This is a genomic window from Streptomyces sp. NPDC088732, assembly GCF_044751205.1.
Taxonomy (GTDB): domain Bacteria; phylum Actinomycetota; class Actinomycetes; order Streptomycetales; family Streptomycetaceae; genus Actinacidiphila.
The window spans coordinates 1-226,166 of the sequence record NZ_JBIVLI010000006.1 but is presented as its reverse complement, the minus strand read 5'-3'; the positions used below and the strand labels follow the sequence as shown (position 1 = coordinate 226,166).

The following is a 226,166-nucleotide window of genomic DNA, read 5'->3' as shown; positions in this document are numbered from 1 at the left end:
CGCCGGGCGAGGGCGACCGCGCGCTTCTGGACCAGGGGAACGGCCTCCAGCGGCATCTCGACCCCGAGGTCGCCGCGGGCAACCATGATGCCGTCGAAGGCGGCGACGATCTCCTCCAGGTTCTCCACCGCCTGCGGCTTCTCGATCTTGGCGATGACGGGGACCCGCCGGTCCTCCTCGCGCATGATCCGCAGGACTTCCTCGGCGTCCCGGCCGCTGCGCACGAAGGAGAGCGCGACGAGGTCGACCCCGGTGCGCAGCGCCCAGCGCAGGTCGGTCACGTCCTTCTCGGACAGGGCCGGCACGGACACGGCGACGCCGGGGAGGTTCAGGCCCTTGTGGTCGGAGATCAGGCCGCCCTCGATGCACATGGTGCGCACGCGGGGGCCGTCGACCTCGGTGACCTCGAGGGTGACGCGGCCGTCGTCGACGAGGATCCGCTCACCGCGCGTGACGTCGCCGGCGAGACCGGCGTACGTCGTGCCGCAGACCAGCTGGTCTCCCTGGACTTCCTCGGTGGTGATGGTGAACTCGTCACCACGTTCAAGGAGTACGGGTCCTTCGGCGAAACGTCCCAGTCGGATCTTCGGGCCTTGAAGGTCCGCGAGGATCCCGACACTGCGGCCGCTCTCGTCGGAGGCCTTGCGCACGCGCTGGTACCGCTCTTCGTGATCGGCGAGGCAGCCATGGCTCATGTTCAGGCGGGCGACGTCCATTCCGGCCTCGACCAGAGCCTTGATCTGGTCGTAGCCGTCGGTGGCGGGCCCGAGGGTGCAGACGATTTTTGCTCGGCGCATGGGGCGAGCCTATGACCTACTTCACAGTAGAGAGCCCGCGGAAGGCGACTGTCCCACGTCGCCATGATTAACGCTTGTCGACAATCGATGAACAGACGTCCGCGACATTCGGGATGATGCCGTGCGAACAGCGCACATGCCCCCAAGAGCCGCGCCGGCGGCCGTCCCGCGCCCTCAGCCGCCGGACGCCGCGGGCCCGCCCGACAGGTCCGGGGCCGTCATGGTGAAGTGCGCCGTGACCTGTGCGTACACGCTCTGTTGCTCCGGTTCCATGTCGAGGGGCCTGGCCATGTCCTCCGCGCTTCCGGGGGCGCCGGCGAAGGCGGCGGCCCGCATCGCCGGGCGGCCCGGGAAGGCCAGTGTCTGCTGCATGCCCTCGTCGGCCAGTTCGACCAGGGCGAGCAGCCGGGCGCCGAGCGCCTCGGCGTACTCGCGGGCGCGCTGCACGGCGTCGCGCACGGCCTGCTGCCGGGCCGCGCGGTAGGCCGGGGAGTCGGGGCGCAGCGACCACCAGGGGCCGTCGACGCGGGTGAGGTCGAGGTCGGCCAGGCGGGTGGCGAGTTCGCCCAGGGCGGTGAAGTCGGTGAGGGTGACGCCGATGCGAACGCTGCCGTGGTAGGCCCGGATCCGCTCCCCGCGCCGGCGTTCGCGCAGCTCCGGGGTGATCACGAAGGCGCCGGTCTCCAGCTTGTCGACCGCCTCGCCGTAGCCCTTGACGAGGTCGAGCACCGCCGTGTTGCGGGCGCCGAGGTCGTCCAGGGTGGCACGGCGGTCGGTGCCGCGGGCGCTGACGGTGACGGCGATCCGGGCGAGTTCGGGTTCGGCCTCGAGGGTCGCCTCGCCGCGGACGCCCACGTGCGGGACCTCGGGGGTCGGGTACGTCCTGGCCGCTTCGTTCGTCATGCGTCCCACTGTTCCAGGGCGGGACGTCGCTGACGAGTCATCTGATCGCAACGTGGCGGGGGTGTTGCGGGGTGTAGTGACTGGGCCAGAATCTACGCGCGTTACCGCAAAGAATCGCCCATCGTTCCGTCAACAAACGGGAGCCGACGTATGCCGCTCAACCGCAGGGACTTCCTGAACCGTTCCGCCGCCACCGGGGCGGGCATCGCGCTGACCGGTGCGGCAGGCGTGCTGGCCACGGCGGCTCCCGCCCAGGCCAGGAGCCACAAGCCGGAGGAGCCCGAGCGCTACTCGTTCAGTGTCCTCGGCACCACGGACCTGCACGGCAACGTCTTCAACTGGGACTACTTCACCGACGCCGAGTTCGACGACAAGCCGCACAACGACGTCGGCCTCGCCAAGATCTCCACGCTGGTCAAGCAGCAGCGGGCCGCCAAGGGCCGCCGCAACGTGCTGCTGATCGACGCGGGCGACACCATCCAGGGCACCCAGCTGTCGTACTACTACGCCCGGGTCGACCCGATCACCGCCAAGCACGGCCCCAAGCACCCCATGGCCCAGGCCATGAACGCCATGGACTACGACGCGGCGGCCCTCGGCAACCACGAGTTCAACTACGGCATCCCGCTGCTGCGCGAGTTCGAGGACCAGTGCAAGTTCCCGCTCCTGGGCGCGAACGCCCTGGACGCGAAGACCGGGCAGCCCGCCTTCGCGCCGTACTCCCTGCACCGCATGCGGGTGCAGGGCGCGCCGGACGTGACGGTGGCGGTCCTCGGGCTGACCAACCCGGGCATCGCGATCTGGGACAAGGGCAACGTCCAGGGCAGGATGACGTTCCCGGGCCTGGAGGAGCAGGCGGCGAAGTACGTGCCGCGGCTGCGCGCGATGGGCGCGGACGTGGTGGTCGTCTCGGCGCACAGCGGCACCTCGGGCACCTCCTCCTGGGGTGACCAGCTGCCGTACGTGGAGAACGCCGCGGCGCTGGTGGCCGAGCAGGTGCCGGGCATCGACGCGATCCTCGTGGGCCACGCGCACAACGAGATCCCCGAGTACGTGGTGGCGAACAAGCAGACCGGTCAGGGCGTGGTGCTGTCCGAGCCGTCGAAGTGGGGCCAGCGGCTGACCGTCTTCGACTTCGACATGGAGCTGGTGAACGGCGCCTGGGAGGTGGTCACGGTCGGCGCGTCCGTGCTCAACTCCAACACGGTCGAGGAGGACCCGGAGATCGTCGGGCTGCTGCGCGACGAGCACGCGAAGGTCGTCGAGTACGTGAACCAGGTGGTCGGCGACTCCGCCGCGGCGATGACGGCGGCCGAGTCCCCGTACAAGGACACCCCGATCATCGACTTCATCAACCATGTGCAGGCCGAGACGGTCAAGGCCGCACTCGCGGGCACCGAGTGGGCGGCGCTGCCGGTGCTGTCGCAGGCCGCGTGCTTCTCGCGCACGGCCGCCATCCCGGCGGGCCGGGTGACCCTGCGCGACGTGGCCGGCCTGTACGTGTACGAGAACACGCTGGAGGCCCGCGTCCTGACGGGCGCGCAGATCAAGGCGTACCTGGAGTTCTCCGCGAACTACTTCGTGCGGACCCCGGCCGGCGCCCCGGTCGACGTCGCAAAGCTGACCAATGCCGACAACACCCCGGACTACAACTACGACGTGGTCAGTGGTGTCAGCTACGACATCGACATCGCCAGGCCGGCCGGCTCGCGCGTCTCGAACGTGCGGTTCGGCGGTGCGCCGATCGACGAGTCCGCGCGCTTTGTGTTCGCCGTGAACAACTACCGCGCCAACGGCGGCGGCAACTTCCCCGGTGTCGCCTCCGCTCCCCAGGTGTGGGCGAACTCCGAGGAGATTCGCAACACGATCATCACCTACGTGCAGGCGACCGGCACCATCGACCCGGCGCGGTTCGCCGGCGTGGACTGGCGGCTGACCCGCGACGGCGTGCCGGTGTTCTGATCCGTCACTCCCGCGCGTCGCGCCGGGTCGCGCAGTCCCTGTCCCGTACGTGCTCCAGCAGCACCCGGCGCAGTTCGCGGGCGGCGCGCGGGGGTTCGGCGTCCTTGCGGTGGGCGAGGGCGACGGTGCGGTGCAGCCCCGGTGGTGTGAAGGGCGTCGTCCGCAGCCGCGGGCGGCGCCCGGCCACCATGCTGGGCACGACGGCGTGGCCGAGCCCCGCCTCGACGAAGCCGAGGACGGCGTCCATCTCGCCGCCCTCGATGGCGAAGCGGGGCTCGAAGCCGGCCGCCCGGCATGCCCCGACGGTCAGTTCCCGCAGGTCGTAGCCGCGGCGAAACATCACCAGCGGCTGGTCGCGCAGATCGGCCACGTCGACGCGGGGCCCCGGCCAGGGCGGCGGCGCGTCGGCCGCGGTGACCACGACCAGGTCCTCGTGGAGCAGCGGGGTGGCGTCCAGCGCGGGGTCGTGGCTCTGCAGGGGCAGCACGATCAGCGCCAGGTCCAGGCTGCCGGAGGCCAGCTCCCGCACCAGGTCGCGGGAGCCGCCCTCCTCCACGAGCAGCCGGATGCCCGGGTAGCGGGTGTGGAAGTCGCGCAGCAGGTCGGGGAGCAGGCCGGTGCACAGGCTCGGTGTGGCGCCGAGGCGCACCCGCCCGCGGCGCAGCTGCACCAGTTCCTGCACCTCCTGTGTGGCGGCCTCGGTGTCCGCGACGATGCGCCGGGCGATCGGCAGCAGCGCCTCCCCCGCGTCGGTGAGGGCGATGTTGCCCCGGGCGCGGCTGAACAGCTCCGCGCCGAGCTCCCGCTCCAGGGCCTTGATCTGCTGCGACAGCGAGGGCTGGGCCACGTGGACGCGCTCGGCGGCCCGGGTGAAGTGCCGCGTGTCGGTGACGGCGAGGAAGTACACGAGTTGTTGCAGCTGCACGCCGCCCACGGTAATCGACGATAGGGCCGACCTATCGAAACGAGCCCGAACACGTCTTGGACCTTTCAATACGAGGGGATCTAGCGTCAGCCGCATGGCTTTGGCGACGAGAGCGGTGCGTCCGTCCGCGGTGCGGGCGCTGTGGGGCTCGACCGTGGGCAAGAAGGCGGTCATGGCCGCGACCGGCGTGATCATGCTGCTGTTCCTGGTCGCGCACATGGTGGGCAATCTGAAGATCTTCTTCGGCCCGACGGACTTCAACGGGTACGCGGCATGGCTGCGGACCATCGGCGAGCCGGCCCTGCACAACGGCTGGTACCTGTACATCCAGCGGACGGCCCTGGTGGCCGCGGTCGTCCTGCACGGCGTGGCCGCCTACCAGCTCAGCAGGCGCGACATCAAGGCGCGCCCGGCGAAGTACGCGCACACCAGGGCGCGCGCGAGCTACGCGACGCGCACGATGCGCTGGGGCGGGGTGATCCTCGGCCTGTTCATCGTGTGGCACATCCTCGACCTGACGACGCTGACCGTGAACCCTCGCGGCCAGGCGGAGCACCCCTACGAGAACGTGGTGGCCGACTTCCGGCTGTGGTGGGTGGACGTCGTCTACATCACGGCGATGCTCGCCCTCGGCCTGCACGTCCGGCACGGCTTCTGGAGCGCGGCGCAGACCCTCGGGGCGGTCACCAAGCGCAGCGACCGGGCCCTGAAGGCCACCGCGAACGTGCTGGCCCTGGTGCTGACCGCGGGATTCGTCCTCGTACCCGTCTCCGTGATGACCGGATTGGTGGACTGACCATGCTGTACCGCGAGGGCGACCCGCTCGCCGACACCAAGGCGCCTGCCGCGCCCATCGAGGAGCGCTGGAGCCGCCGCAAGTTCGAGGCGAAGCTCGTCAACCCGGCCAACCGCCGCAAGCACAAGGTCATCGTCGTCGGCACGGGCCTGGCGGGCGGCTCCGCCGGGGCCACGCTGGCCGAACAGGGCTACCACGTCGTGCAGTTCTGCTACCAGGACTCACCGCGCCGGGCGCACTCCATCGCCGCCCAGGGCGGCATCAACGCGGCGAAGAACTACCGCAACGACGGCGACAGCGTGCACCGGCTGTTCTACGACACCGTCAAGGGCGGCGACTTCCGGGCCCGCGAGTCCAATGTGCACCGCCTCGCCGAGGTGTCGCTGCAGATCATCGACCAGTGCGTGGCCCAGGGCGTGCCCTTCGCCCGCGAGTACGGCGGTCTGCTGGACACCCGCTCCTTCGGCGGCGTGCAGGTCTCCCGGACCTTCTACGCCCGGGGCCAGACGGGCCAGCAGCTGCTGCTCGGCGCCTACCAGGCGCTGTCCCGGCAGATCGATGCGGGGAACGTGGAACTGCACGCCCGCACCGAGATGCTGGACCTGATCGTGGTGGACGGCCGGGCCCGCGGCATCGTCGCCCGCGACCTGGTCAGCGGTGAGATCTCGGTGCACCTCGGCGACGCGGTGGTGCTGGCGAGCGGCGGCTACGGCAACGTCTTCTACCTGTCGACCAACGCCAAGGGCTCCAACGCGACCGCGATCTGGCGGGCGCACCGCCGGGGCGCGTACTTCGCCAACCCCTGCTTCACGCAGATCCACCCGACCTGCATCCCGCGCTCCGGCGACCACCAGTCGAAGCTGACGCTGATGAGCGAGTCGCTGCGCAACGACGGCCGCATCTGGGTGCCCAAGGCCAAGGGCGACGACCGCCCGCCGCACGAGATCCCCGAGGACGAGCGGGACTACTACCTGGAGCGGATCTACCCCTCCTTCGGCAACCTGGTGCCCCGCGACATCGCCTCCCGCGCCGCCAAGAACGTCTGCGACGAGGGCCGCGGCGTCGGCCCCGGCGGCCAGGGCGTCTACCTGGACTTCGCCGACGCGATCGCCCGGCTGGGCCGCGCCGAGGTGGAGGCGAAGTACGGCAACCTCTTCGAGATGTACGAGCGGATCACCGCCGAGGACCCGTACACCCGGCCGATGCGGATCTACCCCGCCGTGCACTACACGATGGGCGGCCTGTGGGTCGACTACGACCTGCAGACCACGGTCCCGGGCCTGTTCGCGATCGGCGAGGCCAACTTCTCCGACCACGGCGCCAACCGGCTCGGCGCCAGCGCCCTGATGCAGGGCCTGGCCGACGGCTACTTCGTGCTGCCGTCCACGATCAACGACTACCTGGCGCGCGGCCCGCACGACGCGGTCGCCCCGGACCACCCGGCGGTCACCGAGGCCGTCGCGGACGTCGAGGACCGGCTGAACCTGCTGCTGTCCGTGGACGGCGACCGGACCCCGGACTCCTTCCACCGCGAGCTCGGCGAGCTGCTGTGGGACGAGTGCGGCATGGCCCGCACCGAGGCCGGGCTGCACAAGGCACTGGAGCGCATCCCCGCGCTGCGCGAGGAGTTCTGGCGCCGCATCAAGGTGCCCGGCAGCGGCGAGGAGTTCAACCAGTCGCTGGAGAAGGCCAACCGGGTCGCGGACTTCCTGGAGCTGGCCGAGCTGATGTGCCTGGACGCGCTGCACCGCGCCGAGTCCTGCGGCGGCCACTTCCGCGAGGAGAGCCAGACCCCCGACGGCGAGGCGCTGCGCGACGACGAGAACTTCTCGTACGCCGCCGCCTGGGAGCACCCCGGCGACGGCGGCACGCCGGTGCTCCACAAGGAGGCGCTCGCCTTCGAGTACGTACACCCCACCCAGCGGAGCTACGCGTGAACCTCACCCTGCGCATCTGGCGCCAGCGGTCCTCGCAGGAGGACGGCGCCATGGTCACCTACCGCGTCGAGGACATCAGTCCCGACATGTCGTTCCTGGAGATGCTCGACGTCCTCAACGAGGAGCTGATCCTCGCCGGCGACGAGCCCGTCGCCTTCGACCACGACTGCCGCGAGGGCATCTGCGGCGCCTGCGGCATGGTCATCAACGGGCAGGCGCACGGCCCGGAGCGGACCACGACCTGCCAGCTGCACATGCGGCACTTCCAGGACGGCGACACCGTCGACGTCGAACCGTGGCGGGCCGCCGCCTTCCCGGTGGTCAAGGACCTGGTCGTGGACCGCTCGGCCTTCGACCGGGTGATCCAGGCCGGCGGGTACATCTCGGTGCCGACCGGCAGCGCGCCCGAGGCGCACGCCACGGCCGTCCCCAAGGCGACGGCGGACGTGGCCTTCGAGCACGCGGAGTGCATCGGCTGCGGGGCGTGCGTGGCGGCCTGCCCCAACGGCTCGGCGATGCTGTTCACCTCCGCGAAGGTCAACCACCTCAATGTGCTGCCGCAGGGCGGACCGGAGCGGGAGACCCGGGTGCTGAACATGGTCGCCGCCATGGACGACCAGGGCTTCGGCGGCTGCACCAACACCGGTGAGTGCGCCACGGCCTGCCCCAAGGGCATCCCGCTGCCGTCGATCGCCGCTATGAACCGCGAATACCTGCGGGCCGTGCGGAAGGGATCTCGCTGACCGGCGCCGTGGTGGAGGTCAGGCCGTACGTCGTGAAGGCCGTGCGGGCGGGGAGCGGATAGGGCTCCTTGCCCGTCACGGAGTTGAGGATGACGGCCGAGCGCCACGCGGCCAGGCCCAGGTCGGGGGCGCCGACACCGTGCGCGTGGCGGTCGGCGTTCTGCACGTACACCGATCCGCCGACCACCGGGTCCAGCACGATCCGGTGCTGCTCGTCGATCCGCGGCCGGCCCGCCGCGTCGTGGCGGATGTACGGGTCCAGGGCCGCGAGCAGCCCGTCGGCGGGGCGTTCGCGGTAGCCGGTGGCGAGCACCACGGCGTTGGTGACCATCCGGGTGCGGGTGCCCTGCTCCTGGTGCTCCAGGTGGAGTTCGACGGCGCTCATGCCCATCCGCCCGGCGGTGCGCACGGTGACGCCGGGGGTGAGGACGGCGTCCGGCCAGCCGCCGCCGAGGGAGCGGCGGTACAGCTCGTCGTGGATGGCGGCGATGGTGCCGTGGTCGACGGCCCGGTGCAGCTGCCACTGCCGGGGCAGCAGGCCGTCGCGCACCGGCTCGGCCAGGCCGTGGAAGAAGCGCGCGTAGTCGGGGGTGAACTGCTCCAGGCCGAGCTTGCTGTACTCCATCGGCGCGAAGGCGGGGCTGCGCGCGATCCACGTCAGCCGCTCGCTCCCGGCGGGACGGGCGCGCAGCAGGTCGAGGAAGACCTCGGCCCCGGACTGGCCGGCGCCGACGACGGTGACATGGCCGGCGGCCAGCAGCCGGTCGCGCTGCGCGAGGTAGTCCGCGGAGTGCACGACCGGCACCACCGGCGCCTCGGCGAGCGGGCGCAGCGGTTCGGGGACGTACGGCTCGGAACCGATGCCGAGGACGAGGTTGCGGGCATGGCCGCGGCCCCGCGACTCCGCCTTTCCGTCGGCCCCCAGCCGGGTGTGGGCGACCTCGAACAGGCCGCGGCCCGGGTCCCAGCGGACGGAGTCGACCCGGTGGCCGAAGTGGGTGCCGGTCAGCGACTCGGCGACCCAGCGGCAGTAGGCGTCGTACTCGGCGCGGTGCACCTGGAAGCGCTCGGCGAAGTAGAACGGGAACAGCCTCTCCCGTGCCTTCAGCCAGTTCAGGTAGCTCCAGCGGCTGGTGGGGTCGGCCAGGCTCACCAGGTCGGCCAGGAAGGGCACTTGGAGGGTGGCGCCCTCGATCAGCAGCCCGGGGTGCCAGTGGAAGGCGGGCTCCTGCTCGTAGAAGGCGGCGCTGAGGTACGGGACGCCGTCGGCGAGGGCGGCCAGGGAGAGGTTGAACGGTCCGATGCCGATGCCGAGCAGGTCGTACGGCTGCTCGGCGTACGGGGCGGTCTCCGCGGCGCGGTCGGCGGTCGCGCACGGGGTGTACGGGGTGTACGCCGTGTGTCCCGGGTACCCGGTGTCTCCGCTGTGTTCGCTGTGTTCGCTGTGTTCGCTGTGTTGGGGGTACGCGGGGTACTCAGGGTCTTCAGCCACGGTCATCGGACGTGCTGCCTTCCTGGTGGGTCGCGCACACGAGCGCGAGGAGTGCCTGGAGGTCGCCGGCGGCCAGCGCCGGGTTGAGGAGGGTCGCCTTGAGCCACAGCCGTCCGCCGGCGCGGGCCCGGCCGAGGACCGCCCGTCCGTCGAGCATCAGCCGGCGCCGGATCGCGGCGACGGCCGTGTCGCCGGCCCCGGTGGGGCGCAGCAGCACGGTGCTGATCGCGGGGCGCGCGTAGAGGGTGAGGTCCGGGTGCCGTTCCACCAGGTCGGCCAGCTCGTGGGCGCGGTCGCACACGGTGTCCACGAGCCGGCCCAGGCCCTGCCTGCCGAGGGCGCGCAGCGTCACCGCGATCTTCAGCACGTCCGGGCGGCGCGTGGTGCGCAGCGAGCGGCCGAGCAGGTCGGGGAAGCCGGCCTCGGTGTCGTCCGCGGCGTTGAGGTAGTCCGCCTGGTGCCCGAGCGGACGCAGCGACTCCCCCTCGCGCACGGCGAGCACGCCCGCGGCGACCGGCTGCCAGCCGAGCTTGTGCAGGTCCAGGGTGACGGTGCCTGCCTCCGCCAGCCCGGCCAGCCGCGGCGCCTCCCGGTCGCTGAACAGCAGGGCGCCGCCGTAGGCCGCGTCCACGTGCAGGGCGGCGCCGTACTCCCGCGCGGCACGCGCCAGTTCGGGCAGCGGGTCGAGCGCGCCGGTGTCGGTGGTCCCGGCCGTGGCGACGAGCAGGGCGGGGCCCGGCACGGCGGCGAGCGCCGCGCGGGCCCGTGCGGGGTCGAGCACCCCGGCGGGGGTGTCGAGGACGACCGGCGCCGGCAGCCCGAGCAGCCACGCGGCGCGGGGCACGCTGTGGTGGACGTTGGCCCCGGTCACGATCCGCACACCGGGGGCGCGTTCGCGGGCGAGCAGCAGCGCGAGCTGGTTGGACTCGGTGCCGCCGGTCGTGATCAGGGCGTCGGGCGCGGCCGCCGCGGGGTGCACGAGCCGCGCCAGTGCCGCCGTCACCGCCGCCTCCAGGGCGGTCGCGGCCGGGGCCTGGTCCCAGGAGTCCATCGACGGGTTCAGCGCGCTCGCGGCCAGGTCGGCCGCCGCGGCCACCGCCAGCGGCGGGCAGTGCAGGTGCGCCGCGCAGAGCGGCTCCGCCGGGTCCGCCGCACCCTCGGCGGCCAGCCGCACCAGCGTCCCCAGGGCCTCCTCCGCCCCCGTCCCGTGCTCCGGCAGCACCTCCGCCAGGGCCTCCGCGACCCGCGCCGACACCGCGCCGGGTCCGCCCGCGGGCAGCGGGCCCGCGCGCCGCGCGGCACCCTCCGCGAGCGCGTCCAGCACCACCCCCAGCAACGGTCGCAGCCGGCGCGGCCCTCCCCTGCCGCCGGCGAGCTGAGGTGACACGGCCTGGCACCCTCCGAGAACGCGTCGATCACCGCCGCACGACCCGTCCGCGCGGTCCGGACTGCGTAACGACGCCGCCGGTCCGGGGATGCTGCCCCGGGTCCGAAGTCCCCCTCTTCGGACCGACGTCACCGCCGTGCGCGGGGGTGAGTGCCCGTCGGGCGCCCGCGCGCACCGCGGTGAGCGGTCACGCGCCCCGTACGCGCAGGGCGCGGGCCAGGTCGTCGAGCTGGTCGGCGAGCCTGCGCCGCAGGGCGGGCGTGGGAGCGGGATCGGCGGAACCGAGGCAGGCCTCGCCGAGTTCGAGGACGGAGACGTCGACGACGGCGCCGGGGAAGGCCCAGCGGCCGGCGGCGTCGGCCAGCGCGGGGCCCCGGCGGGCGGCGAGGGCGACGGCGGCCGGGTAGTAGCGCGGCACCCAGTCGCCGAGCAGGTCGAGCTGCTCGGGCTGCCAGAAGCCCTGGGCGGTCGCGTTGAACAGGTAGTTGGAGAGCGTGTCGTCCTCGAACATCGACGTCCACGCCTCCTGCTTGGCCTCCGGGTCGGGCAGCGCGGCCCGGCAGCGCGCGGCGCCCTCCCGGCCCGTGGCGCTGGGGTCGCGTTCGAGTTCGGCGGCGATGTCGGCGCGGTCGGCGGCGCCCAGGACGGCGAGCCGGGTGAGGACCTGCCAGCGCAGTTCGGGGTCGAGCGGCGGCCCGTCCGGCAGGGACCCCGCGGTGAGCCAGCCGCGCAGTTCGGCGGGGGCGGTGACGGCGGTGATCAGTTCGCGGGCGGCGGCGAGCCGCATGCCCGGGTCCTCGTGGCGGAGCAGCTCGCGGGTGAGCGACTCCAGGACGGCGAGCGCGTCGGGCCGCTGCCCGGCCGGCAGGTAGCGGTCGGCGATCTGGTGGCGGGCGAAGCCGAGCACGCCCTGCACCACCGCGACATCGGTCTCGTGCGGCAGGTGGGCGCGGGCCACGTCCAGGTAGGCGGCGGGCGGCAGTTCGCCGTCGCGCACCAGGTCGCGGGCGGCGTTCCACACCAGGGCCCGGGCGAGCGGGTCGGGCAGACCGCTCAGGCCGCTGACGAGGGTGTCCCAGGACCCGGCGTCGAAGCGGATCTTGGCGTACGTCAGGTCCTGGTCGTTGAGGAGCACCAGGTCCGGGCGCGGGCCGGGCCGCGTCGCGGCGGCCTCGGCGCCGGCGGGGACGTCCGTCTCGAAGCGCTCGCGCAGCACGAGCCGCGCCGGATCCGCACCGTCGCGGTCGTACGCGGCGACGGCGATGCGGTGCGGGCGCTCGCCCGCGCGGGCCACCTCCAGCCGCCAGCCGCCGTCCGCCTCGGCCGGGACCGGGGTGAGGGTGTCGACGCCGGTGGTGCGCAGCCAGCGGTCGGCCCAGGCGTGCACGTCCCGGTCGGTGGCGGAGGCGAGGGAGTCGATGAAGTCGGCGAGGGCGGCGTTGCCGAACCGGTGCCGGGAGAAGTGCTCGTTGATGCCGGCGAGGAAGTCCTTGCGGCCGAGCCAGGTCACCAGCTGCCGCAGGGCGGAGGCCCCCTTGGCGTACGAGATGCCGTCGAAGTTGAGCAGCGCCGACGCGGTGTCGGGGACGGCATCGGGATCGGGCGCGACGGGGTGGGTGGAGGGGCGCTGGTCGGCGTCGTAGCCCCAGCCCTTGCGGGCGACGGCGAAGTCGGTCCAGGTCCCGGTGAAGCGGGTGGCCTCGGAGAGCACCTGGTAGCCCATGTACTCGGCGAAGGACTCGTTCAGCCAGATGTCGTCCCACCAGCGCAGCGTGACGAGGTCGCCGAACCACATGTGCGCCATCTCGTGGGCGACGACCATGCCGCGGGTCTGCCGCTCGGCGTCGGTGACGGCGGACCGGAAGACCATCTCGTCGCGGAAGGTGACCAGGCCCGGGTTCTCCATCGCGCCCGCGTTGAACTCGGGGACGAAGGCCTGGTCGTAGGAGTCGAACGGGTAGGGCTCCGCGAAGAGTTCGTGGTAGCGGTCGAAGCAGCGCCGGGTGATGTCGAACAGCTCCTCGACGTCGGCGTCGAGGTGGGGTGCCAGCGAGCGCCGGCAGTGCAGGCCGAAGGGCAGGCCCGCGTGCTCGGTGCGCACCGTGTGCCAGGGACCGGCGGCGACCGCGAGCAGATAGGTGCTGATGCGCGGGGTCGGCGCGATCCGCCAGTGGCCCTCGGCCTCACCGGTGCGCTCGGCGACGCCGTTGCCGAGGACGGTCCAGGCGGGCGGTGCGGTGACGGTGACCTCGAAGACGGCCTTCAGGTCGGGCTGGTCGAAGGCGGCGGCGACGCGCTGGACGTCGTCGAGGAAGAGCTGGGTGTACAGGTACGTCTCGCCGTCGGCGGGGTCGGTGAAGCGGTGCATGCCCTCCCCGGTGCGCGAGTAGCGCATGTCGGCCTCGATCCGCAGCTCGTGCGGGCCCGCCGTGAGGCCGGTGAGGGGCAGCCGGTTGTCCTCCAGGGCGGCCGGGTCGAGCACCTGGCCGTCGAGGACCGCGCGGTGCAGGACGGCGGGCTTGAGCTCGGCGAAGGTGTCGCCGTCGGCGAGGGCGGTGAAGCGGATGACGGTGGTGGAGCCGAACACGTCGTCACCACGCGTCAGGTCCAGGTCGACGGCGTAGGTGTGGACGTCGAGGAGCCGGGCGCGGGTCTCGGCCTCGGCACGGGTGAGAGCAGGCATGCCGCCATGCTGCCTCATGGGCCGTACGACCCGCACGGAAGTTCGCTGCGGGCGGCAGCGGGGGCGTCAGGAGGGGCGGACGGCGGCGGCGTCGACGACCAGGTAGTCGCCGCGGCCCCGGGTGCAGGTGATCAGGCGCAGGGCGGGGGCGCCGGTACCGGTGGACCAGGCACCGGTGAGCCGGGAGCGCCCCGGGACGCGGCGGACCCGGGTGACCGCGAAGCGGGCGCGGCTGCCGTCGCGGCGGGTGACGACGACCGTGTCGGACGGGCGCAGGTCGCCGAGGTCGTGGAAGACGCCCCGGGCGCCTCCGGTGTCGTGGTGGCCGACGAGCACGGCGGTGCCGGGGTCGCCGGGCGCGGCGCTGCGGTCGTACCAGCCCGCCCAGTGGCGGCCCTCGTCGCCGGCGGGGGTCTGGAGGCTGCCGTCGTCGTTGAGCCCGAGGTCCAGAACGCGCGCGTGGACCCGGGCGCGGGCTATGTCGAGGCGCACGGGGGTGTGGCCGGACGGGTCGGCGGCCCGCGCGGAGGTGCTGCCGTGGACGACGGCGTCGCCCGCGCCGTGACCGCCCGCGCCGGTGTGCCCGACGGCCCGGACCGTCACGGCGGTGGCGACGGCGAGCAGCGCGAGGGCGAGCAGGTTGATCCGGCGGTGGGACGCCGGTACGGGGCCCATGGGCTCACCGCGGGTGGACCGCGTAGCGCACACCCCACACGCCCAGGGCCAGCAGTCCCGCGAACACCGCCGCGAGCGGGCCGCACGCGACCGCGGCACAGCACACGACGGCGGCGACCCCGGTGGCCAGGAGGGCGGCGAGGACGGCGGGCGGCAGGGACAGGGCAGGCATGGCGACGGGGTCCTTCGCGGCTGGCGGCTACGGCGACGGTCCCCAGGGTACGGAGCCGGGGGCGTGCCGCGCCTCCCCCGTCCGTCCCGGTCCGTGTCCACCGAAAGTATGGTCCGGGCAGCGGGCCTTGCGTCTCAAGTAGGACAGCGGGCAGGCTCGCCGGATGATCGCCACGATGCAGCTCACCGTGATCGACTGTCCCGACGCGAGGGCGTTGGGCGCCTTCTACCAGGGGATCCTCGGCGGGGTCCTGGACGCCTCCAACGCCTCCTGGGTGACCCTGACGGCTCCGGGCGGCACGCGCTTCGCGTTCCAGGAGGTGCCGTTCCACCGCCCGCCGCGGTGGCCGGACCCCGAGCACCCGCAGCAGCTCCACCTCGACTTCGAGGTGCCCACCCGCGCGGACGTGGAACGGGCGCGGAAGGAGGTGCTCGCGCTCGGCGCGGCCTTCCTGCACGACAGCGGGGGCGAACGCAGCGGTTTCCTCGTCTTCGCGGACCCCGCCGGGCACCCGTTCTGCCTCTGCTACGGGCAGCTCCCGCCGCCCCCGGCACCCGCCGCGGGCTGACCCGGAGCCGCCCCGGGACGCGGCGGCAGCCGGATGTCGGTGGTCACTTGTACGGTGTTTCCCACACCGGCGCCGGGGTGTCCGGCGCGTCGTCAGGGGGGCGAACGGATCCGGCCGAGGGGGGACGGCATGCTGCGGGGGCCGCACGAGTACGAGCCGATGGAGCACGATCCGCGGGACCCGGAGGCGGTGCGCCGGGTGACGTACGTGCTCTTCCTGCCGGACGGCCGCTGCGCGGTCCCCGCGGAGGGCCACGGCGGCGCCGGCCTGCGGCTGCCGTCGGGCCGCGTGCTGCCGGGCGAGGACTGGGGGCTGGACACCTCCGAGCGGGTGCCGCTGATGACCGCCGGCTTCCTGCGGCAGCGGGTGCACCCCTTCGCCTACGACGGCCTGGAGCTGCGGCTGTACGCGTGGCTGGACGGCGACCGCTACCGCGGGCGGCGGCCGCACACCCGGGTGGAGCTGTTCGCCGGCACCCCGCAGGAGGTCGCCGCGCGGCTGGCGGACCGCACCGAGCGGCGGGCCGTGCTGGACGCGGCACGCTCCTTCCGTGAGCAGGACGACGCCTCGTGGTTCGCGGACAACCTGCGGCTGATCCAGCCCGCCTATCTGCGGGCCGCGACCGCCGAGGGCGGCTCCGGCTTCGGCGGCGGCCCGCAGGAGTGGCGGGCGCGCCGCTCGATGGTGGTGGAGGCGCTGCACAGGGACGGCACCTTCCTCGACGTCGGCTGCGCCAACGGGTTGCTGATGGAGTCCGTGCGGGCGTGGGCCGCCGAGCGCGGCCGGGCGGTCGAACCGTACGGGGTGGACATCGCGCCGGGCCTGGTGGAGCTGGCGCGCCGCCGGCTGCCGCAGTGGGCTGACCGGATATCCGTCGGCAACGCGCTGGACTGGCGCCCGGACGGTGGCCGGCGCTTCACGTTTGTGCACGTCCTCGCCGACTGCGTGCCGCCGGCGCGGCTCGGCGGAGCGGCTGGCGGGGACGGGGTTGCCGGTGGCCGGTTCGGCGTCGGGTTCGGGTCCGGGTCCGGATCGTACGGCGACAACGGCGTGGGTGGACGCGTAGGCTCGTAGGGTCGCACCGCTTGGGGGAGGCGCCGTGGGCGAGCCGTCGTCCAGCCCGATCGAGCACGGCTTTCCGCATCTGGAGAAGGTGCGGTCGGCCCTGACCGCGCTCTACCGCAGGCTGTCGTACGACACGGTGAGCCGCTTCGCGGCGAGCGTCCGCCCGGAGGCGGTGGAGTTCCCGCAGGACGAGGACCTGCACCTGGGCGCGCAGCGGGTGGCCCGGGTCATCGTGCAGCACTTCCGGCTGCCCGAGGCCCGGATGGTGGTGAGCTTCCGCGACATGGCGCACGCGGGCAATGTGGAACTGGCCTCCGGCCCCGAGTACTTCGTGGAACTGCACGACCGCTTCCGGGAGGACCGGCGCGATGTGGGCGCGGCGCTGGCGCACGAGGTCATGCATGTGTATCTGCACCGGCTCGGCCTGGAGTTCCCCGGGACGCGGGACAACGAGATCCTCACGGACACCGCGACGGCCTACCTCGGCGCGGGCTGGCTGCTGCTGGACTCCTACCGGGAGGAGCCGGCGCTGTTCGGCGACCGGGTGACGATGGCGGCGACGAAGCTGGGCTACCTCACCCCGGAGGAGTTCGGGTACGTCCTGGCCAAGCGCGCGCTGGCGTTCGGCGACGACATCGAGCCGTGGCTGACCGGCCCCCGGGCCCGCGACGCCTACCGGGACGGTCTCGGGCTGGCCCGGGAGGACCTGCGGAACGCGCCGCTGCTGGGCTGCGGCTGGGCGAACCGCCGGCGCTACGCCCACGACCGCCGCCGCGGCACCGCGCACCCGGTGGCCGGCTACGCCTTCGAGGGGGAGGCGCCGATGCGGGTCTCCTTCCCCTGCCCGACCTGCCGCCAGCGCATCCGCGTCCCGGTGCGCGGCCGGGTCAAGGCACGGTGCGGGCTGTGCCGCACCGTGCTGGAGTGCGACACCTGAGCCGGTGGCCGGCGGCGCGTGGCCGGGCGGTCAGACGCGGGCCGGTGCCGTCTCGCGCAGGAAGTCCAGCAGCGCCGCGTTGACCTCCTGCGGGCGCTCCTGCTGCGTCCAGTGGCCGCAGCCGCGGAGCACGACGGGCTCGCGCAGCGTCGGGTAGATCTGCGGCAGCGCCGGAACGAGGTCGGAGACGCCGGGGAAGGCGTGCACGACGTCGCGGTCGCCGGTGATGTACAGCCCGGGGACCTGGAGGGTCGCGCCGTTCCAGGGCGCCGTCAGCCGCCAGTTGAGGTCGAGGTTGCGGTACCAGTTGAGCCCGCCGGTGAAGCCCTCGGCCCCGTACTCGGCGACGAAGGTGGCGACGTCCTCCTCGGTCAGCCAGGCCGGCAGCTTCTCCGGCTCGCCGACGAGGTCGAGGAACCCGTGGCCGGGCGGGACCAGCGGTTGCGCGGGAACGGGGTCGTTGGCCGGGTTGTCGCCGGAGGCGCCGTACAGGAAGCGGCGGAAGGTGGAGGTCGGGTCGGCGGCGAACTCGGCGTCGGCGACGCCGGGTTGGGCGAAGTAGTTCCAGTAGAAGCGTCCGTCGTACAGCTCCGACATGGCGCGCAGCGGGGGCATGTCCCCGCCGCGCGGGGTGGGCGGGACGCTCAGCCCGGCCACGGCGCGCACCACGTCGGGACGCAGCAGCGCGGTGTGCCAGGCGACGGGGGCGCCCCAGTCGTGGCCGACGACGACGGCGGTCTCCTCGCCGAGGGCGTGGATCAGCCCGATCACGTCGCCGACCAGGTCCAGCATGGTGTACGCGTCGACGGCTTCGGGGCGGTCGCTGCGCCCGAAGCCCCGCTGGTCGGGCGCGACCACCCGGTAGCCGGCCGCGGCGAGCGGGCCGAACTGGTGGCGCCAGGAGTACCAGCACTCGGGAAAGCCGTGCAGCAGTACGACGAGGGGGCCCTCACCCTCCTCCGCGATGTGGAGGCGGAGACCGTTCACTTCGGCATAGCGGTGTTCGACCATGGCGCTCAGGCTATGCGCCCGCCGTCCGGCCGCGCCGCCGAAATCAGGTCACCGGGGACACCGAACGCCGTTCCGCGGCTCAGGGGGTGACGACGGCGAAGTTCCGGTCGGGGCCGTCCAGCAGGCCGACGAGGGTGGTGACCACCTTGAGGTCGCCCTCGTGCTCGATCCCGTCGAAGCGCCCGCCGGCCAGCAGTCCCTGCAGTTCGGGCCGGGTGAGGGTGAGGGTGAGGTCGGCGTGCCGGCTGGGGCGGCCGTCCTGGGTGGACCAGTGGGTGAGCGCGCCGTTGGAGAGCGTGAGGTGCCAGGTGCGGTGCTCGTCGGTGAGCCGCCAGTCGATGGTGAGGTGGGTGTCCCAGGCCCGGGGGCCGTTGATCCGGATGGCGAGCGAGTCGATCAGCTGGTCGACCGTCAGGGCGGCGGTGAGCTCGGGACCGGCCGTCGTCGTGGGGGTGGGGCTGATGCCGTCGCGCAGTTCCTTGGCGCCCATCAGGTAGAAGTTCCGCCAGGGCCCGTTCTCGCAGCCGAAGCCCAACCGCGTGTACACAGCCGCCAGTTCGCGGCGGGCGCTCTCGTGCCCGGGGTCGGCGAAGACGGCGTGGTCGAGCAGGGTCGCGGCGAAGCGCAGGTCGCCGGCGTCGGCGTACTCCCGCGCCTTGGCCACGGTGGCGTCGGCGCCGCCGAGGCAGTCCACGTACCGGCGCGCCTCCTCCGCCGGCGGATGCTGCCACAGGTGGGCGGGGTTGCCGTCGAACCAGCCCATGTAGCGCTGGTAGACCGCCTTCACGTTGTGGCTGAGGGAGCCGTAGTAGCCGTGGTTGGCGTGGAAGCGCTCCAGGGCGGGCGGCAGCCGCAGTTCCTCGGCGATCTCGCTGCCGGTGAGGCCCTGGTTGAGCAGCCGCAGCGTCTGGTCGTGGAGGTAGGCGTACAGGTCGCGCTGGTGGGCCAGCAGCCGGTGGATGTTCTCCCGGCCCCAGGTGGGCCAGTGGTGGGAGGCGACGACGACGTCGACGGAGTTGCCGAACATCACCAGCGACTCGTTGAGGTACCGGGCCCACTCGCGGGCGTCGCGGACCTGGGCGCCGCGCAGGGTCAGGATGTTGTGCATGGTGTGGGTGGCGTTCTCCGCCATGCACAGCACGCGTTTGCCGGGGAGCACGAAGTTCATCTCGGCGGGCGCCTCGGTGCCCGGGGTGAGCTGGAAGACGATGCGGACGCCGTCGAGGGTCTCGTCCTGCCCGGTGCGGGTGACGGCGACGGTCGGCCGGATCAGGGCAATGGCGCCGGTGGAGACGGTCTGCCCGAGCCCGCAGCCGATCTGGCCGGCGGGGCCCTTGGGCAGTTCCGAGCCGTACATGTAGACGGCGCGGCGGTTCATGGCGGTGCCCGCGTAGACGTTCTCGCTGGCGGCGTGCTCCAGGAAGCCGGCCGGGGCGAGGACCGGGACCGGGTCGTGGCCGTACGGCAGGACGCCGCGCGCGCCGCCGAAGTGGTCGACGTGGCAGTGGGTGTAGATGAGCGCGGTGACCGGCCGGTCGCCCCGGTGCTCGCGGTAGAGCGCCAGGGCGGCGGCCGCGACCTCGGTGGAGTGCAGCGGGTCGATGACCACGACCCCGCGGTCGCCCTCGACGAGTGTCATGTTGGACAGGTCCAGGCCGCGGACCTGGTAGACGCCCTCGACGACCTCGAACAGCCCCTGCTTCGCCGCGAGCCTGCTCTGCCGCCACAGGCCCGGGTGGGCGGTGTCGGGGCAGGGTTCCTGCAGGAAGGAGTAGGCGTCGTTGTCCCAGACCACCCGGCCGTCGTCGGCGGTGACACGGCCGGGCGCCAGGGCGCCGAGGAAGCCGCGTTCGGCGTCGGCGAAGTCCGTCGTGTCCTCGTGGTCGGGGGGCGCGAGAGCGGTCATGGGAACACGATCCCAGCGATTCGCACCTTTTGTCTCGTTCATCTGCGCCACCAGCGGCGCAGCACCTCCTCGGCGGGTTTGCCGTGCGGCGTGTAGGCCAGCCGCGCCGGTGTCTCACCGCTGTCCGGCCAGTCGTCCCACATCCACCAGCACACCCCGGCCCACCAGCGCTCCCCCTCCATGGCGCCGAGCAGGGCCTGGTAGGCGGCGGCCTGCTCGTCGTCGGCGGGACGCGCGCTGACCGTCCAGGACCAGGGGGCGGTGGTGGTGCCGCGCTGGCTGACGTAGCCGGCCTCGGTGAACAGCACGCGGCGGTGGTGCCGGGCGGCGAAACCGGCGAGTTGCCGGGCGATCGGCCGCCAGGCGGCGCGCAGCCGGCCGACGTCGGTGGTGGGGCGGTCGGCCAGCGGCCAGTACGCGTCGACACCGATGAGGTCGAGGTCGTCCCAGAAGGGGATGTGCGCGTACTCGTCGTAGTTGGCGGCGTAGACCAGGGGTCCCCGGTAGTCCCGCCGGACGGCGCGGACGACCGCCCGCCAGCGGGCGCCGTCCCGCGAGGTGCCGGCCAGTTCGGTGCCCACGGACAGCTGCTCCGCCCCGAGGTCCTCGGCGAGGCGCGCGTAGTGGGTGATGAAGCGGGTGTACGCGCCGAACCATGCGGCGGGGTCGGCGGGCCGGATCTCCGCGCGGTCCTGGTCGCCGGGGAGGTCGACGTGCGGCTTGAGCAGGACCTTGAGGCCGGCGGCGTGCGCCTCGCGGATGATCCGGCGCAGCGAGTCGTCGCTCGCGGTCTCCCCGGTGGTGTGCATCGACGCGGCGCCGGGGGCCGACTGGTACCAGGTCGGGGTGAGCGACACCCAGCCCGCCCCGGTGGCCGCGATGTCGCGCAGGTAGCGGCCCGCGGCGGGGCTGTCGTAGTCCTCGGCGGCCCACGACGGCAGGGCGATGCCGCGCAGCCGGGGCGCCCCGGCCCCGGCCGGTGCGGACGGGTGCGCGGGGGCTACGGAACGGCCGTCGCCGTCGTCGGCCGCGGGGACGGCGGTGCAGCCGGCGGTGAGGGCGAGGACCGCCGCCGCCGCGAGAGCGGCGGCGGCGGTCCTCCGGATCAGGGTCACGTGAGCGCCGCGGGGCTGACGAAGGTGTAGCCGAGGGCGCGGATGCCGTCGACCGTCTCCTGGAGCGGCTGGACCGGGTTGTACGGGTGGTAGAAGAAGCTGGCGAAGCCGTCGCGCACGGCGAGGTTCGCCTTGGCCGAGGCGATCAGGTCGGCGGGCAGCCGGGCCGGGTGGTTGTTGTACGCCTCGGGCTCGTAGTTGCCGATGTTCTCGGGCAGCACGGTGGTGCCGTACACGTCCTTCACGACATAGGGGAAGAACTGCCCGATGAAGCGATTGGGATCACCGGCGGTACCGCTCAGCGTCCCGGAGAAGTACAGCGAGCGCTCCAGGCGGGCCGTGAAGTTCCGCGCGAAGACCTTGTAGTCGGTGGCGGAGGCCGCGTAGTGCGGGGTGGTCCACAGCTTCGGCGTCGGCAGCCCGGCGAGGGTGAACTGGGCGAGGCCGAGGGTCACCCGGGTCTGCGCCCACAGCGCGGAGTCCTCGGCGACCGGGCCGTCGTAGACCACGTTGTCGGCGCTGTCGACGTGGGCCCGGTAGAACTCGAAGTCGTCGCCGGAGACGCCGTTGTAGGGGTTGGCGACGGTGCCGTACTGGTGGGTGTAGCCGTGGTTCATCAGGACGGCGCCGCGCGCCAGCATGTACTTGAGCGCGGAGACCACTTGCGGGCGCTGGAGCAGGGTGACGGTCTCGGGCCGGCCGTTGTTGTAGGTGCCGTGCGGGTCGGTGTAGACGGGGATGACGTTGATGCCGTAGGGGATCCTCTGCGAGTAGAGGTAGTCGGCCGTCGCGCGCAGTTCGGCCGGGTCGGAGTCGGGGCTGATGTCCTCCAGCCGCAGCAGTGCCCGGTGCCGCTCGGGGGTGCTGGGCGCCAGGGCGTCGAAGAGCAGGTCCTCGAAGGCGATGACGCGGTCGGTCTCCGAGACGTAGGCGAACGGGATCTCACCGACGTAGGTGAGGTTGCCCGAGCGCACCGCCCACGGGAAGGACGTGCCGGTGCCCGTGTCGACTGCCTGGGCCAGCTCCGTCACCGCCGGGTAGCCGGGCCCCGACACGATGGCGGGGCGCAGCACGCCGCCGTCCTGGCCGGCCGGGATCTTCCGGGTGAGGGTCTGGTCCCGGTACGTCACCTGCGTGACGGAGCCGGAGTCGAAGTACGAGGTGCTGGGGTCCCAGCCGTACGTGCTCTGGAACTGGGCGGCGCCGGTGGCGTTCGCCAGTGACCAGATGTTGTCCCCGACCCAGGTCACCGGGCGGGTGGTGGTGACGACGTCCTGGTAGAACGCGGCCGGGACGGCGTCGGGGACGCTGCCGCCGTAGTACGTCGAGCCGAGGTAGACGGTCGCCGTGTACTGGTTCACCATGCCGGCGGTGTACTGCTGGACCGGCTTGGCGGTCACCGTGCCGAAGTGGCCGGCGAGGTTGGCGGTGGCCATGGCGTACAGCTCACCGAGCTGTCCGTAGGGCCCCGCGGTGTCGTAGAGCACGAGCGCGGAGGTACCGGACGGCGCGACGGCGGGTGCCGCGAGCGCCGCGGCCCGCGCGGCCGGCCGGCTCGCGGCGGCCTGCCGGAGCGGGCCCTCGGTACGGCGGTCGCGGTCCGCGGACTGCTGGGACTTCGCCCACGCGCCCAGGTCGATCGCGCCGACGCCCGAGCGGCCGGCGAGATTCTCCGCGTGGCGGTGAAGGTGCCCGCCGAGGTCGGCCTCCGGGCCGCGGGGTGCGGCGCCGGCCGGGCCGGTCAGGAATGCGGCGCCCACGAGCGACGCGACGAGCATGAACACGACGGAGACCCGGGACTTCCGCGGTCTCCTGATGCGGGATTGCATATTTCCCCCCATTGCACCGAATGAACAGGCCGCTGATTGTTCAGAGCGGCAATGCCCGCTGTCAACCGGATCATCGGATGTGCATCCCGTTCGATTATCCATTCCATTACCGTGGCCAATCCCACCCGGACGGGTGAATTACCTTCTCCCCCAACCCTCCTCACCTGCAAGAACGCAAGGCTTACCAGGAGCCCTCTCCCACGGCTGACGCCATCGCGGATGATCGTCTAAAAGTATCTGCTAACTTCCGTGAGGGAGTTTCGGCCCGACTGTGGAGCCGAAGCGAATTGGGGGGACTCACTCATGTACGGAAGGCCCGCACTGGGCACAATGCTGCCGCTTGCCGGTATGGCATCGGCGACGAGAACCGTCCCTGGCATTCCTTTCGCCAGGGCTTTACAAATAGCAGCAGGAATGGGCTTCCTGCTGTACTGCCTGATCGCATTCGGTCTGCTGACCGCCCGATGGTGGCTGCGCCGGCACACCGGCCGGACCCCGGCCCCGCGGCTCCCCGGGAGCGGCGGATGATCTCCCGGATCCCGTTGTGGGCCGCGACCTCGCTGATCGTGATGGCCGGCGCCTACAACACCGTGCTCTTCCTGCTCTCCAGACGGCGGATCCGCCGATCCCGCCGCCCCGGCACACCCCGCTTCTACGTCTTCCTGCTGGCCTGCCTCAACGAGGAGAAGGTCATCGGCGAGAGCCTGGCGCGCATCACCTCACTGCCCGCCGACAGCTTCGTCGCCCTGGTCATCGACGACGCCTCCGACGACCGCACGGCCGATGCCGTCCGCGCCGCCGACCCCGGCGGCGAGCGGGTCTGGCTCTACCGGCGCCGGCTGCCCGACGCCCGGCGCGGCAAGGGCGCGGCGCTCAACGCCGGCGTACGGCACCTGCGGTCCTCGGGACTGCTCGGCGGCCGCGACCCGCGGGACGTGATCATCTGCGTCGTCGACGCCGACGGCCGGCTGGACCCGCACACCCTGCAGTCCGTGGACCCGTACTTCGACGACCCGGGCACCGGCGCCGTCCAGATCGGCGTCCGGATGTACAACCGCCACCTGGGCCTGCTCGCCCGGCTCCAGGACATGGAGTTCGTCGTCTACGGCGACGTCTTCCAGAGCGCCCGGCGCTTCATCGGCAGCGTCGGCATGGGCGGCAACGGGCAGTTCATGCGGCTGTCCGCGCTGGAGTCGCTGGGCGGCGCGGGCCCGTGGAGCGACAGCCTCACCGAGGACCTCGACCTGGGCGTCCGGCTGATCGCCCGCGGCTGGCGCAACCAGTACTGCACCACCGCGGCGGTCTCCCAGCAGGCCGTGCTCGACGTGCGCCGGCTGGTGCGGCAGCGCTCCCGCTGGTTCCAGGGCCACCTCCAGTCGGCCAACCTCGTTCCGCTGATCCTGCGCGAGGTCGCCACCCGGCCGGCCCTGGACCTGCTCTACCACCTGTCCAGCCCGGTGCTGATCCTGCTGACCTCGCTGCTGCCGCTCTCCTTCCTCATCGCCCTCGCCGGCACCGCCGTCGCCTCCGTACGCGCGGGCCACTCGCTCGTCTCGCCGATGTGGCTGCTCGGCCCGTACGTGCTCTCCTTCACCGCGGCCTATGTGTACGGGTTCGTCTACGCCAAGCGCGAGCGCACCCTCGGGCTGCTGCGCTCGGTCCTGGTCGCGCACGTGTTCATCCTCTACGGCTACATCTGGTTCGCCGCCGGATGGTGGGGCCTGTGGCGGATGGTCACCGGAAAGCGCACCTGGCTGAAGACCGCCCGCACCTGACGCGCACCGCGCGTTCCCCACGCTCATCAGCACACCGACACAGACCGCCACACCGTCCCAGGGGGATCCATGTCCGCATACTCCGCCGATGCGCCCGAAGTGCCGGGCACCATCCGCGCGATGCTCGTCCTCGGCACCAGGCCGGAGGTGATCAAGCTGGCCCCGGTGGCCCGCGCGATGGCCGCCTCCGACCTCTTCGAACCCCTGGTGGTCACCACCGGGCAGCACCGCGAGATGCTCCACCAGATGCTGGACCTGCTCCGGGTCCCGGCCAGGACCGACCTGGACGTGATGCGCGAGCGCCAGCAGCTGTCCGAACTGACCGCCCGTCTGGTGGAGGGCCTGGGCGAGGTGATCCGGGGCGACCGCCCCGACCTGGTCGTCGTCCAGGGCGACACCACCACCGCGCTGGCCGGCGCGCTGGCCGCCTTCTACGAGCGGGTGCCCGTCGCCCACGTCGAGGCGGGCCTGCGCACCGGCGTCCTCGACAACCCCTTCCCCGAGGAGCTCAACCGGCGCCTCATCGGACGCATCGCACGTTGGCACTTCGCGCCCACGGCGCGTGCCGCCGGCCATCTGCGTGCCGAAGGGACCCCGGACACCCAGGTGTTCGTCACCGGCAACACCGTCATCGACAACCTGCTGTGGGTGATCGGCGAGGGCGTCGGCCGCAGCGCCTTCCCCGGCACCGGCCGCCGCCGGGTGCTGCTGACGCTGCACCGCAGGGAGAACCAGGGCGAGCGCATGCGCGCGATGGGCAGGGCGCTGCGCCGGCTCGGCGAGCGCGGTGACGTGGAGATCCTGCTGCCGCTCCACAAGAGCCCGGCCGTCCGAGACGCGCTGCTCCCCGAACTGACCGGCCATCACGCGGTCCATGTCGTCGAGCCGCTGGGCTACCCGGACTTCGCGGCCACCCTCGCCGACAGCGACCTGGTGCTCACCGACTCCGGCGGCATCCAGGAGGAGGCGCCGAGCCTCGGCAAGCCCGCCCTGGTGCTGCGTACGACCACCGAGCGGCCCGAGGCCGTCGAGGTGGGCGCGGCCCGGCTCATCGGCACCGACCCCGAGGCGATCCTCGGCGCGGCGACGCGGCTGCTGGACGACCCGGCCGAGTACCACCGCATGGCGACCGCGGGCAATCCCTTCGGCGACGGCCTCGCCGCCGACCGCATCCTCGCGCAACTTGCGGAGGACTTCGGCGAGTTCGGGACGGACGTGCGTGGTGACGCGCTGCACGGCGAACTCGCCGCGGCCGCTTCGCCGCAGGCCGCGGAGCCGTACTCCAGGGCATGACCACCGCGCCCCGGTTCCTGATGTCCCGGCCCCTCCCCCGCCCGCGGCGGAGGGGCCGCCGGCCTGCCGGGATCACGCTGGCGGTGCTGCTGCTGGTGGCGGGCGGCGTCGTGTACGCCTGCACCCGGCCCGGCGCGGCGGTCCCCGGCTGGGAGGACGGCTCGGTGCACGGGCGCTGGCTGTCGGTGTACGACGGGTACGGCGACAACCGCGGCGACGACACCTCGCTGACGCTCACCCCGGCCGCCTCGACCCGCCCCGACGAGACGCACGCCGGACTGGTCGTCACCACCGAGCGGTACGCCGACGTGGCGTACACCGCGCGCATGCGGGCCCTGCGCCGGCTGCGCTCCCCCGCGCCCAACCCGTGGGAGGTGCCCTGGCTGGTGTGGGGGTACGGCGACCCCGAGCACTTCTACTACGTCACCCTCAAGCCCAACGGCTGGGAGCTGGGCAAGCGCGACCCCGCCTACCCCGGCGGCCAGCGCTTCCTGGCGACCGGGCCGACACCGTTCCCGCCCGGCCCGTGGTACGAGGTCGGGGTGGAGCAGCGCGGCGCCGTGGTCACCGTCACCGCGGGCGGGCGCTTCCTGACCTCGTTCACCGACGCCGAACGGCCCTACACAAGCGGCAGCGTGGGCGCCTACACCGAGGACGCGCAGGCCGCGTTCGCCGGTTTGCAAGTGCGGCGCCTGCCCTCGGCCGGGTAGTGAGGGCAGACGCCGCCTTCCGTTCCGTACGCCGTTGTACGGGACAGCTCTCTTCTCCGCGGAACGCTCAGACCGTCAGCGGCCGGTCCGTCGGGCGGATCGGGGCGGGCAGGATGCTGGCGCCGGTGAGGAAGCGGTCCACCGCGCGGGCGGCGGAGCGGCCCTCGGCGATAGCCCACACGATCAGCGACTGGCCGCGCCCGGCGTCGCCGGCGACGAAGACGCCCTCGACGTTGGTGGCGAAGTCCTTGTCGCGGGCCACGTTGCCGCGGGCGTCCATCTCCAGGCCCAGCTGCTCGGCCAGGCCGTTCTTCTGGTCGGTGCCGGTGAAGCCCATGGCCAGCGTCACCAGGTCGGCCGGGATGACCTTCTCGGTGCCCGGCTGCGGGACGAACTTCCCGTCCTGGAAGACGACCTCGACCAGGTGCAGCGCCGTGACGTTGCCGTGCTCGTCGCCCTCGAACCGCACGGTGTTGACGGCGTAGACCCGCTCGCCGCCCTCCTCGTGGGCCGAGGTGACCTTGTACGTCATCGGCATGGTCGGCCACGGCTGGTGCGCCGGGCGGTCGTCGGACGGCCGCGGCATGATCTCCAGCTGGGTGACCGACAGGGCGCCCTGGCGGTGGGCGGTGCCGACGCAGTCCGCGCCGGTGTCGCCGCCGCCGATGACGACCACGTGCTTGCCCGCCGCGCTGATCGGCGGGGTGACGAAGTCGCCCTCCTGCACCTTGTTCGCCAGCGGCAGGTACTCCATGGCCTGGTAGATGCCCTTGAGCTCGCGCCCCTCGGCCGGCAGGTCCCGCCACTGGGTGGCGCCGGCGGCGATGACGACCGCGTCGTACCGCTTGCGCAGCTTGGCGCCGTCGATGTCGCGGCCGATCTCCACACCGGTGCGGAACTTGGTGCCCTCCGCGCGCATCTGCTCGATGCGCCGGTTGATGTGGCGCTTCTCCATCTTGAACTCGGGGATGCCGTAGCGCAGCAGACCGCCGATGCGGTCGGCGCGCTCGTACACCGCGACCGTGTGGCCGGCCCGGGTCAGCTGCTGGGCGGCGGCCAGGCCGGCGGGGCCCGAGCCGATGACGGCGACGGTCTTGCCGGAGAGCCGGTCCGGGGGCTGCGGCGTGACGTCGCCGCTGTCCCAGGCCTTGTCGATGATGGTGACCTCGACGTTCTTGATGGTCACCGCGGGCTGGTTGATGCCGAGCACGCAGGCGGACTCACAGGGCGCCGGGCACAGCCGGCCGGTGAACTCCGGGAAGTTGTTGGTCGCGTGCAGGCGCTCGCTGGCGGCCTTCCAGTCCTGGCGGTAGGCGTAGTCGTTCCACTCGGGGATCAGGTTCCCCAGCGGACACCCGTTGTGGCAGAACGGGATGCCGCAGTCCATGCAGCGTCCGGCCTGCTCGCTGATGATCGGCAGCAGCCCGCCGGGAACGTAGACCTCGTTCCAGTCCTGCTTGCGCTCCTCGACCGGCCGGGTCGGAGCGGTTTCGCGGGGCGTGGTGAGGAAGCCCTTCGGGTCAGCCATTTGCCGCCTCCATCATCTTCGCGGTGGTCTCGGACTCGGAGAGCCCGGCCTGCTCGGCGGCGTTCTTGGCGGCGAGCACTGCCTTGTAGTCCCTCGGCATGACCTTGCCGAAGCGGGTCAGGGTGTTCCCCCAGTCGGCGAGGAGCTTCTCGGCCACCGTCGAGCCGGTCTCCTCGTGGTGGCGGCGCACCACGTCGTGCAGCCACTTGATGTCGTCCGCGTCCAGGTCCTCGACGTTCACCATGCCGGTGTTGACGTTGTCCGGGTCGAGGTCGAGGACGTAGGCGATGCCACCGGACATGCCGGCCGCGAAGTTGCGTCCCGTCGGGCCGAGCACGAGCGCCCGGCCACCGGTCATGTACTCGCAGCCGTGGTCGCCCACGCCCTCGGACACCACGGTGGCGCCGGAGTTGCGGACGCAGAACCGCTCGCCGGTGGTGCCCCGCAGGAACAGCTCACCGCCGGTGGCGCCGTACGCGATGGTGTTGCCGGCGATGGTCGAGTACTCGGCCAGGTGGTCGGCACCGCGGTCCGGGCGGACGACGATGCGGCCGCCCGACAGGCCCTTGCCGACGTAGTCGTTGGCGTCGCCCTCCAGGCGCAGGGTGATGCCCTTGGGCAGGAAGGCGCCGAAGGACTGGCCGGCCGAGCCGGTCAGGGTGATGTCGATGGTGTCGTCGGGCAGGCCCGCGCCGCCGTACTTCTTGGTCACCTCGTGGCCGAGCATGGTGCCGACCGTGCGGTGCACATTGCGGATCCCGATCTGGGCGCGCACCGGGTCACCGGTGTGCAGCGCCTCGCCGGCCAGCTCGATGAGCTGCTGGTCCAGCGCCTTGTCCAGGCCGTGGTCCTGCTCGGTGGTGCGGTGCAGGGCGGCACCCTCGGGCAGCTCGGGCACGTGGAAGAGCGGGGCGAGGTCCATGCCCTGCGCCTTCCAGTGGTCGACGGCCGCGGTGGTGTCGATCAGCTCGGCGTGGCCGACGGCCTCCTCGATCGAGTGGAAGCCCAGCTCGGCCAGCAGCTCGCGGACCTCCTGCGCGATGAACTCGAAGAAGTTCACCACGTACTCGGCCTTGCCGGAGAAGCGGTCGCGCAGCACCGGGTTCTGGGTCGCGATGCCGACCGGGCAGGTGTCCAGGTGGCACACGCGCATCATCACGCAGCCGGAGACCACCAGCGGCGCGGTCGCGAAGCCGAACTCCTCGGCGCCCAGCAGGGCGGCGACGACCACGTCGCGGCCGGTCTTGAGCTGGCCGTCGGTCTGCACCACGATCCGGTCGCGCAGCCCGTTGAGCAGCAGCGTCTGCTGCGTCTCGGCCAGGCCCAGCTCCCAGGGACCGCCCGCGTGCTTCAGGGAGGTCAGCGGCGAGGCGCCGGTGCCGCCGTCGTGGCCGGAGATCAGCACCACGTCGGCATGGGCCTTGGAGACGCCCGCCGCGACCGTGCCGACGCCGACCTCGGACACCAGCTTCACGTGGATGCGGGCGGCCGGGTTGGCGTTCTTGAGGTCGTGGATCAGCTGCGCCAGGTCCTCGATGGAGTAGATGTCGTGGTGCGGCGGCGGCGAGATCAGGCCGACACCGGGGGTGCTGTGCCGGGTCCTGCCGATCCACGGGTAGACCTTGTGGCCGGGCAGCTGGCCGCCCTCGCCGGGCTTGGCGCCCTGGGCCATCTTGATCTGGATGTCGTCCGCGTTGACCAGGTACTCCGAGGTCACGCCGAAGCGGCCGGAGGCCACCTGCTTGATCGCGGAGCGGCGCTCCGGGTCGTACAGGCGGTCCGGGTCCTCGCCGCCCTCACCGGTGTTGGACTTGCCGCCCAGCCGGTTCATGGCGATGGCCAGCGTCTCGTGCGCCTCGCGCGAGATGGAGCCGTACGACATGGCGCCGGTGGAGAAGCGCTTGACGATCTCGGAAACCGGCTCGACGTCCTCGACGGGGATCGCGGGGCGCTCGCCGTCCTTGAGGCGGAACAGGCCGCGCAGCGTCATCAGCCGCTCGGACTGCTCGTTCACCCGCTGCGTGTACTGCTGGAAGATGTCGTAGCGGCGGGAGCGGGTGGCGTGCTGGAGCCGGAAGACCGTGTCGGGGTCGAACAGGTGCGGCTCACCCTCGCGGCGCCACTGGTACTCGCCGCCGATCTCCAGCCGGCGGTGCGCGGGGGCGATGCCGGAGGCGGGGTACGCCTTGGCGTGGCGGGCCGCGACCTCCTGGGCGACCACGTCGATGCCGGCGCCGCCGATCTTGCTGGTGGTGCCGTGGAAGTAGGTGTCGACGAACTCGCCGTCCAGGCCGATCGCCTCGAAGACCTGCGCGCCGCGGTAGGAGGCGACGGTGGAGATGCCCATCTTGGACATCACCTTCAGCACGCCCTTGCCCAGCGCCTTGATCAGGTTCTTGATGGCCGTCTCGGGCTCGATGCCGGAGATGAAGGTGCCCGCGCGCAGCAGGTCCTCGACCGACTCCATGGCCAGGTACGGGTTGACCGCCGCGGCGCCGTAGCCGATCAGCAGGGCGACGTGGTGGACCTCGCGGACGTCGCCGGCCTCGACCAGCAGGCCCACCTGGGTGCGCTGCTTGGTGCGGATGAGGTGGTGGTGGACGGCCGAGGTGAGCAGCAGCGACGGGATCGGCGCGTGCTCGGCGTCGGAGTGTCGGTCGGACAGCACGATGAAGCGGGCGCCGGCCTCTATGGCGGCGTCGGCCTCGGCGCAGATCTCGGTGAGCCGCGCGGCCAGCGCCTCGCCGCCGCCGGAGACCCGGTACAGGCCCGACAGGGTCGCGGCCTTCAGGCCCGGCAGGTCGCCGTCGGCGTTGATGTGGATGAGCTTGGCCAGCTCGTCGTTGTCGATCACCGGGAACGGCATGGTGATGTTGCGACAGGAGGCGGGCGAGGGCTCCAGCAGGTTGCCGGACGGGCCGACGGCGCTGATCAGCGACGTGACCAGCTCCTCCCGGATGGCGTCCAGCGGCGGGTTCGTGACCTGCGCGAACAGCTGGGTGAAGTAGTCGAAGAGCAGCCGGGGCCGCTCGGACAGCGCCGCGATCGGCGAGTCGGTGCCCATGGAGCCCAGCGGCTCGCCGCCGGTCTTGGCCATCGGCGCCAGGATGACGCGCAGCTCCTCCTCGGTGTAGCCGAAGGTCTGCTGGCGGCGGGTGACCGAGGCGTGCGTGTGCACGATGTGCTCGCGCTCGGGCAGGTCGTCGAGGTGGATCAGGCCGGCGTCCAGCCACTCCCCGTACGGGTGCTCGGCGGCGAGCTGCGACTTGATCTCGTCGTCCTCGATGATCCGGTGCCCGACGGTGTCGACCAGGAACATCTTCCCGGGCTGCAGCCGGCCCTTGCGGACGATCCGCTCCGGGGCGATGTCGTCCAGGACGCCGGACTCCGAGGCGAGCACGACCAGGCCGTCGTCGGTGACCCAGTAGCGGCCCGGGCGCAGGCCGTTGCGGTCCAGGACCGCGCCGACGACGGAGCCGTCGGTGAAGGTGACGCAGGCCGGACCGTCCCAGGGCTCCATGAGGGTGGAGTGGTAGCGGTAGAAGGCGCGGCGGGCCGGGTCCATCGAGCCGTGGTTCTCCCACGCCTCGGGGATCATCATCAGCACGCTGTGCGGCAGCGAGCGGCCGCCGAGGTGCAGCAGCTCCAGCACCTCGTCGAAGGTCGCCGTGTCGGAGGCGTCCGGGGTGCAGACCGGGAAGATCCGCTCCAGGTCCCCGCTGAACAGCTCCGAGGCCAGCTGCGACTCGCGGGCGCGCATCCAGTTGCGGTTGCCCTTGACGGTGTTGATCTCACCGTTGTGGGCGACGAAGCGGTACGGGTGCGCCAGCGGCCAGCTGGGGAAGGTGTTGGTGGAGAAGCGCGAGTGGACCAGGGCGATGGCGGTGGCGACGCGCGGGTCGGACAGGTCGGGGAAGAAGGGCTCCAGCTGGCCGGTGGTCAGCATGCCCTTGTAGACGACCGTCCGGGCGGACAGCGACGGGAAGTAGACGTCCGCCTCGCGCTCGGCGCGCTTGCGCAGCACGAACGACGGGCGGTCGAGGTCGATCCCGGCCCTCGCGGCGTCCTGTGCGTCGGCGACGAAGAGCTGCGAGAAGTACGGCATCGTCGAGCGGGCGGTGGCGCCCAGGCCCGCGGCGTCGGTCGGGACCTCGCGCCACCCGAGGACGGTGAGGCCCTCCTCGGCGGCGATGCGCTCGATGGACTCGACGGCCTTGCGGCGGTCCTCGTCCTCGACGGGCAGGAAGGCCATGCCGACGGCGTAGTGGCCGGCGCCCGGCAGCTCGAATCCGCGCTCGGCGGCGACCTCGCGCAGGAACACGTCCGGGATCTGCATCAGGATGCCCGCGCCGTCGCCCGAGTCCGGCTCGGAGCCGGTGGCCCCGCGGTGCTCCAGGTTGCGCAGCACGGTCAGGGCCTGCTCCACGAGCGCGTGGTCGGCCTCGCCGGTGAGGGTGGCCACGAAGCCGACGCCGCACGCGTCGTGCTCGTTGCGGGGGTCGTACAGCCCCTGGGCGGCGGGACGCCCGTCCATGTGGGCCCGGCCGGAACCGGAGGCGGCGGCCTGGAGGTGTGTAGGCCGGTGCAGAACAGGACGCATCTGGTCGGCTCTCCCGTCGTCGTCATCTGGCATATGCATGCGCGCTAGGGACGACGTTGGCCCTCTGCGATTTCGTGCAGGTTACATGATGGCCCGATGACCGAAAAGTGGATAGCGGATTCCATCATGTGGACTAAGCAGCGCTACGAGCAGGCAGTTCGGGGCCAGCATCGCTCACGTGAGACGCAGGCGACACTGCCCGCGGCGCCACAGACTGATGCCCTGTGTTGGTCGCGCTGAAACGAGCGGGTAACAAGTGGTTCGTGGCTCGGTCACGCCTCAGCCGACGGCGGTTCCGAAAAGCGCGCCCAGAACGAAGGTAACCCCGGCGGCCGCTCCGCCCAAGACAAGTTGCCGCAAACCGCTGAACCACCAGCTGCGCGCCGTCACACGGGCCACAGCCGCACCGCAGACGAACAGTCCGATCAGCGCCACGATCACCGCGGGCCACACCACGGTGGCACCCAGCAGGTAGGGCAGCACCGGGAGCAGCGCGCCGATGCCGAAGGACAGGAAGGACGAGCCCGCCGCCACCAGCGGCGACGGCAGGTCGCCCGGGTCGACGCCCAGCTCCTCGCGCGCGTGGATCTCCAGTGCCTGCTCCGGGTCGCGGGACATCTGCCGGGCCACCTCGTAGGCCAGCTCGGGCTCCACCCCGCGGGCGACGTACAGCTCGGCGAGCTCCCGCAGCTCGTCCTTGGGATGGCGGCGCAGCTCCCGCCGCTCTATGGCGAGCTCCGCCTCGACCAGCTCGCGCTGGGAGGCCACGGAGGTGTACTCGCCCGCCGCCATCGAGAACGCGCCCGCGGCCAGACCGGCCAGACCGGTGATCACGATGGTGGACGGCGCGACATTGCCGCCCGCGACGCCGGTCATGAGCGCGAGGTTGGAGACCAGGCCGTCCATCGCGCCGAACACCGCGGGCCGCAGCCAGCCACCGGTCACGTCACGGTGGGTGTGGTGCGCGACGTGGTAGGGAGCGTTCCGCTCCAGTTCGCTGCTCTCGACGGCTGCCGACATGGCCCGCGTTCTCCTTCCCGCGGGTGACGACCGCCCGCGTCCTCCCTGGGAACGCCTCGACCGTACGCCCGGATTCCCTGCGTTTCCAGCAAGGAAAGCCTCCCCTACCTGCGGAAACGACAGCGGCGCCGCCCGGGGTCGTGCCCCTGGCGGCGCCGCGGTACGGCGTCGGTGTCTGCCGGGATCAGCCGTTCTTGGCGGACTCGGCCCGGGCCGCGGCCCCGGCCTCCGCCGCCTCCTGCGGCTCGTCGTCCTCGTCGGGCTCGGCGGCCGCGTCGGGCTCGGCGGTCTCGTCCTCCGTCGCGGGCTTCGTCAGGTCGGTCCTGCCGGCCTCGGCGTCCTTGCCGTCCTTGCCGTCCTTGACGTCCTTTCCGGCCTCGGCGTCCTTGTCCGACGCACCCTCGGTGGCGGTGACGGGCGCCGGCTCGACGTTCTCCTCACGGCCCGGGCGGAGCCGCGCGGAGACGATCATGTAGGCGACGGCCCCGGCGAAGACGACGATCGACGTCCAGTCGTTCAGCCGCAGACCCAGGATGTGGTGGGCGTCGTCGACGCGCAGGTACTCGATCCAGAAGCGGCCCACGGTGTACGCCGCGACGTACAGCGCGAAGGCACGGCCGTGGCCGAGCTTGAAGCGGCGGTCGACCCAGATCACCAGCAGGGCCACACCCACGCACCACAGGGACTCGTACAGGAACGTCGGGTGGTACGTGGCGACGCCCAGGCTGTCCGCCGGGCGGTGGGCGCTGTCGATCTTCAGCCCCCACGGCAGGTCGGTCGGCCGTCCGTAGAGCTCCTGGTTGAACCAGTTGCCCCAGCGGCCGATGGCCTGGGCGAAGGCAATGCCGGGGGCGACGGCGTCGGCGTAGGCGGGCAGTGAGATGCCCCGGCGCCGGCAGCCGATCCACGCGCCCAGGGCGCCGAGGGCGATCGCGCCCCAGATACCGAGGCCGCCCTCCCAGATCTTGAACGCGTTCACCCAGTGCTTGCCCTCACCGAAGTAGAGCTCGTAACTGGTGATCACGTGGTAGAGACGGCCACCGACCAGACCGAACGGCACCGCCCATACGGCGATGTCCGCGATCGTGGTCTTCTGTCCGCCGCGGGCGGCCCACCGCCTGCCGCCGAGCCAGACGGCTACGAAGACACCGATGATGATGCAGAAGGCATAGCCGCGCAGCGGTACGGGTCCGAGGTGGATCACCCCGCGCGACGGGCTGGGAATGAAGGCGATGAATTCCATGGCACTGCCGACGCTACCGTGCCGGGCGGGTACGGCGGGCACCCGCCCGGCAACGGCTGAATAACGGGCTGCTGTACCGGCGTGCCTCAGCCGGTCGCCGAGGGGGTCGCCGGGGTGCTCGCGGGCGGACTCGCCGGGGCGGAGGAGGCCGGGGCGGAGGAGGCCGGGGCGGAGGAGGCCGGGGCGGACGCCGTGCCGGACGCGGCCGCCGAGCCGGACGCCGGAGCGCTGGGCGGGGTCGCGCTCGGGGTGACCGTGCCGGGCTTCTTGCCCTTGTTGGCCTCGGCGACCATCTGCTCCAGCTTCTGCGGGGTCAGCGGCGCCGCCTGGGCCCCGTAGATGTTCTTCCCGTTGAGCAGCACGGTCGGGGTGGAGTTGAAGCCGGACGACGAGAACGCGCTGTTGTTCTTGTTCACCCAGTCGTCGTACATGCCCTTGTTCACGCAGGTGGTGAACGCCGGGGTCACCAGCCCCGGCACCTGGCCGGCGAGCTGCAGCAGGTAGGGCTTGCTCGCGAACTTGTCGTCCTGCTCCGGCGGCTGGTTCCGGTAGAGCACGTCGTGGTACGCGCGGAACTTGTTCTGGTCCTGCGCACAGGCCGCCGCGTTGGCCGCGTTGAGCGAGCCGGTGCCGCCCAGGTTGCCGTCGATGATCCGGACCAGGTGGTAGTCCACCTTCAGCTGGCCCTTGTCCTCCAGGGCGTGGACGGTGTCCCGGTAGCCCTGCTCGAAGGCGCCGCAGGCCGGGCAGCGGAAGTCCTCGTACACGGTCAGCGTGGACGGTGCGTCGCTCGCGCCGGTGGGGATGACGAGCTTGTTCTCACCCGTCGCGCCCGCCGGGGAGACCGCGGCGGCCCCCTCGGAGCCGCCCCCGCTGTTGGCCACCAGGACCCCGATGACGGCACCGATCACCAGGACCCCGACCACGGACCCGGCGACGATCGCCGTCCTCTTGCGCTTCTGGCGGCGCTGGTCGTGCGCACGCTGCTCCTGCAGCCGCTCGCGGGCGCTGCGCTTTCCTTCACGGTTCTTCTCGCTCACACCCCGGGACAACGAACCGGGGGCGCACCCGCGCGCGCCCCCGGCCGTAATTCGCCCGTTCGGGCGACGGCACCGCTCAGCGGCGGACGCCCTTGGCCAGGTCCGCGGCGAGTTCGCGCACCGCCGTGAGGCCCTGCTCCAGGTCCGGCGCGTCCAGCAGCTTCTTGACGAAGGCCGATCCGACGATCACCCCGTCGGCGAAGCCGGCGACCTCGGCCGCCTGCTCCCCGTTGGAGACGCCGAGGCCCACGCAGACCGGCAGCGCGGTCTGCGCACGGGTGCGGCCCACCAGCTCGGCCGCCTCGGCGCCGACGCTCGCCCGGGTGCCGGTCACGCCCATCAGCGAGGCCGCGTAGACGAAGCCGGTGCCCGCTGCCGTGATCTTCGCCAGCCGCTCGTCCCGGCTGCTCGGCGCGACCACGAAGACGGTGGCCAGCCCGTGCTGCTCGGCCGCCTTGCGCCAGCCCTCGGACTCCTCCACCGGCAGGTCCGGCAGGATGCAGCCCGCGCCGCCCGCCTCGGCGAGTTCCGCGGCGAAGCGCTCGGCGCCGTAGCGGTCGACCGGGTTCCAGTACGTCATGACCAGGACCGGCTTGCCGGTCGCGGCGTGCGCCTCGCGCACCGTGCGCATGACGTCCTTGATCCGGACGCCGCCGCGCAGCGCGATGTCGTCGGCGGTCTGGATGACCGGGCCGTCGAGCACCGGGTCGCTGTGCGGCAGGCCCACCTCGACGATGTCCGCGCCGCCCTCCAGGGCCGCCTTGACGGCCGCGATGCCGCCGTCGACCGTGGGGAAGCCCGCCGGCAGGTAGGCGACCAGCGCCGCCCGCCCCTCGGCCTTCGCGGCGGCCAGGGTCCGGTCCAGCAGTTCGATCTGCCCGCTCACTTCTCGGCCCCCTCGGCCCCGTCGTACAGCCCGAACCAGCGGGCCGCGGTGTCCATGTCCTTGTCGCCGCGCCCGGAGAGGTTGACCAGGATCAGGCCGTCCTCGCCGAGTTCGCGGCCGAGCTGCAGCGCTCCCTCGAGGGCGTGGGCGCTCTCGATCGCCGGGATGATGCCCTCGGTCTGCGACAGCAGGCGCAGCGCCCGCATGGCCTCGTCGTCGGTGACCGGGCGATACTCCGCGCGGCCGGTCTCCCTGAGGTAGGCGTGCTCCGGGCCGATGCCGGGGTAGTCCAGTCCGGCCGAGATCGAGTACGGCTCGGTGATCTGGCCCTCGTCGTCCTGGAGGACGAAGGAGCGCGAACCGTGCAGGATGCCGGGCTCGCCCTTGGTGAGCGTCGCGGCGTGCTCGCCGGAGTCCACGCCGCGGCCGGCCGCCTCCAGGCCCACCAGGCGCACCGACGCGTCGGGGATGAAGGCGTGGAACAGGCCGATGGCGTTGGACCCGCCGCCGACGCACGCGGCGACCGCGTCGGGCAGCCGGCCGGCCCGTTCCAGGATCTGCCGGCGGGCCTCGACGCCGATGACGCGGTGGAAGTCGCGCACCATGGCCGGGAAGGGGTGCGGGCCGGCGGCGGTGCCGAACAGGTAGTGCGTGCGGTCCACGTTGGCGACCCAGTCGCGGAACGCCTCGTTGATCGCGTCCTTCAGCGTGCGGCTGCCGGACTTCACCGAGACGACCTCGGCGCCCAGCATGCGCATACGGGCGACGTTCAGCGCCTGGCGCTCGGTGTCGATCTCGCCCATGTAGATCGTGCACTCCATGCCGAACAGCGCGCACGCGGTCGCCGTGGCCACGCCGTGCTGGCCGGCGCCGGTCTCGGCGATCACCCGGGTCTTGCCCATGCGCTTGGTGAGCAGCGCCTGGCCCAGCACGTTGTTGATCTTGTGCGAGCCGGTGTGGTTGAGGTCCTCGCGCTTGAGGAAGATCCGCGCGCCGCCGGCGTGCTCGGCGAACCGCGCCGCCTCGGTGAGCGGGCTCGGGCGGCCGGCGTAGTGCACCAGCAGGTCGTTCAGCTCCGCGGCGAAGGCCGGGTCGGCCTTGGCCTTGTCGTACTCGACGGCGACCTCGTCCACGGCGGCGACGAGCGCCTCCGGGATGAACTTGCCGCCGTACCGGCCGAAGTAGCCCTCGGCGCTGGGCACCCGGCCCTCGGGGTCGGGAATGAAGAAGTCAACGGACATGACGTTCTCGGCTCCTTCGGGGGCGCGCTCGCGCCCCCAGAGTCTCTGGGCGTACCGATGGTCACGCTACGGCGCGTCGAGCGCCGTATGCGTCCGCGTCCGCGCGCGTCACAGGCCGGGACGGAACCCCGTCCGGGCGGCGCGCGCGGCGGCTAGCGCCATCGGCGACCGTTGATCTGCCCCGGCTCGCAGCCGATGTGGTACCGCACGCGGCGCCCGAGAATGCGCCGCGCGGGCGCGCGGCAGCCACGGGGACGGCAGCCCCGGGCCAGTCGCGCGTAGGTGTGCATGGGCGGGTTCAGCCCCGTCCGTGGCGCAGCGCGGGGTGGGCCCCGGCGGCGACGAGGTCGGCGACCGCGGTCCTGGGGTCGCGGCCGGTGACCAGGGACTCGCCGACCAGCACGGCGTCGGCGCCGTCGTTGGCGTAGGCGATGAGGTCGTGCGGGCCGCGCACGCCGGACTCGGCGACCTTGACGATGTGGTCGGGGATCTCCGGCGCGACCCGGGCGAAGGTGCCCCGGTCGACCTCGAGCGTCTTCAGGTTGCGCGCGTTGACGCCGATGACCCGGGCCCCGGCGTCGACGGCGCGGGCGACCTCGTCCTCGTCGTGCACCTCGACCAGCGGGGTGAGCCCGATGGACTCGGCCCGCTCGATCAGGGAGACCAGCGCGTCCTGCTCCAGCGCGGCCACGATCAGCAGCGCGAGGTCGGCACCGTAGGCGCGCGCCTCCCACAGCTGGTACGCGGTGACGATGAAGTCCTTGCGCAGCACGGGGATGTCGACCTTGGCCCGCACGGCCTCCAGGTCGGCGAGCGAGCCGCCGAAGCGGCGCTGCTCGGTCAGGACCGAGATGACCGCCGCGCCGCCCGCCTCGTAGTCCGCGGCGAGGCCCGCCGGGTCGGCGATGGCGGCGAGGGCGCCCTTGGAGGGACTGGACCGCTTGACCTCGCAGATGACGGTGACGCCCTCGCCGCGCAGGGCGGCCACGCCGTCCTTCGCGTCACGCGCCTTGGCGGCGCGCTGCTTGAGCTCGTCGAGCGAGACCCGGGCCTGCCGCTCGGCGAGGTCTTCGCGGACGCCGTCGATGATCTCGTCGAGCACACTCACGCGAGGGGACCCCTTCCGAAAGCGAAACGATCAAGCCAGTGAGATGTTCCACCAGCACTGCGATGGTAACCGCCGGGGGCCGCCGGACCCGCATCCGACGGAACGAACGACCACCAGGTGGACAGATCGGACAGGCCCAGACAGGCCCGGGAAGCCGCCGTCAGGGCGCCAGCGCGGCCCCGAACGGCAGGTTCCGGACAACGGTGAAGACCACCACGACCGCCCCCACCGCCCACCAGTGCACCGGCCGCAGGCCGACCGAGAACGGCCGCCCCCGCAGTGCCCGGGAGAACCAGACGACCCATCCGACGGCGAAGAGGAGGTACATGACGACGGCCAGCGCGTTGAGGCCGAACGCGGCCCCGAAGTCGCCGTGCGCCACCGCGTACGCGCTGCGCAGCCCGCCGCAGCCCGGGCAGTACAGGCCCGTGTAGTGCAGGAGCGGGCAGACCGGGTAGTGCCCGGGGTGGTTGGGGTCGACGGTCCCGACGTAGGCGAAGGCGGCGACGACGCCGCCCAGCAGGCCCAGCGGGGCGGCGAGGGCGCTCGCCTTCGGTGCGATGGCGGTCTCGGTCACCCGCCGATTGTCCCGCGCCGGGCCGCCGGGGAACACCCGGGGTCGCCGCGCAAACGGCGAAGCCGCCCGCGGCACGCGGCCGGGGCGGCTACGGTGCCCTGGTACGGCGGGTCAGCCGCGCGCGACCTTGCGCGCCACCGGCTTGCCCAGGCCGGCGGCACGCATGCCGAGGCCGATGAGACCGCCCACCGCGGCCAGGGCCAGGCCCGCGAACATGCCGATCGGCTCCGCCAGGACGACGAAAGCACCCGCGACGCAGAAGCCGATGAAGGCGATGATCACGCCGGTCCAGGCGGCAGGGGTGTGTCCGTGGCTGTTGCCCGCCATGAGTGCTCCCAAGTCGTTCTACTGAAGGTTCGTTTGGTCGTTCGCCGCGCGATGGCACGCGTCGCGGCCCATTGTCCCCTGTTCCGCTCACGCTCCGCGCGCGGGGGGTGGCCCGGCGCGTCAGAGGGCGTCGGTGGGGTCCTCGCCGCGGTCCAGCGCCTTCCAGATGTCCTCGGGGCGCTCCTCGCCGTCGGCCGCGCGGGCGGGCCGGGCATTCCGGGCCCCGGAGGGGCGGGCCGCCGCACCGCCGTCCCGCTCGTAGCGGCTGGACATCCCCGGCCAGGCCGCGGCGCGCAGGACGGCCGTCACCCCGGCGAGCAGCAGCAGCGCCCCGCCCACGGCCGACACGGCGGGCCACGTGGTGGTGGCGGTGTCCGTCGCGGTGGCCCGGGTCAGTCCGCTGGCGGCCGCCGCGGCGGCGTCCAGGGAGGAAGCGTCCCCGGTGGCGAGCAGCGCGGCGAGCAGGGCACCCGCCCCGCACAGCGCGAGCAGCGCGCTCACGACCCTGCGGGCCGCGCCGCGCACGGCGAAGACCGCGACGAGCGAGGCCAGTCCCACCAGCGCCAGCGCTCCCGGCACCGCCGTCACCTGGCTGCCGTCGGCATGCACCGCCACGCCGGCCCCGGCCGCACCGGCGAAACCGTGCTGCCACGTCTTGCCCGCGGCCAGCAGCACGAGCGCCGCGCCGAGCGCTCCGCCCGCCAGCGCGACGGCCATGCTGCGGCGGCCGCCCGCGCGGCGCGGCCCGTGGGGCACGGCCGTGCTTGCAGCATCGACATCGGCATCGGCACGGGGCTGCGGTACGGCGCTGGTCATCCGACCACTATCCCCCCTGGCCCCGCGGCCCCCGTACGCGGGGCTACGCCCCCGCGCCCATCCGGTTCGCCGTGGCCACGGCGCGCAGCACCGCCGCCGCCTTGTTGCGGCACTCGGTGTCCTCCGAGACCGGGTCGGAGTCGGCGACGATGCCTGCGCCGGCCTGGACGTACGCCGTGCCGTCGCGGAGCAGCGCGGTGCGGATGGCGATGGCCGTGTCCGAGTCGCCCGCGAAGTCCAGATAGCCCACGCACCCGCCGTACAGCCCCCGGCGCGTCGGCTCCAGCTCGTCGATGATCTGCATCGCCCGCGGCTTCGGCGCCCCCGACAGCGTCCCGGCCGGGAAGCACGCCGTCAGGACGTCGAACGCGGTGCGCCCCGCCCCCAGGGTGCCGGTGACGGTCGAGACGATGTGCATCACGTGGCTGTAGCGCTCGATCGACATGAAGTCGACGACCTCGACACTGCCCGGCTCGCACACCCGGCCCAGGTCGTTGCGGCCCAGGTCCACCAGCATCAGGTGCTCCGCCCGCTCCTTGGGGTCGGCCAGCAACTCGTCGGCCAGCGCCTGGTCCTCACGGGGCGTCGCACCGCGGGGCCGCGTGCCAGCGATCGGGTGCACCGTGGCGCGGCCGTCCTCCACCTTCACCAGCGCCTCGGGGCTCGACCCCACCACGTCGAAGCCCTCGAACCGCAACAGGTACATGTACGGGGAGGGGTTGGTGGCCCGCAGCACCCGGTACACGTCCAGCGCGCTCGCCGGGCACGGCGTCTCGAACCGCTGCGACGGCACCACCTGGAACGCGTCCCCGGCCCTGATGTACTCCTTCGTCCGCTCCACCGCCCCGTGGTACGCGGCGCCCCCGAAGCGTGCCGTGATCTCCTCCGGGAGCCGTGACGGCGGCAGTTCCACCGGCGCGGTGTCCACCGGCCGGGACAGGTCCGCGGTCATCGCGTCGAGCCGCGCCACGGCGTCCGCGTACGCCTCGTCCACCCCGGTGTCCAGGTCGTTGTGGTTGATCGCGTTGGCGATCAGCAGCACCGAGCCGTCCCAGTGGTCCAGCACCGCCAGGTCCGAGGTCAGCAGCATCGTGAGCTCGGGCAGCCCCAGGTCGTCCCGCGCGTGGTCGCCCACGCGCTCCAGCCGGCGCACCACGTCGTACCCCAGGTAGCCGACCATCCCGCCGGTGAACGGCGGCAGCCCCGCGTCCTCGTGCAGGTCCCGCGGCGTGTGCAGCGCCTCCGTCGTCGCCCGCAGCGCCTCCAGGGGATCGCCGCCCCGGGGCACCGCCACCGGCGGCGTCCCCAGCCAGTGCGCCTGCCCGTCCCGCTCGGTCAGCGTCGCCGCGCTGCGCACGCCCACGAACGAATACCGCGACCAGGAACGCCCGTTCTCCGCCGACTCCAGCAGGAACGTCCCCGTACGCTCCCCCGCCAGCTTCCGGTACAGCCCGACCGGGGTGTCCCCGTCGGCCAGCAGCTTCCTGCTGACCGGAATCACCCGCCGGTCCATCGCCAGCTTGCGGAACGTATCGAGGTCGGGGGTGACAGTGCCCGTGGTCATGCCCCGCAGCCTAGTGCCCCCGCCCGTCCGGTCCGCGCGGCGCGTTCCCGCGGCGTGGGGGCCGAAGGGGGAGCGGCCGCTGCCGGAAAGGAGAGCACGCGCAGGCCGTGCGGAACGAGCGGCTGAGCACGGTCGACCTCCCCCAGCTACCGCTGGGAGGTGCCCCCAGCAGCGGCTCAGCGACCCGGAGGCGAACCGAGCCCCTCAAGAAAGGGGCAGCACGTCCGCGTCGAAGCAGGTGCGGTCGCCGGTGTGGCAGGCCGCGCCGATCTGGTCGACCTTCACCAGGATCGTGTCGCCGTCGCAGTCCAGGGCCACCGACTTGACGTGCTGGACGTGCCCCGACGTGTCGCCCTTGACCCAGTACTCCTGGCGGCTGCGGCTCCAGTAGGTGCAGCGGCCGGTGGTCAGGGTGCGGTGCAGCGCCTCGTCGTCCATCCATCCGAGCATGAGGACCTCACCCGTGTCGTACTGCTGGGCGACGGCCGGGACGAGCCCGTCGGACGTGCGCTTGAGGCGGGCGGCGACGGCGGGGTCGAGCGGGGATTCCATGCCCTCCATTCTGCCGCGTCCGGGCAGGCCGTACTTCGACTCCCGCACACACGACGATCACCCGTATGGGGCATGCTTCGTCCATGAGTTTTCCTCCGCAGCCCCCTCCCGACGACCCGCGCTCCGGCCAGGGCGGCGGTTTCGGGCCGCCCCCCGGGGGTTTCGGTCCGCCGCAGTACCAGCCGCAGCAGCCTCAGCCCTACCAGCCCCAGCCGTACCAGCCGCAGCAGTACCAGCCCCAGCAGGCGCCGCAGGCGCCCTACCAGCAGCAGCCGCAGCCGGGTGGCTACGGCGGCTATCCGCCCCCGCAGCCTCCTCCGCGCAGCGGCGGCGGGGCGAAGGTCGCGGCGATGGTCATCGGGGCGGTCGTGCTGATCGCGGTGATCGTCGGCGGTCTCGCGGTGGCGCTGGGCGGTGGCGACGACGGCAATGACGCGGCGGCCTCCTCCAGCAGCCCGGCGGCGTCGGCCGCGACCTCGTCGCAGCCCACGAACCCCACGGACACCTCGCCGGCGCCCGCGGAGACGTTCCGCAAGTACGTGGTGCTCGATGTCGGCCAGTGCTTCAACGACCCCGGGCTGGACAGCGGCGTCACCGAGGTCACGCCGGTCTCCTGCAACGGCCCGCACGACGCCGAGGTCATCGCGCACGAGAAGATCACCGGCACCTTCGCCACCGAGGCCGCGCTGAAGAAGCAGGTCCTCAAGCTCTGCGAGGCGGACGCCGGCAAGCGCCTGGACCACATCACGGACAGCCGCACGTTCTACTACTACGCGCTCTACCCGAAGCTGGCCGGGTACCAGGTGCAGCACAAGGACACGGTCTCCTGCTCCTTGACGCTCAGCAACAAGCCCGATGGCGAGAAGCTGACCAAACCGCTCTCGTAGGTGCTGCCCGTGGGCGGGGAGCCGACGTAGGCTGACGGCATGTCGACTCATGCCCAGCGTGAACGTCTGCTCCTCGCCGACCTGCTGGAGAGCGCCGGCTCCGACGCGCCCACCCTCTGCAAGGGCTGGACCACCCGCGACCTGGCCGCGCACATCGTCGTCCGCGAACGGCGCAGCGACGCCTCGGCCAGCGTGGTCATCCCGCAGCTCGCGGCCCGGTCGGAGCGGATCCGCCAGGAGTTCGTGGCCAAGCCGTACGAGGAACTCGTCCAGCTCATCCGCACCGGGCCGCCGCGGCTGTCGCCGTTCGCCCTCAAGCAGATCGACGAGGCCGCCAACACCGTTGAGTTCTTCGTCCATTCCGAGGATGTGCGCCGGGCCCAGCAGGACTGGTCGCCCCGCCGGCTGGACCCGGTCTTCGCCGACCTGCTCTGGTCCCGCCTGGAGCGTTCCGCCCGGCTGCTGGGCCGCAAGGCGCCGGTCGGCGTGGTGCTGCGCCGGCCCGACGGGCAGACCGCGGTGGCCCACCGCGGCACGCCGGTCGTGACGGTCACCGGCGAACCGGCGGAGCTGCTGCTGTTCGCCTTCGGGCGGCAGGAGGCGGCCCAGGTGGAGACCGAGGGCGACAAGGATGCCGTGGGCCGGCTGTACGAGGCCCGGCTCGGCATCTCGGGCTAGGCCCTGTCGGCGAGTTCGGCCCGGCGCAGCGCGGGCGCGGCGAGTCCGAGGACGGCTCCCGCGGCCGCGACCGCCGCGCTCGCGACGAACACCGGGCGGGCGCCCCAGACGCCGATGGCGGCGCCCGTCAGCGGAAAGCCCAGGGGCGCGATGCCGAGGGAGAACAGCGCGGCGACGGAGCTGACGCGGCCGAGGTAGGGGCCCTCGGTGACGGTCTGCAGCAGGGCGCCGCAGAGCGCGCCGCTGAGTCCGGCCACGAGGCCGACGACGGCCGCGACGGCGACCGCCGCGGGCAGGGCCGGTGCGAAGGCGAGCAGCGCGACGGCGACCGCACCGACGCCGAGGCAGCAGGACTGGGCGAGTCCGGCGCGCGGCAGGCGCCCGCGTACGGTCAGCAGCAGGGAGGCGGCGCCCGCGCCGGCGCCGAACCCGCTGACGATCCAGCCGAGCCCCGCGGCGCCCCAGCCCCGTTCGGCGGCGAGCAGGGTGAGGCCGATGTTGAGCGGGCCGGCGAAGCCGAGTTCCCCCACCGCGATGACGGTCATGAGGGCGGCGAGCACGCGGCGGCGGCGTATGTAGCGCAGGCCCTCGGTGAGGTCCTTCCAGGGCGTGCCGGCCCGGCCCTCTCCCCCGCGGTCGTCGGGCGGCAGCGGCGCCAGGCGGACGGCGGCCAGCAGCGCGAGCGAGACGGCGAAAAGGGTGCCCGCGGCGGCGAAGGCCGCGGAGGGGCCGCCCGTCGCGACGGCGGTGCCGCCCAGCGAGGCGCCGGCGACGCCGCCGACGCGGACCGCGATGCCCTTCATCCCGTTGAGCCGCCCCAGTTGGCCGGGGCCGGTGATACGGGGCGGCAGGGCGCCGACGGCCGGCAGGAAGACGGCGTCCACGGCGCCGAAGAGCAGCGCGATCACGGCGAGGGCCCACAGCCCCGGCGTGGTGAGGGCGAGCAGCGCGGCCGCCGCGAACATGACCACGCAGCGCGTCAGATCGCTGCCGATGACGATGCGGCGCGGGCCGAAGCGGTCGGCGAGCACGCCCCCGCCGAGCATCAGCACGGCGCGCGGCACGGCGCCGGCCGCGAGCACCAGTCCAGCCCGTCCGGGGTCGCCGGCGCGTGTCGCGGCCCAGGACAGGGCGAGGAACCACATGGCGTCGCCGATGAGCGAGGCCGTGAACGCGGCCAGCCAGCGCAGGACGTTGGCGTCCCGGTGGGCGGGGAGGCCGGGCGGGGCGAGGGGCGGTGCGGAGATTCCGGGGGCCGCCATGCGGTCGCCTCCTTCGTCGGTGGTGCCGCGGTCAGGACCGGTAGGGGAATCCGTACAGGTGCACCGCGACGTGCTCGCGGCCCGCGGTGTCGCCCGTGTCCTCGGCGGCGCGCGCCCGGTCGGCCCAGCGCGTCATCAGTTCGTCGAGTTCCGCGCCGAGTTGGCGGGTCTCCTCCACCGTCAGGCGGGGCAGGTACTCGGAGCTGAAGCCGGCGTCCGACCACTCCTTGCCCCATGCGTGCTGCTGGTCGAGGTAGGAGGCGTAGCGCTCGTAGCGGGTGGCGAGCAGGTGGCGGGTGACCTCGCTCATCACGGCCGCGCCCTCGGGGCGGTCGACGAAGTCCGAGGAGCGGAAGGTGATTCCGCGTTCGGTGGTGACCTTCCACCAGCGTTCGCGGGCGTCGCTGCTGTGCCCGGGGGCCTCGGCGATGAAGCCGTGCGCGGCGAGCTTGCGCAGGTGGTAGCTGACCAGCGAGACCGCTTCGTCTACCTGGTCGGCCAGTTGGGAGGCGGTGGCGGTGCGGGCGGTGAACAGCGCGCGGTAGAGCCTGATCCGCAGCGGGTGTGTGAAGACCTTGAGCGCGTCGAGGTCGGTGATCCGGTGCGGGTGGTCCGCGGTGCCGCCGGGGGGTGTGGGCTCTGCCATGTTCCGGAGGCTAGATACAAAAGTAAAATTGCGCAAGATAATTTGCGCAACTGGTCGTGCGCATACGGCCCCGGGCAGGGGGCGGATCAGCGGACGGGCCGGCCGGCCTCGCGCAGCGTCTGCTTGACCTCGCGGATGCGCAGGTCGCCGAAGTGGAAGACGGAGGCGGCGAGGACCGCGTCCGCGCCCGCGGCAACGGCCGGGGCGAAGTGGGAGAGCGCGCCGGCGCCGCCGGAGGCGATGACGGGGACCGTGACGAGCCTGCGCACGGCGGCGATCATCTCCGTGTCGTAGCCGTCCTTGGTGCCGTCGGCGTCCATGGAGTTCAGCAGGATCTCCCCCGCGCCGAGTTCGGCCGCGCGGTGCGCCCACTCCACCGCGTCGATGCCGGTGCCCCGGCGGCCCCCGTGCGTGGTGACCTCGAAGCCGGACGGGGTGCCGGCGTCCGTGCGGCGGGCGTCCACCGACAGGACGAGGACCTGCCGGCCGAAGCGTTCGGCGATCTCGCGGATCAGCTCGGGCCGGGCGATGGCGGCGGTGTTGACGCCCACCTTGTCGGCGCCGGCGCGCAGCAGCTTGTCGACGTCCTCGGCGGACCGCACGCCGCCGCCGACGGTGAGCGGGATGAAGACCTGCTCGGCGGTGCGCCGCACCACGTCGTAGGTGGTCTCGCGGTTGCCGGAGGACGCGGTGATGTCGAGGAAGGTGAGCTCGTCGGCGCCCTCGGCGTCGTACAGCCTGGCCATCTCGACGGGGTCGCCCGCGTCCCGGAGGTCGCGGAAGTTGACGCCCTTGACGACCCGGCCGTTGTCCACGTCCAGGCAGGGGATGACTCGGACCGCCAGGGTCATTGCGCTCGGGCTCCTCGGAATGCTTCCAGTTCGACTTCGACCAGGACCCGCGGGTCCATGAACCCCGAGACCACGACGATCGTCGTGGCCGGGCGGGCGCGGTCGAAGAACTCCTTGTGCGCCCGGCCGACCTCCTCCACGTCATGGGTGTGGGTGAGGTACATGCGGGTGCGGACGACGGAGTCGGCGTCCAGTCCGAACGCCTCCAGCGCGGCGAGGGCCTTGGTGAACGCGACCTTCGCCTGCTCGTACGGATCGCCCTCGCCGAAGAGCACGGTGCCCTCGAACGGCATCGTGCCCGCGACGTGGACACGGTCCCCCGCCGCGACGGCGCGTGCGAAACCGAACTGCTCCTCCCAGGGGCTGTCGCTGTGCACCCGCCGTACGTCGTCGGGGGTTTCCGTCATCGGGACACCGCCTCCAGGGCCTCTTCCAGGGTGAACGCCTCCGCATAGAGCGCCTTCCCGACAATGGCGCCCTCGACCCCCTGCGGCACCAGGGAGGCGATGGCCCGAAGGTCGTCGAGGGAGGAGACGCCGCCGGAGGCGACGACCGGCCGGTCGGTGGCCGCGCACACGTTCTTCAGCAGCTCCAGGTTGGGGCCCTGCAAGGTGCCGTCCTTGTTGATGTCGGTGACGACGTACCGGGCGCAGCCCTCGGAGTCCAGGCGGGCCAGCGTCTCGTAGAGGTCGCCGCCGTCGCGGGTCCAGCCGCGGCCGCGCAGGGTGGTGCCGCGGACGTCCAGGCCGACCGCGATCTGGTCGCCGTGCTCCGCGATGACCTTGGCGACCCACTCGGGGGTCTCCAGCGCCGCGGTGCCGAGGTTGACCCGGGTGCAGCCGGTCGCGAGCGCCGCGGCCAGCGTCTCGTCGTCGCGGATGCCGCCGGACAGCTCGACCTTGATGTCCATGGAGCGCGCGACCTCGGCGATCCGGGCGCGGTTGTCACCCGTGCCGAAGGCGGCGTCCAGGTCGACCAGGTGCAGCCACTCGGCGCCGGCCCGCTGCCAGGCGAGGGCGGCGGCCATCGGGTCGCCGTAGGACGTCTCGGAGCCCGACTCCCCGTGCACGAGGCGGACGGCCTGACCGTCGCGGACGTCGACGGCGGGGAGGAGTTCGAGGCGGTGCGTCGTGCTCATGACGGCGTCGGGTCCTAGTCCTTGAAGGTGTCGAGCCAGTTGGACAGCAACTGGGCGCCGGCGTCGCCGGACTTCTCGGGGTGGAACTGGGTGGCCCACAGCGGGCCGTTCTCCACCGCGGCGACGAACGGCTCGCCGTGCGTCGCCCAGGTGACCCTGGGAGCCCGGATGGCCGGGTTTCCGGTCTCCAGCTCCCAGGAGCGCACCGCGTAGGAGTGCACGAAGTAGTACCGCGCGTCGGCGTCGAGCCCCGCGAACAACTGCGAGTCCCCGGGCGCCTTCACGGTGTTCCAGCCCATGTGCGGCACGATCGGCGCGCGCAGCGGCTCGACCGTGCCGGGCCACTCGTCGCAGCCCTCGGTGGTCACACCGTGCTCGACGCCCTGCGCGAAGAGGATCTGCATGCCGACGCAGATGCCCAGCACCGGACGGCCGCCGGCGAGGCGGCGGCCGATGGCCTGTTCGCCGCGCACCGCCTTCAGCCCCGCCATGCAGGCGGCGAACGCGCCGACGCCGGGCACGAGCAGCCCGTCGGAGTCCAGGGCCTTGCCGAAGTCGGCGGTGATCTCGACGTCCGCGCCCACCCTGGCCAGCGCCCGCTCGGCGGAACGCACATTGCCGAAGCCGTAGTCGAGGACCACGACCTTCCTGGCCGCCTTGCTCATCTGCGCGACCCCCTACAGCCGCAGCAGGCCGGACACCAGCGACATGGCCGAGCCGATGCCGAGCAGCACGATGACGCCCTTGGGCATCTTCTGCTTCCAGAACGAGTAGACGCCGCCGGCCAGGAAGAGGCCCAGCAGGATGAACAGGATGGCCGGCTTGGTCACAGCGCGCCCTTCGTCGACGGGAGGATGCCCGCGGCGCGGGGATCGCGCTCGGAGGCGTAGCGCAGGGCCCGGGCCAGCGCCTTGAACTGGCACTCCACGATGTGGTGGGCGTTGCGCCCGTACGGCACGTGGACGTGCAGGGCGATCTGCGCCTGGGCGACGAAGGACTCCAGGATGTGCCGGGTCATCGTCGTGTCGTAGGAGCCGATCATCGGTGCCATGTTCTCCGGCTCGGTGTGCACCAGGTAGGGGCGACCGGAGAGGTCCACGGTGACCTGGGCGAGGGACTCGTCCAGCGGCACCGTGCAGTTGCCGAAGCGGTAGATGCCCACCTTGTCGCCGAGCGCCTGCTTGAAGGCGGCGCCGAGCGCGAGGGCGGTGTCCTCGATGGTGTGGTGGGTGTCGATGTGCAGGTCGCCCTCGGTCTTGACCGTGAGGTCGAAGAGGCCGTGGCGGCCGAGCTGGTCGAGCATGTGGTCGTAGAAGCCGACTCCGGTGGAGATCTCGGTCCTGCCGGTGCCGTCGAGGTCGAGCTCGACGACGACGGAGGTCTCCTTGGTCGTGCGCTCCACGCGGCCGACGCGTGTCATGTGGTTACCGCTCCTTCTTCAGCTCGCGCACCGCTTCGAGGAACGCGTCGTTCTCGGCGGGGGTGCCCGCGGTGACCCGCAGCCAGCCCGGTACGCCGTTGTCGCGGACGAGGACACCGCGGTCGAGGATCGCCTGCCACGCCCGGTGGCTGTCCTCGAAGCGGCCGAACTGCACGAAGTTGGCGTCCGAGTCGACGACCTCGTACCCGATCCCCCGCAGTTCCCCGACCAGGCGGTCCCGCTCGGACTTCAGCTGCTCGACGTACCCGAGCAGGGTATCGGTGTGCTCCAGCGCGGCGAGCGCGGTGGCCTGGGTGACCGCCGACAGGTGGTACGGCAGGCGCACCAGCTGCACCGCGTCCACGACCGCCGGGTGCGCCGCGAGATAGCCCAGCCGCAGGCCGGCCGCGCCGAAGGCCTTGGACATGGTGCGGCTGACCACCAGGTGGGGGCGGCCCTCGATCAGCGGCAGCAGCGACGGGGAGTGGCTGAACTCGCCGTACGCCTCGTCGACCACGACCAGCGAGGGACGGGCGGCCTGCGCGGCCTCGTAGAGGGCCAGCACGGTGTCGGCCGCGACCGCGGAGCCGGTCGGGTTGTTGGGCGAGGTGATGAAGACCACGTGCGGCCGGTGCTCGGTGACGGCCCGCCCGGCGGCGGCCACGTCGATGGTGAAGTCGTCCTCGCGGGGCCCGGCCACCCAGCCGGTGCCGGTGCCGCGTGCGATCAGGCCGTGCATCGAGTACGAGGGCTCGAAGCCGATCGCGGTGCGGCCGGGGCCGCCGAAGGTCTGCAGCAGTTGCTGGATGACCTCGTTGGAGCCGTTGGCGGCCCACACGTTGGCCGGCCCCACCGCGTGGCCTGCGGTGCGGGTCAGGTACTTGGCGAGCTCGGTGCGGAGCTCCACCGCGTCCCGGTCCGGGTAGCGGTTGAGGTCGCGGGCGGCCTCGCGGACCCGCTCGGCGATCCGCTCGACCAGCGCCTCGGGCAGCGGGTACGGGTTCTCGTTGGTGTTCAGGCGTACGGGGACGTCGAGTTGGGGCGCTCCGTACGGGGACTTGCCGCGCAGCTCGTCCCGGATGGGCAGGTCGTCGATGCCGGTCACGAGCCCGGTACCGTCCAATCGAATCGTGCCCGCACCGCCGCGCCGTGCGCCGGCAGGTCCTCGGCGTCGGCGAGCGTCACCACGTGGCCGGCGACCTCCGCCAGCGCCTCGCGCGTGTAGTCGACGACGTGGACGCCGCGCAGGAACGACTGCACCGACAGGCCCGAGGAGTGGCAGGCGCAGCCGCCGGTGGGCAGGACGTGGTTGGACCCGGCCGCGTAGTCGCCGAGCGAGACGGGGGCGTACGCGCCGACGAAGATCGCGCCCGCGTTGCGCACCCGGGCGGCGACCGCCCTCGCGTTCTCGGTCTGGATCTCCAGGTGCTCGGCCGCGTAGGCGTCCACCACCTGCAGGCCCTGCTCGATCCCGTCGACCAGCACGATGCCGGACTGGCGGCCGGACAGGGCCGGGGCGATCCGGTCCTCGACGTGCTTGGTGGCGGCGACCTGGCGCTCCAGCTCCTTCTCCACCGCCTCGGCGAGGTCGGCGGAGTCGGTGACCAGGACGGCCGCGGCCAGCGGGTCGTGCTCGGCCTGGCTGATCAGGTCGGCGGCGACGTGCACCGGGTCGGCGGTGCCGTCGGCGAGGATCGCGATCTCGGTGGGACCGGCCTCCGCGTCGATGCCGATACGGCCCTTGAGCAGGCGCTTGGCGGCGGCGACCCAGATGTTGCCGGGGCCGGTGACCATGTTCACCGGACGGCACTCCTCGGTGCCGTACGCGAACATCGCGACGGCCTGGGCGCCGCCCGCCGCGTACACCTCGTCCACGCCGAGCAGCGCGCACGCGGCGAGGATCGTCGGGTGCGGCAGACCGCCGAAGTCCTTCTGCGGCGGCGAGGCGACGGCCATCGAGCCGACCCCGGCCTCCTGGGCGGGCACCACGTTCATCACCACGGACGACGGGTAGACCGAGCGGCCGCCCGGCACGTACAGCCCCACCCGCTCCACCGGCACCCAGCGCTCGGTGACCGTGCCGCCCGGCACGACCTGCGTGGTGTGGTCGGTGCGGCGCTGCTCCCCGTGGACGAGCCGGGCGCGGCGGACCGACTCCTCCAGCGCGGCCCGCACCCGCGGGTCCAGCTCCGCCAGGGCCCGGGTCAGCGCCCCGGCCGGAACCCGCACCCGTTCGATGGTGACCCCGTCGAACCTCTCCGCGTAGTCGATCAGTGCCGCGGTGCCGCGATGCCTCACGTCGTCGCAGATCGGCCGCACCTTCTCCAGGGCGGCCTCGACGTCGAGCTCGGCACGGGGTAGCAGATCGCGGTCGATGCCGTCCTCGGGGAAGGCGTCACCGCGCAGATCGATTCGGGAGATCACCCTCCCAAGTGTAGAGAACCGGCCACCGCGGCTTCGCCGAGTATCAGTCCCTGATACGCGTACGGCTCCCCAAGGGTGATCATCCCCGCTAGCGTTTCCGTCGTCGTCGCCAGCCAGGGAGGGAACCCGGTGACCGAGCCGCCGGACATCGCGCCGCCGCACGACTGGACCCCGGTGGAACAGGGCCTGTGGCGGGCCTTCCGCCTCGGCGAGCTGTACGACCTGCGCACCGGGATACCCGAGCGGGACGACCCGGCCGCCGACCGCTTCTGGGGCCCCGACCGCACCGTGCGCGCCGAGACCGTCGCCCGGCTGCTGCTGGACGGGCCGCCGGCCGCCTCCGGGCGTGTCTCCTGCGTGAAGCTGTCCGGCGCGCAGATCAGCGGGCAGCTCAACCTCTCCGGCGGCGCGGTGGTGCCGTACGTGGAACTGCACGACTGCCGCTTCGAGCAGCAGGTGCTGCTCGCGGAGTGCAGCTTCACCACCCTGCGCATGGTGCGCTGCGCCATACCGCGGCTGGAGGCCGCCCGGCTGCACACCTCCGGCGACCTGCACCTGCCGCAGTGCACCATCGAGGGCGGCGTACGGCTCACCGACGCCCACATCGGCACGGACCTGCTGCTCAACCAGATCACCCTGCGCAAGGACCGGCACGGCCGGGCACTCGCCGCCGACGGGCTGAGCGTCGCCCAGGACGTCGAGGCCGAACTCATCGAGGCGACCGGCGAGATCAGCCTGCGCAGCGCCCGCATCGGCGGCCGCCTCAGCCTGCGCGGCAGCCGGCTGCGCAATCCCGAGGGCCGCTACGCGCTCAACGCCGCCCGCGTGACGGTCGAGCACACCCTCTACCTCAGCGCCGGCGGCGTCCGGCCCTTCAGCAGCGACGGCGGGGTCCGCCTGGACGACGGGCGCTTCGGCAACGGCGTGATCATCCACCGCGCCCGGTTCCGGCTCGCGGAGGGCCAGCAGCTGTCGCTGCGCCGCGTCCAGACCCCGGAACTGCGGCTCACCCTCGACCAGCCGCCGACCGGCACGGTCTCGCTGGCCGGCGCCCGCGTCGGCAACCTCACCGACAACCGCACCTGCTGGCCCGGCACCGGCGGCATGGACCTGACCGGCTTCACCTACGGCTCCCTCAGCCCCGAGGGCTCCTTCCCGCTCCGCGCCCGCATCGGCTGGCTCGCGGCGGCGACCCCCGAGTACAGCCCCGAGCCGTACGAGCAGCTCTCCGCCGCCCTGCGCGCCAGCGGCGAGGACTCCGACGCCCGCGAGGTCCAGCTCGCCAAGCAGCGACGGCGCCGCGAGACCCTCCCCGTCGCCGGGAAGCTCTGGGGCTTCCTCCAGGACATCACCGTCGGCTACGGCTACCGGCCCGGCCGCGCGGCGATCTGGATGGCCCTGCTCTGGGCGATCGGGGCCGTCTACTTCCAGGTCCACGGCGCGCCCAGACCCGTCGACGGCGGCGCCTTCCCGAACTGGAACGCGCCCCTGTTCGCCCTCGACCTGCTGCTCCCGGTCATCAACCTCGGGCAGGACAACGCGTGGCGCCTCAGCGGGGGCGCCCAGTGGGCGGCGGCGTTCCTGACGATGCTGGGGTGGATCCTGGCGACGACGGTGGCCGCGGGCGCCTCCCGCCTCCTCCGCCGCGGCTGACGCTTCGCGTCCGGTCCGGGTTTTTCCCCCGCCCTCCCGCCCGAGTGCCCTGTGAAGTCAGGGCGCCCCGACGCAAGTGGTGTGGGGGCCGGGTTCGGGGCCTCCGGGGCTGCACGTCCTGGACTGGATATTTACGTGCATTTCCAGTGTCTTCGACTGTTCGCCCCGGGTACCGCACACAAATATGCCGAACGTCCAGGACATCCACCCCTACGACCCCGCCCCCTCCGTCTCGTCATGCGCCTGATCCCCGGTGGGGGGATGGAGGCGACCCTGGCCCGGGCCGCAGTCAGCGCGGCGGAATCGGCCGCAGGAGAACCCCCACCAGCCTTCGACCGGGGGTGCCCGCAGGTGCGCATTCGCGCCTGAATCCCCGGCGGGAGCAAGGAAGCGGGCAGGCCACCCGTCGGTGCGGCACGGCCGGCGGTCACGTCCGCTGCGGTCGAGATCAGCCGACAGCGCTGGGCGGCCCCGTGATGCGCTTGCGACGCTTCCCGGTGCATTGGCGATCCGGCGCGGTCCAAGCGCCGACAGGTGACGGCCGCGCTGCGCCGATGACGGCTTGAGCACGGTGCCGCTCAACACCACCCACCGGGGATCAGGCGCTTGCAACTACGGAGGGGGCGGGGTCGTAGGGGTGGCGTTCTGGACTGTGGAGCATATTTGGGTGCACAACCCGGGGCAGGCAGCGGAGAGCGCCTGAGGCACCTAAATGTGCTGTCCAGAATGGCAGCCCCGGAGGCCCCGAACCCGGCCCCCCAACCACTTGCGTCGGGGCGCGTGACTTCACAGGGCACACGGGAGGGCGGGCGGGGAAAAGGCCAGGACCGGAAAGCCGGCCCGAAGGGCCTAGGCTTGCTCGTCGTGAACGCTCGTCTCCCCCTCTTCCCCCTGAGCTCCGTCCTCTTCCCCGGCCTCGTGCTCCCCCTGAACATCTTCGAGGAGCGCTACCGCGCCCTCTTCCGCGCCCTGCTGGAGCTCCCCGAGGAGGAGCCTCGCCGGTTCGGGGTCGTGGCGATCCGGGACGGCCACGAGGTGGCCCCCGCGGGCGAGGAGGACGGCGCGGCGGCGGGCTTCGGCCCGGATCCGGCGGCGTCGCTGTTCACCGTCGGCTGCACCGCGGAGGCCGCCACGATCGGTGAGCGCGAGGGCGGCGGCTTCAAGGTCGTGGCGACCGGCACGACCCGCTTCCGGCTGGTGTCGGTGGACGCCTCGGGCCCGTACCTCGTCGGCGAGGTCGAGGAGGTGCCGGAGGAGAGCGGCAGCGGTTCCGGCGCGCTGGCGGCCGGTGTCGCACGGGCCTTCCGCACCTATCAGAAGCGGCTGGCGGGGGCGCGCGAGTCCAGCATCGCGGGCGTCCAGGAGCTTCCGGACGACCCGACCGTGCTGTCGTACCTGGTGGCCGCGGCGGCCGTCGTCGACACCCCGGCCAAGCAGCGGCTGCTGGAGGCCGCGGACACCGCGGCCCGGCTGGAGCAGGAGCTGCGGATTCTGCGCCGGGAGGCGGCGGTCATCGACAAGTTGGGCACCCTGCCCGCCGTGGACCTCACCCGCCAGGCCCCGAGCCTCAACTGACGGGACGTCAATTCATCATGGCCAAGAAGAAGCAGTCGCCGTCCGGCGGTACGCCCGCCACGGTCGCCTTGGAGAAGGCGGGCGCCGTCTTCACCGTGCACGCCTACGCGCACGATCCCGCCTCGGAACTGGGGTACGGCGAGGAGGCCGCGCAGGCGCTCGGCACGTCTCCGGACCGGGTGTTCAAGACCCTCGTCGCGGACGTGGACGGCGCGCTGACGGTCGCGGTCGTCCCGGTGGCCGGTTCGCTGGATCTCAAGGCGCTGGCCACCGCGGCGGGCGGCAAGCGGGCGGCGATGGCCGACCCGGCGGCCGCCGAGCGCACGACGGGCTATGTGCGGGGCGGTATCTCCCCGCTGGGGCAGCGCAAGCGGCTGCGCACCGTTGTGGACGCCTCGGCCCTGGAGCACGCCACCGTCTTCGTCTCGGCGGGCAAGCGCGGCCTGGAGGTCGAGCTGGCCCCGCAGGACCTGGTCAGGCTCACGGACGCGGTCACCGCGCCGATCGGCCGCGGCTGAGCGGCCCGCGTCAGTCCTTCGGGGGCAGGTGCTGCCCGGGGTGGTCCCAGTACGGCATGAGCGGCGGTTCGGGGTCGCGCGGGCCGAGGCCCACGGTCAGCAGCAGGTGGGTGAGGACGGCGCCCACGGGCCAGGCCAGCAGGGCGCCCTTGGCCTGGAGCTGGAGGGGTCCGTCGAAGACCTTCTTCGGGCCGACGGCCTTGGCGTGCGCTATCAGGTCCGAGGTGGGGCCGAGCCAGACCCCCAGCCGCCAGGCGATCACGGAGCCGAGCAGCGCGCCCACGGCGAGGCCGAACACCACGCCCACTCCCCCGCGCCGCACCCGCCAGAAGGCCAGGGCGGCGGTCAGGACGCCCATGCCGAGGCCGAGCAGCACGAAGGTGCCGTCCCCGCCGACGGCCTGCTCGCCCTCGGTGTCCTCCAGGTAGACCGCCTTGCCGTCGGAGATCAGCGGCACCCGGGGCGCCAGCCAGAGCCACAGCAGTCCGAGCAGCACCCCCGCCACCGCCACGAGCACGGCGGTCAGTGCGCCGTTCCTGAGCTCCTGCGCGGGGGCCATGCGCGAGTCGTCGTCCTTGGGCGACGGCAGCGGCATGGAGGGCCAGTGGTCGTGCGGCGTCAGAGGTGCGGTCACCCTGCCATCGTGCCAGGTACGCCCGCGCGACGCGTCATCAGCCCCTCGGCCCCTCAGCGGCAGGCGGCCCTGCGGTACGCCCAGGTGGCCACGGCCAGCGAGACCAGGCCGACGGCGGCGCACACCGACAGGTCGCCGAGCACGGCCGGCCAGTGCGGGTGGGCGTCGAAGCTGCGGATGAACGCCTCGACCCCGTACGTGGACGGCAGCAGGTCGCGCACGTACCCGATCGGCGCGGGCAGGTTGCCCGCCGGGAGGACGCCCAGCAGCAGCGCGGCGGACATGCCGAGCTGCCCGGCGAGCGTGGCCAGCTCCTGGCGCGGGGCCAGCAGCCCGAGGGCGGCCCCGAGTCCCGACAGCGCGGCGCCGGCCAGCGGAATGACGGCGGCCAGTACCCACAGATGGGTGAACGGGAGCTGGAAGAGGCCGCAGCCGATGGCGGCGGTCACCAGCGTCCCGGGCACCGTGAAGGACGCGTACGCGCCCGCCGCGCCGAGCACCACCGCCGCGGGCGGCACGGGCAGCGTCGCGTAGTGGTCGAGGCCCCCGGAGGCGCGCAGCTGCCCGAAGTACTGGGCGAGCAGATTGAGTGCGACGAAGGCGACGACGAGGACGCTGGAGCCGGCGACCACCGCGCGGGCGGCCGCGCCGCCGTGCACGACGCCGCGCATGAGCACCATGATCCCGACGGACTGGAACGTCGCGACGAACAGCAGCGGGATGCGCGCGACCCGGGCGCGCGACAGCTGGGCCCGGTAGACCGCGATCATCGCCGGCACCAGCCGGGCACGGGGGGCGAGCGGCGCGGGCGCGCCGGGCAGGGGGGCCGCGGGGGCCGCCGTACGCGCCGCCGCGGTGGTGTCCGCTCCCGCGGAGACGATGGTCACGCCGCGCCGCCCCGTTCCCCCGCGCGTCCGTCCGGGATCTCGTACACGGCCGTTCCCCTCATGGCTCCGTCGCCGCTGCTGCCGCCGTTCACGCCTTGACCAGTCCCTTCCGGCGTCCGCCGAGGGCCAGGTAGACATCCTCCAGGCTCGGTGTCGCCAGCGTGAAGTCGTCGAGCGCGGCGAAGGCCGGGCCGCCGGTCACCTCGGCGACCACGGCGCGGGCCCGCTCCTGGGGCAGCCGCAGCGTCCAGCGGCGCCCAGTGATCCGCGCGCTGTCGCGCAGCCCCGCGATGCCGGGCACGGACAGCGGGGGCTCGTCACGCCAGACCAGGTCGAGCCGCACCTCGTCGGCGACGAGCGCCTTGAGGCCGGCCGGGGTGTCGCAGGCGATGACCCGGCCCTCGTCGACGACTGCGACGCGGTCCAGGACGGTCTCCGCCTCCAGCACGTTGTGGGTGACGAGCAGGACGGTGACGCCGCGCTCGGCGCGCCGCCGGTCGATCGCCGCCCACACCGCGCGCCGAGCAACGGGGTCCATGGAGGTCGTCGGCTCGTCGAGGACCAGCAGCGGCCGCTCCCCCACCAGCGCGGTGGCCAGGCAGGCCAGCCGGCGCTGCCCGCCGGAGAGCTTGCGCAGCGGGCGGCCGGCGAGTTCGGTCAGCCCCAGCTCCTCCAGGACGGCGTCCCGTTCGGCGCGTGCGGAGTGCGCGTCCAGTCCGCGCAGCCGGCCGGTGGTCTCGGCGGCCAGGGCGACGGTGAGCTCGTCCAGCGCGCTGGACTCCTGCCCGAGGTAGCCGATGAGCCGGGAGGCCCGTTCGGGGTGGCGCACCAGGTCGTGGCCGAGGAGGTCGACGCTCCCGGCGTCCGGGCGCAGCAGGCCGGTCAACTGCCGCACCAGGGTGGTCTTCCCGGCGCCGTTGGGGCCGAGCAGGCCGAAGATCTCGCCGCCGCGGATGTCGAGGTCGATGCCGTCGTTGGCCCGCACGGCCGGTTTCGCGGCCGCGCGGCGCCCGCGCCCGGCCGGATACGTCTTGACGAGCCCGCGCACGGTCACGACCACCGCCGTGCGTGCGGCGGTGTCCTGTCCCGTGCCGGTACTCACGAGGGTCGAGACTACGCTCCATCCCGGGCGGTATGCGCCCCAGGGTCGGTCCCGGGCGCCCTCACTCCGCGGCGGGGGGCCGGGGGACGACCGCGCGGGCGTCGACCTCGCGCCAGAAGCCCGCCCGGATGGCGTAACGGTCGTGCTCGTCGATCTGGTCGTCCTTGTGGGCGAGCAGTCCGAAGCGGGCGGCGTAGCGCAGCAGCTCGCCGTCGATGCGGTGCGGGACGCGGGGGTACTCGGCGGAGAGCAGCTGGAGGTGCAGGCCCTCGGTGAGCCGGGCGATCCAGCGCCGGGCGAAGACCTGTCCGACCTCGTAGGGGTCGCCGCTGACGGCGGTGATGTCCTCCTCGCGGTCGGCCCAGCGCTGCTCGGCGCTGGTGAGCTGGGCGAGGGTGGGCAGCCCGGCGTCCGCCGCGTCGCTGCCGCCGACCATGCCGCGGTCCGAGGACCAGCGCAGGGTGGCGCCCGCCGCGGACGAGGGGTGCGGGGCGGAGTGGCCGCGGTGGACGAGCCCGGCGAGGTCCTTGGGGGTGGGCACGAGGCCCTTGCCGACGGTCGCGGGGGGATCGGCGAGCAGTCCCGAGCCGTTCTGCGCGGCGACGGCCACGGCGGGCTCGGCCGCGGGCGGCTCCTCGGGTGCCACGGGCTGCTGCTTGGCGGCCGGTGCGGGTTCGGGGAGCGGGGCGGAGAGGATGGCGGCGATCTCGGGGCGCGGGGTGGGCGGCGCGCAGACCCCGGCGGGCTCCCGGACCCGGATCGCGCGGGTGATCCACTCGCGGTCCAGCACACGGCGTTCGTCGGCCTCGGCGACCAGGTCCTCGGACTGGTTGAAGTCCCCGTCGGCGGCCTGGACGGCCCACAGGTGGACGGCGACGCCGTGCTCCTTGGCCGACATCATGCCGGGCAGCAGGTCGCCGTCGCCGGTGACGAGCACGACGTCGGAGCAGGCCCGGTTGCGGGCGAGCTCGGACAGTTCGGCGTGCATGGCGGCGTCCACGCCCTTCTGGGCCCAGCGTCCGTCGGTGCGGGTGAGCGCGCCGAGCCGCACGGTGACGCGCGGCATGACCCGCAACCGCCGGTGTTCGGGCTGCGGTACGCGGTCGGGGGCGCCGTCGAACCAGTAGATCCTCAGCAGCGGCTGCCCGGTCTCCTTCTCGGCGCGTTCGCGCAAGCCCGCGACGACTTCCGCGTGATCGACCAGGATCCGGGAGCGCGAGGGCTCTCCGGCGAGCAGGCTCGCGGCGGCGCCGAGCAGGTAACCGGCGTCCACCAGGACGACGCAGCGGTCCATCGGTCTCACCCTCTTTTCCGGAGTCCTGTCGTCCGTCCCCCCGACGTTTCCCCGAGTCTGCCCGAACACCGGCTCGTTGTGACCTGTTGGGCGATCACCGGCGCGCCACACAGGGCAACTGCCCGAAATGCGACCTTCGTACTCCCGTGCAAGCCTGAGTGCGGCCCATTCCGTGATTTCCCCCAAGGAGGAACATCGTGGGCAAGAACAAGAACCGGGGCGAGCGCACCGGGCAGCGGTCCGAGCGCGGCACCTCCGCGACCACCGAAGAGCACGCGAAGGGCTCCGGACGCGAGCACATGACGATGACGGCCCCCGGCGCCGAGCCGCATGTGTCGCAGAAGCGGCAGAAGAAGTTCGGCCACAACTAGCGCCGGGCGTCAGTGATCAAGGGTGGCATCCCGCTCGGGGGTGCCACCCTTGATCGTCTCCTCCCTGTGCACGGAGGGTGATCGGGCGAAAGCCGGCGATCAGCTCGCCTGCTGTGCCGCGCCGAGGCAGGCGGGGCCCAGGAGGGCCTTGAGGTCACCGTAGAGCGCCGGGTCGGCGGTGACCCGGTGCCGGTCCAGCCGCAGCACGGTGGTCGAACGGACACCCTCCAGGCGCACCCGCACCTCGGTGCTGCCCTTGTGGCTGGCCAGCACCTCGCCGAGCCGCGCGACCAGCGGCGGGGTCACCTTGACCGTCGGGATGGAGATCGTCACGGGCGCGTTGGCGCCGGCGTCGCTGAGGTCGGGGACCATCAGTTCCATCGCGACCAGCCGCGGGATGTCCTCGCGCTTGTCCAGGCGGCCCTTGACGAAGACCACGGCGTCGTCGATCAGCTGGGTCGAGACCAACTGGTAGGTGGCGGGGAAGAACATGCAGTCGATGGAGCCGCCGAGGTCCTCGACGGTGGCGATGGCCCAGGCGTTGCCCTGCTTGGTCATCTTCCGCTGGAGGCCGGAGATGATGCCGCCGATGGTGACGATCGAGCCGTCCGTGTAATCGCCGGCGAGCGCGGCGATGGACGCGTCCGCCTTGTCGTTGAGGACGTGCTCGATCCCGAAGAGCGGGTGGTCGGAGACGTAGAGACCGAGCATCTCCCGCTCCTGCGCGAGCAGATACGTCTTGTCCCACTCGATGTCGGAGAAGGTGACGTCGAGCCCGAAGCCCGGCTCGTCGGCCGCGGCGTCGTCGCCCATGCCGCCGAAGAGGTCGAACTGCCCCTCGGCCTCCTTGCGCTTGACCGCGACCACGTTGTCGATCATCGGTTCGTAGTGCTCGGTCAGGCCCTTGCGGGTGTGGCCCATCTCGTCGAAGGCGCCCGCCTTGATGAGCGATTCCACGGTGCGCTTGTTGCAGACGACGGCCTCGACCTTGTCGAGGAAGTCGGGGAAGGCGGTGTACTTCCCCTTCGCCTTGCGGCAGCGGATGATCGAGTCCACCACGTTCTGGCCGACGTTGCGGACGGCGGTCAGGCCGAACAGGATCACGTCGTCGCCCTGCGCGGTGAAGTTGGCGTCCGACTCGTTGACGTTCGGCGGGAGCACCTTGATGCCCATGCGGCGGCACTCGTTGAGGTAGATCGCCGACTTGTCCTTGTCGTCGCGCACCGAGGTGAGCAGCGCGGCCATGTACTCGGCCGGGTAGTTGGCCTTGAGGTACGCGGTCCAGTAGGAGACCAGGCCGTACGCGGAGGAGTGCGCCTTGTTGAACGCGTAGCCGGCGAAGGGGACCAGCACGTCCCACACCGCCTGGATGGCCTGGTCGGAGTAGCCGCGCTCGCGCGCGCCCTTCTGGAAGGGGATGAACTCCTTGTCCAGGACCTCCTGCTTCTTCTTGCCCATCGCGCGGCGCAGCAGGTCGGCCTGGCCCAGCGAGTACCCGGCGAGCACCTGGGCGGCCTTCTGCACCTGCTCCTGGTACACGATCAGGCCGTAGGTGATGTCGAGGACCTCCTTGAGAGGCTCCTCCAGCTCCGGGTGGATCGGAGTGATCTCCTGCTGCTTGTTCTTGCGCAGGGCGTAGTTGATGTGCGAGTTCATGCCCATCGGGCCCGGCCGGTAGAGGGCCGAGACGGCGGAGATGTCCTCGAAGTTGTCGGGCTTCATCATGCGCAGCAGGGAGCGCATGGGGCCGCCGTCGAACTGGAACACGCCCAGGGTGTCGCCGCGGCCGAGCAGTTCGAAGGTCTTGGGGTCGTCCAGCGGCAGCGCGAGCAGCTCGATGTCGACGCCCTTGTTGGTCTTCACGAGCTTGACGGCGTCGTCCATGATCGTGAGGTTGCGCAGGCCGAGGAAGTCCATCTTCAGCAGGCCGAGCGACTCGCAGCTCGGGTAGTCCCACTGCGTGATGGTGACGCCGTCGGAGTGCCGCACCCAGACCGGGACGTGGTCGGTGATCGTCTCGCTGGACATGATCACGCCGGCGGCGTGCACGCCCATCTGCCGGACCAGGCCCTCGACACCGCGGGCGAGGTCGATGACCTTCCTGGCGTCGGGCTCGTTCTCGTACATCCCGCGGATCTCGCCGGCCTCGCTGTAGCGCGGGTGCGTGGGATCGGTGATGCCGTTGAGCGGGATGCCCTTGCCGAGGACGTCGGCGGGCATCGCCTTGGTGAGCCGGTCGCCGACCGCGTACGGGTACCCCAGGACGCGGGCCGAGTCCTTGATGGCGTTCTTGGCCTTGATGGTGCCGTAGGTGCCGATCATGGCGACCTTGTCGGCGCCGTACTTCTCGGTGACGTAGCGGATCACCTCGGCGCGCCGGCGCTCGTCGAAGTCGATGTCGACATCGGGCATGGAGACGCGCTCGGGGTTGAGGAAGCGCTCGAAGATCAGGCCGTGCTCGATGGGGTCGAGGTCGGTGATGCCCATGGCGTACGCCACGATCGAGCCGGCCGCGGAACCGCGGCCGGGGCCGACGGCGATGCCGTTGTTCTTGGCCCACATGATGAAGTCGGCGACGACGAGGAAGTAGCCGGGGAACCCCATCTGGATGATGGTGTCCATCTCGTACTCGGCCTGCTTCATCCTGTCGTCCGGGATGCCGCCGGGGTACCGGCGGTGCATGCCGCGCAGCGTCTCCTCGCGGAACCAGGTGACCTCGGTGTACCCCTCGGGCACGTCGAAGCGGGGCATCAGGTTCTTCTCCTGGAACCAGCCCTCGGTGTCGACCTGCTCCGCGACCAGCAGCGTGGTGTTGCGGCAGCCCTCCTGCCAGGCGTCGGAGGAGTCGATGGCGAGCATCTCGTCCGTCGTCTTCAGGTAGTAGCCCGTGCCGTCGAAGCGGAAGCGGTCCGGGTCGGAGACGTTCTTGCCGGTCTGGATGCACAGCAGGGCGTCGTGGGCGTCGGCCTCGCTGGCGTACGTGTAGTGCGAGTCGTTGGTCACGACCGGCGGGATGCCGAGCTTCTTGCCGATCTCCAGCAGCCCGTCGCGGACCCGGCGCTCGATCTCGATGCCGTGGTCCATCAGCTCCAGGAAGTAGCGCTCCTTGCCGAAGATGTCCTGGTACTCGGCCGCCGCCTTCAGCGCCTCGTCGAAGTGGCCGAGCCGCAGCCGGGTCTGCACCTCGCCGGAGGGGCACCCCGTGGAGGCCATCAGGCCCTCGGACCACTGGGCGATGGTCTCCTTGTCCATCCGGGGGTACTTCGTCAGCCAGCCCTCGGCGTAGGCGTCGGAGGAGAGCCGGAAGAGGTTGTGCAGCCCCGTCCTGTTCGCCGCCCAGATCGTCTTGTGCAGGTACGAACCGGAGGCCGAGACGTCGTCCCGCTTCTGGTGCGGCTGGCCCCAGAGGATCTTCCGCTTGTTGCGCCGGGACTCCGGCGCCACGTACGCCTCGATGCCGATGATCGGCGTGATCCCGGCGCCCTTGGCCTGGTGGAAGAAGTCGTACGCCCCGTGCAGGTTGCCGTGGTCGGTCATGGCGATGTGCGTCATGCCCATCTCACCGCAGGCCTTGAACATGTCCTTCAGCCGCGCCGCTCCGTCCAGCAGCGAGTACTGGGTGTGAACATGCAGATGGGTGAAGGGCGTGGTCACGGGAAGCGACACCTCCGGCATCGGTGGTCATCTGGCGGCGAGGGGAATCCTACGCCGGGGGTCCGACAACCACGGCCGGGACGGTCCGTGCCGGGCGGGTGACCGCGTACGGCACGGACCGCGGGGCCGGGGAGGCGTAGACGATGTCGCCGGAACGGCGGACCCGGGGCCGCACCGCTGGCCGTACCCGGGCCGGTGCCGGGCCGGGCGGCCCGTCCGGATGCGGAATCCGGACGCGCCGGCCGGCGACCGGCACTCAGGGGGCGCTCAGGGGGCGCTCAGCGCACCGGCGAGTCGGCCCGCTCCACCTTCTGGGTACCGGACAGCGTGCGGTATGAACGCTCCCACGTGGAGGTCGCGTTGGCGCTGGTCCGGTCGGACAGGACGTAGTAGTCCATCTGGGCCCGCTCGCTGGTGATGTCCAGCACGCCGTAGCCGTGCGAGTCCATGTCCACCCACTTCACGTGCCGGTTGGCGACCTTGACGGCGGCCTCGGCGATCGGGGAGACGGTCCCCGGGGCGACCTTGAGGATGTCGTCCAGGTTGTCCGAGGTGACGGAGGTGACCACGAACTCGGTCGCCGCCGTCGCCGACAGCGGGTAGGTGGCGGCCTTGACCGGGACGTCGTTGGCCCACGCCATGTGGATGTCGCCGGTCAGGAAGACGGTGTTGCGGATGCCGTTGTCCCGCAGGTGCGCCAGGAGCTCGCGGCGGTCGTCGGTGTAGCCGTCCCACTGGTCGGGGTTGATCGCCAGGCCCTCGCCGGGCAGGCCGAGGAGCTTGGCCAGCGGCGCGAGCAGGTAGTCGGGCAGCGCGCCGAAGGCGACCGGCGAGATCATCACCGAGTTGCCGATGAGCCGCCAGGTGGTGTCCGAGGCCTTGAGGCCCGCCTTCAGCCAGTCCAGCTGCGCGCGCCCGGTGATCGAGCGGGCGGGGTCGTCGACCGAGCCGCTGCCGACACCGGCCTGCTGCGAGCGGAAGGAGCGCAGGTCCAGCAGCGACAGGTCGGCGAGCTTGCCGAAGCGCAGGCGGCGGTAGGTCGTGCCCGCGATCGAGGGCCGCACCGGCATCCACTCGAAGTAGGCCTGCTTGGCGGCCGCCACCCGGGCGGTCCAGGTGCCCTCGGCGCCCTCGGTGTGGTTCTCGGCGCCGCCGGACCAGGCGTCGTTGGCGAACTCGTGGTCGTCCCAGATCGCGACCACCGGCGCGGCGGCGTGCAGCGCCTGGAGGTCGGCGTCGGTCTTGTAGCGGCCGTGGCGGGTGCGGTAGTCGGCCAGCGTGACGATCTCGTGCGCCGGGGCGTGCGGGCGGACGACGGTGCCGCGGGCGGCGTAGCCGCCACTGGCGTACTCGTAGATGTAGTCGCCCAGGTGCAGCCAGGCGTCCAGGTCGCCGCGCGCGGCCAGGTGCCGGTAGGAGGCGAAGTACCCGGCCTCCCAGTTCGAGCAGGACACCACGCCGAAGCGCAGGCGGGCCGCGGTGGCGTTGTCGGCGGGGGCGGTACGGGTCCTGGCGACGGGCGAGTCCGCGCCGCCCGCGGAGAAGCGGTACCAGTAGTCGGTCGCGGGGAGCAGGCCGCGCACATCGGCCTTGACGGTGTGGTCGGAGGCGGCGTCCGTGGTGGCCGTGCCGGTCGCGACGACGGAGGTCAGCGCCCTGTCCGTGGCGACGGTCCAGGTCACCTCCGTCGCCGGGCCGAGCCCGGAGCCGGGGACCGCCTCGGGGGCCGGCGTCACACGGGTCCACAGCAGGACGCCGTCGGGCAGCGGGTCGCCGGAGGCCACACCGTGCAGGAAGGCGGGGGCGGAGGCCGCCTCCGCCTGGCCGGCGGTGGCGGCGAGGGGTATGAGCGCGGCGCCCGTCACCACGGCGCCGGCCTTGACCACCGAACGGCGGCTGGGTGTTCTCGGAGAGGTCTGTGAGGATGCAGAGGTCTCGGTCACGGCCGATCAGATTACGCGTCAGTAACCGCTCTCCGGCACCCCGCGCCGCAAGTGTTGGCGAACACTTCGCCCCCCGGCCCCCGGCAGGTCGCCGGGAGCCGGGGGCCCCGCAAGTGCGGTGCGGTGCCTACTGCTTGGCGCCGATCTGCGCGTCCACCGCAGCCGTGAACTGCTGCGGCGTCATGGTCTGCACGTTCTCGATCGTCTTGCCGTCCAGCTTCACGGTCGGGGTGCCGGTGATGCCGTCCGTGTCGAACTGCTTGGCCATCGTCAGCGCCCACTTGTCGTAGGTGCCGTTGCGGACGGCGTCCTCGAAGGTCTTGTTGCCCTTGAGGGCGTCGACCTTCTGCGCGATCTCGATCAGCTTGGCGTCGCTGCCGAAGTCGTCCTTGGTCTCCTCGGGGTGGACGTCCTTGGAGTACAGCAGCGCGTGGTACTGCACGAAGGCGTCCTTGCTGACGTTCAGCGCGGCGCCCAGCGCGCTCAGCGCGTTCTTCGAGCCCTGGCCCTGCTTGAGGGCGTCGTCGAGGAAGGCGCCCATCGTGTACGAGATCTTGTACTTGCCGTCCTTGGCGTCCTTCTGGACCTCCTCGCCGGAGGTCTGCTCGAACTGGGCGCAGACCGGGCAGCGCAGGTCCTCGTACACCTTCAGCGTGTGCTTGGCACTGGCGTCGCCGATCTCGATGGACGTGCCGTTCTTGCCGGTGGAGTTGGCGGGCTGGACCAGCTTCTGGTCCGCGGCCTTCTCCCAGTAGGACGGCGCGTTCATCTTGACCACGGCCACGGCTATGCCGGCGCCCAGCGCCAGAACGCCGACCACGGCGCCGCCGACGACGAACTGGCGGCGCACCTTGTCGCGCTTGGCCTGGCGCTCCCGCTCCGCGCGCAGCCGCTCGCGGGCGGCGGTCTTGGCGGTCTGGCTGTTCCTCTTGCTCATGGTGGTGGGTTCTCCGTGTCGTCGTGACGTGCGTGAGGGGATGTGCGGGGTGGAAAGGCCGTGCTCGGCTCGGTTCAGCGAGCGAAGGAGACGGCCGGGGGCCCTCGGCGTACGACGGTGTGGAGCAGCAGCGGCAGCGCGGGCGCGACAGAGACAGCCGCGGGCACGCGGCGGCGGGCGGCGGCCCGCGGCCGGGCGGTGCCGCGGAAGGCGGCCACGGCGACGATCAGCGGCAGGAAGACGGTGCGCAGCAGGCCGTGCAGCGCGGCCTCGCCGCTGCGCAGCCACCAGGCGGCGGCGAGGCCCACGGCGACGTGCACGGCCAGCAGCAGCCACGGCGAGGCCGAGTGGCCCGGTCCCCCGGCGGCACCGGCGAGCGGGCCGCCGACATCACCGCCGTGGCAGGCCAGCGCCTCGTTGATGGAGCGCCACGAGCCCGTGACGGGCCCGCCGGCGGGGCCGTAGCAGGTCTGCTGGCCGGCCGTGAACAGCGTGTCCACGGCCAGTTCGAGCGGGACGAGGAGGCCGGCGATCGGCCAGTAGCCGCGCTCCCGGCCGCCGAGCGCGTACGCGACGGCGAAGACGCCGACGGCGGCCCCCGCCGTGGTCACCAGCGGCAGGGGCTCCCTCGACAGCAGGATGTGGGCGGTCGCGGACAGCGTGACGCACAGCGCGGCGAAACACCCCGCGCGCAGCGCCCTCAACTGAGGCCCGGTCCCTTCCATGGCGCCGAGTGTGCCATGCCGGTGTGTAAGCACTGCCTAAACCCCCGGAAATCCGGGATCAGAGCCCAGGGAACCGGCCGTTGCGGAACAGGTCCACGAAGATCTGGTGGTCCTCGCGGGCCCGCGCCCCGTAGGAGTGCGCGAAGTCCACGAGCGCCTCCAGGAAGCCCTCCTCGTCCCGCGCGATGGCCTCGTCGATCGCGTCCTCCGTCGAGAACGGCACCAGGGAGTGGCCGCTCTCGTCGTCCGCCGCCGCGTGCATGGCGGCCGTCGCCCGGCCGAGGTCGGCCACGACCGCCTCGATCTGGGCCGGGTCGTCGAGGTCCGACCAGTCCAGGTCCACGGCGTACGGGGACACCTCGGCGACCAGCTGGCCGACGCCGTCCAGCTCGGTCCAGCCCAGGTAGGGGTCGGCGTGCGCCTGCAGCGCGCGCTGCGAGATCACGGTGCGGTGGCCCTCGTGGCGGAAGTACTCGCGCACCGCGGGATCGGTGATGTGCCGGGAGACCGCGGGGGTCTGCCCCTGCTTCATGTAGATCACGACGTCGTTCTCCAGGGCGTCGGTGTGGCCCTCGAGAAGGAGGTTGTACGAGGGCAGGCCCGCGCTGCCGATGCCGACGCCGCGGCGGCCGACCACGTCCTTGACGCGGTGGCTGTCCGGGTTGATCAGGCTGGTCTCCGGCAGGGTCGCCAGGTACCCCTCGAAGGCCCGCAGCACCTTGGCGCGGGTGGCTTCGTCCAGGGCGACGGCGCCGCCGTCGGGGCTGAAGCGGCGGTCCCACTCGCGGATCTCGGTCATCGAGTCCAGCAGGCCCACCCGCGTCTGGGCGCGCGCGTGGCGCAGCGCGTCCAGCAGGGTGCCCTCCGCGGTGTCCAGGGTGAGCGACGGCACGGCCTCGTCCTGGGCGAGCGCGCGGACGCGCTCGCGGTAGGCGGTCGCATAGGTGCGTACGAGGCCGGAGATCACGTCGTCGGCCAGGGCCTTGCTGTAGCCGATCAGCGCTATGGAGGCGGCGAAGCGCTGCAGGTCCCAGGTGAAGGGGCCCACATAGGCCTCGTCGAAGTCGTTGACGTTGAAGATCAGCCGGCCGTTGGCGTCCAGGTAGGTGCCGAAGTTCTCGGCGTGCAGGTCCCCGTGGATCCACACCCGGGAGGTGCGCTCGTCCACGAAGGGGCTGTCGTCCTTCGCCTCGGCGAGGTCCGCGTAGTAGAGGCAGGCCGTGCCGCGGTAGAACGCGAACGCCGAGGCCGCCATCTTGCGGAACTTGACGCGGAAGGCGGCCGGATCGGCCGCGAGCAGCTCGCCGAACGCGGTCCCGAAAACCTCGACGATCCGCTCCCCGCGCTGCTCGTCGCTCGTGAGACCTGTGGCCATCTGTCCTGCGCCTCCTGGCGGTACGTGTGCCGGATCGCCGTCGACCGGTCAACCCAGGAGCGTACGCCCGCGCCGGCCGGCGCGGCCCGCGGCGGTACGTGATATTCGCGTCACCGACGCCGCGCGTTCAACCGGGCACTTAACGCTCGCGCCGGGCGTTGGGGGGGCGATGAACACCACCAGGGGGCGGGACACCACACGCGGCCGCAGCGTCCGCCGCACCGTTTTCGGGCTGCTCGTGATCGGCGCCCTCGTACTGGCCGCCGTGGTCTGGCCCACCCTCTCCGCCCAGGTCCGCGCGGCCAACTGGCCGAAGGAGGCCCCCGGGGGCCCCGACCACATCACCCCGCGCATGGCGGCCGTCCGCGACGCCGTCGTCGCGGAGTTCGGCCCCCGCGGCCTCCGCGGCGCCCCCGGCTGCTACCGCGAGGACGGCGGCATCGCCGGCGGCGGCGAGCACCCCCTAGGCCGCGCCTGCGACTTCATGCTCATGCCCGCCGGCCACAAGGTCGCGGGCAAGCCGGAGGACCTCGGCAACGACATCGTCGCCTGGGTCCGCGAGCACGCGGACGAATACGGCATATGGTACGTGATCTTCGAGCAGCACATATGGTCCAGCCGCCTCCCCCAACAGGGCTGGAAACTCATGGAGGACCGCGGCTCGATCACCCAGAACCACTTCGACCACGTGCACATATCGGTCTACTGAGCAGCCGCGTGACCAGCCGGGCACTTCGCGCCCGACTCGGTTCCCCTGCTCAGGCGCGGCGAACCCGTCGGCACGCCCTTTGCGTTGTCGTCGAGCCACCGCACCGCACGCCGGCGTGCCGCTGACGCCGGGCCGCCGGATCGGGCTCGGTTCGCCGCCGGGCCACTGCCGGTGACCGGCGAGCCCGGTCGCAGTGCGGTGCGGTGCGTTGCGGCTCGATACGGCGTCACTTCCGGGCACACGAGCGGCCCCCACCGGTGTGCGGAGGTCACTGTGACGAGTTGCACAGGTCTCGCCGTCGTGCGTGCGCCCCGCGCGGCAAGTGCCGTGCGGGGCGCTGTCGAACCGCTCGGCCCGATTGCGCTAGTCGCTGCCCCCGTAGCCACCCCAGTCGTCACCGCTGTGCCCGCCGCCCCAGTCGTCACCGCTGTGCCCGCCGCCCCAGTCGTCACGCCCGTGGCCACCGCCCCAGCCGTCGTGGCCATGCCCGCCGCCCCAGCCGTCGTGGCCATGCCCGCCACCCCAACCGTCGTGGCCATGCCCGCCACCCCAACCGTCGTGACCATGCCCGCCACCCCAGCCGTCGTGACCGTGGCCTCCACCCCAGTCGTCACGGCCGTGCCCGCCGCCGTAGCCGTCGTCGTCGGGGCACGGTGCTCGGAAGCACTCGATGACACCGACATGGGACGGAGTCGTCTCCGGAGCGGAGGCGGACGCGATGCCCGCGCTTCCACCCGCGAGGAGAATTCCCGCAAAGGTCGCGATCACGGCCTTGCGTGCGAGGTTGTCCCTGGTCATGAGGCTTGACTTCCTTCCAGCATTTGACCTGCGCATGACATACGTCATCTCCGGGGAGTGACGACTGCGCCGTGATGCGGTGTACGTCGTGAGGGCCGGCGAATTCCGGCCTGCTACGCCAACTCCCCTGCGTGCGGACCACTCCTGCACTTATGGCGTCTTTAAATTCGACCCTAGCGAGCGGCGTGCAGCGTGTCCACTTATGGCCCAATACACGTATTTGATACCTCAACTGTCACGAAGCCATGTCGATGACCAGCAGAAATGGGCGAGTTCATTTCGGTGCCTGCGGCAATCATCAAGGCAGGCGAGTCATCGAGTAATGCTGACCGGACACCACGAAAGCCCCGCCGCATCGCAGCGGCGGGGCTTCGGCGTCGTGCGATTCACGGGAACGGCGCGTATCCGCGGCGGTCCCACTCGACGGCTGCGCCGTCGACGGTCCGCACGCCCCGCTCGTGTGCGAACTCGAGCGCCGGCGGGGTGAACCCGCTCGTCGTCACGAGCACCACGACGTCCTCGACGTGATGCCGCACGACGGTGCCGACGCGCCGCTGCGGCCGGTCATGAACGCCGCCGGAGGGGTCCACCCTCACGTTCGCTGCGAGCCGTTGTCGCGTCCACCGGCGCAGGTTGCAGCCCGTGGTCGGCGGGATTGCCCCTGCGGCACGGCCCGCATGGGGAATGATGGGCGTCCCGTGCAGGCCTGCGGCTTGCCGGATCCCTCGTCGTTCTCCTGGACGGGCACCTGCCGATGGATCTGCCGGAATCTCTCGCCCTCGCCGTGACGGTCCTCAAGGCCCCGCTGGAACGTGCCGACCGCGAGCAGGGCTGGACCGACGAACTGCGCCGGGAGGTCCAGGAGGAGATCTCGGTCAGCCGCTCCGTCCTGCGACGTCAAGGGCTCTGGGCGGTCAGGCTCCTGCGTCCCCGCCTCGACGAGTGGATGGCGCGCGAGCACGTGCTGCCCGGGCGCCTCCACGACGTGGTCCTGGAGGTGCAGACCCGCATCGTCGAAGCCCGCGACGCCGCCCGTCGGCAGACGGACGGAAGCCCGCCACAGGCTGCCGGGCCCTGTGCGGGGAACGGCGCGTCGCCCTAGGATCCACGGGTGCCCGCGACCGAGATCCTGACGACCAGTGAGCAACCCGAGCTGTACCAGCAGGTCAAGGTCGCGCTGCGCGACCGCTGGCCGGCCTTCGTCCTGCATTCCCCGGTCTCGGGAAGGTGCCGCCGCCGGGCGTCGGCCTACTTCCCGCGCTTCGACGTGCTCCTCGTGCAGGACGGCGAGGTGGTCGCCAACGCCGCCGCGGTGGCCCTGCGGTGGGACGGGGACGTGGACACGCTGCCGGAGGGCTACGACGACGCCCTGGAGCGTTCGGTGGCCGAGCACGAGGCGTCCTTCGCACCCGACACGCTCTGCGTCATGGCCGCCACCGTGCTGCCCGGGCACGCGGGCCGCGGGCTGGCCGGGGAGGTCCTCACCGCGCTGCGCGGGCGCGCGGCCGAAGCCGGACTGCGCCGGGTGATCGTGCCGGTGCGTCCGGCCCTCAAGGCGCGTTATCCGCTGACCTCGATGGAGGACTTCGCCCGCTGGACACGTGCGGACGGCCTGCACCTCGATCCGTGGATCCGCACCCACCAGCGGCTCGGGGCGACCGTCCTCGCCAGCGCTCCGCGTTCCATGGTCGTCCCCGGCACCGTCGCGGAGTGGGAGGAGTGGGCCGGCATGGCCTTCCCGCAGACCGGACGCTATGTCGTGCCGGACGCCCTCGACCCCGTCGAGATCGACCGCGAGCGCGACCTGGGAACGTACTCCGAGAGCAATCTGTGGATGCGGCACTTGTAGGGCGCGCGCTTCGAGTCGTCGCGACGGGAGGGGACATGGGAATCGGCTACAAGACGTCCTGGCTCGCGGTCCGGGACGCCGGGCCCGAGGAGGTGGCGGACGCCCTCGGGCTGCGGCACCGCCGGGCCATGGGCTGGCAGGACGGCACCGAGGCGGCCTACCGGCAGGGGGTCTTCGTGGCACGGCCCGTCGCCGCGTGGACGATCGCGCACGGCCGCGTCCATCTGCCGGCGGGGACCGACGCGACCGAGCCGGGCTTTCCCGACTGGCTCCGGTCGCTGGGCGCGCGACTCGGCGACCTCCAGTTCTTCACCACCGACCGCGTGAGCGAGTTCCACGCCTGGGCCCGGGTCGACGCCGGTGAGCTGACCCGCGCGTACTGCTGCGTCGGGATGCACGACGACATCCCGCTCCGGCTCGGCGAACCCACCGACGTGGAGAGGGAACTCGGCGTCGGGCTGCGCCGGATGGAGGAGCGGCGGCAGGACTGGCAGGAGGCCGACTGGGACGCCTGGTACGAGGCCGCGCCCGGCGAGGGCGACGTCATGGACATCGCCCGCCGCTGGGGCATCTGCCCCCTCGACATCCCGGACGGTTCCGTCGTCCTCCCGGGCGTCCACGGCTTCCCGCCGGGGATCGAGCCGGCGGACGCCCGGACCTGACACCCGGACCTGACACCGGGTGCGCTCACGCCATGGCGACGAATCCGCCCCGCGACCGGCCGCCGGTGAAGAGTTCCTCCCAGTCGATGTCCTCGGGCGGAACGTCGAAGGAGTCCAGGGAGACGACGACGGCTCCCCCGGCCTGCTCCGCCGCTCCGCACCACTGGGCCATGGCCTCGGCCTCCTCCTGCGACCGGGCGCCCTGGACCAGGCATCCCGCGTCGCCGGGGCCGTCGACCACCGACATGGTGAGCTTCGGCATGAGGCGCCACTCGGGGCACGACGGCATCCTGCCCCCGGGCGCGTGCAGCCCGGGCAGTGCGGAGTGGATCGGCGCTCCGGCGAGCAGGAGGAGCGGCACGGGTCCCAGCACGAAGTGGGTGTTCTCACGAGGCATCAGCACCCGCCGACTCTCTCACGGCCTCCCGGCCGCACCCCGCCAGGACACCGGTCCGCGGCCTGTCCGTCGTACGGCTTGCCCGACGTGAAGGGGTGGTTGTGCGTCGCCTGCTCGATGCGCCGGCCGTCGGTTCCCGCGTCCGGGAAGACAGCAGCTCTCCCCCGTGTCGGCGACTCGGTGCTCCGCACTGTGGCCCGGCGGGCCGGGCCCGTCAGGGGCAGATCCAGCAGTAGAGGCGGCGGCCGGTGGAGCGGGCGCGGCCGGCGAGGGCGGCGAGGTCCTCGAGGAAGACCCCGAGGGCGCGGGGGTCCAACTCCGCGCGGGAGGCGCCGGGGACGGCCGGGGTGCGCGAGGTGCGGGCCCAGCCGACGGCGACGTCCTCCAGCAGGCGGGGATCGAACGCGGCGAGGGCGTCGCGGAAGGTGTCGGTCAGGGAGACGGCGACGACCCCGCCGTCGCCGGCCATGCCGACCAGCGCGCCGCGGCGGGGGTCGGTCTGGACGTCCTCGGGCGCACGGCCGGTGATCAGTACCTCGGCGGGGAGGAGTTCGAGCACCGGGTCGACGCCCTCGACCACGAGCTGGTCGTAGTCGGGGGCGAGGGCCGCGCCGTCGTCGTGGACCTCTGCGCGGAGCACGGCGCGGACCGCGTCCCGGTCGTCGCCGGCGGAGTAGTAGCCGTAGAGAGCACCCATGGCCGGATGATCCCATCCGGCACTGACAACGGCCGCTGGGAGCAGGGCAGTTGTGGCCCCGCCCTGCTACTGCGCGTCCGCCGCGATGTCCGCGAGGAAGTCCAGGGCGATCGCCCACGCGCGCTCGGCGGCCTCGGCGTCGTAGTCGTCGAGGCCGGGGTCGGTGAACAGGTGGCCGGCGCCGCGGTAGCGGTGGACCTCCACGTCGGCGCCGGCCTTGCGCATGCGCAGGTACCAGGCGTTCAGCCAGTCGTCGGGCTCGAAGGGGTCCGGCTCGGCGACGTGCAGCTGGACGGGCATGCCGGTCGAGGCGTCGTCGGCGATGTCGGACGTACCGTGCAGCAGCAGGAGGCCGCGGGCGTTGTCGTCGGCGAGGGCGAGGTTCTGGGCGATGGAGCCGCCGAGGGAGAAGCCCGCGTAGACCAGGCCGCGTTCGGAGAGCGGACCGGAGACGGTGACGGCGCGCATCAGCAGCTCGTCGCGGCCGATCTCGTCCTTGATGGCCATGCCCTCTTCGACGGTCCCGGCGGTCCGGCCCTCGTACAGGTCGGGCACGTGCACCTCGTGCCCGGCGGCGCGCAGCCGGTCGGCGGCGGCGTGCACGGCGGGACGGAGTCCGTAGGCCGAGTGGAAGAGCACGATGGTCATGCCGGAGGTCACAATCTCACGTCCCATGGGTGGTGCACGATCGGGGTACGGGCTCCATCATGCCCGTTACCGTCGAGACCATGGACTCCGTCGTACGGCCGCTGGGCGTGGTGGGCGGCTCCCTCATCGTGACTCTTGCCGTGGGCTGGGCCGTCGACCACGCGCTGCGCCGCGCCGACGCCCGTCACCCCGAGACCCCCTTGTGGCAGCTGCTGCGGCGCGCCAGGCTGCCGCTGCAACTGGTGATCGGCAGCTCCCTGCTGCGGGGTTCGTACGAGCAGGCGCATCTTGCCCGCGGCCACACGCAAGCGGTCGGCCAGGTGCTGACCCTGGTGCTGATCGGGGCCTGCGCCTGGCTGGTGGTCCGGGTCGCGGCCGCGATCGTGGAGGCCTCGTACTCGCGGTACGCCTCTGGGGCGCAGGACGCGGCGCGGGTGCGCCGGGTGCGCACGCAGGTGTCGCTGATCCAGCGGGCGGTGTCGGCGGTGGTCGGCGTGGTCGCGGTGGCGGCGATGCTGCTGACGTTCCCCGCCATGCGCGGCTTCGGGGCGTCCGTGCTGGCCTCCGCGGGCCTGATCGGCATCGTGGCGGGTATCGCGGCCCAGTCGACGCTGGGGAACCTGTTCGCGGGGCTGCAGATCGCCTTCGGCGACATGGTGCGGATCGGCGACGCCGTGGTGGTGGAGGGCGAGTGGGGGACGATCGAGGAGATCACCCTGACCTATCTCGTGGTCCGCACCTGGGACGAGCGGCGGATCACCATGCCGGTGTCGTACTTCACCAGCAAGCCCTTCGAGAACTGGTCGCGCGGCGACGCCCGGATGACGGGCACCGTCTACTTCCACCTCGACCACACCACTCCCGTGGACCTGATGCGCGCCCGGCTGCAGGAGGTCCTCGAGGAGTGCCCGCAGTGGGACGGCCGGGCCTGGGGCCTGGTGGTGACGGACGCGACCCCCACCACGATCCAAGTGCGGGCGCTGGCCACGGCGAAGGACGCGGACGACATCTGGACGGTGCGCTGCGTGGTGCGCGAGCAGATGATCGACTGGCTGCGCCGTGAGCACCCGTACGCCCTGCCCCGCATCAACACCGCCCAGGCACCGGGCCTTGCCGAGGCCCCGGAACGCGAGCAGGCGACGCCGGACGCGAGCGACATCGGGCCGGGCCCCGGCGCCCGTTAGCCGGACACCGGGACGCCGGGACACCGGGACGCGCTAGCGGGACACCCGCAGGCTGCGGACGTCGAGCTGGCGCAGCACCCGGTCGACGATCTCCGGGTCGTAGCCGGGTTCGCTGCGGGCGGCCAGGATCTCGTGCCGGGCCGCGGAGAGCATGTCCCGCTGCACGCGCTCCAGGGTCCTGATGCGGCCCACCCGCGCGGTGTGCCGGTCGCGCTTGTCGTCGTCGACGATGTCGGGGCAGATCCGCGCCCCGACGTCGAAGGCGCGGCGGTGGAGGAGCTCGGAGACCTCCTCGGGGAAGCTCTCGGTCGCCTCCACCTCCTTCAGCCGCTGCTTGGCGGCCGCCATGGCGCGCAGCGCGAGCAGCATCTCCATGTCGTGCTCGATCTGGGTGTCGCTGCTGACCCCGAGCCGTCTGACGACCCACGGCAGAGTGAGGCCCTGGAGCACCAGGGTGGTCAGGACGACGGCGAACGCGATGAAGAGGATCTCGTCGCGCGCCGGGAACGCGTCGCCGTTGTCACTGGTGTGCGGGATGGCCAGGGCCAGGGCGACGGACGCCACTCCGCGCATGCCGGACCACCACATGACGAGGGTCTCGCGCCCGCTCATGGGGATGTCCTCGTCCAGGTCGCGCCGTTTGTGCAGCTTCCTGGCCAGCAGGGAGGCGGGCAGCAGGTACGCGAGCCGTACGACGATCACCGCGCCGACGACGAGCGCCGCGTGGCCGACCATCGTTCCCCAGCGCCCGGCACCGACCCCGAAGACGTTGTGCAGTTCCAGGCCGATGAGGCCGAAGGCGACGCCGGTGACGAGGGTGTCGACGACCTCCCAGAAGGTGGCGCCGACCAGCCGGCCCGTCACGTCGTCGGCGTCCACGGCGTGCTCGGCCAGGAAGAGCGCGGTGGTGAGGACGGCGAGGACGCCGGAGCCGTGGGCCTCGTCGGCGATGGCGTACGCCGCGAAGGGGACGAGCAGCGACAGCCCGATCTGGAGGGTCGGGTCGCCCACGACCCCCATCAGTTTGGAGGCCATCCAGCCCAGGGCGAGGCCCACCACGACCGCGACGACCGCCGACAGCAGCAGTTCGCCGAGCGCCTCCGGCCAGGAGAAGGCGCCCGTGACGGCGGCGGCGACGGCCACGTTGTAGACCACGATCGCGGTGACGTCGTTGAACAGCCCCTCGCCCTCCAGCGTGGAGACCATGCGCCGGGGAAGCCCGAGCCGCCCCGCCACGGCGGTGGCCGCCACCGGGTCCGGAGGGGCGACGAGCGCGCCGAGCGCGACGGCACCGGCCAGAGAGATGCCGGGGACGACGGCGCTGGCGATGCCGCCCACGGCCGCCGTGGTGATGAGCACCAGGGCGACGGCGAGCAGGAAGATCGCCCTCTTGTTGGCGGCGAACTGCCGCCACGAGGTGCGCTGGACGGAGGCGTAGAGCAGCGGCGGCAGCACGAGCGGCAGGATGAGCGCCGGGTCGATCTGCACATTGGGCACGAACGGCAGCAGGGCCAGCACGACCCCGAGCAGTGTCATGAGGACGGGCGACGGCAGCCCCAGCCGGTCGCCCAGCGGCACCATGATGATGGCCGCGAGCATCAGGGCGAAGAACAGCGCGAGTTGATCCACGCCCCTAGCGTGACATGTCCGCCGAGCCGGTCCCGGTCAGCCCGTCACAGCGCGCGCCTCATGGAGCGGTGGGCGATGCCCGCCTCCTCGTACTCCTCGCCGTAGGACGCGTAGCCCAGGCGCTCGTAGAAGCCGAGGGCGTGGACCTGTGCGTGCAGTTCGACGGTGTGCAGTCCGCGCAGCCGGGCCTGCTCCTCCACGGCCCGCACCAGTGCCGCCCCCAGGCCCAGCCCGCGGGCCGCGGAGAGCACGGCGAGACGGCCCAGCACACCGGTGCCGTCCGCGCCGGGGAGCAGCCGGCCGGCGCCCAGCGCGCCGTCGGGGCCGATCGCCACCACATGGACGGCGGTCGCGTCGAGTTCGTCGTACTCCAGGTCGGCGGGCACCTTCTGCTCCAGCACGAAGACCTCGTGCCGCACGGCGAAGTACGCCTTCAGGTCGTCCGGGCCCTCGGGCACCCGGATCGTGTAGGTCTCAGGCACTGTCGCCCCGCACGATGTCGAGGGCGTGCTGGAGGTCCTCGGGGTAGTCGCTCTCGAACTCGACCCAGGTGCCGTCCCCGGGGTGCGTGAAGCCCAGGCGCACCGCGTGCAGCCACTGGCGTGCCAGCCCCAGCCGTTTGGCGAGGGTCGGATCGGCGCCGTAGGTCAGGTCGCCGGCGCAGGGGTGGCGGTGGGCGGCCATGTGCACGCGGATCTGGTGGGTGCGGCCGGTCTCCAGCTTGATGTCCAGCAGCGAGGCGGCGCGGAACGCCTCGACCAGGTCGTAGTGCGTCACGCTGGGCTTGCCGTCCGCGGTCACGGCCCACTTGTAGTCGTGGGTGGGGTGGCGGCCGATCGGCGCGTCAATGGTGCCGCTCAGCGGGTCGGGGTGGCCCTGGACGAGGGCGTGGTAGCGCTTGTCGACGGTCCGCTCGCGGAACTGCTGCTTGAGGTCGCTGTAGGCGATCTCCGACTTGGCCACGGCCATGAGACCGGAGGTGCCGACGTCCAGCCGGTGCACGATGCCCTGGCGCTCCGCAGCGCCGGAGGTGGAGATCCGGTAGCCGGCCGCCGCCAGGCCGCCGATGACGGTGGTACCGGTCCAGCCGGGGCTGGGGTGCGCCGCGACGCCCACCGGCTTGTCGACGACGACCACGTGCTCGTCGTCGTGGACGATGCGCATGCCCGGCACCGGCTCGGCGACGATCTCCACGGGCCGCGGCGGGGCCGGCAGCTCGACCTCCAGCCAGGCGCCGCCCGAGACGCGGTCCGACTTTCCCGCGGTGCTGCCGTCGATCGTCACCTTCCCCGACGCCGCCAGCTCGGCGGCCTTCGTCCGGGAGAAACCGAACATGCGGGCGATGGCGGCGTCGACACGCTCGCCTTCGAGACCGTCGGGAACAGGGAGGGACCGAACTTCGGCAGACATACTCACCTGGTCGAGTATGCCGGATGGGTGACCGGTGCTTCCCCGCCCGCGCGTTCCGGCCGGTCTTCGGCGGCCCGGCGGCCTGGCGGCCCGGCGGCCCGGCGGCCGTCAGTCCTTGTGGACCGTGCCGTCCGGGTCGAGGCCCCGGAAGGAGAGCAGGACGATCAGGATGCCGCCGCAGACGATCGCCGAGTCGGCGAGGTTGAAGACGGCGAAGTGGGCGGGGGCGACGAAGTCGACCACGTGCCCCTGGAAGAAGCCCGGCGCCCGGAACACCCGGTCGGTGAGGTTGCCGAAGGCGCCGCCGAGCAGCAGCCCGAGCGCGATCGCCCACGGCACGCTGTGCAGCTTCCGCGCGATGCGCGCGATCACCACGATGACCGTGACCGCGATCACGGTGAAGACGATCGTCATGCCCTGCCCGAAACCGAAGGCCGCGCCCGCGTTGCGGACCGCCTCCAGGCGCAGGTAGTGCCCGAACACGTCGATCGGCTCACGCCCCTCCAGGCGCGTCACCACCCAGATCTTGGACAGCAGGTCCAGGGTGTACGCCAGGGCCGCCACACCGAGCAGCACGGCGACGCGCCGCGGCCCCTTGGGGACGGTCGCTTCCGTGCCACCGGTCGGCTCGTCCGCCGTGTCCGTCGCCGTCTCCTGTGCCTTCGCCATGTGAGTCCTTCAGCCCCGATGTCCCGGCCAGGCCTGATCCTGACGCTGACGAGGTTACGGCACACACGTCCGAACGGCGGGGGCGGCCGGGCGCTGCCCCCGCGAAATCTCAGTAGCGGCGCTCCTGCCGCTGCTTGCAGTCGACGCACAGCGTGGCGCGGGGGAAGGCCTGCATCCGCGCCTTGCCGATGGGCTCCCCGCAGGACTCGCACAGCCCGTACGTACCGGAGTCGAGCCGTTCCAGCGCGTGCTCGGTCTGGGCGAGCATCTCGCGGGCGTTGGCGGTGAGCGCCATTTCGTGCTCGCGGGTGATGTTCTTGGTGCCGGTGTCGGCCTGGTCGTCACCGGCGCCGTCGCCGGAGTCGCGCAGCAGGCCGGTGATGGCGTCCTCCGAGGTCGAGATCTCCGTCCGGAGCCGGTCCATCTCGGCCAGCAGCTCGGCGCGGGCCGCGTCCACCTCCTCGGCGGACCAGGGCTCCTCGCCGGGGCGGACCGGCAGGTCGCCGGGGGCGACGATGCCGGTCGGCCGGGCGATACGGGCCGTGGGCACCGCGGAGGCGGACCCCCCTGATGCGGCCGTACCGGCCGCGGTCTTCTTCGCTACCACCTTCTTGGCTCCCTTTTTCGTGGCCTTCGCGGTCGCGTCGGTCTTCGCGGTCGCGCCGGACTTCGCCGGCCCGGACTCCTTGGGGGGCCCGGCCGTCCGCCCCGCCTTCGCGGTCTTCTTCGGCGCGGCGGCGGCCTTCTTGGCCGCCGGCGCCTTCTCCGCCGCGGGGGCGGTCTTCTTCGCGGGGGGCGCGGTCCTGTGGGCCGCCCGTCCCGCCGTCTTGCCGGCCTTGCCCGACTGGCCCGCGGCGCGTGTGGGCGCCGTCGTCGTGGTCTTCTCGGCCTCCGCCACGGCAGCTCTCTTCCCTGCGGCCTTGACCGCGGTCCTCCGCGCGCCTTCCGCGGTCTGCTTCACGGCACCGGCCGTCTTCCTGGCGGGCGGCTTCTCGGATGCCGTCCCCTTCGAGGATGCCGCCTTTGTGACGGATTTCGCCTTTCCGGAGGACGCCGATTTCTTCGCGGGGGTCGCGGAAGCGGCCCTCACAGCCTTGGCCGGGGCCTTGGCCGGGGCCTTCGCGGGAGCCTTGGCGCGGCTCTTCGCCGGGCTCTTCGCGGGCGCCTCCACCGGGGCCGTCGCCTTGCCGGGCTTCGCGGTCTTCTTCGCGGCCTTCCCCGCCTTGGGGGACGCGGCGGCCGTCCTGCGTGCGGGCGCGGAAGGGGCGGGGCGTTCGACCGCGGCTTTGGGCGCGGCTTTCCCGCGGCCCGCGGTGGCGGCCCTGGGTGTCGCCTTCTTCGCCGTCGCCTTCTTCGTGGCGGTGGCCTTCTTCCCCACCATGGTCGCGGCCCCTTCACATATTGTGATCTTGCACGCGAATCGTGCCGGAACGATAAATCGGCCCCGGACCCGCGGCAACGGGGCACGCCGCCGGATTCGCCCGCCTTGCCCGGTCGGGAGGCGGGCATGCATCCGTTGTGCCCAGCTCTCCGCCAGGTATTCCGGTACCGACCGGTAGCGGGGGGCGCACCCGGCCATTCGGGTCACTCCGGCCCCGCGGGCGACCCGGCCCGGGGCGGCCCCCTCAATGCCTGGCCTTCGGCGCGGGCGACCCCAGTACACTGGCCTGAGCGAAAGGCGTGGAAGGGGACGAGTAGCGCCGCACGCAGCCCATAGCGACCCGGGGACGGTGGAAGCCCGGGGGTGTGCGCGACGTGAAGATCACCCCGGAGCCGCCGGAAGAAAGCCCGCGAGGGCGAGTAGACCCGGTAGCGCAACCCCAATGAGGGGGCTGCGGAACGACCCCGCCAGGGGCCCGCCCGCCGCCAAGGAGGGTGGTACCGCGGGACCGGCGCAGCTGCCGGCTCTCGTCCCTCCGACGGAATACGCACGCACCAATGACGTGTCCGCCGGAGGCAGAATCCGATGACGCAGTACCGCCAGGTCCCCGCCCAGGTCGACCTGCCCGCGCTGGAGCACGAAGTGCTCGCGTTCTGGCAGGAGAACAAGGTCTTCGCCCGTTCGCTGGAGCAGACCCAGGGCAAGCCGGAATGGGTCTTCTACGAGGGCCCGCCGACGGCCAACGGCATGCCCGGCGCGCACCACATCGAGGCCCGCGTCTTCAAGGACGTCTTCCCCCGCTTCAAGACCATGCAGGGCCACCATGTGACCCGCAAGGCCGGCTGGGACTGCCACGGCCTCCCCGTGGAGCTCGCCGTCGAGAAGGAGCTCGGCTTCACCGGCAAGAAGGACATCGAGGCATACGGCATCGCCGAGTTCAACGCCAAGTGCCGGGAGTCGGTGACCCGGCACACCGACGCCTTCGCCGAGCTGACGACCCGTATGGGCTACTGGGTCGACCTCGACGAGGCCTACCGCACGATGGACCCCGAGTACATCGAGTCCGTCTGGTGGTCGCTGAAGCAGATCTTCGACAAGGGCCTGCTCGTCCAGGACCACCGCGTCGCGCCCTGGTGCCCGCGCTGCGGCACCGGCCTGTCCGACCACGAACTCGCCCAGGGCTACGAGACCGTGGTCGACCCCTCGGTCTTCGTGCGCTTCCCGCTCACCTCCGGCCCGCTCGCCGGCGAGGCCGCGCTCCTGGTGTGGACGACCACGCCCTGGACGCTGGTGTCCAACACCGCCGTCGCGGCGCACCCCGACGTCACCTATGTGGTGGCGACGAAGGGCACCGACGACTCCGAGAAGCTGGTCGTCGCCGAGCCGCTGCTCGGCAAGGCGCTCGGTGAGGGCTGGGAGCCCACCGGACAGAGCTTCACCGGCCGCGAGATGGAGCGCTGGACGTACCGGCGCCCGTTCGCGCTGGTCGAGATCGAGAACGCGCACTACGTCGTCAACGCCGAGTACGTCACCACCGAGGACGGCACGGGTCTGGTCCACCAGTCGCCCGCGTTCGGTGAGGACGACCTCAAGACCTGCCGCGCCTACGGCCTGCCCGTGGTCAACCCGGTGCGCCCCGACGGCACCTTCGAGGAGGAACTGGAGCTCGTCGGCGGCCAGTTCTTCAAGAAGGCCGACGAGGCCCTGGTGGCCGACCTCCAGGAGCGCGGTCTGCTCTTCCGGCACCTGCCGTACGAGCACAGCTACCCGCACTGCTGGCGCTGCCACACCGCGCTGCTCTACTACGCGCAGCCGTCCTGGTACATCAGGACGACCGCGGTCAAGGACGCGCTGCTGCGCGAGAACGAGCGCACCAACTGGTACCCCGAGGCGGTCAAGCACGGCCGGTTCGGCGACTGGCTGAACAACAACATCGACTGGGCGCTGTCCCGGAACCGGTACTGGGGCACTCCGCTGCCCATCTGGCGCTGCGAGGAGGGCCACCTCACCTGCGTCGGCTCGCTGACCGAGCTGTCGGAGCTGACCGGCACCGACCAGACCGGCCTCGACCCGCACCGCCCCTTCATCGACGACGTCACCTTCGCCTGCCCGCAGTGCCAGGGCGCCGCCACGCGCGTGCCCGAGGTCATCGACGCCTGGTACGACTCCGGTTCCATGCCGTTCGCGCAGTGGGGCTACCCGTACCGCAACAAGGAGGTCTTCGAGCGCAGCTTCCCCGCGCAGTTCATCTCCGAGGCGATCGACCAGACCCGCGGCTGGTTCTACACGCTGATGGCGGTCGGCACCCTGGTCTTCGACCGGAACTCCTACGAGAACGTGGTCTGCCTGGGCCACATCCTCGCCGAGGACGGCCGGAAGATGTCCAAGCACCTGGGCAACATCCTCCAGCCCATCCCGCTCATGGACCAGCACGGCGCCGACGCCGTGCGCTGGTTCATGGCGGCCGGCGGCTCGCCCTGGGCGGCCCGCCGGGTCGGCCACGGCACGATCCAGGAGGTCGTCCGCAAGACGCTGCTGACCTACTGGAACACCGTCGCCTTCCAGGCCCTGTACGCCCGCACCGCGGGCTGGGCCCCCGGTGAGGCCGACCCGGCGCCCGCCGACCGCCCGCTGCTGGACCGCTGGCTGCTCGGCGAACTCGGCACCCTGGTGCGCGAGGTCACCGGCGCGCTGGAGTCGTACGACACCCAGCGGGCCGGCAAGCTGCTCTCCTCCTTCGTGGACGACCTGTCCAACTGGTACGTCCGCCGCTCCCGCCGCCGCTTCTGGCAGGGCGACAGGGCGGCGCTGCGCACCCTGCACGACGTCGTCGAGACCGTGACCCGGCTGATGGCCCCCCTGGTGCCGTTCATCACCGAGCGCGTCTGGCAGGACCTGGTCGTCCCGGTCGCCCCGGGCGCACCGGAGTCCGTGCACCTGACGAGCTGGCCGACGGTGGACGAGGCGCTCGTCGACCCCGCCCTGTCCGAGCAGATGGCCCTCGTACGGCGTCTGGTGGAGCTGGGCCGGGCAACGCGTGCGGAGTCCGGGGTCAAGACCCGTCAGCCCCTCTCGCGGGCGCTGGTGGCCGCGGCGGGCTTCGAGTCGCTGGGCGAGGAACTGCGGGCGCAGATCGCCGAGGAGCTGAACGTCCTCTCGCTGGCGTCCCTCAGCGAGGTCGGCGGCTCCCTGGTGGACACCACGGCCAAGGCCAACTTCCGCGCGCTCGGGAAGCGGTTCGGCAAGGGCGTCCAGGCCGTCGCCAAGGCCATCGCCGAGTGCGAGGCCGCGGCGCTGTCGCTCGGCCTGCGCGAGGGCACGGCCTCCGTCGTGGTGGACGGCGAGCCGGTCGCCCTGTCGGCGGAGGAAGTGATCATCACCGAGACCCCGCGCGAGGGCTGGTCGGTCGCCTCCGACTCCGGCGCGACCGTGGCGCTCGACCTGGAGGTCACCCCGCAGCTGCGCCGGGCGGGGCTGGCCCGTGACGTGATCCGGCTCGTCCAGGAGGCACGCAAGAACAGCGGCCTGGACGTCGCCGACCGCATCGCGCTGCGCTGGGCCGCCGCGGACGCGGAGCTGGCCTCGGCCCTGGAGGAGCACGCGGGGCTCGTCGCGGACGAGGTCCTCGCGACGGACTTCGCCGCCGGCGGTCCCGAGGACGGCTACGGCCCCGCCTTCACCGACGAGGCCCTCGGCCTCACCTTCCACCTCCGCAAGCGGTAGGCACCTGACGGAAGTCCGGCCGACCCGGCGCGGGACCCGCGCCGGGTCCGCCGGCCCGGCTTGCTCCATCCGGGTGTTCCGGCACCCCGCCGCCCCCGTCCACAGCACCGTGGGCGGGGGCGGCTCCTTTGTGCGTCCGGAGCGGCCGCCGTGCCCCGGCAAGGGGGCCTGGAGACCTCGGCGGCGCGAAGGGCGCACCGGGACGCAGCAGGCCACGCACAAGGGCCGGGCCCCCGAGGGAAGTGATTCCCTGGGGGCCCGGCCCTGTGTCGTGCGGTGGTGCGTGAGCGACCCTGCGACTAGTTGTCGTCCTCGTCGATCAGGAACCCGCGCATCGGCGTGGGCGCCTGCTGCAGCGGAGCCGGGCCCTGCGGCCGGACCGGTGCCATCGGCTGCGTCATGGCGGGGGACATCTGCTGCTGGCCGCCGTAGGTCGGGTTGGGGCCGCTGTGGCCGCCCATGCCCTGGCCGCCGTAGCTCTGGCCGCCGCCCATGGTGCCGGCACCGGCCGTGGCCATGCCGCCGCCCATGGTGCCGCCGCCCATGCCGCCCATACCGCCGGAACCGGAGGACAGGGAGGGGGCCGCGGAGGTCCGCGGCGGGGCGAGCGAGTCGTCGGCCTGGTTCTCCAGCTGGCGCAGCTGGCTCTCCAGGTAGGACTTCAGACGGGTGCGGTACTCGCGCTCGAAGCCGCGCAGGTCCTCGACCTTGCGCTCCAGCGTCGCGCGGGCGGACTCGAGCGAGCCCATGGCCACGCGGTGCTTCTCCTGCGCGTCCCGCTCGAGCGCGTCCGCCTTGGCGCGGGCGTCGCGCTCCAGACCCTCGGCACGGCTGCGGGCCTCACCGACGATCTTGTTGGCCTCGGCGCGCGCCTCGGCGATCGCCTGGTCGGCCGTCTGCTGCGCGAGCGAGAGCACGCGGGCAGCGCTGTCGCCGCCGGGGCCCTGCTGCTGCATGGGGTGGCCGCCCTGCATGGGGCCGGGACCCTGCTGCTGCATCGGGTGCTGGCCCATGTGGCCGGGACCCTGCTGCATCGGGTGGCCGCCCTGCATGGGACCGGGACCCTGCTGCTGCATCGGGTGCTGGCCCATGTGGCCGGGACCCTGCTGCTGCAGACCCTGCTGCTGCATGGGGTGCTGCCCCATGTGGCCCTGCTGAGCGCTGGGCCCGGCGGGCAGGGCGAGGCCACTGCCGGGTCCCTGGGGGCCGCCCATCTGCTGCGGCGGCACCGGCTGCGGTCCGGATATGGCGGCGGGCACGGGGGCCCCGGGGCCGCCGCGGCCGTCCTGCGGCTCGGGCTTGCGCATGCCCTGCTGCTGGTTCTGGGCAGCGGCGCGCGTGGCCGCGGCCAGCTTCGCGCGCAGATCCTCGTTCTCGCGCAGCAGCCTGGTCAGTTCCGCCTCGACCTCGTCGAGGAAGGCGTCCACCTCGTCCTCGTCATAGCCTTCTCGGAGGCGGACGGTCGTGAACTGCTTGTTCCGCACGTCCTCGGGGGTCAGTGGCATCTCTTCACCTCAACGTGATCGTCGACATATCGGGAGCCCGCATCGGTCATCTCAAGCCCCCCACGACGGTGAGCAGGATGTACACGATGATCATCAATACGAAGAAGGACAGGTCGAGCGCCACGCCCCCGAGACGCAGCGGCGGAATGAACCGCCGCAGAAGCTTGAGTGGCGGATCGGTGACAGTGTAGGTGGTCTCCAGGACGACCACCATGGGCTTCCCAGGCTGCCACGATCGGGCGAACTGGAAGACATAGTCCATCACCAACCGGAAGATCAGGACAAGCAGGAAGCACATCAACGCGATCCACAGCACCTGGAGTGCGATGTCCATCGCGCTTCCCTCTCCTCTGCCTGTCCATGGGCCTCGCGGCCGGTTTCGTGCGGTTGCGTATCTCAGCTCTGATTGAAGAACCCGCCCTCGGCGATGCGGGCCTTGTCCTCCGCCGTGACATCGACGTTAGCAGGCGACAGCAGAAACACCTTCTGCGTCACCCGCTCGATGCTCCCGTGCAGCCCGAAGACCAGACCGGCGGCGAAGTCGACAAGTCGCTTTGCGTCTGTGTCGTCCATCTCCGTCAGATTCATGATCACCGGGGTGCCCTCGCGGAAGTGTTCCCCGATGGTACGGGCTTCGTTGTACGTCCGGGGGTGGAGTGTCGTGATCCGGTACGGCTCTCGTTCGGACACGACCTTAGGCATGATCACCGGTGCGTTCTTCTCCAGGCTATGGCGTTCTTGTGTGATGGATGCCACTGGGGCGATCCGTGGTTCCCGGGGGACCGGCGGGTGCACGAGGCGTGCCGGCTCCTCCGGTTGCGTCTGGTGCGGCGGCTGGTGGGACGGGTGCGGCTGGTGCGGCTGGTGCGACCGGCGGGGACGCTCCGGCTCCGGCTCGGGCTCGAACTCGTCGTCCGGGTCGAATCCCGGGCCGTCGTACCCGTCGTCCTCCACGAGGCCGAGGTAGACCGCCATCTTGCGCATCGCGCCGGCCATGCTCTGCGTCCTCTCAGCGGGGAAAGACCATATTTTTTGTGTGGTCCGACTTGGTTGGTGACGTTACCGGAGCCCGGTCCGGACTCCGAGTACCGCGCTACCGATGCGTACGTGTGTCGCACCTGCGGCAACGGCCTCTTCGAGATCCGCGCTCATCCCTGCCGAGACCATGTTCGCAGCAGGATGCATCTCGCGCAGGCAGGATGAGATTTCCGCCAGCCGGCCGAACGCGGCGCGGGGTTGACCGGCGTAGGCCCCGGCCAGCGGCGCGACCGTCATGAGGCCGTCAAGTCGCAGGCCCGGAGCGGCAGTCACCGCTTCGGCGATCCCTTCGACGGCATCCGGTGCGATTCCGCCGCGGGTACCCTGGGCCCCCGACTCGGCGTCCAGCGCGACCTGGACGAGGCAGCCCAGTTCGCGGCCCGCCCGGTCGGACTTCATGACCGCGGCGGACAGCGCCTCGACCAGTCGGACGCGGTCCACCGAGTGCACGACATCGGCATAACCCACCACCGATCGCACCTTGTTGGTCTGCAACTGGCCCACGAAGTGCCAGGTGAGCGGGAGGTCGGCGCAGGCCGCCGCCTTGGGCGCGGCGTCCTGGTCGCGGTTCTCCGCGACCTCGCGGACGCCCAGTCCCGACAGGATCCGGACGTCACTTGCGGGGTAGGTCTTGGTGACCACGACCAGGGTCACCTCGTCCCGGGCCCGGCCGGCCGCCGCGCACGCGTCGGCGATCCGCCGCTCCACCCGGGCCAGGTTGGCCGCGAGTTCGGCCCGTCGTTCTTCCGTTCCGTCAGTCATTGCGCGCGCCGCTCACTGGTCGCCGTCCAGCCAGACATATCCGGCGAGCCGACCGGTGGTGCGCTCGCGGCGGTAGGAGAAGTGGTCGCCCGACTCCATGGTGCAGATATGTGATTTCTCACCCGCGGGCACGCCGAGACGGGCGAGTTGGGCGTGCACCCCGGCCGCGACGTCGACGGAGGGGGTGCCCCAGCTGGTGGTGGCCCGCGCCTCGGGAACGGCCGAGGCCACGTCCTCCCGCATCTGCTCGGGCACTTCGTAGCAGGCGCCGCAGACCGACGGCCCGGTGGCGGCGATGATCCGCTCCGGCCTGGCGCCGAGTCCGACCATCGCCTCGACGGCCGCCGGGACGACACCGGCGACCAGTCCCGGCCGGCCGGCGTGGGCCGCGGCGACGACCCCGGCCTCGGTGTCGGCCAGCAGGACGGGGACGCAGTCGGCGGTCAGCACCGCGAGCGCGAGACCGGGCCGGGTGGTGACGATCGCGTCCACCTCCGGCACCCGCCGTTCGCCCCAGGGGGCGGCGACGACGGCCACGTCGTTGCCGTGCACCTGCTTCATCCACACCACGTGCGCCGGGTCCAGGCCCAGTTCACGGGCGGCGAGGTCGCGGTTGGAGAGGACGGCGGCCGGGTCGTCGCCGACCGCACCGCCGAGATTGAGGCTGTCGTACGGAGCGGCGCTCACCCCGCCCCACCTGTCGGTGAAGGCGAAGTGGGCGCCGCCCGGACGTGCGTGGTTGTGCGTTATCACGTGAGGCTGTGCTTACTTGAGGAAGTCGGGTACGTCGAGTTCCTCGGCGCTGGTGTCCTGGTAGGGACGCGCCGGGGGAACCTGCGGGGCGGTGGGCTGGGCCGGGACGTCGGCCACCGGCTCGGGCTGGGCCGGCTCCTCGTCGCGCTGGGTGACACTGCCCAGACCCGCGAAGGCCGGACGCGAGGGCTCGGCCGGCGGGGTGGCCGGACGGACCGGGGGCGTCGCCGTGCTGCCGCTCTCGTCGCGGGAGCCGCCGTACGTCCCGAGCACCTTGTCCCGGTTGCTGCGGGTCGGGGGCTGGCCGCCGTCGAACCCGGCCGCGATGACGGTGACCCGGACCTCGTCGCCCAGGGCGTCGTCGATGACGGCGCCGAAGATGATGTTGGCCTCGGGGTGGGCGGCCTCGCTGACCAGTTGGGCCGACTCGTTGATCTCGAACAGGCCGAGGTCGGAGCCGCCGGAGATGGACAGCAGGACGCCCCGGGCGCCGTCGATGGACGCCTCGAGCAGCGGGGAGGAGATCGCCATCTCCGCGGCGGCGACCGCGCGGTCGTCGCCGCGGGCCGAGCCGATCCCCATGAGAGCGGAACCCGCCTCGGACATCACGGACTTCACGTCGGCGAAGTCGAGGTTGATCAGGCCCGGGGTGGTGATCAGGTCGGTGATGCCCTGGACACCGGAGAGCAGCACCTGGTCGGCGGACCGGAAGGCGTCCAGCACGCTCACCTGGCGGTCCGAGATGGACAGCAACCGGTCGTTGGGGATCACGATGAGGGTGTCGACCTCGTCGCGCAGCTGGGCGATGCCGTCCTCGGCCTGGTTGGCGCGGCGGCGGCCCTCGAAGGTGAACGGGCGGGTGACCACCCCGATCGTGAGGGCGCCCAGCGAGCGGGCGATGTTGGCGACCACAGGCGCGCCACCGGTGCCGGTGCCGCCACCCTCACCCGCGGTGACGAAGACCATGTCGGCGCCCTTGAGCACCTCTTCGATCTCCTCGCGGTGGTCCTCGGCGGCCTTGCGGCCGACATCGGGGTTGGCGCCGGCACCGAGGCCGCGCGTGAGTTCGCGGCCGACGTCGAGTTTCACGTCGGCGTCGCTCATCAGCAGGGCCTGTGCATCGGTGTTGATCGCGATGAACTCGACGCCCTTGAGACCGACCTCGATCATCCGGTTGATGGCGTTGACGCCACCGCCGCCGATGCCGACGACCTTGATGACTGCGAGGTAGTTCTGCGGTGCTGCCACGTCGAAGGCCTCTCGCCTCGAGTTACGTATACCTGTGGGACGGTCGGGAGGTGCCGGCCGACCCGAACCCTAACCCTCAGGTTTAGGGTTACCAGTATGTCTGTCCCGCACGTTCTTTGGGACAGGACACTAAATCGACAAGCGGTTCGCGTTCAACGAACACGCCGAACCTCCCGTTTTTCTTTTGACCCTATGTGATCACGCAGGAGCCGGACCAACCAGGGTGTCGAACGGAAGGCTGAGACGTCAACCGTCCGATGCCGCAGGGGCTGTTGGGGCACTCACGTCGTAGAAGACGGCATGCGCTTCGACTTTCATGAGCGCCGCGAGCGCGAACGCCTTTTCCTCGCCGCGCTCCACGCTCCCCCACACCACGGTGCGTCCGCCCGCCAGCTCCACCGAGATGTCGTCCCAGGAACGGACTTCGATCAGACGGGCCTGCTGGTAGGCGGCTTTCGGGAGGTCGGCGGCGACCTGGACGGCAGCGGCGAGGAGCCGCTTTGTCCCGAAATGGCGAAAGCTCGCCGAGTCGCGGTCGGGGTTCAATTCGATGACGGGGACACCCTTGATGAGGTCGCGGATCTTCGCGAACCGTACGCCGTCGGCGTCCACTTCGATGAAGTTCCCGCCATCTTTCACCAGGGCCGCGGGAGTTCGCTCCGTCACTTTAAGAACGATCGTGTGCGGCCATGAACGTTCCACTGTCACATTCGCGATGCGCGGAAGGCGTTCCCGCAGCCGGCCGGCCACCGCGTCGGTGTCCACGGAGACCAACGGGCCGTCCAGCGGCACCTCGGCGGCGTCCCGTACTTCGTCCGGTGTCAGCACGTCGGCGCCGGTCACGGTGACGGACGTCGCGCGCAGCCAGGCCGAGCCGTACAGCAGCCAGGCGGACGTGCCCGTGAGCAGACCGGCGGCGGCGAGCGCCGCGAGCGTGATCGCACGGCGGCGGCGGGCCGATCCCGGCGACGGCTGGATCTCGTCGTCGCCCTGGTCGGCGGCCGGCTCGGCGGTCGTCGGTACGGCCACGTTCGCCTCCGGGGGTTGGGGGTGGGTTCGTCCGCTGCGCAGCAGGCTAGCCGCCCCGCCCGGCTCACCTGCGGGCGCACGCCGGTGGGTGGGCCGGGGCCCACCCACCGGGCTCAGCGACGACGGGCCGCGATCGCCTCGTGGACCATGCCGACGAGCAGCTCGTCGGCGTGCGGCCGGCCGAATTCGGCCGCGGCGCGGGACATTTCATACAGTCGGTGCGGATTGGTCAGGACCGGCAGGACATGGCCCAGCACCCATTCCGCGGTGAGTTCGGCGTCGTCGACGATGACGCCGCCGCCGGCCTTGACCACCGGCTGGGCGTTGAGCCGCTGCTCGCCGTTGCCGATGGGCAGCGGCACATAGGCCGCGGGAAGGCCCACGGCGGACAGCTCGGCGACGGTCATGGCGCCGGCGCGGCAGAGCATCATGTCGGCGGCCGCGTAGGCCAGATCCATCCGGTTCAGGTAGGGCACCGGGATGTACTGCGGCATGCCGGGCATATTGTCGGCCTGCGGGAGTTCGTTCTTGGGGCCGACCGCGTGCAGGATCTGCACGCCGGACTGCTGAAGTCGCGGCGCCACGGAGGCGATCACCTCGTTGAGCCGCCGCGCGCCCTGCGAGCCGCCGGAGACCAGCAGCGTCGGCAGGGTCTGGTCGAGCCCGAACGCGGCCCGCGCCTCGCCCCGCATCGCGACACGGTCCAGCGTGGCGATGGAGCGGCGCAGCGGGATGCCGATGTAACGGGAGTGCCGGAGCTTGCTGTCGGGGGTGCTCACCGCGACGTGCTCGGTGTAGCGCGAGCCGATCTTGTTCGCCAGGCCGGGGCGGGCGTTGGCCTCGTGCACCACGATCGGCACACCGAGCCGCTTGGCGGCCAGATAGCCGGGCAGCGCCACATAGCCGCCGAAGCCGACCAGCGCGTCCGCCTTGGTGCGCTCCAGGATCTGCTCCGCGGCCTTGATCGTGCCGCGCAGCCGCCCGGGCACCGTGATCAGCTCGGGGGTGGGCCTGCGCGGCAGCGGGACGGCGGGGATCAGAGCCAGCTCATAGCCGCGCTCGGGCACGAGCCGGGTCTCCAGGCCCCGTTCCGTGCCCAGCGCGGTGATCCCCACGGTCGGGTCCTGCCTGCGCAGGGCATCGGCAAGCGCGAGCGCGGGCTCGATGTGGCCGGCGGTCCCCCCACCGGCGAGTACGACGTGCACCGAAATTCACCGCTCCCTGGACGGCCGCCGTGCGACGAACCGCCTCATCGTCCGTGTCATTGCCCCCGGCCAGTAGCCGGGCCCCCGCGCCTTGAGTGCCGCCCGCGCCCCGGGCTCGCTCCTTGCGAAGGAGATGAGCAGCCCGATCGCGAACATGGTCGGCAGGAGGGCCGAGCCCCCGTAGGAGAACAGCGGGAGCGGGACGCCGGCGATCGGCAGCAGGCCGAGCACCGCACCGATGTTGACCACGAACTGAGCCGTGATCCACGTCGTCACCCCACCCGCGGCAAACCTGACGAAGGGGTCCTCCGTACGACCGGCCACGCGGATACCCGCATAGCCTAGAGCCGCGAAGAGGGCGAGCACCGACAGCGTCCCCGCCAGGCCCAGTTCCTCCCCGGTCACGGCGAAGATGAAGTCGGTGTGCGGTTCGGGCAGTTGGCCCCATTTTTCCACACTCGCACCCAGACCGGAACCGAACCATCCGCCGGAGGCCAGGGCGTAGATCCCGTGCACGGCCTGCCAGCAGCCGCCACTGGGAGTGACATCGGTGGCCCCGATGCAGGCGAGCCGGCCCATCCGGTTGCCGCTGGTCTTGATCAGCAGGAAGCCGATGACCCCCGCCACCGCCAGCACGCCCGCGAACAGCCGGGTGGGGGCGCCGGCGATCCACAGCAGGCCGAAGAGGATCGCGGTCAGGATGATGGCGGTGCCCATGTCGCCGCCGAGCATGATGAGGCCGAGCAGCAGGAAGGCGATCGGCACCAGCGGGATCAGCAGGTGCTTCCACTGCACGAGCAGCTTCTTGTCGTCCTTGCGGGCCAGCAGGTCCGCTCCCCACAGCACCAGGGCGAGCTTGCCGAACTCACTGGGCTGGAGCTGGAACGGGCCGCCGAGGTAGATCCAGTTCTGGTTGCCGTGCACCGACTGCCCTATCCCCGGCACCTGTACCAGTGCCATCAGGAAGACCGAGCCCACCAGCAGCGGGTACGCCAGTGCCCGGTGCAGCCGCACGGGGATCCGGGACCCGACGACGAGCAGCCCGGTGCCCAGCACGGCCGCGAAGAGCTGCTTGCGGAAGTAGTAGGTGGAGGGCAGCCCGTACTCCAGGGCCTTGATCTGGGACGCGGAGAAGACCATCACCAGGCCGAGGACGGTGATCAGCAGGCTGCTGCCGAGGATCACGTAGTACGCCGTCAACGGGCGGTCCCAGGCCCGCTTCACCCGGTCGAAGACCACCTTGGCGCCGCGCAGGGCGCTCCCCCGCGACGGACTCCGCGGGGGCCGGGGCGCGGGCGGCCGCGCGCGCCCCGGGCGGGGCAGTGCCGCCGCCGGGCGCGCCGGGCGGGCGGGGGCGCCGAGCGCGTTGCGGGAACGAGAACCGGGGGCGCCACCGTGGTCGGCTGCCGTCATGTCCCCTCCTTGGTCGCGGTGCGTGCCGGAGCGGCCTGCGGCTACTGCCCGGTGTCGGGGGCCCGCAGGTCCCGTACGGCCTCGGCGAACGCGTCGCCGCGGACGTTGTAGTTCGCGAACATGTCCATCGATGCACAGGCCGGGGCCAGGAGCACCGTGTCGCCCGGGTGGGCCAGGTCCCGCGCTGCGCGGACGGCGGCCGCCATCGCCCCAGTGTCGGTGCGGTCGAGGTCGACGACCGGGACCTCGGGGGCGTGTCGCGCGAGCGCTTCGCCGATGAGCGCCCGGTCGGCGCCGATCAGCACAACACCGCGCAGCCGCTTGGCGGCCCCCGTGACGAGCCCGTCGAACGTCGCGCCCTTGGCGAGGCCGCCGGCGATCCAGACGATGTGCTCGTACGCGGCCAGGGAGGCCTCGGCGGCGTGCGTGTTGGTGGCCTTGGAGTCGTCGATGTACGTGACGTCGTCGACGGTGCCGGCGTGCGCGATGCGGTGGGCGTCCGGGCGGAAGGCGCGCAGTCCGTCGCGGACGGCGGCCGGCTGCACGCCGAAGGCACGGGCGAGGGCGGCCGCGGCCAGCGCGTTGGCGATGTTGTGCGGGGCCGGCGGGTTCACGTCGGAGATCTCCGCCAGCTCCTGGGCGGAGGTGTGCCGCTCGGGGGCGAAGGCCCGGTCGACCAGGATGCCGTCCACGACGCCGAGTTCGGAGGGGCGCGGGCTGCCGAGGCCGAAACCGATCGCGCGGCAGCCCTCCTCGACGTCGGCCTCGCGCACCAGCGCCTCGGTCGCGGGGTCGGCCAGGTTGTACACGCAGGCGACCGTGTTGCCCTCGTAGATACGGCCCTTGTCGGCGGCGTAGGCCGCCATGGAGCCGTGCCAGTCGAGGTGGTCCGGGGCGAGGTTGAGCACCGCGGCGGAGTGCGGGCGCACGGAGGGCGCCCAGTGCAGCTGGTAGCTGGACAGCTCGACCGCGAGCACGTCGTACGGCTCGTCGGAGAGCACGACGTCCAGGACCGGGGTGCCGATGTTGCCCACGGCCGCGGTGCGCAGGCCCGCGGCGTCCAGGATCGAGGCGAGCATCTGCACGGTCGTGGTCTTGCCGTTGGTGCCGGTGACCGCGAGCCAGGGGGCAGCCGCCGCGCCGCGCAGCCGCCAGGCCAGCTCCACGTCGCCCCAGACCTCGACCCCGGCCGCCTCGGCGGCGGTGAAGAGCGCACTGGTGGGCTTCCAGCCCGGGGAGGTGACGATCAGTTCGGTGCCCTCGGGCAGGGTGGCTCCGTCGCCGAGCCGTACGGCGACGCCGAGCGCCTCCAGGGGGGCGGCCTGCGCGCGGTGCCGCTCGCTGTCGCCGCCGTCCACCACGGTGACCCGCGCGCCCAGCGCGGCGAGCACCTCGGCGGCCGGGATCCCGGAGACCCCGAGCCCGGCCACCGTCACGCGGCGGCCCGGCAGCCCGAGCGCGCGGGCCGCCTCGACGGCGTGCGCGGGCAGCGTGCGCGGGCCGCCCTGCCCGGAGGGCGGCGTCACTGCGCGGCCACCCAGCCCGCGTAGAAGAGGCCGAGGCCGACGGCCATGCACATGCCCTGGATGATCCAGAAGCGGACCACGACCAGGACCTCGCCCCAGCCCTTGAGCTCGAAGTGGTGCTGGAGCGGGGCCATGCGGAAGACCCGCTTGCCGGTGAGGCGGAAGGAGCCGACCTGGATGACCACGGAGAGGGTGATCAGGACGAACAGGCCGCCGAGGATGGCGAGCAGCATCTCGGTGCGGGAGCAGATGGCCAGACCGGCCAGCGCGCCGCCCAGCGCGAGGGAGCCCGTGTCGCCCATGAAGATCTTGGCCGGCGAGGTGTTCCACCACAGGAAGCCGAAGCAGGCGCCCATGAGCGCGGCCGCGACGACCGCGAGGTCCAGCGGATGGGGCACGTCGTAGCAGCCCGGCCCCGCGGTGACGACGTTCGAACAGGACTGCCCGTACTGCCAGACGCCGATGACCGTGTACGAGGCGAAGACCATCACCGAGGCGCCGGTGGCGAGACCGTCGAGGCCGTCGGTGAGGTTCACGCCGTTCGACATCGCCAGGATCATGAACAGCGCCCAGATCACGAAGATCACCGGGCCGAGCGACCAGCCGAAGTCCTGGGTGAAGGACAGCCGCGTGGAGGCGGGGGTGACCCCGCGGGAGTCGGCGAACTGCAGCGACAGCACCGCGAAGGTGATGCCCACGATCAGCTGGCCGGCCATCTTCGCCTTGGCGCGCAGACCGAGGCTGCGCTGCTTGACGATCTTGATGTAGTCGTCCAGGAAGCCGACGACACCCAGGCCCGCGAAGAGGAAGAGCACCAGCAGGCCGGAGATCGTCGGCCGCTCGGAGGTGATCACCTTGGTGAGCGCGTACGCGACCAGCGTGGCCAGGATGAACGCGATGCCGCCCATGGTGGGCGTACCGCGCTTGCTGTGGTGTTCCTTGGGGCCGTCGTCGCGGATGAACTGGCCGTAGCCCTTGCGGGCCAGCAGCTTGATCAGCATCGGGGTGCCGATCAGGGAGAGGAAGAGTCCGAGGACGCCCGAGACCAGAACTTGGTTCATTACTGAGCGCCCCCGCCCTCGACGCCGTCGAGCAGCGCGAGCGCGACCCGTTCCAGTCCGACTGCCCTCGATGCCTTCACCAGCACGACGTCCCCCGGACGCAGCTCACTGCGCAACAGGTCGATCGCCGCCTCAGCGTCGGACACGTGCACCGACTCCTCACCCCACGAACCCTCGTTGTAGGCGCCCATTTGCACCCAGGCGGCCGCCTGGCCGCCGACCGCCACCAGCTTGCTGACGTTGAGCCGGACGGCGAGCCGTCCGACCGCGTCGTGTTCGGCGAGGGACTCCCCGCCGAGCTCGGCCATCTCGCCCAGCACCGCCCACGTGCGGCCCCCGCGTGCCTCGGCGGCGCGCCCCATGGCCGCGAGCGCGCGCAGGGCGGCCCTCATGGACTCGGGGTTCGCGTTGTAGGCATCGTTGACGACCGTCACGCCGTCCGGCCGCTCCACGACCTCCATACGCCAGCGCGACAGCGTCCCGGCTTCGGAGAGCGCGGTGGCGATCTCGTCTGTGGGCATGCCGAGTTCACGGGCTACGGCGGCCGCGGCGAGCGCGTTCGACACGTGGTGCTCACCGTACAGGCGCATGGTCACTTCGCTGCACCCGGTAGGCGTTGTGAGCGTGAAGACCGCCTGACCTCGGTCGTTGAGACGGACGTTCTCGGCACGCACGTCGGCGTCGGGGGCCTCGCCGAAGAACACGACGCGCGCCTTGGTGCGCGATTCCATGGCGCGCACCAAGGGGTCGTCCGCGTTCAGCACGGCGATGCCGCCCTCGGCGGCCTCCGGCAGCCCCTCGACCATCTCGCCCTTGGCCTGGGCGATCTGCTCGCGGCCGCCGAACTCGCCGATATGGGCGGTCCCGACGTTGAGGACCAGGCCGATGCGCGGCGGGGTCAGCTCGGTGAGGTAGCGGATGTGGCCGATGCCGCGGGCGCCCATTTCCAGCACAAGGTGCCGGGTGGACTCGTCGGCCCGCAGCGCGGTGAGGGGGAGCCCGATCTCGTTGTTGAGGGAGCCGGGGGTCCAGACGGTCGGGGCGAGCCGCTGGAGCACCTGGGCGATGAGGTCCTTGGTGCTGGTCTTGCCCGCCGAACCGGTCAGCGCCACGAGGGTCGCGCCGAGCCGTTCGATCACGTGCCGGGCCAGCCGGCCGAGGGCGAGCTGGACGTCGTCCACGACGATCGCGGGCACACCGACCGGCCGGGCGGCCAGTACGGCGACCGCGCCGGCCGCGACGGCCCGCTCCGCGAAGTCGTGGCCGTCCACGCGCTCGCCCTGGAAGGCGACGAACAGTCCGCCCGGCCGCACCTGACGTGAGTCGATCTCCACGGACCCGGTGACCCGAAGGCCGGGGTCCGGTATGTCGTACGTGCTCCCGCCGACCGCCTGGGCGACCTCGGCGAGGGTGAGTGGGATCACAGCTGGTCCTGGTCCTTCTCCTGCGCTGGTGTGCCCGCGGCGTGCCCGATGGCCGCGCGGAGTACTTCTCGGTCGTCGAAGGGGCGTACCACTCCGGCGATGTCCTGGCCCTGCTCATGGCCCTTGCCGGCCACCAGTACGGTGTCGCCGGGCCCGGCCAGGGAGACGGCCGTCGCGATGGCGGCGGCCCGTTCCGGCTCGACGATCACGTGGCCCCGCTCGTGCGCCGGGACCCCGGCGGCACCGGACAGCATCGCGGTGAGGATCGCGAGCGGGTCCTCGGAGCGGGGGTTGTCGGAGGTGAGCACCACGGTGTCGGCGAGCCGCGCGGCGGCGGCGCCCATGGGGCCGCGCTTGGTCTGGTCGCGGTCGCCGCCGCAGCCCAGCACGATGTGCAGGCTGCCCTTGGTCACCTTGCGCAGCGCCCGCAGCACCGACTCGACGGCGTCGGTCTTGTGCGCGTAGTCCACGACCGCCAGGTACGGCTGGCCCGCGTCGACCCGCTCCAGCCGGCCCGGGACGCCCGGCACGGCGGCCACGCCGTCGGCGGCCGTCTGCGGGTCGACCCCGGCCACCGCGAGGGCGGTGATCGCGGCGAGCGCGTTGGCGACGTTGAAGGGGCCCGGCAGCGGCGAGACGGCGCTGATCCGCCGCCCCCCGGGGCCGACGGCGGTGAACGTGGAGCGCAGCGCGCCGATCTCGACGTGCTCGGCGCGCCAGTCCGCGTCCGGGTGGCCCTCGGCGGAGAAGGTCGTCACCGGCACCTGCGCCTCGCGCACCAGCCGGCGGCCGTACTCGTCGTCGAGGTTGACCACGCCGAGCCGGCTGCGGCGCGGGGTGAACAACTGCGCCTTGGCCTGGAAGTAGTCCTCCATGCCCGAGTGGAACTCCATGTGCTCGGGGCTGAGGTTGTTGAAGACGGCGACGTCGAACACCGCCCCGTCCACCCGGCCCAGCACCAGGGCGTGGCTGGAGACCTCCATGACGACCGCGCCGACGGCCCGTTCGCGCATCACCGCGAACAGCGCCTGGAGGTCGGTGGCCTCGGGGGTGGTGCGCTCGCTCTTGATCCGCTCGTCGCCGATCCGCGACTCCACGGTGCCGATGAGGCCGGTACGGGTGCCGTGCACCGCGCGCAGGCCGCCCTCGACGAGGTAGGCGGTCGTGGTCTTCCCGGACGTGCCGGTGATGCCGATCTGCAGCAGGTCCTCGCCCGGCCGGTCGTAGATCTCGGCGGCCAGGTCGCCCATCGAGGAGCGGGGGTCCGGGGCCGTCAGGACCGGCAGCCCGGTCGCGGCGGCGCGCTCGGCGCCCGCCGGGTCGGTGAGGATCGCGACGGCGCCCAGAGCGGCCGCCTGGGGGGCGAAGTCGGCGCCGTGGAAGCGGGCCCCGGGCAGGGCCGCGTAGAGGTCGCCTGGACGGACGGCACGCGAGTCGTGGGTGATCCCGGTGATCGGGGCGGCGTCCTGCGCGGGCGGCCGCGCGCCCAGCCTCGCGGCCAGATCCGCGGGCGACTTGGGGCGGACCCGGACAGGGCGGGGCGCGCCGGGCTGGGGCTGTTCGGGTGTGGGGGACTGATCAGCGAGTGACACGGCGGTGAGAGTACCCGCCGGGCCGGTCCCGGGGCCAAAAGGCCTCCGCGCCGGTTCCCGGGCGGCACTTCGCCCCCCGGGGCCTCCCGGACGTTCCGCGTCCGCCGCGCCACCGTGCGTGCCCGCCGCGGCGGGGCCGTCCTCGGTCATGTCCGCCGTCCTTCCGCCCGCACGCCGTTGATGTCCCTCACGCCCCTTCACGACTTCGACGGGCCCCATTCGACCGGCAGGGCCGGCGCGCGCGTACCGCTGGGCGGCACCCGCAGGGACTTCAGGGCGAACTCCATGACCTGCTTGAAGACCGGGCCGCAGATCTGCCCGCCGAAGTAGCTGCCGCGCGTGGGGTTCTGGATCACGCAGGAGACGGTCAGCCGGGGCTTGTCCGCCGGCGCGAAACCCATGAAGGAGGCGGTGTAGCCACTGTAGGTGCCGGTGTCCGGGTCCACCCGGTTGGCCGTGCCGGTCTTGCCGGCGACGCGGTACCCGGCGATCCGGGCCTTGACGCCGGTGCCCTGCTCGCTGCCGACGACCGACTCCAGCATCGTGGCGAGCGTCCGGGCGGTCTTCGTGCTGACCACACGGGTCTTCTTGGGTGCGGCGGCGGGCACGAACTGCCCGTCGGGGCCGGTCGTCCCGCGCACCAGGCTGGGTTCCACCCGGACACCGCCGTTGGCGATCGTGGAGTAGACCGAGGTGGCCTGCACGGCGTTCAGCGACAGGCCCTGCCCGAACGGGATCGTGTACTGCTGGGAGGCGTTCCAGTCGTCGGGCTTCGCCAGGATGCCGGGCGTCTCACCGGGGAAGTCCAGCCCGGTGGGCCGCCCGATGCCGAATCTGCTCAGGTAGGAGTAGAGGACGCGATTGGCCTGTTTCTGATTCTTGCCGAGCTGTTCCGCGGCGAGGATCGTGCCGATGTTGCTCGACTTGGCGAGCACGCCGTTGAGCGTCAGGTACCAGGTGCCGTGGTCCACGTCGTCGTGGAAGACCCGGTCGGCGCGGGGCAGCGTGCCCGGCACGGTCACATGGGTCTCCGGGGTGGCCACGCCCTCGTCGAGGACGGCGGCCATGGACATCAGCTTGCTGACACTGCCGGGCTCGTAGGCGTCCTCGATCGCGAAGTTGTGCAGCGACGAGGCGTCCGCCCTGGACAGGTCGTTGGCGTCGAAGCCGGGCGAGTTGGCCATGGCCAGGATCTGACCGGTGCGGGTGTCCTGGACGACGACGTAGCCGCGGTCGGCGTCGGACTCGGCCACCTGGTCGGTGATGGCCCGCTGCGCCGCCCACTGGATGTCCCGGTCGAGGGTCAGCTCGACGTCCGTGCCGGGCTCCGCCGCCCGTTCGCGGACGCTGGCCGTGGGCACCCGGCGGCCGCCGGACTGGGCGTAGGTGATCGTGCCGTCCTTGCCGGCCAGGAGCTTGTCGAGGCTGTTCTCCAGGCCGCCGCCGCCGACGTCGGAGGCGTTGACCCAGCCGATGACACCGGCGGCGAGGTCCCCCGCGGGATAGACCCGCTTGCTGTGCCGCAGCCGGAAGACGCCGGCCAAGAAGTTGCCGCCGTCGTCCTTGGCCGCCTTGTCGGCCAGCGCGTTCTGCAGGTCCCTGATCTGGTTCCAGACCTGCGGCGACTGCTGGTGCGCGATGATCTCGTTGCGCGACTTGGGGTAGTTCGCCAGCTGCTTGGCGATGGTCTGCGCGTCGCCGTCGACGATCGGGGCCAGGAGCTCGGCCGCGCGCTGCGGGGCGTCCTTGACCTTGGCGTACTCGGGGGTGAACAGCAGCGGGTCGGCGGTGATGTCGTACGCGTCGACGGTGGTGGCCAGGTCGATGCCGTTGCGGTCGGTGACCGTGCCCCGCTCGGCGGGCAGCGTGGCCTTGAAGTTCCGGTTGATCTCCGCCTTGGCGGTGAACGTCGCCGCGTCGACGGCCTGCACCTGGAAGAGCCGGATGACGAAGGTCAGGATCACGAGGGAGAGCGCCAGGCTCACCAGCCGCAGCCGGGGGCGCGGTCTGCCGAGCCGCAGCAGCGCCGCCCCGGAGGGCGAGACCGGTCCCCGCGGCGCGGGACGCCGCACCCGCTGCCGCGGCGGCGGGTTGCCGGGGGCGTGCGCCTCACGGGGCGGAACGGGCCTGCGCGCGCCGCCGCGCGGAGGCTGGCGGCGCCCCGCAGCGTCGCGGCCGGCACCGGGCACGGGCCGCCTGCGGGGCGGTTCGCCGTCGTGGCTCACCACGCGGCGGTACCTTCACCGGCGCGGGACGGCGGGGTGCGCCGGCGTCCCGGTACGGGGGCGGGGGTCACGGCGTCTCCTGAGGGGTGACGGACGGACTGGCGGACGATCCGGCGAACGGGCTCGCGGGCGGGCTGGTGGAGGGCGCCGGGCCCAGCGAGGCCGCGGTGGAACCGCTGGGGGCCACCGTGGCCGGGGCGGTGCTCGGGGACGACGGCGGCGCGGCGGGGTCGTCGCTCGCGTTGCCCGGGTCGCCGAGCACGGAGCCGTCGGGGGCGAGGAAGGCCGGGTTGCCGCCGGGCACCATGCCGAGATCGCGGGCGCGCCGGTCGAGCGCGTCCGGGGCGGAGTACTGGTCGACCTCCTGCTGGAGCTCCTGCTCGTCGTCGGTGTACTGGGTGGTCTCCTTCTGCAGCTCGCTGAGCTTGAAGGAGTCCCGGTTCACCGCGGAGTTGAGCAGCAGCAGGGTGATCAGGCCGCCGCCGAGCAGCAGCACGATCAGCAGGACGAAGGGCGACCGTGCCGCCGTGCGCCGGCTCATGTCCGGGCCTCCCTGATCCGCTGGGCGCCGCGCAGCCGGGCGGGGGCCGCCCGGCGGTTGGCGGCGATCTCGTCCTCCGTGGGCAGTTCGGCGCCGCGTGTGAGCAGCTTCAGCCGGGGCTGGTACTCCTCGGGCACCACGGGCAGCCCGGGGGGCGCGGTGGTGGCCGCACCGGCCGCGAAGACGCCCTTGACCAGGCGGTCCTCCAGCGAGTGGTACGACAGCACGGCGATCCTCCCGCCCACCGCGAGCGCGGCGACCGCGGCCGGGATCGCCCGCTCCAGCACCGTCAGCTCGCCGTTGACCTCGATGCGCAGCGCCTGGAAGGTGCGCTTGGCCGGGTTGCCCCCGGTGCGCTTGGCCGCCTGGGGAAGCGCCTCCCGGATCAGCTCGACAAGCCGGGCGCTGTGGGAGAAGGGGTCGGCGGCCCGCTCCCTGACGACCGCTTCGACGATCTTGCGGGCGAACTTCTCCTCGCCGTACTCGCGCAGGACGCGGACCAGCTCGCCCGGCGGGTAGGTGTTGAGCACCTCGGCGGCGCTGATGCCCCTGCTCTGGTCCATCCGCATGTCCAGGGGCGCGTCCTGGGCGTAGGCGAAGCCGCGGTCGGCCTCGTCGAGCTGCATGGAGGAGACGCCGAGGTCGAACAGGACGCCCTGCACCCGGGGCACTCCGAGCCGGCCCAGCACCTCGGGCAGCTCGTCGTACACGGCGTGCACGAGGGTGGCCCGGTCGCCGTACGGGGCGAGCCGCTCCCCCGCCAGCTTCAGCGCGGCCGGGTCCCGGTCCACGGCGACGAGCCGGGCCTCCGGGAAGCGCCGCAACAGGGCCTCGCTGTGCCCGCCGAGGCCGAGGGTGGCGTCCACGACCACCGCGCCCGGGGCGCCGAGGGCGGGGGCCAGCATGTCCAGGCAGCGGTCCAGCATGACCGGGACGTGGCGTGGCTCGGAGGGGGTGGTGCTCATGGGGCCCTTCTCAAGTACTTCCGGGGACGTACCACTGGGTCCCCGCCCGCTCGTGGACGGACCCCTGGCACCGGGGAAGGAGTGCCGGCGGACCGCGGAGCGGGAGGAGGCCGAGTGTCACGTACGCGTACGTGAGCCATCAGGCTAGATCAGAGGGTGTGCGCGGCTCCTCGGAAGGCTCGGTGCGGGGGTCGGGACGGGGCGGGCTCACAGTAGGCCGGGGGGCACCTCCTGCGACAACGCGGAGAAGGCGTCCTCCTGGGCGGCCAGGTACTCCTCCCAGGCGGTGGCGTCCCACACCTCCACCCGGGTGTTGGCGCCGATGACGGCGCAGTCCCTGCGCAGGCCGGCGTAGTCGCGCAGCGGCTGCGGAAGGGTGATGCGGCCCTGCTTGTCGGGCACCTCGTCGTGGGCCCCGGCGAACAGCACGCGCATGTAGTCCCGGGCCGCCTTCGAAGTGACCGGCACCCTGCCGAGCTCTTCGGTGAAGGCGCGGAAGCCCGCCGCGGGCCAGACGCAGAGGCAGCGCTCCTGCCCCTTGGTGATGACCAGGCCGTCGGCGAACTGCTCGCGGAACTTCGCGGGCAGGACCAGCCGGCTCTTGTCGTCCAGCCGCGGCGCGTACGTCCCGAGGAACATCCGCACCTCCCGCTTGACCGGCCACTGGCTGGCGACCCACTTCGCGCCACTTTACTCCACGGGGCCCCACGGTCAACGAGAAGCCCGCCCCGGCACGGGCGTACAGGGGTGCGGCCGCGACGGAATCACTCGCATGGGCGATCCACGCCGACGCCTGTGGCTTACCTCACACTGCGGGTGTTTGACCGAGTTTTGCCGGACCCGGCAGCGGGTGTGTCGGCCCCGCGCCGTCTACGGTCGTCCCATGTCGACAAACGCGCAGCAGCCCGCCACCGGCGCCGGCACCGCCACCTCCTCCGTCACCGATCGCCTGGTCGAGGCGAACCGCGGCTACGCTGCGCGGTTCACCGACCCCGGGATGGACGCCCGTCCGGTCCTCCAGGTCGCCGTGGTCGCCTGCATGGACGCCCGGATCGACCTGCACGCCGCGCTCGGCCTGGAGCTCGGCGACTGCCACACGATCCGCAACGCGGGCGGCGTGGTCACCGACGACACCATCCGTTCGCTCACCATCAGCCAGCGCGCCCTCGGCACCCGCTCGGTGGTGCTGATCCACCACACCGGCTGCGGCCTGGAGTCGCTCACCGAGGACTTCCGCACGGAGCTGGAGGAAGAGGTGGGCCAGCGCCCGACGTGGGCCGTGGAGGCGTTCCGCGACGTGGACCAGGACGTCCGGCAGTCCATACAGCGTGTGCGGACCTCGCCGTTCCTGGCACATGCGGATGATGTGCGGGGATTTGTCTTCGACGTCCACACCGGCCTGCTCCGGGAAATCACGAACGAGTAACGGAAGCCGAGTGACGCGGAGCATAGTTGAAGGGGAGAATGCTCCTTAAACACGGGGAGGGCCGGTCCAGGGATGACCGCGACCCCAGGAACGGGCCGAGGAGAACCGGGTGACGACCTATGAGTCGCGAGCAAGCCTCAGCGATCTGACCGCCACGGCGGACCGCGTACGACGGTCGGTGGAGAACGTGATCGAGGGCAAGCCCGAGGTCGTACGGACTGCCCTGACGGTGCTGCTCGCCGAGGGACACCTCCTGATCGAGGACGTCCCCGGCGTCGGCAAGACGATGCTCTCCAAGGCGCTGGCCCGGTCGATCGACTGCTCGGTCCGGCGCATCCAGTTCACGCCGGACCTGCTGCCGTCGGACATCACCGGTGTCAGCGTCTTCGACCAGCAGCGCCGCGACTTCGAGTTCAAGCCGGGCGCGATCTTCGCGCAGATCGTCGTGGGCGACGAGATCAACCGCGCGTCGCCCAAGACGCAGTCGGCGCTGCTGGAGTCGATGGAGGAGCGGCAGGTCACCATCGACGGCAGCACGTACCCGCTGCCGAGCCCCTTCATGGTCATCGCCACCCAGAACCCGGTGGAGATGGAGGGAACGTATCCGCTGCCCGAGGCGCAGCGGGACCGCTTCATGGCCCGGGTCTCCATCGGCTACCCGAGCATGGAGGCGGAGCTGGAGATGCTGGACGTGCACGCGGGTGTCAGCCCGCTGGACGACCTCCAGCCGGTGGCCCACGCCCACGAGATCGTCAAGCTGGTCGAGGCCGTGCGCACCGTGCACGTGTCGGCCGCGGTGCGGCACTACGCCGTCTCCCTGGTCGCCGCCACCCGCGACCACCCCGACCTGCGCCTGGGTGCCTCCCCCCGCGCGACGCTGCACCTGGTGCGCGCCGCCCGCGCGGCGGCGGCCCTGGACGGCCGGGACTTCGTCCTGCCCGACGACGTCCAGTCGCTGGCCTCCACGGTCCTGGCGCACCGTCTGCTGCCCACGGCGCAGGCGCAGTTGAACCGGCGCACGCCGGAACAGGTCGTCGCCGAGATCGTGCAGCGCACCCCGGTCCCCGACCCGTACGGCAGCCGATGAATCCGAGACAGGGCGGGGCGCAGGAGGCATCACGTGACCGAGCGTGAAGGCGGCCTCCGCGCCGCCCTGGGCGGTCTCACGACCCGCGGCCGCTCCTTCCTCGCGGCGGGCGTGGCCGCCGCGGTCTGCGCGTTCGTGCTCGGCCAGACCGACCTGCTGCGCGTCGGGCTGCTGCTGGCCGTACTGCCGCTGCTGTGCGTGGCCGTGCTCCACCGGACGCGGTACCGCGTCGCGGGCAGCCGCCGGCTGACGCCGTCGCGGGTGCCGGCGATGTCCGAGGCCCGGGTCCACCTGCGGATGGACAACGTGTCGCGGCTGCCCACCGGGCTGCTGATGCTCCAGGACCGGGTGCCGTACGTGCTGGGGCCCCGGCCGCGGTTCGTGCTGGACCGCGTGGAGCCCGGCGGCCACCGGGAGGTCTCCTACCGGGTCCGCTCCGACCTGCGGGGCCGCTACCCGCTGGGGCCGTTGCAGCTGCGGCTGACGGACCCCTTCGGCATGTGCGAGCTGACCCGGTCCTTCAGCGCGCAGGACACCCTGACGGTGGTGCCCCGGGTCGAGCCGCTGCCCGCGGTCAAGCTCAAGGGCGACTCCTCCGGCTACGGCGAGAGCCGCACCCGGGCACTGGCGCTGGCCGGCGAGGACGACGTGATCCCGCGCGGCTACCGCCACGGGGACGACCTGCGCCGCGTGCACTGGCGCTCCACCGCCAAGTACGGCGAGCTCATGGTGCGCCGCGAGGAGCAGCCGCACCGGGCCCACTGCACCGTCCTGCTGGACACCCGGGCAGTGGCCTACTTCGGTGCCGGGCCCGACTCGGCCTTCGAGTGGGCGGTCTCCGGAGCCGCGTCCGTCGCGGTGCACATGCTGGAGCGGGGCTACACGGTACGGCTGCTGACCGACAACGGCAGCACCGTGCCCGGGCACGAGGGCTTCGGCGCGGACACCTCGGACGCCGCCGGGATACTGCTCGACACACTGGCCGTGATCGACCACTCCGACGGCGCCGGGCTGTCGCGCGCGCTCGACGTGCTGCGGACCGGCAGCGAGGGGCTGCTCGTGGCCTTCTTCGGCGACCTGGACGAGGAGCAGGCCGCGATGGCCGCCCGGATGCGCCAGCGGGCCGGCGGCGCCGTCGCCTTCCTGATGAGCCGCGAGGCCTGGGGCGGGGCGGACACCGGCGAGACGTACCACGGCACGGACCTGCCGGACCTGCCGGCGGGGGCGGTGAGCGACCGGGACGGCACCGCGCGCAGCGTGCGGCTGCTGCACGAGGCCGGCTGGACGGTGCTGCCGGTCTCCCACGGCGACGGTCTGGCGGAGCTGTGGCAGCGCGCCGACCGGCGCCGCGCCCAGGAGGAGGCGGGAACCCGATGATGAGCGGACGCGGACGGATCGCGGCGTTCGCGGCGCTGGCGACGATCCTGACCTCCTTCGCGCTGACGCCCCTGGCGACACCGAGCTCGTGGGTCGTCCAGGCCATGGCCCTGGTCCTGCTGCAGACCGGCGTCGGCGCCGCGGCCCGGCGGGTGCCGCTGGCCAGGCCGCTGACGATCGCGGCGCAGGGCATCGTGTCGCTGCTGGCGCTCACCCTGATCTTCGTCCACGACCAGGCCGTGCTCGGGGTGTTCCCCGGGCCCCCGGCCTTCACCGAGTTCGGACGGCTGCTGACGGCGGGCGTGCAGGACGTGGGCCAGTTCGCCATCCCGGCGCCGGTCACCGAGGGCATCCGCCTGCTGCTGGTGGGCGGCGTCCTGGTGATCGGGCTGGTCGTGGACGCGCTGGCGGTCACCTACGGCAGCGCGGCCCCGGCGGGACTGCCGCTGCTGGCGCTGTACTCGGTCGCGGCCGGGCTGTCCGGGGGCGCGAGCAAGTGGTGGCTCTTCCTGCTCGCCGGCGTGGGCTATCTGCTGCTCCTGCTCGCCGAGGGCCGGGACCGGCTCGCGCGCTGGGGCAGGATCTTCGGCGGGCCGGGCGGCGCGGCGCGCGGCGGGGGCGGCCCCGCGGCGGTATCGGGCGGCGGTGCGGTGGCGCCGGTGCGCACCGGGCACCGCATCGGGGCGGTCGCGCTGGGCGTGGCACTCCTGGCGGGCCTGGCCCCCGGGCTGGGCGGCGGACTGCTCCAGGCGACGGGCGCGGGCCAGGGCGGCGGGGGCGGTGGCGGGACCATCGCTGCGGTCAACCCGGTGGTCGCCCTCCAGGACAACCTGAACCAGCCCCAGGACCGGGAGGTGCTCCGCTACCGCACCAACAGCCAGTCGACCGGCGACATGTATCTGCGGATCGTGTCCCTCGACCGGTTCACGGGCGACAAGTGGGAGCCCTCGCAACGCGCCCTCACCGACGTGCCCAAGGTGCTGCCCGCCCCGCAGGGCCTCGGTCCGCAGACAGCGACCTCCCTGACCGAGACCTCGATCGTCGCGGACCGCGGCTATGTGCAGATGTGGCTGCCGATGCCGTACCCCGCCCAGCAGGTGCACGTCGACGGCCGCTGGCGGTACGAGCCCGAGGGCCGGACCATCATCGGCGACCGCGGGCAGAACACCTCAGGTGCCAGCTACCAGGTCACCAGCCTGCGGCTGCAGCCGACGGCCCAGCAGCTGGCCGCCGCCCCGCCGGCCCCGGCGAAGCTGCGCGCGGAGTACACCAAGGTGCCGGACTCGCTGCCGGAGGAGGTCAACCGCACCGCGCTGGACATCACCAAGGACGCCACCAACGACTACGAGCGGGCCGTGGCGCTGCAACGCTGGTTCACCTCGGGCGCCTTCACGTACGACACGTCAGTGCGCTCCGGCACGGGTGTGCAGGCGATCACGCGCTTCCTGAAGAACAAGGAAGGCTTCTGCATCCACTTCGCCTTCACCATGGCGGCGATGTCCCGGACGCTCGGCATCCCGGCCCGGGTGGCCGTCGGCTTCACCCCGGGCACGCCCCAGTCCGACGGCACGTACTCGGTGGGGCTGAAGGACGCGCACGCCTGGCCCGAGCTGTACTTCGAGGGCATCGGGTGGACCCGCTTCGAGCCCACCCCGACCCGGGGCACCACCCCGGACTACACCGCGCAGACCACGGCCCCGGACCCGGCGGGCGCCGGCACCGACACCCCCCAGCAGGACCCGACGGTCGCGCCGGAGCACGGCCCGACCGCCACGCCGACCTGCGCGGCCAAGGACATCCAGCTCGGCGACTGCGACCCGCTGGCCGGGTCCGCCGACAGCGCTCCCCCGGCAGGCGGTTTCTGGCAGGGCGTGCGGGACCTGCTGGGCAGTGTGTGGTTCTGGGTCGCGAGCGTGCTCGTGCTGCTGGTCCTCGTGCTCCTCGTGCCGCTGCTGTGGCGGCACCGGGTGCGGGCACGGCGGCTGTCCGGCCGGCACGACCCGGCGGCCGAGGAGGCGTGGCTGCGGCTGACCGGGCGGGACCTCGCCGAGCCGGGCGCCCGTGAGGGGGCACGCACGCTGGCGGTGTGGCAGGAGCTCGTCGACACGGCCTGGGACCACGGCCTGCGGCCCAACGAGTCCGAGACACCGCGCGCCGTGGTGGCCCGGCTCGTCCGGGACGGCGGGCTGGAGGGCCCCTCGCAGGAGGCGGCCCGGCGGCTCGGTGACGCCGTGGAGCAGGCGCTGTTCTCGCCGCGGCCGACCTCGGCCCTGGGCAGCGCGGCCGATGTGCGCCTGGTGGCGGACGGCCTGCGGCGCTCGGCGGACGGCACCGGCCGGCTGCGGGCGCTGCTGCTGCCGCGCTCGTCGGTCCGTCTCCTGTGGCGGATCAGCGAGGCCTGGACGGACCGGACCACCCGGGCCTCCGACCGCTTCCGGAGCGCCGGTGACCTGATGCGCCGACCGCTGCGGCGCGGCGCTTCCTAGCCCGCGTACGGAAGGGGGGCGGCATTCCCGACGGGGAATGCCGCCCCCTTTTTCCGTTACCGGCCCTCCACGGCGGGTGAGCGGCCGCGGGGGCTTGCTGTGGTGCCGGCCCGGGGACGCGAATGGGGGCGGGTCCCGGTCGGGATCCCGCCCCCATGGGCGAAGTCAGTGGAAGGCGCTGGGTCGGTCGGGCCGTGCTTCACTGGCCTTGTTCGTCGCGGCGGCGCTGCCACCGCTCCTCGATACGGTCCATCATTCCGCGGCGCGACTGGCGTCGCGCGCGGCCCGGGTTGCCCGGATGGGAGTGTCCAGCGGGCGCCGCAGTGGAGCCCGGCCGTGCGGCGCGACGCCAGCCGGTGACGGCGAGGACGGCGCAGCCGAGCATGACCAGGAATCCCACGACACTGATCCAGGGCTGCTGGGCGATCATGCCGGCCATCAGCAGTCCGATGCCCACCAGGAAGCCCGCCACAGCCAGGTAGACCCGCCGCCTGGTGTAGGTGCGCAGCCCGCTTCCCTCAAGCGCCGACGCGAACTTGGGATCTTCGGCGTACAGCGCTCGCTCCATTTGCTCGAGCATGCGCTGCTCGTGCTCCGAGAGCGGCACGGAGTCCTCCTACTCGTCGGTCGCGGGGGAGCGACCGTTACGACCCTTCCAGGATAGGCAGGGAATCGCCCCCGTGAAACCCGCCCCACTGCGCCAATCCGACGGGGGAGGTTTTCCCCGTCGAACGCCACGTCATGCCAGCATACGGCCCGGAACCGCTTCTCGGGGGGCGTGTGACGGACTCCTCCCGCTGAGTGACCGGAAGGTGTAAGGGGCCCCGGGCCGGGGGACGGTGTCAGCCGCGCTCGGCCAGCACGTGCAACTGGGTGGCCACCGCGTGGAACGCGGGTTGCTCCGCGGCGGCGAGTTCCAGTCGCAGGAGTGCTTCCTGGGCGCCCGGTTCGGTGTCCACCAGCACGCCGGGGACCAGATCGGCGAAGACCCGCACGCCGTGCACCGCGCCGACCCGCAGGCCCGCGTCGGCGACCAGCGCGGTCAGTTCGCCGGCGGTGAAGCGGCGCGGCACCGGATCGCCCTCGCCCCAGCGGCCGTCGGCGTCGTCGAGGGTGTGCCGGGCCTCGGCGAAGTGACCGGCGATGGCGCGCGCGAGCACGGCCCCGTGGCGGCCGGCGGCGAGCAGGCTCAGGGTGCCGGAGGGGCGCAGGCTGCCGACGGCGTTGCGGATGCCCTCGGCGGGATCGTCCACGTACTCCAGTACGCCGTGGCAGAGCACCACGTCCTGGCTGCCGGCGGGCACGACGTCCAGGAGCCCGTGGGCGTCGCCCTGGACACCGTGGACCCGTTCGGTGACACCGGCCTCGGCGGCGCGCCGCTCCAGGGCGAAGAGCGCGTCGGGGCTGGGGTCGACGACGGTGACGCGGTGACCCAGACTGGCCACCGGCACGGCGAAGTTGCCGGTGCCCCCGCCCGTGTCGAGCACGTCGAGGACGTCCCGGCCGGCGGCCTTGGCCTGCCGGTCCAGCGCCTCGCGCAGCACCTCCCAGACCACGGCAGTACGCAGGGCTGCGCGGGGACGCAGCGGTTCGGTCCCTCCTGGACGGGACATGCGGACGGCTCCTCGCGGGCGGTCGGGGCTCGGGACCGGTCGGCCCGGCCTGGCACCCACTCTAGTGGGCCGCGCGAAGCCTCCCGATCAAGCCGGGCGGTCCACCTGCTGCCGCGGCAGGACGGGCTGCAGCGCGAGCAGGCGCTCGACGAGCCGCAGGAACATCCCGGCGGCGCGGACCAGGTCGTCGGCGTCCCTCCGGGTCACGGCCCCCTGTATGCCCGCCTCGGCCAGGGCCCTGCGCCCGGCGCCCGCCTCGAACAGGGCGCCCCACTCGGCCAGTTCGGGCGCGACCTCGGGCAGCACCTCCCACGCGCTGCGGATCCGCTGCCGGCGCCGCTTCGTCGGCTCCGGGCGGCCGTGCACGGCGAGCACGGCGGCCGCGGTGCGCAGTGCGGCCAAATGGGCGGTGGCGTAGCGGTCGTTGGCGGTCTCCAGCGCGGCGGCCTCCTGGAGTCCCCGCGCGGCCTGGGCGAGCAGATCGAGCGCGGCGGCGGGGGCACCCGCCCTGCGCAGAACGGGATGGACGTCGGTGGCACCGCCGCCGGCGGCGGTCCTGCGAGCTGGCGCGGTCATCACGTACCTCCTGTCTTCGTACGACGTGTCCGACAGTTCCTGGCCTTCGCAACTCATCGTGAAGCACCCCTCTGACAATCGCCCTGACCTGTGCATTCAATGAGGGCAGGCGGAGTGCGCTACAGTTTTTGCACTGACTGGTCAGTTCAAAAACAGGGACGGGAACGGGGGCGGGCGAGTGATCACCGCGGAGGGGTTCGGGCTCGAGGGGCCCCGGGGCTGGACATTCCGGGATGTCACCTTCACGGCACCGGCGGGCAGTCTGATCGCCGTCGAGGGAGCCTCGGGGACCGGCCGCACCTGTCTGCTGCTCGCGCTGACCGGGCGCATGCGGGCCGGCGAGGGACACGCCGAGGTGGCCGGGCACCGGCTGCCGCGGCAGCTCGCCGCCGTACGCCGGGTCGCCGCCCTCGGCCCCGTCGACGGGGTCTGCGAGCTCGACCCCGCGCTCACCGTGGGCGAGCACCTGCGCGAACGGCAGCTGCTGCAACGGCGCTTCGGCGAGTCGCTGCGCGGCTGGGCGCGGCCCCGCGCGGAGCGGGAGGCGGAGGGACGGCTGCGGGTCGCCGGGGCACTGGAGGCGGCCGGACTGGATCCCGCCGCCCTGCCCAAGGCCGAACGTACCGCCGCCCGCGACCTGGAACGCCTGGAAGCCCTGCGCCTGGGCACCGCGCTCGCGCTCCTCGGCCGCCCCGAGGTCCTGGCCGTCGACGACGTCGACCACAAGCTGGGTCCGGCCGAACGCGACGAGGCATGGGCGATGCTGCGCGGCATCGCCGCGGGCGGCACCACCGTGCTGACGGTCTGCACGCGGGCGCCCGAGGACGCCCTGGTGGTCCGTCCGCGCCCACCCGTGGCCGCGACCCGCACCGGGAGCGCGGCAAAGGACGACATCGAGACCGGGGCCGGTGGGAACGCCGGCGCCACGAGCGGGAAGGGGGCGGCCCATGCGCACGCCGAGGCTGGCAGCGCTTGAGCTGAGGAGGTTCGGCAGGGGGCGGCTGCCCCGCGCGGCCATGGTGGCGCTGCTGCTCCTGCCGCTGCTCTACGGCGCCTTGTACCTGTGGTCGTTCTGGGACCCGTACGGGCGGCTGGACAGGATCCCCGTCGCCCTGGTGAACGCCGACAAGGGCGCCACCGTGGACGGGCAGCGGCTCGCCGCGGGCGATTCCATCGCCGAAGGGCTGCGCGGCAGCGCCACGTTCGACTGGCACGAGACCAGCGCCGCCGAGGCCGCCCGGGGTGTCGAGGACGGCACCTATTACCTCTCGCTGACCGTCCCGCCGGACTTCAGCTCCCGCATCGGCTCCAGCGCGGGCCGGCGTCCCGAGAGCGGCGCGCTCCAGGTGCGCACGAACGACGCGAACAACTACATCGTCGGCCAGATCTCCCGGACGGTCTTCTCCGAGGTGCGCTCCGCCGCCTCAGCCAAGGCGTCGCGCGGCTTCTACGACAAGATCTTCGTCTCCTTCTCCGACCTCCACGACCGGACGGTGCAGGCCGCGGACGGCGCGGACGACGTCACCAAGGGGGCCGGTTCGGCCCGGACGGGTTCCAAGGAGCTCGGCGACGGCATCAGCAGCGCCGAGGACGGTGCCCGGCGGCTGGCGAACGGACTGCGCGAGGCGAAGAAGGGCAGCCACGCCCTCGCCGGCGGACTGGACGCGCTGGACACCGGCGCCGTCCGCGTCGCGGCGGGCACCCAGAGGCTCGCCGACGAGGTCAACGGCGCGTCCGACGAACTCGCCTTCGTCAAGAAGCACGTCAAGGAGATCAACGCGGTGGCGCGGCTGGTCGCACGGGGTTCCCAGGACGCGAAGGACGGTCTGGGCGACCTGCCGGGGCAGGCGCAGCGCGCCGCGAGCGACGCGAAGGCCGCCGCCGCCCAGGTGCACGGCGCCTATGCGCAGCAGTGCCCGCTCGGCGCCGTCACCCCCGAGTGCCGGGCGCTGGACAAGGCCGGGGACGCCGCGGACGAGGTCGTGCGGGTCGCCGGCCGGCTCGACACCTATGTGCGCACCCACGACGCCCGACTGGACGGACTCCGCGACGACCTGGGCACGCTGCACTCGGTCGCCGCGGACCTGTCCGACCCGCACCTGGGCGACCGCCTGCAAAGTGCCGTCGACAGCGTCAACGAGCTCAACGCCGGCGCCTGGAAGGTCTCCAAGGGCCTGCACACCGCCACGGCGGGCGCCGGGAGCCTCGACAGCGGACTGACCGGGCTGTCCTCCGGCGCGAACAGCCTGGCCGGCGGCATGTACCGGCTGTCGGACGGCAGCAACCGGCTCACCAGCGGCCTGACCCGGCTCACCGACGGCAGCGACCGGCTCGCCGACGGCCTCCACGACGGCGCCGCGCGGATCCCCGACTACGGCACCGAGGAGCGCGAGGACCGCACCAAGGTGATGGCCGACCCCGTGCGGCTGGCCTCCGGCGCACTGCACAAGGCGCCCAACTACGGCACCGGTTTCGCCCCGTACTTCATCCCGCTGTCCCTCTGGGTGGGTGCCATGGTCGCCTACATGCTGCTGCCACCGCTGAACAAGCGCGCCATGGCGGCGGGCGCCCCCGCGTGGCGCATCGCGGTGGCGGGCTGGCTGCCGGTCGTCGCCGTCGGCGTCCTCCAGACGCTCGCGCTGATGGCCGTACTGCACTGGGCCGTCGGCCTGCGGATGGCCCGCGCAGGGGGCACGATCGGCTTCCTGGTGCTGGTGACCGCCTGCTTCGGCGCGATCGTGCAGTGGCTCAACGCCCGCTTCGGCCCGGCGGGCCGCGTCCTGGTGCTGGCACTGCTCATGCTCCAGCTGACCTCGGCCGGCGGCACCTACCCCGTGCAGACCAGCCCGGGCTTCTTCAACGCCGTCCACCCGTTCCTGCCGATGAGCTACGTCGTCGAGGGGCTGCGGCACCTCATCACGGGCGGGGGCCTGTGGCCGGTGTGGCGGGCCTGCCTGGTGCTGGCGCTGTTCACCGCGGGCGCGCTGGCGCTCACCGCGTGGTCGGCGCGCCGCAAGCAGGTCTGGACGCCGGCCCGGCTGCACCCGGAGCTGTCCCTGTGACGCCAGGGCTGCGCGGCCGTAGACAATCGACGTCATGAACAGTGCACGACGGCAGGCCACCCGGCAGAAGCTCTTCCATGCCGCGGTCACCCTCATCGCCGAGCAGGGCTTCTCCGCCACCACGGTGGACGAGATCGCCGATCGCGCCGGCGTGGCCAAGGGCACGGTCTACTACAACTTCGCGAGCAAGAACGAGCTCTTCGAGGAGCTGCTGCGGCACGGCGTCGGTCTGCTGACCACCTCTCTGAAGGAGGCGGGCGAGACCGTGACCGCCCGCGGCGGCACCCAGGTGGACGCGATCGACGCGATGATCCGCGCGGGCCTGGCCTTCATCGCGGAGTACCCGTCCTTCACGCAGCTGTACGTCGCCGAGTTGTGGCGCACCAACCGGGCGTGGCAGGACACGCTCATGGTGCTGCGCAAGGAGGCCGTGGCCGTCGTGGAGCGGACACTCCAGGCGGCCGTCGAGGCGGGCGAGTTGAGCGACGAGATCGACGTGCCGCTGACGGCGGCCGCCCTGTTCGGGATGGTGCTGGTGGCGGCGCTGGACTGGCTGTCGTTCCAGCCGGAGCGGTCGATCGACGACGTGCACGCCGCCCTGTCCCGGCTGCTGCAGGGCCGGGTCGCGGGCCGGGCCCGCACCTAGCGGCGAAGGGGGCGCGCCGCCCCGGTGCGACCCGGTCCCCCGCCGGGTCGTGCCGGGGTGGCGCTCCCCCGTGGTGCCCCCCGTTCCCGTCCGTGCGCCGCGCCGTTCCGCCGCCCCGTGCCGGCGGTCCCGGCGCCTTGCCCGTCCGTTGACACCACCTTGGCGTCCCGGCGGGGTCGCGCTCATCCGCGCAGGTACTCAAGTGCGCGTCTAGGTACGGATACTCACTCGTGGGCGGTACCGCTCAGCGCCCCGCGCGGCTTCGCTAGCATCAGCGCCCATGTCGGTTCTTCCGCTCGTATTCACCAGCGGCTGGGCGAGCGGGATCAACGCCTATGCCGTGGTCTTCCTTCTCGGCCTGATGGGCGCCACCGGGATCAGCGACGAGGTGCCCCCGGCACTGGAGCGCACGGATGTGCTGGTCGTGGCCGGCGTGCTCTTCCTGTGCGAGGCGGTGGCGGACAAGATCCCCTACGTCGACACCGCGTGGGACGCCGTCCACACGGCGATCCGGCCGGTCGCGGGCGCCGTCGTGGCCGCTCTGCTGGCGGGGCAGAACGGCTCGCTGCCCGAGCTGGCGGCCGGGGCGGTCGGCGGCACGACGGCCCTGGTCAGCCATCTGGTCAAGGCCGGAGTGCGGTTGGGGGTCAACACCTCGCCTGAGCCCGCGAGCAACATCGTGGTCAGTCTCGCGGAGGACGTCGGCGTCTCCGGGGTCATCGTGCTCGCGCTGTTCCACCCGGTCGCGGCGGCGGTCGTCGCGGCGACGCTGCTCGCGGTCGGCGTCACGACGGTGTTCTTCGTGATGTCCCGGATCCGCCGCTCCTGGCGGCGCTGGAGGGAGCGGCGCCGTCAGCGCCGGTCCGGCCAAGGGACTGTCAGCGGCTGGGGATAGGGTCCTGGACATGGCACGGATTGCGGTGATCGGCGCGGGTATGGGCGCCATGGCGGCGGCCGCCCGGCTCGCCACGGGCGGGCATCGGGTGGCGGTGTACGAGCGCGCGGCGTCGCACGGCGGCGCCGTCCGCCGGTACGAGCGGGACGGCTTCGGTTTCGACACCGGGCCCGGTCTGCTGCATCTCCCCGCGGTCTACCGCGACCTGTTCCTGAAGACCGGCAGGAAGAGCCTGGAGGAGAGCGTCGCGCTGTCCCAGGTGGAGCCCGCCGGCCGCCATCTCTTCGCGGACGGCACGGAGGCCGTCCTGCCCAACGCCTCGCGCGGCGGTGTGGTGGCCGCGCTGGACGCCGCGCTGGGCGAGGGCGCGGGCGAGCGCTGGAGCGAACTGCTGGTGCGCGCCCGCGACGTGTGGGACGCCACCCGCAGGCCGCTGCTGGAGGACGCGCTCGCGGTCGGCCCGGCCGCCCTCGGCCGTGACCCGTACCCGGCGGCGCCGGTCCGCCGCGGCCTGTTCCGGCGGGGCGCGCCGACGCTGGCCGAGACCGCCGCCCGCGAACTGCGCGACCCGCGCCTCGCCGCCCTGCTCGGCTCCTACGCCCTGGCCCACGGCTTCGACCCGCGCACGGCCCCGGCGAGCGCCGCCGTGCTGCCGTACATCGAGCAGACCTTCGGCTCCTGGTACGTGCGCGGCGGGATGCGTGCGCTGGCGGACGCCGTGTACGAGCGGTGCCGGGAACGGCGGGTGGAGTTCCACTTCGGCACGGGCGTTGCGGCGGTCGTGGAGAAGGACGGCCGCGCCGCGGGACTCGAACTCGCCGACGGCACAAGGGTGGAGGCCGACCAGGTCGTCGCGGGCGTCGCGCCCCGGGTGCTGTCGGCACTGCTGCCCGGCTCCGGGGAAGCCGTCCCGCCCGGCCTGGACGGCGAGGGCCCCGGCCGGCTGACGGTGTGCCTGGCGCTGCGCGGTGCGCGGCCCGGCGGCACCGCACACCGCACGGTCGTCCACGCCCCCGACCAGGCGGCGGAGGCGGCGGCCCTGGCACGCGGCGAGCTGTACGAGCGGATGACCGTCACGGTGCTGCGGCCCGACGACGACACCCTGCGCCCCGACGACGCGTCGGAGGCGGTCACCGTCAGCGCGACCGTGCCCCCGCAGGGCGGCGCCGGCGGGCAGGACTGGAACGCCCCCGGCCTCGACGACCGGTACGCCGACGCGGTGCTGTCGGCGGCCGCGGCCGCCCTGCCGGACCTCGCGGACCGCCTGCTGTGGCGCCGGGTGCACACCCCGGCGGACACCGAGCGGGAAACGGGGCTCCCGGGCGGCCGGATCCCCCGTCCCGCCCTGGCCGGCGCCGACGGGGCGCACCTGCACCCCGACAACCGCACTCCGGTGCCCGGACTGCACGTCGTCGGTGGCTGGTCCCACCCCGGGGGCGGGCTCGCGCACACGGGCATGTCCGGGGCCATCACCGCCGACCTGATCGCGGGCGGCCCCGGCGGCAGCCGCTGAGGCCCCGCTAGTTGTAGCGGTAGGGGTCGTACGGGTCGTACTGCCCCTGGCCCGGCTGGCCCTGCTGCTCGTGCGGCTGCTGCTGTTGCTGTTGCTGTTGCTGCTGGTCGTAGGAGTTCTGCTGCTGCGGGATGTACGGCTGCTGCTCGGCGCCCTGCTGCGGCACCCAGACACCGCCCGCGGGCGTGTCGTAGCCGTACCCCTGCTGCTGCCCGCCGGCGCCCTGACCCTGCTGGTACGGGTCCTGGTAGCCGCCGTAGGTCCCGTACGCCTGCTGGGTCTCCCAGCCGCCGGTCTGCTGCGGCTGCCCGTAGGCGTCGTACGAGGCCGCAGCGGGCTGCTGCTGCGCCCCGTTGTTCCAGTCGCCGTAGCCGGTGGTGCCGTAGCCCTCGTAGCCGCCGCCGTTGTACGGATCGGCGGCGGTGTACCCGGGCTGCGGCTGCGCGTTGTACGCCGGGTACTCGCCGCTGTCCTCGTGCAGCGGCATCGGCTGGTAGACCTGCGTGGAGTCCATGCCCTGCGCGCCCGGGACGCCCTGTGCACCCTGCTGCGGGCCCGCGTAGACGTCGTACGACTGCCCGGCGGCCGCGCCGTCCGGGACACCGGCGCCGGGGTCCCCGGCCGGATCCTGGGTCACCGGCTCGGCGGTGTAGCCGTCGTGGCCCTCCGCGGCCTCGCCGCGCGCGCCCCGGCCGCGGCGTCCGCGGCGCGAGGCCGGCGCGGGCTCGTCGTCATCGTCGCCGTCGTCGGCGCCGCCGCCGTCGCGGTCGCCCTTGGGGACGTTGAGGGCCCATCCCTCGACGAAGCCCCGCCGGTAGGAGAGCGTGACGAAGGTCTGACCGGCGCCGAAGGCGAGCGCACCCAGGACGATCACGACGACGGACGGCAGGTAGACGCCGAGGACGACGCCCATGAATCCCGCGAAGGCGAGCAGTCGCCACCTGAGCCGGGCCTTGTACTGGAGCAGCACTTCGCCGAGCAGCCACAGCGCGACCACGCCGAAGGCGATGTAGAGCACTGTGTAGGCCATGAGAGCACTTCCTCACCGTTCACCGTCGTCGGCCCACCGGGGCGGCGGCTCCGCCCTCACGACCTCTGGTGCAGTCCCAGATTCTCGTAGATTTCCAACGACGCCGTGGAGTGATTAAGGGTAATGAAGTGCAGCCCGGGAATGTCCTCGGCCATCAGCCGCCGGCACATCTCCGTCGCGTACTCGACCCCGATCGCCCGCACCGCGGCCGGATCGTCCTTGACCGCGAGGATACGGTCCGCGAGCTCCGGCGGGAAAGGCGCGTTGCCCAGCTGCGCGAAGCGCTCGATCTGGCGCACGTTCGTGACCGGCATGATCTCCGGAATGATGGGCGTCTCGCAACCGCCCTTACCGACCCGGTCACGCAGCCGCAGGTAGTCCTCCGCGTCGAAGAACATCTGGGTGATGGCGTAGTCGGCGCCGGCACGGCACTTGGCGATGAAGTGACGCGTATCACTCTCCCAGTCGGTCGAGCGCGGGTGCATCTCCGTGAAGGCCGCGACGCCGACGCAGAAGTCGCCCGACTCCTTGATGAGCCGGACGAGTTCGTAGGCGTAGTCCACACCCTCGGGGTGCCGCTGCCACTCCCCCATCGGGTCGCCGGGCGGGTCGCCGCGCAGCGCGAGCATGTTGCGGATCCCGGCGTCGGCGTACTGGCCGATGATGTTACGCAGCTCGGCGACGGAGTGGTCGACCGCGGTCAGGTGCGCCACGGGCGTGAGGGTGGTGTCGGAGGCGATGCGCTCGGTCGCCCGGACGGTGCCGGACCGCGAGGTGCCGCCCGCGCCATAGGTGACGGAGACGAAGGTGGGGCCGACCGCCTCGATGCGGCGGATGGCGTCCCAGAGCGTCCGTTCGCCCTTCTCGGTCCTCGGTGCCATGAACTCGAAGGAGTACGAGCGCTGTCCCGAGGCCAGCAGCTCGCGAATGGTGACCGCGTGATCGGTCCTGGTGGAGGCGGTTCCGAGGGCCATGCGCCTCAGGCTAGCCGCGGGGGGCGGGGCGCCCCAACAGGACGCGGGGAAATGTTCACTCCCTGGACAGGCCGGACGCGGCCGGTCCGCTCAGCCGGTGTACGAGCGCACGCGCTTGGCCAGCTCCGCGGCGGCCGCGCCGGGGTCCTCGGCCTCGGTGACGGCACGGACGACGACGATCCGCCGGGCGCCGGCGTCCAGCACCTGCTCGACGTTGTCCAGGTCGATGCCGCCGATCGCGAACCACGGCCGGTCCGTGCCGAGCCCCGCCGCGTACCGGACGAGGCCGAGCCCCGGCGCGGGGCGGCCCGGCTTGGTCGGGGTGGGCCACACGGGCCCGGTGCAGAAGTAGTCCGCACCGGGCTCCACGGCGGCCGCGGCCGCCTCGGACTCGGAGTGGCACGACCGACCGACGAACGGGGAGCCGGCGCCGGAGCCGAGGATCGCCCGCGCGGCCCGGACCGGCAGGTCGCCCTGCCCCAGGTGCAGGACGTCGGCATCGGCCGCGTGGGCGACGTCCGCGCGGTCGTTCACCGCCAGGAGCGCACCGTGCCGCCGGCACGCGTCACCGAGGACCGCGAGGTACTCCAGCTCCTCGCGGGCCTCGATGCCCTTGTCACGCAGCTGCACGATGTCGACCCCTGAGGCCAGCACCGCGTCCGCGAACGCCGCGAACTCGTCGATGCCGCCCTGGCGCCGGCGGGCGTCGGTGCACAGGTAGAGCCGGGCGTCGGCGAGGCGCGTGCGGACGGTCATGCGGTGGGTCCCCCTCGGGTGCGGTACGTGCGGTCGGTACGAACGCGGTGGTGTCCGGGGTGTCCGGGCAGGTCAGACGGCCAGCGCCTGGGCCCGGCGCTTCACCTCGGTCCCGCGGTTCTCGCGCAGGGCCTGCACCGGGGTACCGGGCAGGCTCTCGTCCGGGGTGAACAGCCACTCCAGGGCTTCCTCGTCGCTGAACCCGTCGTCCTTGAGCAGGTTCAGCGTGCCGGTGAGGCCCTTCACGATCTTCCCGTCGCCGATGAAGTCGGCGGGGACCATGAGCACCCTGTTCTCCCCGCGGCGCACCGCGATGAGCAGCCCTTCCTTGATCATCTGGCGGACCCGGGTCACCTCCACGTCGAACTGCTCGGCGATGTCGGGGACGGTCAGCCAGGAGGGTACGAGGGCATCAATCTTTGCGTCGATCTCGGTCACAGGACAAGCGTGCCATCCCGGACCCGTACCGCGGTACTCGTGGCGTCCACCAGGGGCATGCGGGGCCCCCGGCGGCAGGCCGGGCCGGCTGTCCGAACCGGTCAGAGGACGGCGGCCCGCAGCTGGACGGCGGGGTCGGCGAGCAGGGTCCGGTCGACCCGGGCCTCCCGGGCGATGAGCTTGCGGGCCTGGGCCAGGTCGCGCGGGCGGCCCACCGCGAACAGCGCGACGAGCACGTCGCCGCGCAGCCACAGCACCGACCAGGCGGGGCCGTCCGGGTCGCCCCGCAGCAGCATCTCGTCGGATGCGCCGTGGTAGCCCGCGTACTGCACGAAGCGCCCGAACTGCTCGGACCAGAAGTACGGGACGGGGTCGTAGGCCTCGTCGCCGCCCAGGATGTTGGCGGCCGCGGTGCGGGGCCCCTGGACGGCGTTGTCCCAGTGGTGGATGAGCAGCCGCCGGCCGTACCGGGCGGAGGGGAAGGAGGCGCAGTCCCCGACGGCGTACACGCCGGGCACGGAGGTGCGCAGCCGGTCGTCGACGAGGACCGCCCGGTCCGGGCCGAGGTCGACCCCGGAGCCGGCGAGCCAGTCCGTCGCCGGCCGGGCGCCGATGCCGACGACGACGGCCTCAGCGGCGATCTCGTCGCCGTCGGCGAGCCGGACGAGGCCGGGTTCGACAGCGGCGACCGCGGCGCCCGTGCGCAGTTCGACGCCCGCCTCCGCGTACCAGCCGCGCATCCGGTCGGCGATCCGCTCGGGCAGCACGCCCGCCAGCGGCCGGTCGGCGGCCTCGACGACGGTCACGGCGCAGCCGGCGTTCCGGGCGGCCGTGGCGAACTCGGCGCCGATCCAGCCCGCGCCGACCACGACGACCGTCTTCCGCGCCTCCAGGACCGGGCGCAGCCGGGCGGCGTCGTCCAGGGTGCGCAGCATGTGCACGCCGGGCACCCCCGCGCTGCCGGGCAGCACGATCGGCTCGGCGCCGCTCGCCACGACGAGCGTGTCGTACTCCACCGGGCCCGCGTCGGTGAGCAGTTGGCGCTCGTCCGGGCGCAGCGCGCTCGCGTGCCTGCCGAGCAGCAGCTCGACGCCGATGCCGCCGAAGTCCACCTCCAGCAGCGCGCCCGGGCCCTCGTCGGCGCCGAAGAGGACCCCCTTGGACAGCGGCGGCCGGTCGTACGGGGGATGCCGCTCCGCGCCGAGCAGCGTGATCGTGCCGCCCCACCCCTGCTCGCGCAGGGACACGGCGGTCTGCACCCCGGCCATCCCGGCCCCGACGACGACGGCTCGCTGCTCGCTGCTGCTGGTCACGCTGATCACCGTAACCCCGGGTGGCGCGCGCTCCGGTAGCGGCGCCCTACTCGCCCTCAGGAGTGCGTACTAAAGTGGCGGTCGAAGCACTCGCGGGAGCCCGGCGCACCGGGCTGAGAGGGCGGCTGGCCGGCCGCCGACCGTACGAACCTGATCCGGGTCATGCCGGCGAAGGGAGGAGCGGAACACCGTGCAACGTCATGACGCGTCCCACCCGGCCGACGCGGTCGTCGTCGGCGGCGGGATCATCGGACTGGTCACCGCCTGGAGGGCGGCCCTGCGCGGACTGCGCACGGTGGTCGCCGATCCCGAGCCGGGCGGCGGCGCCGCCCAGGTGGCCGCGGGGATGCTGGCCCCCGTCACCGAGCTGCAGTACGGCGAGCAGGCCCTGCTCGACCTCAACCTCGCCGCGATCCGCCGCTATCCGGCGTTCGCGGCCGAGCTGGAGGAGACCACGGGCCTGGACCTCGGCTACCGGGCGTGCGGCACGCTCGCCGTCGCCCTGGACGCCGACGACCGGGCGGAGCTGCGCGAACTGCACGCCTTCCAGACCTCCTTGGGACTGAGCGCGGAGTGGCTGAGCGGGCGGGAGTGCCGTCGCCTGGAGCCGATGCTCGCGCCCGGTGTGCGCGGCGGGCTGCGTGTCGACGGCGACCACCAGGTCGATCCGCGGCGGCTGGTGGCGGCGCTGCTGCGGGCCTGCGAACTGTCCGGGGTGGTGTTCCGCCGTGCGGCGGTGGCCGGGGTGGACGTCACGGGCGACCGGGCGCGCGGGGTGGTGCTCGACGACGGAACGGTGCTGGCCGCCGGGCAGACCGTGCTGGCCGCCGGGAGCCGCAGCGGCCTGCTCGGCGGGCTGCCCGAACACCTGCTGCCGCCCGTGCGCCCGGTGAAGGGCCAGGTCCTGCGGCTGCGGGTGCCGGCGGCGTACGCGCCCTTCCTCTCCCGCACGGTGCGGGCCGTGGTGCGCGGCGCGCATGTCTACCTCGTGCCGCGGGAGAACGGCGAGCTGGTCGTCGGCGCCACCAGCGAGGAGATGGGCTGGGACACCACCGTCACGGCCGGCGGCGTGTACGAGCTGCTGCGCGACACCCACGAGCTGGTGCCGGGCCTCACCGAACTGCCCCTGGTGGAGACGGTCGCGGGACTGCGGCCCGGCTCCCCCGACAACGCCCCGATGCTGGGCCGCACCGCACTGGACGGCCTGCTCGTCGCCACCGGCCACCACCGCAACGGCGTGCTCCTCACCCCGCTCACGGGCGACGTGATGGCGGAGGTGCTGACGGGCGGCGAACCGCCCGAGGTGGCCCGTCCCTTCTCCCCCGGCCGATTCACCCCTCAGGAGCAGTACGCATGACCGCGATGACCGTCTCCGTCAACGGCGAGCCGCACGAGGTGACGCCGGGACTCACGCTCGACCGGCTGGTCGCCGGTCTGACCACCGCCCCCTCCGGTGTCGCCGCCGCGCTCAACGAGACCGTGGTGCCGCGCGGGCAGTGGCCCGCAACCGCGCTGTCCGAGGGCGACCGCGTCGAGGTCCTGACCGCTGTGCAGGGAGGCTGACCGCCATGGCCGACGACCCGCTGACCATCGCCGGAACGGCCTTCGGCTCCCGCCTGATCATGGGGACCGGGGGCGCGCCGAGCCTGGAGGTACTGGAGCAGGCACTGCTCGCCTCCGGCACCGAGCTCACCACGGTCGCCATGCGGCGGCTCGACCCCACGGTCAAGGGCTCCGTGCTGTCGGTGCTGACCCGCCACGGCGTCCGCGTCCTGCCCAACACCGCCGGCTGCCGGACGGCGGGCGAGGCCGTCCTCACCGCCCGGCTGGCCCGGGAGGCCCTGGGCACGGACTGGGTGAAGCTGGAGGTGATCGCGGACGAACGCACGCTGCTGCCCGACCCGGTGGAGCTGCTGGACGCGGCCGAGACGCTGGTCGACGACGGCTTCACGGTGCTGCCGTACACCAATGACGACCCTGTGCTGGCGCGCCGCCTGGAGGACCTCGGCTGCGCAGCGGTCATGCCGCTGGGGTCGCCCATCGGCTCCGGCCTCGGCATCCGCAACCCGCACAACTTCGAGCTGATCGTGGAGCGGGCCTCCGTGCCGGTGATCCTCGACGCGGGGGCGGGCACGGCCTCCGACGCGGCGTTCGCGATGGAGCTGGGGTGCGCCGCGGTCATGCTCGCCTCCGCGGTCACCCGGGCCCAGGAGCCGGTGCTCATGGCCGAGGCGATGCGCCACGCCGTGGAGGCCGGCCGGCTCGCCCACCGCGCGGGCCGCATCCCGCGGCGACGGCACGCCCTGGCCTCCTCGCCCGCCGAGGGCGTCGCGGCGTTCGACCCGGAGCGGCCGGCCTTCGGCGCGTGAGGCACCGCGCCGCCGTGCCCCCGTGCCCCCGCGCGCGGTGCGCCGCGTCACTACGTTGCCGCATTAGCCCAAAGCGGCTATGGCGAACACCGTAAACTGCACCTTTGTGGATATGACCCTTCAAGACCCGCTGGTCGGGCGCACGCTCGACGGCCGCTACCGGGTGGAGGCCCGGATCGCGGTCGGCGGGATGGCGACGGTCTACCGAGCGCTGGACACCCGCCTGGACCGTGTGCTCGCGCTGAAGGTGATGCACCCGGCGCTGGCGGCCGAGCCCGGCTTCGTGGAGCGCTTCATCCGCGAGGCGAAGTCCGTGGCGCGGCTGGACCACGCCAATGTGGTGCAGATCTACGACCAGGGCGCCGACGGCACCTACGTGTACCTGGCGATGGAGTACATCGCGGGCTGCACGCTCAGGGACCTGCTGCGGGACCGGGGCGCGCTGCCTCCGCGCGCGGCGCTGGACGTCCTGGAGCCCGTGCTCGCGGCGCTGGGCGCGGCGCACCGGGCGGGCCTGGTGCACCGCGACATGAAGCCGGAGAACGTCCTCATCGGCGACGACGGCCGGGTGAAGGTGGCGGACTTCGGCCTGGTCAGGGCCGTGGGCGCGCACACCACGACGACCTCGACCACCGGCGTCGTGCTGGGCACCGTGTCCTACATGGCCCCGGAGCAGATCGAGAGCGGCACGACCGATCCGCGCAGCGACGTGTACGCCTGCGGTGTGCTGCTCTACGAGATGCTCACCGGCGGCAAGCCCCGGGTGGGCGGCACGCCGATGCAGGTGATCTACCAGCATCTGAACGAGGACATCCCGGCGCCCTCGGCGACCGTGCCGGGACTGGCGCCGGCGCTGGACGCCCTGGTGGCGAACGCGGCGGCCCGCGAGCCCGCGCTGCGTCCGGCGGACGCGGTGGAGCTGCTGGCCCGGCTGCACACCACGCGCGCCGCCCTGACCCCCGCGCAGCTGGACGCCGTTCCGCCCGCGGCGCACGCCCCCGCGCCGCCGGTGGCGGGCACGGAGGAGGCGACCGCCGTGGTGCACCGCACGACACGGCTGGAGATGCCGGCGGAGCCGACGCGGCGGCAGCCCGTCCCCGGCCCCGGGCACGCGTCCGCCGGTGCTCCGAGGCTGCGGGCCCGGCCGGGCATGATCGCCGTGGTGGTCGTCCTGCTGCTCGTCGCGGGCATCGGCGCGGGCGTCTGGTACATCAACGACGGCCAGTTCACGAGGACGCCCGCGGTGCTGAACCTGGCGCGGGCGGACGCCGAGGCGCAGTTGCGGGCCGCCGGGCTCCAGGTCGAGGTCGTCGAGGCGTTCGACGCGGCCACCCCGAAGGGCAAGGTCAGCGGCACCGATCCGGGCCCGGGCACGCGCATCCGCGACGACGGCACGGTCACCGTCACCGTCTCCAAGGGCCCGGCGCAGGTGAAGGTCCCGGACGTGACGGGCAAGTCGCTGGCCCGGGCCCGGGAGGAGCTGGCGTCGGCCGGCCTGACGGCGGGCCGGGTGACCCGGGAGTTCAGCGACGGCGTCCGGCAGGGCGACGTGATCTCCACCGACCCGGGCGGCGGGACGACCCGCAAGCCGGACTCCGCGGTGGCGCTCGTGGTCAGCAAGGGCGCGCCGGTGGACGTTCCCGATGTCGTCGGCGCACCGCTGGAGGTCGCCCGCAGAGCGTTGCAGGAGGCCGGTCTGCGGGTGAAGGTCGCGCCGCAGCGGGTCTTCTCCGACCAGGCCGACGAGGGTGCGGTCGCCGCGCAGGGCACGCAGGCGGGGCAGCAGCTGGCGGCCGGCGACACGGTCACCCTGACCGTGTCCAAGGGCCAGCAGATGATCGAGGTCCCGGACGTCCAGGGCAAGGACGCCGACGTCGCCCGTCAGGAACTGAAGGCCGCCGGGTTCGACGTCCGCGTGATCCGCTTCTTCTTCACGGGTCAGGTCAGCAACCAGTCCCCTGCCGGGGGCAGCCAGGCACCGAAGGGGAGCACGATCACGCTGTGGGTGAGCTGACCGACTCCCGTGCGGCCGCCGTCGTGCGCAATCCGGTCGGCGGGCATGTGCCGGTCGCCGGGGGCCTGGCCGCCACGGGCCTCGCGGCGGCCGCGCGGCTGGGCGCGGAGGCCGTGCAGGTCTTCGTCGCCAACCCGCGCGGCTGGGCCACTCCGGCCGGCGATCCACGGCAGGACGAGCTCTTCCGCGAGCACTGCGCGGCGGAGGGGATCCCGGCCTACGTCCACGCCCCCTACTTGATCAACTTCGGTTCGCACACCGCGGCCACCGTCGACCACTCGGTGGACTCGCTGCGGCACTCGCTGCGCCGGGGCCGCGGCATCGGGGCGCTCGGCACGGTCGTGCACACCGGGTCCGCGACCGGGGGACGCCCCCGGGAGACGGCCCTGGCGCAGGTGCGGGAGCGGATGCTGCCGCTGCTGGACGAGCTGACGCACGAGGACGACCCGTGGCTGCTGCTGGAACCCACGGCGGGCCAGGGCTCCTCGCTGTGCGCGCTGGTGGAGGACCTGGGCCCGTACTTCGAGGCGCTCGACCGCCATCCGCGGCTCGGGGTCTGCCTGGACACCTGCCACGTCTTCGCGGCCGGGCACGACCTGGCGGCGGCCGGCGGGGTGAAGGCCGTGCTGGACGAACTGGTCGCCACGGTCGGTCCGGGCCGGCTGCGCCTGGTCCACGCCAATGACTCCAAGGACGTCGTCGGCGCGCACAAGGACCGTCACGAGAACATCGGCGCCGGTCACATCGGCGCCCCGGCCTTCGCCGAGCTGTTCGGCCACCCCGCGGCCGCCGGTGTCCCGCTGATCGTGGAGACCCCGGACGGCCCGGACAAGACGGGGATGGCCAGGGACGTGGCCACGCTCCAGGCGCTCCGGGACGCGTGACACCCGTGGGCGGGAATACCCCGTGGGGGTATGTTGTTGGAGATCTGCGACCGAGCGGGACCCCCGCCACCGGACGCGCACACGAGGGAGATGCACAATGCAGCACCTCGAGCACGCACACGAGCCGCACGCCTCCTCCGCGCACCACCACCCCGCGGCGCCCTCGGGCTGGCCCGACGCCGCGCGCGCGACCCTGCACTGCCTGACCGGCTGTGCGATCGGCGAGATCCTCGGCATGGCCGTCGGCACCGCGCTCGGCTGGCACAACGTGCCGACCATGGTCCTGGCCATCGTGCTGGCCTTCGTGTTCGGCTACGCGCTCACGATGCGCGGGGTCCTGCGCGCGGGCGTGGACTTCCGTACCGCGCTGCGGGTGGCGCTGGCCGCCGACACCGTCTCGATCGTCTTCATGGAGCTCGCCGACAACGGGACGATCGCGGTCTTCCCGGGCGCCATGGACGCGACGCTCGCCGACGCGCTCTTCTGGATCAGCCTGGCGCTGTCCTTCGTGGTGGCGTTCCTGGTCACCACGCCCGTCAACAAGTGGCTGCTCGGCCGCGGCAAGGGCCACGCGGTCGTCCACCGGTACCACTGAGCACCGGGGCGCGGGCTACAGCTCCGGCCCGTCTCCGGGCTCCTCCTGGTACGAGTAGCGCTGCTCGGACCAGGGGTCGCCGACGTTGTGGTAGCCGCGCTCCTCCCAGAAGCCGCGGCGGTCGGCGGTCATGTACTCCACGCCCCTGACCCACTTGGGGCCCTTCCAGGCGTAGAGGTGGGGCACGACCAGCCGGGCCGGGAAGCCGTGCTCGGCGGTCAGCGGCTCGCCGCCGCGATGGGTCGCGAATATGGACGTGCCGGCGGCGAAGTCCGACAGCCGCAGGTTGGAGCTGAAGCCGTACTCGGCCCACACCATCACGTGCGTGGCCTCGGGTGCGGGCGGCGCGAGCCGCAGCATCTCGGCCGCGGCGACCCCGCCCCACTCGACGCCGCGCATGCTGAACTTGGTGACGCAGTGGAAATCGGCCATGACCGTCGCGTACGGCAGCGCCGAGAACTCCTCGTGGTTCCAGGCGTGCTTGGCGCCGTCGGCCGTGGCGCCGAAGACCTGGAAGTCCCACCGGTCGGGCTTGAACCTCGGCACCGGGCCGTAGTGGGTGACCGGCCAGCCCCGCTGGAGCCGCTGCCCCGGGGGAAGCGCTCCCTCGTGGCGTTCGGACGGACCCATGCGTCCATGGTGACAGACCGGATGCCGTGCTACCGACCACCTGTGGGGCATATCGCTTCTTTACGGATGAATCGGTCGACCGGGGTAAGTGTGGACTTACTGGATCGGCCCCGCCCGGCGGTGCGAGGATGCGCGCATCGTGTCGATTTCTCCGGAAAGGACGGGTTTGCCATGCAGGGCGACCCCGAGGTCATCGAGTTCCTGAACGAGCAGCTGACGGGCGAGCTCACCGCCATCAACCAGTACTTCCTGCACGCCAAGATGCAGGAGAACTTCGGCTGGACGAAGCTCGCCAAGTACACGCGGCACGAGTCGTTCGACGAGATGAAGCACGCCGAGGTGCTGACCGACCGCATCCTGTTCCTGGAAGGCCTGCCCAACTACCAGCGGCTCTTCCATGTGCGGGTGGGACAGACCGTGACGGAGATGTTCCAGGCCGACCGCCAGGTCGAGGTGGAGGCGATCGACCGGCTCCGGCGCGGCATCGAGGTCATGCGGGCCAAGGGGGACATCACCTCGGCCAACATCTTCGAGGACATCCTCGCGGACGAGGAGCACCACATCGACTACCTCGACACGCAGCTCGAACTCGTCGAGAAGCTCGGGGAACCGCTGTACATCGCCCAGCTCATCGAGCAGCCGGACAGCTGAACCGTCCGGTCAGGCGGCGCTCGCCGCGGCCGGCAGCGGCGCGGGCACGGGCGGCGCGACCGGCAGGGCGGTGGGGCGCGGCGCCGGTGCGGAGCTCCCGACGGCGGGCACGCCGCGGCCCGCCCAGCTCTCGCCGCGGCCGAGAAGCGCCTGGATGCGGCGTACGCAGGAGCCGCAGTCGGTGCCCGCCTTGCAGGCGGAGGCTATCTGCCGCGGGGTGCAGCGCCCGGCGTCCGCATGTTGCTTGACCTGCTCTTCGGTGATGCCGAAGCATGAGCAGACGTACACGCGCTCTCACCCCCGTTTCTCGCTTCCGGCTCAGGTTAACCTAACCTTACCCGGCCATCGAGTGGCTGAAAACCGTCGAAGGGGCGCGGATCGATGTGATCCGCGCCCCTTCGCGTGTCCGCCTGCGGGCGGTGTCAGCGGGTCACTGCCCGCGGTACATCTCGGCCACCAGGAAGGCCAGGTCGAGCGACTGGCTGCGGTTGAGCCGCGGGTCGCAGGCCGTCTCGTAGCGCTGGTGCAGGTCGTCGACGAAGATCTCGTCGCCGCCGCCGACGCACTCGGTGACGTCCTCGCCGGTCAGCTCGACATGGATGCCGCCGGGGTGGGTGCCGAGGGCGTGGTGCACCTCGAAGAAGCCCTTGACCTCGTCCAGGACGTCGTCGAAGCGGCGGGTCTTGTGGCCGGAGGCCGCCTCGAAGGTGTTGCCGTGCATCGGGTCGCACACCCACGCCACCTGGGCGCCGGAGGCGGTGACCTTCTCCACCAGGTTCGGCAGCAGGTCGCGCACCTTGCCCGCGCCCATGCGCGTGACGAACGTCAGCCGGCCCGGCTCGCGGTCAGGGTCCAGCCGGTCGATCAGTGCCAGCGCCTCCTCGGGCGTGGTCGTCGGGCCGAGCTTCACACCGAGCGGGTTGCGGATCCGGGACGCGAACTCGATGTGCGCGTGGTCCATCTGCCGGGTGCGCTCGCCCACCCACACCATGTGCGCGGAGACGTCGTACAACTGGCCGGTCCGCGAGTCGACGCGGGTCAGCGCGCTCTCGTAGTCGAGCAGCAGCGCCTCGTGCGAGGAGTAGAACTCGACGGTCTTGAACTCCTCCGGGTCCGCGCCGCAGGCGTGCATGAAGTTCAGCGCGCGGTCGATCTCCCGGGCCAGGGCCTCGTAACGCTGCCCGGACGGCGAGGACTTGACGAAGTCCTGGTTCCAGGCGTGCACCTGGCGCAGGTCCGCGTAGCCGCCGGTGGTGAAGGCGCGCACCAGGTTCAAGGTGGCGGAGGACGCGTGGTACATCCGCTTCAGCCGGTCCGGGTCCGGCACGCGGGAGGCCTCGGTGAAGTCGAAGCCGTTGACCGAGTCGCCGCGGTACGTCGGCAGGGTCACCCCGTCGCGGGTCTCCGTCGGCTTGGAGCGCGGCTTGCTGTACTGGCCGGCGATCCGGCCCACCTTCACCACCGGCACGGAGGCGGCGTAGGTGAGGACCGCGCCCATCTGGAGCAGGGTCTTGAGCTTGCTGCGGATCTGGTCGGCGCCGACGTGGTCGAAGGCCTCGGCGCAGTCGCCGCCCTGGAGCAGGAACGCCTCACCGCGGGCCACGGCCCCCATGCGGTCGCGCAGCTGGTCGCACTCGCCGGCAAAGACGAGAGGGGGATAGGACTCGAGTTCCGCGATCACTCGGCTCAGCGCCTCGGTGTCGGGGTACTCGGGCTGCTGGGCCGCGGGCAGAGAGCGCCAGGTGTTGCGCCCGGCGAGGGAATCAGCGTTCACGGTCACGCACCCCACATTACGTGGTTGTGTCCGGTGCTCGGCGCACCGGACCAGTGAATGAGACGGCGATTCCACATCGCGTACGGCCTCAGGAACCGGCCGCGCCGGCCCGTCCGCTGAGGACGAGCGCCCAGGCGAGGCAGCCGAGGGCGCCGGTGCACAGCAGGGTGCGCACCAGGTTCCAGCGCACCCAGGCGGCTTCGAAGCGCTCGCGGACGGCGGCGGGATCGGTCATCGCACCGGGCGGGCCGGCGGCGTCCAGCCGGTCGTTGAGCGGGATGCTGACGGCGAAGGTGACGACGAGCACGAGCAGGTAGCAGACCGTACCCGCGACCACCCAGGGCAGGACCGTGCGCGCGCCGTCGCGGACGCAGAGCACCGCACCCGCGGCACCGAGCAGCAGGGCGCCCGCGAAGACCAGCAGGAACCAGCCGTTCTGGATGGCCGCGTTGATCCGCTGCATGGCCTCGACCAGGGTCCGGTCGCCGGTCATGGCGAGGCCGGGCATGACGGCGACGGAGAAGGCGAAGAAGAGGCCGGCCATCAGGCCGGTGGCGACCGCGGCCGCCGCGAGGACTGCGTCTCGAGACGTCATGGCACCAGTGAAAGGCCGGCACGGTGAGACGGGACATGGCCGGAAGGCTCGTTCCCATACGCGAGCGTCCACGGGGGCACCGCGAACAGCGCCGCGGAAAACCGGGTGCGCCGGGGCGGCCGCCCCCGATAGCGTGCCGTGCATGGGTTGGCACTGGATTCGGACGCGCCGGGCATAGCCGCGGCGCACACCGCCGCGGCATCGGGTCCACCGTCGGAGCCATTCCACATGTCGCGGAGTACACACCCATGTCTGACCACCAGTCCCTGGTGGGCGGCCGGCACGAGCTCGGCCAGAACTTCCTCATCGACCGTACGGTCCTCGCCTCCATCGAGGCCCTCGTCGCCCGCACCAGCGGCCCCATCGTCGAGATCGGGCCCGGCGACGGCGCGCTGACCGTCCCCCTCAGCCGGACCGGCCGCCCCCTGACGGCCGTCGAGATCGACCCCCGGCGCGCACGGCGCCTGGCCCGGCGGCTGCCGCCGGGCGTGCGGGTCGTCAACGCCGACGTCCTGCGGTACCGCCTGCCGAGCGAACCGCATGCCGTCGTCGGCAACCTCCCGTTCCACCTCACCACCCCGATCATGCGGCGGCTGCTGTCCGCCGGCGGGTGGGAGTCCGCCGTCCTGCTCGTCCAGTGGGAGGTCGCCCGCCGCCGCGCGGGCGTCGGCGGGGCCAGCATGATGACCGCCTCCTGGTGGCCCTGGTACGACTTCGTCCTGCACTCCCGGGTGCCCGCGCGGGCCTTCCGCCCGGTGCCGTCAGTCGACGGCGGCCTGCTGACCGTCGCCCGGCGCACGGACCCGCTCGTCCCCCCGGGCGAGCGGCGCCCCTACCAGGCGTTCGTCCAGCGGGTCTTCACCGGACCGGGGCGCGGCGTGCGCGAAGTCCTCGCGCGCACCGGCCGGTTCGACCGCCGGGAGCTGCACGTGTGGCTGCGCGCCGAGCGCCCCGCGCCGGCCGCGCTGCCCAAGGACCTCACGGCGCGGCAGTGGGCGTCGCTGTGGGCACTCGCCTCGTCGGGCGCCGGCCGGAGGTGAGCAGGGTGCGCGGCGGCGGAATGCGTTATCGTGCACAACATGTACGCACAGCAGACGCACCTGCAGTGGTGGTGGACCGCGGATCCGGCGGCCCACTAGCGACGCGTACCACTTGACCGACGCGAAGGCCGCCCGAAGGGCGGCCTTCGGCGTCTGTGCGGCCGTCCCTTCCCTGGTGGTCCCCCTTGACGGATGACCGGACGATCGGAAGGACCCGCCGTGGACGACGAGAAGAACCCGCTTACCGCAGCAGCGCTCGTGGAGCGGCTGCTGGACCCGGCATGCCCGCCGTTCGCGCTGATCCGGCGCAGGACGCCGGGGCGCGACACGGACACGGTCGAGGTGCTGCTCGGCCCCGTCTCCACGGTGGAGCGGCTGACGGACATCGCCCTGCCGAAGGGGGCGCCGGAGGGCGGCCGCCCGGTCGCCGACGCGCTGGCGCTGGTGCCGTACCGGCAGATCAGGGAGCGCGGGTTCGAGGCGCGGGACGACGGGACGCCGCTGGTGGTCCTGCACCCGCAGGAGGCGTACGAGATCCCGCTGCCGGAGCTGGAGCGGGCGCTGCCCGCCCACCAGGTGCACGTGGAGCACGGCGGCTTCGACGTGGACGACGACGCCTACGCCGGGATCGTGGAGCGGGTGATCGAGGACGAGATCGGCCGCGGCGAGGGCGCGAACTTCGTGATCCGCCGGACCTTCCGCGGACGGATCCCCGGCTTCTCCGCGGCGGACGCGCTCGCGCTGTTCCGGCAACTGCTGGACGGCGAGCGCGGCGCCTACTGGACGTTCGTGGTGCGCACGCCGGAGCGGACCCTGGCCGGGGCGAGCCCGGAGGTGCACGTCCGGATGGCGGGCGGCACGGTCGTGATGAACCCGATCAGCGGCACCTACCGCTACCCGCCGCAGGGGCCGGACATGGACGGGCTGCTCTCCTTCCTGCGCGACGTGAAGGAGGTGGAGGAGCTGACCATGGTGGTCGACGAGGAACTGAAGATGATGTGCACCGTCGGCGACCTCGGCGGCGTCGTCGTCGGCCCGCGCCTGAAGGAGATGGCGCACCTGGCGCACACCGAGTACGAGCTGCGCGGCCGCAGCACCATGGACGTCCGCGACGTGCTGCGCGAGACGATGTTCGCCGCGACGGTGACCGGTTCCCCGGTGCAGAACGCCTGCCGGGTCATCGAGCGGTACGAGCCCGGGGGCCGGGGCTACTACGCGGGCGCGCTGGCGCTGATCGGCCGGGACGGCGGCGGCGTCCAGACCCTGGACTCCCCCATCCTGATCCGCACCGCGGACATCGACGCCGCGGGAGGTCTCGGGGTGCCGGTGGGGGCGACGCTGGTCCGCCGCTCGGACCCGTACGGCGAGGTCGCCGAGACCCACGCCAAGGCGGCGGGCGTCCTGGCGGCCCTGGGGGTCCGGCCGGGCGCCGCCCGCGAGCCGGGAGGGCCGCGGCGCCGGCTCGGCGACGACACGCGGGTGCAGGCCGCGCTGGCGGGACGCCGCCGCAACCTCGCGCCGTTCTGGCTGCGGATGCAGGCCCCCGCCGGCGAGGGCGAGCCGGGCCCGCTCGCCGGACGGCACGCCTTCGTGGTCGACGGCGAGGACACCTTCACCGCGATGCTGGCGCACGTCCTGCGCTCGTCGGGGCTGGAGGTGACGGTGCGCCGCTACGACGCGCCGGGCCTGCGCGAGGCCGTGCGCGCACACCGCGGCCCGGTCGTACTCGGCCCGGGGCCGGGAAACCCGGCGGACACCAGGGACCCCAAGATGGCGTTCCTGCGCGCACTCGCCGCGGAACTGGTGCGGGACCACCGGCACGGGCTGCTGGGCGTGTGCCTCGGCCAGGAGCTGATCGCCGCGGAGCTGGGTCTCGACATCGTGCGCAAGGACGTCCCGTTCCAGGGCGCGCAGACGGCGGTCGACCTGTTCGGGCGCACGGAGACGGTCGGCTTCTACAACTCCTTCACCGCGCGCTGCGGCGACAAGGCGGCGGAGGAGCTGGCCATGCACCGGGTCGAGCTGAGCCGCGACCCGGCCACGGGCGACGTGCACGCGATGCGCGGACCGGGCTTCGCCGGGGTGCAGTTCCATCCCGAGTCCGTGCTCACCCTGAACGGCACGGCGATCGTGACGGAGCTCCTGGCGTCGCTGGTGACCGCCGGCTGAGGCCGGGTCGGCCCGGCCCGGGCGAACGGACGGGGTGGACGGGGTGGGCGGGGACGTTGAACGGCACATGGAGTCCGCGCACGCCCGTCCCGTCCCGTCCCGCGCCGACGGCCCCATGAGGTTCGGGGTGCTCCTCGCGGCGGCTCCGCTGTTCCTGCCGGCCCTCATCGTTCGGGCCGGGTCCTTGTTCCGGGCGGCAATGCAACCGCACCAGATGGACTGCGCGGAAACCGGGTCGTTCCTCGGCGGCGCGATACCAAGCGAGGCCACGGACATCAGCTGCCCGGGCTGCTCGGTCGACTTCCGGCTGCCGCACGACCGGGCCGGGGCACTGCTGACCGCCGCGTATCCCCGGCTCACGGAAGCGGACCCCTCCACCTGCGTCGCCGACCTCTGCCCGGAGGGCGGTGCCGACGGCACCGCGGACGTGCACATCGACGCCTACGACGTGTGAGGGCCGTCAGACGGCGGCCGCGGGCAGCTGCCGCGTCCGGGGCGCGGCAGCGCGGGACCGCCGGGGGCGTACGGGGGCGACGGGCTCGGGGGCCGGCGCCAGGGTGGCGCCGACCAGTCCGAGGACGGCGGCCAGCATCTCGGGGCCGTCGGCGGTCCCGTCGACCACCAGGTCGGCCCGGGCCCGGGAGGGCGCCACATGGGCGGCGTGCCGGTCCCGGCCGGTCTGCAGGTAGTTCCGCAGCGACAGCAGCGGGTCCTGCCGCTGGACCTCGATCTTCCGCAGGATCTTGCGCGCCAGGCGGACGTCGTCGGGGGCGTCCACGTACACCCGCCAGGCCGCCCGTGACAGGACGGCCGGGAGGGTGAGCGCGAACAGCCCCTCGACGACGACCAGGCGCACCCCGGGCAGCAGCCGGGCCGCGTCGATCGCCTCACCGACGGCGGTCTCGTCGATGGAGCCCGGATGGTTCCAGTCCAGGACCTCGTGCCCGCCGGCGCTGACCGTCCACACGCCCCTGCGCGGGTCGTGCGCGGGCACGTAGTGGTCGTCCAGGTGGATCAGTGCGATGGTCTCGGTACAGGTCAGCGACAGGGCTTCGGCCAGCGTGGACTTGCCGGATGCGGTGCCGCCTGCGACCGCCAGTACACCCGTCATGCCGGGCGCTCCTCATGTGCTCAAGGGGGAAAAACGAAGCGGCCGGACAAGCCGGGTGGAGGGAATGTACGGCCGCGTGTTCGCCCATGGCAAGCGGGGAAAGCCCAGGGGACGCCGGGGAAACGAGCTGTTTACCCGAAGAAGACACCGGCCTCGGCGTACAGCTTCGGGTCGACCGTCTTGAGCTGCTTGGTGGCGTCCGCCAGCGGGACCCGGACGATGTCCGTGCCGCGCAGGGCGACCATCTTCCCGAAGTCCCGGTCGCGGACCGCGTCGATGGCGTGCAGGCCGAAGCGGGTGGCCAGCCAGCGGTCGAAGGCACTGGGGGTGCCGCCGCGCTGGACGTGGCCGAGGACCGTGGTGCGGGCCTCCTTGCCGGTGCGGCTCTCGATCTCCTTGGCCAGCCACTCGCCGACGCCGGACAGTCGGACATGGCCGAAGGAGTCGAGGCTGCCGTCCTTCAGCACCACGTCGCCGTCCTTGGGCATCGCCCCTTCGGCGATGACCACGATCGGCGCGTAGCGGATCTTGAAACGGCTCTCCACCCAGGCGCAGACCTGGTCCAGGTCGAAGCGCTGCTCGGGCACCAGGATGACGTTGGCGCCGCCGGCCAGGCCCGAGTGCAGGGCGATCCAGCCCGCGTGCCGGCCCATGACCTCGACCACCAGGACGCGCATGTGCGACTCGGCGGTGGTGTGGAGGCGGTCGATGGCCTCGGTGGCGATGTTGACCGCCGTGTCGAAGCCGAAGGTGTAGTCGGTGGCGGCGAGGTCGTTGTCGATGGTCTTCGGTACGCCGACGCAGGGGACCCCGTACTCGTCCGACAGGGCGGTCGCCACCCCGAGGGTGTCCTCGCCGCCGATCGCGACGAGCGCGTCCACCTCGTACTTGGCGAGGTTCTCCTTGACCCGGCGCACGCCGTTCTCCGTCTTGAGCGGATTCGTGCGCGAGGAGCCGAGGATCGTACCGCCGCGCGGCAGGATCCCGCGGACGGCCGGGATGTCGAGGGGCACGGTGTCCCCTTCCAGCGGCCCGCGCCAGCCGTCCCTGAAGCCGACGAACTCGTATGCGTACTCCTGGACACCCTTGCGCACGACGGCACGGATGACCGCGTTGAGCCCGGGGCAGTCACCGCCGCCGGTCAGGACGCCAACTCGCATGATCCTTCCCCTTCCCGTTCGCACCATTTGCCTGCGCCGAAGACGCTAGCGTGACCGGTGTCACATACGGGATGGGCCGTTCGGTGAAATCCCTTGGCACGCGGGCAGGTTGGAAGGCCGGATTCACTCGTCCGAGTGCGGCAGGCGGAGCAGTGCCATGAGGGCGCCGGCGGGGTTACTCCTCGTCGAGTCCGCGTTCGATGGCGTAGCGGACCAGCTCGACGCGGTTGTGCAACTGGAGCTTGCCCAGGGTGTTCTGCACATGGTTCTGCACGGTGCGGTGCGAGATGACGAGCCGTTCGGCGATCTGCTTGTAGCTCAGCCCCTTGGCCACCAGGCGCAGTACCTCGGTCTCGCGGTCGGTGAGCCGCGGCGCCTCGGGCCGGTCGGCCGCCACGGGCGCGGGGTCCGAGGCCAGGCGCCGGTACTCGCCGAGGACGAGGCCGGCCAGGCCGGGGGTGAAGACGGGGTCGCCGACGGCGGTGCGGCTGACGGCACCGAGGAGTTCGTCCCGGCCGGCGGACTTCAGCAGATAGCCGGTGGCACCGGACTTCACGGCCTCCAGGACGTCCTCGTGCTCCCCGCTCGCCGACAGCACCAGCACCCGCAGGGCCGGGTTGTCGGCGATGACGTCCTTGCAGACCTGGACGCCGGACAGGCCCGGCAGGTTGAGGTCGAGGACCAGCACCTCGGGCTGCGCGGCCTTGGCGCGGCGCACCGCCTCCGGGCCGTCGCCCGCCGTCGCCACCACGACGTATCCCGCCTCGGTGAGGTCGCGCGCGACCGCGTCCCGCCACATGGGGTGGTCGTCCACCACCATCACCTTTACGGCCATGACCCCAATCTCCTCCCTCATTTGCCGAGCCTCAACTCGACTTCTGTCCCCTGGCCGGGCACCGACACCAGCTCCGCCGCGCCGCCGAGGTCGCGCAGCCGCCCCCTGATGGACTGGGCGACGCCGAGCCGCCCCTCGGCCTCCGCGTCGGCGAGCCGGCCCTCGGGGATGCCGGGCCCGTCGTCGCGGACGCTGACGAGGACCGCGTCGGGCGCGTCCTCCAGCAGGATCCACGCGTGCGCCCGCTCCCCCGCGTGCTTGCGCACGTTCTCCAAGGCGGCGCCCACCGCGGCGGCGAGTTCGGCGGCCGCGTGCGCGGGCAGCAGGACGGGGGTGCCGGGGGCGGCGACGGTGACACGGGTGCTGCCGTACGGGGTGAGCAGGGCCCGCAGGTCGCGGGGCGCATCGGGGTCCGGGGCCGCGTCGTCCGCTCCGGCCTGGCGCGGAGCGGGGACCCCGGACAGCGCCGCGGAGCCGCCGCCGATCAGGGCGCGCAGGGCGGCCTCCTGCTCACCGGCCATGATGCCGAGCGCCTCGGCCTGGCCGCCGATCTCGGTGCCCCGCCGCTGCACCATCGCGAGCACCTGGAGGACGTTGTCGTGGATGTCCCGGGCCAGCCGCTCCCGCTCCCGGGTGGCGGCCTCGATCTGCAGGGCGCGGGCGAGGGTGCGCTCACTGGCGCGGGCGACCTCGACGACGTAGCCGATCGCGATGCTGGCGATGGCCACCAGCAGCACGTTGTGCACGGTGTCGCGGGCCGGGGCGCCGCGTTCGACCAGGTTGGCGCCGCCGACCAGGCAGGAGGCGGCCGCCGCCCAGCGCCAGCCGCCCTTGATGGCGAAGGCGAGGACCGAGCCCGCGGTCCATATCGAGGGCAGGGTGGGCCCGCCCTCGACGATGCGCTGGTGCGTCTCGACGACGGGGGTGAGCAGGATGCCGGTGAGCGCGATGCCGAGGTCCACGAAGAGGAAGCCCCGGGTGCACCGCTGCGGCGAGCTGACCATGCCGAGCGTGGCCAGCGTCCACACCACGAGCACCGCCATGAACGCGATGCCCGGCACCGGCCGGGCGTGGCCGTCGTAGCCGACGGCGAACAGCGCGACGGCATAGCCGGCGGTGAGCAGCCGGTAGCCCGTCAGGGCGCGCCACAGCGGCTGCTCGACCGACATGCGGACGACACGCCCCTTCGGGCGCCCGGCCGTCCCCGCCGCCGGGCGCGCGACCGTGCCGCGGGCCGTGTCCCTGGCCATGGGCCTCCCCCGTTCCCCCGGGCCGGGGCTATGCCCCGGGTTCTGCCTGCTGCTTCTTCGCCGCCTCGGCGATCTGGCGCTTGGCGGCGGAGGCGTAGACGTCCACGTACTCCTGGCCGGAGAGCTTCATGATCTCGTACATCACCTCGTCGGTGACCGAGCGCAGGATAAAACGGTCCTGCTCCATGCCCTGGTAGCGGCTGAAGTCCAGCGGCTTGCCGATCCTGATGCCGGGACGCATCAGCTTGGGCATGACCTGGCCCGGCGGCTGGATCTTCTCGGTGTCGATCATGGCGACCGGGATCACCGGGGCGCCCGTGGCGAGGGCGATCCGGGCCAGGCCGCCGGGCTTGCCGCGGTAGAGCCGCCCGTCGGGCGACCGGGTGCCCTCGGGGTAGATGCCGAAGAGCTCGCCGGACTCGATGACCTTTATCCCGCTGCGGATGGCCGCCTCGCCGGCACCGCGCGCGCCCGAGCGGTCCACCGGAAGCTGGCCGACGCCCTTGAAGAAGGCCGCGGTGAGCTTGCCCTTGACGCCCGGCGTGGTGAAGTACTCGGCCTTGGCGATGAAGGTGACCTTGCGGTCGAGCACGGCCGGCAGGAAGAAGGAGTCGGAGAAGGACAGATGGTTGCTCGCCAGTATCGCGGGTCCCCGCTTGGGGATGTTCTCCATGCCCTCCACCCACGGCCGGAAGGCGGCGCGCAGGGGGTGGCCGATCGCGATCTTCATCACGCCGTACAACAACCGATGACCTCCTGTGTCTGACGGGAAGACCTTAACGCCAGATCGGGCAGGGCTCTCCCCCGGTGTGAGCCGTCCGCGTACTGTGAGGTATCGCTTTCCGCGCATTCCACCGAACAGGAGACCTACGGTGCCGCTCATGCCCGGGGCCGAGTCCTATCGCCACGACGGCGGCGACATCGGCGTCCTGCTGTGCCACGGCTTCACCGGCACTCCGCAGTCCATGCGCCCGTGGGGCGAGTACCTGGCCGGGCGTGGTCTGAGCGTGTCGGCGCCGCTGCTGCCGGGGCACGGCACGCGCTGGCAGGACATGCAGGTCACCGGGTGGCAGGACTGGTACGCCGAGGTCGACCGGGAATTCCGCGCCCTGTCCGGACGCTGTGAACGCGTGTTTGTCTTCGGAATGTCCATGGGCGGTGCGCTGACGCTGCGCCTCGCCGCCCAGCACGGCGCGGCGGTCAGCGGTATCGCCCTCGTGAACCCCTCGGTCAAGGCCGACAGCCATCAACTCAAGGCCGTGCCGGTGCTGAGGCACTTCGTGCCCTCGGTGCCCGGCATCGCCAGCGACATCGCGAAGGAGGGCTCCACGGAGGTGGGCTACGACCGCACCCCGCTGCACGCGGTGCACTCCCTGAGCCGCTTCTGGACCCTCGTGCGGCGCGACCTGCCCCAGGTGACCCAGCCGCTGCTGCTCCTGCGCAGCCGGGTCGACCACGTCGTCCACCCGTCCAACTCGGCGCTCGTGCTCAGCCGCGTGTCGTCGACGGACGTGACGGAGACCGTGCTGGAACGCAGCTACCACGTCGCCACCCTCGACCACGACGCAGAGACGATCTTCGAGCAGTCCTGGGAGTTCGTGCGCCGGCTGACCGGCGCCGGGCCGTCCGCGGGCGACGACGAGAGCAACGAGAAGGAGGACGCCGCCCGTGGCTGAGCCCGAGGACGACCGCCGTCCGCTGCCCGAGGGCGGCGAGCCCGAGCCCAAGCCGGTCGACGAGGCCGCCGCCTGGGCCGAGATCGTGGCGGGGTACGACGACGACCCGGAGCCCGGCACGGCGTCCTGGCCTGAGGCCGAGGACGTCGCCGAGGGTTCCGGCAAGCCCGGCCCCGTCGTGGTGCCGACGACGCCCGAGACCACCTCCATCGTCATCCACCCCGTGCTCTCCGGTCCCCGCGACTACGAACTCGACGAGGACGAGGACGAGGGCCACTTCGTGCCGCCGGAGCCGCCGCCGCTGCCGAACGCCGACGTCACCACCAAGTTCGCCTGGCTGGCGGCGCTGGGCGGTCCGCTGCTGATCTTCGCGTTCGTCCTCTTCCAGGAGGAGATGCCGTGGTGGGCCATCACCGTCGGCATCGGCGGCTTCCTGGGCGGCTTCGCCACCCTGGTCACGCGGATGCGGCCGGGCGGCGACGAGGACGACGACCTGCCGGGCGGCGGCGCGGTCGTCTGAGCCCGGTCAACGCACCGACGGCACCCTGAGGGCGGCCAGGACCGGAAGATGGTCCGTGGCCGCCCTCAGGTCTGCGCGGGTGACGCCGCGCAGCGCCTCGGGGACACCGCAGCCGAGGACCTCGATGCCGGAGGTGGCGAAGACGGCGTCGATGCGCTGGTGCGGGTCGCCGGGCGTGGAGGTGTACTCGCCGCCCCAGGGCCGGACCGCCCAGGCGTCCTGGAGTTGACCGGCGAGCCGGCGGAAAGTGCGGCCGTCCGGGCGGTCGTTGAGGTCGCCGCCGGCCACCGCGTGGGGCTCGCCCATCGCGGCGAGGCGGTCCAGCAGCATCCCGCCCTGCGCGTAGCGCTCCTGGGACCGCAGCGACAGATGGCAGCTCAGCACGGACAGCCGGGCCCCGCCGATCCGGACCACGGCGGTCGCGAAGCCGCGCTGGTGCAGCCCGGGGGTGCGCGGCAGCAGGACGTCCTCGGTGCGCTCCACGTGGACCCGCAGCGAGGAGAGCACCAGCGGGCCCGCGGCGGTCGCCCCGCCGGTGACCGTCACCATCCCCGAGTCCCGGGCGAGCCGGGCGACCGCCTTGCGCCAGCGGAAGAAGCGGGGTGCCTCCTGGATCAGCGCGATGTCGGGCGCGCAGGCCCGGATGACCCGGCCGAGCGCGGCCTCGTCGTCCCTCATCGAGCGGACGTTCCAGCTCAGGACGCGGACGACGGCGGAGCCGTCCGGCTCCGTACGGGACGCCGGCAGATCCGGCCGCGGGACCTCGCTCACGCCGTCACCCTACTCGCCCGGCACAGCGGTGCCCCCGCACTCCGCGGAAGCCGGGTACCGGGGCACAGGCGGCCAGTTGCGCTGCTCGGCCTCGACCAGCGCGATGCCGGGCGCACCGGCCTGGATGACCCGGCCGAGCGCGACCTCGCCGTCCCTCATCGACCGGACGTTCCAGCTCAGGACACGGACGACGGCGGAGCCGTCCGGCTCCGTACGGCACAGCGGTGCCCCCGCACTCCGCGGAAGCGGGGTACGGGGGCACCGGTGCTCAACGGGCGGCCGGTTGCGCGGCTCAGCCCTGGCGGGCTAGGTCGGCGGCGCCGACGAGACCGGCCTTGCCGCCCAGTTGGGCGGCGAGGACCTGGGCGTGCGGCCGCAGCTGACCACCCACCAGCCAGCGGCGGAAGGACTTGCGGATCGGGTCGAGGACGAGTTCGCCCTCGTCCGAGACACCGCCGCCGACGATGAAGGCGGAGGGGTCGAAGAGCGACGCGAGGTCGGCGAGTCCGGCGCCGGCCCAGCGGGCGAGTTCGCGGAACGAGTCCACCGCCACGCTGTCGCCGCCGCGCGCGGCCTGGCTGATGTGCTGGCCCTGGATGCCCTCGGGTGTGCCGTCGCCGAGCGAGAGCAGCAGCGCCGCGTTCTCGGGCTGGGCCACGGCGCGCTGCTTGGCGTAGCGCACCAGGGCGCGGCCGGAGGCGTACTGCTCCCAGCAGCCCTGGCTGCCGCAGCCGCACAGCAGTCCGTCCGGGACCATGCGGATGTGGCCGAACTCGCCTGCCACGCCGAAGCGGCCGCGGCGCAGCTTGTTGCCGATGATGATGCCGCCACCGAGTCCGGTGCCGAGCGTGATGCAGATGACGTCGTCGTGGCCCTGGCCGGCGCCGAAGCGGTACTCGCCCCAGGCGGCGGCGTTGGCGTCGTTCTCGACCACGACGGGAAGTCCGACGCGCTGCTCGACCTTGTCCTTCAGCGGCTCGTGCCGCCAGCGGATGTTGGGCGCGAAGAGCACGGTGGCCCGCTTGTCGTCGACGTAGCCGGCGGCGCCGATGCCCACGGCCTCGACCGTGTGGCTCGTGCTGACGTCGTGGACGGCTGCGGCGATGGCGTCGACCACGCCTTCGGAAGTCGACGGAGTCGGCACCTTGACGATTTCGAGAATCGAGCCTTCCTCGTCGACCACGCCGGCCGCGATCTTCGTGCCGCCGATGTCGACGCCGATGGTGAGTCCCATGTGTCCCTCAGTATTCGGTCGATCCCCGCTGCGTCCAACCGTACCGGAGGGCGGGGTCCGCCCCGTTCCGCCCTTTGTTCAGTTCGTGTTCAGTCCAGGTCAATGCGTTCGCTGGACGGGCCGGCGTCGCCGGAGGTCCAGCGCCGTTCATGGCCTCCGACGGCGGCCCGGTAGGCGGCCATCAGTTCGGCGCCGGCCGCCGCGAGGTGGTCGAAGACCTCGGGGTTGCGTTCGACGACGGGCTCGACCGCCTGCCTCACCTGGGCGATGAGCCCCTGGGCGGCCATCTCGGCGGCGGGGCTGCGCAGCAGGGAGATCCGCTCGGTCACGGCCTCGGCGAGCCGTCGCAGTTCCTCCGCCGCACTGCCCGGCTCCTGCCCGGACTGCTGGCGGCGGCGGGCCTTCTCCGCCGCGATGTCCTCCGCGCTCGCCTTGGCCCAGGCGTCGTGATCGGCCGCGGGGCGGTCGGTACGGTCCGTGGATTCGCTCATGGTGGGCTCCGTGGGGCGCTCCGGCTTTTGACTACGACGTTACCCGAATGAAGCCGGTGCGTTCAGGGGGCCATCGCCGTCATCGGGGCCAAAGCGCCGGATCGGGAACGAACCGGACCTGCAGCGCGCCGTCGCGCAGGGCGGCCCCCTCCACGGTGCAGCGGCGCAGCGCGGACGGCAGCGGCAGGATGCGCCGGTGGCCTTCGGCGTCCACCACGAGCTCGTCGCCGCGGCGGACGAGGTCCACGGTGTCCCGCAGCGCGCCCGGCAGCGGCAGCCGCCACAGGAAGTGGCCCTCGGCGGCGAGCCGGTCCTCGGTGGTCCAGGGCGGCGCGGCGGGGCCCTCGGCGGCCGGGGCGGGCGGCTCGGCCCCGAGCCGTGCCAGGTCCCCGGTCCCGCGCGGTTCGCGTCCCAGGTGCGGCAGTTCGTGCAGGGCGGTGCCCGTGTCCGCGATCTCGGCGCGCAGGGCGCGCAGTTCCTTGCGCTGCACGCCCGACAGTTCGGCGAGCCACGGGTCGGGCGAGTGCGCGGGCAGCAGCCGGTTGGCCACGACGGCCTCCAGCCGGTGCCCGTGCAGGGCCAGTCCGGCCCGGGCGTGGCGCACCGCCTCGGCGGCGTGCGCGCCGGGCTCGACGACCAGCCGTACGGTCGTCGCCGCGTCCTCCACCACGGCCTGGGCGGCGGCCAGTTCGCGATCGGCGCGGGCGGCGGCCTCGTACGCCCAGGGGCCCGGCGCGGGGACACCGGCCAGCTGGGCGAGGACCGGGCGCAGGGCACGGGCGGCCTGGCGCTGTTCGGGCAGCAGCCGGGCGAGGTAGCGGCGCAGTTGCTCCGGCAGGGCGAGTGCGGCGAGCGCCGCGCGCACCGGCGGGAGGTCGGCCACGACCAGGTCCCAGCCGTCCGCCGTGTCGCGCAGGGCGCGGAGCAGGGCGAGCGGTTCCGCGCCGGGGAGTTCGGTGAGCTCCTCGGGGTCCAGCGGCGCGGCGCCGAGCAGTTCGAGCAGTGCGCCGACCCGGCCCTGGAGCTCCATGGCGTCGGCCCGGAAGGAGGCAGCGGGGTCGATCCGGGCGGCCCACAGCCCCGGCACGGAGGGGACAGCGACGGGGACGGGGCCTGCGGCGGCGTCCGTGCCGAGAACGCGTTCCAGCGCCCCGCCGCGGTCCGCGGACAGGAGCAGCACCCGGCGCCCGGGGGCGGCGGCGGTCACGGCGGTGGCGGCCGCGACGGTGGTGCGGCCCGCCCCGCCGGCACCGGTGACCAGGACCGTGCGCACGTCAGTCCTGGGACTCGACGCGCTTCTTCAGGCCGGCGAGGGCACGGTCGATGATGACCTTCTCGGCCTTGCGCTTGATCATGCCGAGCATGGGGATCTTGACGTCGACGGTCAGCTGGTAGGTGACCTCGGTGCGCTTGCCGTCCTCGACGGGGACGAGGAGGTAGGCGCCGTCCAGGGTGCGGAGCATCTGGGACTTGACCAGCGTCCAGCGCACCTCGCTGGTGCCGACCCAGGTGTAGGCGAGGGTGTGGTCGTCCTTGATCGCACCGGCGTCGAGGAGGAGGCGGACCTGCTCGGCGCGGCCCTCGGGGTCGGCGGCGAGGATCTCGGCCTCCTTCACCTCCCCGGTCCACTCCGGGTAGCGGGCGAAGTCGGAGATGACACCCATGACATCGGCCGGGGCCGCGTCGATCGTGATGCTGGACCTCGTGTGTTCCGCCATCGCCGTGGCCCCTCCGGGACGTCGCGTCATGTACCTGCTGTCGTGTGCCTGCCGCTGAAGGCTACCGCCTGGTCGGACGCCCGCAGACCTCCGGGGCCGTCACCATTGCAGTGCCCACGGCGTTCTCGTCGAGTTGAAGTGACCGACGTTCACGCATTCGGTCGTGCCGATGCGCATCCGGGGCACCAGCGGCTGGTGGACGTGGCCGAACAGGGCGTACCGGGGCCGGGTGCTGCGGATCGCGTCCAGCAGGGCCTCGCTGCCGCGCTCGAAGCGGCGGGCGACCGTGTCGTAGCAGAGCTCGGGCACGGCGGGCGGGATGTGCGAGCAGAGCACGTCGACCTTGCCGAGGGCGGCCACCTTGGCGGCGTAGGTCTCGTCGTCGATCTCGTACGGGGTGCGGTAGGCGGTGCGCAGGCCGCCGCCGACGAAGCCGAAGACCAGGCCGCCGATCTCGGCGGTGGCGCCGTCGAGCACGGTCGTGCCCGGCCCGGCGTACTCGGGCCACAGCGCGGGGATGTCGACGTTCCCGTACGTGGCGTACGTCGGCGTGGGGAAGGCGGCGAACAGTTCGGCGTACTGGCGGCGCACGGCGGCCTCGATGGCGGTGCGCCGGTCGGTGCCCAGGCCGCCCCACAGCTCCCGGTCCAGGGCGCGGGCCTCGTCCCAGCGCAGGGCGGTGCGCAGGGCGACCATGCGGGAGGCGTTCGCCGCGCCGAACAGGTCGGGGAAGATGCCGCGCGAGTGGTCCGCGTAGTCCATGAACAGGACGAGGTCGCCGAGGCAGACGAGGGCGTCGGCCCCCTCCCCGGCCTTGGCGAGCGCCTCGGCGGCGCCGTGGACATCGCTGACGACGTGGACACGCATGCCGATCACTCTAGGCCGCCGGGCCGGGCCCGCGGGCGGTGCCGGCGGGGCCCTTGTTACCTGCGGGTTGTCGGGTACCTCGACTAGGCTTTCCACCAGTGGATACGCGCTGGGCCGCAGCGGACCACCGGAATGTGACCACGATGTGACACACAAAACATCTACACGGCACCCCCTACCGCTGGAGCTTTACCGGTGGGTAACGTCCGGGCAGTCCGCACCACTGTTCACCCCCGCAGTGGCCGCAGCCAGCACCGCCGCCGGCGCCGATGAGGAGCAGCAGTCTTGCGCGAGTTCAGCCTTCCGGCACTCTACGAGGTCCCCGCGGACGGCAATCTGACGGATCTCATCCGCCGCAACGCCGCTCAGCACCCGGACGTCGCCGTCATCGCCCGCAAGACCCCCGCCGGTGACTGGGCGGACGTCACCGCCACCGCGTTCCTCGCCGAGGTGCGCGCGGCCGCCAAGGGCCTGATCGCCTCGGGCGTGCAGCCCGGCGACCGGGTCGCCCTGATCTCCCGCACCCGCTACGAGTGGACGCTGTTCGACTTCGCCGTGTGGAGCGCGGGCGCCGTCACCGTTCCGGTCTACGAGACCTCCTCGGCCGAGCAGGTCGAGTGGATCCTGTCCGACTCCGGCGCGGTCGCCGCGATCGTGGAGACCGAGGCGCACGAGAAGTCGGTGGAGTCCGTCCGCGAGCGCCTGCCGCAGCTGAAGCACGTGTGGCGCATCGAGGGCGGCGCCGTGGAGACGCTGACCGCCGCCGGGACCGACATCGCCGAGGCGACGGTCGACGAGCGCGGCGCGTACGCCAAGGCCGACTCGCCCGCGACCATCGTCTACACCTCGGGCACCACCGGCCGCCCCAAGGGGTGCGTGCTCAGCCACCGCGCCTTCTTCGCCGAGTGCGGCAACGTGGTGGAGCGGCTGAAGCCGCTGTTCCGGACCGGCGACTCCTCGGTGCTGCTCTTCCTGCCGCTGGCGCACGTCTTCGGCCGGCTGGTCGAGGTGGCCAGTGTGATGGCCCCGATCAAGCTCGGGCACGTCAGCGACATCAAGAACCTGACCGGCGAGCTGTCCTCGTTCCGGCCGACGATGCTGCTGGGCGTGCCGCGCGTGTTCGAGAAGGTGTACAACTCCGCCCGCGCACAGGCGCAGGCGGGCGGCAAGGGCAAGATCTTCGACAAGGCGTCCGACGTCGCGATCGAGTTCAGCCGCGCCCTGGACTCGGCGAACGGGCCCTCGCTGGGCCTGCGCTTCAAGCACAAGGTCTTCGACCGGCTGGTCTACAGCAAGCTGCGCGCCGTGCTCGGCGGCCGCGCCGAGTACTCCATCTCCGGCGGCGCGCCGCTCGGCGAGCGGCTCGGCCACTTCTACCGGGGCATCGGCTTCACCGTCCTGGAGGGCTACGGCCTGACGGAGTCCTGCGCGGCCACGGCCTTCAACCCCTGGGACCGTACGAAGATCGGCACCGTCGGCCAGCCGCTGCCGGGTTCCACCGTCCGCATCGCCGACGACGGCGAGGTGCTGCTCCACGGCGAGCACCTGTTCAGCGGCTACTGGAACAACGAGGCGGCGACGGCGGAGGCCGTCACGGACGGCTGGTTCCACAGCGGCGACATCGGCGCGCTGGACGAGGACGGCTACATCACCATCACCGGCCGCAAGAAGGAGATCATCGTGACCGCGGGCGGCAAGAACGTCGCCCCGGCGGTGATCGAGGACCGCATCCGCGCCCACGCGCTGATCGCGGAGTGCATGGTGGTCGGCGACGGCAAGCCGTTCATCGGCGCGCTGGTGACCCTGGACGAGGAGTTCCTGCCCCGCTGGGCCGAGCAGCACGGCAAGGCCGGCCGCACGGCCGCGGCGCTGCGGGAGGACCCGGACCTGCTGGCCGAGGTGCAGTCGGCGGTCGACGACGGCAACGCCGCGGTGTCCAAGGCGGAGGCGGTGAAGAAGTTCCGCGTCCTGGCGACCCAGTTCACCGAGGAGTCCGGGCACGTGACGCCGTCGCTGAAGCTGAAGCGCAACGTGGTACTGCGGGAGTTCGCGGACGAGATCGCCGCGATCTACACCACCTGAGCACCGGCGGTCCCTGACGACCGTCGGCGGTGGCCGCCGTACGCCTCGCGCGGACGGCGGCCACCGGTATTCCGGGGGCGGACCGGCCGCGGGGCCTGCGGGCCGCGCTAGAGAAGCGCCTTGAGCCGGTCGGCCAGCAGGTCCCAGCGCCAGGCGTCCTCGACCCACTTGCGTCCGCGCTCGCCCATCCGCTGCCGCAGTTCCGCGTCGCCGAGCAGGGCCAGGATGCGGTCGGCGGCGTCCTCCGGCACACCCCCGCGCACCACCCAGCCGGTCTCGCCGTCCAGCACCGCGTCCGGCGCTCCGCCGGAGTCGCCGGCCACCACGGGCAGCCCGGTCGCGGACGCCTCCAGGTAGACGATGCCGAGCCCCTCCACGTCCAGCCCGCCGCGACGGGTGCGGCAGGGCATGGCGAAGACGTCGCCCGCGCCGAAGTGCGCGGGCAGTTCCTCCCAGGGCACCGCCCCGGTGAAGACGACCGAGTCGGTCACCCCGGTCTCCGCCGCGAGCCGCTTCAGCTCCTTCGCGTACGGTCCGCCGCCGACGACCAGCAGCACGGTGTCCGGCTGCACGGCCAGGATGCGCGGCAGCGCGAGGATCAGGGTGTCCTGGCCCTTGCGCGGCACGAGGCGGGACACGCACACCACCACCGGCCGGTCCGCCAGCCCGAGGCGGGCCCGGACGGCGCCGCCGCCCGAGGCGGGGTGGAAGGTCTTCTCGTCGACCCCCGGGGGCAGCTGCACCATGCGCGCCGCGGCCCGCGGGCTCAGCACGGGCGCGATCCGCGACCGGGTGTATTCACCCAGATAGGTGATCGTGTCGGTGCCCTCGCCGATCCGGCGCAGCAGCCGGCGGCTGCCGGGCAGCTGCGCCCACCCCGCCTCGTGGCCGTGCGTCGTCGCCACGATCCGCCGGGCACCGGCCTTCCGCAGCGCCGGGGCCATCAGGCCCAGCGGCGCCGCCGCGCCGAACCACACCGACGTGCAGCCGTGCTCCCGCAGCAGCTCCACGGCCCGTCCGGTCACGCGCGGGGTCGGCAGCAGCATCGACGTACGGTCGCGGACGACCGGGAAGGGCTGCTCGGCGTCAAAGCGGGCGACCTCGGAGCCGTCCCGCCACGTGGAGGCGTACACCACCACCTGCCCGGGATCCAGGCGCAGCGCCATGCTGTGCACGAAGGCCTGGATGCCGCCGGGGCGGGGCGGGAAGTCGTTCGTGACGATCAAGGTCTTGTCCATACGGCGCCGAGCGTAGCGCTTGCGGGCCCCGGCAACCGACCGAGGCCGCCGATGCGTCCTTGAGAACCGGGGCCCGTCCACAGGCGCGACCGGCATCGTGCATCATCACACCAGAGGCGATACGACGAGGTGGACATGGCAGGCAGTAATGGCGGGAGGTCCCCGGTGGGACCGGCCCTCGCCTGGGTGATCACGCGGATCGCGTTGCTGCTGTGCGTGTTCAAGGTGTTCAGCGTGTCGCCGATCGACGTCACCTCCGACGTCTCGGCGATCTACCACGGCTGGTACGACGTCCTGCGGTCCGGCACCTTCCCGCTGCACGACGTCACCTGGCAGTACCCGCCCGCCGCCGCGCTGGCCGTGCTCTCCCCCGGGCTGCTGCCGTTCCTCGACTACACCACCGCCTTCTTCTGGCTGGCGTCCGTGGCCGACGTGGTCACCTTCGCCATGCTGCTGCACGGCTCGCGCGGCGAGGGACGCCGGCAGGCGGGCGTGTGGGTGTGGGTGGTGGGCGTGCCGCTGCTGGGACCGACCGCGTACGCCCGGTACGACGTGATGGTCACCGCCGTCGCCGTGGCCGCGCTGCTGGCGACCGTACGGCGGCCCAGGGTCGCCGGCGCGCTCATCGCCTTCGGGGCGATGCTCAAGGTCTGGCCCGTGCTGCTGCTGACCGGGGTGAGGGACCGCCGGGTGTGGACGGCCGCCGTGGCCGGCGCGGGCGTCCTCGCGCTGGGCTTCTGGCTCTGGATGCCGGGGGCCTTCGCCTTCCTGCGGTTCCAGGGCGAGCGCGGCACCGAGGTCGAGTCGCTGGGCTCCCTGGTCTTCCACATCGCCCGGCACCACGGCTGGCAGGGCCAAGTGCTGCTCAACTACGGCTCCGTGGAGTTCCTCGGTCCGTACGTCGCCCTGGTCAGCGACATCGCGCTCACCCTCACCGTGACGGCCTTCGCGTGGCTGCTCCTGTGGCGGCTGCGGGCCCGCACCCTCGACGCGGCGACGCCCTTCGACGCGGCCTTCACCGCCGTCCTGCTGTTCACGACGACCAGCCGGGTCATCAGCCCGCAGTACATGATCTGGCTGATCGGCATGGCGGCCGTCTGCCTCACGCTGCGCGCGAGCGTCATGGCGGTGCCGGCGGTGCTGGTGATCGTGGCGACCGGCGTGACCCTCTACGAGTTCCCGATCCGCTTCGGCGACGTCGTCACCAGCACCCCCCTCGGCATCACGCTCCTCGTGGTCCGCAACGGCCTGCTGGTCGCCGCCTGCGTCGTCGCCTGCCGCCGCCTGTGGACCTCCACGGCCCGCGACCCCGGCCCCTTCCCCACCGCCCCCGTGTCCTCCCCCAAGGCCGAACCCGAGCCCGACGAAGGCCGCGAACTCCTCACGTGGTGACCCCGACCGGGCGGACGGGGCCGTCCAGCGGGCGCACGGCCGATCGGGCCGAACGCCCCAGACGCCACCGGCCGCCGTCCCCGGCCCCCGCGGCCCACCTGGTGACCGCGCCCTGCTCGACAGCCAGGCGCGCCGCCGGACGCCGTGTACGGAACCCCACGGCCCCTTCCCGGCGAAACCCGGTAACCCGGCATAACCCGGCACAGATCAGGCGGGTCCGCACAGCACAGGTACACAGCACGCAGTGGATCGGCCCGGACACGATCGCGCCCGCCAGGCGCCGCCGCACGCCCCGCGCCGACCGCCACTGCCCGCGTCCCCAGCCCCTTCCCCATCATCCCCGCAAACCCACTCCTCCAAGGACGGGTCCGGAGCCCGGCACAGGCCGCGAACTCCCTACCCGGTGATGACGCCTTGCCCGGCCCGGATCAGGCGGACGAGCCCGCGAAGGCGGGGCGGCCGGGATGCGCTGCGCGGCCGGGCAGTGGGTCCCGAAGGGCAGGTGCAGGGCGCGCGGCGGGTCCGGGTCGGAGACATCGGCGACCGTCAGGCGCCGCCGACCACCGTGTGTGGGCCCCGGCCCCTTCCCCACCGCCCCGGAGGGCCCTCCGTCCCGCGCAGCCCGAGCCCGACGAAGGCCGCGAACTCCTCACCTGGTGACCGTGCCCGGGCGGACGAGCCGCGTCGCAGGGCGGATCGAGCCGGGCGCGCCGCCGGACGCCGGACGCCGTGTGCGGAACCCCACGGCCCCTTCCCGGGGAAAGCCGGTAACCCCGCCTGGGCCCGGCACCGATCAGGCGGGCGCGTCGGCCCACCGCAGGTGCGCAGCACGCAGTGGATCGGGTCGGACACAATCGCGCCCCCCAGGCGCGGCCGAACGCCACGGCCCGCGGCCCCAGCCCCCTCCCCCAACGACGAGTCCGAGCCTGACGAAGGCCGCGAACTCCCCACCTGGTGACCGCGCCCACGCGGACGGGCCCGCGTCCAGCAGGCGCGCGGCGGGTCGGGCCGGGCGCCGGGCGCGGAGCCCCGCGCCCGGCGCGGCGCGGCTCAGGCGGGCGGGGTCGCGAACGCGCGGGCGGCGGCGATGCGCTGGACGGGGGTGGGGTGGGTGCCGAAGAGGAGGTGCAGGGCGCGCGGCGGGTCGGGGTCGGAGACGTTGGCGACTGTCAGGCGGCGCTGCATGGCGATGAACTCGGCCGGGTCACCGGTGAGTTCGAGGGCGTGCCGGTCCGCGCGGCGTTCGGCGCTGCGGCTGACGGCGCAGCCGAGGGGGCCGGCCAGGGCGGAGCCGACGGCCGCCGCCGCGGCGAGCAGGAAGAGGCCGCGGGGGTCGTCGGCGGCGTACGGGGAGGCCGCGGCGAGGAAAGCGGCCAGGACGCAGACGCCCGCGGCGGCGCCGAGCGCGCCGAGGAGGGTGCCGCGCAGCACGTCGCGGTGCTTGACGTGGCCGAGTTCGTGGGCGACGACGAGTTCCACCTCGCCGGCCGGTGCGGTGGTCACCAGGGTGTCGTAGGCGACGATGCGCCGGGTCCTGCCGAAGCCGGAGACGTAGGCGTTGAGGGCGGTCGTGCGCCGTGAGGCGTCCGCGACCAGGACGTCGCGCACCGGGACGCCGTCGCGTGCGGCCAGCGCCAGCAGGGCGTCCCGCAGCGGCCCGGCGTCCATGGGCCGGAAGCGGTTGAAGAGCGGTTCGAGGACGACGGGGGCGAGCCAGGACAGCGCCACGGCCGCGCAGGCCGCGCCGAGGGCGGCCCAGGCCCAGCCGAGCCCGTAGAAGCCGTACAGGGCGGCGAGGGCGAGCGGCACGGAGACCAGCAGGCCGCGCAGGACGTCGGCCGCCCAGCCGCCCCAGCCCTGGGTCACCAGGCCGTAGCGGTGGCGGACGACCCGTACCCGGGCGGAGAAGGGCAGCACGACAGCCTGCCGGAGCAGGACGAGGAGGAGCCCGCCGGCGAGGACGCGCAGCCCCCAGGCGTCGCCGAACACGCCGGTCAGCGCGGCCCCCGCGGGGGTCAGGCCGAGCAGGAGCAGCAGGGCGAGGCCGGTGAGGCGGCTGCCGAGCAGGGGCGGCAGCTGGGCCCGGCGCAGCGCCCTGCCGCGTTCGGTCTCGGCGGGGCTGAAGTCCTCGGTCATCCCAACTCCCGCTCGACGTAGGCGCGCCAGCGCGCGGTGAGCTCGTCGGTGCCGATCCCCAGCACGCGGCGTGTGTCCGCACCGGCACGGTACAGGGCGACGAGCCGGGCGTCGCCCCATTCCTCCGCGATGAACCGGCAGGCCAGCCAGGCGCCTTCGTAGGCCTGCGCGAGCCCAGCGGCCCGGGTGCCGAAGGCCGCGTCGGAGGGCAGCGCCCGGGGCACGTGGCCCGCGGCGACGTCGCGGGCGAGTTCGGGGGCGACGGCCGGTGCGGAGCGGCCGGTGCCGCGGTAGGCGACCCAGTCGGCGAAGCCCTCGGAGAGCCAGAGGGGGGTGCCGGGTGCGGTGGCGGAGCGGGTCGCCACATGGGTGGCCTCGTGGGTGAGCACGACGCGGCGGCCGAAGGCGGACAACTCCCCGAAGGCCTCGGGGTTGACGATGACGCGTCCGCCGGGGGCGTCCGAGGCGGGGCCGCCGGCCTCGCCCGTGGTGACGGCGGCGATGTCCCGGTAGGCGTCCGCGGGGGCGCCGAGCAGTTCGCCCATGTTCCGCAGCGACGCGGGGACCTCCACGACGATCCTGCCGCCCCAGCCGCGCGTGCCCCAGGCCCGCAGCACGGCGGGGACCGCCCGGTCCGCGTCGGCGGCGTACGTCTTCAGAGAGGCGGTACCCGTGGTGCCGAGGACGAGGCTGTGCGTGCCGCGCACCACCCGCACCGGGCCCTGCTCCCACAACTGGTCGCCGTCCGCGCCCTCGGCGGCGACGCGCCACTGCCCGTCGCCGTCCTGCCCGAGCCGCACCGACTCCTGTGCGGCGACGGGCGCGCTGTCGTAGCCCTTGACGCGGTAGTCCAGTTCGACGCGGGCGGCCGGGCGGTCGCCGCCGTCCACCGAGACGACCCGGTACGACCAAGCGGCCAGCGGTACGTCTGCCAGATTCCGGAAGACCTGCCGTTCGGCGGCGCGGCGGGCGGGTACCGCCCCGGCGAGGTACGCCGGCTCGTCGCGGTGCAGCAGGGCCGCCGCCCGCCCGTCCAGCAGCCGCTGCACGGCCTCCCGGTCCGGGCGGTCGCCGAGGTCCCCGGTGGGCCCGCAGCCGGCCAGTACCGCCGCGCAGCACAGCGCGGCGGCGGCAGGGCGGACGAGGGGACGGCGGGTGCGGGCCACGCCGCCGATCGTACGTTCCCCCGGTCCCGGGCAACCGGTCGGGCGACCGGCCGGGCGACCGTCACACGGGCCGGGTCACGCGGGCCGGGTCACCGCCGCGACCGGCATCATGCCGATCGGGTCGTAGCGCACCCGCGCCCCGGGGTAGGGAGCGTGCACGACCTGGCCGCCGCCGACGTACATGCCGACATGGCTGGCGTCGCCCCGGTAGACGACCAGGTCGCCGGGGCGTGCCTGGCTGAGCGGCACCTGCCGCCCGGCGTGCAGCTGCGCCTGGGAGGTGCGCGGCAGTCCGACGCCGGCCTGCCGGTACGCCCAGACCATCAGCCCGGAGCAGTCGAAGGCGCCGGGGCCGGTGCTGCCCCAGGCGTACGGGGCGCCGACGACGGAGCGCACGGCCGACACGGCGGCGGCGGCACGTGCGGAGGACGCCGCGAGGTCCGGGATGTCGATCAGCCGTCCGGAGCGCGAGGCGCGCTGCTCCAGGCGGGAGGCGAGCTGGGCCCGTTCCTCGTCGCTGAGGGAGTTGACCAGGCGCGCGGCGGCCATCAGCTTGCGCTGCACCGTCTTCTTGCGGGCGTTGAGCGTGGTGCGGGCCCGCTCCAGCTCCACCAGCCGGCCTGCGGCCTGCATGCGCTCCTGGTCCAGCACCCGCTGGGCGTCGCGCAGTTCGCCGAGCCGGGCGTTGCCGCGGCTGCTGATCCGGTCGAGGGTGGCGGCCCGGTCGAGGTAGGTGCCGGGGTCCGGGGAGAGCAGCAGGGCGAGCGTGGGGTCCACTCCCCCGCTGCGGTACTGGGCGCCGGCGAGCATGCCGAGGTCGTTGCGGAGCCCGTTGACCCGTTCCTGGCCGCGTGCGGCGCGGTCCTGCAGGACCTCCACCTGGCCGCGCAGCTGCTCCGAGCGCTCCTTGGCCGCGTTGAACTGCTCGGTCGCCCGCTCGGCCTGCTCGTAGAGGTGGTCGATGCGGGTGGCCACGTCGGTCGCGTTGTCCGCGGGCCGGGCCTGCGCGCTGGGCGCGGAGGCGGCGCCGGCCACCGCGGCGGCGGTGGCGGCAGCGGCGGTCAGGACCGTGACCCGTGCGGTACGGGGGCCCTGGCCCGGCTGCGGAATGCGTCGATGGGAAGGCACGTCGGCCGACAGTAGTCAGCCGTGCACGCGGAGTTCAAAGACCCGGACACGCACGGAGGCCGGGTGATGCCCCACTTGTGCAGGTCATCGCCCGGCCGTCACCGTACGAGATCACCCGATAGGTTCAACCCGGGCACGAGGTGACCGGGGGACGAGGATCAGATGCGCACGCCGAACTGGAACGGCATGTTGTTGATCGACTCGTAGCGGACGACCGTGCCGGTGCGCGGTGCGTGCAGGACCATGCCGTTGCCCGCGTAGAGGGCCACGTGGTGCATGTCGCCGTAGAAGATCACCAGGTCGCCGGGCATCAGCTGGCTCATCGTCAGGTGCGAACCGGCGTACGCCTGGGACTGCGAGGTCCGGGGTATGGAGACGCCGGCCTGGGCGTAGGCCCAGGAGGTGAGGCCGGAGCAGTCGAAGGAGCTCGGGCCGGTGGCGCCGTAGACGTACGGCGAGCCGAGCTTGCTCTGGGCGGCCGAGAGGGCGGCGGCGGCGCGACCGGAGGCCGGGGTGTCGTTGCCCAGGTTGACGCGCTCGTTGCTGCGGCTGGAACGCGCGTCCTCGGCGGCGAGCGCGGCACGCTGGGCGGCGGTCAGGGAGTTGAGCAGCTTCTGCGTCTCCGCGAGCTTGCCCTGGACTTCCTTCTTCTTCTTGCGCAGCTCTGTGCGGGTCTGGTCGAGCTCGGAGAGCTTGCTCGCCGCCTCGGCCTTCTGCTGGTTGAGCGTGCGCTTCTTCTCCGCGATCTGGCGGAGCGCCTCGGCCTGCTTGGTGCTCACCTGGTCGAGGGTGGACGCCTTGTCGAGGTAGCTGTCCGGGTCCGCGGAGAGGAAGAGCTGCAGCGTCGGGTCGATGCCGCCGCTGCGGTACTGGGCGCTGGCGAGGGTGCCGAGGTCGTCCTGGAGGTCGTTGAGGTCGCCCTGCTGGCGGGCCACCTCGTCCTGGATGACCTCGACCTGCTTCTGCAGCTGGTCCTGCTTCTCCGTCGCGCCGTTGAGCTTCTCGGTCGCCTGCTCGGTCTGCTCGTACAGGGCGTCGACCTTGGCCTTGACGCTCTTGACGGACTGCTTGGCGGGCGCGGCCTGGGCGGCCTGGGCGGAGAGGGCCACAGCTGCGGCGGCGGTCGCGGTGAGCACAGTGACACGTGCGCGACTGGTCTGCTTGGGACGACGGTGGGACGCCACTCGGGCGAGCTCCTTCTTCCTCCAGCCGCCTGCCGCGTGCATCGGGAACCGCGGTTCCCCGGCCCCGAGCGTCGGCGTCCCCCGTCGTACGCACGCCACTTCGGATCGGCGGGACCTCCGCTGCCACCCTGATTGGGTGATCGACTGCGCAGAGGTTCGAGGCCTGACCCTAGTGACCATCTTGTGATCGGATCAAATCTCTGAAGGAAAAAAGTCATTCACTCGCGTTTTCTTTACACACATCACACGCGTAGTGATGGCGAGTTGACGCAGAGCTCCGAAAAACCGCCCCACACGCCCCACGATGTGCTCCAGGTCACACCCGGGCAAGTCGCTTGAGCAACAAGACGGATGCGACCGGGCGGGCGCCGGCACGAGCCACCCCGTCCGCGACCTCACGGTCGGACGAAACCACCACAATCGGGCGACCGGGAGGTTCCGCCCGAACCAGACGCCGGATCAACTCGTCCGCCGTCTCACCGGCCTTGCTGAACAGCACCCGCACCCCGCGCGGCGGGGCGAGCAGCACCGGGGCGTCCAGGTCGGCGCCGTCGAAGACGCAGGTGACCTCCGCGCCGCTCTGCGCGGCCAGCACCGCCAGGCCGCCCAGCAGCCGCAGCCGCTGCTTCTCCAACGGCAGGGCGGGATAACCGGTCTTCGTCACGTTGTAGCCGTCGATGACCAGATGGGCCTGCGGCAGCGCGAGCAACTGGTCCAGCAGCGCGGGGTCGTCCTCCGACAGGGCGCGGCGCGCGATGTCCTTCGGGCTGATCGCCCCCGGCGCCACCGCGTCCACCGTGTCGGCCGGGCGCACGCCCAGGGTGTCGCGCGGCGGCAGCGCCAACTCGCGGCGCAGTCCGGACGCGGCGTCCAGCACGGTGTCGAGCAGCAGCCGCAGCCGCATCTCCTCCACGGTGCGGCCCTCGCGCGCCGCCCGGCGGCCGGCCTCGACCGCCGACTCCGCCTCGGCCAGCCGGGCCCGCAGCCGGCGCGCCTCGCCGTCCGCGGCCGCCTTGTCCGCCGCCGCGGCCGAACGCGTCTCGTCCAGCTCGGCCTCGACCTTGCGCAGCGCCGCCTCGGCACGCTTCACATCGCTGCCGGCGCTGCGCAGTTTGCGTTGCAGCGACTCCGTTTCCTTGCGGGCCGCGTCGAGGTCGGAGCGGGCCCGGACGGCCTCGGTGCGGGCGTGCGCCCGCACCTCGTCGAGTTCGCTCTTCAGCTGCCGCAGTTCGCGCAGCACTTCCTCGCCGGCCCGCTCCGCGCTGGCGCGCTGCGCCTCCTCGCCCGCGGCGGCGACCAGCTTCGCCCAGCCCGCGGGCCGCAGCAGATAGGCGGCCGCGGCCACGTCGAGCGGATCCACGGCCGGCGGCGGCGTGCCGGCGTCCAGCGACTCGCACAGATCGGGCTCCGCCTCGCGCAGCCGTCCGGCGACCCGCTGCCGGAACGCGGGATCGCTCTCCAGGGCGCTGGCCATGGCGGTGGCCGCGAACTTGGCGCGGCGACTCGGGGTGAACCGGGCATACGGGCGCAGCACCGCAGGCAGCTCGCCCAGGGTCAGCCCGCCGAAGGCGTCGGCCGCCAGCGAGACCACGCGGTGGCGCACGCCCTCGGGCAGCGGGCGGTCGAGGGTCTCGGGCGCGGCCGAGCCGTCCGGGGCAGCCGGAGCCGCGGGCCCGGCCGCCTCGTCGCCGTGGCCCGGGTTACCACCGGTCCGGTCCACCAGTCACTCCTGTCCAGTTCTTCGGCGCCTCCCCGGCCACCCTCGACCCCTCAGGTCGCGCCGCGCCCCTCCATTGTCCCCGGCGGCGGTCAGGCCTGCGCAGCCGCCGCGTCGGGACGGTCCACCAGCTCCACCCGGTCCACGGCGTTGCACCAGCGGCAGCGCACCGACTCGACGGTCTCGCTCAGCACCTCGCGCTCCTCCACCGAGGGTTCCCCGGCGAGGTCGAGATGCACGTACTCGACGACCCTGCTGGAGCGCGTCACGTCGAACCGGGTCAGGTTTCCGCAGAGAGTGCAGCGCCACCGGGTCGTGGCGGTCGGCAGGGGAACCGTCATCGGATCTGCTCCTAGGTCGCGCGTTTGCGTTCCGGTCACCCTACGGCCTCGGCGGGATCCGGCGCTGCGGCGAGGCGTCCTGTGCCGGTTGAACCCGGTCCGTCATGATCGATCCATGGTCATCCCGGTGTACGACGAGAACCCTGTCCGCCGCAGACCCTTGGTGACGTACGCCCTGATCGGGCTGTGCGTGGCGGTCTTCCTCATCGGCCCGGCCTCCGGGCTCAACCCCGTCTACGGCACCGGCCACGAGCTCGCCTGCGCCCAGGCCTCGTACTTCGCCCGGTGGGGTGTCATTCCCGCGGAACTCTGGCACGGGCGCGTCGCCCCCGCGTCGGTCGTGATGCCGACCGGCTGCCCCCCGCCCGCCGACATCGGGCGGTCGCCCTTCGTCTCGGTGCTCACGGCCCTGTTCGTGCACGGGAGTTGGGTGCACCTGCTGGGCAACATGCTGTTCTTCTACGTCTTCGGCGACAACGTCGAGAACCGCATGGGCCGGCTGCGCTACCTCGTCTTCTACGTGGTGTGCGGCTACCTGGCCACCTACGGCTGGGCCCTGGCGCACACCACGTCCACCCAGGCGCTGGTCGGCGCGTCCGGCGCCATCTCCGGCGTCCTCGGCGCGTACCTGTACCTCTATCCCCGGGCGCGGGTGACCAGCCTCTTCCCCTTCCTCTTCTTCCTGCCGCTGCGCTTCCCCGCGTGGATGGTGCTCGTCTTCTGGTTCGTGCTCCAGTCGCTGGCCGGGCAGGCCCAGCAGTCCGGGCCGGGCGTGGCGTACCTGGCGCACATCACCGGCTTCCTCTTCGGCTTCCTGTGCGCATGGGGCTGCTACCGGGCAAGGCCTAAGCTGGAGCCCGCCACCAGGGCGACCGAAGGAGACCTACAGCCGTGATCACCGCGATCGTGCTCATCAAGACCAGCGTCGACCGGATCCCCGAGATCGCGCAGTCCATCGCGGCGCTGGAGAGCGTCAGCGAGGTCTACTCCGTGACCGGCACGTACGACCTGGTCGCCATGGTCCGGGTCGCCCAGCACGACCAGCTCGCGGACGTCATCCCCGGCCGGATCAGCAAGATCCCCGGCGTCGAGGCCACCGACACGCACGTGGCCTTCCGCACCTACTCGCAGCACGACCTCGAAGCCGCCTTCGCCATCGGCCTCGACTCCTAGTCCGGCCCTACGCGGGGACGCAGCGGCCGTTCTCCGTGCGGTAGCGCCACTGGGCGCCGTCGGTGACGAGCGCGGCGACCGCGGCGAGGAAGCGCTCGACGTGCTCGTCGGGGGTGCCCGCGCCGAAGGAGACACGGACGGCGTTGAGGGTGGTGTCGCCGCCGCAGTCGCCCGGTTCCGTGTGGTCGCCCAGCAGGGTGCGCACGAGGGGATGAGCGCAGAACAGCCCGTCGCGGACGCCGATGCCGTACTCGGCGGACAGCGCGGCGGCGAAGTGGGAGCTGTTCCAGCCGTCGACCACGAAGGACAGAACGCCCACCCGCGGGGCGTCCTCCCCGAACAGGGACAGCACCCGCACCTGCTCGATCCCCGCGAGCCCTTCGCGCAGGCGGGCGACCAGCGCCTGCTCGCGCTCGACGAGGCCGTCGAAGCCCGCCTCGCGCAGGGCCCGGCAGGCGGACGCGATGGCGTAGACGCCGATGACATTGGGCGAGCCGGCCTCGTGGCGGGCCTCGGTGGTGTGCCAGTCCACCTCCACGCCGCCGTCCGCGCGGCGGGCGACGCGGCGGGAGGCACCGCCGCCCGCGAGGTACGGCTCGGCCTCGCGGAGCCAGTCGGCGCGGCCGGCGAGGACCCCGGAACCGAAGGGCGCGTACAGCTTGTGCCCGGAGAAGGCGACCCAGTCCACGTCGAGCGCGGCCACGTCGACGGGGTGGTGCGGCGCGAGCTGCGCCGCGTCGAGGACGATGCGCGCGCCGTGCGCGTGGGCCGCCGCCGCCAGCTCGCGCACCGGCCAGAGCTCACCGGTCACATTCGACGCACCCGTCACACAGACCAGCGCCGGACCGCCCGGCTCGCGCACGGCCAGCGCGCGCTCCAGCAGGGCCACGGCCTCCGCGGGGGTCCGGGGCGCGCTCAGGTAGGTGACGTCGCCGTCCCGCCAGGGCAGCAGGGAGGCGTGGTGCTCGGTCTCGAAGACGAAGACCCGGGTGCCGTCCGGCACGACGGACGCCAGCAGATTGAGCGAGTCGGTGGTCGAGCGGGTGAAGACCACCTGGTCGTCGGCCCGGCAGCCGAGGAACGCGGCCACCTCCGCGCGGCTTTGCTCGAACAGGTCCGTGGACAGCTGCGACAGGTACCCCGCGCCCCGGTGCACGCTGCCGTAGTAGGGCGCGTAGGCGGCCACGTCGTCCCAGACGCGCTGGAGCGCGGGCGCGCTCGCCGCGTAGTCGAGGGCGGCGTAGGCGACCTCGCCGCCGGTGACGAGCGGGACGAGGACGTCACGGCCCAGCACGGGCAGCGGAGTGGTGGCACGGACGGGCGCGGGCGCGGCGGGGTGCACGGACATGGCGAAGTCTCCTGTGGGCAGGGTGAGGCGACAGTGCGTCAGGGTTGACGGGAAAGCCCTCGGAACACCGGGCCGCCGCACAGCGGGCACGCCCGGGGAGGGTGAAAAGGGGCCTTCGGCCCTAGCGCATTCGCTTGCTCACGGAAGAACTCCTCATGACCGCGCTTGCCGCAGACCTCGCTGCCTGCGGCCTGGTCATCACCCGGGGCACCCCGCCACGGAAGGAGGGTTGCCGGACAGCGGGCCGGGGCCGTGTCGCTGTCACTCGTGACCTGCGCAGCATCCTGCCACACACCTGCGGCGCCGCAAGCCGCGGTCCGCATCCCGGACATCCCGCACCACCTCGGCCGCGGCCCGCGGCGGGAACGCGGAAGGGCCGGGGCACCCGGCCCCGGCCCTTCCGCGTGAACGCCCGCGCGGCTTAGGCGTTGGTGGCCGCCGCCCACCGTTCCAGCGTCTTGGCGGCCGTGCCCGAGTCGATGGACTCCGCCGCCCGTGCCATTCCGGCGGCGATCCGCTCCACCAGGGTGCCCTCCGCGGGCTCCAGCGCCACGAGCGCGGCGGCGGAGTTCAGCAGGACGGCGTCGCGCACGGGGCCGGTCTCCCCCGCCAGCAGCCGGCGCGCCACATCGGCGTTGTAGGCCGCGTCGGCGCCGCGCAGCGCCTCGATCGAGACCAGCTCGATGCCGACGTCGCGCGGGTCGAACGGGATCTGCTCCACCGCGCCGTCGCGCACCATCCACACCTGGGAGGTGGACGTGACCGTCAGCTCGTCCAGTCCGTCGTCGCCGCGGAAGACCAGCGCGGAGGAGCCGCGCCGGGCCAGCACTCCCGCGATCAGACCGGCCATCCGGGTGTCGAAGCAGCCGACCGCCGAGGCACCGACCCGGGCCGGATTGGTCAGCGGGCCGAGGATGTTGAAGGAGGTCGGGACGCCCAGGTCGCGCCGCGCCGAGGCGACGTAGCGCATCGCGGGGTGGAACTTGGCCGCGAAGCAGAAGGTGATGCCGGTCTCCTCGGCCACCTGGGCGACGCGCAGGGGCGACAGGTCCAGGTTGATGCCCAGCTTCTCCAGGACGTCGGAGGCCCCGCTGGCGCTGCTGGCCGCGCGGTTGCCGTGCTTGACGACCTTGGTCCCGGTCCCGGCGATGACGATGGCGGACATCGTCGAGATGTTGACGGTCCTGGCCCGGTCGCCGCCGGTGCCCACGATGTCCACGGCGGGCCCGGGGATGTCGAGCGGCTGCGCGTGCGCGTACATCGCCTCGACGAGCCCGCTGACCTCGTCCACGGTCTCGCCCTTGGCCCGCAGGGCCACCATGAAGCCGGCGATCTGGGCGTCGGTAGCCCCGCCGCTCATGATGCGGTCCATCGCCCAGGCCGTCTCCGCGGCGCTCAGATCCTGTCCCGCCAGCAGGGCTCCCAGGATTCCGGGCCAGGAGCGACCCGCCGCGGTGTCGCCTCCAGCGGGGTTCACAACGCTCATGGTCCACACTCCGGGTGGTCTGACGTGCAATGGATACCTTCGGCCCCAGCCTATCGGCGCGGGGGAACGGGAAAGGGCCCCGTCCGTCGGATGGACTCCGACGGGCAGGGCCCCGCCCGGTGGCACAGCTTCGGGGATCAGTGGTGGCCGTGGCCGCTCGTGATCTCCTCGTACTCCTCGGCCGACGGCTTGGGGATCTGCGTCCCCTCGCCGTAGTAGCCGCGCGACAGCATCGCGCGCACTCGCGTGATGGGGCCGACCTTCCTCTCCACGCCGTTCTCGTCCGTCTCCGGGCCGCCGGCCAGCGGCACCGGCTGCTCGTGCGAGGTGAGCGTGAACAGCTTGGCCTGGTCGAGCGGTTCGTGGATCTCGATGAACTCGCCGTGCGGCAGCCGCTTGATGATGCCGGTCTCGCGGCCGTGCAGCACCTTGTCGCGGTCGCGCCGCTGCAGGCCCAGGCAGATCCGCTTCGTGATGAAGAAGACCAGCACCGGCAGCACGAAGAAGGAGATCCGGACCACCCAGGTGATCGCGTTGATCGACAGGTGGAAGCGGGTGGCGAAGAGGTCGTTGCCGCCACCGACCAGCAGGATCAGGTAGAGGCTGATCCAGGCGGCGCCGATGCCGGTGCGGACCGGGCGGTTGCGCGGGCGGTCGAGCAGGTGGTGCTCGCGCTTGTCACCGGTGACCCAGGACTCCAAGAACGGGTAGACGCCCATGAAGCCCAGGACCATCGGGAAGATCACCAGCGGGATGAAGACACCCAGGACGAGGGTGTGGCCCCACAGGCTGATCTCCCAGCCCGGCATGATGCGGATCAGGCCCTCGGAGAAGCCCATGTACCAGTCGGGCTGGGCGTCGGTCGACACCTGGTCCGGCCGGTAGGGGCCGTACGCCCAGACCGGGTTGACGGACACCAGCGCGGACATGGCCGCGATGACGCCGAAGACCAGGAAGAAGAAGCCGCCCGCCTTCGCGGTGTAGACCGGCAGCAGCGGCATGCCGACCACGTTCTTCTCGGTCTTGCCGGGACCGGGGAACTGCGTGTGCTTGTGGTAGAAGACCAGGATCAGGTGGGCCACCAGCAGGCCCGCCATGATGCCGGGGATCAGCAGCACGTGGATCGTGTAGAACCGCGGCACGATGTCGTGCCCCGGGAACTCCCCGCCGAAGAGGAAGAACGACAGGTACGTGCCGACGATCGGCACGGACAGGACCGCGCCCTCCATGAAGCGGATACCGGTGCCGGACAGCAGGTCGTCCGGGAGCGAGTAGCCCATGAAGCCGTCGAACATGCCGAGGAAGAGCAGCAGGAAGCCGAACAGCCAGTTGATCTCGCGCGGCTTGCGGAAGGCGCCGGTGAAGAAGACGCGCATCATGTGCACGAGCATCGCGGCCACGAAGACGATGGCCGCCCAGTGGTGGATCTGCCGGACCAGCAGACCGCCGCGCACGTCGAAGCTGATGTGCAGCGTCGAGGCGTACGCCTCGGACATCCGGATGCCCTGCAGCGGGGTGTACGAGCCGTCGTAGACGACCTCGTTCATCGCCGGGTGGAAGAACAGCGTCAGGTAGACACCGGTCAGGATGACGATGATGAAGCTGTAGAGGGAGATCTCGCCCAGCATGAAGGACCAGTGGTCCGGGAAGATCTTCCGCATGTTGGCCTTGGCCAGGCTGTAGATGCCCAGCCGGCCGTCGGCCCAGTCGGCGACCCGCTCGCCGGCGGGCGCCTTGCCGCGCGGCTTGGCGCTCGCGCTCTCGTTGGTACTCATCCACGCTCCCAGAAGGCAGGGCCCACGGGCTCTTCGAAGTCGCCGAGCGCCTCGAGGTAGCCCTCGTCGTTCACGCTGATCCGCAGCTGCGGCAGGGCGTGGCCCGCCGGACCGAAGATCACCCGGGCACCGTCGGACAGGTCGAACGTCGACTGGTGGCACGGGCAGAGCACGTGGTGCGTCTGCTGCTCGTAGAGGCTGATCGGGCAGCCGACGTGGGTGCAGATCTTGGAGTAGGCCAGGATGCCCTGGTGCGCCCACTCGCGGGCCTGCTTGTCCTTGATGTCCTGCGGCTCGATGCGGACGATCATCAGCGCGGACTTGGCGATCTGCTCCTGGAAGTCCTCCTGGTCCTCCTCCAGCCCCTCGGGCACGGCGAAGGTGAGGGAGCCGACGGCGACGTCCTCGGGACGCAGCGGCTGGTTGGTGTTCTGGTTCACCAGCAGCTTGCCCTTGGCCCACAGGGTGTGGCGGAGCTTCTCCTCCGGCAGCGGGCCGAGGTCGCGCAGCAGCATGACGCCGGAGAGCGGGACCAGGGTGAGCGCGCCGAACAACGTGTTGCGGATCAGCTTGCGGCGGCCCAGCTGGCTCTCCCGCGCGCCGTCGCCGAAGTCCTGCATCACCTGCGCCCGGGTCTCCGGGTCGGCCTCGATCGGGTGCCGCTCGGCCGGGCGCTCGGTGTCGTCCATCAGGGTGCGGGCCCAGTGGACGGCGCCGGCGCCGATGGCGAAGAGGGAGACGCCCAGCGTCATGCCCAGCGCGAAGTTGAGCGCGCTGATGTGGCCCAGCGGCCAGATGTAGACGATCTTGTCGATCGGGATGACGACGAAGCTCGCGATGAAGCCGAGCGTGGCGATCATCGACGCCGCGAACAGCAGCGCCACGGTCCGCTCGGAGGACTTCGCGGCCTTCTCGTCGATGTCCTGGCGGCGCGGCAGGTGCGCGGGCAGGCCCGGGTCCGCGAACGGGTGCTCATCCGCGCGGCCGACCTCGCCGGCGCCGTGAGCCGAACGCTCAGGCAGGTTCTCTTCTGACATGTCCTGACTCATGACTTCTTGGCCTTGGTGGTGTGGGCGCCGATCCAGCACGCACAGACGATCAGCACGCCGAGACCGAAGATCCAGCCGAACAGACCCTCGGTGACCGGGCCGAGGCTGCCCAGCGACATACCGCCGGGGCTCGGGGCCTTGTCGCCGTTGACGGCGTTCAGGTACGCGATGATGTCGCGCTTGTTCTGCTCGGGCATCGTGCTGTTGGGGAACGACGGCATGTTCTGCGGGCCGGTGAGCATGGCCTCGTACATGTGCTTGTTGCTCACGCCCGACAGCGACGGGGCGTACTTGCCGTTCGTCAGGGCGCCACCCTTGCCCTGGTAGTTGTGGCACTGCGCGCAGTTGGTGCGGAACAGCTCCCCGCCTCGCGCGGTGTCCGCGCCGCTCGGGTTGGTCTGCTCCTTGGTGGGCGTGGACGGGCCCGGGCCGAGCGACGCGATGTAGGCGCCGAGCTGGTCGATCTGCTTCTGCGAGTAGATGACCTTCTTGCTCGGGATCTGCGCGCCCGGCTGCTGGGCCGGCATACGGCCGGTGCCGACCTGGAAGTCCACGGCCGCGGAGCCGACGCCCACCAGGCTGGGGCCGTCACTGCTTCCCTGGCCCGACGTACCGTGGCAGCTGGAGCAACCGACGGCGTACAGCTTCTTGCCCTCTTCGATGGCGAGGGACTGGGAGCTGTCGTCGGCCTGCGCCTTGGGCGCGGGCGCGAGCGCCGCGTACAGCCCCCCGATGGCCGTGAGCGCGAGAAGTAGGACGACAAGCGCCGCCATCGGGTGGCGCCGTCGTGCGGAGAGCTTTTTCACGGATTACCCCGGTGTCAGGATCTCTTGCGTCGATGGGTCTGGGAGACGGACCGATGGCCGCGTCTGCCGCGGCGGTCCGCTTACTTGATCAGGTAGATCGTGGCGAAGAGGCCGATCCAGACGACATCGACGAAGTGCCAGTAGTAGGAGACGACGATGGCGGCGGTGGCCTGTTCGTGGGTGAACCGCCTGGCCGCGTAGGTCCGTCCCAGGACCAGCAGGAAGGCGATGAGACCGCCCGTCACGTGCAGACCGTGGAAGCCGGTGGTCAGGTAGAACACCGAACCGTACGGGTCGGAGGAGAGCGAAAGGCCGTCCTCCTTCACGAGGTTCGTGTACTCGAAGATCTGACCGCCGATGAAGATCGCGCCCATGATGAAGGTCACGACGAACCAGGCGCGCAGCTTCTTCACGTCGCCGCGCTCGGCGGCGAAGACACCCATCTGGCAGGTGAAGGAGGAGAGCACGAGGATCGTGGTGTTGGCCGCCGAGAACGGAACGTTCAGGAGATCGGCGTGGGCCTTCCAGTACTCGGCACCCGTGACCGAGCGAAGGGTGAAGTACATCGCGAAGAGGGCCGCGAAGAACATCAGCTCGGAACTCAGCCAGATGATGGTTCCGACGCTGGTGAGGTTCGGCCGGTTGACCGACGGGTGCGCGTGCCCGGTTTCTACTGCTGTTGCTGTCGCCACGACCGACATTATGTCGGTCCCTTATCTCGCGCTCACTCCGGGGGGTGCCATTCGGTGTGTCAAGGCCCTTGGGACACCGGTGGAGATCGCCCGAAGGAGCTAACACTCCTCGAAGGACCCTGCTCAGGAGTAAGGTTCGGCCACAGGCAGGCGACTCCACGAAGGCGAGGAGGCACGGATGCAGACGACCGCGACGGTGCTGGTCTACAGCGACGACAGGAACACCCGGGAGCAGATCCGTCTGGCCGTCGGACGCCGCCCCGCGGCGGACTTGCCGCCCGTGGAGTACCTGGAGTGCGCGACCCTTCCCGCGGTGCTGAGCGCCCTGGAGAGCGGCGGCGTCGACGTGTGCGTGCTGGACGGCGAGGCCGTGCCGGCGGGCGGCATGGGTGTGTGCCGGCAGGTCAAGGACGAGATCTTCCGCTGCCCGCCCGTGCTGGTGCTGATCGGGCGCCCCCAGGACGCCTGGCTGGCGAGCTGGAGCCGGGCCGACGCGGCGGTGAGCCACCCCGTCGACCCGGTCGAGCTGAGCGCCGCCCTGGCGGGGCTGCTCAGGCAGCGGCTGTCCGTCGGCGCGTAGCCGCCGCAGAGGTCACAGGACGGGCCGCAGGCGGGCCTGCGGGTCGTCCGTGTCGTCCGCCGCGGCCGGGTCGGAACCGGCCCGCGCCCCGGCGGCGCTGCCCTTGCGCCAGTCCGCCCAGCTGAGGTTCCAGTCGCCGAATCCGTTCCCGAACGGCGCCATCTCCTCCCCCAGGCTGTGCGAGACCACGACGATGTCCCCGCGCCGCACGTTCTCGAAGAACCAGTGCGCGTTCTCGGTGCTCATGCCGGTGCAGCCGTGGCTGACGTTGGCGACACCCTGCGAGCCCACCGACCAGGGCGCGGCGTGCACGTATTCGCCGCTCCATGTCACCCGGGTGGCCCACTGCACGGGCAGGTCGTAGGCGTCCGAACTGCCCGACGCGATGCCGACGGTCTCACTGCGCATCCGTACGTTGGCCTCCTGGCCCAACACGACCTTGATGCCGTTGCGGGTGGAGAAGCCGGGCTTGCCGGTGGTGACCGGGATGGTGCGCACGACACGGCCGTTGCGCTTGAAGGTCATGGTGTGCGTCGAGGCGTCCGTGAGCGCCTCCACGCGGTCCCCGGTGCGCAGCGTCAGGGGTTTGGCCGGGCCGCCGTACATGCCGCCCTTGATGTGCAGACCGTCGAGGGTGCTGCGCACCTCGATCCGGGCGTGCGCCGGCCAGTAGGCGCGCGGGCGGTAGTGCAGGGTGCGGTCGTCCACCCAGTACCAGGCGCCCTGGCCGGCCGAGGGCGAGGAGTCGACGTGCAGACTGCGCTCCACGGCGATGCGGGCGTTGATGTCCTTGACGGGGGCGCTGAGTTCGGCGGTGACGGGCTGTCCGACGCCGTAGGTGCCGGCCTCCGGGCCGAAGGTGACCCGCAGCAGTTTGTCGGGGGCACGGGTGTCGAGCGCCAGCGTCTTGCGGCCCTGGCGGCCGTCCTTGTCCTCGGTGCTCACCCGGACGGTGTAGTGGGCCCCCGCCCCCAGTGCGGAGGTGCTCTGCCAGTGCCTGCCGTCCTCGGAGAGCCGCCCGCGGATGAACCGGCCCGAGGCGTCGGTGGCCGTCACATCCGTGATGCGTTTGCCATCACCCTTGACGGTGATTTCCAGCGGCTTACCGGGGTCGGCCTTCTTGGTGCCCGTGCCCGCGGCCCACACCACGTCGCCCGAGGCGTCGTACGGAGCCTTGGCCAACGGATCGCCGTCACTCGAACAGGCCGCCAGTGGAGCTGCCACCACCGCTGTCACGAGTGCGATCGCCATTCGGCGGGGAGAAAAGAGACCCATGATCACACGGTATGCATAAGAGACCATTTGTGCGCGTCGGGCGCGTGCGAACGGGCGAGGCCCGGACCCCATTCGGGTGTCCGGGCCTCGCCCGTGTGCGCTAAGGGCTCACCAGGAGATCACTGGGTGCGGTTCTCGCCCCGGTAGTACTCGAAGACCCAGCCCCACAGTCCGAAGAGGATGAAGGGCGCGCCGAAGTAGATCAGCCACCAGCCGAAGATGATGCCGAGAAAGGCGGTGGCACCACCGAAGGCGAGCAGCAGCGGCTGCCAGCTGTGCGGGCTGAAGAAGCCGAGTTCGCCGGCGTCGTCGGCGACGTCCGCGTCCTCACGGTCCTGCGCCCCGGTGTCCGCCCGGCGGGCGGTGAAGGCCAGGTAGAACCCGATCATCACGGCCAGGCCGAAGGAGAGGAAGAGCGCCGTGGTGCCCACCGGCTCCTTGGACCACAGGCCGTACACGACGGCCATGGCCAGGAAGAAGAAGGAGAGCCACAGGAACAGCCTGCCCTGGAACTTCACTTGCCCGTCTCCTTCTCATCGCCGCCGGAGACGGCCTTGGGGGCCGGGCCGACGTTCTCCAGCTGGTCCTGAGCGGCGATCTCCGGGTGGTGGAGATCGAACGCCGGGGATTCGGACCGGATGCGCGGCAGCGTGAGGAAGTTGTGCCGCGGCGGCGGGCAGGAGGTCGCCCACTCCAGGGAGCGGCCGTAGCCCCACGGGTCGTCGACCTCGACCGGCTTGCCGTACTTGGCGGTCTTCCACACGTTGTAGAAGAACGGCAGCATCGACAGGCCCAGCAGGAAGGAGCTGATGGTCGAGATGGTGTTCAGCGTGGTGAAGCCGTCCGCGGCCAGGTAGTCCGCGTAGCGGCGCGGCATGCCCTCGGCACCCAGCCAGTGCTGGACGAGGAACGTGCCGTGGAAGCCGAAGAACAGCGTCCAGAAGGTGATCTTGCCGAGGCGCTCGTCCAGCATCTTGCCGGTGAACTTCGGCCACCAGAAGTGGAAGCCGGAGAACATCGCGAAGACGACGGTTCCGAAGACCACGTAGTGGAAGTGCGCCACCACGAAGTACGAGTCGGAGACGTGGAAGTCCAGCGGCGGCGAGGCCAGGATGACACCGGTCAGACCACCGAAGGCGAAGGTGATCAGGAAGCCGATGGCCCAGAGCATCGGTGTCTCGAAACTCAGTGAGCCCTTCCACATGGTGCCGATCCAGTTGAAGAACTTCACACCGGTCGGTACCGCGATCAGGAAGGTCATGAAGGAGAAGAACGGCAGCAGCACACCGCCGGTGACGTACATGTGGTGCGCCCACACGGTCGCCGAGAGGCCGGCGATGGAAATGGTCGCCGCGATGAGGCTGACATAACCGAACATCGGTTTCCGGGAGAAGACCGGAATGACCTCACTGATGATGCCGAAGAACGGCAGCGCGATGATGTACACCTCTGGGTGCCCGAAGAACCAGAAGAGGTGCTGCCACAGCAAGGCGCCGCCGTTGGCGGCGTCGAAGACATGCGCACCGAACTTGCGGTCCGCCTCCAGCGCGAGCAGCGCGGCGGCCAGCACCGGGAAGGCGAAGAGCACCAGCACACCGGTGAGCAGCACGTTCCAGACGAAGATCGGCATCCGGAACATCGTCATGCCGGGGGCGCGCATGCAGATGATCGTGGTGATGAAGTTGACCGAGCCGAGGATCGTGCCGAAGCCGGAGAAGGCCAGACCCATGATCCACAGGTCACCGCCGATGCCCGGCGAGCGGACCGCGTCGGTGAGCGGGGAGTAGGCGAACCAGCCGAAGTCGGCGGCGCCGTTCGGGGTCAGGAAGCCGGCGACCGCGATGAGCGAGCCGAACAGGTAGAGCCAGTAGGCGAACATGTTCAGCCGCGGGAAGGCGACGTCGGGGGCGCCGATCTGCAGCGGCATGATCCAGTTCGCGAAGCCGGCGAACAGCGGCGTCGCGAACATCAGCAGCATCACGGTGCCGTGCATCGTGAAGAGCTGGTTGAACTGCTCGTTCGACACCACCTGGGTGCCGGGGCGGGCAAGCTCGGCGCGCATGATGAGCGCCATGATGCCGCCGATGATGAAGAAGAAGAACGAGGTCGCGAGGTAGAGCGAACCGATCGTCTTGTGGTCGGTCGTGGTCAGCCACTTCACGATCGCCACACCGGGCTGCTTCGTGCGGAGCGGCAGCTCGTCCTCGTACGTGTCTTCGTGCGCCGCGGCCGCGCCGTGGGGTTCGTTGAGAATGCTCACTGGGTCTTGGTCTCCGCGTTCTTGGCGTTGCCGGTGGTGGCAATGCCTGCCGGGACGTAACCGGTCTGGCCCTTCTTCGCCAGGTCCTTCAGGTGCTGCTGGTACAGCTCCGGAGAGACGACCTTGACGTTGAAGAGCATCCGGGAGTGGTCCACGCCGCACAGCTCGGCGCACTTGCCCATGAAGGTGCCCTCCTTGTTGGGGGTCACCTGGAAGACGTTGGTGTGGCCGGGGATGACGTCCATCTTCATCAGGAAGGGGACCACCCAGAAGTCGTGGATGACGTCACGCGAGGTGAGGACAAAGCGAACCGTCTCGCCCTTCGGCAGCCACAGGGTCGGGCCCGGGTTGCCGGTGTCCGGGTCCTTGGTGGCGGCGGAGCCGAAGTCGTAGACGCCGTCCGCGCCGGCGGGCGCGTCCAGCTTCTTCGCCGAGATCGTGGAGAGCTCGGCGGGCACCTTGCCGGCCGGGGGCGTCGACGGGTTGCCGTCCACGTCCTCGACGTAGTTGAACGCCCAGCTCCACTGGAAGCCGACCACGTTGATGACGTGGTCGGGCCGCTTGGAGGTCTCCAGGAGCTTGGACTCGTCCCGGGCGGTGAAGTAGAAGAGCACCGAGATGATGACCAGCGGGACCGTGGTGAAGAGCGCCTCGATCGGCATGTTGTACCGGATCTGGGGCGGCACCTCCACCTTGGTGCGGCTGCGCCGGTGGAAGATGATGCTCCAGAGGATCAGTCCCCAGACGAGCACACCGACCGCGAACGCGGCGGCCCAGGAACCCTGCCAGAGCGAGAGGATCCGCGGTGCCTCGGCTGTTGCGGGGCTGGGCATGCCGAGGCGGGGGAAGTCCTCGTATGTGCAACCGGTGGCGGTCGCAAGGACCAGGCCCGCGGCCAGCGCCTGCGGCAGAATCCGCCGCATCGGGCGCCGCGACGAGCGGTCGGAGCCGTAGGGACTCACGTAGCGCCTTCCCGAGAGTCTCGCCCGCGCGTCCGGATTCCCGGCCTGTGCTGGTCGGTCGCCCTGGCGCGGGCAGTGGTGTGGATGTTTATGCGGACCAAACCCTACTGGACTCGTTTTTGGGCCGCGCGGGGAGGGGTGCCAACGCGCCGGGGCGGCCCCCGAAGGGGTGTCGGGCGCCCTCGCGGACCCGCGGAACGCCCCGTTCCGGGGAGTTCTGACGCAGGCCCAGACGCCGTCGGGAGCGGCGGGGCGTACCGTGCCCGACGTGCCCTATTTCGATGCCGCATCCGCCGCTCCGTTGCATCCCGTCGCCCGACAGGCCCTGCTCGCCGCCCTCGACGAGGGCTGGGCCGACCCCTCCCGTCTCTACCGGGAGGGGAGGCGGGCCCGGCTGCTGCTCGACGCGGCGCGCGAGGCCGCTGCGGAGGCCGTGGGATGCCGGCCGGACGAACTCGTTTTCACTCCTTCGGGGACACGCGCGGTCCACGCGGGTGTCTCCGGGACGCTGGCCGGACGGCGGCGGGTGGGAAATCACGTGGTCGTCTCCGCGGTCGAGCACTCCTCCGTGCTGCACGCGGTGGAGGACGGCGCGGTGACCGAGGTGGCGGTGGACCGCACGGGCCTGGTCGACGCCGCGGCCTTCGGCGACGCGCTGCGTGCGGACACCGCGCTGGCGTGCCTGCAGTCCGCCAACCACGAGGTGGGCACGGTGCAGCCGGTGGCGGAGGCGGCCGAGCGGTGCCGGGCCGCCGGGGTGCCGCTGCTGGTCGACGCCGCCCAGTCACTGGGCTGGGGGCCGGTCGAGGGGCCCTGGTCGCTGCTGGCGGCGAGCGCCCACAAGTGGGGCGGCCCGTCCGGGGTCGGGCTGCTCGCGGTGCGCAAGGGCACCCGCTTCGCGCCCCAGGGACCCGCGGACGAACGGGAGTCCGGCCGCGCCCCCGGCTTCGAGAACCTTCCGGCGATCGTCGCGGCGGCCGCCTCGCTGCGGGCGGTGCGCGCGGAGGCGGTCGCGGAGGCGGCGCGGCTGTCGGCGCTGGTCGACCGGATCCGCACCCGGGTGCCGGAGCTGGTGCCGGACGTCGAGGTCGTCGGGCACCCGTCGCTGCGGCTGCCCAACATCGTGACGTTCTCCTGCCTTTACGTCGACGGCGAGGCGCTGCTGCACGAACTCGACCGCGGGGGCTGGTCCGTCTCCTCCGGGTCGTCCTGCACGTCGAGCACCCTGACGCCCAGCCATGTCCTCAAGGCCATGGGCGTGCTGTCGGAGGGGAACGTCCGCGTCTCGCTCCCGCACGGCGCGGTCGCCGGCGACGTCGAGGGCTTCCTGGAGGCGCTGCCCGGCGTGGTCCGGACCGTCCGCGAACGCCTCGGCGCTCCCGAGCCGTCGTCGCGGCCGGCCGCGACGACGGGCGAGGGCCTGCCGGACCTGGTGGTGGACTCCCTCGGCAAGCGGTGCCCGATCCCGGTCATCGAGCTGGCGAAGGTCATCGAGGACGTACCGGTCGGCGGGATCGTCTCCGTGCTGTCCGACGACGAGGCCGCCCGGCTCGACATCCCCGCGTGGTGCGAGATGCGCGGCCAGGAGTACGCCGGTGAGCACGAGGCGCCACGGGGCGTCGCCTACTGGGTGCGCCGGCTGTCCTGAACAGCCCGCCACGCGCCGCGCCCCGCCGCCCGGGAAGGGACGGCGGGGCGCGGCGGAGCGGACGTGCCGGCGGTCAGCGCAGGTGCGCGCGGACCTCGTCGGCGGCCTCGTCGCCGTAGGCCTTGGTGAAGCGGTCCATGAAGTGCGCCCTGCGCAGCTGGTACTCCTGGGTGCCGAGGGTCTCGATGACCAGGGTGGCGAGCATGCAGCCGACCTGCGCGGCGCGCTCGTGCCCGACGCCCCAGGCCAGGCCCGACAGGAAGCCGGCGCGGAAGGCGTCGCCCACGCCCGTCGGGTCGACCTTGGCCTCCTCCTCGGCGCAGCCGACGACGACCGGCTCCTCGCCGGACCGCTCGATGCGCACCCCGCGGGAGCCCAGGGTGGTGACCCGGGTGCCGACCCGGCCGAGGATCTCCTCCTCGGTCCAGCCGGTCTTGGACTCGATGAGGCCCTTCTCGTACTCGTTGGAGAAGAGGTAGGCCGCGCCGTCCAGCAGTATCCGGATCTCGTCGCCGTTCATACGGGCGATCTGCTGCGAGAAGTCCGCGGCCCACGGGATGGACCGGGAACGGCACTCCTCGGTGTGGCGGAGCATCGCCTCGGGGTCGTCGGCGCCGATGAGGACCAGGTCGAGACCGCCGACGCGGGCGGCGACGGAGTGCAGCTCGATGAGGCGGGCCTCGCTCATGGCACCGGTGTAGAAGGAGCCGATCTGGTTGTGGTCGGCGTCGGTGGTGCACACGAAGCGCGCGGTGTGCAGGACCTCGGAGATCCGCACGGACGCGGTGTCCACCCCGTGCCGGTCCAGCCACGCCCGGTAGTCGTCGAAGTCGGAGCCGGCGGCGCCGACGAGGACGGGCCGTACACCCAGTTGGCCCATTCCGAAGCAGATGTTCGCGCCGACGCCTCCGCGGCGCACGTCGAGGGTGTCGACCAGGAAGGAGAGGGAGACCGTGTGGAGCTGATCGGCGACGAGCTGGTCGGCGAATCGGCCGGGGAAGGTCATCAGGTGGTCGGTGGCGATGGAGCCGGTGACTGCGATACGCACGGCTTGGCTGCTCCTGCGGGGGGCGGACGGGGGGACAGACCTGCCAACGTTACCGGCTGAGCCGGCGGACGCGACACGGAGAAACTACCCGATAGTAGGTCTTTCTCATGTGATTCAGGATGCCTAGGGTCGGCTTATGACCCCTTCCCTGCCCGCCGCTCAGCTCGGCGAATCTGAGACGCTCGCCGAGCTGCTCGGCGACTGCCGCAAGATGGCCCAGCACTGGGAGACCCCCGCCACGCCGGAGGCCCCACGGGTCGCTCCCTCCCGACTGCACGGCATCACCGTGCCCGAGGCGTCCGCACACGTCGTCGAGGGCATGGCCGAGTACGGGGACTGACCGGAACCGCGACGCGCCCCGCCCCGTCCAAGTGACGTCCCGCTCCTGAGCCACAGGGGCGTCATGCTGTACCTGCCCGGTACGCACCGTTACGGGTCGGTACGGATCGGCACGGAGCCGAAGGAGCCGTCGTGGAGAGCGAGAACACGCTGCCGCAGCGCCGGCGGAGGTCGCCCTGGGCCGTCGTCGCGGTCGCCGCGGCCGTCCTGGCCGCCGGGGGCGGCGGCGCCTACTGGGCGACGTCCAGTGCGCAGAGCGGCACCCCGCGGGCGCCCGGTGGCGGCGGCCCCGGCGAAAGCGCCGAGTCCCCGCCCCCGCTGGAGATCGACGGCCCCACCCACGGGGTCGTCGGCGATCCGGTGCTCAAGGCGAAGCTGCCCACCGGCCCGTCCTCCGCGGCCGTACAGCACCCCGGCACCGTCTCCCGCGCCGCCGTGGAGAGGCTGGCCCGCGCCCTCGGTGTGCCCGGGACGGTCGTCGCCGACCACGGCATGTGGAAGGCCGGCGGCACCCCCGACGGCGCAGGGCCCGCGCTGCGGGTGAACCGGCAGGCGCCCGGCGACTGGGCGTACTCCCTCTACACCACCGCGCCGCGGCAGAAGCGCGCACCGGCGCCGGAGGACCACGCGGTGAGCGGGGAGCGGGCGCTGCGCGCGGCCGCCCCGGTGCTCGCGGCACTGGGACTGCGGGACGCCCGCACCGACGCGGGCGAGTCCGCCGGGGCCCTGCGCAAGGTCACCGCGGACCCGCGGGTCGCGGGCCTGCCGACGCTGGGCTGGCGCACGTCGCTGACCGTGGGCCACGAAGGGATCGTCACCGCGTTCGGGAGGATGGCGCCGCTCACCCCGGGCGCCACCTATCCCGTGGTGCCGGCCGCGAAGGCGCTGGAGCTCCTGCGTCATCCGGGCACCGGCGGCGACCACGGGCTCCGCGACTGCCCGACGGTGGTCCCCAAGGAGTCGCGCGCGCCGGGCGAGGACCCCGCGCTGCCGAGGAAGCTGCCGTGCCTGCCGTACGGCCCCCGGGGCCAGGAGGTGCGCAAGGCCGAGTTCGGGCTGTCGGCGCAGTTCGTGTCCGGCCGGCCGGCGCTGGTCCCGTCGTGGCTCTTCACGCTGACGCAGCCGGGCGTGCGGGGCACCCCGGTGGTGGCGCAGCCCGCCGTGGACCCGCGGTTCGTGCGCGGCGGCCCGCGCAGCCGGGTCCCCTCCCCCTCGGAGACGCTCCCCGGCCCACCCGGCGGTCCCGGCCCCGGCCCCGGCACCGCGCCGCGGGTGGGGACGACGAAGGTGGAGTCGTACACCGTGGAGGGCTCGAAGCTGACCCTGCGCTTCTGGGGCGGCGTGTGCAGCAGCTACGCGGCGAGCGCCGACGGCTCGGGCCGGGCGGTGAAGGTGCGGGTCACCTCGGTGGAGACGAACCCCGGCGAGGCCTGCGTCATGATCGCCAAGAAGTTCACCCGTACGGTCCCGCTCGACGCCCCGCTGGGCGACCGCAAGGTCGTGGACCTCTCCGACGGCAGCACCGTGCCGCGGGCGTAGGCCGGCCGGGGGAACGCCGAAGGCGGCGGACACCGTGGGTGTCCGCCGCCTTCGTGCGGGTGCGCGTACGCGCCGGGACTCAGTGGAAGGAGTCGCCGCAGGCGCAGGAGCCGGTCGCGTTCGGGTTGTCGATCGTGAAGCCCTGCTTCTCGATGGTGTCGACAAAGTCGATCGAGGCGCCGCCGAGGTACGGGGCGCTCATGCGGTCGGTGACGACCTTGACGCCGCCGAAGTCCTTCACGACGTCGCCGTCGAGCGAACGCTCGTCGAAGAAGAGCTGGTAGCGAAGACCGGAGCAGCCGCCGGGCTGGACGGCGACACGCAGTGCGAGGTCTTCGCGGCCCTCCTGCTCGAGCAGGCTCTTGACCTTGGAGGCCGCCGCGTCGGACAGCAGGATGCCCTCGCTCTGGCTGGTCTCGTCCTGAACCGTCATCTGATCACTCCCGGGTTGTACGGACTGCTGCCACGACGGTCAACCGGTGGCTCCCCGGATTCATTCCTCCGGGTCCGACCGTCTTTCGCGTCATCCATGCTCGCACACCGAGGCTGCTCCAGGTAATGCGTCACAGTGACGCGATGCCCATCGTCATCCTGACGCGAACGGGTTATGATAGATAGCGTCAAATAGACGAAAAGGTTGAGCCGCAGTTCCGCAGAGAAAGGGCTCCGGGCCCGTGACCACCACCACCGAACCGCTGGACGTCCAGCCGACCCCGCTCGCGCTGCTTCTCCTGGGCCGCGAGTCCGACCCCCGCAGCGAGCGCGGTGTGGACTGTCCCGGCGACCTGCCCGCCGCCTCCGACCCCGACCTGGTGGAACGGGCCCGCGCCGCCAAGGCCAAGCTCGGCGACAAGGTCTTCGTCCTCGGTCACCACTACCAGCGCGACGAGGTCATCCAGTTCGCCGACGTCACCGGCGACTCCTTCAAGCTGGCGCGCGACGCCGCCGCACGGCCCGAGGCCGAGTACATCGTCTTCTGCGGTGTGCACTTCATGGCGGAGTCCGCGGACATCCTGACCTCCGACGCCCAGCAGGTGATCCTCCCCGACCTGGCCGCCGGCTGCTCGATGGCCGACATGGCCACCGCCGAGCAGGTCGCCGAGTGCTGGGACGTGCTCACCGAGGCCGGCGTCGCCGATGTCACCGTGCCCGTCTCGTACATGAACTCCTCCGCGGACATCAAGGCGTTCACCGGCCGGCACGGCGGCACGATCTGCACCTCCAGCAACGCCAAGCGCGCCCTGGAGTGGGCCTTCGAGCAGGGCGAGGGCCGGGAGAACAAGGTGCTCTTCCTCCCCGACCAGCACCTCGGCCGCAACACCGCCGTCCGCGACATGGGCTTCTCCCTGGACGACTGCGTCGTCTACAACCCGCACAAGCCGAACGGCGGCCTCACCACGGAGCAGTTGCGCGACGCCCGGATGATCCTGTGGCGCGGCCACTGCTCGGTGCACGGCCGCTTCTCGCTGGAGTCGGTCGAGGACGTCCGCGCCCGCATCCCCGGCGTCAACGTCCTGGTGCACCCCGAGTGCAAGCACGAGGTCGTGGCCGCGGCCGACCAGGTCGGCTCGACCGAGTACATCATCAAGGCGCTGGACGCGGCCCCGGCCGGCTCGTCCTGGGCGATCGGCACCGAGCTCAACCTCGTGCGCCGGCTGGCCAAGGCGCACCCCGACAAGCAGATCGTCTTCCTCGACAAGACCGTCTGCTTCTGCTCGACGATGAACCGGATCGACCTGCCGCACCTGGTGTGGACGCTGGAGTCGCTCGCCGACGGCAAGGTCGTCAACCGCATCCAAGTCGACAAGGAGACCGAGCACTTCGCGAAGCTCGCCCTGGAGCGGATGCTCGCCCTTCCGTAGCGGGCAGGATGGGCGCATGATCCTGCGCCCCCTCCGTGACTCCGACGAGGACGCCGATGCGGTGGCGGTGGTGGCGGCCGCCGCCTTCGGTGCCTCCGACGCACTGCCCGGCGGCGGCCCGCCCGAGGAGATGCCTCCCGAGCGGGCCGCTCTGCTGCGCCGGCGCAACCGGTACGTCGCGCGCACCGACCCCGGGGGCTGCTGGCTGGCCGTGGACGAGGCTTCCGGCATGCCGCTGGGCGTCTCCATGTCGACGCGCCGCGAAGGGACTTGGGGGCTGTCGCTGTTCGCCGTGCTGCCGTCCGCGCAGCACCAGGGGGTCGGGCGCGAACTGCTCGCCGCCGCCCTGAGTCACGGGCGCGGCTGCCTGCGCGGCATCATCTGCAGCTCCGCCGACCCGCGGGCGGCGGCGACGTACCGCCGGGCGGGCTTCGAGCTGCATCCCGCGATGCGCCTGAAGGGGACCGTCCGCAAGGGCGGCCTGCCCGCGCCGGACGGGGCGGTGCACGAGGGCTCGGTCAAGCACCGGGACATGATGGACTCCGTCGACCGGCGCACCCGCGGCGGCGCGCACGGCCCCGACCACGACCACCTGCTCACCGAGTGCGGGCTGCTGGTCGTCGACGACTTCGCGGGCAGCGGCTACTGCTACGTCGGCTCGGACGGGCATGTGCGGCTGCTGGCCGCCACGTCGCGCCGCCTGGCGACCCGGCTGCTCACGGCCGCGCTGCTGTCCCTGCCGGAAGGCACCCCGGCGAAGGTCGCGCATCTGACGGCCGAGCAGCAGTGGGCGGTGGACGTCGGCCTGACGGCCGGTCTGGAACTCACCACGTCCGGCTGGGTCTGCCTGCGCGGGATGCGGCCGCCGCAGCCGTACATCCCCTCGGGCTTCTTCCTCTGAGAGCCGTACGGACCCCAACGGACGGAGGGGCCAGGGGCGTTCGCCCCTGGCCCCTCCGTCGTCAGGCCCTGCTCACACGTGTCAGACCTTGGTCAGCTCGGGCGTCGGCTCGGCCTCGCCCGCGCCGGGACCGTCCGACTTCGCGGCCCGCTTGAGCGCCTTGCGCTTGGCCCGCCGCTCCTTGCGGAGCTCGACCATCGTGTAGAGGGTCGGCACGAGCAGCAGCGTGAGCAGCGTCGACGACAGCAGACCGCCGATGACGACCACGGCGAGCGGCTGGGCGATGAAACCGCCCTCACCGGTGACCCCGAGGGCCATCGGCAGCAGCGCGAAGATGGTCGCGAGCGCGGTCATCAGGATCGGCCGCAGACGGTGCCGGCCGCCCTCGATGACCGCCTCCACCACGCCGTAGCCCTGCGCCCGGTACTGGTTGATGAGGTCCATCAGCACGATCGCGTTCGTCACCACGATGCCGATGAGCATCAGCATGCCGATCAGCGACGGCACACCCAGCGGGGTGCCGGTGACGAGCAGCAGGCCGATCGCGCCGGTCGAGGCGAACGGGATGGACACCAGCAGCACCAGCGGCTGGATCAGGCTGCGGAAGGTGCCGACCAGCAGCATGAAGACGATGGCGACGGCGGCGAGCATCGCCAGCGCCAGCCCCGAGAACGCGTCGCCCTGGTCCGAGGAGACGCCGCCGATCGCGGCGGTCGCCCCCTTGGGGAGGTCGAGCGCCTTGATCTTCGCCTGCAGGGCGGTGTTGACGGCGCCGGTGTTGTCGGCCGTCGGCGTCGCCGTGATGGTCGCCGCCCGCGCGCCGTCGATCCGGGTCTTCTGCACCGGCCCGGGGGCCTCCACGACGTCGGCGACCTTGTCCAGCTTCACCGGGCCCGCGGGGGTGGGGATGACGAGGGCCTTGAGGCCGGCCAGCGTCGTGGTGTCCTGCTCGGACGTGACCCGCACATCGCGCTCGGTGTCGTCCAGGACCGCCTTGCCGACGGTCGTGCCCTTCACGGCCTGGGTGACGGCGGCACCGATCGTGGTGTCGTTGAGGCCGTACTTCGCGGCCTCCGCCTGCTTGGCGTGGACCTCGATCCGGGGCACGGACTGCGCGAGGTCGCTGCTGACGTCGGTGACGTCGTCCAGTCCGGCCACCGCGGCGCGAACCTGCTCGGCGGCCTTGGCGAGGGTGTCGCCGTCGGCGGCCTTCACCACGACCGACAGGTTCTGGCTGCCGAAGCCGCCGCCCGCGGAGACCGAGGTCGTGCCGACACCGTCGAGCGCCTTCAGGCCGGAGCGGATCTTGTCCAGGGCGGCGGTGGTGTCACCGGCGTCCTTCAGACGGACCTGGAAGCTGGCCTGGTTGGCGCCGGTGCCGCCGCCGAAGGCCGCCAGGAAGCCGGAGGAACCGACGGTGACCTGGTAGTCCTGGATCTCGTCGATGCCGTCGAGCAGCTTCTCGATCTTGCCGGCCGCGGCATCGGAGGTCTTCAGGCCGGTGCCCGGAGCGAGCTGCTGCTTGACCGTCAGCGTGTCCTGGTCGCCCTGGTCGAAGAAGTTGGTCTTCAGCAACGGGACCAGGCCGAAGGTGCACAGCAGCACCGCCACCGCGATCACGATGCTGGTGATGCGGCGACGGGTGGCGAAGCGCAGCACCGGGACGTACAGCCGCTGCAGGAGGCTGCCGGCCTCCTTCGCCTCGGCCGCACGGCGGAGCTCGTCCGGGTCCACCGTGCCGGCGTCGGCCGGGGGCTTGAGGAACCAGTACGAGAACACCGGCACGACCGTCAGCGACACCAGCAGCGAGGAGAGCAGCGCCGCCGCCACGGTCAGCGAGAAGGAGCCGAACAGCGCCCCGACCAGGCCGCCGACCAGGCCGATCGGCAGGAAGACGGCGACCGTGGTGAGCGTGGACGCGGTGACCGCGCCGGAGACCTCGCGCACGGCGGTGATGATCGCCGCGTGCTTCTCCTCACCGTAGGCGAGGTGCCGCTTGATGTTCTCCAGCACCACGATGGAGTCGTCGACGACCCGGCCGATGGCGATCGTCAGCGCGCCCAGCGTGAGCACGTTGAGCGACAGGTCACGGGTCCACAGCACGATCAGCGTCAGCACGACCGACAGCGGGATGGAGAGCGCGGTCACCAGCGTCGAGCGCAGCGACGCCAGGAAGACCAGGATGACGACGACCGCGAAGAGCAGGCCGAGCAGGCCCTCGGTGGTCAGGCCGTGGATCGACTTGGAGACCGCCGGACCCTGGTCGCTGACGACGGTGAGCTTCGCGCCCTTGCCGAGGTCCCGCTCCATGTCCGCCAGCTTGTCCTTGACCGCCGAGGAGACCGCGACGGCGCTGCCGTCCTGGGTCATCGTGACCGCGATGCCGAGGCTCGGCTTGCCGTCGGTGCGCGTGATGGAGTCCGTGACGTCCGGCTTCTCGACGACGGTGGCGACGTCACCGAGGCGCACGGGCTTGCCGTCCGTCGTCGGGACGCGCAGGTCCTTGATCTCGTCCAGCGAGGCGTACTCGCCGCCGACCTGGACGGTGCGGCTCTTGCCGTTCTCGTCGAAGGAGCCCGCGGGCACCGGGTGGCCGCCGGCCTGGAGCGCCTGCACCACGTCGAAGGAGCCGATCTTGGACCTGGCGAGCTTCGCGTCGTCCGGCGTGACCGTGACGATCTGGTCCTGGACGCCGGTGACCGTGACCTGGCCGACGCCGTCGATGTCCTGGAGGACCGGGACCACGGAGCGGTCCAGGCCGTCGGCCAGCGCCTGCTGGTCCAGGCCGGTGGAGGTGGCGGCGAGCACCACGGTCGGGATGTCGTCCGTGGAACCCGCGATGACCTGCGGGTCCGCGGCCTCCGGCAGACGCGAGGAGACCCGGTTCACGGCCTGCTGGACGTTGGCCACCAGCTTGTCGCTGTCGTTGCCGTAGTCGAACTGGGCCATGATCACGGCCGAGCCCTCGCCGGCCGTCGAGGTGATGCCGGTGATCCCGTCGACACCCTTGATGCCGTCCTCGATCGGCTCGACGACCTGCTTCTCGACGACGTCGGGCGAGGCACCCTGGAAGGTCGTGATCACCGAGACGATGGGCAGGTCGATGGAGGGCAGCAGCTGCTGCTTGAGCGAAGGTATCGCGATCGCGCCGAATACGACGGCGACCACGGCCATGAGCGCGATCAGGGCGCGCTGGGCGAGGCTGATTCTGGACAGCCAGGACATCGTGGTGCGGTCTCTTCTCTGGGTCAGAGGATGCGGATTCAAGGACTTTGTCATCAGACCACCCCACCTTCTCCTGTCCGGAAGGGGGGTTTCCTCAGCCCGAGGTCGTGGTGTGCGGCTGCGGCGTACTGCGGCTGCGGTACGGCGCCGGGCGTAGTCGGCGTCCGGCCCGGCGCACCGGGCCCGGACTCGTACGCCGCGACGACCAGCTGCGCACGGTCGCGGTCGCCCGGCTCGGCCATGGTGCGGGTGAGCGGGCTCACGCCGAGGCGCTCGGCAAGTGGGCGCGTCCCCGGCGACGACGGTACGGATCGCGCCGAGCGATCAGCGCCCGGCCGGGCGGACCAGGCCGGACTCGTAGGCCGCGACGACCAGCTGCGCGCGGTCGCGGGCGCCCAGCTTGGCCATCGTGCGGTTCACATGGGTCTTGACGGTGAGCGGACTCACACCGAGACGCTCGGCGATCTCGTCGTTCGGCAGACCCATCGCCACCTCGATCAGCACCTCCCGCTCACGGGCGGTGAGCGCATCCAGCTCGGGCGCGGGACGAGCCGGCGAACCCGCCTGGGCCAAAAACTGGCCGATCAGGCTCTTCGTCGCCGACGGCGACAGCAGCGCGTCCCCGGCGGCGACAGTGCGGATCGCGCCGAGCAGTTCGTCGGGCTCGGCGCCCTTGCCGAGGAAGCCGGCGGCGCCGGCGCGCAGTGCCTGGGCCACGTACTCGTCGGCCTCGAAGGTGGTCAGCACCAGCACCGCGACCCCCACCAGGTCCTCGTCGCCGGTGATCGCCCGCGTCGCGGCCAGGCCGTCCGTCCCGGGCATCCGGATGTCCATGAGGACGACGTCGGCCCGCGTGCTGCGGGCCATCGCGACCGCCTCCGCGCCGTCGGAGGCCTCCCCGACGACCTCCATGTCCGGCTCGGACTCCACGAGGACGCGGAACGCGCCCCGCAGCAGCGCCTGGTCGTCCGCGAGCAGCACCCTGATCATGGGGGCATCCTCCCACTGCCCGCCGTACGCCCTCACCCTCCCGCGGCGGTCACCGCCAGCGGCAGCCGGGCGTGCACGCGGAACCCGCCGTCCGGGCAGGGACCGGCCTCGCAGGTGCCGCCGAGCGCCGCGGCGCGCTCGCGCATGCCGATGAGGCCGTGCCCGCCGCCGGGGCCGGCGGGGGCGGGGACCGCGGGGGGACGGCCGCCCCGGTCGACGACGGTGACCTCCAGGGCGCCCGCGGCGCGGGCGATCCGCACCTCGGCGCGCGCACCCCGGCCGGCGTGCTTGTGGACGTTGGTCAGCGACTCCTGGATCAGCCGGTAGGCGGTGAGGTCGACGGTCGCCGGCAGCGGCCCGGCACCGTCCTCGGCCACGTCGACCGGCAGCCCGGCGCGCCGGAAGCCCTCCACGAGCTGGTCCAGGACACCGAGCCCCGGCGCGGGTTCCATGGGCGCCGCGGGATCGCCGGACTGGCGGAGCAGGCCGACGGTGGCGCGCAGTTCGTCGAGGGCGGAGCGGCTGGCCTCCCGGACGTGGGCGAGCGCCTGCTTGGCCTGGTCGGGCCGGGTGTCCATCACGTGTGCGGCGACGCCCGCCTGGACGTTGACCAGGGCGATGTGGTGGGCGACCACGTCGTGCAGTTCGCGGGCGATGCGCATGCGCTCCTCCGCGACGCGCCGCTTGGCCTCCTCCTCCCGGGTCCGTTCCGCGCGTTCGGCCCGTTCCTCGACGGCGAGGATGTAGGCGCGCCGGCTGCGGGTGGCCTCCCCGGCCGCCGCGGCCATGCCCGACCAGGCGAACAGGGCGAAGTTCTCGGCGGAGTACCAGGGCCTGGCCCCGAAGAGCATGGCGACCGCGGTCAGCACCAGGCACGACGCGAGCCCGATGCGGAACGTGGTGGCGCGGTCGGTGCGGGAGGAGGCGGAGTACAGCGCGACGATGACGGCGCCGGCCACCGGGCCCCGGCTGTCGCCGCTCGCGGTGAGCAGGTAGACCACGGTGACGGCGCCGGTGAACACCAGCACGCCCAGGGGGCTGCGGCGGCGCAGCAGCAGCGCGGCGCAGGCGACGACGCTGAGCACGATGTCGGTGACGGAGGCGTTGTACCGCTCCGCGTGCGGTCCGACGAACATGTTGCCGAGGATGATCGCCAGTACCGCGGCCGCCAGTCCGGCGTCGAGGGCGACGGGGTGGGCCGTCGGCCACAGGCGGGCCCGGTCCCGCATGGAACGATGCTGCACGCTCACCAACGGTACGGGCCCGGAGGTACGGCCGTGCCCCGGTCCGGTACGGAACCGGGGCCGGGGCACGGGCCGGGTGCGCCGATCGGCGGGAGACCGCCTATGGACCGGGTCGACGGGGTCAGCCGGGGATGAGGCCCCCGTCGGACAGCATCGCCCGGACCTCCTCCAAGGTGGCGTCCGGGCCCGGCAGGATCAGCTCGGACGGCTCCAGGGAGTCGTCGGGAAGCGGTGTGCCGAGCCCGCGGACCGCGTCGAGGAGCGCGGTCAGCGTGCGCCGGAACGCGGTCTCGTCGCCGTTCTCCATCTCGGCCAGGAGCTCGTCGTCGAGCTTGTCGAGTTCGGCGAGGTGGCTCTCGTCCACCGTCACCTGGCCCTCCCCCATGATCCTCACGATCACGACGCCCTCCTCAGGGGTGCCTCAACGCTGCTTCCCACCGGTGGTCACTGCTTGTCGAAACGCGGCTGGTCCTGGGGCTGTGCCTGCTGCCGACCCGGCTGGCCGGGCTGTCCGCCCTCGATGGCCTGCTGGGGGGAACCCCCGGCGAGCTCGGCCTTCATGCGCTGCAGTTCCAGCTCGACGTCGCTGCCGCCGGACAGCCGGTCCAGCTCGGCCTGGATGTCGTCCTTGGCGATACCGGTCGGGTCGTCCAGGGCGCCGGAGGCCAGGAGCTCGTCCAGGGCACCCGCGCGGGCGCGCAGCTGCTCGGTCTTGTCCTCGGCCCGCTGGATCGCCATGCCGACGTCGCCCATCTCCTCGGAGATGCCGGAGAAGGCCTCGCCGATCTGGGTCTGGGCCTTGGCGGCGCTGTAGGTGGCCTTGATGGTCTCCTTCTTGGTGCGGAAGGCGTCCACCTTGGCCTGCAGCCGCTGGGCGGCCAGGGTGAGCTTCTCCTCCTCGCCCTGGAGGGTCTGGTGCTGCGTCTCCAGGTCGGTGACCTGCTGCTGGAGCGCGGCCCGGCGCGACAGCGCCTCGCGGGCCAGGTCCTCACGGCCCAGGGCGAGCGCCTTGCGGCCCTGGTCCTCGTACTTCGCGGACTGCTGCTGCAGCTGGTTCAGCTGCAGCTCCAGACGCTTGCGGGACGTCGCGACGTCCGCCACCCCCCGGCGCACCTTCTGCAGCAGCTCCAGCTGCTTCTGGTACGAGTAGTCGAGGGTCTCGCGCGGATCCTCGGCCCGGTCAAGGGCCTTGTTGGCCTTCGCGCGGAAGATCATCCCCATCCGCTTCATGACACCGCTCATGGGCCTCGCGCGCCCCCTTCAGTCGGCTGGCCGGCACACCATCTACAGACCCCACAGTACGGGGCGTGGTTCCATTACCCCACTGTTCTGTTGCGGATGCGCTCATCCTTGAGAACGATCACGGTTCGGTGACCTCAGGCCCAGGGAGTAGGTGGGGGGCTGGGGGTCCGGCCGGGGACCACGTAACCTTGGTGTTGTGTTCCGACGTCGTTCCCAAGATGAGCAGGCCTCAGCCACCGCGGTGGTCGAGGACCAGCAGACCCGTGACCCCCAGGCCCCCAAGGGCCGGCCGACCCCGAAGCGCAGCGAGGCGCAGTCGCAGCGGCGCAAGGTCGTGACCGCCCCCGGCGACCGCAAGGCGGCGGCCCGGCAGGCACGCGACGCCCGGCGCGCCGACATGAACAAGCAGCGCGAGGCGCTGATGAACGGCGACGAGCGCTACCTGCCCGTGCGCGACAAGGGCCCGGTGCGCAAGTACGCCCGCGACTACGTGGACTCCCGCTTCCGCGCCGCCGAGTTCTTCCTGCCGCTTGCCGTGGTCATCCTGGTGCTGAGCGTCGTGCAGAACGAGGCACTGAAGCAGCTCTCGCTGCTGCTGTGGCTCGTGGTGATCGTGCTGATCGTCGTCGACTCGGCCGTCACCGGGCTCCTGCTGCGCCGCCGGCTGGCCCAGCGCTTCCCGGGCCAGAACACCCGGGGCGCCGTCGCCTACGCGCTGATGCGGTCCCTCCAGATGCGCCGCCTGCGCCTGCCCAAGCCGCAGGTCAAGCGCGGCACCAAGCAGTTCTGAGCGCGGACGGCGGGTTCGCCTCCGTCGCCGGCCGCTGGCTGGACGGACTGGGCGGGCTCCGGAACACCGTGCGCCAGGAGCTGGTGGCCCGTCAGCTCGACGAGCAGATCACGTCCCGCTTCCCGGTGGGGCGGCGGCTGCGCGTCCTCGACGTCGGCCCCGGGCAGGGCACCCAGGCCCTGCGGCTGGCCCGCGCCGGCCACCTCGTCACCGGCCTGGAGGCCGATCCCGCGATGGCGGGCACGCTGCGCGAGGCACTGGCCACCGAACCCGAGGGCATACGCGAGCGCGTCACGCTGATCGAGGGCGACGGCCGGGAGACCGGCCGGCACTTCGGGCCCGGCACCTTCGACGTGGTGCTCTGCCACGGGGTGCTCATGTACGTGCCCGAGCCCGACCCGATGCTCGCCGGGCTGGCACGCGTGCTGGCCCCGGGCGGGCTGCTCTCCCTGCTCGTGCGGAACGCCGACGCCCTGGCGATGCGCCCCGGGCTGCAGGGCGACTGGCCGGCCGCGCTGGCGGCGCTCTCGGGCGGCCCCGCCACGTACACCAACCGGCTGGGAGTCACCGCCCGCGCCGACCGGCGCACGGCCCTCACCGCCACCCTCAGCGGCATCGGGGCGCCGCTGCACGCCTGGTACGGGGTGCGGGTCTTCACCGACACCGCTCCGGACGCCGACGGCGACACGCCCGCCGAGGTGCCGGAGGAACTGCTCGCGGCCGAGGAGCTCGCCGGGCGCACCGATCCGTACCGATCGGTGGCGGCACTGCTGCATCTGTGCGGCGTACGGGACTGACCGGGGCGGGCTACACGCCACAGAGTGCGCCAAAAGCGACACTTCCGGCATGACCGTTTCCCTGCCGACCTCCCGACGCACGCTCGGGGCCCTGTGCGCGGCGACCGCGACACTCGTGATGCTCGCCGGATGCACCTCCGGCTCGCCCTCCTCCCCCCAGTCCCCCGCGGCGAAGACCTCGGCGGCGCCGGAGGTCTCCGAGGCGTCCGGCGCCCGCGACCTCCAGGACAACTACCAGGACGTCGTCAAGAACGTGCTGCCCTCGGTCGTGCAGATCACGACCTCGGAGGAGCTCGGCTCCGGCATCGTCTACGACACCAAGGGCCACATCGTCACCAACGCCCACGTCGTCGGGAAGAACACCACCTTCCAGGTGACCCTGGCCAACGGCAACGAGCCGCTGAAGGCCACGCTGGTCGCGAGCTACCCCGAGCAGGACCTCGCGGTGATCGCCCTCGACAAGCCGCCGTCCGACCTGCGCGCGGTCCGCTTCGCGGACTCCTCCAAGGTCGAGGTGGGGCAGATCGCGCTCGCCATGGGCAGCCCGCTGGGGCTCAGCGGCAGCGTGACCCAGGGCATCGTCTCCGCGCTGGGCCGCACCGTCACCGAGACCGCGTCCGGCGGCGCGCCCGGGGCGACCATCGCCAACCTGGTGCAGACCTCCGCGCCCATCAACCCGGGCAACAGCGGCGGGGCGCTGGTCAACCTGTCCGGCGAGATCATCGGCATCCCCACCCTCGGCGCGGTCAACCCGAGCTCGGGCAGCGGGAACAACTCGGCGCCGGGCATCGGCTTCGCCATCCCCGCGTCGACGATCACCCGCATCGCCGACCAGATCATCAAGGACGGCAAGGTCACCTCGTCCGGGCGCGCCGCCCTCGGCGTCACCGGCCGCACCGTGCTCGGGCCGGACTTCAGCCCGGCCGGCGTCGCCGTCATCTCCGTCGTCAAGGGCGGCCCGGCCGACAAGGCGGGCATCCAGCCCGGCGACATCATCATCGGCGTCGGCAACACCCAGATCCAGACCTCCCAGGCGCTCTCGGAGGCCCTGGCACCGTCCGCTCCGGGCAAGAAGGTGGACGTCACCTTCGTGCGCGACGGCAACGAGAAGACGGTGAACGTGACGCTGGGCGAGCTCTGACGGAGCCGGCGGAACCCGGCTCAACCCGGCAGAACGCGGCGTGGAGGGCGCGATGGCGCGCCCTCCACGCCGCGGTCGTCACCGCCGCGGGCTACTCGTCGCCGTGCAGGCTCATGGGGCCGTAGATCTTGGTGGAGTCCTCGAAGAGGACGACCTGGTCGGCGCCGCCCTGGAGCAGGTCCTTCCAGACCTCGCCGATCCAGGACTCGGCGTCGCCCTGTGTGGTGAACTCCTCGGGCTCGACGGCGGGCGCGACCTCCGTGCCGTCGGTCTTCTCGAAACGCCAGGTCCACGCCATGTCCGTCTCCTCGTCCCAGGGGGTGCCTGCCCGGCAGCGTAGCGTGCGCGGACGCGAAAGAATCGGGACGTGGAACTGACACTTCTCGGCACCGGGGGACCCGACGGCCTGCCGCTGCCCGGCTGCCCGTGCGCGGCATGCGCGGTGGCGGTGGGCGAACGGGCCCGGGCGGCCACCTCCGTCCTCGTGGACGGGGTGCTGCTGCTCGATCTGACGCCCGGCGTGGCGCTGGCCGCCGCCCGTTCGGGGCACTCGCTGACCGCGGTGGGCCAGGTGCTGCTGTCGCATCCGCACGACGGGCCCGCGGTGGAGATCCCGCCGGGACTGCCCGCGCCGGCGCGGCTGCCCGCGGGGCAGGAACTGACGCTGCCGACCGGGCACCAGGTGCGGTCGGTGCCGGTGGACGCGCCCGGCGCCGGGTACGAGGTGACGGCGCCGGGGGGCGAACGGCTGCTGTACCTGCCACCGGAGTGCGGCCCCGCGGGCCTCGCGGAACCGGCGAAGACCGAACGGCCGTACGGGACCGTGCTGCTGGACGTCGTGGCGCGGCCCGACGCGCTGGCCCGGCTGCGGGCCGCGGGAGCGGTCACCGGCACCACGGACGTGATCGCCGTGCACCTGGACCACACGGTGCCCCCCGGCCCGGAGACGCGCCGCCGGCTGGCCGCGCTGGGCGCCCGCGCGGTACCGGACGGGACGACGCTGACCGTCGGCGACTTCCACGAGGTGCCGGACCTCCCCCGCCGCACCCTTGTGCTCGGCGGTGCCCGTTCGGGCAAGTCGGCGGAGGCCGAGCGGCGGCTGTCGGCCTTCCCCGACGTGCTGTACGTGGCCACCGGCGGCACACGGGACGACGACCCGGAGTGGGCCCGGCGCGTGGCGCTGCACCGCGAGCGCCGGCCGGGCACTTGGCAGACACGGGAGACCCGCGACCTCGTCCCGCTGCTCGCGCGGGACGGCGGCCCCGCGCTCCTGGTCGACTGCCTGTCGCTGTGGCTGACGCACGCCATGGACGAGGCCGGGGCCTGGGACGACACGCACTGGGCGGCCCGCGGCGAACGCGAACTGCGCGAGCGGGTCGCGGAGTTGACCGCGGCATGGCGCGCCACCCGGCGCACCGTGGTCGCCGTCAGCAACGAGGTGGGCTCCGGCGTGGTCCCGGCCACCGCGAGCGGCCGCCGTTTCCGTGACGAACTGGGCCGCCTGAACGCGATGGTGGCCGCCGAGTCGGAGCACGTCCTGCTGGTCGTGGCCGGACAGGCGCTGACGCTGCGGGGCTGACCTCGGCGCGGGGGCCGCCGGAACGGTAGTGTTCGATCCCGTGAGCGGCCTGAATCTCGATGACTTCGCCTCCCTCGTGGAGCGCCCGGACGCCGGCGTACGCCGTGACGCACACGACCGCTGGCAGCGCCTGGTGCGCCCGGCCGGGGCGCTGGGCAATCTGGCCGAGCTCGCGGAGTGGCTCTCCGCGGCGCAGAGCGCCGCCACCGTGCGGCCGATCGAACACCCCAAGGCCGTGCTGTTCGCGGCGGACCACGGCGTGGCGGCACTCAAGGTGTCGGCGCGTCCCGAGGGCACGGCGGTGGACCTGGTCCGCGCCGTCCTCGACGGTGCGTCACCGGTGAACGTGCTGGCGCGTCAGTACGGCGCGGCGGTCCGGGTGGTGGACGTCGGTGTCGACGCCCCTGCCGAGGACCTGCCCGCCGACGTCACGGCGCACCGCGTGCGGCGCGGCTCCGGCCGGATCGACGTCGAGGACGCGCTGACGGCCGAGGAGGCCGAGGCCGCGTTCCGTGCCGGCATGGCCGTCGCGGACGAAGAGGCGGACTCCGGCACCGACCTGGTCCTGCTCGGCGATCTGAGCGTCGGCGGCACCACGGTCGCCGGGGTGCTGATCGCCGCCCTCTGCGGCACGGACGCCTCCGTGGTGACGGGCCGGGGCTCCGGCATCGACGACGTGGCCTGGATGCGCAAGTGCGCGGCGATCCGCGACGCGCTGCGCCGGGCGCGGCCGGTCCTGGGCGACCAGTTGGAGCTGCTGGCCGCCGTGGGCGGTGCCGACGTGGCCGCGATCACCGGCTTCCTGCTCCAGGCGGCGGTGCGCAAGCTGCCCGTGGTCCTGGACGGCGTGGTGTCGGCGGCGTGCGCGCTCGTCGCCCAGCGCATCGCCTTCCGGGCGCCCGACTGGTGGCTGGCCGGCCAGACCAGCGGGGAGCCGGGACAGGCCAAGGCGCTGGACCGGCTGTCCATCGAACCGCAGCTGGACCTGAAGGTCACCGCCGGCGAGGGCACGGGCGCACTGCTGGTGCTCCCACTGCTGAAGGCTGCCGCGGCCCTCTCCGCGGAACTCCCCGAACACCCCTGACGCCGGCGTCCCGCCGCCTACCCGGGGCAGGCTGCCTGCGGCCTGCCGCGCGCGCCGGGCGGCGGTTCGTCCCGCCGTACCGGCCGGGGCGATGGGGCAGCCCTGTCGGGCAGCCTCCTCCCACTGCGGGCCGCAAGGACCGGTACACGGGGGGCGCCGCGACACTCTGCACGGCCTCGTCCGAGACCCTCTGACCCCCGGCGGCCCGCGTGGCACGGCCGGGAGCGGGCGCGGGTGGCAGTTCGAGCCGTACTGGGCAGGCGCACGGAACCAGCCCGTCGGGCGGCCGCGTATGCCGCAGGCCGGGACGCACTGCCGCGGCACGGCGGCCGTACCCTGCCGCGCGGCGGGACAGTTCGTGCGTCGGGCGGCCACGCTCCGCCGCGAGCGGGGAACGACGGGGCCTGCGCACGGCCGCCGGCACCTGCGGCGGGCGCAAGGAACAACCCGGTCGGACAGTCGTGTTCCGCGGCGAGCCGGAAAGACCGGGACAGACCATCGTGTACGCACTGCGGCCGGGAGCCGAGCACGCCGGTACCCCGTCGGCCGGACACATTCCTGCGCGCCGGGAAGACCAGGGCACGCGCACGGCCTGGGGCACGCCGGCCCGCACGCACTGCGACCGGAAGCCGAGCAGGCCGGTGGCCGTTCCTCTCGCGGTACCGGCCGGGCGGAAGGGACGAGCCCGCCGGGACATCCGGGGCACACGCGCGACCGCGACGCCCATGGCACCCGCGGCCCGCAACTGCCGTACGCGGCCCCACCGGGAGCCGCGCCCCGGGAACCGTTCACAGCGCCGTACCGGCCGGGCGCGAGGCACCCGCGCGTCGGGCGGCCACGCTCCGCCGCGAGCGGGGGGACGACGGGGCCTGCGCACGGCCGCCGGCGCCTGCGGCAGGCGCAAGGGACCGGGCCGTGGGGCGGGAAGGCCCGCGCGGAGCGCCCGTCAGCGTTCGGAGAAGCCGCCGAGCCAGTCCTGGAGGCGGCGGGTGGGGGCGCGCCAGCGGGCGGCGTGCTTGGCGGCGCGGAGTTCGGCACGGCGTGCCGCTTTCGGGCGGCGTCCGTACAGGCGCTCCGCCCAGAGGGAGTCGGGCCGGGCCAGCCGGAGCGCGCCGACGAGCGCGACGAAGGGCACGAACACGCCGACGACGGCGGTGCGGAACTTGCCCTTCACCAGGGCGGCCAGGACGAACAGGAAGTTGACGACGATGGTGGCGATCGCCGCGAGGCGGTTCTGCTGCTGGTCGGCGGAGAGCGAGTCGACCTCGAAGGGGGCGAGCCCGCCGAGCAGCATGAGCACCAGCGAGAAGGTGATCACGACGGCCTCCACGCTCTTGCGGCCGCGTTCGCTCCAGTACACGTCGTCCAGGTAGAGCACGAGCGCGAACTCGTCCAGTACGAGCCCCGCCCCGATGCCGAAGACCACCGCCGCCAGTGCCGCCCCGAATCCCTGCGCGGAGGCGGCGACGGCCCCGAAGCCGCCGATCGTCATGAGGATGATGCCGGGCACCACGTGGTGGATGTGCGTCCCGCCCGAGGAGATGTTCCGGAACGGGCCCTTGCCCGCGCGGATCAGCCGGGTGATGGTCCGCGTGATCACGAAGGTCGCGACGAAGGCGAAGAGGGCGAGGAGCAGTGGCAGCTTTCCCGGCTCGATGATGTTGCGGTACCACCAGTCGCTCATACCGATTGCTCCTGTTCGGCCTGGTATGCGCACTATACGGTCGGGGGGCGGCCGTTACCCTGCACGCCATGACCGCCAGCCGCGCCGCCGCGACCCCCGCCGACGGACTGCGGTTCGCCTTCGGCACCTTGACCGTGCTGCCCGTGCGGGTCACCCGCTGGGACCGCCCGGCGGCCCGGGCGGGGATGGTGTGGGCGCCCCTGGCCGGCCTGGTCGTGGGGCTGTGCGGGGCGGCCGCCGGCGGGGTGCTGCTGCTGCTCGGCTGCGGACCGCTGCTCGCCGCCGCGGGCACGGTCGCGGTGCCCGCCGCGCTCACCCGGGGCCTGCATCTGGACGGACTCGCCGACACCGCCGACGGCCTGGGCAGCGGCCGGCCCGCCGAGGACGCGCTGCGCATCATGCGGCAGTCGGACATCGGGCCGTTCGGCGTGCTCACCCTGGTGCTGGTCCTGATCGGCCAAGTCGCCGCCGTGGCCGGGGCGTACGGGACCTCGTGGGCCCGCGGGGCGGCCGGTTTCGCGGTGGCGTCGGTGGCGGCCCGCACCGCCATGACGCTCGCCTGCCGGGACGGCGTGCCGGCGGCCCGGCCGGAGGGACTGGGCGCGGCGGTGGCGGGGGCGGTCCCGGCGCGGGCGGCACGGGGGGTGGCCGCCGCGATCGTGGTGCTGTGCGCCGCCGCGGGGCTGGCGTTCGGCCCGTACGCCGCCGCGCAGTTCGCCGCCGCGGCCCTGATCGCCCTGGGCGCCGCGGAGTTGCTGCTGCGGCGCTGCCGGGCGCGGCTGGGCGGTGTCACGGGCGACGTCTTCGGCGCGTTGTGCGAGACGGCGTGCACCGCGGCCCTCGTCGTGCTGGCCGCGGGCGGGGCCACCGGGTAGGGAAAACCCGCGCCTTCGGCCCGGGGGCGCACGCCGTGGGCGGAAGTGTCAGGAGTGAGCGTAAGGTCGGTCCTGCACCCCCCGCCCCGCGCCGCCGGGCGTTGCCCGGTGCCAAGAAGTTCGGGCCTTCGAAGGAACAGGATCTTCATCACCGTGACTGCACTGACTCTCAGCACCTCCTCCGCCGCGGCGCTGCGCGCGGACGCCGTCGTCGTCGGAGTGACCAAGGGGACGAAGGGCCCCGAGGTCGCCCCCGGCGCGGAGGCGGTCGACCAGGCCTTCGACGGCAGGCTCGCCGTGACGCTCGAGACGCTGGGCGCCTCGGGCGCTGAGGGTGAGGTGACCAAGCTCCCCGCCCCGGCCGGCCTGAAGGCCCCGGTCGTGCTGGCGGTCGGCCTCGGTGAGGCCCCCGCGGACGGTGCCGGCTTCGACACCGAGGTGCTGCGCAAGGCGGCCGGTGTCGCCGCCCGCACTCTGGCCGGTTCCAAGAAGGCCGCCCTCGCGCTGCCGGTGGAGGACGCCGCGGCCGCCCAGGCGGTCGCCGAGGGCGCGCTGCTGGGTGCGTACGCGTACACCGCGTACCAGGCGGGCAACGGCAAGGCGCCGCTGACCGAGGTGGCGCTGGTCGGCGCCAAGCCGCGCGACAAGGCCTACAAGGCCGCCGCCGAGCGTGCCACGGTCGTCGCGGAGGAGGTCAACCGCTCGCGCGACCTGATCAACATGCCGCCGAACGACCTGACCCCGAAGGCCTTCGCCGCCTTCGTGCAGGAGGCCGCCAAGGAGTACGGCCTCAAGGTCGAGGTGCTGGACGAGAAGGCGCTCGTCAAGGGCGGTTACGGCGGCATCATGGGCGTCGGCCAGGGCTCGGCGAACCCGCCGCGGCTGGTGAAGATCGTCCACAACGGCGGCAAGGGCCGTGACGCGAAGCACCTCGCGCTGGTCGGCAAGGGCATCACCTACGACTCGGGCGGCATCTCCCTGAAGCCGGCCGGCCACAACGAGACCATGAAGTGCGACATGAGCGGTGCCGCCGCCGTGTTCTCCACCGTGGTCGCCGCCGCGCGCCTGGGCCTGCCCGTCACGGTCACCGGCTGGCTCGCGCTCGCCGAGAACATGCCGTCCGGCGCCGCCGCCCGCCCGGGCGACGTGCTGCGGATGTACAGCGGCAAGACCGTCGAGGTGCTCAACACCGACGCCGAGGGCCGCCTGGTCATGGCCGACGCGATCACCCGCGCCTCGGAGGAGACCCCGGACGCGATCATCGACGTGGCGACCCTGACCGGTGCCATGGTGCTGGCGCTGGGCACCCGCATCTTCGGTGTCATGTCCAACGACGACGACTTCCGCACCACGGTGCACGAGACGGCGGGCGAGGTCGGCGAGCAGTCCTGGCCGATGCCGCTGCCGACCGACCTGCGCAAGGCGATGGACTCCGCCACGGCCGACATCGCGAACATGGGCGAGCGGATGGGCGGCGGCCTGGCGGCCGGCCTGTTCCTGAAGGAGTTCGTCGGCGAGGGCATCACCTGGGCCCACATGGACATCGCTGGCCCGGCCTTCAACGAGTCCGGCCCGTTCGGTTACACCCCCAAGGGTGGTACCGGCTCCGCCGTGCGCACCCTGGTGCGGCTGGCCGAGAAGGCCGCCGAGGGCGAGCTCTTCCAGTAACCGTCCCGTCGCGGCCGGTCACATCTGATCACGACCGGTCGCGGTGTAAGCCTCGGCACATTCCGTACGGCCCCGGGTATGGCATCCGGGGCCGTACGCGTTCGCCAAGAGCGAGCAAAGGGACCAAGTGCTGCCGTATTTCGCACGGGATACCGGTGAGTAGTCGTGGCCAGGGACGTTCCGTACGTCTCACACCCCGGCCCGGTGCCTCGTCCGCCCCGAACAAGTGCGAAGATGTTGTCTCGGCACGACAGGGCCCCGTTTAACAGAAGCGGCCGAACAAAAGCCGCCGCCCGGTCATGACGGACCGGCTCCGGCGTATCCATGCATGGAGGACGTGACGTGGCGAACGACGCCAGCACCGTTTTCGACCTAGTGATCCTCGGTGGCGGTAGCGGCGGCTACGCCGCAGCGCTGCGCGCGGCGCAGCTCGGTCTGGACGTCGCCCTGATCGAGAAGGACAAGCTCGGCGGCACCTGCCTGCACCGCGGCTGCATCCCCACGAAGGCTCTGCTGCACGCCGGTGAGATCGCGGACCAGGCCCGCGAGGCCGAGCAGTTCGGTGTCAAGGCCACCCTCGAGGGCATCGACATCGCCGGGGTCCACAAGTACAAGGACGACGTGATCGCGGGCCTCTACAAGGGTCTGCAGGGCCTGGTGGCCTCCCGCAAGGTCACCTACGTGACCGGCGAGGGCCGGCTGTCCTCCCCGACGACGGTGGACGTCAACGGTCAGCGCTACACCGGCCGCCACGTGCTCCTGGCGACCGGCTCCGTGCCGAAGTCGCTGCCGGGCCTGGCCATCGACGGCAACCGGATCATCTCGTCCGACCACGCGCTGGTCCTGGACCGGATCCCGAAGTCCGCCATCGTGCTCGGCGGCGGCGTCATCGGCGTCGAGTTCGCCTCCGCGTGGAAGTCCTTCGGTGTCGACGTCACGATCGTCGAGGGCCTGCCCCACCTCGTGCCGGTCGAGGACGAGAACAGCTCCAAGCTGCTGGAGCGCGCCTTCCGCAAGCGCGGCATCAAGTTCAACCTCGGCACCTTCTTCTCCAAGGCCGAGTACACCGCCGACGGCGTCAAGGTCACCCTCGCCGACGGCAAGGAGTTCGAGGCCGAGCTGCTGCTCGTCGCCGTCGGCCGCGGCCCGGTGTCGCAGGGCCTGGGCTACGAGGAGGCCGGGGTCGCCATGGACCGCGGCTACGTCCTCGTCGACGAGTACATGCGCACGAACGTGCCCACCATCTCCGCGGTCGGCGACCTGGTCCCGACCCTCCAGCTCGCCCACGTCGGCTTCGCCGAGGGCATCCTCGTCGCGGAGCGGCTGGCCGGTCTGAAGACCGTGCCGATCGACTACGACGGCGTGCCGCGCGTCACGTACTGCCACCCGGAGGTCGCCTCCGTGGGCATCTCCGAGGCCAAGGCCAAGGAGCTGTACGGCGCCGACAAGGTCGTCACCCTGAAGTACAGCCTGGCCGGCAACGGCAAGAGCAAGATCCTCAAGACGGCCGGCGAGATCAAGCTCGTCCAGGTCCGCGACGGCGCCGTGGTCGGCGTCCACATGGTCGGCGACCGTATGGGCGAGCAGGTCGGCGAGGCCCAGCTGGTCTACAACTGGGAGGCCCTGCCCGCCGAGGTCGCCCAGCTCATCCACGCCCACCCGACGCAGAACGAGGCGCTCGGCGAGGCCCACCTGGCGCTGGCCGGCAAGCCGCTGCACGCGCACGACTGATCCACGGACACGCAGACCAATCCGCACAGATCGTTAGGAGCAACCGAAACCATGGCGGTTTCCGTAACCCTGCCGGCGCTCGGCGAGAGCGTGTCCGAGGGCACCGTCACCCGCTGGCTCAAGGCCGAGGGTGAGCGCGTCGAGGCCGACGAGCCGCTGCTCGAGGTGTCGACCGACAAGGTCGACACCGAGATCCCGGCGCCCGCCTCGGGCATCCTCTCGTCCATCAAGGTGGCCGAGGACGAGACGGTGGAGGTCGGCGCCGAGCTGGCCGTCATCGACGACGGCACGGGCGCTCCCGCTGCCGCCCCCGCCCCGGCCGCCGCCGCGCAGCCCGCCCCCGCGCCGGCCCCGGTGCAGGAGGCCCCGGCCCCGGCTCCGGCGCCCGTCGCCGCTGCCCCGGCCGCCGCTCCCGCTCCGGCCCCGGCCGGTGCCGCCCAGGGCACCCCGGTGCTCCTGCCGGCGCTGGGCGAGTCGGTGACCGAGGGCACCGTCACCCGCTGGCTGAAGTCGGTCGGCGAGACCGTCGAGGCCGACGAGCCGCTGCTCGAGGTCTCCACCGACAAGGTCGACACCGAGATCCCGTCGCCCGCCGCCGGCACCCTGCTGGAGATCCTGGTCGGCGAGGACGAGACCGCCGAGGTCGGCGCCAAGCTCGCCGTCATCGGTGCGGCCGGTGCCGTGGCCCCGGCCGCCGCTCCCGCCGCTCCGGCTCCGGCCCCCGCGGTTCCGGCGCCCGCCCCGGCCCCGGCTCCCGTGGCCGCTCCGGCTCCGGCGCCCGCCCCCGTGGCCGCCCCGGCCCCGGTGGCTCCGGCCCCCGCGCCCGCCCCGGCCCCGGCTCCCGCCCCGGTCGCCCCGCAGGCTCCGGCTCCGGCCGCCGCCCCCTCGGCCACCGCGCCGACCGACGAGGGCGCGTACGTGACCCCGCTGGTCCGCAAGCTCGCGGCCGAGAACGGCGTGGACCTGGCCTCGGTCAAGGGCACCGGCGTCGGTGGCCGGATCCGCAAGCAGGATGTCCTGGCCGCCGCGGAGGCCGCCAAGGCCGCCGCCGCCGCGCCGACCGCGCCCGCCCCGTCCGCGGGTGTCACGGTGCCGGCCGCCGCTGCCGCGCTGCGCGGGCAGACCGTCAAGATGACCCGCATCCGCAAGGTCATCGCCGAGAACATGATGAAGGCCCTGCACAGCCAGGCGCAGCTGTCGACCGTGGTCGAGGTGGACGTCACCAAGATCATGAAGCTGCGGGCCCGGGCCAAGGAGTCCTTCCTGGCCCGCGAGGGCGTCAAGCTCTCGCCGATGCCGTTCTTCGTCAAGGCCGCCGCCGAGGCGCTGAAGGCCCACCCGGTCATCAACGCCAAGATCAACGAGGACGGCACCGTCACCTACCACGACGTCGAGAACGTGGGCATCGCGGTGGACTCGGAGCAGGGCCTGATGGTCCCGGTCATCAAGGGCGCCGGCGACCTGAGCCTGGCCGGCATCGCCAAGAAGACCGCCGAGCTGGCCGGCAAGGTCCGCAACAAGAAGATCAGCCCGGACGACCTGTCCGGCGGCACGTTCACGATCAGCAACACCGGCTCGCGCGGTGCGCTGTTCGACACGATCATCGTGAACTTCCCGCAGGTCGCCGAGCTGGGCATCGGGGCCACCGTGCGCCGCCCGATCGTGATCAACCACCCGGACCTGGGTGAGACGATCGCGATCCGCGACGTGGCGTACCTGACCCTGTCGTACGACCACCAGCTGGTCGACGGCGCGGACGCCGCCCGCTACCTGAACGACGTCAAGGCCCGCCTGGAGGCCGGCGAGTTCGAGGGCGACCTCGGTCTCTGACCGACCGCACGTCGTCGCGGGACCGTACGACGGCCGAGGCCCCAGCCCCTTCCCGGGCTGGGGCCTCGGCCGTTTCCGGAGAAATCCCGGGCGGCGGTGAGTGGTTGGGGCGCGGCGTCCGTACAGGAGGGGGCATGGCCACCATGCACCGCCGGCAAGGGCGGGGAGGCGACCACCCCCCTCAGTGGCCTCCACGCCCTTGCGGGTCGCGCGCTGCGTCGACCTTCCCCCCGCGCCGAGGCGCGCGCAGCGGGCCCCCGGGGGCCGGCCCGGACGTCCCGGGCCGGCCCCGCCGCGGTGTCGGACCCAGGGCTTAGCCTCGACGGCATGCGCGCGGCCCGGCTGATCCACCTCGTCCTCCTGCTGCAGTCCCACGGCTCGATGACGTCGGCCGAACTCGCCGGGGCACTGGAGGTCTCCGAGCGGACGGTCGGCCGGGACGTGCAGGCCCTGTCGGAGGCGGGCGTCCCGGTGTACGCGGAGCGCGGGCGCGCCGGCGGCTACCGGCTGGTGGACGGCTACCGGACCCGGCTCACAGGGCTCGCCCGCGCCGAGGCGGAGGCGCTGTTCCTGTCCGGGGTGCCCGCCGCGCTGGAGGCGATGGGACTGCACGACGCGGGATCGGCGGCCCGGCTGAAGGTGGCGGCCGCGCTGCTGCCCGAACTGAGGGACGCCCCGCGCGCCGCCGCGCAGCGCTTCCACCTGGACGCGCCCGGATGGTGGCAGGAACCGGCCACGCCGCCGCTGCTGCCGGCCCTGGCGGAGGCGGTGTGGGGCGACCGCCGGCTGCGGGCGCGGTACCGGCGCGCGGACACGGAGGTGGCACGGGAGCTGGAACCGTACGCGCTCGTGCTGAAGGCCGGCGTCTGGTACGCGGTCGCGCGGGCGGACGGGGCGCGGGGGGCCGAGAAGGCCCCGGGGGCCGAGGGGTCCGAGCGGACCGAGAAAGCCCCGGGGGCCCAGGAAGCCGAGCGGACCGAGGCGGCCGAGCGGACCGAGAGGCCCGAGGAGGCCAAGAGGGTCGAGCGGACCGAGAGAGCCGAGCCGACTGAGGCCGGCAAGGAAGCCAAGAGAGCCGAGCGGGCCGAGGAGGCGGTCCGGGTGTACCGGGTGGACCGGTTCACCGCTGCCGAGGTCCTGCCCGAACGCTTCGTCAGGGACCCGGCGTTCGACCTGCCCGCGTTCTGGGAGGCGCGGGCGGCCGCGTTCGCCCGCTCCGTGCTGCGCGCCGAGGTCGTACTGCGGCTCACCCCGGACGGCGCCCGGCACCTGCCGTACGTCGCCGACGCGGCCGCGGCCCGCGACGCCCTGGCCGCCGCCGCGCCGCCCGGTGCCGACGGCCGCGTCACCGTCACCCTGGCCGTGGAGTCCCTCGACGTCGCCTACCACCAGCTCCTCGCCCTCGGCCCCGGCGCCGAACTCCTCTCCCCCGCCCCGCTGCGCGCCCGCTTCGCCGAGGCCGCCCGCGCGATGGCGGCGGCCTACGCCGGCTGACCCCCGCCGCCCCGTCAACTCCCGTACCGGCCGCCCGTCCCGGCGGCGGCGTCAACACCCGCGTGCGCAGGCCCCCGCGCGGGGCGAGTAACGTCACGACACGGGCGCATCCGCGTCTCTCCGCGTGCGGGGGCAGGCCGCAGACAGGATGCTGGAGCGGTGATGGACGAGACGGAGTTCTGGGAGATCGTCGACAGTACCCGGACGGCGGCCGGCGGGGACCCGGAGGAGCACGCCGATCTGCTGGTGGAGCGGCTGACGCAGCTCGACCCGGAGTCCGTCGTCGATTTCGCGCGGCACTTCGAGAGCCGTTTCAACCGGGCGTACCGGTGGGACGTGTGGGGCGCCGCGGATCTCATGCTGGGCGGGGCCGGTGACGACGCGTTCGACTTCTTCCGGTGCTGGCTGATCGGGCAGGGCCGCCATGTCTTCGAGGGCGCGGTGCACGATCCCGACGCGCTGGCGGAGCTGGCCCCGGACTTCGACCCCGAGGTGGACGGCGACGCCGAGGACCTGGGGTACGCGGCCGACGAGGCGTACGAGCAGCTGACCGGGGTGCGGCTGCCGGATCTGGACCTGCCGCCGCAGCCGGCCGAGCCGGAGGGCGTCTACGTCGACTTCGAGAACGCGGACGCGGTGGCGCAGCGCTTCCCCCGGCTGTGGGAGCGCTTCGGCTGAGCCTCCCGCGCGGTCGCGGCGGCCGTCACAGCGCCCGCCCCATGCACACGTCGTCCACGTAGGCGCCGTCCAGCAGGAACTCCCCGGGCAGGACGCCCTCGACCGCGAACCCGGCGGCCTCGTACAGCCGCCGGGCCGGGGTGTTGTGGCCCAGCACCCGCAGCGTCATGCGCCGCGCGCCCTGCCCGCGGGCGGCCTCCAGTGCCGCCATGACGAGTTCGAGCCCGACGCCGCGACCGCGGGCCCAGGTGTCGACCGCCAGGCCCTGGATCTGCCGTACATGGCCGTTGGAGACCAGCGGCGTCGGCGGCACGAACCGGAGGTATCCGGCCGTCCGCCCGTCCACCTCGGCGACCAGGTGGGCGTCCGGCCCGGAGTGCCCGTCGAAGAAGTCCCCGTGCTCGCGCGGCGGGGGCGTCACCGCGTGCAGCGTGGACCACGTGGCGCGGTCCAGCCGGGCGAGGTCGGGGTCGTCGGAGAGCAGGGCGGCGCGCACATGTATCCCGGACATGAGCGTCACCCTGCCACAACGGGGCGCGCCGGCACGCGACCATGTCCCCATGCGCATCGCCATCACCGGCTCGTCCGGGCTCATCGGCTCCGCCCTGGTCCGCTCCCTGCTCGCCGACGGCCACGACGTCGTACGCCTCGTCAGGCGCCCGCCCTCCGCGGCGGACGAGGCGCGCTGGGACCCCGAGGGCGGCGGGATCGACACCGCGGCCCTGGAGGGCGTCGAGGCCGTGGTCAACCTCGCCGGGGCGGGGGTGGGCGACCACCGCTGGACCCCGGCGTACAAGCGGACCGTCCACGACAGCCGCGTACGGGGCACCGCGACGCTCGCCGGGGCACTGGCCTCCCTCGCCGCACCGCCGCGCGTCCTGGTCAGCGGGTCCGGGATCACCGCGTACGGGGACACCGGCGACCGCAGGGTCGACGAGAGCGCGCCCTACGGGGACGGGTTCCTGCCCGGCGTGTGCCGCGACTGGGAGGCCGCCGCGGCCCCGGCGCGGGACGCGGGCATCCGGACGGCGTTCTCCCGGACGGGCCTGGTCGTCTCGGGACGGGGCGGCGCGTGGGGGCGGCTGTTCCCGCTGTTCAAGGCGGGAGTGGGCGGGCGGCTGGGCAGCGGGCGGCAGTACTGGAGCTTCATCTCGCTGCGCGACCAGGTCGCGGCGCTGCGCCACATGATCGACCACGACACGGTCGCCGGGCCGGTCAACCTCTGCGCGCCCGAGCCGCCGACCAACGCCGAGGTGACCGCCGCCATGGCCCGGGTGCTGCGCCGGCCCGCGCTGTTCCCGGTCCCCGCGGCCGTCCTGCGCACCGTCGTCGGGGAGTTCTCCACCGAGATCCTCGGCAGTACGCGGGCCGTGCCGCGCGTGCTGCTCGACACCGGGTTCGTCTTCGCCCACCCCGGCATCGAGGAGGCGATCCGCGCGGCACTGGCCGACGAAAGGCACTGAATGCCACCAGGCGGCCCTCGGGCGGCATCAGTTGGGGAAGTTCTGGGCATGACGCTTCCAGCGCCAGCTGACGCGAGCGGGGAAACGTGCCGACCTCGGGGAGGGGCAACGTGCTCTCAACAGCACGCTCTACCGGTTCTTCAACGGACGTATGCGTGATCGGGGCCGGCGTGGCCGGTCTGTCGGCGGCGCATCATCTGATCAGCGCAGGGCTCCGCGTGACCGTCCTGGAGGCCGCCGACCGGGCCGGTGGGCGCATGGCCACCGACGAGGTGGACGGCTTCCTGCTGGACCGGGGCCCGCAACTGCTCAACACCTCCTACCCGGAGCTGCTCCGCACGCCGGGTCTGGACAACCTCCAGCTGCGGCCGTTCTCACCCGCCGTCCTGGTGCGGGCCGCGGGCCGCGGCTACCGCGTCGGCGACCCGCGCGGGGCCCTGGCGGCGGCCCGCGCCCCGCTGGGATCGCCGCTGGACAAGGCCAGGCTGCGGACGGCCCTGCACCGTCTCGCCGACACCCCGGTCGAACGCCTCCTGGAGCGGCCCGAGACGACGGCCGCCGAGGCGCTCGCCGCACGCGGGTTCGCCCCCCGCGCGGTCGACGGGTACCTGCGGCCGCTGCTCTCCGCGCTGCTGTGCGACCCCTGGCTGACGACGTCCAGCCGCTGCGCCGACCTGGTGCTGCGGGCCTTCGCCCTGGGGCGCACCTGCCTTCCCGCGGGCGGAGCCGAGGCCCTGCCGCGGCAGCTCGCGGGCGCGCTGCCGGAGGGGTCGCTGCGCCTGGGCACCCGCGCGGTGGCGGCCTCCACCAACGCGGTGCTGACCGAGGAGAAGGAGGAACTGCCGTGCCGGGCCGTGGTGGTGGCCACCGGGGCTCGCGCGGCGGCCGAGCTGCTGCCGGGGCTGCGCGTGCCGGAGTTCCACGCCGTCACCGTGGTCCACCACGCGGCCCCCACCGCGCCGTTGCGGGAGGCCGCGCTCGTCCTGGACGCGGACCGGCGCGGGCCGGTCTCGCACTCGCTCCCGGCGAGCCTGGTCGACCCGTCCCGCGCGCCGGTCGGCCGGACGCTGGTGACCTCGGTGCTGCTCGGTGCCGCGGCCGTCCCCGACCCGGACGACGACGCGGTGCGCGCGCATCTCGCCGAGCTCTACGGCACCTCCACCGCGGGCTGGCGGCTGCTGGCCGTGCACCACGACCCGGAGGCCGTGCCCGCCATGCCCGCGCCGCACGATCTGCGCCGCCCGGTGCGCATCCTCCAGGGGCTGTACGTCTGCGGCGACCACCGGGACACCAGCACGGTGCAGGGCGCGATGCTGTCCGGGCGCCGCGCGGCGCAGCGGCTGCTGCGCGACGTGGGCCTGCACCCGGGGTCCCGAACGGAACCCCTGGCCGCCTGAACCCGTCCGGCCGGCCCCTGGAGCAATGCCCCGGGGCCGGCCGGCACGCCTCAGCCCACCAGCACCCCGAGGGCCGCGGCCCGGTCGTGGAAGGCGCGTACCGAGGAGGCGTCGCGGTGCGCGTCGAGGCGGCGGCCGAAGTCCCGCACGTACTCCAGGGCGCGCACCGAGCGCATCTCGACGGCGGCCTGCATGGCCTCGGCGCCCAGCGCGCAGGCCGCGTCGACCTCGCCGAGTCCGAGGCGGGCGGTGGCGAGCACGGTGCGGCAGAACAGCCGGCTGCGGGCGTAGGCGGCGGGCCGCAGTTGCAGGGAGCGCTCCGCGTGCTGGGAGGCGGCGCGGTACTGCTGGAGGTCGCGGTGGCAGTGGCCGAACTCGTCGGCGAGCTGGGCCTCGTCGAAGAAGCGGGCCCAGGACGGGACGTCGTCCCCGGCGCGGGCGGCCTCCAGGGCGCGTTCGGCGCGCACGAGCGCCGCGGTGCACGCCCGGACCTCGCCGAGCAGGCCGTGCCCGCGGGCCTCGGCCGCGTGCAGCAGCGCCTGGACGGCCGGCGGGGCCGCGCTGCCCACGCCCTGCTGGGCGACCCGGGCGAGCTGGACGGCCTCGCGGCCGTGCCCGAGGTAGACCGCCTGGCGGCTCATCGTGACCAGCACGTAGCCGCCGTAGACCCGGTCGCCGGCCGCCTGGGCGAGCCGCAGCGACTGCACGAAGTAGCGCTGGGCGAGCCCGTGGGCGCCGATGTCGTACGAGGTCCAGCCGGCGAGCCGGGTCAGGTCGGCGACGGCGGCGAACAGGCGGCGGCCCATGGTCTCGCCGTAGCTGCCGCGCAGCATCGGTTCTGCCTCGTGCTCCAGGTAGCGCACGAGGGCCTGGCGGGCGTGGCCGCCGCCGAAGGCGTTGTCCAGGGAGCGGAAGAGCTCGCCGACGGAGCGCAGGGCGGCGAGGTCGCCCATGGTGACCCGGTTCCCGCCCGGGCCTCCCGGCACCTGGGGCGCCGCGTCGCCGCGGGTGCGCTGGGCGGGCAGCCGGGGCACGCCGCCGCCCGCGGGGCCCGGTTCGGCGCTGCGCCCGACGCGGTCGTCCGCGCGCCCGATGAGCCAGTCGCGGCTGGGGACGACCAGGCCGGCCGGGGTGAAGGCGATCTTGCGCAGGTCGGCAGGGCTGCCGGTGTCCTTGCGCCACAGCCCGGACACGATCTCCACGGCCTCCTCGGGGGAGGCGGCGAACTCCAGTCCCGCGTAGACCGGGGCCACGGCGTCGAGGCCGAGGTCGTGGGCGGACAGCCGCCGCCCGAGCCGCCGGGTGAAGACCTCGGCGATCAGCGCGGGGGTGGTGCCGCGCGGTTGCTGGCCGCGCAGCCAGCGGGTGACGGAGGTCTTGTCGTACCGCAGGTCGAGCCCGTGCTCGATGCCGAGCTGGTCCACGCGGCGGGCGAGTCCCGCGTTGGAGAAGCCGGCTTCGGCGATGAGGGCCGCGAGTTGGCGGTTGGGGGGGCGCTGCGAGGAACGGTCGGACATCAGTGGTGCGGTCCCCTGCCTTCCGGGCTATCTCAAGAACGGCGCGAATGTAACGTTCTGTACCGGGACGCTCACTACCGGAGCCTCGCATTCGCTGTAACGGGTGAACCTTCCCCCGCATAACGCCGGAATCCATCCCTCCGCCCGTTTCGGGTGCTATCTGCAGCCCGCTGCAAGGCAGGACCGCGGCGGACGTACAGTTGCCAGGGCGCCCGGTGTCGACCGAACGGGCGCCGCAGCACGCGATCACAAGGGAGCGGCCGTGAGTGAGCTGCACTTCGTCCATCTGGGCTTCGGCAAGGACGCCGTGGAGTATCAGGAGGCATGGCAGGAGCAGCGCCGGGTGCACGCCGCGCGTTTCGCGGACGAGGTCCCCGACACCTGCCTGCTGCTGGAGCACCCGCCGGTGTACACCGCCGGCCGCCGCACCGAGGACAGCGAGCGCCCGCTGGACGGCACGCCGGTCATCGACGTGGACCGCGGCGGCAAGATCACCTGGCACGGCCCCGGCCAGCTCGTCGGCTACCCGATCCTGAAGCTGCCGCGCCCGGTCGACGTCGTCGCCCATGTGCGCCGGCTGGAGGAGGCGCTGATCAACGCGTGCGCCGAGTTCGGCCTGACGACGACCCGTGTGGAGGGCCGCAGCGGGGTGTGGGTGCTCGGCGACCCGATCGAGGACCGCCCCGCGGTGATCCCCGGGCTGACCCTGGACTTCGACCCCCGTCTGCACGACGACGAGTTCGACCCGCGGCTGTCCGGCCCCGAGTACGCCCCCTCCAACGCCGGCCAGCGCCGCGAGGACCGCAAGCTGGGCGCGATCGGCATCCGGGTCGCCAAGGGCGTCACCATGCACGGCTTCGCCCTCAACTGCAACCCGGACAACACCTGGTTCGACCGGATCGTGCCGTGCGGCATCCGGGACGCGGGCGTGGCCTCGCTCAGCAACGAGCTGGGGCGGGAGATCGGCGTCACGGACGCGCTGCCGGTCGTGGAGAAGCACCTGCGGGCCGTACTGGAGTCGGCCGAGCCGCTGCCGCGCGCGGTCTGAGGTGGGAATCCACGGGCGTAGGCTGATGTTCACCGAGGAAATGAAGTCGCGAGAGGGAGTCGACCGTGTCAGCTGTGGCACCTGAAGGCCGCAAGATGCTGCGTCTGGAGGTCCGCAACAGCCAGACCCCCATCGAGCGCAAGCCCGAGTGGATCAAGACCCGGGCGAAGATGGGCCCCGAGTACACCGAGCTGCACGGCCTGGTGAAGCGCGAGGGCCTGCACACGGTGTGCCAGGAAGCCGGCTGCCCCAACATCTTCGAATGCTGGGAGGACCGCGAGGCCACCTTCCTCATCGGCGGCGACCAGTGCACGCGCCGCTGCGACTTCTGCCAGATCGACACCGGCAAGCCGCAGGCGCTCGACCGCGACGAGCCGCGCCGGGTGGGCGAGTCCGTCGTCACGATGGACCTGAACTACGCCACGATCACCGGTGTCGCCCGCGACGACCTGGAGGACGGCGGCGCCTGGCTGTACGCCGAGACGGTGCGCCAGATCCACGCCATGACCGGCGCCCGCGCGGCCGGCCGTACCAAGGTCGAGCTGCTCATCCCGGACTTCAACGCGGACCCCGCGCAGCTCGCCGAGGTCTTCGGCGCCCGCCCCGAGGTGCTCGCGCACAACGTCGAGACGGTCCCGCGGATCTTCAAGCGCATCCGCCCCGGCTTCCGCTACGAGCGCTCGCTCGAGGTCATCACCAAGGCCCGCGAAGCCGGCCTGGTGACCAAGTCCAATCTGATCCTCGGCATGGGCGAGGAGCGCGCGGAGATCAGCCAGGCCCTCCAGGACCTGCACGACGCGGGCTGCGAGCTGATCACCATCACGCAGTACCTGCGGCCGAGCCTGCGCCACCACCCGGTGGAGCGCTGGGTCAAGCCGCAGGAGTTCGTGGAGCTGAAGGAGGAGGCCGAGGAGATCGGCTTCGCCGGTGTCATGTCCGGCCCCCTGGTGCGGTCCTCGTACCGGGCGGGACGCCTGTTCCAGCAGGCGATGGAGCGGCGCGGAGCGGTGGCCGCCGAGGCGGTCTGATCACCCACCGCACTCGGCCGGCGAACGTGCGGTTCGTCACGTCAGGGGCCCCACTCGGGCCCCTTTCGTGTCTCTGACGTGCAGCGGACGCAGCAGGCCGACGTAAAGGGACCGCCCGGGTTTCACGACGGTTTGACCGGCCAGTCACGGGCTGGTAACACAATGTGGTGACTCTGGATAAGCGGAACAACCAGACGCGTTTGAGCCGTCCTGAGGGGGACACCACCATGCAGGCCGAGGCCGCACAGCTCCATCGCCAGAGCACCATCCCCGGCGCCGCCGCGGGCGCGCTGCGCGCCGTGGAGTCCTTCCTGTTCCGCGGCGCCGAGGCGACCGCGCGACGCAACGCCTGGACGGCCGTGCTCGAGGACCGCAAGCGCGCCCGGGACCGCCGCGAGGCCCAGCACGTCATGGACGCCCTGGTCTCCGCCCGTACGGGCCGGCAGGACACCTTCTAGCCCCTTCCCGGCCGCCGCCCGGTGGGTTTCCCACCCCTCCGGTGGAGCCCGCGCCGTGCGGGACACGTATCCTGTGCGGCATGGCGAGGGAAACATCCGAGAACAACCCTGGGCGCCTCAAGCAGATCGCCCAGACCTACAAGATGACCAGGCGGGTCGACTCCAAGGTCGGACTCGTCCTCGCGGCTGTGGGAGTCGTCACCTTCGGTGTCATCCTCGCCGTCGGCTTCGCGATCGGTCACCCCATCTACGCGGGCATCCTGGGCTTCCTGCTGGCCCTCCTCGCGATGGCGGTCGTCTTCGGACGGCGTGCCGAGCGGGCGGCCTTCGGCCAGCTGGAGGGACAGCCCGGCGCCGCGGCGGCCGTACTGGACAACGTCGGCCGGGGCTGGTCGGTGACGCCCGCGGTGGCGATGAACCGCAACCAGGACGTCGTGCACCGCGCGGTCGGCAAGGCCGGCATCGTCCTGGTGGGCGAGGGCAACCCGAACCGGGTGAAGAGCCTGCTGGCCGCCGAGAAGAAGAAGATGTCGCGGGTGGTCTACGACGTGCCGGTGACCGACATCATCGTCGGCAACGGCGAGGGCGAGGTCTCCCTGAAGAAGATCCGCGCGACGCTGCTGAAGCTGCCGCGCGTGCTGCCGGGTCCCAAGGTCACCGAGGTGAACGACCGCCTGCGGGCGCTCGGCGACCTCATGAGCAACATGCCGGTCCCGAAGGGCCCGATGCCCAAGGGCATGCGGATGCCGAAGGGCCGCTGAGGACCGGGCCACCGCCCGAGGAACGCAGCAGAACGGGCCGTGCCCCGGACGATGTCCATCGTCCGGGGCACGGCCCGTTCTCGTGTGGTGGCAGGTGGTCACATCCGAACCTGGACCGCCTTCACCGCCCGGTCGTGCATGCCGCGGGTGTCGCGGTCCCAGACCACCGCCGGGACCACCAGCAGGAGGAGGAAGGTGCGCAGCACCGCCGCGCCGGGGCCGAGCCGGGCGCCGTCCTCCCGGATCACGCGCAGCCCCAGCAGGCGCTTGCCCGGGGTGGTGCCGACGGTGCCCAGCAGCAGCACGCTCATGACACCGAAGACGACCGTGGTCCACGGATTGGCCGCGGCCGCGTCACGGTGCGCGATCAGGCCGTATGCGATCAGCGCGCACAGGCCCCAGTCGATGAAGAGCGCCGCGATCCGCCGCCCGACCGGGGCGATCGAGCCGGGGCCCTCCTCCGGCAGGCCGAGGCGCTTGCCGCGGTAGCCGAAGTCCACGCCCATCCGCTCGGCGGCCGCCTTCGGGCCCTCGATCCACGATCCGATGACATCCCTGTTGTCCACGGCTCCACGGTACGCGCCCGTCCCGGGCCGCCCGCGCCCGACCCGTCGCACACCCGGCCACTCGGTTAACCTGCAAGAAACAAATGGGTCACGACGGGGAAATGCCCGGTCCCTATCGTCACCTCCAACGTGCGCCACCGCACTGGTCGCACCCATGAGCTGCAATCCGGCCTCCCGGGCCGGGCCAAGGAGGAGTTGGATGTCGTTCCAAAACGCCGACGAGGTGAAGAAGTTCATCTCGGACAACGACGTCAAGTTCGTGGACGTCCGGTTCTGCGACCTGCCCGGTGTGATGCAGCACTTCACCGTCCCGGTCGAGTCCTTCGACCCGGACGAGCAGCTGATGTTCGACGGCTCCTCGATCCGCGGCTTCCAGGCCATCCACGAGTCCGACATGGCGCTGATCGCGGACCTGTCCACGGCCAAGCTGGACCCGTTCCGCAAGGACTCCACGCTCAACGTCAACTTCTTCATCCACGACCCGATCACCGGTGAGCAGTACAGCCGTGACCCGCGGAACGTGGCGAAGAAGGCCGAGGCCTACCTCGCCTCCTCCGGCATCGCCGACACCGCGTACTTCGGCCCCGAGGCCGAGTTCTACGTCTTCGACAGCGCCCGCTTCGAGACCAGCGCGAACCAGTCCTTCTACCACATCGACTCCGAGGCCGGCGCCTGGAACAGCGGTGCGGAGCAGGACAACCGCGGCTACAAGGTCAAGTACAAGGGCGGCTACTTCCCGGTCCCGCCGGTCGACCACTTCGCCGACCTGCGCGCCGAGATCACCCTGGAGCTGATGAAGTCCGGCCTCCAGGTCGAGCGCCAGCACCACGAGGTGGGCACCGCCGGCCAGGCCGAGATCAACTACAAGTTCAACACGCTGCTCGCCGCGGCCGACGACCTGATGCTCTTCAAGTACATCGTGAAGAACGTCGCCTGGCGGGCCGGCAAGACCGCGACCTTCATGCCCAAGCCGATCTTCGGCGACAACGGCTCCGGCATGCACGTCCACCAGTCCCTGTGGGCAGGCGGCGACCCGCTCTTCTACGACGAGCAGGGCTACGCGGGCCTGTCGGACACCGCCCGCTACTACATCGGCGGCATCCTGCGGCACGCCCCGGCGCTGCTGGCGTTCACCAACCCGACGGTGAACTCCTACCACCGCCTGGTGCCCGGCTTCGAGGCCCCGGTCAACCTGGTCTACTCGCAGCGCAACCGCTCCGCGGCCATCCGCATCCCGATCACGGGTGCCAACCCCAAGGCCAAGCGCATCGAGTTCCGCGCCCCGGACTCCTCGGGCAACCCGTACCTGGCCTTCTCGGCGCTGCTGCTCGCCGGCCTCGACGGCATCAAGAACAAGATCGAGCCGGCCGAGCCCGTCGACAAGGACCTCTACGAGCTCGCCCCCGAGGAGCACGCGGGCGTCCCGCAGGTCCCGACCTCGCTGTCGGCGGTCCTGGAGTCCCTCGAGTCCGACCACGAGTTCCTCCTCCAGGGCGGGGTCTTCACCCCGGACCTGATCGAGACGTGGATCGACTACAAGCGGGTCAACGAGATCGCGCCGATCGCGCTGCGGCCGCACCCGCACGAGTTCGAGCTCTACTTCGACGTGTGACAGGGCCGCGGGTCTCCGGCCCGCGCGTTCACAGGCATTTCGGGGCCGTCGCCCGTGTCCTCTCGCATGCGGAGGACACGGGCGGCGGCCGTCGTACGTCCGGGCAAGTCTTCGGCTTCGGGCGCGAGTTCGCCCCAGGATCCCGGCGACGCCGGTCGACTCCACCGGCCGGGTGGCTGCCGGTGACCATTGGGGGGCATCGGGCGTGGCACGTTGATCGGCCGGAGCGGGTGACCTTGACTCCTTGCATGTGGTGACCAACAGCTCTCCCCGCACGTCGCGGCCGCTCGGTGCGGCGCTGGACAGTGCGCCCATGTCGCGGCTGCACATGAGGTTCTGGTTGCTGGCGGGGCTGGGGATCCTGCTGGACGGGTTCGACTTCTTCATCATCGGGGTGGCGAACCCGCTGATCGCCAAGGACTTCGGGGGGAGCGCGGCCGAGCGCGGGCTGCTGTCGTCGGCGGCGATCGTGGGGGCGGTGTTCGGGGCGGCGGCGCTGGGGCCGCTGGGGGACCGGATCGGGCGGAGCCGGATCTTCAAGGTCGACCTGTGGCTGTTCGTGGTGTTCTCGGTGGCGTGCGCCTGCGCGTGGGACATCTGGTCGCTGATCGTCTTCCGGCTGCTGCTGGGCGTCGCGGTGGGGCTGGACTACCCGATCGCGGCGAGCTACGTGGCCGAGATCCTTCCCGCGCGCAACCGCGGGCGGTGGCTGGTGAGCGCGTTCAGCCTCCAGGCGGCGGGGATCGTGCTGGGGGCCGCGGCCGGTGTGGTGATCCTGCTGGCGGCGCCGGAGACCGGGTCGTGGCGGCTGATGCTGGGCTTCGGGGTGGTGCCGGCGCTGGTGATCATCTGGTTGCGGCGGAACGTGCCGGAGAGCCCGCGCTGGCTGGCGCAGAACGGGCGCGAGGCGGAGGCCTGCGCGATCACGCGGAGGATGACCGGGCGGGACTGCCATGTGACGGAGGCGGACCGGGAGCGCGGCGAGGCGCCGCCGGAGGGGCTGAAGGCCTTCCTGCAACCGCAGTTGTTCTCACGGCGGCTGAGGCGGCGCACGGTCTTCACGGCGGTGCCGTGGTTCCTGATGGACATCGCGACGTACGGGGTGGGGATCTTCACCCCGACCCTGCTGGCCGGGCTGGCGCTCGGCGGGGCGAACGCGACGTTCATCTCGGACGACATCGCCTCGACCGAGGGCACGGCGCTGCTGGACGTCTTCCTGGTGGTCGGCTTCGTGCTGGCGATCGTCCTGGTGGAACGGGTCGGGCGGGTGCCGCTGCAGCTCGCGGGCTTCGCCATGATGACCGTGGCGCTGTGCATGCTGGCGGTGGCCGAGCAGCTGCCCGGCGGGGGCGACGCGCACCTGCCGCTGGTGTTCGTGGGCTTCGCGCTGTTCAACACGTTCATGAACCTGGGCCCGAACGCCACGACGTTCACCCTGCCCGCCGAGGTCTTCCCCTCCGACGTGCGGGCGGCGGGCCACGGCTTCGCGGCGGGCTGCGGCAAGCTCGGCGCGGCGCTGGGCACCTTCCTCTTCCCGGTGCTGCTGAACGCCGCCGGGACCAGTGCGCTGCTGTACGGCGTGGCCGTGACCAGCGCGCTGGGCCTCCTCGTGACGTGGACCTTCCGCATCGAGACGCGCGGGCGCTCGCTGGACGAGCTGTCGGGCGCGGAGTCCGCGACGCTGGCCCCGCGTGTCACCCCTCCGTGACGGCCGGGTCCGGACGACGCTTGTTGCACAGGGCTTGCAACAACTACTCAGGGGCATCAGCATGGAGGGCGAGGACGCGGCCGGCCCGTCAGCCTTCGGACCGGGCGCACCTGCGGTCCCAGGTGCGTCCTTCCCGGGGGGTGGTCGTCTTTCCGTCCGGCACCCGCCGGACCGGCCGGCCCGTCCTCAGCGCAGTACGCAGTCGCCGCACAGACCGCCGCCGGGCACCCGGTAGTACAGGCAGCAGCTGCGCCGCATGTACGCGGGAGCGGCGGGTCCGGACAGGCCGAGGGTCCCGGCGTCCCGCAGCAAGGGGTCGGCCAGCAGTGCCGCCACCAAGGCGGCCGCCCGGCTCGCCGCTTCGGGCCGCCCGCCCTCGCCCAGGCACCAGCTGTGCAGCACCCGCAGCGTCCCGGCCAGCGCCGAGGCCGCGTTGCCCCACAGCAGCCCCGCGGAGACCCCGGAGACCGCGCAAACGGCCTCGGTCAGCGGTACGAGGTGCCCGTGCAGCACGGCCTCGCCGAGCCGGTCGGCCGGCAGCCCCTCCCCCGCCGGCGGCAGCCACAGCTCGTCCGGCACGGCCCGCTCCGGATGCCACCACAGGCCGGCCACGTCGGGCAGCTGCCCGGTCAGCGCCGCGGGGCCGAGGGCGACCGACCACAGGCGGGCCGCGAGACCCTGGTGGGCCAGTGAGGCCGCGACGCGCCGTTCGTCCGTGCCGAGCCGGCGGCCGACCTCGGCGACCCGCCCGGTCAGCGCCTCCCGCGCGGGCCCCGCGTACACCTCCGCCAGCGGCACGAAGCCCTCGGCGCGCGGCTCCCCGGGCTCGGTGCGCAAGGTGAAGAAGGGCCCCACGACGCGCCCGCCCTACCGGTCACCGGCGGCGCGCGCGGCGGCCGGTGCAACGAGCAGGGTCATGCGGGTCACGCTCCCACCCACGGGGTTCGGGGTCCGGCCACCGTATCAGCGCGCCCACAGGCCCCTGACGTGGCCGAGATGACGCGTCATCACCGCCCGCACCGCCTCCTCGTCGCGGACGAGCAGGGCGTCGAGCAGCTCCAGGTGCTCCTCGGCCGAGGCCGTCAGCAGACCGCGTTCGGCGAGCGCGGTCAGCCCGTACAGGCGGGAGCGCTTGCGCAGGTCGCCGACGACCTCGACCAGGTGCGCGTTACCGGCCAGCGCGAGCAGGCCGAGGTGGAAGCGCCGGTCGGCCTCGACGTAGCCGATGAGGTCGCCGGTCGCGGCGGCGGCGACGATGGCCTCGGCGGCCGGGCGCAGCTCCTCCAGCGCGGCGGGGTCGGCGCCGGCGGCAAGACCGGTGACGGTGGGGATCTCGATGAGGGCGCGGATGTGCGTGTACTCGTCGAGCTGCCGCTCGGAGACCTCGGTGACCCGGAAGCCCTTGTTGGGCACCGGGTCCACCAGGCCTTCCTTCACCAGGTCGAGCAGGGCCTCGCGCACCGGGGTGGCCGAGACCCCGAAGCGGCCCGCCAGGGCGGGCGCGGAGTGCACCTCCCCCGGGCGCAGTTCGCCCGCCACGAGCGCGGCGCGCAGGGCGTCCGCGACGCGCTCGCGGTAACTGGGCCGCTGCCCGCCGAGGGAGGGCAGGGCGGGCCCGTCGTGAGCGGTCATCGGGCCGGTCCTCCTCGGCGTCCGGGCATGGGGTCGGCGACCAGTATCGGGGCGGGGCCGCTACAGGACGAATCCGGCCGGGAAGGGGTCGTCCGGGTCCAGCAGGTACTGGGCGGTGCCGGTGATCCAGGCGCGTCCGGTGATCGAGGGCAGGACGGCGGGGTGCCCGCCCACCTCGGTGGTGCCGGTCAGCCGGCCGGTGAAGTGCGTGCCGATGAAGGACTCGTTCACGAAGTCCTCGTGCAGCGGCAGTTCGCCGCGGGCGTGCAGCTGCGCCATGCGCGCGCTGGTGCCCGTGCCGCACGGGGAGCGGTCGAACCAGCCGGGGTGGATGGCCATCGCGTGCCGGGAGCGGACCGCGTCGGAGCCGGGGGCGAGCAACTGGACGTGCTTGCAGCCGCGGATGGTGGGGTCCTCGGGGTGGACGGGCGGGTCGTCGGCCTCGATGGCGTCCATCAGGGCCAGACCGGCGGCGAGGATGTCGTCCTTGCGGGCCCGGTCGAAGGGCAGGCCGAAGGCCTCCAGCGGCAGGATCGCGTAGAAGTTGCCGCCGTAGGCGAGGTCGTACGTCACCGTGCGGCCGTCGGCGAGGGTGGCCTTGCGGTCCAGCGCGACGGCGAACGAGGGGACGTTGCGCAGGGTCACGGCGGTGGCCGCGCCGCCGCTGACGGCGACCTCGGCGACGACGAGGCCGGCCGGGGTGTCCAGGCGGATCGTGGTGACCGGCTCGGTCACCGCCACCATGCCCGTCTCGACGAGGACGGTGGCCACGCCGATCGTGCCGTGGCCGCACATCGGCAGGTAGCCGGAGACCTCGATGTAGATGACGCCCCAGTCGGCGTCCGGGCGGGTGGGCGGCTGGAGGACCGCCCCGCTCATGGCGGCGTGGCCGCGCGGTTCGTCCATCAGCAGATGGCGGATGTGGTCGAGGTGGTCGCGGAAGTACAGCCGGCGTTCGTTCATCGTGGCGCCGGGGACGGTGCCGATCCCGCCGGTGACGACGCGGGTGGGCATGCCCTCGGTGTGGGAGTCGACGGCGTGCAGGACCAGGGAGCTGCGCATCGTGGGCCCCCGCTCAGTTCGCGCCGGCCGCGATGGCCTGCTCGGTCGCCGCCCGGACGGCCTTCTCCTGCTCCGGCAGCAGCGGTTGGCGCGGCGCGCGGCAGGGGCCGCCGTACCGGCCCGCGACGTCCATCGACACCTTCACCGCCTGCACGAACTCCGTCCGCGAGTCCCAGCGCAGCAGGGGGTGCAGCGCCTGGTACAGCGGCTGCGCCGCCGGGTCGCCCGCGACCGCCGCGCGGTACAGCGCGGTGGTGACCTGCGGAAGCGCGTTGGGGAAGCCGGCGACCCAGCCCTTGGCGCCGGCGGCGGCCAGTTCGAGGAGTACGTCGTCGGCGCCGACCAGCAGGTCCAGTTCCGGGGCGAGTTCGGCGATCTCGTACGCCCGGCGCACGTCGCCGCTGAACTCCTTCACCGCCCGGATGTGGCCCTCGGCGTGCAGTGCGGCCAGCAGCGGCGGCGTCAGGTCGACCTTCGTGTCGTGCGGGTTGTTGTACGCCACCACGGGCAGGCCCGCCTTGGCGACCTCCGCGTAGTGGGCACGTACCGACCGCTCGTCCGCCCGGTACGCGTTGGGCGGCAGCAGCATCACGGACGCGCACCCGGCGTCCGCCGCCTGCTCGGCCCACCGGCGCGCCTCACCGGACCCGTACGCGGCCACCCCGGGCATGACCCGGTCCCCGCCGACCGCCGCGACCGCGGTCTCCACGACCTTGGCCCGCTCGGCGGGGGTGAGCACCTGGTACTCGCCGAGCGAGCCGTTGGGCACGACCCCGTCGCAGCCGCCGGCGACCAGCCACCGGCAGTGCTCGGCGTAGGCGTCGTAGTCCACCGCGAGGTCCGACGCCCGCAGCGGCAACGCGGTCGCGACGAGCACCCCCCGCCACGGCCGTCCTTCATTCCGGTCCATCCTGTGTCCCCTCTCGTCCGGCTTCCTCTGCTGCGGTCGCGCTGTGGTCGTGGCCGGCCCCCTGCGGGGGCGGTGTGCCGCCGGCGAGCAGGCCGAGCGGTACGGGGCGGGCGAAGGGCCGGGCCGGCGGGGTGAAGGGGCAGCCGGCGACCGCGGCGACGGCGGGCCCGCAGACGCGTCCCTGGCAGTGGCCCATGCCCGCGCGGGTCAGCAGTTTGACCGTCCGCAGGTCCCCGGCGCCGAGGTCGCGCACGGCGGTGCGCACGGCGCCGGCGGGCACCTCCTCGCAGCGGCAGACGACGGTCTCGTCCGTGACGACGGTGCCGGCCCAGTCGTCGGGCACCCGGTAGACGGTGTCGAGGGCCTCGGCGAAGCGGCGCAGCCGGTCGCGGGCGCGGGCGGCGCGGGCCCAGGCGGCGGGGTCGGGTTCCGTGCCGCGCAGGCGGGCGGCTGCGGAGCGGCCAGCGATCTCGCCCTCGGCCAGGGCGAGCGCGGCGCCGCCGATGCCGGTGGCCTCGCCCGCGGCCCACAGGCCCGGCGCGGGGGCGCGCTGCTCGCTGTCGGTGTGCGGGACGTCGGCGAGGTCGGTGTGCGGCAGCATGCCGTGGCTGACGGCGAGGGTGTCGCAGGGCACCGTGCGCCGGGCGCCGCCGGGCCCGGCAAGGGTGACTGCCTCGACGCGGCTCGTGCCGTGGGCGGCGACGACGGTGTGCCGGCGCAGCGGGCGGACTCCGTGGCGGGCGAGCCGGACGGCGTACCCGGCGCCCTCGGCGAGCTTGCCGGGCGGCACGGAGCCGGGGCGGCGCAGCAGGGCGAGGGGGTCGGCCGCCTCGGCGAGGGCGGCGACGCGCGCACCGGCCGCGGCCAGGCCGGCGGCGACGGGCAGCAGGAGCGGCCCGGTCCCGGCGACGACGACGGTGCGGCCCGGCAGGACCAGCCCGCCCTTCAGCATGGCCTGGGCGCCGCCCGCGGTGACCACCCCGGGCAGGGTCCACCCGGGGAAGGGCAGCACCTTCTCGTACCCGCCGGTGGCGACGACGACCCCGTCCGCCCGCAGCGCCCCCGACTCCAGGGTGTGCACGGTGAAGCCGGGCTCCAGCAGCCAGACCTGATGATTCGCCAGGTGACGGACGCGCTCCGCCGCGATGTGGGCCGCCAGCCGGTCGCGCAGCCGGCGCCAGGTGCGCCAGGCGTGGTGCAGGGCCTGCGGCCGGCGGGCGCCGAGCCCCGCGGCCGGCTGCCGGTAGTACTGGCCGCCCGCCTCGGACGCGGCATCCACGAGGGTGACCCGCAGGCCTCCGTCGGCCGCCGCCACCGCGGCCGCGACCCCGGCGGGTCCGGCGCCCACGACGACGAGGTGCGCGCTCACGACCCCTCCCCCGTCTCGATGACGTCGCCGGGCCGCGCCTCGACCACACAGGCCCGTTGCCCCGGGCGCCCGTTGACCGTGACCAGGCAGTCGAAGCACACGCCGATCCCGCAGAAGACCCCGCGCGGCTCGCCGCCCGTCCGTGTCGTACGCCAGGAGACGACACCGGCCGACCACAACGCGGCGGCGACCGTACGGCCGGGCAGGACCGGGATCTCGCGCCCGTCGAGGGTGACCGTGAAGGCGGGCCCGGGTGCGGCGCGGGCGAGGCGGAGCGGCGTGCGGCGGGTCACGGGGTCTCCATCGCGTCGAAGCGCTCGGGGCGGAAGGGCGTGAGGTCGAGTTCGGGCGGCGTCCCGGTCAGCACCTGGGCGATCAAGTGGCCGGTGGCGGGGGCGAGTCCGATGCCGGCCCCCTCGTGGCCGCAGGCGTGGTGGAGTCCGGGGACGCGCGGGTCGGGGCCGATCGCGGGCAGGTGGTCCGGCAGATACGGGCGGAAACCGGCGTACGCGCGGATCGCGGAGACCTCGGCGAGCCGCGGGAAGAGCGCGACCGCCTGGGCGGCCAGCCGGCGCAGGGCGGGGAGGGAGAGCGTGCGGTCGAAGCCGACGCGTTCGCGGCTGGCACCGATGAGGACGGGCCCCGCGGCGGTGGACTCCACGACCGCGGAGGTCTGGAGGGCGGCCGAGTCGCTGGCGACGTCGGCGACGTAGTCGGCCGCGTAGACCTTGTGGCGGACGGTGCCGGGCGGCAGCGGTTCGGTGACGAGGATGAAGCCGCGCCGCGGGAGCACCGGCAGCCGCACCCCGGCGAGGGCGGCGATCTCGCCGCCCCAGGTGCCCGCGGCGTTGACCACGGCGGGGGCGTGGATCTCCGCCGTCCCGACGCGCACCCCGCGCACCGAGCCGTCCGCGGCGCGCAGCAGCGCCGTGACGGCGGACCCGGTGCGCAGTTCCGCGCCCATGTCGCGTGCGGCGCGGACGAGGTGGGCGGCGGCGAGCGCGGGCTGCACCTGGGCGTCCTGCGGGTAGTGGACGCCGCCCGCGAGGCCGGGCGCGAGGTGCGGTTCGAGGTCGCGCAGCGCGTCGGCGGCGACGGGCACGGCGTCCACGCCGGCCTGCCGCTGGCCGGCGGCGAACGCGTCGAGCGCGCGCACGCCCGCCTCGTCGGCGGCGACCACCAGCCCGCCCTTGGGCTCGTACTCCACGGCCCGGCCGAGCCCGGGGACCCCGGCCAGTTCGCGCCACAACCGCGCGGACAGCAGGGCGAGCCGCAGCTCCGGACCCGGCTCCTTGTCGGAGACCAGCAGATTGCCCTCGCCGGCCCCGGTGGTGCCGCCGGCCACGGGTCCGCGGTCCACCAGGACCGTACGGAGCCCCGCCGAGGCGGCGTAGTAGGCGCATGCCGCGCCCACCATTCCGGCGCCGACCACCACGACATCGCAGTTCGTCGGCCTGCTCACGTCAGTAATATGTCACACAGCACGCCGCGCGAACAGCCTCACGACAGCCCTTCTCCCCGCGCCCCGGCGGCCGGCGCCGGCGGACGCGCGATCCGGTGCCGTCATCGAGTGGCCGGGGCGGTCGGAGAGGCCGGCGGTCTCCAGGCCTCGCCGGTCAACTCCTCCTCACCCGGGCGGAATCACGGGACGAGGGCGGCCGCACCGCCGCACCGGGGTCGCCGATCCGCGGCCGGGACCGGGACCGGGACCGGGACCGCCTCGACCGGTGCGCGCCCGGCCGCCGGCAGTTCGCGCGCCGATGCCGCCGGCCTCAAAGCCAGCCGTTGCGCCGGAACCCGCGGTGAATGACGAAGCAGGCGACGGCCATGACCCCGATGGCGAGCGGATAGCCGTAGGTCCAGCGCAGTTCCGGCATGTGCTCGAAGTTCATGCCGTACAGCCCGCAGATCATGGTCGGCACGGCGAGGATGGCGACCCAGGCGCTGATCTTGCGCATGTCCTCGTTCTGAGCCATCGTCACCTGCGCGATATTGGCCTGGAGGATCGAGTTGAGCAGTTCGTCGAAGGCGGTGACCTGCTCGGTGGCGCGCGCGAGATGGTCGGCGGCGTCACGGAAGTAGGCGCGCAGATCGGCGTCGATGCCGGGCAGCTGGTCCTGCGACAGGGACTGCAGGGGCCGGCCGAGCGGCGCCACCGCCCGCTTGAGCTCCAGCAGTTCGCGCTTGAGCTGGTAGATCCGCCCGGCGTCGGTGCCCCGGCCGCGGGAGTCGGCGAAGACGTCGGCCTCCACGTCGTCGATGTCCCGCTGCACGGCGGCGGTGACGGCGAGGTACTGGTCGACGACGTGGTCGGTGATGGCGTGCAGGACCGCGGCCGGCCCCTTGGCGAGTTGGTCGGGGACGGTCTCCAGCCCCTCGCGCAGCGGCCCGAGGGAGCCGTGCCCGCCGTGCCGCACGGTGATGACGAAGTCGGCACCGGTGAAGACCATGACATGGCCGCTGTCCACGACTTCACTCGTCGCCGTCAACCGGTCGTGCTCGACGTAGCGGACGGTCTTCAGGATCGTGAAGAGGGTGTCCCCGTACCGCTCCAGCTTGGGCCGCTGCTCGGCGTGCACGGCGTCCTCGACGGCGAGCGGGTGCAGCCCGAACAGTTCGGCGACGCCCGCGAATTCGTCCTCGGACGGCTCGTGCAGCCCGATCCACACGAACCCCCGGCCGGACTTGCGCACCCGGGCTATCGCCTCGTACGCGGCGCAGTCTCCCTGCCGCAGACCCTCCTGGTAGACGACGCAGTTGACCACCGAACTGCCGAGGGGCGAGCGCCCGGGGTGGCTCAGGTCCACGCGCCGGTGGCGCGGATGAGCGAAACGGACGGCTTTGCGGAGGTTGTTGATCATTGACATGAAGGGCTCCTGAACGCGTCTGGCCTGCGCCAGTATGCCCAAGGGCCCGCCGCGCGGGGGATGCCGGGCGTGAAGGGGCGCCCGGCTCCGCACGGGGCGCGGCGGCCGGTGCGACCGGCGCCCTGGTTCGCGGGGGGCGCTACCCGTCTTTTACACTCCGTAGGGCTCCGGCCGTGACGGTCGCAGGCACGCCACGTACTCCGCAGAGATGGGTCCCATGAGCGCCATCAGTATCGGTCAGGCAGCTGTGCTCGGCGTCGTGGAGGGGGTCACGGAGTTCCTTCCGATCTCGTCCACCGGCCATCTGAAGATCACCGAAGGCCTGATGGGCATCGACGTCGACGACAAGGCCGTCGTCGCCTTCTCCGCGGTCATCCAGTCCGGCGCCATCGCCGCGGTCCTCGTCTATTTCTTCAAGGACATCGTCCGGATCTGCAAGGCGTGGTTCACCGGCCTGGCCAACCGCGAGGAGCGCTACCACCACGACTACAAGTTCGCCTGGTGGGTGATCTTCGCGACCATCCCGATCGTGGTGGTCGGCCTCGCGGCCAAGAAGCTCATCGAGGGACCGCTGGCCTCCCTGTGGGTCGTCGCCGGGTCGCTGATCGTCGGCAGCGGTGTGATGTGGGTCGCCGACCAGATGGGCCGGCACAAGCGCGGCGAGGACGACACCACCTTCAAGGACGCCATGCTCGTCGGCTCCTCCCAGATCCTCGCCCTGCTCTTCCCCGGCTTCTCCCGGTCCGGCGCGACGATGTCCACCGCGCTCATCCTCGACCTGGACCGGGTAGCCGCCACCCGTCTGTCCTTCTTCCTCGGCATCCCCGCCCTCGTCGGCGCCGGTCTGTACGAGCTGAAGGACGCGCTCGGCGCCGGCATCGACACGGCGCCCCTGGTCGTCGGGACCCTCGTCTCCTTCGTGGTCGCCTACGCCTCGATCGCCTGGCTGCTGAAGTTCGTCGCCAAGCACTCCTTCAACGCCTTCATCGTCTACCGCCTCGTCATCGGCGCCCTCCTCTTCGGCCTGCTCGCCACCGACGTCATCGGCGCCTGATCCGGTCAGGCCCGGGGGTCCCGGCCGGACAGCGCGAGAGCGCGGTCGAAGGCCGGCGCCCCGGGACCGGGGAGCCCGACGGGCGCGGCGAAGCCCTCGTACTGGCGGTAGACCTCCGCGTGGCGTTCGACGACACCGAGGACGAACTCCCCGAGGGCGTCGCCGCAGCGGTACTCCTGGCCGGTCGCCCGGGCGACGTCCCAGCCGTGGACGGCCAGCTCCTTGACGATCATCGCGGCGATCTCGGCGGCGGGCATCCGCGCGTACCCGAGGTCGATCTCGCCCTCCTGGACGGCGGGATCGGCCCAGGCCGCGACGGCGCGGTCCAGCTGCCGTGCGTAGGCCCCGGCCCAGTCCGGGTCGGCGGTGAAGTCGCGGGCGGTCAGCTCCTCGGGGAGCTGCCGGCGCAGGGCGCGGTGCTCCAGGCCGTGCGAGGTGTAGAGGATCCAGTGGTTGAGCAGCGCCCGTGTGTCCCATGCGGCGCAGGGCGTCGGGGCGGCGAGCTGCTCCGGGCCGGACGGCACGCCGCGGGCGATGCGGGCGGCCTCGGCGGCGGCTTCGGTCAGGTACGCGTGAAGATCGGTCATGCCGCCCACGCTAGGAACGCGGGCGGCACCCGGTCTTGAACAAACGCGACTCCCCCGGCTACCGCCGGGAGGTGCCCCCACCCGGCCGGCGGGAAGCCCGCGCTACACGTCGATGAGCACCTTGCCGATCGCACCGCCCTCGACCGCGGCGTGCGCCTGCGCGGTGCGCACGAGCGGGAAGTGGTGCAGCGGCAGGCCCGCCTCCTCGCCCACCCGCAGGGCGCCGACGGTCAGGGCGGCGGTGATCGCCGCGATCGCCTCGCGCTTGGCGGCGGCCGGCATCGTGTAGACCAGCACGCCCTGCCAGCGCAGGTTGCGGGAGAAGGTCTCCCGTACGGGCAGCGTCACCTCGGGGCCGCCGTTGTCCGCGTAGTAGGCGACGACGCCGTTCGGCGCGAGCACGGCGAGGTCGAGCTGCGCGTTGACCGCCACCGAGACCTCCGCGACGATGTCGACGCCGTCGGGGGCCGCCCGCAGGATCTCCTCCGCCGCGTCGCCCGCCCGGTAGTTCACCACGTGGTCGGCGCCGGCGGCCCTGGCCAGGCCCGCCTTGTGGGGACCGCTGACCGTGGCGATCACGGTCGCGTCCGACCACCGCGCCAGCTGGATCGCCGCGTTGCCGACCGCGCCCGCGCCGCCGGCGACCAGCACCGTGCGGCCGCGGAGCGTGCCGGGGCCGAGCCGGTGCGGGCCGCCCTCCAGCAGGGTCAGGGCGCGGTGCGCGGTCATCGCGGGGATGGGGATGCTCGCGCCGAGGTCGAAGGAGGCCCCGTCGGGCAGCGGCACGGCCTGCGCCTCCGGCACCGTCACGTACTCCTGCGCGGTGCCGCCGGGGCGCTGGTAGGCGGCCTCCCAGATCCACACCCGCTGGCCGTTCCTGGCGGGGTCGACGCCCTCGCCCACCGCGTCGACCACGCCGGCGCCGTCCTGGTTCGGCACGCGTTCGCCGCCGCCGGGCGGCGCGGCCGTCCGCGACTTCCAGTCCGTGGGATTCACCCCGGACACCTCGACCCGCACCCGGACCTCGCCGGGAGCGGGCTCCGGGACGGGACGCTCGGTCAGGCGCAGCACCTCCGGGCCGCCGCCCTCCGTGTACACGATCGCCTTCATGATCCGTACAAGTCCCGCCGGAGCGGGTTTCTTCCCGTGCCCGGCGGCCCGCGGGGTCAGACCCGCCCGATCCCGTCGCACAGTACGACGGGGCCGCCCCCGGGCGCCGGCGGCGGCTCGGGGAGCGCGCGCGCCGCCGCGCCCGGGGAGCGGCGCGGGGAGCGCGGGACGTACGCGCCGCTGGTGCCGCCGCGGCCGCGGTGCGCCAGGACGCCGGAGACCGGGTCGGGCACGGCGTCGAGCGCCGCCCGGATCCCGGGCAGGGTGTACCAGCCGAGCCAGTGCTCCTCCTCGCGGAAGCACAGCTCGAAGACCACGCCCCAACCGAACGTGTGCCATTCCCACGCCAGCGCACGGTTGGTGACCGCGGACTCCACAAGTGCGGGCGCGTACGCGTCGCGCCATGCCGCGGCGGATGTGCCGGCGTTGAGGACTTCGATGGACCACCAGTCCGCTGCCATACCCAAAACGATAGGCACTTCGCAAGCCCCCCGCCAGGGTTTGGCGCCTGACGGCGCGTCACCCTTCCCGCGCCGCGGGTCACACCGAGGCGAGCAGTTCCGTCACACGGAATCCGAAGCGGGCGTCGCAGGGGTGGGCGACACCCGTCTGCGCCGCTGTGAGCAGGGCGTCCACCGCCTTGCCGAAGGAGACGACCGGTCCGTCGCTGCGCGGGGGCAGCGTGGAGACCCCGTGGTCGCCACGGAATTCGACGGTCACACCCGCCGCCTCGGGGGGCGCGGTGAGGCTGAGCGTGGCGGTGCTGGACGCGCCGCTCGCGTGCCGGAGCACGAGGTGCACGGTGTCGCCGGGGCCCTGGGCGGAGGTGAGCGCGGTGACGTCGCCGAGCACCGGCAGCAGCACCGACAGCGCGTGCGGGCCGACGTCCCACAGCGCGCCCTTCTCGCGCCGCCAGGGCGAGTTGGCGTACGGGCTGTCACCGGAGGTGAAGACCGAGCCGAGCCAGTCGGCACGGGCGGTGAACCAGCCGTCCTCGGCGGCGCGTTCGTCGATCCACGCGGCGCTGTGCGGGGCGAAGCGCAGGGTGAAGAAGACGACCGAGGCCACCCCGGCCTTCTCCACGGCCTCGGCGACGCGGCGCGCGTCGTCCGCGGTGGTCGCCACCGGCTTGTCCAGCAGCAGGTGCCGGCCGGCCTCGGCGGCGCGTACGGCCAGCGGCGCCTGGACGTCCGGGGGCAGGGCGACGGCGACGGCGTCCACGTCGGCGATGAGCTCGTCGACGTCGGTGTAGGCGCGCGTGCCGTGCTCCGCGGCGAGCGCCTCCGCCGCCTCGGGGCGGCGGCCCCAGATCCCGGTGAACTCCACGCCGGGGTGGGCGGCGAGCGCGGGGGCGTGCGTGATCCCGGCCCAGGGGCCGGTGCCGAGCAGTCCGATGCGCATGCTCATGCTCAGGCCTCCTTCGCGGGCTCGGTGTGCTTGCGGTACCAGGCGGGGTCGAGGTCGATGATGTCGACGGCGCTCTGCACCCGCAGCTCCGGCGTGGCCGCCAGGTGGACGGCCAGGAGCTCCAGGACGGCCTCGCTCAGCTCGGCCTTGGCCTGCGGGCTGCGCCCGGCCATGACGGAGATCTGCGTGTAGACCATGGCGTGCTCCGCGCCGCCGTCGGCGATGACCGCCTCCTCGATGCGGCGGAAGCGGGTCGTGCAGGCTTCGGCCCGCGCGTCGATGGTCTTGGCGATGAGCGGGTGGAGCGCGAGCGCGAAGCCGCGCCGGTCGAACGCGTCCGCCAGTCCGGCGGAGTAGTCCACGGTGATGTGAGGCATGGCACACAGCGTAAGTGCTGCCCAGAGGCCCTGTCGGGCAGGGGTACCGGGCCCCGGGCGGTGCCCGGCGCACGGGACGCGGGCTCGTTCACACCGGGTTAACACATGGGCAATGGATGTGAAATCACGGATTGTGACGCTGCTGCGGAACAGACCAGCCGCCCCGCAAGGCCCGCGCCCCCGAGGATGACATCCGTGAGTTACAAGGCCGAGTACATCTGGATCGACGGTACCGAGCCGACCGCGAAGCTGCGCTCGAAGACCAAGATCCTGGCCGACGGCGAGGCGCCGGGTGTCTGGGGCTTCGA

213 protein-coding genes, 1 pseudogene and 2 riboswitches (1 of these 216 running past the window's edge) are annotated in these 226,166 nt (G+C 72.8%); of the genes and pseudogenes, 75 read left to right on the top strand and 139 right to left on the bottom strand.

Annotation, left to right across the window (positions count from 1 at the left end; genetic code table 11):
• Both pyk and ACIP9H_RS13280 read right to left on the bottom strand, forming a co-directional pair.
• Positions 1–797 carry the 5' portion of a pyruvate kinase gene (gene pyk / locus ACIP9H_RS13285; protein ID WP_401584357.1) on the bottom strand. The gene continues 652 nt to the left of window position 1, outside the view, so the window shows 797 of its 1,449 coding nt (coding positions 1–797); its start codon is at positions 795–797; the stop codon falls past the left edge of the window.
• A 174-nt stretch (positions 798–971) separates the two neighbouring features.
• Entirely contained in the window at positions 972–1,700 is a 729-nt protein-coding gene (locus tag ACIP9H_RS13280) for an SIMPL domain-containing protein (protein WP_401584354.1), read from the bottom strand.
• A gap of 150 nt (positions 1,701–1,850) precedes the next feature.
• On the opposite strand from ACIP9H_RS13280, the gene ACIP9H_RS13275 reads away from it, so the two are divergent.
• Entirely contained in the window at positions 1,851–3,662 is a 1,812-nt protein-coding gene (locus tag ACIP9H_RS13275) for a bifunctional metallophosphatase/5'-nucleotidase (RefSeq protein WP_401584351.1), read from the top strand.
• 4 nt (positions 3,663–3,666) lie between these two features.
• On the opposite strand, the gene ACIP9H_RS13270 is transcribed toward ACIP9H_RS13275, so the two are convergent.
• Positions 3,667–4,587: a LysR family transcriptional regulator gene (locus ACIP9H_RS13270; RefSeq protein WP_401584348.1), complete on the bottom strand. Its 921-nt coding sequence runs from the start codon at positions 4,585–4,587 to the stop codon at positions 3,667–3,669.
• A gap of 94 nt (positions 4,588–4,681) precedes the next feature.
• Between ACIP9H_RS13270 and ACIP9H_RS13265 the strand changes: the two genes are divergently transcribed.
• From ACIP9H_RS13265 to ACIP9H_RS13255, 3 genes are read left to right on the top strand one after another with little or no spacing between them, the layout of a single operon-like run.
• Positions 4,682–5,383, top strand: coding sequence for a succinate dehydrogenase cytochrome b subunit (locus ACIP9H_RS13265; RefSeq protein ID WP_401584346.1), 702 nt, complete (start codon positions 4,682–4,684; stop codon positions 5,381–5,383).
• Positions 5,384–5,385: 2 nt separating this feature from the next.
• On the top strand, positions 5,386–7,320 hold the full coding sequence (locus tag ACIP9H_RS13260; protein ID WP_401584344.1) for a fumarate reductase/succinate dehydrogenase flavoprotein subunit: 1,935 nt from the start codon (positions 5,386–5,388) through the stop codon (positions 7,318–7,320).
• Positions 7,317–8,063: a succinate dehydrogenase/fumarate reductase iron-sulfur subunit gene (locus ACIP9H_RS13255; protein WP_360912077.1), complete on the top strand. Its 747-nt coding sequence runs from the start codon at positions 7,317–7,319 to the stop codon at positions 8,061–8,063. Before ACIP9H_RS13260 ends, ACIP9H_RS13255 begins: the two co-directional genes overlap by 4 nt.
• On the opposite strand, the gene ACIP9H_RS13250 is transcribed toward ACIP9H_RS13255, so the two are convergent.
• The 5 genes from ACIP9H_RS13250 to ACIP9H_RS13230 form a co-directional block, all read right to left on the bottom strand.
• The gene (locus ACIP9H_RS13250; RefSeq protein WP_401959087.1) at positions 8,017–9,561 is read right to left on the bottom strand and encodes a lysine N(6)-hydroxylase/L-ornithine N(5)-oxygenase family protein; all 1,545 of its coding nucleotides are present in this window, start codon (positions 9,559–9,561) and stop codon (positions 8,017–8,019) included. The genes ACIP9H_RS13255 and ACIP9H_RS13250 overlap by 47 nt on opposite strands.
• On the bottom strand, positions 9,548–10,942 hold the full coding sequence (locus ACIP9H_RS13245; protein ID WP_401584338.1) for a pyridoxal phosphate-dependent decarboxylase family protein: 1,395 nt from the start codon (positions 10,940–10,942) through the stop codon (positions 9,548–9,550). The genes ACIP9H_RS13250 and ACIP9H_RS13245 overlap by 14 nt, the downstream gene beginning before the upstream one ends.
• Before the next feature lie 187 nt (positions 10,943–11,129).
• Positions 11,130–13,625 carry an aminopeptidase N gene (gene pepN, locus ACIP9H_RS13240; protein ID WP_401584335.1) on the bottom strand — a complete coding sequence of 832 codons (2,496 nt, stop codon included), beginning with the start codon at positions 13,623–13,625 and terminating at the stop codon, positions 11,130–11,132.
• Positions 13,626–13,691: 66 nt separating this feature from the next.
• Positions 13,692–14,300: a sortase domain-bontaining protein gene (locus ACIP9H_RS13235; protein WP_401584333.1), complete on the bottom strand. Its 609-nt coding sequence runs from the start codon at positions 14,298–14,300 to the stop codon at positions 13,692–13,694.
• A gap of 4 nt (positions 14,301–14,304) precedes the next feature.
• The gene (locus ACIP9H_RS13230; RefSeq protein ID WP_401584330.1) at positions 14,305–14,472 is read right to left on the bottom strand and encodes a hypothetical protein; all 168 of its coding nucleotides are present in this window, start codon (positions 14,470–14,472) and stop codon (positions 14,305–14,307) included.
• Between the two features lie 163 nt (positions 14,473–14,635).
• On the opposite strand from ACIP9H_RS13230, the gene ACIP9H_RS13225 reads away from it, so the two are divergent.
• The 3 genes from ACIP9H_RS13225 to ACIP9H_RS13215 all read left to right on the top strand — a co-directional run bounded on the left by ACIP9H_RS13225 (position 14,636) and on the right by ACIP9H_RS13215 (position 17,042).
• The gene (locus ACIP9H_RS13225) at positions 14,636–15,040 is read left to right on the top strand and encodes a VOC family protein (RefSeq protein WP_401584327.1); all 405 of its coding nucleotides are present in this window, start codon (positions 14,636–14,638) and stop codon (positions 15,038–15,040) included.
• 129 nt (positions 15,041–15,169) lie between these two features.
• Positions 15,170–16,114: a class I SAM-dependent methyltransferase gene (locus ACIP9H_RS13220; RefSeq protein ID WP_401584324.1), complete on the top strand. Its 945-nt coding sequence runs from the start codon at positions 15,170–15,172 to the stop codon at positions 16,112–16,114.
• A gap of 25 nt (positions 16,115–16,139) precedes the next feature.
• On the top strand, positions 16,140–17,042 hold the full coding sequence (locus ACIP9H_RS13215; protein WP_401584322.1) for a hypothetical protein: 903 nt from the start codon (positions 16,140–16,142) through the stop codon (positions 17,040–17,042).
• A 30-nt stretch (positions 17,043–17,072) separates the two neighbouring features.
• Here the strand turns inward: ACIP9H_RS13215 and ACIP9H_RS13210 are convergent, their stop codons facing one another.
• The 4 genes from ACIP9H_RS13210 to ACIP9H_RS13195 form a co-directional block, all read right to left on the bottom strand.
• A complete protein-coding gene (locus tag ACIP9H_RS13210) occupies positions 17,073–18,053 on the bottom strand; it encodes an alpha/beta fold hydrolase (RefSeq protein WP_401584319.1) in 981 nt (326 codons plus the stop codon).
• A gap of 79 nt (positions 18,054–18,132) precedes the next feature.
• Positions 18,133–19,959, bottom strand: a complete 1,827-nt coding sequence (locus ACIP9H_RS13205) for an alkyl/aryl-sulfatase (protein WP_401584316.1) — start codon at positions 19,957–19,959, stop codon at positions 18,133–18,135.
• 38 nt (positions 19,960–19,997) lie between these two features.
• Positions 19,998–21,074, bottom strand: coding sequence for a glycoside hydrolase family 113 (locus tag ACIP9H_RS13200; protein ID WP_401584313.1), 1,077 nt, complete (start codon positions 21,072–21,074; stop codon positions 19,998–20,000).
• A complete protein-coding gene (locus ACIP9H_RS13195) occupies positions 21,071–22,903 on the bottom strand; it encodes a DUF2334 domain-containing protein (RefSeq protein WP_401584310.1) in 1,833 nt (610 codons plus the stop codon). Before ACIP9H_RS13195 ends, ACIP9H_RS13200 begins: the two co-directional genes overlap by 4 nt.
• A 524-nt stretch (positions 22,904–23,427) precedes the next feature.
• Between ACIP9H_RS13195 and ACIP9H_RS13190 the strand changes: the two genes are divergently transcribed.
• The 3 genes from ACIP9H_RS13190 (at position 23,428) to ACIP9H_RS13180 (ending at position 26,681) form a co-directional block, all read left to right on the top strand.
• Positions 23,428–24,678, top strand: a complete 1,251-nt coding sequence (locus tag ACIP9H_RS13190) for a glycosyltransferase family 2 protein (protein ID WP_401584307.1) — start codon at positions 23,428–23,430, stop codon at positions 24,676–24,678.
• A gap of 69 nt (positions 24,679–24,747) precedes the next feature.
• A complete protein-coding gene (wecB, locus tag ACIP9H_RS13185) occupies positions 24,748–25,971 on the top strand; it encodes a non-hydrolyzing UDP-N-acetylglucosamine 2-epimerase (RefSeq protein WP_401584305.1) in 1,224 nt (407 codons plus the stop codon).
• Positions 25,968–26,681: a calcium-binding protein gene (locus ACIP9H_RS13180; RefSeq protein ID WP_401584302.1), complete on the top strand. Its 714-nt coding sequence runs from the start codon at positions 25,968–25,970 to the stop codon at positions 26,679–26,681. Before wecB ends, ACIP9H_RS13180 begins: the two co-directional genes overlap by 4 nt.
• A 67-nt stretch (positions 26,682–26,748) precedes the next feature.
• Here ACIP9H_RS13180 and ACIP9H_RS13175 read toward each other — a convergent pair whose 3' ends face one another.
• The 14 genes from ACIP9H_RS13175 to hisI form a co-directional block, all read right to left on the bottom strand.
• Complete coding sequence (locus ACIP9H_RS13175) at positions 26,749–28,209, bottom strand: glutamate synthase subunit beta (protein ID WP_401584299.1); 1,461 nt, start codon at positions 28,207–28,209, stop codon at positions 26,749–26,751.
• The gene (gene gltB / locus ACIP9H_RS13170; protein WP_401584754.1) at positions 28,202–32,743 is read right to left on the bottom strand and encodes a glutamate synthase large subunit; all 4,542 of its coding nucleotides are present in this window, start codon (positions 32,741–32,743) and stop codon (positions 28,202–28,204) included. The genes ACIP9H_RS13175 and gltB overlap by 8 nt, the downstream gene beginning before the upstream one ends.
• Before the next feature lie 345 nt (positions 32,744–33,088).
• Positions 33,089–33,829, bottom strand: coding sequence for a VIT1/CCC1 transporter family protein (locus tag ACIP9H_RS13165; protein WP_401584296.1), 741 nt, complete (start codon positions 33,827–33,829; stop codon positions 33,089–33,091).
• A 184-nt stretch (positions 33,830–34,013) separates the two neighbouring features.
• On the bottom strand, positions 34,014–35,072 hold the full coding sequence (lgt, locus tag ACIP9H_RS13160) for a prolipoprotein diacylglyceryl transferase (protein WP_401959082.1): 1,059 nt from the start codon (positions 35,070–35,072) through the stop codon (positions 34,014–34,016).
• Between the two features lie 86 nt (positions 35,073–35,158).
• Positions 35,159–36,112: a DsbA family protein gene (locus ACIP9H_RS13155; RefSeq protein ID WP_401959081.1), complete on the bottom strand. Its 954-nt coding sequence runs from the start codon at positions 36,110–36,112 to the stop codon at positions 35,159–35,161.
• A gap of 76 nt (positions 36,113–36,188) precedes the next feature.
• Positions 36,189–36,998 carry a tryptophan synthase subunit alpha gene (gene trpA / locus ACIP9H_RS13150; RefSeq protein ID WP_401584288.1) on the bottom strand — a complete coding sequence of 270 codons (810 nt, stop codon included), beginning with the start codon at positions 36,996–36,998 and terminating at the stop codon, positions 36,189–36,191.
• Complete coding sequence (trpB, locus tag ACIP9H_RS13145) at positions 36,995–38,239, bottom strand: tryptophan synthase subunit beta (protein WP_401584285.1); 1,245 nt, start codon at positions 38,237–38,239, stop codon at positions 36,995–36,997. The genes trpA and trpB overlap by 4 nt, the downstream gene beginning before the upstream one ends.
• Positions 38,240–38,391: 152 nt before the next feature.
• A complete protein-coding gene (gene trpM / locus ACIP9H_RS13140; protein ID WP_389251235.1) occupies positions 38,392–38,529 on the bottom strand; it encodes a tryptophan biosynthesis modulator TrpM in 138 nt (45 codons plus the stop codon).
• Between the two features lie 8 nt (positions 38,530–38,537).
• Positions 38,538–39,347 (bottom strand): indole-3-glycerol phosphate synthase TrpC, encoded by an 810-nt coding sequence (gene trpC / locus ACIP9H_RS13135; RefSeq protein ID WP_360912028.1) that lies wholly within the window; start codon positions 39,345–39,347, stop codon positions 38,538–38,540.
• 160 nt (positions 39,348–39,507) lie between these two features.
• On the bottom strand, positions 39,508–39,924 hold the full coding sequence (locus ACIP9H_RS13130) for a DUF2752 domain-containing protein (protein ID WP_401584280.1): 417 nt from the start codon (positions 39,922–39,924) through the stop codon (positions 39,508–39,510).
• Positions 39,925–40,035: 111 nt separating this feature from the next.
• Positions 40,036–40,251, bottom strand: a complete 216-nt coding sequence (locus ACIP9H_RS13125; RefSeq protein ID WP_401584278.1) for an HGxxPAAW family protein — start codon at positions 40,249–40,251, stop codon at positions 40,036–40,038.
• Positions 40,252–40,371: 120 nt separating this feature from the next.
• Positions 40,372–41,067, bottom strand: coding sequence for a TIGR02234 family membrane protein (locus ACIP9H_RS13120; protein WP_401584275.1), 696 nt, complete (start codon positions 41,065–41,067; stop codon positions 40,372–40,374).
• Between the two features lie 43 nt (positions 41,068–41,110).
• A complete protein-coding gene (locus ACIP9H_RS13115; protein ID WP_360912020.1) occupies positions 41,111–42,631 on the bottom strand; it encodes an anthranilate synthase component I in 1,521 nt (506 codons plus the stop codon).
• A gap of 204 nt (positions 42,632–42,835) precedes the next feature.
• A complete protein-coding gene (gene hisI / locus ACIP9H_RS13110) occupies positions 42,836–43,183 on the bottom strand; it encodes a phosphoribosyl-AMP cyclohydrolase (RefSeq protein WP_401584272.1) in 348 nt (115 codons plus the stop codon).
• An 83-nt stretch (positions 43,184–43,266) separates the two neighbouring features.
• Here hisI and ACIP9H_RS13105 point away from each other — a divergent pair, with 83 nt between their 5' ends.
• Positions 43,267–44,070, top strand: coding sequence for a hypothetical protein (locus tag ACIP9H_RS13105; protein ID WP_401584269.1), 804 nt, complete (start codon positions 43,267–43,269; stop codon positions 44,068–44,070).
• Positions 44,071–44,109: 39 nt separating this feature from the next.
• Complete coding sequence (locus tag ACIP9H_RS13100; protein WP_360912013.1) at positions 44,110–44,748, top strand: TIGR03085 family metal-binding protein; 639 nt, start codon at positions 44,110–44,112, stop codon at positions 44,746–44,748.
• Here the strand turns inward: ACIP9H_RS13100 and ACIP9H_RS13095 are convergent.
• From ACIP9H_RS13095 to hisD, 10 genes are all read right to left on the bottom strand, one after another.
• On the bottom strand, positions 44,745–46,010 hold the full coding sequence (locus tag ACIP9H_RS13095; protein ID WP_401584266.1) for an MFS transporter: 1,266 nt from the start codon (positions 46,008–46,010) through the stop codon (positions 44,745–44,747). The two genes, ACIP9H_RS13100 and ACIP9H_RS13095, sit on opposite strands and share 4 nt — an antisense overlap.
• 31 nt (positions 46,011–46,041) lie before the next feature.
• A complete protein-coding gene (locus tag ACIP9H_RS13090) occupies positions 46,042–46,656 on the bottom strand; it encodes a helix-turn-helix domain-containing protein (RefSeq protein WP_401584264.1) in 615 nt (204 codons plus the stop codon).
• 86 nt (positions 46,657–46,742) lie between these two features.
• Complete coding sequence (hisF, locus tag ACIP9H_RS13085) at positions 46,743–47,507, bottom strand: imidazole glycerol phosphate synthase subunit HisF (protein ID WP_360912006.1); 765 nt, start codon at positions 47,505–47,507, stop codon at positions 46,743–46,745.
• Positions 47,504–47,914, bottom strand: a complete 411-nt coding sequence (locus ACIP9H_RS13080; protein WP_360912004.1) for a RidA family protein — start codon at positions 47,912–47,914, stop codon at positions 47,504–47,506. Before ACIP9H_RS13080 ends, hisF begins: the two co-directional genes overlap by 4 nt.
• Positions 47,911–48,645 (bottom strand): bifunctional 1-(5-phosphoribosyl)-5-((5-phosphoribosylamino)methylideneamino)imidazole-4-carboxamide isomerase/phosphoribosylanthranilate isomerase PriA, encoded by a 735-nt coding sequence (gene priA, locus ACIP9H_RS13075; RefSeq protein ID WP_401584260.1) that lies wholly within the window; start codon positions 48,643–48,645, stop codon positions 47,911–47,913. The genes ACIP9H_RS13080 and priA overlap by 4 nt, the downstream gene beginning before the upstream one ends.
• A 14-nt stretch (positions 48,646–48,659) precedes the next feature.
• Positions 48,660–49,310, bottom strand: coding sequence for an imidazole glycerol phosphate synthase subunit HisH (gene hisH / locus ACIP9H_RS13070; protein WP_401584257.1), 651 nt, complete (start codon positions 49,308–49,310; stop codon positions 48,660–48,662).
• Positions 49,311–49,322: 12 nt separating this feature from the next.
• Positions 49,323–49,475: a hypothetical protein gene (locus tag ACIP9H_RS13065; protein WP_319661089.1), complete on the bottom strand. Its 153-nt coding sequence runs from the start codon at positions 49,473–49,475 to the stop codon at positions 49,323–49,325.
• On the bottom strand, positions 49,472–50,065 hold the full coding sequence (gene hisB / locus ACIP9H_RS13060) for an imidazoleglycerol-phosphate dehydratase HisB (RefSeq protein ID WP_319661088.1): 594 nt from the start codon (positions 50,063–50,065) through the stop codon (positions 49,472–49,474). Before hisB ends, ACIP9H_RS13065 begins: the two co-directional genes overlap by 4 nt.
• A gap of 4 nt (positions 50,066–50,069) precedes the next feature.
• The gene (locus tag ACIP9H_RS13055; RefSeq protein ID WP_401584253.1) at positions 50,070–51,170 is read right to left on the bottom strand and encodes a histidinol-phosphate transaminase; all 1,101 of its coding nucleotides are present in this window, start codon (positions 51,168–51,170) and stop codon (positions 50,070–50,072) included.
• The gene (gene hisD / locus ACIP9H_RS13050) at positions 51,167–52,489 is read right to left on the bottom strand and encodes a histidinol dehydrogenase (protein ID WP_401584251.1); all 1,323 of its coding nucleotides are present in this window, start codon (positions 52,487–52,489) and stop codon (positions 51,167–51,169) included. Before hisD ends, ACIP9H_RS13055 begins: the two co-directional genes overlap by 4 nt.
• Before the next feature lie 129 nt (positions 52,490–52,618).
• Between hisD and ACIP9H_RS13045 the strand changes: the two genes are divergently transcribed.
• The 3 genes from ACIP9H_RS13045 (at position 52,619) to ybaK (ending at position 56,235) form a co-directional block, all read left to right on the top strand.
• Entirely contained in the window at positions 52,619–54,142 is a 1,524-nt protein-coding gene (locus ACIP9H_RS13045; RefSeq protein ID WP_401584248.1) for an oxidoreductase, read from the top strand.
• Positions 54,143–54,997: 855 nt separating this feature from the next.
• Positions 54,998–55,717, top strand: a complete 720-nt coding sequence (locus ACIP9H_RS13040) for an LON peptidase substrate-binding domain-containing protein (protein WP_401584246.1) — start codon at positions 54,998–55,000, stop codon at positions 55,715–55,717.
• Positions 55,718–55,734: 17 nt separating this feature from the next.
• On the top strand, positions 55,735–56,235 hold the full coding sequence (gene ybaK, locus ACIP9H_RS13035; protein WP_360911990.1) for a Cys-tRNA(Pro) deacylase: 501 nt from the start codon (positions 55,735–55,737) through the stop codon (positions 56,233–56,235).
• Between the two features lie 10 nt (positions 56,236–56,245).
• Here the strand turns inward: ybaK and ACIP9H_RS13030 are convergent, their stop codons facing one another.
• The 4 genes from ACIP9H_RS13030 to ACIP9H_RS13015 all read right to left on the bottom strand — a co-directional run bounded on the left by ACIP9H_RS13030 (position 56,246) and on the right by ACIP9H_RS13015 (position 60,152).
• Entirely contained in the window at positions 56,246–56,869 is a 624-nt protein-coding gene (locus tag ACIP9H_RS13030) for an ABC transporter permease (protein ID WP_401584242.1), read from the bottom strand.
• A gap of 53 nt (positions 56,870–56,922) precedes the next feature.
• Entirely contained in the window at positions 56,923–57,756 is an 834-nt protein-coding gene (locus tag ACIP9H_RS13025; RefSeq protein WP_401584239.1) for an ABC transporter permease, read from the bottom strand.
• Positions 57,757–57,844: 88 nt separating this feature from the next.
• A complete protein-coding gene (locus ACIP9H_RS13020) occupies positions 57,845–58,858 on the bottom strand; it encodes an ABC transporter ATP-binding protein (RefSeq protein WP_401584237.1) in 1,014 nt (337 codons plus the stop codon).
• A 61-nt stretch (positions 58,859–58,919) separates the two neighbouring features.
• The gene (locus ACIP9H_RS13015; RefSeq protein ID WP_401584189.1) at positions 58,920–60,152 is read right to left on the bottom strand and encodes an NYN domain-containing protein; all 1,233 of its coding nucleotides are present in this window, start codon (positions 60,150–60,152) and stop codon (positions 58,920–58,922) included.
• Positions 60,153–60,349: 197 nt separating this feature from the next.
• On the opposite strand from ACIP9H_RS13015, the gene ACIP9H_RS13010 reads away from it, so the two are divergent.
• On the top strand, positions 60,350–60,523 hold the full coding sequence (locus tag ACIP9H_RS13010) for a hypothetical protein (RefSeq protein ID WP_401584186.1): 174 nt from the start codon (positions 60,350–60,352) through the stop codon (positions 60,521–60,523).
• Between the two features lie 99 nt (positions 60,524–60,622).
• Here ACIP9H_RS13010 and dnaE read toward each other — a convergent pair whose 3' ends face one another.
• From dnaE to ACIP9H_RS12985, 5 genes are all read right to left on the bottom strand, one after another.
• The gene (gene dnaE / locus ACIP9H_RS13005) at positions 60,623–64,198 is read right to left on the bottom strand and encodes a DNA polymerase III subunit alpha (RefSeq protein ID WP_401584184.1); all 3,576 of its coding nucleotides are present in this window, start codon (positions 64,196–64,198) and stop codon (positions 60,623–60,625) included.
• Between the two features lie 257 nt (positions 64,199–64,455).
• Positions 64,456–66,120, bottom strand: coding sequence for an alkaline phosphatase D family protein (locus tag ACIP9H_RS13000; RefSeq protein ID WP_401584181.1), 1,665 nt, complete (start codon positions 66,118–66,120; stop codon positions 64,456–64,458).
• A gap of 127 nt (positions 66,121–66,247) precedes the next feature.
• Positions 66,248–67,057 carry a thioredoxin domain-containing protein gene (locus ACIP9H_RS12995; RefSeq protein WP_401584178.1) on the bottom strand — a complete coding sequence of 270 codons (810 nt, stop codon included), beginning with the start codon at positions 67,055–67,057 and terminating at the stop codon, positions 66,248–66,250.
• A 74-nt stretch (positions 67,058–67,131) separates the two neighbouring features.
• Positions 67,132–67,782 (bottom strand): hypothetical protein, encoded by a 651-nt coding sequence (locus tag ACIP9H_RS12990; RefSeq protein ID WP_401959077.1) that lies wholly within the window; start codon positions 67,780–67,782, stop codon positions 67,132–67,134.
• Positions 67,783–67,840: 58 nt separating this feature from the next.
• Positions 67,841–69,157 carry a DUF2252 domain-containing protein gene (locus tag ACIP9H_RS12985; protein ID WP_401959076.1) on the bottom strand — a complete coding sequence of 439 codons (1,317 nt, stop codon included), beginning with the start codon at positions 69,155–69,157 and terminating at the stop codon, positions 67,841–67,843.
• A 169-nt stretch (positions 69,158–69,326) separates the two neighbouring features.
• Here ACIP9H_RS12985 and ACIP9H_RS12980 point away from each other — a divergent pair, with 169 nt between their 5' ends.
• Entirely contained in the window at positions 69,327–69,866 is a 540-nt protein-coding gene (locus ACIP9H_RS12980; protein WP_401584172.1) for a hypothetical protein, read from the top strand.
• 363 nt (positions 69,867–70,229) lie between these two features.
• Here ACIP9H_RS12980 and ACIP9H_RS12975 read toward each other — a convergent pair whose 3' ends face one another.
• Positions 70,230–70,664: a hypothetical protein gene (locus ACIP9H_RS12975; protein WP_401959074.1), complete on the bottom strand. Its 435-nt coding sequence runs from the start codon at positions 70,662–70,664 to the stop codon at positions 70,230–70,232.
• Positions 70,665–71,050: 386 nt separating this feature from the next.
• Positions 71,051–71,260 (bottom strand): restriction endonuclease, encoded by a 210-nt coding sequence (locus tag ACIP9H_RS12970; RefSeq protein ID WP_401584168.1) that lies wholly within the window; start codon positions 71,258–71,260, stop codon positions 71,051–71,053.
• Between the two features lie 158 nt (positions 71,261–71,418).
• Between ACIP9H_RS12970 and ACIP9H_RS12965 the strand changes: the two genes are divergently transcribed.
• From ACIP9H_RS12965 to ACIP9H_RS12955, 3 genes are read left to right on the top strand one after another with little or no spacing between them, the layout of a single operon-like run.
• Positions 71,419–71,766 carry a hypothetical protein gene (locus tag ACIP9H_RS12965; RefSeq protein WP_401584165.1) on the top strand — a complete coding sequence of 116 codons (348 nt, stop codon included), beginning with the start codon at positions 71,419–71,421 and terminating at the stop codon, positions 71,764–71,766.
• Between the two features lie 9 nt (positions 71,767–71,775).
• Entirely contained in the window at positions 71,776–72,513 is a 738-nt protein-coding gene (locus ACIP9H_RS12960; protein WP_401584163.1) for a hypothetical protein, read from the top strand.
• 35 nt (positions 72,514–72,548) lie between these two features.
• Positions 72,549–73,175, top strand: coding sequence for a hypothetical protein (locus ACIP9H_RS12955; RefSeq protein ID WP_401959072.1), 627 nt, complete (start codon positions 72,549–72,551; stop codon positions 73,173–73,175).
• 25 nt (positions 73,176–73,200) lie between these two features.
• On the opposite strand, the gene ACIP9H_RS12950 is transcribed toward ACIP9H_RS12955, so the two are convergent.
• From ACIP9H_RS12950 to ACIP9H_RS12940, 3 genes are all read right to left on the bottom strand, one after another.
• A complete protein-coding gene (locus ACIP9H_RS12950) occupies positions 73,201–73,572 on the bottom strand; it encodes a hypothetical protein (RefSeq protein ID WP_401584751.1) in 372 nt (123 codons plus the stop codon).
• A 214-nt stretch (positions 73,573–73,786) separates the two neighbouring features.
• On the bottom strand, positions 73,787–74,269 hold the full coding sequence (locus ACIP9H_RS12945) for a hypothetical protein (RefSeq protein WP_401959070.1): 483 nt from the start codon (positions 74,267–74,269) through the stop codon (positions 73,787–73,789).
• Between the two features lie 66 nt (positions 74,270–74,335).
• The gene (locus ACIP9H_RS12940) at positions 74,336–74,917 is read right to left on the bottom strand and encodes a dienelactone hydrolase family protein (protein WP_401959204.1); all 582 of its coding nucleotides are present in this window, start codon (positions 74,915–74,917) and stop codon (positions 74,336–74,338) included.
• Between the two features lie 80 nt (positions 74,918–74,997).
• Here ACIP9H_RS12940 and ACIP9H_RS12935 point away from each other — a divergent pair, with 80 nt between their 5' ends.
• Positions 74,998–76,101, top strand: a complete 1,104-nt coding sequence (locus ACIP9H_RS12935) for a mechanosensitive ion channel family protein (RefSeq protein WP_401959068.1) — start codon at positions 74,998–75,000, stop codon at positions 76,099–76,101.
• A 33-nt stretch (positions 76,102–76,134) separates the two neighbouring features.
• Here the strand turns inward: ACIP9H_RS12935 and ACIP9H_RS12930 are convergent, their stop codons facing one another.
• From ACIP9H_RS12930 to ACIP9H_RS12910, 5 genes are all read right to left on the bottom strand, one after another.
• On the bottom strand, positions 76,135–77,730 hold the full coding sequence (locus tag ACIP9H_RS12930) for a Na+/H+ antiporter (protein WP_401584155.1): 1,596 nt from the start codon (positions 77,728–77,730) through the stop codon (positions 76,135–76,137).
• 44 nt (positions 77,731–77,774) lie between these two features.
• On the bottom strand, positions 77,775–78,212 hold the full coding sequence (locus tag ACIP9H_RS12925) for a GNAT family N-acetyltransferase (RefSeq protein ID WP_401584152.1): 438 nt from the start codon (positions 78,210–78,212) through the stop codon (positions 77,775–77,777).
• Positions 78,205–79,140 (bottom strand): RluA family pseudouridine synthase, encoded by a 936-nt coding sequence (locus ACIP9H_RS12920; RefSeq protein WP_401584150.1) that lies wholly within the window; start codon positions 79,138–79,140, stop codon positions 78,205–78,207. The genes ACIP9H_RS12925 and ACIP9H_RS12920 overlap by 8 nt, the downstream gene beginning before the upstream one ends.
• A gap of 108 nt (positions 79,141–79,248) precedes the next feature.
• Entirely contained in the window at positions 79,249–79,809 is a 561-nt protein-coding gene (lspA, locus tag ACIP9H_RS12915; RefSeq protein ID WP_360911941.1) for a signal peptidase II, read from the bottom strand.
• A gap of 109 nt (positions 79,810–79,918) precedes the next feature.
• Positions 79,919–80,707, bottom strand: coding sequence for a TraR/DksA family transcriptional regulator (locus ACIP9H_RS12910; protein ID WP_401584148.1), 789 nt, complete (start codon positions 80,705–80,707; stop codon positions 79,919–79,921).
• Between the two features lie 22 nt (positions 80,708–80,729).
• Here ACIP9H_RS12910 and ACIP9H_RS12905 point away from each other — a divergent pair, with 22 nt between their 5' ends.
• Together ACIP9H_RS12905 and ileS are read left to right on the top strand one after the other, a co-directional pair.
• Positions 80,730–81,368 (top strand): hypothetical protein, encoded by a 639-nt coding sequence (locus ACIP9H_RS12905; protein WP_401584145.1) that lies wholly within the window; start codon positions 80,730–80,732, stop codon positions 81,366–81,368.
• Positions 81,369–81,775: 407 nt separating this feature from the next.
• Positions 81,776–84,913, top strand: coding sequence for an isoleucine--tRNA ligase (gene ileS, locus ACIP9H_RS12900; RefSeq protein ID WP_401584142.1), 3,138 nt, complete (start codon positions 81,776–81,778; stop codon positions 84,911–84,913).
• A 299-nt stretch (positions 84,914–85,212) separates the two neighbouring features.
• Here ileS and ACIP9H_RS12895 read toward each other — a convergent pair whose 3' ends face one another.
• From ACIP9H_RS12895 to mraZ, 17 genes are all read right to left on the bottom strand, one after another.
• On the bottom strand, positions 85,213–86,418 hold the full coding sequence (locus ACIP9H_RS12895; protein WP_401584139.1) for a DivIVA domain-containing protein: 1,206 nt from the start codon (positions 86,416–86,418) through the stop codon (positions 85,213–85,215).
• A 46-nt stretch (positions 86,419–86,464) separates the two neighbouring features.
• Entirely contained in the window at positions 86,465–86,752 is a 288-nt protein-coding gene (locus tag ACIP9H_RS12890) for a YggT family protein (protein ID WP_319661048.1), read from the bottom strand.
• 62 nt (positions 86,753–86,814) lie between these two features.
• Complete coding sequence (locus ACIP9H_RS12885; RefSeq protein ID WP_360911931.1) at positions 86,815–87,414, bottom strand: cell division protein SepF; 600 nt, start codon at positions 87,412–87,414, stop codon at positions 86,815–86,817.
• Positions 87,415–87,477: 63 nt separating this feature from the next.
• Positions 87,478–88,218, bottom strand: coding sequence for a YggS family pyridoxal phosphate-dependent enzyme (locus tag ACIP9H_RS12880; protein WP_401584134.1), 741 nt, complete (start codon positions 88,216–88,218; stop codon positions 87,478–87,480).
• A gap of 12 nt (positions 88,219–88,230) precedes the next feature.
• Positions 88,231–88,968, bottom strand: a complete 738-nt coding sequence (gene pgeF / locus ACIP9H_RS12875; RefSeq protein WP_401584745.1) for a peptidoglycan editing factor PgeF — start codon at positions 88,966–88,968, stop codon at positions 88,231–88,233.
• 15 nt (positions 88,969–88,983) lie between these two features.
• Positions 88,984–90,219, bottom strand: a complete 1,236-nt coding sequence (gene ftsZ, locus ACIP9H_RS12870; protein WP_401584132.1) for a cell division protein FtsZ — start codon at positions 90,217–90,219, stop codon at positions 88,984–88,986.
• 246 nt (positions 90,220–90,465) lie between these two features.
• The gene (locus tag ACIP9H_RS12865) at positions 90,466–91,248 is read right to left on the bottom strand and encodes a cell division protein FtsQ/DivIB (protein WP_401959063.1); all 783 of its coding nucleotides are present in this window, start codon (positions 91,246–91,248) and stop codon (positions 90,466–90,468) included.
• A 113-nt stretch (positions 91,249–91,361) separates the two neighbouring features.
• Positions 91,362–92,453, bottom strand: a complete 1,092-nt coding sequence (gene murG / locus ACIP9H_RS12860; RefSeq protein WP_401584126.1) for an undecaprenyldiphospho-muramoylpentapeptide beta-N-acetylglucosaminyltransferase — start codon at positions 92,451–92,453, stop codon at positions 91,362–91,364.
• 6 nt (positions 92,454–92,459) lie between these two features.
• Complete coding sequence (ftsW, locus tag ACIP9H_RS12855) at positions 92,460–93,866, bottom strand: putative lipid II flippase FtsW (RefSeq protein WP_401584123.1); 1,407 nt, start codon at positions 93,864–93,866, stop codon at positions 92,460–92,462.
• A gap of 41 nt (positions 93,867–93,907) precedes the next feature.
• Complete coding sequence (gene murD / locus ACIP9H_RS12850; protein ID WP_401959202.1) at positions 93,908–95,317, bottom strand: UDP-N-acetylmuramoyl-L-alanine--D-glutamate ligase; 1,410 nt, start codon at positions 95,315–95,317, stop codon at positions 93,908–93,910.
• A 71-nt stretch (positions 95,318–95,388) separates the two neighbouring features.
• Positions 95,389–96,453, bottom strand: a complete 1,065-nt coding sequence (mraY, locus tag ACIP9H_RS12845) for a phospho-N-acetylmuramoyl-pentapeptide-transferase (protein ID WP_389251344.1) — start codon at positions 96,451–96,453, stop codon at positions 95,389–95,391.
• Positions 96,453–97,877, bottom strand: coding sequence for a UDP-N-acetylmuramoyl-tripeptide--D-alanyl-D-alanine ligase (murF, locus tag ACIP9H_RS12840; protein WP_401959060.1), 1,425 nt, complete (start codon positions 97,875–97,877; stop codon positions 96,453–96,455). The genes mraY and murF overlap by 1 nt, the downstream gene beginning before the upstream one ends.
• The gene (locus tag ACIP9H_RS12835; RefSeq protein WP_401959058.1) at positions 97,874–99,469 is read right to left on the bottom strand and encodes a UDP-N-acetylmuramoyl-L-alanyl-D-glutamate--2,6-diaminopimelate ligase; all 1,596 of its coding nucleotides are present in this window, start codon (positions 99,467–99,469) and stop codon (positions 97,874–97,876) included. Before ACIP9H_RS12835 ends, murF begins: the two co-directional genes overlap by 4 nt.
• A 197-nt stretch (positions 99,470–99,666) precedes the next feature.
• Complete coding sequence (locus ACIP9H_RS12830; RefSeq protein WP_401584114.1) at positions 99,667–101,697, bottom strand: peptidoglycan D,D-transpeptidase FtsI family protein; 2,031 nt, start codon at positions 101,695–101,697, stop codon at positions 99,667–99,669.
• A gap of 64 nt (positions 101,698–101,761) precedes the next feature.
• Positions 101,762–102,235 carry a septum formation initiator family protein gene (locus ACIP9H_RS12825; protein WP_401584112.1) on the bottom strand — a complete coding sequence of 158 codons (474 nt, stop codon included), beginning with the start codon at positions 102,233–102,235 and terminating at the stop codon, positions 101,762–101,764.
• A complete protein-coding gene (rsmH, locus tag ACIP9H_RS12820) occupies positions 102,232–103,200 on the bottom strand; it encodes a 16S rRNA (cytosine(1402)-N(4))-methyltransferase RsmH (protein WP_401584109.1) in 969 nt (322 codons plus the stop codon). The genes ACIP9H_RS12825 and rsmH overlap by 4 nt, the downstream gene beginning before the upstream one ends.
• A 207-nt stretch (positions 103,201–103,407) precedes the next feature.
• On the bottom strand, positions 103,408–103,839 hold the full coding sequence (mraZ, locus tag ACIP9H_RS12815; protein WP_401584106.1) for a division/cell wall cluster transcriptional repressor MraZ: 432 nt from the start codon (positions 103,837–103,839) through the stop codon (positions 103,408–103,410).
• 244 nt (positions 103,840–104,083) lie between these two features.
• Between mraZ and ACIP9H_RS12810 the strand changes: the two genes are divergently transcribed.
• The 4 genes from ACIP9H_RS12810 to ACIP9H_RS12795 all read left to right on the top strand — a co-directional run bounded on the left by ACIP9H_RS12810 (position 104,084) and on the right by ACIP9H_RS12795 (position 109,576).
• Complete coding sequence (locus ACIP9H_RS12810) at positions 104,084–104,626, top strand: carbonic anhydrase (RefSeq protein WP_360911906.1); 543 nt, start codon at positions 104,084–104,086, stop codon at positions 104,624–104,626.
• 109 nt (positions 104,627–104,735) lie between these two features.
• Complete coding sequence (locus ACIP9H_RS12805) at positions 104,736–105,713, top strand: MoxR family ATPase (protein ID WP_360911904.1); 978 nt, start codon at positions 104,736–104,738, stop codon at positions 105,711–105,713.
• Positions 105,714–105,746: 33 nt separating this feature from the next.
• Entirely contained in the window at positions 105,747–107,090 is a 1,344-nt protein-coding gene (locus ACIP9H_RS12800) for a DUF58 domain-containing protein (protein ID WP_401584102.1), read from the top strand.
• Positions 107,090–109,576, top strand: coding sequence for a DUF3488 and DUF4129 domain-containing transglutaminase family protein (locus ACIP9H_RS12795; protein WP_401584099.1), 2,487 nt, complete (start codon positions 107,090–107,092; stop codon positions 109,574–109,576). The genes ACIP9H_RS12800 and ACIP9H_RS12795 overlap by 1 nt, the downstream gene beginning before the upstream one ends.
• Positions 109,577–109,775: 199 nt before the next feature.
• Here the strand turns inward: ACIP9H_RS12795 and ACIP9H_RS12790 are convergent, their stop codons facing one another.
• From ACIP9H_RS12790 to ACIP9H_RS12780, 3 genes are all read right to left on the bottom strand, one after another.
• Positions 109,776–110,183, bottom strand: a complete 408-nt coding sequence (locus tag ACIP9H_RS12790) for a DUF3040 domain-containing protein (protein WP_389251364.1) — start codon at positions 110,181–110,183, stop codon at positions 109,776–109,778.
• 235 nt (positions 110,184–110,418) lie between these two features.
• Positions 110,419–111,189: a methyltransferase gene (locus ACIP9H_RS12785; RefSeq protein WP_401584096.1), complete on the bottom strand. Its 771-nt coding sequence runs from the start codon at positions 111,187–111,189 to the stop codon at positions 110,419–110,421.
• Positions 111,190–111,276: 87 nt separating this feature from the next.
• Positions 111,277–111,765, bottom strand: coding sequence for an SAV_6107 family HEPN domain-containing protein (locus ACIP9H_RS12780; protein ID WP_401584094.1), 489 nt, complete (start codon positions 111,763–111,765; stop codon positions 111,277–111,279).
• Between the two features lie 178 nt (positions 111,766–111,943).
• On the opposite strand from ACIP9H_RS12780, the gene ACIP9H_RS12775 reads away from it, so the two are divergent.
• From ACIP9H_RS12775 to ACIP9H_RS12755, 5 genes are all read left to right on the top strand, one after another.
• A complete protein-coding gene (locus ACIP9H_RS12775; RefSeq protein WP_401959055.1) occupies positions 111,944–112,741 on the top strand; it encodes an ATP-binding cassette domain-containing protein in 798 nt (265 codons plus the stop codon).
• Positions 112,713–114,827, top strand: coding sequence for a YhgE/Pip family protein (locus ACIP9H_RS12770; protein WP_401959054.1), 2,115 nt, complete (start codon positions 112,713–112,715; stop codon positions 114,825–114,827). The genes ACIP9H_RS12775 and ACIP9H_RS12770 overlap by 29 nt, the downstream gene beginning before the upstream one ends.
• Before the next feature lie 34 nt (positions 114,828–114,861).
• Positions 114,862–115,473 carry a TetR/AcrR family transcriptional regulator gene (locus tag ACIP9H_RS12765; protein ID WP_401959052.1) on the top strand — a complete coding sequence of 204 codons (612 nt, stop codon included), beginning with the start codon at positions 114,862–114,864 and terminating at the stop codon, positions 115,471–115,473.
• Positions 115,474–115,753: 280 nt separating this feature from the next.
• Entirely contained in the window at positions 115,754–116,368 is a 615-nt protein-coding gene (locus ACIP9H_RS12760; protein ID WP_401584084.1) for a DUF4126 domain-containing protein, read from the top strand.
• 10 nt (positions 116,369–116,378) lie between these two features.
• Complete coding sequence (locus ACIP9H_RS12755; RefSeq protein ID WP_401959050.1) at positions 116,379–117,881, top strand: phytoene desaturase family protein; 1,503 nt, start codon at positions 116,379–116,381, stop codon at positions 117,879–117,881.
• 7 nt (positions 117,882–117,888) lie between these two features.
• Here ACIP9H_RS12755 and ACIP9H_RS12750 read toward each other — a convergent pair whose 3' ends face one another.
• From ACIP9H_RS12750 to ACIP9H_RS12730, 5 genes are all read right to left on the bottom strand, one after another.
• Entirely contained in the window at positions 117,889–118,911 is a 1,023-nt protein-coding gene (locus tag ACIP9H_RS12750) for a hypothetical protein (RefSeq protein WP_401584079.1), read from the bottom strand.
• A gap of 56 nt (positions 118,912–118,967) precedes the next feature.
• Complete coding sequence (gene metF / locus ACIP9H_RS12745; RefSeq protein ID WP_360911353.1) at positions 118,968–119,885, bottom strand: methylenetetrahydrofolate reductase [NAD(P)H]; 918 nt, start codon at positions 119,883–119,885, stop codon at positions 118,968–118,970.
• 90 nt (positions 119,886–119,975) lie between these two features.
• The gene (gene thiE / locus ACIP9H_RS12740; protein ID WP_401959048.1) at positions 119,976–120,641 is read right to left on the bottom strand and encodes a thiamine phosphate synthase; all 666 of its coding nucleotides are present in this window, start codon (positions 120,639–120,641) and stop codon (positions 119,976–119,978) included.
• Positions 120,642–120,713: 72 nt separating this feature from the next.
• Positions 120,714–121,079, bottom strand: coding sequence for an Rv2175c family DNA-binding protein (locus tag ACIP9H_RS12735; protein ID WP_360911357.1), 366 nt, complete (start codon positions 121,077–121,079; stop codon positions 120,714–120,716).
• Positions 121,080–121,180: 101 nt separating this feature from the next.
• Positions 121,181–122,347 (bottom strand): NAD(P)/FAD-dependent oxidoreductase, encoded by a 1,167-nt coding sequence (locus tag ACIP9H_RS12730; RefSeq protein WP_401959200.1) that lies wholly within the window; start codon positions 122,345–122,347, stop codon positions 121,181–121,183.
• Between the two features lie 127 nt (positions 122,348–122,474).
• Positions 122,475–122,587, top strand: a riboswitch (TPP riboswitch).
• Here ACIP9H_RS12730 and thiO point away from each other — a divergent pair.
• The 6 genes from thiO to ACIP9H_RS12700 all read left to right on the top strand — a co-directional run bounded on the left by thiO (position 122,583) and on the right by ACIP9H_RS12700 (position 128,254).
• Complete coding sequence (thiO, locus tag ACIP9H_RS12725) at positions 122,583–123,749, top strand: glycine oxidase ThiO (RefSeq protein ID WP_401959046.1); 1,167 nt, start codon at positions 122,583–122,585, stop codon at positions 123,747–123,749. It overlaps the preceding riboswitch by 5 nt.
• A 5-nt stretch (positions 123,750–123,754) precedes the next feature.
• Positions 123,755–123,955, top strand: coding sequence for a sulfur carrier protein ThiS (gene thiS / locus ACIP9H_RS12720; RefSeq protein WP_401584739.1), 201 nt, complete (start codon positions 123,755–123,757; stop codon positions 123,953–123,955).
• Between the two features lie 5 nt (positions 123,956–123,960).
• Positions 123,961–124,761, top strand: coding sequence for a thiazole synthase (locus ACIP9H_RS12715; RefSeq protein ID WP_401584067.1), 801 nt, complete (start codon positions 123,961–123,963; stop codon positions 124,759–124,761).
• Between the two features lie 112 nt (positions 124,762–124,873).
• Positions 124,874–126,775, top strand: a complete 1,902-nt coding sequence (gene pknB, locus ACIP9H_RS12710; protein WP_401959044.1) for a Stk1 family PASTA domain-containing Ser/Thr kinase — start codon at positions 124,874–124,876, stop codon at positions 126,773–126,775.
• Positions 126,776–126,798: 23 nt separating this feature from the next.
• Positions 126,799–127,659: a deoxyribonuclease IV gene (locus ACIP9H_RS12705; protein ID WP_401959198.1), complete on the top strand. Its 861-nt coding sequence runs from the start codon at positions 126,799–126,801 to the stop codon at positions 127,657–127,659.
• Positions 127,660–127,756: 97 nt separating this feature from the next.
• Positions 127,757–128,254: a DUF4396 domain-containing protein gene (locus ACIP9H_RS12700; RefSeq protein WP_401584062.1), complete on the top strand. Its 498-nt coding sequence runs from the start codon at positions 127,757–127,759 to the stop codon at positions 128,252–128,254.
• A 15-nt stretch (positions 128,255–128,269) separates the two neighbouring features.
• On the opposite strand, the gene ACIP9H_RS12695 is transcribed toward ACIP9H_RS12700, so the two are convergent.
• Positions 128,270–128,884, bottom strand: coding sequence for a sulfite oxidase-like oxidoreductase (locus ACIP9H_RS12695; RefSeq protein WP_401959042.1), 615 nt, complete (start codon positions 128,882–128,884; stop codon positions 128,270–128,272).
• 171 nt (positions 128,885–129,055) lie between these two features.
• Here ACIP9H_RS12695 and bfr point away from each other — a divergent pair, with 171 nt between their 5' ends.
• Positions 129,056–129,535 carry a bacterioferritin gene (gene bfr / locus ACIP9H_RS12690; RefSeq protein ID WP_360911372.1) on the top strand — a complete coding sequence of 160 codons (480 nt, stop codon included), beginning with the start codon at positions 129,056–129,058 and terminating at the stop codon, positions 129,533–129,535.
• A gap of 9 nt (positions 129,536–129,544) precedes the next feature.
• On the opposite strand, the gene ACIP9H_RS12685 is transcribed toward bfr, so the two are convergent.
• The 3 genes from ACIP9H_RS12685 to ACIP9H_RS12675 all read right to left on the bottom strand — a co-directional run bounded on the left by ACIP9H_RS12685 (position 129,545) and on the right by ACIP9H_RS12675 (position 131,904).
• Positions 129,545–129,823 (bottom strand): bacterioferritin-associated ferredoxin, encoded by a 279-nt coding sequence (locus ACIP9H_RS12685; RefSeq protein ID WP_401584056.1) that lies wholly within the window; start codon positions 129,821–129,823, stop codon positions 129,545–129,547.
• Positions 129,824–129,965: 142 nt separating this feature from the next.
• Positions 129,966–131,315: a class II 3-deoxy-7-phosphoheptulonate synthase gene (locus ACIP9H_RS12680; protein ID WP_401584053.1), complete on the bottom strand. Its 1,350-nt coding sequence runs from the start codon at positions 131,313–131,315 to the stop codon at positions 129,966–129,968.
• 82 nt (positions 131,316–131,397) lie between these two features.
• Positions 131,398–131,904 carry a DUF1772 domain-containing protein gene (locus ACIP9H_RS12675; protein ID WP_401959039.1) on the bottom strand — a complete coding sequence of 169 codons (507 nt, stop codon included), beginning with the start codon at positions 131,902–131,904 and terminating at the stop codon, positions 131,398–131,400.
• A gap of 248 nt (positions 131,905–132,152) precedes the next feature.
• Between ACIP9H_RS12675 and erm the strand changes: the two genes are divergently transcribed.
• The 3 genes from erm to ACIP9H_RS12660 all read left to right on the top strand — a co-directional run bounded on the left by erm (position 132,153) and on the right by ACIP9H_RS12660 (position 135,567).
• A complete protein-coding gene (erm, locus tag ACIP9H_RS12670) occupies positions 132,153–132,944 on the top strand; it encodes a 23S ribosomal RNA methyltransferase Erm (RefSeq protein ID WP_401959038.1) in 792 nt (263 codons plus the stop codon).
• A gap of 219 nt (positions 132,945–133,163) precedes the next feature.
• Complete coding sequence (locus tag ACIP9H_RS12665) at positions 133,164–135,113, top strand: anthranilate synthase family protein (protein WP_401959036.1); 1,950 nt, start codon at positions 133,164–133,166, stop codon at positions 135,111–135,113.
• Between the two features lie 67 nt (positions 135,114–135,180).
• Positions 135,181–135,567 carry a hypothetical protein gene (locus ACIP9H_RS12660; protein WP_401584042.1) on the top strand — a complete coding sequence of 129 codons (387 nt, stop codon included), beginning with the start codon at positions 135,181–135,183 and terminating at the stop codon, positions 135,565–135,567.
• A gap of 6 nt (positions 135,568–135,573) precedes the next feature.
• On the opposite strand, the gene ACIP9H_RS12655 is transcribed toward ACIP9H_RS12660, so the two are convergent.
• The 5 genes from ACIP9H_RS12655 to ACIP9H_RS12635 form a co-directional block, all read right to left on the bottom strand.
• Positions 135,574–136,224, bottom strand: coding sequence for a uridine kinase (locus tag ACIP9H_RS12655; RefSeq protein WP_401584040.1), 651 nt, complete (start codon positions 136,222–136,224; stop codon positions 135,574–135,576).
• Positions 136,225–136,355: 131 nt separating this feature from the next.
• A complete protein-coding gene (locus ACIP9H_RS12650; protein WP_401584038.1) occupies positions 136,356–137,384 on the bottom strand; it encodes a 6-phosphofructokinase in 1,029 nt (342 codons plus the stop codon).
• Between the two features lie 175 nt (positions 137,385–137,559).
• On the bottom strand, positions 137,560–138,219 hold the full coding sequence (locus ACIP9H_RS12645; protein ID WP_401584035.1) for a response regulator: 660 nt from the start codon (positions 138,217–138,219) through the stop codon (positions 137,560–137,562).
• Between the two features lie 17 nt (positions 138,220–138,236).
• Positions 138,237–139,388, bottom strand: coding sequence for a MacS family sensor histidine kinase (gene macS / locus ACIP9H_RS12640; RefSeq protein ID WP_401959197.1), 1,152 nt, complete (start codon positions 139,386–139,388; stop codon positions 138,237–138,239).
• Between the two features lie 109 nt (positions 139,389–139,497).
• Positions 139,498–140,199 (bottom strand): lysophospholipid acyltransferase family protein, encoded by a 702-nt coding sequence (locus ACIP9H_RS12635; RefSeq protein ID WP_360911391.1) that lies wholly within the window; start codon positions 140,197–140,199, stop codon positions 139,498–139,500.
• Positions 140,200–140,341: 142 nt separating this feature from the next.
• Between ACIP9H_RS12635 and ACIP9H_RS12630 the strand changes: the two genes are divergently transcribed.
• Both ACIP9H_RS12630 and ACIP9H_RS12625 read left to right on the top strand, forming a co-directional pair.
• Positions 140,342–141,145, top strand: a complete 804-nt coding sequence (locus tag ACIP9H_RS12630) for an alpha/beta hydrolase (protein WP_401584033.1) — start codon at positions 140,342–140,344, stop codon at positions 141,143–141,145.
• Positions 141,138–141,665, top strand: coding sequence for a hypothetical protein (locus ACIP9H_RS12625; RefSeq protein ID WP_401584030.1), 528 nt, complete (start codon positions 141,138–141,140; stop codon positions 141,663–141,665). The genes ACIP9H_RS12630 and ACIP9H_RS12625 overlap by 8 nt, the downstream gene beginning before the upstream one ends.
• Positions 141,666–141,671: 6 nt before the next feature.
• On the opposite strand, the gene ACIP9H_RS12620 is transcribed toward ACIP9H_RS12625, so the two are convergent.
• The 7 genes from ACIP9H_RS12620 to ACIP9H_RS12590 all read right to left on the bottom strand — a co-directional run bounded on the left by ACIP9H_RS12620 (position 141,672) and on the right by ACIP9H_RS12590 (position 146,746).
• Positions 141,672–142,436: an endonuclease/exonuclease/phosphatase family protein gene (locus tag ACIP9H_RS12620; protein ID WP_401959032.1), complete on the bottom strand. Its 765-nt coding sequence runs from the start codon at positions 142,434–142,436 to the stop codon at positions 141,672–141,674.
• Between the two features lie 9 nt (positions 142,437–142,445).
• The gene (locus ACIP9H_RS12615; protein WP_401959030.1) at positions 142,446–142,595 is read right to left on the bottom strand and encodes a hypothetical protein; all 150 of its coding nucleotides are present in this window, start codon (positions 142,593–142,595) and stop codon (positions 142,446–142,448) included.
• 133 nt (positions 142,596–142,728) lie between these two features.
• A complete protein-coding gene (locus ACIP9H_RS12610) occupies positions 142,729–143,670 on the bottom strand; it encodes an ROK family glucokinase (RefSeq protein WP_360911399.1) in 942 nt (313 codons plus the stop codon).
• Between the two features lie 89 nt (positions 143,671–143,759).
• Positions 143,760–144,161, bottom strand: a complete 402-nt coding sequence (locus ACIP9H_RS12605) for a DUF5304 family protein (RefSeq protein WP_401584023.1) — start codon at positions 144,159–144,161, stop codon at positions 143,760–143,762.
• A gap of 79 nt (positions 144,162–144,240) precedes the next feature.
• Complete coding sequence (locus ACIP9H_RS12600) at positions 144,241–145,434, bottom strand: ArsA family ATPase (protein WP_401584020.1); 1,194 nt, start codon at positions 145,432–145,434, stop codon at positions 144,241–144,243.
• 1 nt (position 145,435) lies between these two features.
• On the bottom strand, positions 145,436–145,879 hold the full coding sequence (locus ACIP9H_RS12595) for an SRPBCC family protein (RefSeq protein WP_360911405.1): 444 nt from the start codon (positions 145,877–145,879) through the stop codon (positions 145,436–145,438).
• A 99-nt stretch (positions 145,880–145,978) separates the two neighbouring features.
• Positions 145,979–146,746, bottom strand: coding sequence for a metallophosphoesterase (locus ACIP9H_RS12590; protein ID WP_401959027.1), 768 nt, complete (start codon positions 146,744–146,746; stop codon positions 145,979–145,981).
• 285 nt (positions 146,747–147,031) lie between these two features.
• Here ACIP9H_RS12590 and ACIP9H_RS12585 point away from each other — a divergent pair, with 285 nt between their 5' ends.
• Positions 147,032–148,828: an AMP-dependent synthetase/ligase gene (locus ACIP9H_RS12585; protein WP_401584015.1), complete on the top strand. Its 1,797-nt coding sequence runs from the start codon at positions 147,032–147,034 to the stop codon at positions 148,826–148,828.
• A 107-nt stretch (positions 148,829–148,935) separates the two neighbouring features.
• Here ACIP9H_RS12585 and ACIP9H_RS12580 read toward each other — a convergent pair whose 3' ends face one another.
• On the bottom strand, positions 148,936–150,066 hold the full coding sequence (locus tag ACIP9H_RS12580; protein ID WP_401959025.1) for a glycosyltransferase family 4 protein: 1,131 nt from the start codon (positions 150,064–150,066) through the stop codon (positions 148,936–148,938).
• A 135-nt stretch (positions 150,067–150,201) separates the two neighbouring features.
• On the opposite strand from ACIP9H_RS12580, the gene ACIP9H_RS12575 reads away from it, so the two are divergent.
• Complete coding sequence (locus tag ACIP9H_RS12575) at positions 150,202–151,458, top strand: glycosyltransferase 87 family protein (RefSeq protein ID WP_401584010.1); 1,257 nt, start codon at positions 150,202–150,204, stop codon at positions 151,456–151,458.
• A 1,050-nt stretch (positions 151,459–152,508) separates the two neighbouring features.
• On the opposite strand, the gene ACIP9H_RS12570 is transcribed toward ACIP9H_RS12575, so the two are convergent.
• The 6 genes from ACIP9H_RS12570 to ACIP9H_RS12545 all read right to left on the bottom strand — a co-directional run bounded on the left by ACIP9H_RS12570 (position 152,509) and on the right by ACIP9H_RS12545 (position 159,130).
• Complete coding sequence (locus tag ACIP9H_RS12570; RefSeq protein WP_401959023.1) at positions 152,509–153,594, bottom strand: M48 family metalloprotease; 1,086 nt, start codon at positions 153,592–153,594, stop codon at positions 152,509–152,511.
• On the bottom strand, positions 153,591–154,769 hold the full coding sequence (locus ACIP9H_RS12565) for a hypothetical protein (protein ID WP_401959196.1): 1,179 nt from the start codon (positions 154,767–154,769) through the stop codon (positions 153,591–153,593). The genes ACIP9H_RS12570 and ACIP9H_RS12565 overlap by 4 nt, the downstream gene beginning before the upstream one ends.
• A 66-nt stretch (positions 154,770–154,835) precedes the next feature.
• Positions 154,836–155,888 carry an NlpC/P60 family protein gene (locus tag ACIP9H_RS12560; protein ID WP_401959021.1) on the bottom strand — a complete coding sequence of 351 codons (1,053 nt, stop codon included), beginning with the start codon at positions 155,886–155,888 and terminating at the stop codon, positions 154,836–154,838.
• Positions 155,889–156,046: 158 nt separating this feature from the next.
• Positions 156,047–157,072, bottom strand: coding sequence for an NlpC/P60 family protein (locus tag ACIP9H_RS12555; protein WP_401583999.1), 1,026 nt, complete (start codon positions 157,070–157,072; stop codon positions 156,047–156,049).
• A 316-nt stretch (positions 157,073–157,388) separates the two neighbouring features.
• Positions 157,389–158,792, bottom strand: coding sequence for an NYN domain-containing protein (locus ACIP9H_RS12550; RefSeq protein WP_401583996.1), 1,404 nt, complete (start codon positions 158,790–158,792; stop codon positions 157,389–157,391).
• Between the two features lie 89 nt (positions 158,793–158,881).
• The gene (locus ACIP9H_RS12545) at positions 158,882–159,130 is read right to left on the bottom strand and encodes a hypothetical protein (protein ID WP_360911422.1); all 249 of its coding nucleotides are present in this window, start codon (positions 159,128–159,130) and stop codon (positions 158,882–158,884) included.
• A gap of 115 nt (positions 159,131–159,245) precedes the next feature.
• On the opposite strand from ACIP9H_RS12545, the gene ACIP9H_RS12540 reads away from it, so the two are divergent.
• Together ACIP9H_RS12540 and ACIP9H_RS12535 are read left to right on the top strand one after the other, a co-directional pair.
• Positions 159,246–160,025 carry a rhomboid family intramembrane serine protease gene (locus ACIP9H_RS12540; RefSeq protein ID WP_401583993.1) on the top strand — a complete coding sequence of 260 codons (780 nt, stop codon included), beginning with the start codon at positions 159,246–159,248 and terminating at the stop codon, positions 160,023–160,025.
• Entirely contained in the window at positions 160,022–160,303 is a 282-nt protein-coding gene (locus ACIP9H_RS12535) for an Lrp/AsnC ligand binding domain-containing protein (RefSeq protein WP_360911426.1), read from the top strand. The genes ACIP9H_RS12540 and ACIP9H_RS12535 overlap by 4 nt, the downstream gene beginning before the upstream one ends.
• A gap of 7 nt (positions 160,304–160,310) precedes the next feature.
• Here ACIP9H_RS12535 and ACIP9H_RS12530 read toward each other — a convergent pair whose 3' ends face one another.
• The 6 genes from ACIP9H_RS12530 to ACIP9H_RS12505 all read right to left on the bottom strand — a co-directional run bounded on the left by ACIP9H_RS12530 (position 160,311) and on the right by ACIP9H_RS12505 (position 167,468).
• Complete coding sequence (locus ACIP9H_RS12530) at positions 160,311–161,651, bottom strand: aminotransferase class V-fold PLP-dependent enzyme (RefSeq protein ID WP_401959018.1); 1,341 nt, start codon at positions 161,649–161,651, stop codon at positions 160,311–160,313.
• Between the two features lie 156 nt (positions 161,652–161,807).
• Positions 161,808–161,924: riboswitch (SAM riboswitch) on the bottom strand.
• Between the two features lie 148 nt (positions 161,925–162,072).
• A complete protein-coding gene (gene trpD, locus ACIP9H_RS12525; RefSeq protein ID WP_401959017.1) occupies positions 162,073–163,137 on the bottom strand; it encodes an anthranilate phosphoribosyltransferase in 1,065 nt (354 codons plus the stop codon).
• A gap of 137 nt (positions 163,138–163,274) precedes the next feature.
• Positions 163,275–164,912, bottom strand: a complete 1,638-nt coding sequence (locus tag ACIP9H_RS12520; protein WP_401583982.1) for a cytochrome bc complex cytochrome b subunit — start codon at positions 164,910–164,912, stop codon at positions 163,275–163,277.
• Positions 164,909–165,949, bottom strand: coding sequence for a Rieske 2Fe-2S domain-containing protein (locus ACIP9H_RS12515; RefSeq protein ID WP_401583979.1), 1,041 nt, complete (start codon positions 165,947–165,949; stop codon positions 164,909–164,911). The genes ACIP9H_RS12520 and ACIP9H_RS12515 overlap by 4 nt, the downstream gene beginning before the upstream one ends.
• Positions 165,950–165,957: 8 nt before the next feature.
• Complete coding sequence (locus tag ACIP9H_RS12510; protein WP_401583976.1) at positions 165,958–166,767, bottom strand: c-type cytochrome; 810 nt, start codon at positions 166,765–166,767, stop codon at positions 165,958–165,960.
• Positions 166,768–166,847: 80 nt separating this feature from the next.
• Positions 166,848–167,468 (bottom strand): heme-copper oxidase subunit III, encoded by a 621-nt coding sequence (locus ACIP9H_RS12505; RefSeq protein WP_401583973.1) that lies wholly within the window; start codon positions 167,466–167,468, stop codon positions 166,848–166,850.
• Between the two features lie 169 nt (positions 167,469–167,637).
• Here ACIP9H_RS12505 and ACIP9H_RS12500 point away from each other — a divergent pair, with 169 nt between their 5' ends.
• A complete protein-coding gene (locus ACIP9H_RS12500) occupies positions 167,638–168,039 on the top strand; it encodes a hypothetical protein (protein ID WP_401583970.1) in 402 nt (133 codons plus the stop codon).
• A 12-nt stretch (positions 168,040–168,051) separates the two neighbouring features.
• On the opposite strand, the gene ACIP9H_RS12495 is transcribed toward ACIP9H_RS12500, so the two are convergent.
• From ACIP9H_RS12495 to coxB, 4 genes are all read right to left on the bottom strand, one after another.
• Positions 168,052–169,314 carry an Ig-like domain-containing protein gene (locus ACIP9H_RS12495; RefSeq protein WP_401583967.1) on the bottom strand — a complete coding sequence of 421 codons (1,263 nt, stop codon included), beginning with the start codon at positions 169,312–169,314 and terminating at the stop codon, positions 168,052–168,054.
• Between the two features lie 119 nt (positions 169,315–169,433).
• Positions 169,434–169,832, bottom strand: a complete 399-nt coding sequence (locus ACIP9H_RS12490) for a cytochrome c oxidase subunit 4 (RefSeq protein ID WP_360911443.1) — start codon at positions 169,830–169,832, stop codon at positions 169,434–169,436.
• Positions 169,829–171,574, bottom strand: coding sequence for a cytochrome c oxidase subunit I (ctaD, locus tag ACIP9H_RS12485; protein WP_401583963.1), 1,746 nt, complete (start codon positions 171,572–171,574; stop codon positions 169,829–169,831). The genes ACIP9H_RS12490 and ctaD overlap by 4 nt, the downstream gene beginning before the upstream one ends.
• Positions 171,571–172,536: a cytochrome c oxidase subunit II gene (gene coxB, locus ACIP9H_RS12480; protein ID WP_401583960.1), complete on the bottom strand. Its 966-nt coding sequence runs from the start codon at positions 172,534–172,536 to the stop codon at positions 171,571–171,573. The genes ctaD and coxB overlap by 4 nt, the downstream gene beginning before the upstream one ends.
• A 268-nt stretch (positions 172,537–172,804) precedes the next feature.
• On the opposite strand from coxB, the gene ACIP9H_RS12475 reads away from it, so the two are divergent.
• A complete protein-coding gene (locus ACIP9H_RS12475) occupies positions 172,805–174,184 on the top strand; it encodes a cysteine desulfurase/sulfurtransferase TusA family protein (RefSeq protein ID WP_401959015.1) in 1,380 nt (459 codons plus the stop codon).
• A 73-nt stretch (positions 174,185–174,257) separates the two neighbouring features.
• Here the strand turns inward: ACIP9H_RS12475 and ACIP9H_RS12470 are convergent, their stop codons facing one another.
• Positions 174,258–175,232 (bottom strand): carbohydrate kinase family protein, encoded by a 975-nt coding sequence (locus tag ACIP9H_RS12470; protein WP_401583954.1) that lies wholly within the window; start codon positions 175,230–175,232, stop codon positions 174,258–174,260.
• 136 nt (positions 175,233–175,368) lie between these two features.
• Between ACIP9H_RS12470 and ACIP9H_RS12465 the strand changes: the two genes are divergently transcribed.
• The gene (locus ACIP9H_RS12465; RefSeq protein ID WP_401583951.1) at positions 175,369–175,572 is read left to right on the top strand and encodes a hypothetical protein; all 204 of its coding nucleotides are present in this window, start codon (positions 175,369–175,371) and stop codon (positions 175,570–175,572) included.
• A gap of 131 nt (positions 175,573–175,703) precedes the next feature.
• Entirely contained in the window at positions 175,704–177,110 is a 1,407-nt protein-coding gene (locus ACIP9H_RS12460; protein WP_401583948.1) for a hypothetical protein, read from the top strand.
• Positions 177,111–177,189: 79 nt separating this feature from the next.
• Here ACIP9H_RS12460 and ACIP9H_RS12455 read toward each other — a convergent pair whose 3' ends face one another.
• Positions 177,190–177,543, bottom strand: coding sequence for an iron-sulfur cluster assembly accessory protein (locus ACIP9H_RS12455; RefSeq protein WP_360911457.1), 354 nt, complete (start codon positions 177,541–177,543; stop codon positions 177,190–177,192).
• A 241-nt stretch (positions 177,544–177,784) separates the two neighbouring features.
• On the opposite strand from ACIP9H_RS12455, the gene nadA reads away from it, so the two are divergent.
• Together nadA and ACIP9H_RS12445 are read left to right on the top strand one after the other, a co-directional pair.
• On the top strand, positions 177,785–178,972 hold the full coding sequence (gene nadA / locus ACIP9H_RS12450) for a quinolinate synthase NadA (RefSeq protein WP_401583945.1): 1,188 nt from the start codon (positions 177,785–177,787) through the stop codon (positions 178,970–178,972).
• Between the two features lie 16 nt (positions 178,973–178,988).
• A complete protein-coding gene (locus ACIP9H_RS12445; RefSeq protein ID WP_401583943.1) occupies positions 178,989–179,873 on the top strand; it encodes a GNAT family N-acetyltransferase in 885 nt (294 codons plus the stop codon).
• Between the two features lie 81 nt (positions 179,874–179,954).
• On the opposite strand, the gene ACIP9H_RS12440 is transcribed toward ACIP9H_RS12445, so the two are convergent.
• The 6 genes from ACIP9H_RS12440 to ACIP9H_RS12415 form a co-directional block, all read right to left on the bottom strand.
• Positions 179,955–183,098 carry an efflux RND transporter permease subunit gene (locus ACIP9H_RS12440; protein WP_401583940.1) on the bottom strand — a complete coding sequence of 1,048 codons (3,144 nt, stop codon included), beginning with the start codon at positions 183,096–183,098 and terminating at the stop codon, positions 179,955–179,957.
• 53 nt (positions 183,099–183,151) lie between these two features.
• Positions 183,152–183,361 (bottom strand): hypothetical protein, encoded by a 210-nt coding sequence (locus ACIP9H_RS12435; protein ID WP_401583938.1) that lies wholly within the window; start codon positions 183,359–183,361, stop codon positions 183,152–183,154.
• A 61-nt stretch (positions 183,362–183,422) separates the two neighbouring features.
• Positions 183,423–184,088, bottom strand: coding sequence for a response regulator (locus tag ACIP9H_RS12430; protein WP_401583935.1), 666 nt, complete (start codon positions 184,086–184,088; stop codon positions 183,423–183,425).
• Between the two features lie 32 nt (positions 184,089–184,120).
• Positions 184,121–185,317 carry a sensor histidine kinase gene (locus ACIP9H_RS12425; protein WP_401584730.1) on the bottom strand — a complete coding sequence of 399 codons (1,197 nt, stop codon included), beginning with the start codon at positions 185,315–185,317 and terminating at the stop codon, positions 184,121–184,123.
• A gap of 136 nt (positions 185,318–185,453) precedes the next feature.
• Positions 185,454–185,732, bottom strand: a complete 279-nt coding sequence (locus ACIP9H_RS12420) for a hypothetical protein (RefSeq protein WP_360911467.1) — start codon at positions 185,730–185,732, stop codon at positions 185,454–185,456.
• Positions 185,733–185,776: 44 nt separating this feature from the next.
• On the bottom strand, positions 185,777–186,574 hold the full coding sequence (locus ACIP9H_RS12415; RefSeq protein WP_401583932.1) for a PspA/IM30 family protein: 798 nt from the start codon (positions 186,572–186,574) through the stop codon (positions 185,777–185,779).
• A 196-nt stretch (positions 186,575–186,770) separates the two neighbouring features.
• Here ACIP9H_RS12415 and ACIP9H_RS12410 point away from each other — a divergent pair, with 196 nt between their 5' ends.
• The 3 genes from ACIP9H_RS12410 to ACIP9H_RS12400 are packed head-to-tail and all read left to right on the top strand — an operon-like array spanning position 186,771 to position 189,302.
• Entirely contained in the window at positions 186,771–187,364 is a 594-nt protein-coding gene (locus tag ACIP9H_RS12410; protein ID WP_401583930.1) for a DUF3043 domain-containing protein, read from the top strand.
• A gap of 47 nt (positions 187,365–187,411) precedes the next feature.
• Positions 187,412–188,161 carry a class I SAM-dependent methyltransferase gene (locus ACIP9H_RS12405; protein WP_401584727.1) on the top strand — a complete coding sequence of 250 codons (750 nt, stop codon included), beginning with the start codon at positions 187,412–187,414 and terminating at the stop codon, positions 188,159–188,161.
• A gap of 49 nt (positions 188,162–188,210) precedes the next feature.
• Positions 188,211–189,302 (top strand): S1C family serine protease, encoded by a 1,092-nt coding sequence (locus ACIP9H_RS12400; RefSeq protein ID WP_401583927.1) that lies wholly within the window; start codon positions 188,211–188,213, stop codon positions 189,300–189,302.
• Between the two features lie 91 nt (positions 189,303–189,393).
• On the opposite strand, the gene ACIP9H_RS12395 is transcribed toward ACIP9H_RS12400, so the two are convergent.
• On the bottom strand, positions 189,394–189,600 hold the full coding sequence (locus ACIP9H_RS12395) for a hypothetical protein (protein ID WP_401583924.1): 207 nt from the start codon (positions 189,598–189,600) through the stop codon (positions 189,394–189,396).
• Between the two features lie 69 nt (positions 189,601–189,669).
• On the opposite strand from ACIP9H_RS12395, the gene ACIP9H_RS12390 reads away from it, so the two are divergent.
• Both ACIP9H_RS12390 and cobT read left to right on the top strand, forming a co-directional pair.
• Entirely contained in the window at positions 189,670–190,881 is a 1,212-nt protein-coding gene (locus ACIP9H_RS12390) for a bifunctional adenosylcobinamide kinase/adenosylcobinamide-phosphate guanylyltransferase (protein ID WP_401583921.1), read from the top strand.
• Between the two features lie 40 nt (positions 190,882–190,921).
• Positions 190,922–191,965: a nicotinate-nucleotide--dimethylbenzimidazole phosphoribosyltransferase gene (gene cobT / locus ACIP9H_RS12385; RefSeq protein WP_401583918.1), complete on the top strand. Its 1,044-nt coding sequence runs from the start codon at positions 190,922–190,924 to the stop codon at positions 191,963–191,965.
• Positions 191,966–192,911: 946 nt separating this feature from the next.
• On the opposite strand, the gene ACIP9H_RS12380 is transcribed toward cobT, so the two are convergent.
• On the bottom strand, positions 192,912–193,649 hold the full coding sequence (locus ACIP9H_RS12380; protein WP_401583916.1) for a hypothetical protein: 738 nt from the start codon (positions 193,647–193,649) through the stop codon (positions 192,912–192,914).
• A 68-nt stretch (positions 193,650–193,717) separates the two neighbouring features.
• Between ACIP9H_RS12380 and ACIP9H_RS12375 the strand changes: the two genes are divergently transcribed.
• The 6 genes from ACIP9H_RS12375 to ACIP9H_RS12350 all read left to right on the top strand — a co-directional run bounded on the left by ACIP9H_RS12375 (position 193,718) and on the right by ACIP9H_RS12350 (position 201,925).
• A complete protein-coding gene (locus tag ACIP9H_RS12375) occupies positions 193,718–194,524 on the top strand; it encodes an adenosylcobinamide-GDP ribazoletransferase (RefSeq protein WP_401583914.1) in 807 nt (268 codons plus the stop codon).
• Between the two features lie 153 nt (positions 194,525–194,677).
• Positions 194,678–196,192: a leucyl aminopeptidase gene (locus tag ACIP9H_RS12370; protein WP_401583911.1), complete on the top strand. Its 1,515-nt coding sequence runs from the start codon at positions 194,678–194,680 to the stop codon at positions 196,190–196,192.
• A gap of 342 nt (positions 196,193–196,534) precedes the next feature.
• A complete protein-coding gene (gene lpdA, locus ACIP9H_RS12365) occupies positions 196,535–197,923 on the top strand; it encodes a dihydrolipoyl dehydrogenase (protein ID WP_360911484.1) in 1,389 nt (462 codons plus the stop codon).
• 51 nt (positions 197,924–197,974) lie between these two features.
• Positions 197,975–199,753 carry a 2-oxoglutarate dehydrogenase, E2 component, dihydrolipoamide succinyltransferase gene (gene sucB / locus ACIP9H_RS12360; protein WP_401583907.1) on the top strand — a complete coding sequence of 593 codons (1,779 nt, stop codon included), beginning with the start codon at positions 197,975–197,977 and terminating at the stop codon, positions 199,751–199,753.
• A gap of 327 nt (positions 199,754–200,080) precedes the next feature.
• Positions 200,081–201,247 (top strand): WYL domain-containing protein, encoded by a 1,167-nt coding sequence (locus tag ACIP9H_RS12355; RefSeq protein ID WP_401583904.1) that lies wholly within the window; start codon positions 200,081–200,083, stop codon positions 201,245–201,247.
• Positions 201,248–201,409: 162 nt separating this feature from the next.
• On the top strand, positions 201,410–201,925 hold the full coding sequence (locus tag ACIP9H_RS12350) for a DUF4240 domain-containing protein (protein ID WP_401583902.1): 516 nt from the start codon (positions 201,410–201,412) through the stop codon (positions 201,923–201,925).
• Between the two features lie 25 nt (positions 201,926–201,950).
• On the opposite strand, the gene ACIP9H_RS12345 is transcribed toward ACIP9H_RS12350, so the two are convergent.
• Positions 201,951–202,436: a GNAT family N-acetyltransferase gene (locus tag ACIP9H_RS12345; RefSeq protein ID WP_401583899.1), complete on the bottom strand. Its 486-nt coding sequence runs from the start codon at positions 202,434–202,436 to the stop codon at positions 201,951–201,953.
• A 49-nt stretch (positions 202,437–202,485) separates the two neighbouring features.
• Between ACIP9H_RS12345 and ACIP9H_RS12340 the strand changes: the two genes are divergently transcribed.
• Complete coding sequence (locus ACIP9H_RS12340) at positions 202,486–203,388, top strand: TIGR01777 family oxidoreductase (RefSeq protein WP_401583896.1); 903 nt, start codon at positions 202,486–202,488, stop codon at positions 203,386–203,388.
• 155 nt (positions 203,389–203,543) lie between these two features.
• A complete protein-coding gene (locus ACIP9H_RS12335; protein ID WP_401583893.1) occupies positions 203,544–204,785 on the top strand; it encodes an NAD(P)/FAD-dependent oxidoreductase in 1,242 nt (413 codons plus the stop codon).
• Between the two features lie 50 nt (positions 204,786–204,835).
• Here ACIP9H_RS12335 and ACIP9H_RS12330 read toward each other — a convergent pair whose 3' ends face one another.
• Positions 204,836–206,302 (bottom strand): regulator, encoded by a 1,467-nt coding sequence (locus tag ACIP9H_RS12330; RefSeq protein ID WP_401583890.1) that lies wholly within the window; start codon positions 206,300–206,302, stop codon positions 204,836–204,838.
• Between the two features lie 262 nt (positions 206,303–206,564).
• Here ACIP9H_RS12330 and lipB point away from each other — a divergent pair, with 262 nt between their 5' ends.
• From lipB to ACIP9H_RS12310, 4 genes are all read left to right on the top strand, one after another.
• Positions 206,565–207,350, top strand: coding sequence for a lipoyl(octanoyl) transferase LipB (lipB, locus tag ACIP9H_RS12325; RefSeq protein WP_401583888.1), 786 nt, complete (start codon positions 206,565–206,567; stop codon positions 207,348–207,350).
• Positions 207,351–207,415: 65 nt separating this feature from the next.
• Entirely contained in the window at positions 207,416–208,378 is a 963-nt protein-coding gene (gene lipA, locus ACIP9H_RS12320) for a lipoyl synthase (protein ID WP_401583886.1), read from the top strand.
• A gap of 227 nt (positions 208,379–208,605) precedes the next feature.
• Entirely contained in the window at positions 208,606–208,836 is a 231-nt protein-coding gene (locus ACIP9H_RS12315; protein ID WP_360911622.1) for a hypothetical protein, read from the top strand.
• 80 nt (positions 208,837–208,916) lie between these two features.
• The gene (locus ACIP9H_RS12310) at positions 208,917–209,597 is read left to right on the top strand and encodes a DUF4191 domain-containing protein (RefSeq protein ID WP_401959008.1); all 681 of its coding nucleotides are present in this window, start codon (positions 208,917–208,919) and stop codon (positions 209,595–209,597) included.
• Positions 209,598–209,695: 98 nt separating this feature from the next.
• On the opposite strand, the gene ACIP9H_RS12305 is transcribed toward ACIP9H_RS12310, so the two are convergent.
• Positions 209,696–210,163, bottom strand: coding sequence for an RDD family protein (locus tag ACIP9H_RS12305; RefSeq protein ID WP_360911508.1), 468 nt, complete (start codon positions 210,161–210,163; stop codon positions 209,696–209,698).
• 199 nt (positions 210,164–210,362) lie between these two features.
• Here ACIP9H_RS12305 and glnA point away from each other — a divergent pair, with 199 nt between their 5' ends.
• Positions 210,363–211,775: a type I glutamate--ammonia ligase gene (gene glnA, locus ACIP9H_RS12300; RefSeq protein WP_401583880.1), complete on the top strand. Its 1,413-nt coding sequence runs from the start codon at positions 210,363–210,365 to the stop codon at positions 211,773–211,775.
• 313 nt (positions 211,776–212,088) lie between these two features.
• The gene (locus tag ACIP9H_RS12295; RefSeq protein WP_401583877.1) at positions 212,089–213,483 is read left to right on the top strand and encodes an MFS transporter; all 1,395 of its coding nucleotides are present in this window, start codon (positions 212,089–212,091) and stop codon (positions 213,481–213,483) included.
• Between the two features lie 186 nt (positions 213,484–213,669).
• On the opposite strand, the gene ACIP9H_RS12290 is transcribed toward ACIP9H_RS12295, so the two are convergent.
• The 8 genes from ACIP9H_RS12290 to ACIP9H_RS12255 all read right to left on the bottom strand — a co-directional run bounded on the left by ACIP9H_RS12290 (position 213,670) and on the right by ACIP9H_RS12255 (position 221,323).
• On the bottom strand, positions 213,670–214,338 hold the full coding sequence (locus ACIP9H_RS12290) for a (2Fe-2S)-binding protein (protein WP_401959006.1): 669 nt from the start codon (positions 214,336–214,338) through the stop codon (positions 213,670–213,672).
• Positions 214,339–214,446: 108 nt separating this feature from the next.
• Positions 214,447–215,115, bottom strand: coding sequence for a GntR family transcriptional regulator (locus ACIP9H_RS12285; RefSeq protein ID WP_401959005.1), 669 nt, complete (start codon positions 215,113–215,115; stop codon positions 214,447–214,449).
• A gap of 60 nt (positions 215,116–215,175) precedes the next feature.
• Positions 215,176–216,177, bottom strand: a complete 1,002-nt coding sequence (locus tag ACIP9H_RS12280; protein ID WP_401583872.1) for a proline racemase family protein — start codon at positions 216,175–216,177, stop codon at positions 215,176–215,178.
• Between the two features lie 13 nt (positions 216,178–216,190).
• The gene (locus tag ACIP9H_RS12275; protein ID WP_401583870.1) at positions 216,191–217,087 is read right to left on the bottom strand and encodes a dihydrodipicolinate synthase family protein; all 897 of its coding nucleotides are present in this window, start codon (positions 217,085–217,087) and stop codon (positions 216,191–216,193) included.
• A complete protein-coding gene (locus ACIP9H_RS12270) occupies positions 217,074–218,456 on the bottom strand; it encodes an FAD-dependent oxidoreductase (RefSeq protein WP_401583867.1) in 1,383 nt (460 codons plus the stop codon). Before ACIP9H_RS12270 ends, ACIP9H_RS12275 begins: the two co-directional genes overlap by 14 nt.
• Positions 218,453–218,749: a (2Fe-2S)-binding protein gene (locus tag ACIP9H_RS12265; protein WP_401583864.1), complete on the bottom strand. Its 297-nt coding sequence runs from the start codon at positions 218,747–218,749 to the stop codon at positions 218,453–218,455. The genes ACIP9H_RS12270 and ACIP9H_RS12265 overlap by 4 nt, the downstream gene beginning before the upstream one ends.
• Positions 218,746–219,918 carry an NAD(P)/FAD-dependent oxidoreductase gene (locus tag ACIP9H_RS12260; protein ID WP_401583861.1) on the bottom strand — a complete coding sequence of 391 codons (1,173 nt, stop codon included), beginning with the start codon at positions 219,916–219,918 and terminating at the stop codon, positions 218,746–218,748. The genes ACIP9H_RS12265 and ACIP9H_RS12260 overlap by 4 nt, the downstream gene beginning before the upstream one ends.
• 310 nt (positions 219,919–220,228) lie before the next feature.
• Positions 220,229–221,323, bottom strand: coding sequence for a magnesium and cobalt transport protein CorA (locus ACIP9H_RS12255; protein ID WP_401583858.1), 1,095 nt, complete (start codon positions 221,321–221,323; stop codon positions 220,229–220,231).
• Positions 221,324–221,540: 217 nt separating this feature from the next.
• On the opposite strand from ACIP9H_RS12255, the gene ACIP9H_RS12250 reads away from it, so the two are divergent.
• The gene (locus ACIP9H_RS12250) at positions 221,541–222,377 is read left to right on the top strand and encodes an undecaprenyl-diphosphate phosphatase (protein ID WP_401583856.1); all 837 of its coding nucleotides are present in this window, start codon (positions 221,541–221,543) and stop codon (positions 222,375–222,377) included.
• Between the two features lie 5 nt (positions 222,378–222,382).
• On the opposite strand, the gene ACIP9H_RS12245 is transcribed toward ACIP9H_RS12250, so the two are convergent.
• The 5 genes from ACIP9H_RS12245 to ACIP9H_RS12225 form a co-directional block, all read right to left on the bottom strand.
• The gene (locus tag ACIP9H_RS12245; RefSeq protein WP_401583853.1) at positions 222,383–222,964 is read right to left on the bottom strand and encodes a TIGR03086 family metal-binding protein; all 582 of its coding nucleotides are present in this window, start codon (positions 222,962–222,964) and stop codon (positions 222,383–222,385) included.
• A 102-nt stretch (positions 222,965–223,066) separates the two neighbouring features.
• Positions 223,067–224,074 carry an NADPH:quinone reductase gene (locus ACIP9H_RS12240; RefSeq protein ID WP_401583850.1) on the bottom strand — a complete coding sequence of 336 codons (1,008 nt, stop codon included), beginning with the start codon at positions 224,072–224,074 and terminating at the stop codon, positions 223,067–223,069.
• A gap of 56 nt (positions 224,075–224,130) precedes the next feature.
• A complete protein-coding gene (locus ACIP9H_RS12235; protein WP_401583848.1) occupies positions 224,131–224,535 on the bottom strand; it encodes a hypothetical protein in 405 nt (134 codons plus the stop codon).
• A gap of 79 nt (positions 224,536–224,614) precedes the next feature.
• On the bottom strand, positions 224,615–225,475 hold the full coding sequence (locus ACIP9H_RS12230; protein ID WP_401584724.1) for a Gfo/Idh/MocA family protein: 861 nt from the start codon (positions 225,473–225,475) through the stop codon (positions 224,615–224,617).
• Positions 225,476–225,483: 8 nt separating this feature from the next.
• A complete protein-coding gene (locus ACIP9H_RS12225) occupies positions 225,484–225,858 on the bottom strand; it encodes a 5-carboxymethyl-2-hydroxymuconate Delta-isomerase (RefSeq protein WP_401583845.1) in 375 nt (124 codons plus the stop codon).
• Between the two features lie 123 nt (positions 225,859–225,981).
• Here ACIP9H_RS12225 and ACIP9H_RS12220 point away from each other — a divergent pair.
• Positions 225,982–226,166, top strand: a pseudogene (locus ACIP9H_RS12220) (glutamine synthetase); the annotation flags it as partial.

Bases quoted from the DNA above. Each gene is read 5' to 3' on its own strand.
- ACIP9H_RS12580 (WP_401959025.1), bottom strand. From the start codon at position 150,066: ATGGACAAGACCTTGATCGTCACGAACGACTTCCCGCCCCGCCCCGGC.
- mraZ (WP_401584106.1), bottom strand. From the start codon at position 103,839: ATGTTCCTCGGGACGTACGCGCCGCGGCTGGACGACAAGAGCCGGCTG.
- ACIP9H_RS12605 (WP_401584023.1), bottom strand. From the start codon at position 144,161: ATGAGCGAATCCACGGACCGTACCGACCGCCCCGCGGCCGATCACGAC.
- ACIP9H_RS12375 (WP_401583914.1), top strand. From the start codon at position 193,718: ATGACCGCCAGCCGCGCCGCCGCGACCCCCGCCGACGGACTGCGGTTC.
- ACIP9H_RS13190 (WP_401584307.1), top strand. From the start codon at position 23,428: ATGATCTCCCGGATCCCGTTGTGGGCCGCGACCTCGCTGATCGTGATG.
- ACIP9H_RS12595 (WP_360911405.1), bottom strand. From the start codon at position 145,879: ATGGCGGAACACACGAGGTCCAGCATCACGATCGACGCGGCCCCGGCC.
- ACIP9H_RS13225 (WP_401584327.1), top strand. From the start codon at position 14,636: ATGATCGCCACGATGCAGCTCACCGTGATCGACTGTCCCGACGCGAGG.
- ACIP9H_RS12765 (WP_401959052.1), top strand. From the start codon at position 114,862: ATGAACAGTGCACGACGGCAGGCCACCCGGCAGAAGCTCTTCCATGCC.
- erm (WP_401959038.1), top strand. From the start codon at position 132,153: ATGTCTGACCACCAGTCCCTGGTGGGCGGCCGGCACGAGCTCGGCCAG.
- ACIP9H_RS12465 (WP_401583951.1), top strand. From the start codon at position 175,369: ATGACCCCTTCCCTGCCCGCCGCTCAGCTCGGCGAATCTGAGACGCTC.
- trpM (WP_389251235.1), bottom strand. From the start codon at position 38,529: ATGCACACCTACGCGCGACTGGCCCGGGGCTGCCGTCCCCGTGGCTGC.
- ACIP9H_RS13105 (WP_401584269.1), top strand. From the start codon at position 43,267: ATGAGTTTTCCTCCGCAGCCCCCTCCCGACGACCCGCGCTCCGGCCAG.
- ACIP9H_RS12975 (WP_401959074.1), bottom strand. From the start codon at position 70,664: ATGACCAGGGACAACCTCGCACGCAAGGCCGTGATCGCGACCTTTGCG.
- ACIP9H_RS12255 (WP_401583858.1), bottom strand. From the start codon at position 221,323: ATGTCAATGATCAACAACCTCCGCAAAGCCGTCCGTTTCGCTCATCCG.
- ACIP9H_RS12425 (WP_401584730.1), bottom strand. From the start codon at position 185,317: ATGCGGGACCGGGCCCGCCTGTGGCCGACGGCCCACCCCGTCGCCCTC.
- ACIP9H_RS12340 (WP_401583896.1), top strand. From the start codon at position 202,486: ATGCGCATCGCCATCACCGGCTCGTCCGGGCTCATCGGCTCCGCCCTG.
- ACIP9H_RS12810 (WP_360911906.1), top strand. From the start codon at position 104,084: ATGTCGACAAACGCGCAGCAGCCCGCCACCGGCGCCGGCACCGCCACC.
- ACIP9H_RS12895 (WP_401584139.1), bottom strand. From the start codon at position 86,418: ATGCCACTGACCCCCGAGGACGTGCGGAACAAGCAGTTCACGACCGTC.
- ACIP9H_RS13100 (WP_360912013.1), top strand. From the start codon at position 44,110: ATGTCGACTCATGCCCAGCGTGAACGTCTGCTCCTCGCCGACCTGCTG.
- pepN (WP_401584335.1), bottom strand. From the start codon at position 13,625: ATGCCTGCTCTCACCCGTGCCGAGGCCGAGACCCGCGCCCGGCTCCTC.
- ACIP9H_RS13195 (WP_401584310.1), bottom strand. From the start codon at position 22,903: ATGCAATCCCGCATCAGGAGACCGCGGAAGTCCCGGGTCTCCGTCGTG.
- trpB (WP_401584285.1), bottom strand. From the start codon at position 38,239: ATGTCCGTTGACTTCTTCATTCCCGACCCCGAGGGCCGGGTGCCCAGC.
- ACIP9H_RS12225 (WP_401583845.1), bottom strand. From the start codon at position 225,858: ATGCCTCACATCACCGTGGACTACTCCGCCGGACTGGCGGACGCGTTC.
- ACIP9H_RS12755 (WP_401959050.1), top strand. From the start codon at position 116,379: ATGGCACGGATTGCGGTGATCGGCGCGGGTATGGGCGCCATGGCGGCG.
- ACIP9H_RS12445 (WP_401583943.1), top strand. From the start codon at position 178,989: ATGATCCTGCGCCCCCTCCGTGACTCCGACGAGGACGCCGATGCGGTG.
- ftsW (WP_401584123.1), bottom strand. From the start codon at position 93,866: ATGACGGCAGCCGACCACGGTGGCGCCCCCGGTTCTCGTTCCCGCAAC.
- ACIP9H_RS12610 (WP_360911399.1), bottom strand. From the start codon at position 143,670: ATGGGACTCACCATCGGCGTCGACATCGGCGGCACGAAGATCGCGGCC.
- ACIP9H_RS12505 (WP_401583973.1), bottom strand. From the start codon at position 167,468: ATGTCGGTCGTGGCGACAGCAACAGCAGTAGAAACCGGGCACGCGCAC.
- ACIP9H_RS12285 (WP_401959005.1), bottom strand. From the start codon at position 215,115: ATGACCGCTCACGACGGGCCCGCCCTGCCCTCCCTCGGCGGGCAGCGG.
- ACIP9H_RS13180 (WP_401584302.1), top strand. From the start codon at position 25,968: ATGACCACCGCGCCCCGGTTCCTGATGTCCCGGCCCCTCCCCCGCCCG.
- ACIP9H_RS12515 (WP_401583979.1), bottom strand. From the start codon at position 165,949: ATGTCAGAAGAGAACCTGCCTGAGCGTTCGGCTCACGGCGCCGGCGAG.
- metF (WP_360911353.1), bottom strand. From the start codon at position 119,885: ATGGCCCTCGGAACCGCCTCCACCAGGACCGATCACGCGGTCACCATT.
- ACIP9H_RS12230 (WP_401584724.1), bottom strand. From the start codon at position 225,475: ATGCGCATCGGACTGCTCGGCACCGGCCCCTGGGCCGGGATCACGCAC.
- ACIP9H_RS12940 (WP_401959204.1), bottom strand. From the start codon at position 74,917: ATGACCATCGTGCTCTTCCACTCGGCCTACGGACTCCGTCCCGCCGTG.
- ACIP9H_RS12785 (WP_401584096.1), bottom strand. From the start codon at position 111,189: ATGTCCCGTCCAGGAGGGACCGAACCGCTGCGTCCCCGCGCAGCCCTG.
- ACIP9H_RS12780 (WP_401584094.1), bottom strand. From the start codon at position 111,765: ATGACCGCGCCAGCTCGCAGGACCGCCGCCGGCGGCGGTGCCACCGAC.
- ACIP9H_RS12350 (WP_401583902.1), top strand. From the start codon at position 201,410: ATGGACGAGACGGAGTTCTGGGAGATCGTCGACAGTACCCGGACGGCG.
- ACIP9H_RS12675 (WP_401959039.1), bottom strand. From the start codon at position 131,904: ATGACGTCTCGAGACGCAGTCCTCGCGGCGGCCGCGGTCGCCACCGGC.
- ACIP9H_RS12615 (WP_401959030.1), bottom strand. From the start codon at position 142,595: ATGAGGGACGGCGAGGTCGCGCTCGGCCGGGTCATCCAGGCCGGTGCG.
- ACIP9H_RS12955 (WP_401959072.1), top strand. From the start codon at position 72,549: ATGGGAATCGGCTACAAGACGTCCTGGCTCGCGGTCCGGGACGCCGGG.
- ACIP9H_RS12965 (WP_401584165.1), top strand. From the start codon at position 71,419: ATGGATCTGCCGGAATCTCTCGCCCTCGCCGTGACGGTCCTCAAGGCC.
- ACIP9H_RS12440 (WP_401583940.1), bottom strand. From the start codon at position 183,098: ATGTCCTGGCTGTCCAGAATCAGCCTCGCCCAGCGCGCCCTGATCGCG.
- ACIP9H_RS12275 (WP_401583870.1), bottom strand. From the start codon at position 217,087: ATGGACCGGAATGAAGGACGGCCGTGGCGGGGGGTGCTCGTCGCGACC.
- rsmH (WP_401584109.1), bottom strand. From the start codon at position 103,200: ATGAGCACCACCCCCTCCGAGCCACGCCACGTCCCGGTCATGCTGGAC.
- ACIP9H_RS12880 (WP_401584134.1), bottom strand. From the start codon at position 88,218: ATGACTGACGGAACGGAAGAACGACGGGCCGAACTCGCGGCCAACCTG.
- ACIP9H_RS12715 (WP_401584067.1), top strand. From the start codon at position 123,961: ATGGCCGACGACCCGCTGACCATCGCCGGAACGGCCTTCGGCTCCCGC.
- hisI (WP_401584272.1), bottom strand. From the start codon at position 43,183: ATGGAATCCCCGCTCGACCCCGCCGTCGCCGCCCGCCTCAAGCGCACG.
- ileS (WP_401584142.1), top strand. From the start codon at position 81,776: ATGACGCAGTACCGCCAGGTCCCCGCCCAGGTCGACCTGCCCGCGCTG.
- ACIP9H_RS12295 (WP_401583877.1), top strand. From the start codon at position 212,089: ATGTCGCGGCTGCACATGAGGTTCTGGTTGCTGGCGGGGCTGGGGATC.
- ACIP9H_RS13125 (WP_401584278.1), bottom strand. From the start codon at position 40,251: ATGGCGGGCAACAGCCACGGACACACCCCTGCCGCCTGGACCGGCGTG.
- hisB (WP_319661088.1), bottom strand. From the start codon at position 50,065: ATGACACGCGTCGGCCGCGTGGAGCGCACGACCAAGGAGACCTCCGTC.
- ACIP9H_RS12380 (WP_401583916.1), bottom strand. From the start codon at position 193,649: ATGAGCGACTGGTGGTACCGCAACATCATCGAGCCGGGAAAGCTGCCA.
- ACIP9H_RS12750 (WP_401584079.1), bottom strand. From the start codon at position 118,911: ATGGCCTACACAGTGCTCTACATCGCCTTCGGCGTGGTCGCGCTGTGG.
- mraY (WP_389251344.1), bottom strand. From the start codon at position 96,453: ATGAACCAAGTTCTGGTCTCGGGCGTCCTCGGACTCTTCCTCTCCCTG.
- ACIP9H_RS12985 (WP_401959076.1), bottom strand. From the start codon at position 69,157: ATGGCCACAGGTCTCACGAGCGACGAGCAGCGCGGGGAGCGGATCGTC.
- ACIP9H_RS12730 (WP_401959200.1), bottom strand. From the start codon at position 122,347: ATGGCCGGGGTGCAGACCGCCGTGTCCCTGCGCGAGCAGGGGTGGGGC.
- ACIP9H_RS12495 (WP_401583967.1), bottom strand. From the start codon at position 169,314: ATGGGTCTCTTTTCTCCCCGCCGAATGGCGATCGCACTCGTGACAGCG.
- glnA (WP_401583880.1), top strand. From the start codon at position 210,363: ATGTCGTTCCAAAACGCCGACGAGGTGAAGAAGTTCATCTCGGACAAC.
- ACIP9H_RS12635 (WP_360911391.1), bottom strand. From the start codon at position 140,199: ATGAAGATCGCGATCGGCCACCCCCTGCGCGCCGCCTTCCGGCCGTGG.
- ACIP9H_RS12415 (WP_401583932.1), bottom strand. From the start codon at position 186,574: ATGAGCGGTGTCATGAAGCGGATGGGGATGATCTTCCGCGCGAAGGCC.
- ACIP9H_RS12500 (WP_401583970.1), top strand. From the start codon at position 167,638: ATGCAGACGACCGCGACGGTGCTGGTCTACAGCGACGACAGGAACACC.
- priA (WP_401584260.1), bottom strand. From the start codon at position 48,645: ATGAGCACGACGCACCGCCTCGAACTCCTCCCCGCCGTCGACGTCCGC.
- ACIP9H_RS12655 (WP_401584040.1), bottom strand. From the start codon at position 136,224: ATGACGGGTGTACTGGCGGTCGCAGGCGGCACCGCATCCGGCAAGTCC.
- ACIP9H_RS13115 (WP_360912020.1), bottom strand. From the start codon at position 42,631: ATGACCACGGGCACTGTCACCCCCGACCTCGATACGTTCCGCAAGCTG.
- ACIP9H_RS13165 (WP_401584296.1), bottom strand. From the start codon at position 33,829: ATGTCGGCAGCCGTCGAGAGCAGCGAACTGGAGCGGAACGCTCCCTAC.
- ACIP9H_RS12240 (WP_401583850.1), bottom strand. From the start codon at position 224,074: ATGAAGGCGATCGTGTACACGGAGGGCGGCGGCCCGGAGGTGCTGCGC.
- ACIP9H_RS13015 (WP_401584189.1), bottom strand. From the start codon at position 60,152: ATGGACCGCTGCGTCGTCCTGGTGGACGCCGGTTACCTGCTCGGCGCC.
- ACIP9H_RS12235 (WP_401583848.1), bottom strand. From the start codon at position 224,535: ATGGCAGCGGACTGGTGGTCCATCGAAGTCCTCAACGCCGGCACATCC.
- ACIP9H_RS13090 (WP_401584264.1), bottom strand. From the start codon at position 46,656: ATGGCAGAGCCCACACCCCCCGGCGGCACCGCGGACCACCCGCACCGG.
- ACIP9H_RS12885 (WP_360911931.1), bottom strand. From the start codon at position 87,414: ATGGCCGGCGCGATGCGCAAGATGGCGGTCTACCTCGGCCTCGTGGAG.
- ACIP9H_RS12570 (WP_401959023.1), bottom strand. From the start codon at position 153,594: ATGACCGAGGACTTCAGCCCCGCCGAGACCGAACGCGGCAGGGCGCTG.
- ACIP9H_RS12920 (WP_401584150.1), bottom strand. From the start codon at position 79,140: ATGTCTGCCGAAGTTCGGTCCCTCCCTGTTCCCGACGGTCTCGAAGGC.
- ACIP9H_RS12545 (WP_360911422.1), bottom strand. From the start codon at position 159,130: ATGACGGTTCCCCTGCCGACCGCCACGACCCGGTGGCGCTGCACTCTC.
- ACIP9H_RS12400 (WP_401583927.1), top strand. From the start codon at position 188,211: ATGACCGTTTCCCTGCCGACCTCCCGACGCACGCTCGGGGCCCTGTGC.
- ACIP9H_RS12935 (WP_401959068.1), top strand. From the start codon at position 74,998: ATGGACTCCGTCGTACGGCCGCTGGGCGTGGTGGGCGGCTCCCTCATC.
- ACIP9H_RS12250 (WP_401583856.1), top strand. From the start codon at position 221,541: ATGAGCGCCATCAGTATCGGTCAGGCAGCTGTGCTCGGCGTCGTGGAG.
- sucB (WP_401583907.1), top strand. From the start codon at position 197,975: ATGGCGGTTTCCGTAACCCTGCCGGCGCTCGGCGAGAGCGTGTCCGAG.
- lspA (WP_360911941.1), bottom strand. From the start codon at position 79,809: ATGGCGAAGGCACAGGAGACGGCGACGGACACGGCGGACGAGCCGACC.
- trpD (WP_401959017.1), bottom strand. From the start codon at position 163,137: ATGAGCGTTGTGAACCCCGCTGGAGGCGACACCGCGGCGGGTCGCTCC.
- dnaE (WP_401584184.1), bottom strand. From the start codon at position 64,198: ATGCCGGAGGTGTCGCTTCCCGTGACCACGCCCTTCACCCATCTGCAT.
- ACIP9H_RS12695 (WP_401959042.1), bottom strand. From the start codon at position 128,884: ATGGGTCCGTCCGAACGCCACGAGGGAGCGCTTCCCCCGGGGCAGCGG.
- ACIP9H_RS12430 (WP_401583935.1), bottom strand. From the start codon at position 184,088: ATGATCAGGGTGCTGCTCGCGGACGACCAGGCGCTGCTGCGGGGCGCG.
- ACIP9H_RS12760 (WP_401584084.1), top strand. From the start codon at position 115,754: ATGTCGGTTCTTCCGCTCGTATTCACCAGCGGCTGGGCGAGCGGGATC.
- ACIP9H_RS13175 (WP_401584299.1), bottom strand. From the start codon at position 28,209: ATGGCTGACCCGAAGGGCTTCCTCACCACGCCCCGCGAAACCGCTCCG.
- ACIP9H_RS12795 (WP_401584099.1), top strand. From the start codon at position 107,090: ATGAGCGGACGCGGACGGATCGCGGCGTTCGCGGCGCTGGCGACGATC.
- ACIP9H_RS12575 (WP_401584010.1), top strand. From the start codon at position 150,202: ATGGCAGGCAGTAATGGCGGGAGGTCCCCGGTGGGACCGGCCCTCGCC.
- ACIP9H_RS13280 (WP_401584354.1), bottom strand. From the start codon at position 1,700: ATGACGAACGAAGCGGCCAGGACGTACCCGACCCCCGAGGTCCCGCAC.
- ACIP9H_RS12995 (WP_401584178.1), bottom strand. From the start codon at position 67,057: ATGAGCAAGAGGAACAGCCAGACCGCCAAGACCGCCGCCCGCGAGCGG.
- macS (WP_401959197.1), bottom strand. From the start codon at position 139,388: ATGTCGGTCGAGCAGCCGCTGTGGCGCGCCCTGACGGGCTACCGGCTG.
- ACIP9H_RS12330 (WP_401583890.1), bottom strand. From the start codon at position 206,302: ATGTCCGACCGTTCCTCGCAGCGCCCCCCCAACCGCCAACTCGCGGCC.
- ACIP9H_RS12590 (WP_401959027.1), bottom strand. From the start codon at position 146,746: ATGCGTGTCCACGTCGTCAGCGATGTCCACGGCGCCGCCGAGGCGCTC.
- ACIP9H_RS12540 (WP_401583993.1), top strand. From the start codon at position 159,246: ATGGTCATCCCGGTGTACGACGAGAACCCTGTCCGCCGCAGACCCTTG.
- ACIP9H_RS12315 (WP_360911622.1), top strand. From the start codon at position 208,606: ATGCAGGCCGAGGCCGCACAGCTCCATCGCCAGAGCACCATCCCCGGC.
- thiE (WP_401959048.1), bottom strand. From the start codon at position 120,641: ATGACCGTCCGCACGCGCCTCGCCGACGCCCGGCTCTACCTGTGCACC.
- ACIP9H_RS13275 (WP_401584351.1), top strand. From the start codon at position 1,851: ATGCCGCTCAACCGCAGGGACTTCCTGAACCGTTCCGCCGCCACCGGG.
- ACIP9H_RS12660 (WP_401584042.1), top strand. From the start codon at position 135,181: ATGGAGTCCGCGCACGCCCGTCCCGTCCCGTCCCGCGCCGACGGCCCC.
- ACIP9H_RS12770 (WP_401959054.1), top strand. From the start codon at position 112,713: ATGCGCACGCCGAGGCTGGCAGCGCTTGAGCTGAGGAGGTTCGGCAGG.
- hisH (WP_401584257.1), bottom strand. From the start codon at position 49,310: ATGAGCAAGGCGGCCAGGAAGGTCGTGGTCCTCGACTACGGCTTCGGC.
- ACIP9H_RS12945 (WP_401959070.1), bottom strand. From the start codon at position 74,269: ATGGGTGCTCTCTACGGCTACTACTCCGCCGGCGACGACCGGGACGCG.
- ACIP9H_RS13235 (WP_401584333.1), bottom strand. From the start codon at position 14,300: ATGGGCCCCGTACCGGCGTCCCACCGCCGGATCAACCTGCTCGCCCTC.
- ACIP9H_RS12345 (WP_401583899.1), bottom strand. From the start codon at position 202,436: ATGTCCGGGATACATGTGCGCGCCGCCCTGCTCTCCGACGACCCCGAC.
- ACIP9H_RS12520 (WP_401583982.1), bottom strand. From the start codon at position 164,912: ATGAGTACCAACGAGAGCGCGAGCGCCAAGCCGCGCGGCAAGGCGCCC.
- ACIP9H_RS12990 (WP_401959077.1), bottom strand. From the start codon at position 67,782: ATGGAAGGGACCGGGCCTCAGTTGAGGGCGCTGCGCGCGGGGTGTTTC.
- ACIP9H_RS13230 (WP_401584330.1), bottom strand. From the start codon at position 14,472: ATGCCTGCCCTGTCCCTGCCGCCCGCCGTCCTCGCCGCCCTCCTGGCC.
- ACIP9H_RS12245 (WP_401583853.1), bottom strand. From the start codon at position 222,964: ATGACCGATCTTCACGCGTACCTGACCGAAGCCGCCGCCGAGGCCGCC.
- bfr (WP_360911372.1), top strand. From the start codon at position 129,056: ATGCAGGGCGACCCCGAGGTCATCGAGTTCCTGAACGAGCAGCTGACG.
- ACIP9H_RS12645 (WP_401584035.1), bottom strand. From the start codon at position 138,219: ATGGCCGTAAAGGTGATGGTGGTGGACGACCACCCCATGTGGCGGGAC.
- pknB (WP_401959044.1), top strand. From the start codon at position 124,874: ATGACCCTTCAAGACCCGCTGGTCGGGCGCACGCTCGACGGCCGCTAC.
- ACIP9H_RS13210 (WP_401584319.1), bottom strand. From the start codon at position 18,053: ATGGTCGAACACCGCTATGCCGAAGTGAACGGTCTCCGCCTCCACATC.
- ACIP9H_RS13220 (WP_401584324.1), top strand. From the start codon at position 15,170: ATGCTGCGGGGGCCGCACGAGTACGAGCCGATGGAGCACGATCCGCGG.
- ACIP9H_RS12455 (WP_360911457.1), bottom strand. From the start codon at position 177,543: ATGACGGTTCAGGACGAGACCAGCCAGAGCGAGGGCATCCTGCTGTCC.
- ACIP9H_RS13120 (WP_401584275.1), bottom strand. From the start codon at position 41,067: ATGACCAGCGCCGTACCGCAGCCCCGTGCCGATGCCGATGTCGATGCT.
- ybaK (WP_360911990.1), top strand. From the start codon at position 55,735: ATGGCCAAGAAGAAGCAGTCGCCGTCCGGCGGTACGCCCGCCACGGTC.
- ACIP9H_RS13205 (WP_401584316.1), bottom strand. From the start codon at position 19,959: ATGACCGCTCTCGCGCCCCCCGACCACGAGGACACGACGGACTTCGCC.
- ACIP9H_RS13260 (WP_401584344.1), top strand. From the start codon at position 5,386: ATGCTGTACCGCGAGGGCGACCCGCTCGCCGACACCAAGGCGCCTGCC.
- ACIP9H_RS12980 (WP_401584172.1), top strand. From the start codon at position 69,327: ATGAACACCACCAGGGGGCGGGACACCACACGCGGCCGCAGCGTCCGC.
- thiS (WP_401584739.1), top strand. From the start codon at position 123,755: ATGACCGTCTCCGTCAACGGCGAGCCGCACGAGGTGACGCCGGGACTC.
- ACIP9H_RS12355 (WP_401583904.1), top strand. From the start codon at position 200,081: ATGCGCGCGGCCCGGCTGATCCACCTCGTCCTCCTGCTGCAGTCCCAC.
- hisF (WP_360912006.1), bottom strand. From the start codon at position 47,507: ATGACCCTGGCGGTCCGAGTCATCCCCTGCCTGGACGTGGACAACGGC.
- ACIP9H_RS13080 (WP_360912004.1), bottom strand. From the start codon at position 47,914: ATGACGGAAACCCCCGACGACGTACGGCGGGTGCACAGCGACAGCCCC.
- ACIP9H_RS13265 (WP_401584346.1), top strand. From the start codon at position 4,682: ATGGCTTTGGCGACGAGAGCGGTGCGTCCGTCCGCGGTGCGGGCGCTG.
- ACIP9H_RS12825 (WP_401584112.1), bottom strand. From the start codon at position 102,235: ATGAGCCGGCGCACGGCGGCACGGTCGCCCTTCGTCCTGCTGATCGTG.
- gltB (WP_401584754.1), bottom strand. From the start codon at position 32,743: ATGGACGGGCGTCCCGCCGCCCAGGGGCTGTACGACCCCCGCAACGAG.
- ACIP9H_RS12890 (WP_319661048.1), bottom strand. From the start codon at position 86,752: ATGGACATCGCACTCCAGGTGCTGTGGATCGCGTTGATGTGCTTCCTG.
- lgt (WP_401959082.1), bottom strand. From the start codon at position 35,072: ATGGAATTCATCGCCTTCATTCCCAGCCCGTCGCGCGGGGTGATCCAC.
- ACIP9H_RS12280 (WP_401583872.1), bottom strand. From the start codon at position 216,177: ATGCGCAGCTCCCTGGTCCTGCACGCCGTCGACTCCCACACCGAGGGC.
- ACIP9H_RS12395 (WP_401583924.1), bottom strand. From the start codon at position 189,600: ATGGCGTGGACCTGGCGTTTCGAGAAGACCGACGGCACGGAGGTCGCG.
- ACIP9H_RS12700 (WP_401584062.1), top strand. From the start codon at position 127,757: ATGCAGCACCTCGAGCACGCACACGAGCCGCACGCCTCCTCCGCGCAC.
- ACIP9H_RS13095 (WP_401584266.1), bottom strand. From the start codon at position 46,010: ATGGCGGCCCCCGGAATCTCCGCACCGCCCCTCGCCCCGCCCGGCCTC.
- wecB (WP_401584305.1), top strand. From the start codon at position 24,748: ATGTCCGCATACTCCGCCGATGCGCCCGAAGTGCCGGGCACCATCCGC.
- ACIP9H_RS12310 (WP_401959008.1), top strand. From the start codon at position 208,917: ATGGCGAGGGAAACATCCGAGAACAACCCTGGGCGCCTCAAGCAGATC.
- ACIP9H_RS12530 (WP_401959018.1), bottom strand. From the start codon at position 161,651: ATGTCCGTGCACCCCGCCGCGCCCGCGCCCGTCCGTGCCACCACTCCG.
- ACIP9H_RS12950 (WP_401584751.1), bottom strand. From the start codon at position 73,572: ATGCCTCGTGAGAACACCCACTTCGTGCTGGGACCCGTGCCGCTCCTC.
- ACIP9H_RS13250 (WP_401959087.1), bottom strand. From the start codon at position 9,561: ATGACCGTGGCTGAAGACCCTGAGTACCCCGCGTACCCCCAACACAGC.
- ACIP9H_RS12650 (WP_401584038.1), bottom strand. From the start codon at position 137,384: ATGCGAGTTGGCGTCCTGACCGGCGGCGGTGACTGCCCCGGGCTCAAC.